General features: G+C 37.4%; 211 protein-coding genes and 1 tRNA gene (2 of these 212 only partly in view). 105 read left to right on the top strand and 107 right to left on the bottom strand.

Features of this window, described 5'->3' with window-relative positions; translation table 11 throughout:
* The 4 genes from M030_RS0121685 to M030_RS24695 form a co-directional block, all read left to right on the top strand.
* Positions 1 to 773: the final stretch of a helix-turn-helix domain-containing protein gene (locus M030_RS0121685; protein WP_185097406.1), read on the top strand. Its footprint begins 889 nt before the window's first position; 773 of the gene's 1,662 nt are visible here — the last part of the coding sequence; the start codon falls outside the window, past its left edge; the stop codon is at positions 771 to 773.
* A gap of 388 nt (positions 774 to 1,161) precedes the next feature.
* Entirely contained in the window at positions 1,162 to 1,575 is a 414-nt protein-coding gene (arr, locus tag M030_RS26095) for an NAD(+)--rifampin ADP-ribosyltransferase (RefSeq protein ID WP_353934852.1), read from the top strand.
* 431 nt (positions 1,576 to 2,006) lie between these two features.
* On the top strand, positions 2,007 to 3,125 hold the full coding sequence (locus tag M030_RS0121675) for a M12 family metallopeptidase (RefSeq protein WP_027375329.1): 1,119 nt from the start codon (positions 2,007 to 2,009) through the stop codon (positions 3,123 to 3,125).
* 86 nt (positions 3,126 to 3,211) lie between these two features.
* The gene (locus M030_RS24695; protein ID WP_081806365.1) at positions 3,212 to 3,565 is read left to right on the top strand and encodes a DUF4377 domain-containing protein; all 354 of its coding nucleotides are present in this window, start codon (positions 3,212 to 3,214) and stop codon (positions 3,563 to 3,565) included.
* Positions 3,566 to 3,599: 34 nt separating this feature from the next.
* On the opposite strand, the gene M030_RS0121665 is transcribed toward M030_RS24695, so the two are convergent.
* A complete protein-coding gene (locus M030_RS0121665; RefSeq protein WP_027375328.1) occupies positions 3,600 to 4,544 on the bottom strand; it encodes an MBL fold metallo-hydrolase in 945 nt (314 codons plus the stop codon).
* Between the two features lie 186 nt (positions 4,545 to 4,730).
* On the opposite strand from M030_RS0121665, the gene M030_RS0121660 reads away from it, so the two are divergent.
* The gene (locus M030_RS0121660) at positions 4,731 to 5,273 is read left to right on the top strand and encodes a hypothetical protein (RefSeq protein WP_027375327.1); all 543 of its coding nucleotides are present in this window, start codon (positions 4,731 to 4,733) and stop codon (positions 5,271 to 5,273) included.
* 311 nt (positions 5,274 to 5,584) lie between these two features.
* On the opposite strand, the gene M030_RS0121650 is transcribed toward M030_RS0121660, so the two are convergent.
* Positions 5,585 to 6,511 carry a Dyp-type peroxidase gene (locus M030_RS0121650; RefSeq protein ID WP_027375326.1) on the bottom strand — a complete coding sequence of 309 codons (927 nt, stop codon included), beginning with the start codon at positions 6,509 to 6,511 and terminating at the stop codon, positions 5,585 to 5,587.
* 210 nt (positions 6,512 to 6,721) lie between these two features.
* Between M030_RS0121650 and M030_RS0121645 the strand changes: the two genes are divergently transcribed.
* The 8 genes from M030_RS0121645 to M030_RS0121610 all read left to right on the top strand — a co-directional run bounded on the left by M030_RS0121645 (position 6,722) and on the right by M030_RS0121610 (position 13,493).
* Positions 6,722 to 7,471 (top strand): sulfite exporter TauE/SafE family protein, encoded by a 750-nt coding sequence (locus M030_RS0121645; RefSeq protein ID WP_027375325.1) that lies wholly within the window; start codon positions 6,722 to 6,724, stop codon positions 7,469 to 7,471.
* A 21-nt stretch (positions 7,472 to 7,492) separates the two neighbouring features.
* Positions 7,493 to 7,735: a MoaD/ThiS family protein gene (locus M030_RS0121640; RefSeq protein WP_027375324.1), complete on the top strand. Its 243-nt coding sequence runs from the start codon at positions 7,493 to 7,495 to the stop codon at positions 7,733 to 7,735.
* Positions 7,736 to 7,784: 49 nt separating this feature from the next.
* Positions 7,785 to 8,201 carry a molybdenum cofactor biosynthesis protein MoaE gene (locus M030_RS0121635; protein WP_027375323.1) on the top strand — a complete coding sequence of 139 codons (417 nt, stop codon included), beginning with the start codon at positions 7,785 to 7,787 and terminating at the stop codon, positions 8,199 to 8,201.
* Positions 8,202 to 8,250: 49 nt separating this feature from the next.
* Complete coding sequence (gene fdhD / locus M030_RS0121630; RefSeq protein ID WP_027375322.1) at positions 8,251 to 9,123, top strand: formate dehydrogenase accessory sulfurtransferase FdhD; 873 nt, start codon at positions 8,251 to 8,253, stop codon at positions 9,121 to 9,123.
* 151 nt (positions 9,124 to 9,274) lie between these two features.
* Entirely contained in the window at positions 9,275 to 9,625 is a 351-nt protein-coding gene (locus M030_RS0121625) for a DUF7009 family protein (protein ID WP_027375321.1), read from the top strand.
* Between the two features lie 22 nt (positions 9,626 to 9,647).
* Positions 9,648 to 12,041 carry an FdhF/YdeP family oxidoreductase gene (locus tag M030_RS0121620; protein WP_027375320.1) on the top strand — a complete coding sequence of 798 codons (2,394 nt, stop codon included), beginning with the start codon at positions 9,648 to 9,650 and terminating at the stop codon, positions 12,039 to 12,041.
* Positions 12,042 to 12,062: 21 nt separating this feature from the next.
* Complete coding sequence (locus tag M030_RS0121615) at positions 12,063 to 12,548, top strand: molybdopterin-dependent oxidoreductase (RefSeq protein ID WP_027375319.1); 486 nt, start codon at positions 12,063 to 12,065, stop codon at positions 12,546 to 12,548.
* 27 nt (positions 12,549 to 12,575) lie between these two features.
* The gene (locus M030_RS0121610) at positions 12,576 to 13,493 is read left to right on the top strand and encodes a bestrophin family protein (protein ID WP_027375318.1); all 918 of its coding nucleotides are present in this window, start codon (positions 12,576 to 12,578) and stop codon (positions 13,491 to 13,493) included.
* A gap of 190 nt (positions 13,494 to 13,683) precedes the next feature.
* Here the strand turns inward: M030_RS0121610 and M030_RS0121605 are convergent, their stop codons facing one another.
* The 5 genes from M030_RS0121605 to moaA form a co-directional block, all read right to left on the bottom strand.
* Positions 13,684 to 14,727, bottom strand: coding sequence for a HesA/MoeB/ThiF family protein (locus M030_RS0121605; RefSeq protein WP_027375317.1), 1,044 nt, complete (start codon positions 14,725 to 14,727; stop codon positions 13,684 to 13,686).
* Between the two features lie 64 nt (positions 14,728 to 14,791).
* The gene (locus M030_RS0121600) at positions 14,792 to 15,397 is read right to left on the bottom strand and encodes an NTP transferase domain-containing protein (RefSeq protein WP_027375316.1); all 606 of its coding nucleotides are present in this window, start codon (positions 15,395 to 15,397) and stop codon (positions 14,792 to 14,794) included.
* Entirely contained in the window at positions 15,378 to 15,854 is a 477-nt protein-coding gene (gene moaC, locus M030_RS0121595) for a cyclic pyranopterin monophosphate synthase MoaC (protein ID WP_027375315.1), read from the bottom strand. Before moaC ends, M030_RS0121600 begins: the two co-directional genes overlap by 20 nt.
* A 242-nt stretch (positions 15,855 to 16,096) precedes the next feature.
* Positions 16,097 to 17,299, bottom strand: coding sequence for a molybdopterin molybdotransferase MoeA (locus M030_RS0121590; protein WP_027375314.1), 1,203 nt, complete (start codon positions 17,297 to 17,299; stop codon positions 16,097 to 16,099).
* Positions 17,300 to 17,301: 2 nt separating this feature from the next.
* Positions 17,302 to 18,288: a GTP 3',8-cyclase MoaA gene (moaA, locus tag M030_RS0121585; RefSeq protein ID WP_027375313.1), complete on the bottom strand. Its 987-nt coding sequence runs from the start codon at positions 18,286 to 18,288 to the stop codon at positions 17,302 to 17,304.
* Between the two features lie 312 nt (positions 18,289 to 18,600).
* Here moaA and M030_RS24690 point away from each other — a divergent pair, with 312 nt between their 5' ends.
* Complete coding sequence (locus M030_RS24690) at positions 18,601 to 19,470, top strand: helix-turn-helix domain-containing protein (protein ID WP_051585207.1); 870 nt, start codon at positions 18,601 to 18,603, stop codon at positions 19,468 to 19,470.
* Here the strand turns inward: M030_RS24690 and M030_RS0121575 are convergent.
* On the bottom strand, positions 19,467 to 20,378 hold the full coding sequence (locus tag M030_RS0121575) for a PhzF family isomerase (RefSeq protein ID WP_027375312.1): 912 nt from the start codon (positions 20,376 to 20,378) through the stop codon (positions 19,467 to 19,469). The two genes, M030_RS24690 and M030_RS0121575, sit on opposite strands and share 4 nt — an antisense overlap.
* A 73-nt stretch (positions 20,379 to 20,451) precedes the next feature.
* Positions 20,452 to 21,570: an FAD-dependent oxidoreductase gene (locus tag M030_RS0121570; RefSeq protein ID WP_027375311.1), complete on the bottom strand. Its 1,119-nt coding sequence runs from the start codon at positions 21,568 to 21,570 to the stop codon at positions 20,452 to 20,454.
* Positions 21,571 to 21,632: 62 nt separating this feature from the next.
* Here M030_RS0121570 and M030_RS0121565 point away from each other — a divergent pair, with 62 nt between their 5' ends.
* Positions 21,633 to 22,625, top strand: coding sequence for a helix-turn-helix transcriptional regulator (locus tag M030_RS0121565; RefSeq protein WP_228375327.1), 993 nt, complete (start codon positions 21,633 to 21,635; stop codon positions 22,623 to 22,625).
* 128 nt (positions 22,626 to 22,753) lie between these two features.
* Here the strand turns inward: M030_RS0121565 and M030_RS0121560 are convergent, their stop codons facing one another.
* From M030_RS0121560 to M030_RS0121550, 3 genes are all read right to left on the bottom strand, one after another.
* Complete coding sequence (locus M030_RS0121560; RefSeq protein WP_027375309.1) at positions 22,754 to 23,155, bottom strand: DoxX family protein; 402 nt, start codon at positions 23,153 to 23,155, stop codon at positions 22,754 to 22,756.
* 10 nt (positions 23,156 to 23,165) lie between these two features.
* Positions 23,166 to 23,786, bottom strand: a complete 621-nt coding sequence (locus M030_RS0121555; protein WP_027375308.1) for a hypothetical protein — start codon at positions 23,784 to 23,786, stop codon at positions 23,166 to 23,168.
* Between the two features lie 64 nt (positions 23,787 to 23,850).
* Positions 23,851 to 24,450, bottom strand: coding sequence for a Crp/Fnr family transcriptional regulator (locus M030_RS0121550; protein WP_027375307.1), 600 nt, complete (start codon positions 24,448 to 24,450; stop codon positions 23,851 to 23,853).
* Between the two features lie 184 nt (positions 24,451 to 24,634).
* Between M030_RS0121550 and M030_RS0121545 the strand changes: the two genes are divergently transcribed.
* From M030_RS0121545 to M030_RS0121530, 4 genes are all read left to right on the top strand, one after another.
* Positions 24,635 to 25,672: a helix-turn-helix domain-containing protein gene (locus M030_RS0121545; protein WP_034722939.1), complete on the top strand. Its 1,038-nt coding sequence runs from the start codon at positions 24,635 to 24,637 to the stop codon at positions 25,670 to 25,672.
* Between the two features lie 118 nt (positions 25,673 to 25,790).
* The gene (locus M030_RS0121540) at positions 25,791 to 27,434 is read left to right on the top strand and encodes a serine hydrolase domain-containing protein (RefSeq protein WP_027375305.1); all 1,644 of its coding nucleotides are present in this window, start codon (positions 25,791 to 25,793) and stop codon (positions 27,432 to 27,434) included.
* Between the two features lie 287 nt (positions 27,435 to 27,721).
* Positions 27,722 to 29,179: a hypothetical protein gene (locus tag M030_RS25825; protein ID WP_027375304.1), complete on the top strand. Its 1,458-nt coding sequence runs from the start codon at positions 27,722 to 27,724 to the stop codon at positions 29,177 to 29,179.
* A 315-nt stretch (positions 29,180 to 29,494) separates the two neighbouring features.
* The gene (locus M030_RS0121530; protein WP_027375303.1) at positions 29,495 to 29,902 is read left to right on the top strand and encodes a hypothetical protein; all 408 of its coding nucleotides are present in this window, start codon (positions 29,495 to 29,497) and stop codon (positions 29,900 to 29,902) included.
* A 261-nt stretch (positions 29,903 to 30,163) separates the two neighbouring features.
* Here M030_RS0121530 and M030_RS0121525 read toward each other — a convergent pair whose 3' ends face one another.
* The 4 genes from M030_RS0121525 to M030_RS0121510 all read right to left on the bottom strand — a co-directional run bounded on the left by M030_RS0121525 (position 30,164) and on the right by M030_RS0121510 (position 35,713).
* The gene (locus tag M030_RS0121525; RefSeq protein WP_027375302.1) at positions 30,164 to 30,577 is read right to left on the bottom strand and encodes a hypothetical protein; all 414 of its coding nucleotides are present in this window, start codon (positions 30,575 to 30,577) and stop codon (positions 30,164 to 30,166) included.
* A 195-nt stretch (positions 30,578 to 30,772) separates the two neighbouring features.
* Positions 30,773 to 31,975: an MFS transporter gene (locus M030_RS24685; protein ID WP_034722959.1), complete on the bottom strand. Its 1,203-nt coding sequence runs from the start codon at positions 31,973 to 31,975 to the stop codon at positions 30,773 to 30,775.
* A gap of 127 nt (positions 31,976 to 32,102) precedes the next feature.
* Positions 32,103 to 32,714: a response regulator transcription factor gene (locus tag M030_RS0121515; protein WP_027375301.1), complete on the bottom strand. Its 612-nt coding sequence runs from the start codon at positions 32,712 to 32,714 to the stop codon at positions 32,103 to 32,105.
* 5 nt (positions 32,715 to 32,719) lie between these two features.
* The gene (locus tag M030_RS0121510) at positions 32,720 to 35,713 is read right to left on the bottom strand and encodes a sensor histidine kinase (protein ID WP_027375300.1); all 2,994 of its coding nucleotides are present in this window, start codon (positions 35,711 to 35,713) and stop codon (positions 32,720 to 32,722) included.
* Positions 35,714 to 36,333: 620 nt separating this feature from the next.
* Here M030_RS0121510 and M030_RS0121505 point away from each other — a divergent pair.
* Positions 36,334 to 36,543: a hypothetical protein gene (locus tag M030_RS0121505; protein ID WP_027375299.1), complete on the top strand. Its 210-nt coding sequence runs from the start codon at positions 36,334 to 36,336 to the stop codon at positions 36,541 to 36,543.
* Positions 36,544 to 36,680: 137 nt separating this feature from the next.
* Here M030_RS0121505 and M030_RS0121500 read toward each other — a convergent pair whose 3' ends face one another.
* Positions 36,681 to 37,328, bottom strand: a complete 648-nt coding sequence (locus M030_RS0121500; protein ID WP_027375298.1) for a DUF1349 domain-containing protein — start codon at positions 37,326 to 37,328, stop codon at positions 36,681 to 36,683.
* A gap of 87 nt (positions 37,329 to 37,415) precedes the next feature.
* On the opposite strand from M030_RS0121500, the gene M030_RS0121495 reads away from it, so the two are divergent.
* The 9 genes from M030_RS0121495 to M030_RS0121450 all read left to right on the top strand — a co-directional run bounded on the left by M030_RS0121495 (position 37,416) and on the right by M030_RS0121450 (position 46,289).
* Positions 37,416 to 38,153, top strand: coding sequence for a response regulator transcription factor (locus M030_RS0121495; protein ID WP_027375297.1), 738 nt, complete (start codon positions 37,416 to 37,418; stop codon positions 38,151 to 38,153).
* Positions 38,154 to 38,245: 92 nt separating this feature from the next.
* Positions 38,246 to 38,599: a helix-turn-helix domain-containing protein gene (locus tag M030_RS0121490; RefSeq protein WP_027375296.1), complete on the top strand. Its 354-nt coding sequence runs from the start codon at positions 38,246 to 38,248 to the stop codon at positions 38,597 to 38,599.
* 432 nt (positions 38,600 to 39,031) lie between these two features.
* Positions 39,032 to 40,306 carry an aminotransferase class I/II-fold pyridoxal phosphate-dependent enzyme gene (locus M030_RS0121485; RefSeq protein WP_027375295.1) on the top strand — a complete coding sequence of 425 codons (1,275 nt, stop codon included), beginning with the start codon at positions 39,032 to 39,034 and terminating at the stop codon, positions 40,304 to 40,306.
* On the top strand, positions 40,299 to 40,934 hold the full coding sequence (locus M030_RS0121480; protein ID WP_027375294.1) for a TetR/AcrR family transcriptional regulator: 636 nt from the start codon (positions 40,299 to 40,301) through the stop codon (positions 40,932 to 40,934). The genes M030_RS0121485 and M030_RS0121480 overlap by 8 nt, the downstream gene beginning before the upstream one ends.
* 98 nt (positions 40,935 to 41,032) lie before the next feature.
* A complete protein-coding gene (gene dnaX, locus M030_RS0121475) occupies positions 41,033 to 42,118 on the top strand; it encodes a DNA polymerase III subunit gamma/tau (protein ID WP_027375293.1) in 1,086 nt (361 codons plus the stop codon).
* Between the two features lie 38 nt (positions 42,119 to 42,156).
* The gene (locus M030_RS25950; RefSeq protein WP_228375325.1) at positions 42,157 to 42,729 is read left to right on the top strand and encodes a hypothetical protein; all 573 of its coding nucleotides are present in this window, start codon (positions 42,157 to 42,159) and stop codon (positions 42,727 to 42,729) included.
* A gap of 399 nt (positions 42,730 to 43,128) precedes the next feature.
* Complete coding sequence (locus M030_RS0121465; RefSeq protein WP_027375291.1) at positions 43,129 to 44,211, top strand: chorismate mutase; 1,083 nt, start codon at positions 43,129 to 43,131, stop codon at positions 44,209 to 44,211.
* Positions 44,212 to 44,400: 189 nt separating this feature from the next.
* Entirely contained in the window at positions 44,401 to 45,327 is a 927-nt protein-coding gene (gene rsgA, locus M030_RS0121460; protein WP_027375290.1) for a ribosome small subunit-dependent GTPase A, read from the top strand.
* A 545-nt stretch (positions 45,328 to 45,872) separates the two neighbouring features.
* Entirely contained in the window at positions 45,873 to 46,289 is a 417-nt protein-coding gene (locus M030_RS0121450; protein WP_034722935.1) for a nucleoside-diphosphate kinase, read from the top strand.
* A gap of 75 nt (positions 46,290 to 46,364) precedes the next feature.
* Here M030_RS0121450 and M030_RS0121445 read toward each other — a convergent pair whose 3' ends face one another.
* Complete coding sequence (locus tag M030_RS0121445) at positions 46,365 to 48,212, bottom strand: alpha-L-fucosidase (RefSeq protein WP_027375289.1); 1,848 nt, start codon at positions 48,210 to 48,212, stop codon at positions 46,365 to 46,367.
* Positions 48,213 to 48,428: 216 nt separating this feature from the next.
* Between M030_RS0121445 and M030_RS0121440 the strand changes: the two genes are divergently transcribed.
* The 4 genes from M030_RS0121440 (at position 48,429) to M030_RS0121425 (ending at position 50,757) form a co-directional block, all read left to right on the top strand.
* Positions 48,429 to 48,794 carry a hypothetical protein gene (locus M030_RS0121440; protein ID WP_027375288.1) on the top strand — a complete coding sequence of 122 codons (366 nt, stop codon included), beginning with the start codon at positions 48,429 to 48,431 and terminating at the stop codon, positions 48,792 to 48,794.
* 121 nt (positions 48,795 to 48,915) lie between these two features.
* Positions 48,916 to 49,137, top strand: coding sequence for a hypothetical protein (locus tag M030_RS0121435; protein ID WP_123840957.1), 222 nt, complete (start codon positions 48,916 to 48,918; stop codon positions 49,135 to 49,137).
* 2 nt (positions 49,138 to 49,139) lie between these two features.
* Positions 49,140 to 50,237 carry a DUF692 family multinuclear iron-containing protein gene (locus tag M030_RS0121430; RefSeq protein WP_027375286.1) on the top strand — a complete coding sequence of 366 codons (1,098 nt, stop codon included), beginning with the start codon at positions 49,140 to 49,142 and terminating at the stop codon, positions 50,235 to 50,237.
* 34 nt (positions 50,238 to 50,271) lie between these two features.
* Positions 50,272 to 50,757, top strand: coding sequence for a DUF1772 domain-containing protein (locus tag M030_RS0121425; protein WP_228375322.1), 486 nt, complete (start codon positions 50,272 to 50,274; stop codon positions 50,755 to 50,757).
* Positions 50,758 to 50,962: 205 nt separating this feature from the next.
* Here M030_RS0121425 and rpe read toward each other — a convergent pair whose 3' ends face one another.
* Together rpe and M030_RS0121415 are read right to left on the bottom strand one after the other, a co-directional pair.
* Complete coding sequence (rpe, locus tag M030_RS0121420; protein WP_027375284.1) at positions 50,963 to 51,613, bottom strand: ribulose-phosphate 3-epimerase; 651 nt, start codon at positions 51,611 to 51,613, stop codon at positions 50,963 to 50,965.
* A 155-nt stretch (positions 51,614 to 51,768) separates the two neighbouring features.
* Positions 51,769 to 52,842 (bottom strand): M42 family peptidase, encoded by a 1,074-nt coding sequence (locus M030_RS0121415; RefSeq protein ID WP_027375283.1) that lies wholly within the window; start codon positions 52,840 to 52,842, stop codon positions 51,769 to 51,771.
* 51 nt (positions 52,843 to 52,893) lie between these two features.
* Between M030_RS0121415 and M030_RS0121410 the strand changes: the two genes are divergently transcribed.
* The gene (locus M030_RS0121410) at positions 52,894 to 53,598 is read left to right on the top strand and encodes a DUF4294 domain-containing protein (protein ID WP_027375282.1); all 705 of its coding nucleotides are present in this window, start codon (positions 52,894 to 52,896) and stop codon (positions 53,596 to 53,598) included.
* 24 nt (positions 53,599 to 53,622) lie between these two features.
* Here the strand turns inward: M030_RS0121410 and M030_RS0121405 are convergent, their stop codons facing one another.
* From M030_RS0121405 to mnmD, 3 genes are all read right to left on the bottom strand, one after another.
* Positions 53,623 to 54,039: an NUDIX hydrolase gene (locus tag M030_RS0121405; RefSeq protein ID WP_027375281.1), complete on the bottom strand. Its 417-nt coding sequence runs from the start codon at positions 54,037 to 54,039 to the stop codon at positions 53,623 to 53,625.
* A 114-nt stretch (positions 54,040 to 54,153) separates the two neighbouring features.
* Positions 54,154 to 54,570: an NUDIX domain-containing protein gene (locus M030_RS0121400; RefSeq protein ID WP_027375280.1), complete on the bottom strand. Its 417-nt coding sequence runs from the start codon at positions 54,568 to 54,570 to the stop codon at positions 54,154 to 54,156.
* 74 nt (positions 54,571 to 54,644) lie between these two features.
* Entirely contained in the window at positions 54,645 to 55,319 is a 675-nt protein-coding gene (gene mnmD, locus M030_RS0121395) for a tRNA (5-methylaminomethyl-2-thiouridine)(34)-methyltransferase MnmD (protein ID WP_027375279.1), read from the bottom strand.
* An 85-nt stretch (positions 55,320 to 55,404) separates the two neighbouring features.
* On the opposite strand from mnmD, the gene M030_RS0121390 reads away from it, so the two are divergent.
* The 5 genes from M030_RS0121390 (at position 55,405) to M030_RS0121370 (ending at position 59,356) form a co-directional block, all read left to right on the top strand.
* Positions 55,405 to 56,475: a branched-chain amino acid aminotransferase gene (locus M030_RS0121390; protein WP_027375278.1), complete on the top strand. Its 1,071-nt coding sequence runs from the start codon at positions 55,405 to 55,407 to the stop codon at positions 56,473 to 56,475.
* Positions 56,476 to 56,672: 197 nt separating this feature from the next.
* Positions 56,673 to 57,185 carry an FKBP-type peptidyl-prolyl cis-trans isomerase gene (locus M030_RS0121385; RefSeq protein ID WP_027375277.1) on the top strand — a complete coding sequence of 171 codons (513 nt, stop codon included), beginning with the start codon at positions 56,673 to 56,675 and terminating at the stop codon, positions 57,183 to 57,185.
* 81 nt (positions 57,186 to 57,266) lie between these two features.
* Complete coding sequence (locus M030_RS0121380) at positions 57,267 to 58,304, top strand: peptidylprolyl isomerase (protein ID WP_027375276.1); 1,038 nt, start codon at positions 57,267 to 57,269, stop codon at positions 58,302 to 58,304.
* A gap of 71 nt (positions 58,305 to 58,375) precedes the next feature.
* On the top strand, positions 58,376 to 58,963 hold the full coding sequence (locus tag M030_RS0121375; protein WP_027375275.1) for a hypothetical protein: 588 nt from the start codon (positions 58,376 to 58,378) through the stop codon (positions 58,961 to 58,963).
* A 171-nt stretch (positions 58,964 to 59,134) separates the two neighbouring features.
* A complete protein-coding gene (locus tag M030_RS0121370) occupies positions 59,135 to 59,356 on the top strand; it encodes a hypothetical protein (protein WP_027375274.1) in 222 nt (73 codons plus the stop codon).
* An 83-nt stretch (positions 59,357 to 59,439) separates the two neighbouring features.
* On the opposite strand, the gene M030_RS0121365 is transcribed toward M030_RS0121370, so the two are convergent.
* From M030_RS0121365 to M030_RS0121330, 9 genes are all read right to left on the bottom strand, one after another.
* On the bottom strand, positions 59,440 to 59,685 hold the full coding sequence (locus M030_RS0121365; RefSeq protein WP_105603053.1) for a hypothetical protein: 246 nt from the start codon (positions 59,683 to 59,685) through the stop codon (positions 59,440 to 59,442).
* Between the two features lie 774 nt (positions 59,686 to 60,459).
* Positions 60,460 to 61,818, bottom strand: coding sequence for a M28 family peptidase (locus tag M030_RS0121360; protein WP_027375272.1), 1,359 nt, complete (start codon positions 61,816 to 61,818; stop codon positions 60,460 to 60,462).
* A 2-nt stretch (positions 61,819 to 61,820) separates the two neighbouring features.
* Positions 61,821 to 63,182, bottom strand: a complete 1,362-nt coding sequence (locus M030_RS0121355; protein ID WP_027375271.1) for a M28 family peptidase — start codon at positions 63,180 to 63,182, stop codon at positions 61,821 to 61,823.
* Position 63,183: 1 nt separating this feature from the next.
* Entirely contained in the window at positions 63,184 to 63,810 is a 627-nt protein-coding gene (locus tag M030_RS25945; protein ID WP_228375321.1) for a M20/M25/M40 family metallo-hydrolase, read from the bottom strand.
* Positions 63,807 to 64,589 (bottom strand): hypothetical protein, encoded by a 783-nt coding sequence (locus tag M030_RS25940; RefSeq protein WP_228375320.1) that lies wholly within the window; start codon positions 64,587 to 64,589, stop codon positions 63,807 to 63,809. The genes M030_RS25945 and M030_RS25940 overlap by 4 nt, the downstream gene beginning before the upstream one ends.
* Before the next feature lie 55 nt (positions 64,590 to 64,644).
* Positions 64,645 to 65,889: a DUF1015 domain-containing protein gene (locus M030_RS0121345; protein ID WP_027375270.1), complete on the bottom strand. Its 1,245-nt coding sequence runs from the start codon at positions 65,887 to 65,889 to the stop codon at positions 64,645 to 64,647.
* Between the two features lie 2 nt (positions 65,890 to 65,891).
* Positions 65,892 to 66,857: a D-2-hydroxyacid dehydrogenase gene (locus M030_RS0121340; RefSeq protein ID WP_027375269.1), complete on the bottom strand. Its 966-nt coding sequence runs from the start codon at positions 66,855 to 66,857 to the stop codon at positions 65,892 to 65,894.
* Between the two features lie 112 nt (positions 66,858 to 66,969).
* Positions 66,970 to 68,034, bottom strand: coding sequence for a 3-phosphoserine/phosphohydroxythreonine transaminase (serC, locus tag M030_RS0121335; RefSeq protein WP_027375268.1), 1,065 nt, complete (start codon positions 68,032 to 68,034; stop codon positions 66,970 to 66,972).
* Positions 68,035 to 68,155: 121 nt separating this feature from the next.
* Positions 68,156 to 68,506 carry a 4Fe-4S binding protein gene (locus M030_RS0121330; RefSeq protein ID WP_027375267.1) on the bottom strand — a complete coding sequence of 117 codons (351 nt, stop codon included), beginning with the start codon at positions 68,504 to 68,506 and terminating at the stop codon, positions 68,156 to 68,158.
* A 59-nt stretch (positions 68,507 to 68,565) separates the two neighbouring features.
* On the opposite strand from M030_RS0121330, the gene M030_RS0121325 reads away from it, so the two are divergent.
* From M030_RS0121325 to M030_RS0121315, 3 genes are read left to right on the top strand one after another with little or no spacing between them, the layout of a single operon-like run.
* On the top strand, positions 68,566 to 69,600 hold the full coding sequence (locus M030_RS0121325) for an acyl-CoA reductase (RefSeq protein ID WP_027375266.1): 1,035 nt from the start codon (positions 68,566 to 68,568) through the stop codon (positions 69,598 to 69,600).
* A 47-nt stretch (positions 69,601 to 69,647) separates the two neighbouring features.
* The gene (locus tag M030_RS0121320) at positions 69,648 to 70,094 is read left to right on the top strand and encodes a peptidylprolyl isomerase (protein ID WP_227533099.1); all 447 of its coding nucleotides are present in this window, start codon (positions 69,648 to 69,650) and stop codon (positions 70,092 to 70,094) included.
* A gap of 31 nt (positions 70,095 to 70,125) precedes the next feature.
* Positions 70,126 to 70,815, top strand: a complete 690-nt coding sequence (locus M030_RS0121315) for a Bax inhibitor-1 family protein (protein WP_034722930.1) — start codon at positions 70,126 to 70,128, stop codon at positions 70,813 to 70,815.
* 551 nt (positions 70,816 to 71,366) lie between these two features.
* Here M030_RS0121315 and M030_RS0121310 read toward each other — a convergent pair.
* The 5 genes from M030_RS0121310 to M030_RS0121290 form a co-directional block, all read right to left on the bottom strand.
* Positions 71,367 to 71,615: a DUF6952 family protein gene (locus M030_RS0121310; RefSeq protein ID WP_027375263.1), complete on the bottom strand. Its 249-nt coding sequence runs from the start codon at positions 71,613 to 71,615 to the stop codon at positions 71,367 to 71,369.
* Positions 71,615 to 71,923 carry a thioredoxin family protein gene (locus tag M030_RS0121305; protein ID WP_027375262.1) on the bottom strand — a complete coding sequence of 103 codons (309 nt, stop codon included), beginning with the start codon at positions 71,921 to 71,923 and terminating at the stop codon, positions 71,615 to 71,617. Before M030_RS0121305 ends, M030_RS0121310 begins: the two co-directional genes overlap by 1 nt.
* Before the next feature lie 126 nt (positions 71,924 to 72,049).
* Positions 72,050 to 72,682: a peroxiredoxin gene (locus tag M030_RS0121300; RefSeq protein ID WP_027375261.1), complete on the bottom strand. Its 633-nt coding sequence runs from the start codon at positions 72,680 to 72,682 to the stop codon at positions 72,050 to 72,052.
* A 146-nt stretch (positions 72,683 to 72,828) separates the two neighbouring features.
* Entirely contained in the window at positions 72,829 to 75,768 is a 2,940-nt protein-coding gene (locus M030_RS0121295) for a M16 family metallopeptidase (RefSeq protein WP_027375260.1), read from the bottom strand.
* Between the two features lie 24 nt (positions 75,769 to 75,792).
* On the bottom strand, positions 75,793 to 76,989 hold the full coding sequence (locus tag M030_RS0121290) for a pyridoxal phosphate-dependent aminotransferase (RefSeq protein ID WP_027375259.1): 1,197 nt from the start codon (positions 76,987 to 76,989) through the stop codon (positions 75,793 to 75,795).
* Positions 76,990 to 77,274: 285 nt separating this feature from the next.
* Here M030_RS0121290 and M030_RS0121285 point away from each other — a divergent pair, with 285 nt between their 5' ends.
* The 6 genes from M030_RS0121285 (at position 77,275) to M030_RS0121260 (ending at position 85,560) form a co-directional block, all read left to right on the top strand.
* The gene (locus tag M030_RS0121285; RefSeq protein ID WP_027375258.1) at positions 77,275 to 78,612 is read left to right on the top strand and encodes a M20/M25/M40 family metallo-hydrolase; all 1,338 of its coding nucleotides are present in this window, start codon (positions 77,275 to 77,277) and stop codon (positions 78,610 to 78,612) included.
* Positions 78,613 to 78,694: 82 nt separating this feature from the next.
* Complete coding sequence (gene rsmG / locus M030_RS0121280) at positions 78,695 to 79,330, top strand: 16S rRNA (guanine(527)-N(7))-methyltransferase RsmG (RefSeq protein ID WP_027375257.1); 636 nt, start codon at positions 78,695 to 78,697, stop codon at positions 79,328 to 79,330.
* A 62-nt stretch (positions 79,331 to 79,392) separates the two neighbouring features.
* Complete coding sequence (locus tag M030_RS0121275; protein WP_027375256.1) at positions 79,393 to 79,797, top strand: hypothetical protein; 405 nt, start codon at positions 79,393 to 79,395, stop codon at positions 79,795 to 79,797.
* Positions 79,797 to 80,333 carry a hypothetical protein gene (locus M030_RS0121270; protein WP_027375255.1) on the top strand — a complete coding sequence of 179 codons (537 nt, stop codon included), beginning with the start codon at positions 79,797 to 79,799 and terminating at the stop codon, positions 80,331 to 80,333. The genes M030_RS0121275 and M030_RS0121270 overlap by 1 nt, the downstream gene beginning before the upstream one ends.
* Complete coding sequence (locus M030_RS0121265; protein WP_027375254.1) at positions 80,330 to 83,020, top strand: PD-(D/E)XK nuclease family protein; 2,691 nt, start codon at positions 80,330 to 80,332, stop codon at positions 83,018 to 83,020. Before M030_RS0121270 ends, M030_RS0121265 begins: the two co-directional genes overlap by 4 nt.
* 176 nt (positions 83,021 to 83,196) lie before the next feature.
* Positions 83,197 to 85,560 (top strand): patatin-like phospholipase family protein, encoded by a 2,364-nt coding sequence (locus tag M030_RS0121260; protein WP_027375253.1) that lies wholly within the window; start codon positions 83,197 to 83,199, stop codon positions 85,558 to 85,560.
* A gap of 196 nt (positions 85,561 to 85,756) precedes the next feature.
* Here M030_RS0121260 and M030_RS0121255 read toward each other — a convergent pair whose 3' ends face one another.
* The 8 genes from M030_RS0121255 to M030_RS0121220 all read right to left on the bottom strand — a co-directional run bounded on the left by M030_RS0121255 (position 85,757) and on the right by M030_RS0121220 (position 98,194).
* Entirely contained in the window at positions 85,757 to 86,893 is a 1,137-nt protein-coding gene (locus tag M030_RS0121255; protein ID WP_027375252.1) for a cytochrome-c peroxidase, read from the bottom strand.
* 10 nt (positions 86,894 to 86,903) lie between these two features.
* Positions 86,904 to 88,415 carry a DUF6850 family outer membrane beta-barrel protein gene (locus M030_RS0121250; RefSeq protein WP_027375251.1) on the bottom strand — a complete coding sequence of 504 codons (1,512 nt, stop codon included), beginning with the start codon at positions 88,413 to 88,415 and terminating at the stop codon, positions 86,904 to 86,906.
* The gene (locus M030_RS0121245) at positions 88,416 to 89,636 is read right to left on the bottom strand and encodes a DUF4876 domain-containing protein (RefSeq protein WP_027375250.1); all 1,221 of its coding nucleotides are present in this window, start codon (positions 89,634 to 89,636) and stop codon (positions 88,416 to 88,418) included. It abuts the gene before it with no gap.
* A 20-nt stretch (positions 89,637 to 89,656) separates the two neighbouring features.
* Positions 89,657 to 92,452, bottom strand: coding sequence for a TonB-dependent receptor plug domain-containing protein (locus M030_RS0121240; protein ID WP_027375249.1), 2,796 nt, complete (start codon positions 92,450 to 92,452; stop codon positions 89,657 to 89,659).
* 319 nt (positions 92,453 to 92,771) lie between these two features.
* Positions 92,772 to 94,727, bottom strand: a complete 1,956-nt coding sequence (locus M030_RS0121235; RefSeq protein WP_027375248.1) for a T9SS type A sorting domain-containing protein — start codon at positions 94,725 to 94,727, stop codon at positions 92,772 to 92,774.
* Between the two features lie 160 nt (positions 94,728 to 94,887).
* A complete protein-coding gene (locus M030_RS0121230; RefSeq protein WP_027375247.1) occupies positions 94,888 to 96,066 on the bottom strand; it encodes an acyl-CoA dehydrogenase family protein in 1,179 nt (392 codons plus the stop codon).
* Between the two features lie 128 nt (positions 96,067 to 96,194).
* Positions 96,195 to 96,983 carry an NUDIX hydrolase gene (locus tag M030_RS0121225; RefSeq protein ID WP_051585205.1) on the bottom strand — a complete coding sequence of 263 codons (789 nt, stop codon included), beginning with the start codon at positions 96,981 to 96,983 and terminating at the stop codon, positions 96,195 to 96,197.
* 23 nt (positions 96,984 to 97,006) lie between these two features.
* The gene (locus M030_RS0121220) at positions 97,007 to 98,194 is read right to left on the bottom strand and encodes an MFS transporter (protein ID WP_027375245.1); all 1,188 of its coding nucleotides are present in this window, start codon (positions 98,192 to 98,194) and stop codon (positions 97,007 to 97,009) included.
* A gap of 176 nt (positions 98,195 to 98,370) precedes the next feature.
* Between M030_RS0121220 and M030_RS0121215 the strand changes: the two genes are divergently transcribed.
* From M030_RS0121215 to M030_RS0121195, 5 genes are read left to right on the top strand one after another with little or no spacing between them, the layout of a single operon-like run.
* Positions 98,371 to 101,289, top strand: a complete 2,919-nt coding sequence (locus M030_RS0121215; protein ID WP_027375244.1) for a SusC/RagA family TonB-linked outer membrane protein — start codon at positions 98,371 to 98,373, stop codon at positions 101,287 to 101,289.
* Between the two features lie 11 nt (positions 101,290 to 101,300).
* Positions 101,301 to 102,851 (top strand): RagB/SusD family nutrient uptake outer membrane protein, encoded by a 1,551-nt coding sequence (locus M030_RS0121210; RefSeq protein ID WP_027375243.1) that lies wholly within the window; start codon positions 101,301 to 101,303, stop codon positions 102,849 to 102,851.
* A 2-nt stretch (positions 102,852 to 102,853) separates the two neighbouring features.
* Entirely contained in the window at positions 102,854 to 104,278 is a 1,425-nt protein-coding gene (locus M030_RS0121205) for a glycoside hydrolase family 30 protein (RefSeq protein WP_027375242.1), read from the top strand.
* A 21-nt stretch (positions 104,279 to 104,299) separates the two neighbouring features.
* Positions 104,300 to 105,109, top strand: a complete 810-nt coding sequence (locus M030_RS0121200) for a family 16 glycosylhydrolase (protein WP_027375241.1) — start codon at positions 104,300 to 104,302, stop codon at positions 105,107 to 105,109.
* A 38-nt stretch (positions 105,110 to 105,147) separates the two neighbouring features.
* Positions 105,148 to 106,587: a glycoside hydrolase family 30 protein gene (locus M030_RS0121195; RefSeq protein ID WP_027375240.1), complete on the top strand. Its 1,440-nt coding sequence runs from the start codon at positions 105,148 to 105,150 to the stop codon at positions 106,585 to 106,587.
* A gap of 198 nt (positions 106,588 to 106,785) precedes the next feature.
* Here M030_RS0121195 and M030_RS0121190 read toward each other — a convergent pair whose 3' ends face one another.
* Both M030_RS0121190 and M030_RS0121185 read right to left on the bottom strand, forming a co-directional pair.
* Complete coding sequence (locus tag M030_RS0121190; RefSeq protein ID WP_027375239.1) at positions 106,786 to 107,598, bottom strand: enoyl-ACP reductase; 813 nt, start codon at positions 107,596 to 107,598, stop codon at positions 106,786 to 106,788.
* Between the two features lie 120 nt (positions 107,599 to 107,718).
* Positions 107,719 to 108,018 carry a hypothetical protein gene (locus M030_RS0121185; RefSeq protein ID WP_027375238.1) on the bottom strand — a complete coding sequence of 100 codons (300 nt, stop codon included), beginning with the start codon at positions 108,016 to 108,018 and terminating at the stop codon, positions 107,719 to 107,721.
* A gap of 136 nt (positions 108,019 to 108,154) precedes the next feature.
* Here M030_RS0121185 and M030_RS0121180 point away from each other — a divergent pair, with 136 nt between their 5' ends.
* Both M030_RS0121180 and M030_RS0121175 read left to right on the top strand, forming a co-directional pair.
* Positions 108,155 to 108,712 carry a DNA-3-methyladenine glycosylase I gene (locus M030_RS0121180; RefSeq protein WP_027375237.1) on the top strand — a complete coding sequence of 186 codons (558 nt, stop codon included), beginning with the start codon at positions 108,155 to 108,157 and terminating at the stop codon, positions 108,710 to 108,712.
* A gap of 253 nt (positions 108,713 to 108,965) precedes the next feature.
* Positions 108,966 to 110,243, top strand: a complete 1,278-nt coding sequence (locus M030_RS0121175; protein WP_027375236.1) for a hypothetical protein — start codon at positions 108,966 to 108,968, stop codon at positions 110,241 to 110,243.
* A gap of 82 nt (positions 110,244 to 110,325) precedes the next feature.
* On the opposite strand, the gene M030_RS0121170 is transcribed toward M030_RS0121175, so the two are convergent.
* The 3 genes from M030_RS0121170 to M030_RS0121160 form a co-directional block, all read right to left on the bottom strand.
* The gene (locus M030_RS0121170; RefSeq protein ID WP_123840954.1) at positions 110,326 to 110,574 is read right to left on the bottom strand and encodes a hypothetical protein; all 249 of its coding nucleotides are present in this window, start codon (positions 110,572 to 110,574) and stop codon (positions 110,326 to 110,328) included.
* A 202-nt stretch (positions 110,575 to 110,776) separates the two neighbouring features.
* Entirely contained in the window at positions 110,777 to 111,631 is an 855-nt protein-coding gene (locus tag M030_RS0121165; RefSeq protein WP_027375234.1) for a nucleoside phosphorylase, read from the bottom strand.
* 22 nt (positions 111,632 to 111,653) lie between these two features.
* Positions 111,654 to 112,139 (bottom strand): hypothetical protein, encoded by a 486-nt coding sequence (locus M030_RS0121160; protein WP_027375233.1) that lies wholly within the window; start codon positions 112,137 to 112,139, stop codon positions 111,654 to 111,656.
* A gap of 230 nt (positions 112,140 to 112,369) precedes the next feature.
* Here M030_RS0121160 and M030_RS0121155 point away from each other — a divergent pair, with 230 nt between their 5' ends.
* The 3 genes from M030_RS0121155 (at position 112,370) to M030_RS0121145 (ending at position 117,454) form a co-directional block, all read left to right on the top strand.
* A complete protein-coding gene (locus M030_RS0121155; protein WP_027375232.1) occupies positions 112,370 to 114,199 on the top strand; it encodes a cytochrome-c peroxidase in 1,830 nt (609 codons plus the stop codon).
* 149 nt (positions 114,200 to 114,348) lie between these two features.
* On the top strand, positions 114,349 to 116,502 hold the full coding sequence (locus tag M030_RS0121150) for an alkaline phosphatase PhoX (protein WP_027375231.1): 2,154 nt from the start codon (positions 114,349 to 114,351) through the stop codon (positions 116,500 to 116,502).
* A gap of 52 nt (positions 116,503 to 116,554) precedes the next feature.
* The gene (locus M030_RS0121145; RefSeq protein ID WP_027375230.1) at positions 116,555 to 117,454 is read left to right on the top strand and encodes a leucine-rich repeat domain-containing protein; all 900 of its coding nucleotides are present in this window, start codon (positions 116,555 to 116,557) and stop codon (positions 117,452 to 117,454) included.
* Between the two features lie 2 nt (positions 117,455 to 117,456).
* On the opposite strand, the gene M030_RS0121140 is transcribed toward M030_RS0121145, so the two are convergent.
* Positions 117,457 to 117,780 (bottom strand): translation initiation factor, encoded by a 324-nt coding sequence (locus tag M030_RS0121140; RefSeq protein WP_027375229.1) that lies wholly within the window; start codon positions 117,778 to 117,780, stop codon positions 117,457 to 117,459.
* Positions 117,781 to 117,973: 193 nt separating this feature from the next.
* On the opposite strand from M030_RS0121140, the gene gpmI reads away from it, so the two are divergent.
* The 5 genes from gpmI (at position 117,974) to M030_RS0121115 (ending at position 122,831) form a co-directional block, all read left to right on the top strand.
* A complete protein-coding gene (gene gpmI / locus M030_RS0121135; protein ID WP_027375228.1) occupies positions 117,974 to 119,515 on the top strand; it encodes a 2,3-bisphosphoglycerate-independent phosphoglycerate mutase in 1,542 nt (513 codons plus the stop codon).
* 149 nt (positions 119,516 to 119,664) lie between these two features.
* Positions 119,665 to 120,642: an acyl-ACP desaturase gene (locus M030_RS0121130; RefSeq protein ID WP_027375227.1), complete on the top strand. Its 978-nt coding sequence runs from the start codon at positions 119,665 to 119,667 to the stop codon at positions 120,640 to 120,642.
* A 97-nt stretch (positions 120,643 to 120,739) separates the two neighbouring features.
* Positions 120,740 to 121,171, top strand: coding sequence for a BT0820 family HAD-type phosphatase (locus tag M030_RS0121125; RefSeq protein ID WP_027375226.1), 432 nt, complete (start codon positions 120,740 to 120,742; stop codon positions 121,169 to 121,171).
* Between the two features lie 83 nt (positions 121,172 to 121,254).
* The gene (gene map, locus M030_RS0121120; protein WP_027375225.1) at positions 121,255 to 122,064 is read left to right on the top strand and encodes a type I methionyl aminopeptidase; all 810 of its coding nucleotides are present in this window, start codon (positions 121,255 to 121,257) and stop codon (positions 122,062 to 122,064) included.
* On the top strand, positions 122,064 to 122,831 hold the full coding sequence (locus M030_RS0121115; RefSeq protein ID WP_027375224.1) for a class I SAM-dependent methyltransferase: 768 nt from the start codon (positions 122,064 to 122,066) through the stop codon (positions 122,829 to 122,831). Before map ends, M030_RS0121115 begins: the two co-directional genes overlap by 1 nt.
* 41 nt (positions 122,832 to 122,872) lie before the next feature.
* Here the strand turns inward: M030_RS0121115 and M030_RS0121110 are convergent, their stop codons facing one another.
* From M030_RS0121110 to M030_RS0121095, 3 genes are all read right to left on the bottom strand, one after another.
* Positions 122,873 to 123,580, bottom strand: a complete 708-nt coding sequence (locus M030_RS0121110; RefSeq protein ID WP_027375223.1) for a T9SS type A sorting domain-containing protein — start codon at positions 123,578 to 123,580, stop codon at positions 122,873 to 122,875.
* A gap of 123 nt (positions 123,581 to 123,703) precedes the next feature.
* Positions 123,704 to 124,036: a DMT family transporter gene (locus tag M030_RS0121105; RefSeq protein WP_027375222.1), complete on the bottom strand. Its 333-nt coding sequence runs from the start codon at positions 124,034 to 124,036 to the stop codon at positions 123,704 to 123,706.
* Positions 124,037 to 124,368: 332 nt separating this feature from the next.
* Positions 124,369 to 124,932 carry a Crp/Fnr family transcriptional regulator gene (locus M030_RS0121095; protein WP_027375221.1) on the bottom strand — a complete coding sequence of 188 codons (564 nt, stop codon included), beginning with the start codon at positions 124,930 to 124,932 and terminating at the stop codon, positions 124,369 to 124,371.
* A 307-nt stretch (positions 124,933 to 125,239) separates the two neighbouring features.
* Here M030_RS0121095 and era point away from each other — a divergent pair, with 307 nt between their 5' ends.
* The 3 genes from era to M030_RS0121080 all read left to right on the top strand — a co-directional run bounded on the left by era (position 125,240) and on the right by M030_RS0121080 (position 129,178).
* A complete protein-coding gene (gene era, locus M030_RS0121090; protein WP_027375220.1) occupies positions 125,240 to 126,115 on the top strand; it encodes a GTPase Era in 876 nt (291 codons plus the stop codon).
* A gap of 67 nt (positions 126,116 to 126,182) precedes the next feature.
* Positions 126,183 to 126,611, top strand: coding sequence for a DoxX family protein (locus M030_RS0121085; RefSeq protein WP_027375219.1), 429 nt, complete (start codon positions 126,183 to 126,185; stop codon positions 126,609 to 126,611).
* A 164-nt stretch (positions 126,612 to 126,775) separates the two neighbouring features.
* The gene (locus M030_RS0121080; RefSeq protein ID WP_027375218.1) at positions 126,776 to 129,178 is read left to right on the top strand and encodes an alpha/beta hydrolase family protein; all 2,403 of its coding nucleotides are present in this window, start codon (positions 126,776 to 126,778) and stop codon (positions 129,176 to 129,178) included.
* Positions 129,179 to 129,267: 89 nt separating this feature from the next.
* Here M030_RS0121080 and M030_RS0121075 read toward each other — a convergent pair whose 3' ends face one another.
* The gene (locus M030_RS0121075) at positions 129,268 to 129,957 is read right to left on the bottom strand and encodes an HAD family hydrolase (RefSeq protein WP_027375217.1); all 690 of its coding nucleotides are present in this window, start codon (positions 129,955 to 129,957) and stop codon (positions 129,268 to 129,270) included.
* Between the two features lie 76 nt (positions 129,958 to 130,033).
* On the opposite strand from M030_RS0121075, the gene M030_RS0121070 reads away from it, so the two are divergent.
* Positions 130,034 to 130,597, top strand: coding sequence for a Crp/Fnr family transcriptional regulator (locus M030_RS0121070; protein ID WP_027375216.1), 564 nt, complete (start codon positions 130,034 to 130,036; stop codon positions 130,595 to 130,597).
* Between the two features lie 112 nt (positions 130,598 to 130,709).
* The gene (locus M030_RS0121065; RefSeq protein ID WP_228375319.1) at positions 130,710 to 131,237 is read left to right on the top strand and encodes a GNAT family N-acetyltransferase; all 528 of its coding nucleotides are present in this window, start codon (positions 130,710 to 130,712) and stop codon (positions 131,235 to 131,237) included.
* A gap of 46 nt (positions 131,238 to 131,283) precedes the next feature.
* On the opposite strand, the gene M030_RS0121060 is transcribed toward M030_RS0121065, so the two are convergent.
* From M030_RS0121060 to M030_RS0121005, 12 genes are all read right to left on the bottom strand, one after another.
* A complete protein-coding gene (locus M030_RS0121060) occupies positions 131,284 to 132,105 on the bottom strand; it encodes a GLPGLI family protein (protein ID WP_034722927.1) in 822 nt (273 codons plus the stop codon).
* Between the two features lie 65 nt (positions 132,106 to 132,170).
* Entirely contained in the window at positions 132,171 to 133,547 is a 1,377-nt protein-coding gene (locus M030_RS0121055) for an MATE family efflux transporter (RefSeq protein ID WP_027375213.1), read from the bottom strand.
* Between the two features lie 99 nt (positions 133,548 to 133,646).
* Positions 133,647 to 134,831 carry a sigma-54-dependent transcriptional regulator gene (locus tag M030_RS0121050; RefSeq protein ID WP_027375212.1) on the bottom strand — a complete coding sequence of 395 codons (1,185 nt, stop codon included), beginning with the start codon at positions 134,829 to 134,831 and terminating at the stop codon, positions 133,647 to 133,649.
* A 56-nt stretch (positions 134,832 to 134,887) separates the two neighbouring features.
* Positions 134,888 to 135,547, bottom strand: a complete 660-nt coding sequence (locus M030_RS0121045; protein ID WP_027375211.1) for a YggS family pyridoxal phosphate-dependent enzyme — start codon at positions 135,545 to 135,547, stop codon at positions 134,888 to 134,890.
* 63 nt (positions 135,548 to 135,610) lie between these two features.
* The gene (locus M030_RS0121040; protein WP_027375210.1) at positions 135,611 to 136,471 is read right to left on the bottom strand and encodes a polysaccharide deacetylase family protein; all 861 of its coding nucleotides are present in this window, start codon (positions 136,469 to 136,471) and stop codon (positions 135,611 to 135,613) included.
* Between the two features lie 289 nt (positions 136,472 to 136,760).
* Positions 136,761 to 137,489 (bottom strand): DUF72 domain-containing protein, encoded by a 729-nt coding sequence (locus tag M030_RS0121035; RefSeq protein ID WP_027375209.1) that lies wholly within the window; start codon positions 137,487 to 137,489, stop codon positions 136,761 to 136,763.
* A gap of 4 nt (positions 137,490 to 137,493) precedes the next feature.
* Entirely contained in the window at positions 137,494 to 140,364 is a 2,871-nt protein-coding gene (locus M030_RS0121030; protein WP_027375208.1) for a heavy metal translocating P-type ATPase, read from the bottom strand.
* A gap of 168 nt (positions 140,365 to 140,532) precedes the next feature.
* A complete protein-coding gene (locus M030_RS0121025; protein WP_027375207.1) occupies positions 140,533 to 141,093 on the bottom strand; it encodes a helix-turn-helix domain-containing protein in 561 nt (186 codons plus the stop codon).
* Positions 141,090 to 141,485, bottom strand: coding sequence for an acyl-CoA thioesterase (locus tag M030_RS0121020; RefSeq protein ID WP_027375206.1), 396 nt, complete (start codon positions 141,483 to 141,485; stop codon positions 141,090 to 141,092). Before M030_RS0121020 ends, M030_RS0121025 begins: the two co-directional genes overlap by 4 nt.
* A gap of 97 nt (positions 141,486 to 141,582) precedes the next feature.
* The gene (locus M030_RS0121015) at positions 141,583 to 141,996 is read right to left on the bottom strand and encodes a DUF6157 family protein (protein WP_027375205.1); all 414 of its coding nucleotides are present in this window, start codon (positions 141,994 to 141,996) and stop codon (positions 141,583 to 141,585) included.
* A 61-nt stretch (positions 141,997 to 142,057) separates the two neighbouring features.
* Positions 142,058 to 142,261, bottom strand: coding sequence for a helix-turn-helix domain-containing protein (locus tag M030_RS0121010; protein ID WP_027375204.1), 204 nt, complete (start codon positions 142,259 to 142,261; stop codon positions 142,058 to 142,060).
* A 3-nt stretch (positions 142,262 to 142,264) separates the two neighbouring features.
* The gene (locus M030_RS0121005) at positions 142,265 to 142,795 is read right to left on the bottom strand and encodes a DUF2975 domain-containing protein (RefSeq protein ID WP_027375203.1); all 531 of its coding nucleotides are present in this window, start codon (positions 142,793 to 142,795) and stop codon (positions 142,265 to 142,267) included.
* 248 nt (positions 142,796 to 143,043) lie between these two features.
* Here M030_RS0121005 and M030_RS0121000 point away from each other — a divergent pair, with 248 nt between their 5' ends.
* Positions 143,044 to 143,397: an RNA recognition motif domain-containing protein gene (locus M030_RS0121000; protein WP_027375202.1), complete on the top strand. Its 354-nt coding sequence runs from the start codon at positions 143,044 to 143,046 to the stop codon at positions 143,395 to 143,397.
* A gap of 159 nt (positions 143,398 to 143,556) precedes the next feature.
* Here M030_RS0121000 and M030_RS0120995 read toward each other — a convergent pair whose 3' ends face one another.
* From M030_RS0120995 to M030_RS0120985, 3 genes are read right to left on the bottom strand one after another with little or no spacing between them, the layout of a single operon-like run.
* A complete protein-coding gene (locus M030_RS0120995; RefSeq protein WP_027375201.1) occupies positions 143,557 to 145,347 on the bottom strand; it encodes a DUF4153 domain-containing protein in 1,791 nt (596 codons plus the stop codon).
* Positions 145,348 to 145,366: 19 nt separating this feature from the next.
* Complete coding sequence (locus M030_RS0120990) at positions 145,367 to 145,867, bottom strand: BlaI/MecI/CopY family transcriptional regulator (RefSeq protein WP_027375200.1); 501 nt, start codon at positions 145,865 to 145,867, stop codon at positions 145,367 to 145,369.
* Positions 145,868 to 145,875: 8 nt separating this feature from the next.
* Positions 145,876 to 146,478: a phosphatase PAP2 family protein gene (locus M030_RS0120985; RefSeq protein ID WP_027375199.1), complete on the bottom strand. Its 603-nt coding sequence runs from the start codon at positions 146,476 to 146,478 to the stop codon at positions 145,876 to 145,878.
* Positions 146,479 to 146,996: 518 nt separating this feature from the next.
* Between M030_RS0120985 and pdhA the strand changes: the two genes are divergently transcribed.
* From pdhA to M030_RS0120940, 9 genes are all read left to right on the top strand, one after another.
* Positions 146,997 to 147,998: a pyruvate dehydrogenase (acetyl-transferring) E1 component subunit alpha gene (pdhA, locus tag M030_RS0120980; RefSeq protein WP_027375198.1), complete on the top strand. Its 1,002-nt coding sequence runs from the start codon at positions 146,997 to 146,999 to the stop codon at positions 147,996 to 147,998.
* Between the two features lie 84 nt (positions 147,999 to 148,082).
* Positions 148,083 to 149,690 carry a dihydrolipoamide acetyltransferase family protein gene (locus M030_RS0120975; RefSeq protein WP_027375197.1) on the top strand — a complete coding sequence of 536 codons (1,608 nt, stop codon included), beginning with the start codon at positions 148,083 to 148,085 and terminating at the stop codon, positions 149,688 to 149,690.
* A 113-nt stretch (positions 149,691 to 149,803) separates the two neighbouring features.
* Positions 149,804 to 150,472 carry an ABC transporter ATP-binding protein gene (locus tag M030_RS0120970; protein WP_027375196.1) on the top strand — a complete coding sequence of 223 codons (669 nt, stop codon included), beginning with the start codon at positions 149,804 to 149,806 and terminating at the stop codon, positions 150,470 to 150,472.
* A gap of 18 nt (positions 150,473 to 150,490) precedes the next feature.
* Positions 150,491 to 151,066, top strand: a complete 576-nt coding sequence (locus tag M030_RS0120965; RefSeq protein WP_027375195.1) for a murein L,D-transpeptidase catalytic domain-containing protein — start codon at positions 150,491 to 150,493, stop codon at positions 151,064 to 151,066.
* A gap of 30 nt (positions 151,067 to 151,096) precedes the next feature.
* Entirely contained in the window at positions 151,097 to 151,774 is a 678-nt protein-coding gene (gene radC, locus M030_RS0120960; RefSeq protein ID WP_027375194.1) for a RadC family protein, read from the top strand.
* Positions 151,771 to 152,682: a hypothetical protein gene (locus M030_RS0120955; protein WP_027375193.1), complete on the top strand. Its 912-nt coding sequence runs from the start codon at positions 151,771 to 151,773 to the stop codon at positions 152,680 to 152,682. The genes radC and M030_RS0120955 overlap by 4 nt, the downstream gene beginning before the upstream one ends.
* Before the next feature lie 91 nt (positions 152,683 to 152,773).
* Positions 152,774 to 153,949, top strand: coding sequence for a hypothetical protein (locus M030_RS0120950; RefSeq protein WP_151457975.1), 1,176 nt, complete (start codon positions 152,774 to 152,776; stop codon positions 153,947 to 153,949).
* A 24-nt stretch (positions 153,950 to 153,973) separates the two neighbouring features.
* Positions 153,974 to 154,486 (top strand): hypothetical protein, encoded by a 513-nt coding sequence (locus M030_RS0120945; protein WP_027375191.1) that lies wholly within the window; start codon positions 153,974 to 153,976, stop codon positions 154,484 to 154,486.
* A gap of 17 nt (positions 154,487 to 154,503) precedes the next feature.
* Positions 154,504 to 155,115, top strand: a complete 612-nt coding sequence (locus M030_RS0120940; RefSeq protein WP_027375190.1) for an inorganic pyrophosphatase — start codon at positions 154,504 to 154,506, stop codon at positions 155,113 to 155,115.
* 84 nt (positions 155,116 to 155,199) lie between these two features.
* On the opposite strand, the gene M030_RS0120935 is transcribed toward M030_RS0120940, so the two are convergent.
* The gene (locus tag M030_RS0120935) at positions 155,200 to 156,921 is read right to left on the bottom strand and encodes an amidohydrolase (protein ID WP_027375189.1); all 1,722 of its coding nucleotides are present in this window, start codon (positions 156,919 to 156,921) and stop codon (positions 155,200 to 155,202) included.
* Between the two features lie 135 nt (positions 156,922 to 157,056).
* Here M030_RS0120935 and M030_RS0120930 point away from each other — a divergent pair, with 135 nt between their 5' ends.
* Positions 157,057 to 159,792, top strand: a complete 2,736-nt coding sequence (locus tag M030_RS0120930) for a sodium-translocating pyrophosphatase (RefSeq protein ID WP_027375188.1) — start codon at positions 157,057 to 157,059, stop codon at positions 159,790 to 159,792.
* A gap of 131 nt (positions 159,793 to 159,923) precedes the next feature.
* Here the strand turns inward: M030_RS0120930 and M030_RS0120925 are convergent, their stop codons facing one another.
* Positions 159,924 to 161,063, bottom strand: a complete 1,140-nt coding sequence (locus tag M030_RS0120925; protein ID WP_027375187.1) for an aminotransferase class I/II-fold pyridoxal phosphate-dependent enzyme — start codon at positions 161,061 to 161,063, stop codon at positions 159,924 to 159,926.
* A gap of 85 nt (positions 161,064 to 161,148) precedes the next feature.
* On the opposite strand from M030_RS0120925, the gene M030_RS0120920 reads away from it, so the two are divergent.
* The 5 genes from M030_RS0120920 (at position 161,149) to M030_RS0120900 (ending at position 165,931) form a co-directional block, all read left to right on the top strand.
* Complete coding sequence (locus M030_RS0120920) at positions 161,149 to 162,189, top strand: M28 family metallopeptidase (protein WP_027375186.1); 1,041 nt, start codon at positions 161,149 to 161,151, stop codon at positions 162,187 to 162,189.
* 23 nt (positions 162,190 to 162,212) lie between these two features.
* Complete coding sequence (locus M030_RS0120915) at positions 162,213 to 162,575, top strand: glyoxalase (RefSeq protein WP_027375185.1); 363 nt, start codon at positions 162,213 to 162,215, stop codon at positions 162,573 to 162,575.
* Between the two features lie 12 nt (positions 162,576 to 162,587).
* On the top strand, positions 162,588 to 163,088 hold the full coding sequence (locus M030_RS0120910; RefSeq protein WP_027375184.1) for an endonuclease V: 501 nt from the start codon (positions 162,588 to 162,590) through the stop codon (positions 163,086 to 163,088).
* A gap of 152 nt (positions 163,089 to 163,240) precedes the next feature.
* On the top strand, positions 163,241 to 164,422 hold the full coding sequence (locus M030_RS0120905; RefSeq protein WP_027375183.1) for an acetyl-CoA C-acyltransferase: 1,182 nt from the start codon (positions 163,241 to 163,243) through the stop codon (positions 164,420 to 164,422).
* Between the two features lie 210 nt (positions 164,423 to 164,632).
* A complete protein-coding gene (locus M030_RS0120900) occupies positions 164,633 to 165,931 on the top strand; it encodes a GEVED domain-containing protein (protein ID WP_138402618.1) in 1,299 nt (432 codons plus the stop codon).
* Positions 165,932 to 166,198: 267 nt separating this feature from the next.
* Here M030_RS0120900 and M030_RS0120895 read toward each other — a convergent pair whose 3' ends face one another.
* On the bottom strand, positions 166,199 to 169,534 hold the full coding sequence (locus tag M030_RS0120895; protein ID WP_034722924.1) for a DEAD/DEAH box helicase: 3,336 nt from the start codon (positions 169,532 to 169,534) through the stop codon (positions 166,199 to 166,201).
* 145 nt (positions 169,535 to 169,679) lie between these two features.
* Here M030_RS0120895 and M030_RS0120890 point away from each other — a divergent pair, with 145 nt between their 5' ends.
* The 3 genes from M030_RS0120890 (at position 169,680) to M030_RS0120880 (ending at position 172,642) form a co-directional block, all read left to right on the top strand.
* Positions 169,680 to 170,477, top strand: a complete 798-nt coding sequence (locus M030_RS0120890) for an SDR family oxidoreductase (protein WP_027375180.1) — start codon at positions 169,680 to 169,682, stop codon at positions 170,475 to 170,477.
* Between the two features lie 71 nt (positions 170,478 to 170,548).
* A complete protein-coding gene (locus M030_RS0120885; protein WP_027375179.1) occupies positions 170,549 to 171,463 on the top strand; it encodes a helix-turn-helix domain-containing protein in 915 nt (304 codons plus the stop codon).
* A 192-nt stretch (positions 171,464 to 171,655) separates the two neighbouring features.
* Positions 171,656 to 172,642, top strand: a complete 987-nt coding sequence (locus M030_RS0120880; RefSeq protein WP_027375178.1) for a T9SS type A sorting domain-containing protein — start codon at positions 171,656 to 171,658, stop codon at positions 172,640 to 172,642.
* Positions 172,643 to 172,801: 159 nt separating this feature from the next.
* On the opposite strand, the gene M030_RS0120875 is transcribed toward M030_RS0120880, so the two are convergent.
* Genes M030_RS0120875 through M030_RS24675 form a run of 3 tightly spaced genes read right to left on the bottom strand, consistent with a single transcriptional unit; the run spans position 172,802 to position 174,797 of the window.
* Positions 172,802 to 173,254 carry a DUF1569 domain-containing protein gene (locus M030_RS0120875; RefSeq protein WP_027375177.1) on the bottom strand — a complete coding sequence of 151 codons (453 nt, stop codon included), beginning with the start codon at positions 173,252 to 173,254 and terminating at the stop codon, positions 172,802 to 172,804.
* 30 nt (positions 173,255 to 173,284) lie between these two features.
* Positions 173,285 to 173,905: a GNAT family N-acetyltransferase gene (locus M030_RS0120870; protein ID WP_027375176.1), complete on the bottom strand. Its 621-nt coding sequence runs from the start codon at positions 173,903 to 173,905 to the stop codon at positions 173,285 to 173,287.
* A 46-nt stretch (positions 173,906 to 173,951) separates the two neighbouring features.
* Positions 173,952 to 174,797 (bottom strand): helix-turn-helix domain-containing protein, encoded by an 846-nt coding sequence (locus tag M030_RS24675; RefSeq protein ID WP_051585204.1) that lies wholly within the window; start codon positions 174,795 to 174,797, stop codon positions 173,952 to 173,954.
* 195 nt (positions 174,798 to 174,992) lie between these two features.
* On the opposite strand from M030_RS24675, the gene M030_RS0120860 reads away from it, so the two are divergent.
* Complete coding sequence (locus M030_RS0120860) at positions 174,993 to 176,153, top strand: MFS transporter (protein WP_027375175.1); 1,161 nt, start codon at positions 174,993 to 174,995, stop codon at positions 176,151 to 176,153.
* Positions 176,154 to 176,219: 66 nt separating this feature from the next.
* Here M030_RS0120860 and M030_RS0120855 read toward each other — a convergent pair whose 3' ends face one another.
* Both M030_RS0120855 and M030_RS0120850 read right to left on the bottom strand, forming a co-directional pair.
* Positions 176,220 to 176,609 (bottom strand): hypothetical protein, encoded by a 390-nt coding sequence (locus M030_RS0120855; protein ID WP_027375174.1) that lies wholly within the window; start codon positions 176,607 to 176,609, stop codon positions 176,220 to 176,222.
* Positions 176,610 to 176,630: 21 nt separating this feature from the next.
* On the bottom strand, positions 176,631 to 178,025 hold the full coding sequence (locus M030_RS0120850; RefSeq protein ID WP_027375173.1) for an MFS transporter: 1,395 nt from the start codon (positions 178,023 to 178,025) through the stop codon (positions 176,631 to 176,633).
* Positions 178,026 to 178,096: 71 nt separating this feature from the next.
* Here M030_RS0120850 and M030_RS0120845 point away from each other — a divergent pair, with 71 nt between their 5' ends.
* From M030_RS0120845 to M030_RS0120835, 3 genes are all read left to right on the top strand, one after another.
* Entirely contained in the window at positions 178,097 to 178,945 is an 849-nt protein-coding gene (locus tag M030_RS0120845) for an AraC family transcriptional regulator (protein WP_027375172.1), read from the top strand.
* 172 nt (positions 178,946 to 179,117) lie between these two features.
* The gene (locus M030_RS0120840) at positions 179,118 to 179,612 is read left to right on the top strand and encodes a MarR family winged helix-turn-helix transcriptional regulator (protein ID WP_027375171.1); all 495 of its coding nucleotides are present in this window, start codon (positions 179,118 to 179,120) and stop codon (positions 179,610 to 179,612) included.
* On the top strand, positions 179,609 to 180,373 hold the full coding sequence (locus tag M030_RS0120835) for a hypothetical protein (protein WP_027375170.1): 765 nt from the start codon (positions 179,609 to 179,611) through the stop codon (positions 180,371 to 180,373). Before M030_RS0120840 ends, M030_RS0120835 begins: the two co-directional genes overlap by 4 nt.
* Positions 180,374 to 180,423: 50 nt before the next feature.
* Here the strand turns inward: M030_RS0120835 and M030_RS0120830 are convergent, their stop codons facing one another.
* The 4 genes from M030_RS0120830 to M030_RS0120815 form a co-directional block, all read right to left on the bottom strand.
* A complete protein-coding gene (locus tag M030_RS0120830) occupies positions 180,424 to 180,657 on the bottom strand; it encodes a hypothetical protein (protein ID WP_027375169.1) in 234 nt (77 codons plus the stop codon).
* Positions 180,658 to 180,777: 120 nt separating this feature from the next.
* Positions 180,778 to 181,833 (bottom strand): hypothetical protein, encoded by a 1,056-nt coding sequence (locus M030_RS0120825; RefSeq protein WP_027375168.1) that lies wholly within the window; start codon positions 181,831 to 181,833, stop codon positions 180,778 to 180,780.
* 157 nt (positions 181,834 to 181,990) lie between these two features.
* Positions 181,991 to 182,449 (bottom strand): organic hydroperoxide resistance protein, encoded by a 459-nt coding sequence (locus M030_RS0120820; protein WP_051585203.1) that lies wholly within the window; start codon positions 182,447 to 182,449, stop codon positions 181,991 to 181,993.
* 42 nt (positions 182,450 to 182,491) lie between these two features.
* The gene (locus M030_RS0120815) at positions 182,492 to 183,781 is read right to left on the bottom strand and encodes an epoxide hydrolase family protein (RefSeq protein WP_027375166.1); all 1,290 of its coding nucleotides are present in this window, start codon (positions 183,779 to 183,781) and stop codon (positions 182,492 to 182,494) included.
* A gap of 297 nt (positions 183,782 to 184,078) precedes the next feature.
* Between M030_RS0120815 and M030_RS0120810 the strand changes: the two genes are divergently transcribed.
* From M030_RS0120810 to M030_RS0120795, 4 genes are read left to right on the top strand one after another with little or no spacing between them, the layout of a single operon-like run.
* Positions 184,079 to 187,975 (top strand): response regulator, encoded by a 3,897-nt coding sequence (locus M030_RS0120810; RefSeq protein ID WP_027375165.1) that lies wholly within the window; start codon positions 184,079 to 184,081, stop codon positions 187,973 to 187,975.
* 12 nt (positions 187,976 to 187,987) lie between these two features.
* Positions 187,988 to 188,344, top strand: a complete 357-nt coding sequence (locus M030_RS0120805) for a response regulator transcription factor (protein ID WP_027375164.1) — start codon at positions 187,988 to 187,990, stop codon at positions 188,342 to 188,344.
* Positions 188,345 to 188,351: 7 nt separating this feature from the next.
* Entirely contained in the window at positions 188,352 to 189,419 is a 1,068-nt protein-coding gene (locus M030_RS0120800) for a HEAT repeat domain-containing protein (protein ID WP_155860294.1), read from the top strand.
* Complete coding sequence (locus tag M030_RS0120795; RefSeq protein ID WP_027375162.1) at positions 189,413 to 192,850, top strand: sulfatase-like hydrolase/transferase; 3,438 nt, start codon at positions 189,413 to 189,415, stop codon at positions 192,848 to 192,850. The genes M030_RS0120800 and M030_RS0120795 overlap by 7 nt, the downstream gene beginning before the upstream one ends.
* 4 nt (positions 192,851 to 192,854) lie before the next feature.
* Here M030_RS0120795 and M030_RS0120790 read toward each other — a convergent pair whose 3' ends face one another.
* Both M030_RS0120790 and M030_RS0120785 read right to left on the bottom strand, forming a co-directional pair.
* Complete coding sequence (locus M030_RS0120790; protein WP_027375161.1) at positions 192,855 to 194,090, bottom strand: YaiO family outer membrane beta-barrel protein; 1,236 nt, start codon at positions 194,088 to 194,090, stop codon at positions 192,855 to 192,857.
* A gap of 222 nt (positions 194,091 to 194,312) precedes the next feature.
* Positions 194,313 to 195,134 (bottom strand): alpha/beta fold hydrolase, encoded by an 822-nt coding sequence (locus M030_RS0120785; protein WP_027375160.1) that lies wholly within the window; start codon positions 195,132 to 195,134, stop codon positions 194,313 to 194,315.
* A gap of 301 nt (positions 195,135 to 195,435) precedes the next feature.
* Here M030_RS0120785 and M030_RS0120780 point away from each other — a divergent pair, with 301 nt between their 5' ends.
* Complete coding sequence (locus tag M030_RS0120780) at positions 195,436 to 196,470, top strand: alpha/beta fold hydrolase (protein ID WP_027375159.1); 1,035 nt, start codon at positions 195,436 to 195,438, stop codon at positions 196,468 to 196,470.
* Positions 196,471 to 196,545: 75 nt separating this feature from the next.
* Here M030_RS0120780 and M030_RS0120775 read toward each other — a convergent pair.
* Together M030_RS0120775 and M030_RS0120770 are read right to left on the bottom strand one after the other, a co-directional pair.
* Positions 196,546 to 196,617, bottom strand: a tRNA-Arg gene (locus tag M030_RS0120775).
* Positions 196,618 to 197,040: 423 nt separating this feature from the next.
* Positions 197,041 to 197,814 (bottom strand): alpha/beta hydrolase family protein, encoded by a 774-nt coding sequence (locus M030_RS0120770; protein WP_027375158.1) that lies wholly within the window; start codon positions 197,812 to 197,814, stop codon positions 197,041 to 197,043.
* 300 nt (positions 197,815 to 198,114) lie between these two features.
* On the opposite strand from M030_RS0120770, the gene M030_RS0120760 reads away from it, so the two are divergent.
* The gene (locus M030_RS0120760) at positions 198,115 to 198,750 is read left to right on the top strand and encodes an NAD(P)-dependent oxidoreductase (RefSeq protein ID WP_027375157.1); all 636 of its coding nucleotides are present in this window, start codon (positions 198,115 to 198,117) and stop codon (positions 198,748 to 198,750) included.
* Positions 198,751 to 198,821: 71 nt separating this feature from the next.
* Here the strand turns inward: M030_RS0120760 and uvrA are convergent, their stop codons facing one another.
* Positions 198,822 to 201,614: an excinuclease ABC subunit UvrA gene (gene uvrA / locus M030_RS0120755; RefSeq protein WP_034722954.1), complete on the bottom strand. Its 2,793-nt coding sequence runs from the start codon at positions 201,612 to 201,614 to the stop codon at positions 198,822 to 198,824.
* A gap of 641 nt (positions 201,615 to 202,255) precedes the next feature.
* Between uvrA and M030_RS0120750 the strand changes: the two genes are divergently transcribed.
* On the top strand, positions 202,256 to 204,067 hold the full coding sequence (locus M030_RS0120750) for a TonB-dependent receptor (protein ID WP_027375155.1): 1,812 nt from the start codon (positions 202,256 to 202,258) through the stop codon (positions 204,065 to 204,067).
* Between the two features lie 71 nt (positions 204,068 to 204,138).
* A complete protein-coding gene (locus M030_RS0120745; RefSeq protein ID WP_027375154.1) occupies positions 204,139 to 204,855 on the top strand; it encodes a DUF2490 domain-containing protein in 717 nt (238 codons plus the stop codon).
* Here M030_RS0120745 and M030_RS0120740 read toward each other — a convergent pair.
* The 11 genes from M030_RS0120740 to M030_RS0120690 all read right to left on the bottom strand — a co-directional run bounded on the left by M030_RS0120740 (position 204,852) and on the right by M030_RS0120690 (position 216,170).
* A complete protein-coding gene (locus M030_RS0120740) occupies positions 204,852 to 205,298 on the bottom strand; it encodes a phosphohydrolase (protein WP_027375153.1) in 447 nt (148 codons plus the stop codon). The genes M030_RS0120745 and M030_RS0120740 overlap by 4 nt on opposite strands.
* 324 nt (positions 205,299 to 205,622) lie before the next feature.
* Positions 205,623 to 205,955, bottom strand: a complete 333-nt coding sequence (locus tag M030_RS0120735) for a YegP family protein (RefSeq protein ID WP_027375152.1) — start codon at positions 205,953 to 205,955, stop codon at positions 205,623 to 205,625.
* Between the two features lie 266 nt (positions 205,956 to 206,221).
* Positions 206,222 to 207,997: an acyl-CoA dehydrogenase family protein gene (locus tag M030_RS0120730; protein WP_027375151.1), complete on the bottom strand. Its 1,776-nt coding sequence runs from the start codon at positions 207,995 to 207,997 to the stop codon at positions 206,222 to 206,224.
* A gap of 50 nt (positions 207,998 to 208,047) precedes the next feature.
* Positions 208,048 to 208,404, bottom strand: a complete 357-nt coding sequence (locus tag M030_RS0120725) for a four helix bundle protein (RefSeq protein ID WP_027375150.1) — start codon at positions 208,402 to 208,404, stop codon at positions 208,048 to 208,050.
* 35 nt (positions 208,405 to 208,439) lie between these two features.
* Positions 208,440 to 209,618 (bottom strand): thiolase family protein, encoded by a 1,179-nt coding sequence (locus M030_RS0120720; RefSeq protein ID WP_027375149.1) that lies wholly within the window; start codon positions 209,616 to 209,618, stop codon positions 208,440 to 208,442.
* Positions 209,619 to 209,722: 104 nt separating this feature from the next.
* The gene (gene tnpA, locus M030_RS0120715; protein ID WP_027375148.1) at positions 209,723 to 210,187 is read right to left on the bottom strand and encodes an IS200/IS605 family transposase; all 465 of its coding nucleotides are present in this window, start codon (positions 210,185 to 210,187) and stop codon (positions 209,723 to 209,725) included.
* Between the two features lie 86 nt (positions 210,188 to 210,273).
* Positions 210,274 to 212,667: a 3-hydroxyacyl-CoA dehydrogenase/enoyl-CoA hydratase family protein gene (locus tag M030_RS0120710; RefSeq protein ID WP_027375147.1), complete on the bottom strand. Its 2,394-nt coding sequence runs from the start codon at positions 212,665 to 212,667 to the stop codon at positions 210,274 to 210,276.
* 55 nt (positions 212,668 to 212,722) lie between these two features.
* Positions 212,723 to 213,175, bottom strand: a complete 453-nt coding sequence (locus M030_RS0120705) for a MarR family winged helix-turn-helix transcriptional regulator (RefSeq protein WP_027375146.1) — start codon at positions 213,173 to 213,175, stop codon at positions 212,723 to 212,725.
* A 169-nt stretch (positions 213,176 to 213,344) separates the two neighbouring features.
* Positions 213,345 to 214,265, bottom strand: coding sequence for an ABC transporter ATP-binding protein (locus M030_RS0120700; RefSeq protein ID WP_027375145.1), 921 nt, complete (start codon positions 214,263 to 214,265; stop codon positions 213,345 to 213,347).
* A gap of 348 nt (positions 214,266 to 214,613) precedes the next feature.
* A complete protein-coding gene (locus tag M030_RS0120695) occupies positions 214,614 to 215,585 on the bottom strand; it encodes a FecCD family ABC transporter permease (protein ID WP_027375144.1) in 972 nt (323 codons plus the stop codon).
* Positions 215,586 to 215,609: 24 nt separating this feature from the next.
* The gene (locus tag M030_RS0120690) at positions 215,610 to 216,170 is read right to left on the bottom strand and encodes a TlpA family protein disulfide reductase (RefSeq protein WP_027375143.1); all 561 of its coding nucleotides are present in this window, start codon (positions 216,168 to 216,170) and stop codon (positions 215,610 to 215,612) included.
* A gap of 33 nt (positions 216,171 to 216,203) precedes the next feature.
* Here M030_RS0120690 and M030_RS0120685 point away from each other — a divergent pair, with 33 nt between their 5' ends.
* Together M030_RS0120685 and M030_RS0120680 are read left to right on the top strand one after the other, a co-directional pair.
* On the top strand, positions 216,204 to 217,328 hold the full coding sequence (locus M030_RS0120685) for a ferredoxin--NADP reductase (protein ID WP_027375142.1): 1,125 nt from the start codon (positions 216,204 to 216,206) through the stop codon (positions 217,326 to 217,328).
* A 56-nt stretch (positions 217,329 to 217,384) separates the two neighbouring features.
* A complete protein-coding gene (locus tag M030_RS0120680) occupies positions 217,385 to 217,942 on the top strand; it encodes a vancomycin high temperature exclusion protein (RefSeq protein ID WP_373277765.1) in 558 nt (185 codons plus the stop codon).
* Here the strand turns inward: M030_RS0120680 and M030_RS0120675 are convergent.
* A complete protein-coding gene (locus M030_RS0120675) occupies positions 217,939 to 220,539 on the bottom strand; it encodes a BamA/TamA family outer membrane protein (protein ID WP_027375140.1) in 2,601 nt (866 codons plus the stop codon). The genes M030_RS0120680 and M030_RS0120675 overlap by 4 nt on opposite strands.
* Between M030_RS0120675 and M030_RS0120670 the strand changes: the two genes are divergently transcribed.
* The gene (locus M030_RS0120670) at positions 220,525 to 221,250 is read left to right on the top strand and encodes a TrmH family RNA methyltransferase (RefSeq protein WP_027375139.1); all 726 of its coding nucleotides are present in this window, start codon (positions 220,525 to 220,527) and stop codon (positions 221,248 to 221,250) included. The two genes, M030_RS0120675 and M030_RS0120670, sit on opposite strands and share 15 nt — an antisense overlap.
* A gap of 105 nt (positions 221,251 to 221,355) precedes the next feature.
* Here M030_RS0120670 and M030_RS0120665 read toward each other — a convergent pair whose 3' ends face one another.
* The 5 genes from M030_RS0120665 to porQ form a co-directional block, all read right to left on the bottom strand.
* Positions 221,356 to 221,856 carry a hypothetical protein gene (locus tag M030_RS0120665; protein ID WP_027375138.1) on the bottom strand — a complete coding sequence of 167 codons (501 nt, stop codon included), beginning with the start codon at positions 221,854 to 221,856 and terminating at the stop codon, positions 221,356 to 221,358.
* 3 nt (positions 221,857 to 221,859) lie between these two features.
* Positions 221,860 to 222,168: a phage holin family protein gene (locus M030_RS0120660; protein WP_027375137.1), complete on the bottom strand. Its 309-nt coding sequence runs from the start codon at positions 222,166 to 222,168 to the stop codon at positions 221,860 to 221,862.
* Positions 222,169 to 222,249: 81 nt separating this feature from the next.
* A complete protein-coding gene (locus M030_RS0120655) occupies positions 222,250 to 222,600 on the bottom strand; it encodes a YtxH domain-containing protein (RefSeq protein WP_027375136.1) in 351 nt (116 codons plus the stop codon).
* Between the two features lie 94 nt (positions 222,601 to 222,694).
* Positions 222,695 to 223,369 (bottom strand): (d)CMP kinase, encoded by a 675-nt coding sequence (cmk, locus tag M030_RS0120650; protein WP_027375135.1) that lies wholly within the window; start codon positions 223,367 to 223,369, stop codon positions 222,695 to 222,697.
* Between the two features lie 83 nt (positions 223,370 to 223,452).
* Positions 223,453 to 224,445 carry a type IX secretion system protein PorQ gene (gene porQ / locus M030_RS0120645; RefSeq protein WP_027375134.1) on the bottom strand — a complete coding sequence of 331 codons (993 nt, stop codon included), beginning with the start codon at positions 224,443 to 224,445 and terminating at the stop codon, positions 223,453 to 223,455.
* A gap of 167 nt (positions 224,446 to 224,612) precedes the next feature.
* On the opposite strand from porQ, the gene pyrH reads away from it, so the two are divergent.
* Positions 224,613 to 225,320 (top strand): UMP kinase, encoded by a 708-nt coding sequence (gene pyrH / locus M030_RS0120640; protein ID WP_027375133.1) that lies wholly within the window; start codon positions 224,613 to 224,615, stop codon positions 225,318 to 225,320.
* 261 nt (positions 225,321 to 225,581) lie between these two features.
* On the opposite strand, the gene M030_RS0120635 is transcribed toward pyrH, so the two are convergent.
* Positions 225,582 to 225,836: a hypothetical protein gene (locus tag M030_RS0120635; RefSeq protein WP_027375132.1), complete on the bottom strand. Its 255-nt coding sequence runs from the start codon at positions 225,834 to 225,836 to the stop codon at positions 225,582 to 225,584.
* A gap of 539 nt (positions 225,837 to 226,375) precedes the next feature.
* On the opposite strand from M030_RS0120635, the gene frr reads away from it, so the two are divergent.
* Both frr and M030_RS0120625 read left to right on the top strand, forming a co-directional pair.
* Positions 226,376 to 226,930 carry a ribosome recycling factor gene (gene frr / locus M030_RS0120630; RefSeq protein WP_027375131.1) on the top strand — a complete coding sequence of 185 codons (555 nt, stop codon included), beginning with the start codon at positions 226,376 to 226,378 and terminating at the stop codon, positions 226,928 to 226,930.
* 224 nt (positions 226,931 to 227,154) lie between these two features.
* A complete protein-coding gene (locus M030_RS0120625) occupies positions 227,155 to 228,213 on the top strand; it encodes a 3-oxoacyl-ACP synthase III family protein (protein ID WP_027375130.1) in 1,059 nt (352 codons plus the stop codon).
* A 96-nt stretch (positions 228,214 to 228,309) separates the two neighbouring features.
* On the opposite strand, the gene M030_RS0120620 is transcribed toward M030_RS0120625, so the two are convergent.
* Both M030_RS0120620 and M030_RS0120615 read right to left on the bottom strand, forming a co-directional pair.
* The gene (locus M030_RS0120620; RefSeq protein ID WP_027375129.1) at positions 228,310 to 229,095 is read right to left on the bottom strand and encodes a hypothetical protein; all 786 of its coding nucleotides are present in this window, start codon (positions 229,093 to 229,095) and stop codon (positions 228,310 to 228,312) included.
* Positions 229,096 to 229,229: 134 nt separating this feature from the next.
* Positions 229,230 to 230,686: the 3' portion of an LptF/LptG family permease gene (locus tag M030_RS0120615; protein WP_027375128.1), read on the bottom strand. The gene runs 1 nt beyond the window's last position; 1,457 of the gene's 1,458 nt are visible here — the last part of the coding sequence; its start codon straddles the right edge of the window (only 2 of its three bases are visible, at positions 230,685 to 230,686); its stop codon occupies positions 229,230 to 229,232.

The following is a 230,686-nucleotide window of genomic DNA, read 5'->3' as shown; positions in this document are numbered from 1 at the left end:
TACTTCCGGAACTGAGGGAAAATTACGAACTGCTGATCAATCATTATAAGAAAGAAGGAAATGTAGACAGGGAGCTTTATTTTACCAAACAGCTTTTGAGAGCAGATGGGATCATCAACAAAGATTTTGCATACCTTTCTTCAAAAATACATAAGGAATATGATACCAGAACATTGCTGGAGGAGAGATCAAGACTTGAAAAAAGATCGTCTTTGGGAATTGGAACAAGTATAAGTTTAGGGATTATTGTTCTGATTCTGATTATTGTGCTGATCCATAAGTTTGTAAAAACCAAAGAAAATAGAGAGAAATACCGGCTATTGGAGCAGAAAATACTTGATAAAGCGAAAGAAGAGATGATGCCTGAGCCTTCAAAAACGAAAGAAGGTTATAAATTTGATTTAGACAAAAATATTATCAACGACATCTTTTTGAAACTAAAGAATTTTGAAGATAAAGAAGAATTTATAGAAAGCGGCCTTACTTTGAATAAACTCGCTACAAGATTTGATACCAATTCAAGTTATTTATCCCAGGTTATCAATGAATATAAAGGAACTAATTTTAACAGATATCTCGGTGAGCTTCGCATCCATTACATAACAAAGAAACTGTATGAAGATAAAAAATTCCTGAACTATAAAATTGAGACCCTTGCTGAAGAGTGCGGAATTGCATCGAGGACCAATTTTTCCAACCTTTTCAGGGAAATAAACGGAATGCGTCCTACTGATTTTATAAAAAAAAGAAGAAAGGACATCGATGCTGAATGATAAATGCTTAAATTACAGGTTTTTTACGACACAAAATAAATAAGAAAATAATCACACCATGGAATTTTCACCATTTAATACAGTTGTTAAGCTATGTCTACAGGGAATGAGCATGGAAGAACAAGGGCAACACGAAGAAGCATATAAAATATTTATGCAGGGCTGGTCTGAGGCAACAAATGACCTGGAAAAATTTCTTTCTGCTTATTATGTGTCAAGACACCAAAAAACAGTTTCAGATACGCTGGAATGGTTGAATACCGCTCTGAAATATGCCCTGGAAATAAATGATGATACTGTTAAAACTGCTTTACCCGGTCTTTACACAAGCATTGCGAAATGTTATGAAGACCTGTCCGATATCGAAAAAGCAAAGAAGTATTCTGAGCTGGCTTTGTTGTGTAAGGATAATCCTTCAGACAAGGGCCCTTTTTATCATGGGACCAAAGCGGATTTAAAGATCGGGGATGTTCTGACTGCAGGAGGAAACTCCAATTATAAAAGTGAATTCAGGATGAATCATATTTATTTTACAGCTATAGCCAATGGGGCAGGACTGGCAGCTGCACTGGCTAAAGGTGACGGAACGGAAAGAGTCTATATCGTTGAGCCGACGGGAAGCTATGAAAATGATCCGAATTTAACAGATAAAAAATTTCCGGGCAATCCGACACGGTCTTATCGCTCCGAACTGCCATTGCAAATCGTAGGAGAAATCACAGATTGGGTAAGACCAAATCCGGATGACCTTCAAAAATTCCGTGATAAATTAGAAGATAATAAAGGAGAAATAATTAATTAGTTATTATTAGCTTTTTGATGCATAATATTTTAAAATTACATCAAAGACAAAATAAATATTAAATAATTGCTCAAAAAGAATTAAAATTTTATATATTTACAAAAGAATGAAACACATCCTCTCAATTTTTATTTGAGAAGAAGTCTGTGAAGAGTATTCTTCGTAAAATAATAAGAGTGATCATACATACTTTTATTTGATTAGTAAAGTAGTTTTCTATAGTCCCATATTGTACATGCCGTTTTCAAAGGATTTGTAACTTTAATTTTAGATTTTAAAAATAATAGATAAGGATCTGATAATTTGCGTCTATAAATTCCCGACTTTGTGATTTATTAATATGGATAAGGCTTACGAAATACTTTTCGAGCTGATATATTTGAAAATAAAAAAACAAAACCATAAATAACTTAAAATCAAAATTTTAAACTATGAGAAAACCATGGAATTATTTTTTGGTAAGCAGTTTTACAATGCTTACCTTCTTCACATCGTGTACAAAAGATGATATACAAAGTGAAACACAAGAAGTAAAATCAGAGAAAGGAGAGCTAATTACCCTGAAGTCAGGGGTCAGAGTTTTATTAAAGAATGGAACCTATTACTTGTCTGATGATATTGTTTTGTCAAATGCCCAAGTTAAATCTTTGGAAAGTGATGGAAATATTTATTCCGGGATTAAAGGTCCTCTAAAACCTGAAACAACCGTACATCCATCTACAGGTATGCCTTTCAATTTTAATAAAGCAGGCAAGGCGGTAGGTCAATATCCAACACCTTACAATATGTGGGCGATGGTGAGATATGTATATGGCCCGAGCTTGTCTCAGGTACAGCGTGAAATAATGAAAGCTGCTATTGAGCATTGGGAAGCCAATTCAAATGTGAGATTTTATAATGCGACCGGGCAGCCTACGGTTGACCCTACCTATGGATTTGCATATCCGTACATAGAATTCGTTAATGGAGGGAATGTTAATAGCTCGCAAATTGGAAGAAATGCGAATGGAGGAAGACAAGAATTGAAGATTCAGTCGTCTCCCTTTGTTTATGATGCCGTAATTGGTGCAGGAATCCATGAGTTGGGACACGCAATGGGATTCGATCACGAACATAATGCGGTTAATCGTGATAGTTATATCAATTTGAATATAAACAATGTTCTTCCTGAAAAACGTTTTAACTTTGATAAACGTACTTCAAACTATCATAATATAGGGTCAGTTGATTTTAGTTCAGTAATGATTTATGATTCAAGAGCTTTTGCAAGTAGTCCAAATTTGATTGTAATGACAAAAGTATCTGATGGTTCTACATTTTCAGACAACAACGTAACATCTGCAACAGATAGAAGATGGGTCAATGGGCTATATATCCCGTATGTTGCAAGGTCTGATGTATACAGAGAATTGGCAGATATAGTTTATAAGGCAGATAATACAGTGATGACCCCGCAAGAAAGACTTAGCTATCAATCACAACTGAACAATGGTAATCCATACCCTCCGTCAGGTGGAAGAATACCAAATGATCATGGTCGTTTTCAATAAACACTATTTGACATAATAAACACAGTTGAAAATATCATTTTCAACTGTGTTTTATAACTTAAAAATTAATTAGTAAATCAGATCATATGAAAAATAGTATTAAATATTCTGTGCTGACTTGCATTATCTTTTTTTGCATAGGATGTAGCAAGGATGACGAAAATATGACAAGAGAAGCAGAATTTAATATAGCTTCATCATACGAAAAATGCACACCGTCTCATACTTCTACAGAATCCAGCAATTGTATTAAAATAACAGAAATTGGTAAATCTACACCTTATTATATATCACAAAATACAATAATAGGATTCAACTATGAACCGGGGTATGAGTATAAAGTTATTATAAAATTAACTAAAATAACAAACCCACCAGCTGACGGAAGTGATACGAACTACGAGCTAATTAAAATCCTATCTAAAGAACAGGTACAGTAATAATCTAATAAATTGTGTTCATTTCTATTAATGTTTAAGGTAAGCTGATTTTTTTTCCCTGTTCCGGAAAAATATAATTGACTTGTAAAGGATTGTTTTCCAATAGCTCATTTTTTATAATCTCGGGATTATTTCCGGTTGGTTTTCTATGGGTGACAACGATGCTAAGGCCCTGTAAATCTTTTTGTCCTGTTTTTTCTTTCAGCTTATTCAGTTCCTCAACCAATAATTTCGGAGTGAGGTGGCCAAACAACAGGTTTTCCGGTTGACTGTCAGGAAATGAAACTTCAATTAAAATCGTATGGAGCTGCTTCTTTTTTATCAAGGGAGCAATACTGTTCCAAAGTTGATCAAGCCTATCGGATTTTTCAATTCTATCGGCACCGGTATCTCCCAGATACAGTAAATAATTTTCACCGTTTCTTACAAGAGCGGCACTGCTTTTATAAGGATTGACATGGCTCAGTTCAAATGCTTTTACAAATAATGAAGTCTTCTGTACCGGAACTTCCATCCCGTTGGAAAGTTCATGGTAATGATATTTTCCCAGGATAGGTTTTTGCCCCTGATCGGCAAAATTGATCCATGTATCGGTGATAAAATAGTGATTTTGCAGAATCTGCAGTACCGGGGCAATTCCAAAAATATCTTTTTTAGAATCAGCCGGAGAATTGATAATAAGTCCTGCGAGATGATCTAAATGGCCATGAGAAATAAAATATCCTTTTATCTGATCCTTTAACACAGTTTCTTCCGTACCCGTAAGGCTTTTCATTTGGATGGCTTTTCTTATTCCCGTATTGATGGTCCCTGCGTCCAGAGAAAGATACGTATTGTCTTTGGGGGCTCCTACCAAATAAGCTGATAAATTATCTTCCTGTTCGCCTCCATAAATACCCAATGGAATAAGATCAAAACTTTGAGCATAGCAACCAAAATGTGCACATATGCCAAGTAGAGAAAGTGCTATTTTTTTCATAATATTAAAACTTGATATCTATCCTTTACAATAGACCAGGCAAAATTACACTATTTTTTTACGATTTTACGATTGCACAAGACTTATCTGCTTACGTCAAACACTTGTTTTTTTATTGTATTTTTACTTACTGTCTTAATTTTAATAACTTTAATAATTAAATTGTAAAAAATAAATGTAACTCTTATGCAGATAAAACCATTAGCGCTGATTTTAATTGTAGTTTTTCAATTGTTCAGTATAAATACATTTTCACAGAAAACAGCAGGCTTAAATGCTTTGCTGGACAAAAACTCTGAATTTATCTTTCCGCAAACCACTGACAGAATTTCAAAGATCCTGAACTCAAAAACTATATTTTATGAAGATGCAAATGAGGAGAAATATGCCAGGTGGACGATCAAATCGGGACTTGAATTATATTGCAGCCTTGGAAAAAATAATTCGGTGAATGAAATGTTTTTTGATGTTCCGGATGATAAGTTCCTGATCGTCGAAGGCCTGCCTTTTGGGCTGGCACTCAATAAAAGTACCTTAAAGGATGCTCAAAATGCATTCGGTAAGTATGGGGCAAAATCTGAAAAATTAGATAACGGAAGCCAATTTCCGGGTGGTACCAAGCTGGTTTTTAAGAAAAGCAGATACTATGCAACCCTGTTCTTCGATCATAAAAACCTTTTAAAATCTTTAGGCCTTACCACTGAACTTATTGATCCTGCCGCAAATTAAAAAAATAGCTGTTCTGAAAGGTTTTTAATTCGAGACCAGTGGCTCGTGTTGCTATGCTTTTACCGAGTGGAAAAAAAATTCTGTACTATTTTAATAGGATTAGGATTTTTCCTTTGTCAAAAAATAAACCGAGTCTATAAATTAGACTCGGTTTATTTATATTTCAGCTGATTCTTATTGAATCTCTATAAACGTATTGGTATCCATAAAGTTTGATGAGTCATTTTGATACTCCTCAAGCATGAATTACATCCTGCCTTTTGCTTTTCTGCTTAATGATGACCCGTACATCATCGGGATATTTACAGTTTTTAACCTGAAAAGTCATCCAGCATGTCTGCAGATGGAACAAAAAATAAAGTTCCTGTCTGCGCAGTACTGAAATCCAGGATCCTGTCATAATTTCCTGCCGGATCACCAATAAACATATTTGTCAGCATTTTTTCTACTGTACTGAATGTACTGGCATAGCAGATAAAGTACGTCCCCATTTCATTGGTGGAAACATTTCCGAAAGGCATATTATCCCGGACTACCTTAAAATCATCACCTACATTAGCCAAGGCAATATGAGAGTTTTTAGGCTTTACTTTGTCATCCATTTCAATGTCCTGCTCTTTTGACCTGCCGATAACTTTTTCCTGCTCTTCTACAGAAAGTGATTTCCAGGCAGACATGTTATGAATATATTTTTGCACAAAAAGATAGCTGCCTCCGGCATATGGAGGATCCGAATCATTAATAATTGCGAAATACTCGCGATCCTGCCCATGAGGATTTTCAGTTCCATCCACAAATCCTAAAATAGATCTGCTGTCCCAATACCTGAATCCCTGCACCTCAACGATACAGTCTGCAATATCTTTCATAAAATCTGATATCGTGGAAGCCATATCATAGGCAAAACTCTTTTCATCAGCCCGTATGTGGAAATGCAAATCTCCTCTGGTGCTTACGGCAGTGTGTTTGCTGCCTTGTATCGCTTCAAATTTTTTAAACTCTTTAGGCAGTGGTGCCGGCAATTCCAGTTGTGCCCATGCTTCATATCCGATTCCCATGACACAGCTTGCTTTTGAATCCGGAAACCGGTCAAGAGCAGAATTATTAAGGTTAATGACCAATGCACACATTCGTTGAAATACGGCTTTGATTCTGGATGAATCTACATCCTGTTTAAAATTCCAAACCAGAAAATAGGTGTTGTTGTTAGGATAGTCTGTTACATTTTGAGAATTCATGTTTTTTTGTGTTTCGTTTGCTGACATTTCTACTTATTTCTAATGGATCAAATGTAATGAATGATAACGGTACCACACTACCTTATCCTTGAGATAAACAATTTATGACATTTTTTTCACAAATTACAGTAAAGACTTTTAGATTTTTCCTCATTAAACACGCCTTAAATTCAGTATTATTGTATTAAAATTAACCTGCAATAAAATACTATGGGACATTGGGAAATTTTTCTGTTCTTTCTGATCATTGCCTTTGTCTATGCATCAGTAGGATTTGGCGGTGGTTCCAGCTATCTGGCGGTGCTGGCTATGTACAATCTCCCGTATCAGGAAATACGATTAACCGCTCTGATCTGCAATGTCATTGTTGTCGTTGGAGGCGTTTATATTTATATTAAAAATAATCAGATTGACTGGAGAAAAGTCCTTCCCATTACCCTGGTAAGCGTTCCATCAGCCTATCTGGGAGCCATACTGAAAATAAGCCAGGAGACGTTTTTTCTCATTCTGGGAATCACTTTAATTATCGCAGCCCTATTATTATGGATAAAAACCGGAACTAAAAATGATAAAGAACCAACTGAGCCTACAAAACAATCCATACTCGGAAATACTGCTTTAGGAGGAGGAATAGGATTTTTATCAGGATTAGTGGGAATTGGTGGTGGAATTTTTCTATCCCCTTTGCTTAATCTTATGAAGTGGGATACGCCCAGGAGAATTGCCGCAACTTCAAGTGTTTTTATTCTTGTAAACTCTGTATCCGGTATATTCGGGCAGGTATCAAAATTGTCTGTGGAAGTGGATTCCGTAAGGATTCTGAGTTTGTGCCTGGCAGTTTTTTTAGGTGGGCAGATAGGTTCCAGAATGTCTCTGAAATGGAATCCTCTGGTTATAAAAAGAATGACTGCAGTACTTGTTCTTGTGGCAGGTATAAATGTTTTGATAAAATACTGGTAAATCTGTTTAAAAAAAATTAAAATGAAACTTAAAATATTAGCCTTCGGAATTGTAAAAGACATTTTCGGAGGTCCTGAAAAGGAACTAGAAGTAGAAGATAGCGTGAATGTAGGACAATTAAAAAAAGTGCTCGAAGATCAGTTTCCCGAGTTTAAAAAACTGAAATCCTATTTCATTGCCCTTGATGAAGAATATGCAGAAGATGATCAGATCATTCATAATACGAATGAAATTGCAATAATTCCTCCTGTAAGTGGTGGATAAAAACTTTCTTGCAACCTGAAATTCCTCTCTTTAAGGCAAAAACAATAAAATGATAGATATAAGAATAACAGACAATGCACTGAGTATTACAGAATGCCTTGATTTAGCACAAGACTTAGGTAGTGGGGGAATTGCTACATTTATAGGAACAGTTCGCAACATGACAAAAAATAAACCTGTCATCCGGCTGGATTATGAATGCTATCAATCTATGGCTACCAAAGAAATTAAAAAGATCGTTGATCAGGCAATCATTCGCTTCTCTGTACGTAATGTGGTGGTGCATCACCGTACAGGAACTTTGTTTCCGGGTGACGCTGCTGTAATTATAGTAGTCAGTGACGGCCATAGAGATGCTGTTTTTGACGCCTGCCGGTATATTATTGATACTGTAAAACGAACCGTTCCTATTTGGAAAAAAGAAATTTTTGAAGACGGAGAAGAATGGGTTTCTGCTCATCCCTGATTTTAAAGGACGAATTTTCGTATATTTACTATACCCAGATCATTAAGATATGAAAACCAATTTATTAGAAAACCAATCTGTACGACAGATCGATATTACCAAAGTAAAAGATAACGACAGTTTTCTTTACGCAGATGATATCGCAGTAGAAGAACCACTTGAAATCCGGGTTTCTTATGGGATAAAAGATCAGAGAGAAAACAAAAATATATCCGTAACGATGAGAACGCCCGGTAATGATGAGGAACTCGCTGCAGGATTTTTGTTTACAGAAGGTATTATCTCAGGAAATCATCAGATCAAAAATATACAACGCCCTGAAGCAGAATGTTCCCGAAATCAGGAAAATGTGGTGATCATAGATTTGGCAGACGGATTCATTCCCGAATTGATGAAAGCGGACCGGAATTTTTACACCACATCCAGCTGTGGGGTTTGCGGAAAAGGATCTATTGATTCCATACGTACCGTAAGTTCTTTTCAACACATCCAGAAAGATGCTGAGACCATAGCGTTTGATACTTTATATCAATTATCAGAGAATCTTCGGTCTTTTCAGAATAACTTCAGTGCTACCGGAGGAATTCATGCTTCAGGTATTTTCGATTATCATGGAAACCTGTTGGCACTGAGGGAAGATGTAGGCAGGCATAATGCCCTGGATAAGCTTATAGGTCACGCCCTTTTTACAAATCAGCTTCCCTTAAAAAATACAATTTTGGTTCTCAGTGGCAGAGCCAGTTTTGAACTGATTCAAAAAGCAGCAATGGCAGGTATTTCTATTGTTGCCGCAATAGGAGCTCCTTCCAGTCTTGCCATTGATTTGGCCAAGGAATTTGATATGACTTTACTGGGATTCCTTCGGGAAAACCGTTTTAATATTTATAACACAGCAAGCAACCACCGGATAATAGGAAAATAATTGCTCTACACACGATACACAATGAAATTCGTGCATTGGTGGCAAATAAATATAAATTAGAAAACCACATTTATCTTAATAGGAAACCAAGGATGCTCCTAATCCTCAAAAATAGTTAATTTGTGGATGTACGCTAAAAAAGAATAAACAAATGAAAATAAGAATAAAAGATAATTCTATCAGGTTTCGTTTAACTCAGTCCGAAGTGGCAGAATTAGGAAAAAATGGAATTGTGTCCAGTGTTACCGAGTTTGTCGAAAGACCGTTTATTTATAGGATAGAAAAAACTGAAGACTCTGTCTTGTCCGCAGCTTTTATTGAAAACATAATGGTGATGAAAATGCCTGCAGCAATGGTTGACGAATTAGTCTCAACCGATACCGTTGGTTTTGACGGTCAGGTAGGATCTGTAAAGCTTTTGGTAGAGAAAGATTTCGTATGCATAGACAATTCATTAGAAGACCAAAGCGATAATTATCCCAATCCCAATCTTACATGTTAATCACTTTAGATAATAAGAGGTTATGGAAGAAAATAATAAAAAGAAAATAGAAAAGGAAATCAGTAAAGAACCCAATGCTGAAAATCCCTTTAGTCTGTTAGACCTTAAGCTGACGCATGTTGAAAAAGCGGCAGCCGGAATACCTGCGGTGATGGCAGCTTTCAGTGACTTGTTCGAAGAGAAGGCTCCGATCCGGGGAATGAGAGCATTATTCAAAATGAATCAGATAGGTGGTTTCGACTGCCCAAGTTGTGCATGGCCGGACCCTGATGATGAGCGTTCTGTTCTTGGAGAATATTGCGAAAACGGAGCAAAAGCACTCGCAGAAGAAGCAACAACGAAAAAAGTTACTCCCGAGTTTTTTAAAGCGAATTCCCTCTATGATCTTGCAAAACTGGATGACTATCAGATCGGTAAGATGGGAAGACTCACTGATCCCATGTACCTGGCACCGGGAGCAACCCACTACGAGCCAATTAGCTGGGATAATGCTTTCAAAAAGATAGCAGATCATCTCAATGCCCTGGAATCTCCCGACGAAGCTGCTTTTTATACTTCCGGAAGAACAAGTAATGAGGCTTCATTTGTCTATCAGTTATTTGCCAAAGAATTCGGGACCAATAATATGCCCGACTGTTCCAATATGTGCCATGAAACTTCAGGGTCTGCTTTAAGACCAACAATAGGAATAGGAAAGGGAACCGTAACTTTGGAGGATTTCTATGATGCTGAAGTGATTATAATCATCGGCCAGAATCCCGGAACCAATGCGCCAAGGATGATGAGTGCTCTGGCAAAAGGAAAAAACAACGGAGCTAAAATTATCGCGGTCAATCCACTTCCTGAAGCTGGTTTAATGGGATTTATCAACCCTCAGAATGTGAAGGCTATCCTTAAAGGCGGAGTACAGCTTGCAGACCTTTATCTGCCGGTAAAGATCAACGGTGATATGGCTCTTTTGAAAGCCCTTGAATTACTTTTAATAGAATTTGAAAAGAAAAATCCGGGAAAGGTTTTTGATGAAGACTTTATCAGGGATAAGACCGTAGGATATGATGAATTCATCAAACAGTTTGATCATCTGAAGCTGGATGAGCTTGCAGCTTTGTCAGGAGTACCTAAGGAAGCCCTTTATCAGGCTGCAGAGATGATCGCATTTAAAAAACGTATTATCATCAGTTGGGGAATGGGCCTTACACAGCAACCTAACGGAGTAGACATGATCAGGGAGATTCTCAATATCCTTTTGCTTAAAGGAAGTATCGGGAAACCGGGAGCCGGTGTTTGTCCCGTTCGTGGTCACAGTAATGTTCAGGGAAACAGAACGATGATGATTGACGAAAAACCTACCGATGAACAACTCGATCGTCTTGAAAATTTCTATGGTTTCAAAGTGCCCCGCAAACATGGATATGATGTCGTACGCGCCATCAAAGCCATTCATGAAGAAAAAATAAAAGTTATGTTTTGTATGGGAGGTAATTTCCTTTCTGCAACACCGGACACAACTTATACTGCTCATGCATTGAGAAAATTAAACCTGTTGGTCTGCGTTTCCACCAAGCTGAACAGGGGGCATCTTGTTCATGGCAAAGAAGCTTTAATTTTACCTACGTACGGACGAAGCGACAAAGATATTGTAAACGGAGAAATACAGATCGTAAGCACCGAGAATTCAATGGGAGTTGTTCAAAGTTCAAAAGGGATGCTGGATGCAGTATCAGATAACTTAGTCAATGAAACCCAGATTGTATGCCGTATGGCCATGGCTACCCTGGGAAGCCGGTCTGTTGTAGACTGGCAGTTGTACCATGACAGCTATGACGCCGTTAGGGATGCTATTGAGCAATGTATTCCCGGTTTTGAAGATTACAATATCAGGGTAAGAGAAAAAGGCGGATTTTATCTTCCCAATGCGGCAAGAGATGAACAGAGTTTTTCTAAAGAACTAGGCGGCAGGGCTCCGTTTACACTAACGGAAATACCGGATAATACCCTTGAAGATGATGAATATATGATGGCAACCACACGTACTCATGATCAGTTTAATACCACTATTTACGGGCTGAATGACCGGTATCGAGGAATTAAAAATGAACGCCGTGTAATCTTTATGAACCAGCATGATATTGATAAGGCGGGATTTAAAGCCGGAGATAGAGTAGACCTGTACAATTATGACGATGGAATAGAAAGAATTGCCCCTTTGTTTATCATTGTTTCCTATCAGATCCCCGAAAAAAATACAGTAACTTACTTCCCCGAAACGAACGTATTGGTGTCCGTAAACAATGTAGTGAAGGAGAGCAATATGCCGGCTTCAAAATATGTAAGGATCAAAATTAAAAAACACGACCCTGAAGTCTATAAAAAAGTTGATGAAATGCTGTATAAAGGAGCTATTCAGAGACCTTAATCATCATAATTATTGTACTGTATGAAAAGAATACTGCCATTGGTGCTGTTATTAATTTCCGGATGGGTCTTTTGCCAGTCCGGATTTAAGCTTAAAGTAAGTGGAGAAGTCTCAAATCCGTTAGAACTGAATCTGGCGGATCTGTCAAAGATGACCAGAAAAGAGGCTTTGTTAAAGGATAAAGATGGAAGCATTCATAAATATTCAGGAGTTCCGGTTTCAGATATTCTTGCCAGGGCAGGAGTTCCCGCGGGAAAAGAGCTTCACGGAGACAATATTTCAAAATACCTTCTTGTAAAATGCGCAGACGGATATCAGGTTTTATTTTCACTGGCAGAACTGGATGCTTCTATTGCAGATAAAAATGTAATTGTGGCAGATACCGTTGATGGTAAACCCTTACCAGAATCAAAGGGGCCGCTGCGCCTTATTGCTGAAGGAGAGAAAAAACCTGCCCGAAGCTCCTACCAATTAGAAGCTTTGGTCGTAGGACAGATAAAAAAATAATCACTATAGAAGACTTTACAGAATCGTATGATTATCAGAAAGAAAGAACATTGGTTCAAAATGCTTTTTGTATGGCATGGCTCGGTATTACCCGGGCTGTTGCCACGTCTTTTTTTACTTTTTATATTATCCCTGGGAGTTGTATACCTGCGTGGAGTGATTTTTTCGTTTAAAATTCCTCTGAATCCTGCACCCCTTACTTTATTTGGTTTTGTACTCGCTTTATTCTTAGGATTCAGAAATAACGTAAGCTATGAAAGATTCTGGGAAGGGAGAAAATTATGGGGCGCCTTACTTAACACAGCAAGATCACTGGCGCGTCAGGCATTAACCCTTAATAATTTGGAAAAAAACAGGAGTTCCGTTTCAGAATTTATCCAATTGATAGGTGCTTTTATTTTTGCCCTTAAACACCAGCTGAGAAGAACGGATGCCTATGAAGATCTAAAAAACAGGCTTTCCGAAGACCAGCTGAAAGTAGTTGCAGCCTCCAAATATAAACCGGCGGTTATTATGCGGTTATTGGCTGAATGGGTACAAAGGGTAAAAAATGAGGGTGGAATTGATTCTATTCAACAGGCACGTTTTGACGAGAATTTTGATAAGCTTTCTGATATCGTAGGAGGATGTGAGAGAATTATTTCAACTCCGATTCCCTACAGTTACAGGGTTTTGTTGCATCGTACAGTATATATTTACTGTTTTCTTTTACCGTTCGGTCTTGTAGACTCTCTGCGGTGGTTTACTCCTCTTATCGTCGTATTTGTGGCTTATACATTCGTGGCATTTGAGGCCATTGCGGATGAAATTGAAGAACCATTCGGAACCGAAGCTAATGACCTGGCTCTTAATAGTATGTCATTAATGATCGAAGAAACGATTCATGAAATGGCGGGTGAACCTATTCCTGCTTCTCAAAAAGTGGCTCATCATATAATAGACTGATGCATGGTATGGAAAATATGAAAAGCCGGGTATTTATACTGTGGGTCACTCTGTTCATTCTCTGGATATTTTATTCAGATGCTGAATTCATTTGATATTCATACACTTGCATGTGTCTGCGTGTTTCCGGGCCTAAAAATCCATGGCTTAATAAACACACAGAGGCTGTGCATAGACATAGATATAGGAATTATTTATGTTGAATTCTACTGATTCCGTCTTTCAGGGAAAATACCTCTTTTTCAGGGAATATTTTTTTAATTATTCTGACCGCTTCTTTGCTTCGCTGGCCTGAATGACAATACATAACAATCGGTTGAGAAATGGATGAAATCTGATGAAAAGACTCCTTTAATTCGTCCAACGGAATATTCTTGCCGCCAATATTAAAATTAAGGTGTTCAGATTCAGTGCGGACATCTATTAATTCAAAATTTTCTTGCTCCTGTTTAAGCTTTTCAAAAGGTATACTTTCAATGGTTTGAGGAAGACCTGTAATGGGAGATGCTGTTTTTTTCAGTTTTATTATTTGGGTTCTGCCACTTTTCACATCCATCATCCAAAGTTTTCCGGCTAAAAGATCAGCTGATTGAGTGATATATTTTATGGCTTCATTGGCTTGCATACAGCCTACTATTCCTGCTAAAGTAGGAATTACACCTCCTTCTCTGCAGTTGGGAACCTGTGACTCTTCAGCATCCGGGAAAACATCCCTGTAATTGGGAGAATAGGTTCCGTCTTTCAGCAAAACATTCCAGAGGCTTACCTGGCCTTCATGTTGATAAATAGCTCCATATACAAGAGGCTTTCCGGCTAAAACACAGGCGTCATTCAACAAAGATTTTGTTTCAAAATTATCTGTACCCTCAATAATAAGATCAAATTCTGAAATCAAATCCATAACATTGGAAGAAGAAATCCGAATACGGTAAGGAATGACAGAAACAGAGGGATTTTGTTGCCGAAGTTTTTGAGCGGCAACATCCACTTTATAAGATCCGATATCATCAGGACTATATAAAATCTGACGGTGCAGATTGCTTAAAGATACAATATCATCATCAGCAATTCCAATTGTACCGATACCGGAAGATGCCAGATATTGTGCACACGGACATCCCAGACCTCCTACGCCTACAATAAGGATTCTGGCATTGCTAAGTAATTCCTGAGAAGAAATGCCAAATCCCGGTAAGGCCATCTGGCAGTGGTAACGTTCAAATGAATCATTCATAACTTGTATTCTTTTTATAATGTCGGGTATCCGTTTTCTAAACCTATCCTCTGTGAAAAAACATTTATTTTTTTAAAATTTCATTTGCTTTTACAGCTTCTTCAGGAGTATTTACATTCATTAGTGCATCCGGGTTTTCCGGTTTTAAAATTAAGGGATCACTATTGATTAAAACTTTTCTCGGGCATGTATTTCCTGTTCCAAGAAAATTCAACAGCAATGGATAGCTTTTGGGTTCCCAAATGGTAATCAATGGCTCAGGCAATCCGTCGAACGGGCTTTCATAGGTTGTTGCTGCTTTTTCCGGATCTCTGGATTGTATTAAAAATTCCAATGATTTCTTATCCAATAATGGGAGGTCACAGGCTACAACGAGCCATGCTTTATCTCTCTGAGCTCTTAACGCCGAAAGAATACCTCCAAAAGGGCCCATATTAAGAAAAGTGTCGGGAAGGGCATTGTAGTGCGAATCAAAATTTTCCAACTGATCCTGCCTGCAGGAAATAAAAACCTCATTACAAAATGGTGCTAGCAAATCGGCAGCAAAGTACCGCTGTTCCTTACCATGCCAGTTTAGCTTATCTTTAGCGGTTCCCATTCTGCTGCTTTTTCCACCTGCGAGAACCAGCCCGTTGAGTGGAGGTATCATTTTATGCTCTTCTGAAATCATTTTTTCCGCCGCTTTTTTCTATTAACTTAATCTCTTTGATCACAATATCGTGACTCAATGCCTTACACATATCATAAATAGTCAAGGCCGCTACAGAAGCTCCGGTGAGGGCTTCCATTTCTACTCCTGTTTTAGATTCAATGTTTGTGGAGCATTCAATAACAATTTCATTATTTTCATTCAGTTCTATCTGCAAATTACAATGATCAAGCCCGATAGGATGGCAAAGAGGAATAAGTTCACTTGTTTTTTTAGCTCCCATTATTCCGGCAATGATTGCGATCTGAAAAACAGAACCTTTTTTGGTGGTAAAGTCGTCTTTTTGTAATGCCTCCAAAACAGCATCAGGCAGAGAAATAATAGCTTGCGCCACTGCTTTTCTGCGGGTAACTTTTTTGTCTCCGATATCTACAATAGCAGGCTGACCGTTTTTATTAAGATGGGTAAATTCTGACATATATTTTGTTTTTGTTATCAGCACAAATCATTTATTTGTGCATTGCTGATAATTTTATTTTCGATTAAAGTATTTTTCTTTTTATTTGCCACACATTCACGAATATTATTCCTACACTTACGAATGATCTCAAATAAGAGATTTATTTTAATTCGGACATTCGTAGCAGTCTTGTCATTATCATCGAGTGTTTTAAGGTATCAGAAACACCAATGTTTCGTTTTAATTTGTGGCACTTCAGTTTACAGATTGTATCTCCATATTTTGTAGACATCACCTTTTTTGAAAATATTTTGCTCCAGAGGCAATTCAATGAAAGCATCGGTGTCGGCCAGATGAGAGAAATCACCGGATCCGTTTGTATTCACTGATTCTGCAGTAAGCTGCCCTAAATCATTGACCCTAAGTTTTACCTGTGCGAAATATTGAAGAGGAACACTAAATTCTATATCGTTATGCAAAACAGCCCATTGACAAGGATTTTCCGGAATTTTTAATGATTTTTCCAACCAGGGAATAAAATACCGGTGAAGGCACATAAATACAGAGACCGGATTTCCGGGAAAGGCAAAAATAAGTTTTTTGTCCTCACTTTTACCAAACCAGAAGGGTTTTCCGGGTCTTTGTTTAATTTTGTGAAAGCATTTTTTTATTCCGAGTTCTTCACATACCGCAGGCAGGTAATCAAATTTTCCCATCGAAACTCCACCACTCATCAGAAGAACATCATATTCATGAATACAGCGGGAAATTTCTTTTCTTATCTCCTCATAATCATCATTGAGGTGGAGACTATCCGCCTGAACTCCATATTTTTGTAAGGCGGAGCTTATCGTGATAGCATTTGAACGCCTTAACTGAAATGGGCCAGGGCTCGCCTCAGCACTTACCATTTCGTCTCCGGTAGAAATGATGACTATTTTTGGAAGTCTTTTTACGGATAGGGTAGTTTTGCCAACAGATGCGGCAATTCCAATGATTGCAGGACTAATGACCTGATTGGCTGTGACCAGAATTGCTCCTTCTTTTTTGTCTTTACCTTTCAGGTGAATATTCTGTCCCTTATTAATATCGGTATTTATTGTCGCGATACCGTTCTGTATTGAAATATCTTCATAACGCACAACCGTATCAACAGAGTGGTCCAAAGCGGCTCCGGTCATAATTTCAATACATTGCCCTTCCGAATCAATAGAAATAGAAGGTTCTCCGGCAGATTGTACGGCCTTAACTGAAAAAGAACGCTGGCCCTTTTCGTAGGCATCATAAAGGATGGCAATTCCGTCTACCGTGGGTCTGTCGAATGGCGGTAAATCACGATCTGCAGAGAGATCTTCTGCCAGGACTCTTCCTAAGGCATTTTCATAAAAGATACTTTCGTTTCCAAAATCCTGTGTTTCGGAAAGGATAAGGTCTTCAGCTTGTTGTACGGTGATCATTTCCATACTTATCCTCCTATTGTGGCCATAGACTGATGAACAGATGAATTGCCGGAATTCAGTTTCTCAGCTTCCCATCCGTCTTTTGGCTTTTTGTGTATATTGTTGATAATTATATTTTTAAGCTCCTCATCTGTTTTTCCTGAGCGGATTTCATCTTTTAAATTGATACCATCCCCTTCATACAGGCAGTTTCTGAGCAGTCCCGAAGGAGTAATCCTGATCCGGTTACAATCTCCGCAGAAGGAGCGGGTGTAGGCGGCAATGATCCCTATATTTCCTGAGAATCCGGGTATTTTATAATGATATGCCGTTGAGCTTTGCGGATCCTGTATTTTTTCGATTTCCGGGAAGCAACTTTTGATATGACTGTAAATTTGGGGATAATTCCACTTCAGAGATATTTCGGTATCATCACCATTGAAAGGCATTTCTTCAATAAAACGAACATCTACCGGAAGATCTTTCGTAAGCTCAGCCAGAGGAATAATATCTTCAGTATTCTGCCCTTCCATGACCACTGTATTAATTTTTACTTTAATATGGTGTTTTAATAAGCTATCCAGGGTCTTCATGACCTTATCATAGCTTTTTCGGCGGGTAATCCTGAAAAAACGTTCTTCATTCAGTGTATCAAGGCTGAGATTGACCGATTGTATCCCGAATTGTTTGAGTTGAGGGATATATTGCTCAGTAAGCAGTCCGTTGGTTGTTAAACTTAGGTCGGTAAGCCCTTCAAGTTGTGATATTTTTTCAATGAGGCTAATGCAGTTTTTGCGTACAAACGGTTCTCCACCGGTTATTCTGATCTTATCAACCCCAAGCATTGCGAAAACTGAGCATATTCTGAGCATTTCTTCATCGGTCATCAATTCGCTTTGTTTGATCCATGAAAGGCCGCTTTCCGGCATACAGTAGGTACAACGGAGGTTGCAGCGGTCAACGACAGCCAGTCTGAGATAATTAATATGTCTTCCGAATTTATCTGTTAACATAAGGACGGGAAATATGAACCCTATACAAATATACTTATTGTTTTGGCCATAACCCAAAAAACTCAGTACTGAATGATGGTTATGGATGGGATGGTTGTAAGTGACTGATAATGATCGGTTAATCTCTTTTTTTGTAGGTGTTGAATTCATTTTTAGATTATAATTCATGATATTTTGTGTTAAAAGATGATATTCATGTCACGGTTTCGGATATTCATAAGAGGGCGGGACTGTGTATATTTGCAGGCGCTAATTATTTACCGGATATTTCATAAATTGGTATAGAATATAAAGGGCTGTAGTCAAACATATATGATAATAGATAAAACACTGATCAATAAAACCTCAGTAGAAGAGGTATATAATAAAGGAATAGATGTTGTTTTTCAGGATGAGATCAATGCTGAATCACTCAACTTTTTTCCTGACAATTCGTTTACGATCATTTTAATTGATCACTGTGATCATGGGAAGTGTCATACAGGTTTGGGAAAATATGATCTGGAGGATCAGCAGTTATTTATTCATCTTCCCAAAAGAGATTATAAGTGGGATTTACCTCCCCATACAAAAGGAAGAAGGCTGATTATCAAAGACTCTGTATTGAAAACATTTTCTCCTACCCTTAAATTTACTTTTTCTTCCTACAGCAAGTATGAAATGATAAAGCCCGATAAGGAAACTTATTACAGATTTAGCCTGGAATTTAATGCAATCCGGAAAGAAATTCTTGCAGATAATGTTTTTCCGGAGCTTATCAATGCAAGAGTGCGCCTTTTGGCTCTCATTATTAATTTATGGGTAGAACATGCTTACGGGAATAAAGCGTTGAATACACCTGATAACCTTGCTTTTCGTTTTCATATGCTGGTTGACAAAAACTTTAAAACTCAGAAGAATGTAGCTTTTTATGCCAAGGAATTGTGCATTACGCCTAATTATCTTGGTGTGATCTGTAGAAAACAGCATGGCATATCGCCATTGGAATTTATTAAAGAAAGAATTATTCTGGAAGCTAAAAATTTACTCCACAGTTCTGACAAATCCATTAAAGAGATCGCTTTTGAATTGGGATTCCAGAATTTTTCCCATTTCTCTTATCTTTTTAGGGTAAAAACAGGCTGTACTCCAAAAGCCTATCGGAAAAAACTCGAAAATACTGCTAGAGAAGGGGAGTTTTAAATAAAAATTATCGTCCTGAATACGCTTACAGCATTTCCTGTAATTTGAATGATATCAGGCTTACTGTTTTTTATACTGACCTTAACATGGACTTTTCCAACACGGTTAATAGCCTCACCTTGCTCACCTGTAAATTCAAAAGTGTCACCGGATACTTCTATGATTTTATTGTGAATAAGATAACCTCCCAATGGCCCATTGGCATTACCTGTTACAGGATCTTCCGAAATTCCTATTGCCGGAGCAAACATTCTTCCACAGATGAATACGTCTTTATCATCAGAATCAAAAGTAAACACGAAATATCCGTTGCATCCAATTTCCTTACTGAGTTCTATTAAAGAAGCCATGTCCGGGTTAAGTTGGTTTAAAGTCTTTCTGCTTTTGATTCCGATCATAACTTTTGAATGCCCTGTAGAAGCAATTTGCATCGGGCATTTTTCATCCAGGTCATCTGTCGATATTCCCAGTGCCTGTGCAATATTTTGCGTAGTTGACAGGTCAAAAGCTGGGCCCAGAAGAAAACTTCCCTGGGTCATTGTGATTTGGTAATCATTATCCTTTTTGTCAATAGAGATAGGCAAAATGCCAACCTGAGTATTGATCCTGATCGTACAGGAATCCAATTGATCTTCTACCGCCTTTGCATAAAGGGCCCCAATAGTAGCATGCCCGCAGATAGGAACTTCTACAGTGGGAGTAAAATATCGCACGTGATAGTCGAAGTCATTTTCCGGAACATCAGGTGTAAAGATAAATGCCGTTTCCGAATTATTAAGTTCTCTGGCAATAAGCTGCATTTCTTCAGTGGTCAGATTTTCAGCATTTAATACTACTCCTGCAGGGTTTCCTTTGAATTTTTCTTTCGTAAAAGAATCAATCTGACAAACAATTACTTCCTTCATCATAGGGGATTAAGTTCAAAGTAAAGATAGAGATAAATACGGTACGAAATATCCTCTGCAAAGGAAAATATATACTTTAAGATATGAACTTCCGGAAAGAAAAATCAGTTTGCCGCATTTCTATTTCGTTTTTTGATGATGAAAACTGGGCTGCAGTAGCGTAGATAAACATTTGTTGTTCGTAATCATAAATAGCTTCATGCAGAGAAATAAACTTCCCATCAGTTAAATTGTCAGATAATGTCAAAGCGTCAACCAATCCGATATTGACTCCCTGGCCGGCAAACGGAGGCATCAGATGGGCTGCGTCTCCTATAAGGGTGATAGGCAAGGGGCGATTGTCTTTCCAGGGTGTATTCAAAGGTAATTTTCTTGTTGGTAAACTCCGGAATGATGATGTGGCCCGGAATAAGTCAAGATACAGGTGATGCCAATCGGAAAATTTTTCGCAAAGAAATTCACCTATGCTTTGAGTATCGTGGGCATTGAATCTGTAATCCCCGGAATTTTTAAAAATGATACCATAAGTGAGTGCACCGTTATTGTCAGGATTAATGACGATCAGGTTACCCTGATAAGCGGTCATCAGCCGGTTACCATTGCATACTTTATAAAATTCCGGACAATCTTTTTCTGGCTCGGGAATATCGCCCTGGATGATAAGGGTTCCGGTATCTTCCACCTGAGTGTCCGTCACGTACTTTCTTATTCCCGACATTCCTCCATTGGCGATGATGATAAGATCTGCGGCAGACTGTGTCCCATTTTCAAAAGACATTATCCATTTTTTGTCATGAACTTCGAGATCAGTACATTTCCGGTCCCAGACAACGGTGTTTTCAGATAAACTGTCCAGAAGCATTTTTCTTAAGGTATTTCTGTTGATTTCAGGATTGTCAAATTGATTTTCGGGAGTGATTTTTTTGGTAAATAAAATGTTAAGGTGTTGGTCGGTAATGGTTGCTCCCATGGGAACTGCCATTTGATAGTAGGTTTCAAGCAGTCCGGCTTGCAGTAAAGCTTTCTGTCCCGAATCTTTATGAAGGTCCAATGTTCCCCCGAAAATTCTCGCGTATTGGTCTTTATCTCTTTCGTAAACGAGAACGTCAGCATTTTGCTGTTGAAGTAATCTGGCCATGGTAAGCCCAACCGGACCTCCTCCGATTATAGCAACTTTTTTATCTTTTAATATCATAGTTGTAGGTTGTTACATGTTGATACAAAATTCTGTGATATTTTAGAAATAAAATAACTATATTGGATATAAAAATAGCTGTAAAAGACTTTATGGAAAAAGATGACCACACCGTTCCGGTAGTTTTAAAAGAGTTTGCCGGTTTATTGGGAACGAAAATAAAACACAGGACATTGGAAATCCCTGCGAAGTTCGGCAATGGTTACTGCTCAGGATTTATTTTTAACAGACACATTCAGATGCTGATCAGTAATTATGAGCTGAAGACGGATATTAGTATTGAAAACAAAGATTTTGATCCAGTCCGTAAGATGTTGTTTTTTAAGTTTCAGAATATATTACGCGGTACTGAAAGACTACAGGAGGGAAATTATAGATCAGAACTGCCTTCCGTTTTAATAGGCACCAGCCGGATCAATACCGATGAGGTTATTTCAATTCACAGCAATACGGAAACGATCACTATAGAGATTGATGCAGAATATTTGAGTGGTTTGTTTCCTACCTCAGAGCAGTCACCGGTATTGCAAAGCCTTTTGAGAAATACCCAGCCGTTCCTTTTTGAACAATTGATTTATCCTGCACTGCAACATGTGGTAGAGGATATTATTTCAGATGAAACAGAAGAACCTTTCAAACTGTTTTTATTAAGGGTAAAAGCTGAAGAATTGATTTGCAGGTTGTTGATTGAATTGGAAAAACGGGATGAAAAAAAGGTTTATCCATTAAACACGAAGGATATTGAAACTTTGTATAAAGTCAAGGAGAAAATACTTCAACGTCTTGAAGTTCCTCCTGTGATCAGTGATCTGGCATTTGAGTCAGGAATGAGCCCCACAAAGCTGAAACGTTTGTTCAGACAGATTTTTGGCAATAGTATTTTCAGTTATTACCAGGAATTCAGAATGAAGGAAGCTGCCTTTCTGCTGAGGGATAAAAAATATTCTGTTTCAGAGGTAGGATATAGGTTGGGATTTACCAATTTAAGCCACTTTTCAAAGGTCTTTAACGAACACACGGGAATGAAACCTAAACAATACTCAATGATCCAATAAATGAATGTTCTTGATTGGCCACGAATGCACGAATTTTTATTATTTGTTTTTCCGACGTTAATCCACAATCATTTTATTCGTGCATTAGTGGCAATTAAAAAAGAATATTCAGATGATTCTATAAAATATCAGTCCCACTTGTTATTGGTGGAAACAGCATATTTTCCGGCCCCTGTAAAGAAAAAACTTAAGCTTATAAGCATATAGATGACCAAAAGCTCCAGAGCCCAGCCTCCAAAATCGTTAAGTTTAAACAGGTTACCGGTCTGGGCCAGAATGGTTGCCGTAAAACAGTTGGCAGCAAAAATCAACCCTGCAAAACGGGTTCTGAAGCCTATGATAAGCATGACCGGAGCTATAATTTCACCGGCGAAAACTCCATAAGCAAAGAATGAAGGAAGACCGTGCATCGTCATCATATTTTCAATAAAGCCAACTCCGTGGATCAATTTATTAATTCCATAAACCGACATGGGAAACCCAATCGCTATTCTGCTTATCAGCATTCCTAAATCAATGTTTTTTTTCATTTCTATTTATTTAAAAGTTGTATTTTACAAATACCCCGATATTTTCAAGGGTCTTTTTTCCATTATTAAACTGGTCAAAATTGGAAGCAAGTCCATACATCATTTTATCTTGCTTGATTCCCAACCGTACAAATTGCAAACCTCTCGGGTAGCCGCTATGATCAAGATTTCCTATTGCGAGAACACTGAAGTATCCCTGAAGATTGTCTTTCAGATACGGGGTGTACTCAAATGAAACCGATTGCTCAAGAGAAAATCCTTTTTGGTAGGTGGTTCCTACGGAGTAAGAAAAAGAGTAGGTGGAATGTGTAATTTTATATTGTAGATAAGCGCTAAAGAATGCTCCCGGGTTTTTCATTCCGAAGGCAGCATTGACAATAAACCTCTTGCTAAGATTATAGGCAAGTGTATTTCTTATAAAAAATATATTCTCCTTATCTTTTGTATATTCAGTGTCGAATAAAGTAAGATTGTTCAATTTCAACCGGTCATTCAATTGATAATTGATATGATGCAAATAGGTATAGGAACGGTGTCCCACAACAATATCGGGGGTATAAGAAATTTTTTGTGCAGACAATCCGGATGAGACTGCTGCAAGTGCTGTTATAGCGATGAATTTAGCCTTCATATTTCACTCATTTAAATCTGTGAGCAAAATTATCCAGGCCGGAACGGAATAAACTTAAGATATCTTAAGAAACGTCTGACAGGTGTTTTTTTCTTAAATAACTGAGGTATTCTACCGTAATTCCAAGATAAGAAGCAATCATATATTGTGGAAAGCGTTGTTCAATATTACGATAAGTACTTACAAAAGTTCTGTATTTTGTATAAGCATCAACCCTGGAATGCTCAAAAGTCCTTTCCTGTAAGGTAACATAAGCGTTTTGCATTTTCAGCCTCCAGAATTCGGAGATAGTAGGAACTTCTTTATACAACAATTCAAGATTGTTTTTACTGATTTGTATGATCGTAGTATCTTCATTGGATCTGATAAACATTCTGGAAGGCAATTCGCTGAGATAGCTGTACAAATCATTGACCCACCAGTTTTCTATGCCAAGCTGTGTAATGTTTTCTTTGCCCTTCTCATCTGTATGATATGCAAACAAACTTCCTTGAGCAATGAAACGCATGTGTCTGGACACTTGCCCTTCCCGAAGTAAAAAATCCTTCTTTTTAAGCTGTACTATTTCTAATTTGGAGGTGATAAAATCAATATCAGATTCATGTACATTGACTATTTCTCTGATATGCGTTATGAGCTGTAAAATGATTGTATCCGTATCCATAATGAAAATCTTAAATTCTACTGATGTACCGCAATACACCGTAAATAATGAAGAGACAAATTTAGACAAATATTATGGCTTGAAACCGACTGGTTTTGTAAAAAATATATATGGTTTTAATAAAAAGTAAACAGATCAAACAGAAATTTTAATTTGTATTTTTGTGATAATCAAAGTGAAAATTATGGCATTAATAAATGATTTAGGTAAAATAATTGCTTTCTTGTTTTTGCTGCTAAGTGTTTTTATGATAACAGCAAAGACCAAAAGAAAATTACCCAATTATTTATTTGCTTCCTTTTTGCTGATCTCTTTAGTAGATCTTTCCGGGTTTTTTCTGAACACCCCTGATCATAAAGTTGTTAAAGCATTCAAGATTTCCAGTATTCTTTTGCAGATGCCTCTGTACTATTTGTATGTTAATGCAGCATGTTATTATAATTTTACACTCAAAAAATATCATATTTTACATGGTATACCATTTTTATTTTTTTTCTGTATCTTCAGTATTACAGGTGTTTCAGACCAAAGTGAACAGGCATTTGATATCATTTCTATTGTTCAGTATTACAGTTATATTATTGCTGTTTTTCTTACATTGAAAAGCTTTAAAAAATTATATCAGGAAAATTATTCCAGCGATTATCACCTTACTTATAGATGGCTTTTGCAAACCACCATTCTTTTTCTGATTGGAAATTTTTTTGTGTTGCTGAGGAGGTTTGTGAAGACCAACGATCCTGTTTTCATATACTTATATACATTTTCATCACTGTTTGTTTTATTTGTAATCTGTTGGTTTGTAATGACAGCCCTTTATCGTCCAAATTTGCTGGCAGGGATCAATAAGGATTTAGTTCCTCTGAAGGCAGAACGTGAGCCTGGAGAAAAAACTGAAGAGCTTCATATTCTGATAAGCTTTATGCAATCCGAAAAACCATATCTCGATGATAAGCTTACCTTGCAAAAACTAGCGGAACAAATTAAATTGCCGGAAAAACAACTTTCATCACTGATTAACCAGCAAACAGGGAAACATTTTTTTGACTTTATCAATGAGTTTAGAATTAATGATGCAAAATCCCTTCTGAAAAGTCAACCTCAGTTGACTGTACTGGAAATACTTTATGAAGTCGGTTTCAACTCAAAATCTTCCTTTTATACAGCATTTAAAAAAGAAACAGGACTTACCCCTACAGATTACAGAAAATCAGGGATTTAACCCGTGTCCGATTTTAAGTCGGACTGATTTTTCTTAGTGAAAAAAGTTCGACTTCATGGAGTCGGATGTTTAAAATATTTTAAAGTTCCAGATTTGCTTCATTATTAAAAATTAAAGAATGAAAGCAATATTTAAACTTACACTTGTCTTTTTTTACACTCTGAATTCTATGATCTGTTCAGGGCAAAATGAAAAGAAAAATCAGATCCAGAAGGCTGATTCTATTATTAACAATTATATTCAGACAGACGCTCCTGGAATGGCCATCGGAATTATAAGGGATGGAAAAATTATATATAAAAAAACGTATGGGCTTGCCAACCTCGAGGATAAGACGCCGGTAACGGATTCCACAGCATTTAATATCGCTTCTGTCTCAAAGCAGTTTACTGCATTTGTGGCAATGAAAGCGGAGCAGGAAGGCAGATTGTCGTTCAGCGATGACATAAGGATTTATCTGCCTGAGTTGAAACACTTACCGTATTCAATCACAATACGTCAACTGGCCAATCATACGCATGGACTTCCTGATTTTACGGGGATTAAACAATTACAGGGATTCCGGGACGAATTTAGAGTAACCAACACGGAAGCGGTAAAGACGGTTCTGGCTATTAAGAGCATAAACTTTAAGCCCGGAGATGAATATAAATATAACAACACCGGTTTCATGTTGCTGGCAGAAATCCTTCATCGGATTTATAAAAAGGATTTTAGTGAGATTCTTAAAGAATATATTTTCGAACCGTTGAAAATGCATCATACATACGTCATCGGTGATTCTGAGAAAATTATTCCAAATAAAGCAGAATCTTACAAAGAAAAGGGAAGTGTTTTTTCTAAATATCCCCTTGGACAGATGGAAAATGGATCTTCCAATATTTATACAACTCTTGACGATTTTTGTAAATGGGCCGTCAACTTTCAAAAGCCAGTCATCGGCAACCGCGAAACCTATAATAAAATGCAACAAAACACTCTGCTGAATACAGGTGAAAAAGTAGAGTATGGGTTGGGACTGCAAACCGGCACATATAAGGGACTGGATATTGTATTTCACGGTGGAGGAACAGCAGGTTACAGATCTTATATATTGCATATTCCTGCCTATCATTTGTCAATTGTACTTGCAGGAAACAGGAGTGTATTCCACGGTTTCTCCATTGCGTATCAATTGGTAGATGTATTTCTCGGTAATCAGGAAGTTTCATCTCCTTTACCTCAAAAAAGAATTTATTCTTCAGCAGAATTGAAAAAATTTGAAGGAACCTATGAATTAAATCCCGGTAATTATCTCAATGTGCTAACAGACGGAAAAAATCTATTCCTCCGTGAAGATAAAACACCTTTTACCGACATAGGTGACAAGCAGTTTGGAATTCCGGCTATTGCAACCAGCCGTATTACCTTTCATCCCGAATCGATGATCCTGAAGATCGGAGATTTTACATTCAACTGCAAAAAAGTAATGCTGAAACAATTAGATGAAAGTAAAATCAATCTCAATGCTTATGAAGGGTTTTACAGAAATGAAGAATTCAATACGATCTATCAATTGGTGGTTGAAAACAATAAATTAATAGCCAAACATCCTATCAATCCGGACGTCCGGTTATATTTTTCAAGCTTAAAAAAGTTGTATTCCTACAAGTCATTTTTTGGCCAACTCGATTTTACTTATGATAAAAATAATAAGATCACCGGATTCTTACTGTCCGGAGGAAGTATTTATCATATTAAATTTAAAAGAATAAGTCAATGATATAGGTTGTCAGCATCAAAATATACTGTTACTTTTTTAATAAATGAGGTTATCTTAAGCTAAGATAACCTTCCTTTTTACGACATTTTCAATCCATTTAATATTTTTTTAACGTTTATAACGGATTGCATGTCCTTCTGTATCAGTAAGAAATGTTTGTTTTTTAGAATTGGAATGCTATTTGTAATGCAATACTGAAATTTGATGCTTGCAATTCAATAATCGTAAAACACAGATAAATGATTTGAAATTTTAAAAATACTTACCGATAAAAAAAATACTAAAACATGTTCCCCCTTCCCGCTCAATTAAAGAAAATATATCATTCAGTTTATAATGTTTTCATACTTCATGTATGTCTTTTCTGTACAGTAATGTATGGGCAGAAACCCTTCTCTCCCAGTAAGTTTGACAGTTTATTGCTAAAAAAAACAGAATCACTTCGTATTCAGGGAGAGTATGAAAACCTGGTGAGGCTTAATAAAGATTATTTGAATATCGCTGAAGAAAAAAATTACAGAGAGGGGATTATCCTTTGCTATATTAATATTTCCAATATCTCTGCAACTATCGGGAACTACAAAAGGGGATTGTCGTACCTGTCCATGGCAGAGAAAGAAATGAAAACGTTAAGTAATCCTGTGTTAAAGGCCAGGCTTTATCAGGAACATGCCCAATTGAATGGTGTCATTGGTTTGTATAAAAGTGCTTTGGAATTTAACGCTAAAGGCTTGTATTATCTGAAAAGTGTTACAGACAGTGATATAAAAAAATACTATTTGTATAGGCTGTATGCCAACAGGGCAGACTTTCTCTACAAAGCCAATAAAGTTGATTCAGCCTATATATATTTACAAAAGGGGAAAAGGCTAGACAGTCAGGGAGTTCTGCTGAATACATTATTAGCCAAGCACCATTTATTATATACCAAAAGACTGGATTCCACCCTGATCTACCTTCAGAAATCATCTGATAGAATCATTAATACCGGAAAAGTAAATGCTCAAAGCGGGTTTGTGTATCTTACCTATGGAGATTACTATTACGAAAAGAAAGATTATCAGACTGCTTTAACCTATTACAGTAAGGCATTGGATAATTATAATAAAACAAACAGATTATACAATATCCCACGCGCTTACGAAGCTATAGCCAATACCTATAAAATGCTGAACGAGCCGGAAAAAGAAGCAGCGGCCAGACAACTGTATAGAGAAGAAAAGGCAGATCTGGAAAATGTTCAGAACGAAGCCATTAATATCTCAGTCGATCACATGCTCAGTGATAAAGAAGAAGAATCGCATGGCTTTACAAAGAAACTTTATCTTTATATCTGCATTATTATTGTTTTATGTATCATCATTTTTATCCTTTTGTACAGGCACAACAGATCATTGAGACAACGGAAAAATCAACTTAAAAGTGAAGCACTTTCCCTGAAAAGTAAAATCAATGATTCGTTTGATGAGCTGGTGAGCTTGGCAAAAAAGAATGACTCTACCTTTTTGACAAGATTTCAGGAAATTTATCCTGATTTTTGCCCGAAACTCCTTGAAATTAATCCGAAATTAGGGGCATCAGAGCTTGCATTTTGTGCGATGATCAAACTTAATTTTACTTCAAAAGAAATTGCAGAATATACTTTTATTCAGCATAAATCTGTACAGCAAAAAAAGCATCGTTTAAGAAAAAAGCTTGATGTTCCGAGTGATCAGGAATTGTTTATTTTCTTTGATTCATTATAGGATAATGTGAAGTAGTTACACTTTTTTACAGATGAAGTATCAAATGTGGTAGGTATGTAGTAGGGGATAATGTTGGTATTGGTCATAAATTTTTGAAATTTGCAAAATTACAACAAAGGAGCAGCTCTATACATTTAAAAAAAATGATTGTGAGATACATAATGATTACCTTTCCTGTACAAGAAAAAATGTTATATTTATCATAAGGATTGCAATCGTGAAAAATGAAAGATAGCGCACCATAAATCTATAATCCAGCAAGGATAGAGTGAGCTTTTTCAATGAAATAAAAATTTATTAATACATTAAAAAAATATGAAAAACGCAAAGTTATTAGTTACGGCAATGGCCATTGTATTGTTCTCATCAGGTGCTTCAGCTCAGCTTACACCAAAAGGTGGAGATTCTGATAAACATGGATGTAAAGGTTCGGCAGGTTATACATTCTCAGTGATCAAAAATGATTGTGTACGTCTTTTCGAACAAAGTGTACAACTTAAAGAAGTAGATAATAGGAAATCATATACCTCTAATGCTACTATAATATTCAGTGAAGATGGACAAAAGGCAGAATTGTTTCTGCCGGAATCCAATGGAAGTCTTATCCTTGATAAGCTAGCTTCGAAAAAAGCAACTGTATACAAGAAAGGAAAATATACATTGACAAAAGTTAAAAAAGCTTATACTCTTAAACTGGCCAATAAAACAGTTTTTAAAAGCTAGGAACATAATAAGCAAAGCAAAATTTATAAGTTTCAGAACATTGTTTTGATTTCATATAATAAGAAAGGGTTGTCTCGGGTAGACAGCCCTTATTTTTTTTGACGGATGCCCAAAATAGGGTTCATTCTATTTTGCCTGACGTACAAATGGAATTTTTATATAAGCTCTTTAACAGAAGCCATTATGGAATTTATAAAGTAAAAGAAAACCACAACCTATCTGCTAAGTTGTGGTTTTCTGCAATAACTAAGAACTATTTAACTACGATTCAGTTTTTAGGTAACCATATTGTACCGCGGGCTCTTTTCCGAATAAACACGAAAATATATTTTGAAACTCGTGAATATACCTGCACTTTATAGCGTTACCATATATCTTCAGACCTTCCAGAATTTTTCTTGAACTGAGATCTATATCGTATTTTATGAATGATTCCGGTCTTTCATATCGTATTCTTTGATCTGAACTGTAGATTCGTGAAAAACCGAGTTTTTCAAGCCATTCTTCAGTTATTTTAATTGGTTTGATCATATCTGCCGGAACAGAGATACGATGAATATCATTTTCAATTTTAACAAAATAAGCCTGCTCTATACTCTGAAAGATTTCAGTGATCGTATAAATCTGATTTTTGTACTCGACTAAGTTTTTGATTTTAAGATCTGCTACGTCCATGATATTTTGATTTTTAGTGATGATAGTATTCTTGTTATTAAGCAAATAGTATGCCTTGCATCGTAGTCTATGACGGTGTTTTAGTGAAGATTAGGTTAATTTTATAATAGAAAACATTAACGTTATGTTAAAACTCAGTAACGATCACCTTTTGGTGAGATTTCACTGTAATTTTCATGTGGTATCTGTGTGGTATCAGGAAACTCTTTTTTGTTGTAAACCGGTATTGGCCGTTGCCAGTACAAGGGCAATAGCGACAGAACATACAAGCACAGCAATGAAGACATTCCAGGAGTAAGCATGCAAAAGATATCCTGTGCCACTTCCCAGAATACTGGATCCAAAGTAATAAAAAAGCCAGTAAATAGATGTTGCGGAAGATTTTCCCCGCTTGGCATAGAGAGCCGTCATCTGGCTGGCCATAGTGTGAGCTGCAAAAAATGAAAGCGTAAACAATCCCAGTCCAAAAATGAGAATGTAAATATTTTCAGACAACAGGAGCATGGCTCCTGCAAGCATGAAGAGAATAGAACCTTTGAGGATGGTATTCATAGGAAATCTCTTAGAAAGTTTCCCTACTATCATAGTTCCAAAGACCCCGAATATATACATCAGGAATATAAATGCAATGATAAAGTGGCTTAAAGAAAATGGTTTTTCCTCTAATCTGAAAGTCAGATAATTATAAACACTTACAAATACACCCATTAGTAAAGCTGCAATGAGATACAGACGAAGCATATACGGATTGGTCAGGAAAAACTTCATCTGCTTTACCTTGAGATGGTAATCGGTTTTCTGGGGATTGAAGAATTTTGAGTCGGGAAACAGTTTCCAGAAGATAAGGCCCAGAATCAGGCTTTCTATTCCGATCAGTAAAACTGCATTGCGCCATCCGAATTCTCCCGCTAAAAGGGTAGCCAGTATTCTTCCGCTCATTCCTCCGATGGTATTTCCGCTCAGGTACATGCTGATGGCAGACCCAATTACTGCGGCATGTACTTCTTCAGTAAGGTAAGCTAATGCAACTGCAGAAACTCCTGATACCACGAATCCTTTAAAAATCCCAATAGCAATCAACAGGCTTAAACTTGGAACCCATGTAGAAATAATAGTAAGTAAGGCTGACGAAATCAATGAAAAAGTCATCAGGGTCTTTCTGGAATAACTATCTGCCCTGAAAGCAAAAAACAATAGTCCTGAAGCCATACCAATGGTGGAGGAGGATACCAGCAAAGAAGTGTCTCCCACTGATACTTTAAAGTAATCAGCAGCCATAGGTAACATCGGCTGGAAGAGATAAAGCTGGGCAAATACAGAAAGTCCTGAAAAGAAAATACAAAGTTTTATATTTCGGAAACGGCGGCTTCCCTGATCAGCTTTTTCAGGTACATTCATAATTTTTTTCAATGATCTTGCTGGGTTAATAGAATCTTATTTTCTGTAAATTTCCTGATTATTTTCTGAATCTAAAAATCATTATTTCAATAGCTCTCATAGGTTTTGATAATGGTAAGTGTCAATATCAGTGCATCATTTCGTATACTTTGATGAGTTCTGCAATATTACCGACATCAAGTTTCTGAAAGATCCTTTTTTTGTAAGTACTTACGGTTGACATCTGGATGTTGAGTTTATTAGCTATCTCAAGGTTTCCGTAGCCATCTGCCAGAAGTTTGAAAATCTCATACTCCCTCGAAGATAATTTTTCCGCAGGGTTGTCTCTTTTATTCTGAATGATAAGCCCGATCAGTTCTGCCGGATAAAAATATCCTTTTTCAATCACCGTCTTTACGGCATTTTTTATTTCCTCTTCACTGCTTTGTTTATTGAGATAACCTTCAGCACCTTCCCGGATATATTGTATGGCGACATCCTTATCATAGCCAGAGAAGACAAGGATTTTTAGCCCTTTTTGGATGTTTTTAAGCTCAGAAATCATCTTTTTATACCGAGTCCCGGGCATATCAATATCTAAAATAAGAAGACCATACTGATGTGTCCCCAACATCTTTTTTACCTGGTCATAGTTTTCGGCAAAATCTATTGATAATTTCGGGTATGCTGATTCCAGAACCAGGGCTGTTCCTGCCCGTACTACGTAATGATCATCTGCTATTAATATTCTTTCGTTCATAGAAATTAGTTTGTATTGAGGGTTAGATCTACAATTGTTCCTGTAGGATGATGATGCCTGAAATTGATTTCAGCTTTTATTTTTTTAACAAGGTGAATGACCATATGCAATCCCAATCCTTTTCCTTTAAAGCTTGGAGTCTCCAGTTTAGGATTTTTAAAAAGATTAAGATACATCGCAATCTGTTCTGCAGACATTCCTGCTCCCGTATCTGTGATAGTTATTACCGGTTTATCTTTACTTTCTGCAATACTGAGGGTTATGATGCCGTCAAACGTATTTTTTACCGCATTATCAAGCAGGTTATGAATAATGGCGGTCAGAATACTTTCATTGACATTGGAATACACATCTTCCTGAGCGGCGTTGATGATTTTGGTACCCCTTTCTTTAGCAATTTCACAGAACAATTTCTTTTTGGTTTCAAGGATTTTGTTAATACTATACTCCTGGTCCTCAAAAATATTTTTAGCCTTGTAAAGCTCTGTGTACTCTTTTAAATTCAATGTAAATTGATACAGTTGTTCGGAAGACTTGTAGATACTGTCAAAATATTTTTTCTGAAGCTCCACATCATCTGATTCATAAAGTTTTTGAGAAAGCATCGCAATAAATCTGATGGGCGTTGTGATATCATGACTGATCGTTTCTACCAGTTTTTTCTGGTATTCGGTTTCTTTCTGCAAATCACTTTTTACCACTTCAAGATTAAGGGACGTTTCCTTAAGCTCCGAGTTTTTGTTATGAACTATTTGCTTTAAAGCTTTATTTCGTATCCTTAAAAAATTGGTTGTCAACTGAACGATGATAATAATGATCACTAAAATAATCACAGAAACAGATACCCGGAACAACAATGTCTGGTAGAAGAAAGGCTGAATTTTAAACCGGATGAACTTTTCTTCAAATGTTCCGTCCGGAGAGACCAACATTCTTACGCTGAGAACATAATCTCCCGGTGAAAGGTTGCTTATCGTGTATTTCAATTCTTTCCCTGCAGGGATCTGTTCCCATTCCGTACTTTCCTGACCGGATATTTTGGTGGCTATATACAGATTTTCCAGATTCGAGAAATAAGGAATATCAATATAGATTTCAGCTGTCTTATAATCATTTTGTAAATCAAGAACCTGATGGAAGTACTGAGTCTCGGAATTTCCGATCTTTACCCTTTCGATATAGATTTGTTTTTTGTCCGGATAATAGGTTTTAATCTGGGCAGGATTGAAAAATACAAAGCCGTCCATAGAGGGAAATACAAACTCTCCGTTTTCCAGAGCATAAGCGTTAGGTTGCGAACTTCCATTAAACTCATTGGTCAGAAAGCCGTCTTTTTTGGTGAAGCGATAATAGAAAACAGATTTGTTTTTGTCTTCTACGTATTGAAGAAGCTGTTGTTTGGGTACTTTAAACAAACCGTTGTTGGAAGATATCCAGTAAGCTCCGTGCTGATCTTCAAGGATAAAATGGGCAGATTGCAGGTAATTGTTCCTGTCATTTGGCATCTTAATGAGCTTTTTATCCTTGAAGAGATAAAAACCGTTCATATTTGTCATTACCCACGTCAGATTATCCTTTGTTCTGATGATGCTTTTAACATGAATGTTTTTTAAAACAGGCGTAATGCTATTGGTGTCCAACATAACAGAATAGAGACCATCACTGGTACCCACCAGGATTTGCTGATCTGAATATTGGGAAAAAGTATTCACAAAACTTTTAAAATGATACCTATAATCAGGTTTAGAAAAAAGGCTTTTCCTAAAGATCTGCAATTGGCTGCTTGAAAAATCTGAAAATATGGCACCGTACAAATTGCCGCTTTTTATAAATGCTTCAAATCCCTTTTGTATAAAGGTAGAGTCTTTCTTTTTAAACCCCGAGTTCTTATAAAACCTGATGACACTGTTTCTTTTCCGGATCAGAATGTCACCTGAATGGTCATACAGCATCAGATAATTGTCATTATTTCCAAAAGGATGTCGGGATACAATACCATTTTTCCCAAATTCTGTTCCATCTTCAGCAATGACAGTATTTTTACTGAATGGGAGAGAAGCATAGTACACATTATTTGAAAAATCAGCTTCTTTTTTGGCTACATAAAAATCAGAAAGCTGAAGCACGTTCAGGCCATTGTTCAACGTTCCCAGATAAAGCTTATTGAAATCTTCATCATAAAACATAGAGCAATATGAATGGCTGCCTATTTCGTTGTATTTCACGAGAAACTTTAGCGAAGGTCGATTGTCTTTATTTTCAACGATATAAATATTATTGTGGTTGATGACAAACGTCTGATCTGTGATTTGTTGCCAGTAGATCCTTGTATCTCGGTCATTAAAAAGGCTGGGTTGCTCCGAAACAGCTATTTTTCCTTTATCAATAGTGTAGGTCTTTCCTGCTTTCAGGTCATTGAGATAAAGAATGTCATTGAAAACAAAAATATTGTTCAGGTCTTTATTCGAAAAAGGAATAGAAATTTTTGTTTCATCACCTCTTTCATTCCTGTAAACGATTGCATTTTTTTCACTAAAGCAATACGTAGAATTTGTAAGTCGTATAAAATATTGGATGTCATTGTAAAAATTTGACGTGATAATGTTGTTGGCAATTCTATGCACAAAATCCTTTCCTTGAGAAAAAGCCATTTTATCACCCGTATAGAGTTTTGAGAGCTTGGGAAGCCTGTTTTTAATGATAATTTTATTTTCCTGAAAATTATTAAGCACAGTAATGCTATCCAGAAGCGGATTGCCAATGAATTCTCCAAAATGCAGATTATTTACTTTAAAATTATTAAAAGTAACAAATGAAACGCCGTCATACCGCACCAATCCGTTTTCCGTAGAAATCCAGATAAAACCGTATTTATCCTTTACAATAGCCTTGGCACTGCTTTGCGGAAGTCCGTTGTCTATATTGTACCAGGTAGAAGTATGGCGCTGTCCGTAAATGTTTATATATAAGAAAGCAAAAAACAATGCCCAAACTCTCATATGTGCATAACTGATCTATGTTCTCTGCGTTAACGCAAAAAACGGTTAATAATAGTTTTTGTACAAGCCGAAGTTTTTTTAATGGGTAGGAATGATTGAAATAATTTGTGATTAAGTTTTCTTGGCCATTGTGTCTTATATTTTTTACGGTGTAAAAATAGTGAAATTATAAACATAAACAGACATGTCTCAAACTGTTTTTATGATAAAATTTATCTGTGTGTGTTGATAGTGAATGAGATAAAATGCTCTTTACTATATAATTATTTCTAATAATAGTGAAATTATGATGAGAAAATCATGTACAGGCTTTCCGGTATTTTTTTCATTTGTTTTTTGTAGTAAAAATTTGACAAAAAGATGAGGTTTATTCTACCTGAAACCTTTGATAACGCTGATTAGTATTTATATTTTTGCAAAACAGTTTCCATCACAATGAAAATATACTTTTTAACTTTAAAGAGCTGATTCTAAGAACACAAAAGATTTTACCTCAGAAATAAAAGATCTCTTACATGAGATCTTTTTTCCTTTTACAATCATCCGGCTTTAAAAAATGCTTATGAAGTGATATTGTGCATAATGGCCTCAATTTTGTTGATAAAATGCAAACACAATATATGAAAAAAGAGAATTTTGCCTACCTTATGGGGATGAGCCGCCATGAAATTAAAAAAGAACTGGGAGACGGCTTCAATTTTTTTACACACGATACCTGGACTTATCAGGTTGGAAAAACGTGGATCGGGAGAAAAATCATTTTATCAATTGACTTTAAAAACGGAAAAGTAGTAGCTGTAGATCTGTATAAGACCTTTAGCCGGAGCTGATCATTTTTATTCATGCCTCTCTGACTCTTAAGGTCATTCTTCTGGTACGGGTGATTGTAAGATGATGAATTGATATACAAAACCTCCCAAAAAATGGGAGGTAAATAAAATTGACTGTATATTGAAGTGTAATTCAATTATTTGTTGTTTTTGAGCCAGTCCAGTCTGCGATGATCAGGAAGATGTTTCACGCTGAAATTTTCGAAAACGGCATTAAAGCCTTCTCCGTCAGGGCATGCAGCCATTAAACCTACCATTACAGGAGTATTATCCTGAAAAGGAGCGTTTCGCATCATGATGTAGGTTTTATCATCAAAAGAATAGAATATTTCCACAGCATCCAGCTTTCTGACCGCTTTTATCCAGACGGCTGAAGGTGTCCTGTCTAAAGTGATTACACTCCAGTCGCTTTTCTGATGAGTCACCACAGTGCTGAGGTTATATCGGCCATCCACAAACTCCACTCCGGCTTTGATGTAATGATCTTTGTCGGTTCGCAGCATAAGGCCCATTTGGTCAAACCTGGCTTTATAGTTTCCCGTTATTTTCACTTTTGCTTCAAATTCGCCGCCATATGTGCTGAAATAAAAAGGAGCGTCATCTACAGTAAATCCATAATGTGAAATCCTCCAGTAATCACTTTGTGGCGTTACAAACATCGACAGGCTCTTATTTTTGATTTCCCACTTTTCAGGCTCGTTGAACCAGGTCATTTTTTCCAGTGTCTGTGCAGATGTCTTTTGAATAAGAAATAATACACAGAAACTTAAAATCAACTTCTTCATTTTTTACGGATAGGTTTTAAGGGTAATTGTTATTTTAGCAAAAGTATAGTTAAACATGTGTCGCGTCAATACTGATAAATAACCATTATGGAAATTCGTGAAGAACTGAGTCATCAATTGTTGGATAACACCCGGAATAAATGCCTGTTGGATGTAGAACTCTACAAACAGAGTGCAAATATGTACTCCCGGATGGAAGGAGCAATATCCGTACTGAGTGATATGCAGGCTGATAAAAGTTATATATACAAATCCGGTGCGGCGCTGCAGCTGGGATTGAGTCTTGATGAAAACCCGGCCGAAATTGAAACGATTTGGGAAGAAGAGATGTTGAAAAAGATACATCCCGATGATCGGCTAAAAAAATATATCCATGAGCTTCGTTTTTTCAAACTCTTGGGTTCCATGAGAAAAGATTTGCGCGGAGAGTATTGTGTCATGTCCAAGATCCGGATGAAAGACCGGAACAATGAATACAAGTGGGTAAAGCATCGCATGTTTTACATCTATTCTCCCAATAACGGTAAATTGAGGTTTGCGCTATGTCTTTATAATATTGCTCTGACCCAATTTGCCGTTTCCGATTTCCTGATTGTCAATACCGTTAGGGGCGAGGTGATTGTAAAGGATAAGTTGGATTATAAGAATATTTTAAGTCCCAGAGAACTTGAGATCCTGAAATTTGTAGGGGAAGGATATGCCAGTAAACAAATTGCAGATCTGCTTTCAATAAGCGTCAATACCGTAAGCAGACACCGCCAGAATATTCTTGAAAAACTGAAGGTGAAAAACTCTACACAGGCCTTTAAAGACAGTTTTTATTAATGCCGGTCAATAGAGTGTCCGAAAAGTTCACCATATGGTTTTGAATTCTTATTTTTAAATTTACATTTTCATATAAATAAGAATAAAACACAATGACACGAAGTGAAGAGATTGTCAGCCAGTATTTTGCCTTTTTGGAAAAACATATTCAGGAGGTGATTTCAGGAACAGTTCCTGAATTCATGGAAGTGAATGAGATAGCAGGAGAGCTTGCTGTTTCGCATAAACATCTTACGGATACCGTCAAAAAAGAAACCGGGCAGCATCCCTGTCATTTTTATGATGAAAAAATTATTCTTGAGGCAAAAAAATTATTGATCAGATCAGATCAGTCTGTCGCAGAAATTGCCCGCATGTTTACCTATGATCCTTCAAACTTTTCAAAATTTTTCAAAAAAATGACCGGATGTACTCCCGGAGAATTTAGAGTTTCAGGAAAATCTTAGTTGGTTTTGTGAAATATTATAACAGGGATCCAGTATTAGTGGTGTCTGTGGAAGATTTTATCTGGTTTTAAAAACTAAATAATACATAAATCGGACAGGTTAAAAACCTTTTTCTGTTCAGGTTGATTAAAAAAAAGTGAAAATAATCTTTTAAAAATGAGATGGTTGTAAAAAATAACCATCTTTTTTTATTGTTTCTTTAGTTATAATTCTTTATTGTTTGATTTTTTTTATTAAATTTAGGTAAAGAAAAACATGAAAATCCAATGAAAAAAGTATTTAAAAATAACAGGTATATTTAAAAAATTTGGTTTCCAAAGTATAAGAATGAAATTGTGATGTCGTTAATAACATTTAATTTCATCTTGAAGCTTACACCCTTTAAATAGTTATATATTTGTTTCTTCAAACCACATACAAACAAGATTAAGGATGAGCATCAATTTCGCAACAGCAACCTTCAGGGACTTCGAGAATATCCCGGATTATAACATGACTCAAAGAGCAGAGCTTTTTTATGAATTTCTGGAATATTTGAAGTCTAACGGACACGTAAATTACAGACTGAAAAATAACTCAAGTTGTAATTCGGTAATGAACGTAAATATAGATAATACATCGAAAGATTATATCAGCTTTGTTTCTAATGATTATCTTGGGTTTACCCAGCATCCTAAGGTGAAGCAGGCCGCTATAGACGGGATTATGAAATATGGAACGGGTGCCGGTGCTTCTCCGCTTATCGGAGGACATTTTTCTTATCACGACGATTTGGAGAAGAAAATTGCAACTTTCTTTGGGAGGAAAGACGGAGAAGCGGTAATTTTTACAACAGGATATACTGCAAATAGTGCCACTCTTCAGATTTTATTGCAAAAAGAAGATATTGCTATTATCGATATGGCGGTGCATACCAGTGTAAAGGAAGGATGTGTTTTTACCAATTCAAAAACATTTCCGCATAATAATTTGGAAGCTTTGGAACAGATTTTGATTAGGTCCCAAGATAAATTCCGTACCAAGCTAGTGATCATCGATGGTGTATATTCTCAGGATGGGGATATATCTCCTTTAAAAGAGATCTACGAACTGGTTAAGAAATATGATGCATATCTGATGGTAGATGATGCTCACGGTGTTGGTATTCTGGGTGAAACAGGTAGAGGAGCATTGGAAGAAGCAGGACTGATGGATAAGGTAGACTTCATTACCGGAACCTTCAGCAAAACATTCGGAAGCGTGGGAGGATATGTGATCTGTAACGAAAAGATAGCAACCTTTATCAAGTTTCAGTCACGTCAGCAGATATTTTCTGCGACAGCACCTCCTTCTATAATGGGAATTACCAAAGCCATAGAGCTTATTGATGAAGAACCGATGTGGCGAATGAAACTTTGGGAAAATATAAATTATTTTAAAAAAGGATTAAATGACATAGGTTTGGATACAGGAACTACCAGTTCAGCAATTGTCCCGGTTAAAATCGGAAATCAAAGCCTGACGGGAAATATTGGGAAGCTCCTTCTGGAAAAAGGAATTTATGCCAATGCCATAATGTATCCGGCCGTATCAAGAAAAGATTCAAGAATCAGAATGGCTGTAATGGCGACTCACGAGAGAAAACATTTAGATAAAACTCTAAATGCATTTGAAGATATCAATAATAAATTGCATATTGCAAAAAAATTTAATAACAACCATGCCTAGGAAAGTTGTACAAGGTCCTATCAGAGATAAAGAAAAGACCAAACAGAAACTGTTGGCCGCAGTTGGTAAGATTTTAAGAGTAAAAGGTTACTCTGGCCTAAAAGTAAGCAAAATCGCAGCAGTAGCTGGTTTTGATAAAAAATTAATCTATGAGTACTTTGGAAGTACCGATAAACTGATTGATGAATATATCAAATCTCAGGATTACTGGAGCAATAATCTTACAGCCGGTAATAATGCGGAGCTTGATTTTTCAGACGGAGGAAAAGCCCTGACTAAAAATGCTGTGATCAACCAATTTGAAAGCCTGAAAAAGAATAAAGAACTTCAGAAAATTATTCTTTGGGAACTTTCAGAACCTAAGCCTATTCTCAGAAAGCTTGCAGATGAAAGAGAAGAAATGGGGAATATGATCTTTAACAGTGTTATAGATCCTTATTTTGGAGAAGAGAAAGCAAAAAAGTTCAGAGCAATTATGGCATTGCTTATTTCCGGAGCTTACTATCTGAATATTCATACCGCAGCCAACGGAAGTACCTTCTGTGGTTTAGATATGAAAAGTGAAGACGGAAGATCCGAAATTGAAAAAGCAATTGGTGAGATCATCGAATTTGCTTATCAGAAATAATGCCTAAAAGTTTTCCGATTTGATCAGAAATAAGTTTTTCTTGATAATTTGAAAACTTTTAATTTTCAAATTAAAACTATATTTCTTATTTTTGGCCAATGGAAAATTTTATAGTATCTGCAAGAAAATATCGTCCTCAAGAGTTTGATACAGTTGTAGGACAATCTCATATTACGGATACTCTAGAACATGCAATTGAAGAGAGTCAACTGGCTCAGGCATTACTTTTTTGTGGTCCTCGTGGAGTAGGTAAAACTACTTGTGCCAGAATTCTGGCCAGAAAGATCAATGAAAAAGATGGCTCGGTTTCAGAAGACGGTTTTGCTTATAATATCTATGAGTTGGATGCTGCATCCAATAACTCTGTAGACGATATCAGAGAACTTATCGATCAGGTACGTTTTGCTCCTCAGGTAGGGCAATATAAAGTATATATTATCGATGAGGTGCATATGCTGTCTTCTGCCGCTTTCAATGCCTTCCTTAAAACGCTTGAAGAGCCGCCTGCTCATGCCATCTTTATTTTGGCAACTACAGAAAAGCACAAAATTATTCCTACTATCTTATCACGTTGTCAGATCTACGACTTCAAAAGAATTGTCATTGAAGATATTCAGGGACACCTAAGGAATATTGCTCAGAAAGAAAATATCCAGTACGAAGACGATGCTTTATATTTGATTGCTCAAAAAGCCGACGGCGCATTGAGGGATGCTCTTTCTATTTTTGACAGGCTCTCCACATTTTCCCAAAAGAACATTACTTTAGCAAAAGCAGCAGAAGTTTTAAATATTCTGGACTACGATCAATATCTCAATATTGTTGATCTGGCGAAGGAAAATAAAATTCCTGAAGTACTGTCAGCTTTTAATGAGATTGTAAAAAAAGGTTTCGATCCCCATATTTTTATCGCAGGATTAGGCAATCATTTTAGAGATTTAATGATGGCACAGAATGCTTCAACAATGGATCTGATTGAAGTGGGTGAGAAAACAAAGGTCAAATTTGTAGAACAGGGACAAAAGTGGGCCGCCCAGCAATTGATTGACGGTATTGAGATTTGTAATCATGCGGATATTAATTATAAGAATTCGAAAAACCCGAGACTTACCGTAGAAATTGCGTTAATGCAGCTGGCTTCCCTGACAGCTAATTTAAGCGATACTAAAAAAAAAAGTTCCTGATATTAGCGCCGTTTCTCAGTGAAAAACAGGAAGTAAAAATGCCTGAAAAAGCTCCTGAGAAAAAAGAAGTTACAACAGAACAACCCGCACCCTCTGAAAATGTTCAGGAGGCTGTAGTTACCAAAACAACCAAACCATTATCAAGACCCGGGATTTCTTCAGGCTTCAGCATTAATTCTTTTTTAAATAAAGAAGATAAAGCAGAGACCGCAGAAGATGTTGCCGTGAAAACCGATCACCTTCCTCAGAACCATTTTACAGATACCGATCTGCAAATGGAATGGAAGATCATGCTCAAACAGCTGCAGGTGAAAAATAATTTTGTTTTCAATGCAGTAAAAACTTTCAAACTGGAGAAAACTGATGAGCATAAAATCAAGGTTTTGTTCCCGTCTGACTCTGCAAAAGTAGAATTTGATAAAATAAGTGGAGAATTTTTTAATCATTTCAGAAGAAAAGTTCAAAACTATTCTATTGAGGTAGAATACCACAGAGACGTTGAAAATCTGAAGATTGAGGTCGTAACCAAAAGAAAAATATTTGAAAAATTCATTGAAAAAAATCCACTTTTAAAAGATCTTGATGATTTAATGAAGTTTGATTTGACATAATTTTTATATATTTGTCAAATCTTTCTTTGAAAAACAACTTTTTAACAGAAAGAAAATTTAATCAGAAACGCTAAAACAAGACATTTCCAGAAGAAAAATGGAAAAATTGACTCAACCATATCTGTCTTTTTTTGCACCCGCTAATTACTTCTTTAGCGGTTATTTTAGTTTTTCTGCTTCTTATTTTAGAAATTTTAGAACGTATTACCGATTTTATTGGTACTGTTAATAAAATTTCTTTCCAAAAAATACAGGAGAAGTAGAGCCCTTTTATTTTCCTGATTCCTTTAAACAACTTTGAACGGCATTTTTTGAAAAGAATTATAAAGTAAATTTTATAATCCAAGGGCTGTTGCTGTGAACTTTAAAAAAAATATATAAAACAATAAAATTTAGAAAATGAATTTAAAAGATTTGAAAAACGAGTGGATCAATGAGCTTACACAGCCATTAATGATCGCAGGACCATGCAGTGCAGAAAGTGAAGCTCAGATGCTTGAAACTGCCAGGAGGATCAAAGAATCCAACGCTCAGGTTTCTGTTTTCCGTGCCGGGATCTGGAAGCCTCGTACGAAACCTAATGGTTTTGAAGGAGTAGGAGTGATCGGTTTGAACTGGCTGAAAAAAGTAAAGGAAGAATACGGTTTTAAAACTGCCACCGAAGTTGCTAATGCCCACCACGTGTTTGCAGCCCTGGAAGCTGATGTAGATGTACTTTGGATCGGTGCACGTTCTACAGTAAATCCTTTTACCGTACAGGAAATTGCCATGGCGCTCAGAGGTACTGATAAACCGGTATTCGTTAAAAACCCTGTAAATCCGGATCTTGCATTATGGGCAGGAGCTTTGGAAAGACTTTTAGGTCAGGATATTAAAAATCTTGGGGTCATCCACAGAGGATTTTCTACTTACCAAAAAACAAAATACAGAAATAACCCCAACTGGCAGATTGCTCTTGATTTCAAAAGTCAGTTCCCCAATATCCCAATGTTGATTGACCCTTCTCACATCTGCGGAAACAGAACCGGATTAGCAGATATTACTCAGGAAGCCCTTAACGTAGGATACCAGGGAGCAATTATTGAGACCCACTGTAATCCTGATGAGGCATGGAGTGATGCAGCTCAGCAGATTACCCCTGAAGTACTGGCCGAACTGATCGGTAATTTAAAAGTTAGAAATACAAATCTTGCCGGTTTTGAGGGTGAAATGGGAAGACACAGAACTTTAATTTCTGATCTCGACTTCCAATTGATCGAACTTCTTTCACAAAGAATGAAAATTTCTGAGAAAATCGGTAAACTTAAGAAAGAAAACGATATCGCCATTTTCCAGCCTGAACGTTGGAAAGTGATCACTGAATATGCGACTCAAAAAGCTAAGGAAACAGGAATGTCTCAGGAGTTTATTGAGAAAGTATTTAAAGCAATTCACGAAGAATCTATTGAAGTTCAGAATAATATTATGATCGACAGAGATTAATCCTGTAGAATAAATATCAGACCTTAGAATCCGGGAAACCGGAAAGAAGCCTGATCTTTATTGATAGAACTCACCATACATAAAATTAGGGCTTAGGTATTGGGATCAATAGGAACTGAAAACATGTGTTTTTAAACCTATTTCCTGAATCCTAAGCCCTAATTCCTTATATTTGCACGAGTATTATCTATGAAAGGAAAAATCATTAAATCTACAGGCAGTTGGTACCAGGTTTTGGAATTGGAAACAAATAAAATTTTCGAGGCCAGGATCAGGGGGAAATTCAAATTAATAAAAACAAGACTTACCAATCCGCTGGCAGTAGGAGATTTCGTTGAGTTTCAACTTGAACAGGATGATATCGCATGGATTACCAAGATTGAACCCCGCAGAAACTACCTGATCAGAAAATCTGTAAACCTTTCAAAAGAAGCCCATATTATTGCTTCCAATATTGATCTGGCTTGTTTTATTTTTACATTAAAACATCCTGAAACATCATTAGGGTTTTTGGATCGTTTTCTGGCATGTTGTGAAGCATATAATATAAGTCCCGTTATCCTTTTCAATAAAATCGACGTATTGCACGAAGAAGAAATTGAAATTGTGAAAGATATTGAATTTCTCTATCAGGAGATAGGTTATGAAACGTTAGAAATTTCTTCCTATTCCAGATTGAACCTGGATGCGCTTCAGGAAATACTTAAAGATAAAACCTCAGTGTTCTTCGGCCACTCCGGTTGCGGAAAATCAACACTGGTCAATGCATTACAGCCCGGACTCAACCTTAAGACTTCAGAAATATCAGACACCCACCTAAAAGGAAAGCACACCACAACTTTTGCTCAAATGCACTTTTGGGATTTCGGAGGAAATGTAATTGATACTCCCGGAGTCCGTGAATTTGCGATGATTGATATTGAAAAAGAAGAAGTACAACATTACTTCCCGGAAATTTTCAAAAAAAGAGAAGCGTGTAAATTTCATAATTGTCTTCACATCAACGAACCGAAATGCGCTGTCATTGATGCTCTGGAAACGGGAGAAATTCAACATTCAAGATATTCCACTTACATTAAATTGATGGATGAAGCAGAAGAGGCTGCTCAAAAATAAAAAAAATACTCATCCATATTCTTACTTTGTTTTAAATAGGAAATTTTGTCACATAGAAACAGGTGGTGTCATATTTTTTATTCTTTAAACCTCCTTATTTGTTGAAGGGTTGATGTCATGCAAAAAATACGACATAATGGCGAGTACACTGTTGTCTATGGCTGTCTGGATTTGAAACCTTTGCAGCCTTTTAAAAGAGCTGAAATAAAATTAGGGAAACAGGAGAAGATAAAAAGGAACAATTTATCTCATTGTTTTAAAAAGAAGCAATACCATATTAATATGATTTAATATGGTTTTTTATTTTATTAAATTCTCAAAAAATTAACTAAATTATTGCAAATAAAAAACCCAGCCGAAGCTGGGTAAAAACTAATAACCATGAAAACTCAAATTAAACATGAGAATCGCAATAGAATAAACAATTACTGTGCCAAGTTTGATTCATGATTTCTTAATGAAAGTTATTTTTATGTTAAAAAAAAATTAAAATCAAAATCAAAGATATTTTTTGTAATTTTGCGGCATTAAAAAAATATACATATATGTCTAACATTACATTCACTATGATTAAGCCAGATGCAGTTGCTGACGGACATATCGGTGCAATATTGGGTAAGATTGCTGAAGGAGGTTTTAAGATCAAAGCTTTAAAACTAACTCAGCTTACAGTTGCTGATGCGAAAAAATTCTATGAAGTACACGCTGAGAGACCATTTTATGGTGAGCTGGTAGAATTTATGAGTTCTGGTCCTATTGTAGCTGCTGTTTTAGAAAAAGATAATGCAGTAGAAGACTTCAGAACATTAATCGGTTCTACTAACCCTGCAGAAGCTGCAGAAGGTACTATCAGAAAAATGTTTGCAAGAAGCATCGGAGAAAATGCTGTTCACGGTTCAGATTCTGACGAGAATGCTTTAATCGAAGCTCAGTTCCATTTTTCAGGAAGAGAAATTTTCTAAGAAAATTTTCTTACAAAATAAAAGATCCGGAGACCAGTCTCCGGATTTTGTTTTTTGTACAACCTGAGGTTTCTTTTAAAGGTTATTCTCAACAGCGCCCACTTTTTCCCTGTATAGTTCAAGAGGTTTATTCAGAAGAACTGCAATTACGGTCATACTTTTATCAAGTCTCTGCCTAGGAATATCAATATACATAATGCCCGGCCTTTCGCTCCAGTACAGTTTATTATAAATTTTATGATCTAATAAAGTGCCGTCACCTACAATCCTGATTCTTGCAATTTCATTTTTTATACCTTTTAAAGCGATAGGTCCTGCAGGTACTCCTTCTACAAAAAGATACAGCGTCTGCTGGTCTTTAGAAAGTGCACTCATGCCTGCATAGTGTCCGTCCGGTAGCCCTTTTTCAGTTTTAAAAAGAGCTTCAGCGTTTTTGCTGATCCAATTGATTGTTTCGGGATTTGTCTGGGCTGTTTTCTTTATCGGCATATCAAGTCCGTCAGCGGTCAATCCGGAATCAGCCAAACTGTTGTTCCCGTTATGCAAGGCATCTGCAATGTCATATGCCGCCAGCTTGGTATTTTTAATTTCGGATAATTCGGAGAGTGACTTTGGTTTCCTCCCCGGATTTTTAAGGAAAGTCGGAGGAGCGTCAAAAACAAGTTCTGCCACGGTCACATCTTTATCAAATTTTATCTTTGAAAAGTGAAGTGTCAGTGTTTTTTCCTGATTATAATCCATGTTGACAATGGCCTGGTCATCTCCCAATATTTTTACTGCACTTGGTTTTGTTGCTAAACCATATATCTTGGTAAAATCTTTGGCCTCTTCCAGATAGAGAAATAAAGACTTTTTTGAAGCTGAGAAGGATGATTTTCCCCGGTAATTTTCAAACGGAATTCCCCGGTCAGTTTCATAAATAGCCTTAGCATTCTTGGAAGTCCATCGTCCAAGATTCTTTAAGATCTCAGTTTGTTTTTCCGGAATCGTGCCATCAGCCTTGGGACCGATATCCAATAATAAATTACCGCCCATACTGATCACGTCTGCAAGGGTCCTGATAATCATATTGGGTGTTTTATAGTTGAGATCGTAAGGTTGGTATCCCCAGGAATCATTCATTGTATAGCAAAGCTCCCAATAAGGGGTTTGGGGGGCAATGACCGGAATTCCCTGTTCCGGGGTTTCATAATCTCCATGGGTACTCAGTCTTGAATTGATAATAATATCCGGGTTATATTTTTTCAGGAGATGTAAAGTCTGCGGAGCCTTCCATTCTTCAGATGTATGTTCCCAGTCCCCATCAAACCATAGTAGATCTGGGTTGTATTGCGATGAAAGCTCATTCAGCTGTGTCTGGTAATAACTTACAAAATTTTGCCAGCGACTGGGATCCGTTTTTATATCGTATCGCTTTTTTGTCCTTGTATTGATGTCATAGTAAGGATGGCTCCAGTCCGGAAGTGAAAAATAAAGTCCTGTTTTTAATCCTGAATTTTTAATTGCTGACACAAAAGGGCTTAAAACATCTTTTTTCGCTAAAGCATTATTGGGAACAGTGATTGCTTTTTCAGCCTTGGAATTCCAGAGAGAGACACCATCATGATGCTTGGTGGTGATAACGGCATATTTTGCTCCGGATTCCCTGATCAGGTCTGCCCACTGTGAAGGCTGGTATTGTGAAGCGGAGAATCCGTTTAATTGCTTCATATAATTGTCATGATTAACATAGTTGTTGAAAAATGACCATGATTCTGAAATACCATCAACAGAATAAATTCCCCAGTGAATAAAAACTCCTAATTTTGCGTTTTTAAACCATTCCATTTTTTGATTGTTGCCGACAGATTGAGCATATACGTCTGCATGAGATAAGCATACTGCCAATCCCAGCAAAACTGCTTTCATCGCCCTGTTCTTCATAGATATTTATTTTGGCATTAAATATAGAAATTTTGAGGCACAGAATAGATTTTCTCTAATGTTTATTGATCCATATCTTAGCAATTCTTTTTATTGTATCTTTAGTTTCAAGTGATTCATGCTTTTATTATGTTTTATCTAAAGTCAATATTATCATTCCTGTATATCTCTGGTGGGGTATGCTTATCTTTCGGACAATCGAATGGTTCAGCGGCAATGAGCATTCATAACCAGCAGATAAGGCAGGCGCAGGAAATGAGCAGACAGTTTCAACATATGAACAGGCCGTTAAGTCCCGCGGATTCTGTTTCACAAATTGATCAGCTCATCCAACGTCAGGAAGATCAACTTGTAAAAAATCTCAAAAAGAAAGAAAATAACACAACTAAAATTAACCAGAAAACAACCGAGCTTAATACGCTGCAAAACACAAGCCCTCAGGATACTAAAGCCATAGAAAAAGTAAGATTGAAAATACAAGCGTTATCTGGAAAGGACCGAGAAACAGCGTCTGATATTTCTGATCTTCAAAAGAGTATTGCAGAGCTGAAAGCTAGGAAAAGCGAAATCATAGGAAAATAACCAAAGGTTGAGAAAAGTTAATTATCTCATTGTCAGTAATTTGAATATTGGATAATGGAGGAGGGAACAATATAATATCAAGTGGAACGCTTGTTGTAAAACTTATGTAAAAATGACAATTATGAAAATTCCAACATTAGTAATGGCTGGTTTATTAGCGGTAGGAGTTTCTGCACAGACCACGAAGCCTGCCGGCCAAAGTAAAAAGCCTGTGAAAAAAGTAAAAAAAATCGTCAATCCCGAAGCTCCCGGTAAACCCAAACCGGCAACCCCCAAGGCTGTAGTAAAAAAAGATACATTGGTACGCGCTCCTTTTAATTGTCCGGCTTGCGGAATGGGATAATGATGAGAAAACCATTATTAGGATTATCGATGATGCCGGAAGCTGAATTTGTTTCTGCAGCTTTACCTTTGCTGCAAAACAATTCAGTAGAAGTATTGGAATGGTCATTCGATACCTTATTTAATACAAACGAACCGGACTGGCTCCGTGATCTGTTGAATTTTTATGCAGAGAATGATCGTTTAATAGGGCATGGTGTTTATTATTCTCTGTTTGACGCTCAATGGACCGACAGACAGGAAATATGGCTCAGCAGGTTGAAAGACGAAGTCAGCAAACGAAACTACAATCATATTACTGAGCATTTCGGATTTATGAATACTGAAAACTTTCACCAGGGAGTTCCGTTGCCCGTACCTTTGCACCCCATAACATTACAGATCGGACAAGACAGGCTTCAAAGGCTTCAGGACGCCGTCAATATACCTGTGGGAATAGAAAATCTTGCATTTTCTTTCTGCCTTGATGATGTTAAAGAACAGGGTGTTTTTCTTGAAAAACTGATAGACAATTCCGGGGGATTTCTAATTCTTGACCTTCATAATATGTATTGTCAGTCCTGTAATTTTGATGTGGATATACAAGAAATTATCAAGTTGTATCCTCTTCAAAAGGTGAAAGAAATCCACCTTTCGGGAGGCAGCTGGCAGGAGAGTGTTTATGGGAAAAAAATGATCCGCAGAGATACTCACGATCATACCATTCCGGAAGAAATATTTGCCATACTGCCGTTTGTACTCTCACACTGTGAAAATTTAGAATATATCATTATCGAAAGACTTGGTCACACGATAAAAACTAAAGAGGAAGAGGATGATTTTTTTTCTGACTTTATGAGGGTGAAAACAATGATAGACTCTTCGGCGGGTCATGAAAGGCAGGGAGATTTATGGATAAAAAAAGAATTTGAACTTTCAAAATATCCTGTTGAAGACCCTGTTTTATATGAAGAACAGTCAAGGCTTACAAAATTGTTGTTTGACGGTACACATGTAGATTCCATTAAAACTGAAAATTTTCATTATTTTAATACTGCCGGCTGGGATCCTGAAATGATATTTACAGCTCAGGAAATTATAAAAAAATGGAATCCCTATTAAATATACTAATCATCACAAATCAAATTATATGAAAATGGCAACTCTTTTATTACTTGGTACTGCTGTGCTTACAGCCCTTATAGCGGGTTTGTTCTATGCATATTCCTGCTCTGTTGTACTTGGGCTCGGAAAACTTTCCGATGCTGAATATCTCAAAGCGATGCAAAATATCAACAGGGAAATACTCAATCCGGTTTTCTTTATGAGCTTTATGGGAACAGCGATCCTTCTTCCGGTATCTGCTTTTGTGTTTCGGGGGCAGCAACCAACGTTTGTCTTGCTTTTACTGGCAACCTTAGCCTATTTGATAGGTGTTTTTGGAGTAACAGCAGGAGGAAATGTTCCGATGAATGATATTCTTGATAAGTTTGATATTGCGGGCTCTTCGGCAGAAGCTCTTAAGCAAATGCGGGATAATTTTGAAAGCAGATGGAATTTTCTGAATAATATAAGAACCGTTTTTTCCATAATCAGTATTACCCTGGTGGTTTGCGCCTGTATTTGGAATAAAGAAGTTTAAGAATTTAAGTGAAAGTACTTACTTATAAATTCCGTATTTCTACGGATGGATCGTAAGGGTTTTATCCGGATCTTTGTCTTGTTACCAGGAAGGAAGTTAAGTATTTAAAATAATATTGAAAAATAATAACCAGGAAGATTCTGATCTCAATGAGAAAAAGGCAGCCCCAATAGAGCTGCCTTTTTCTTTATTATCAAAAATGACCTTAAATTTTTAAAAGCTCAATCGTTCTCTCCGGGCTTTCTGCAGAAAATACTGCATTTCCGGCAACAAGAACATCGGCTCCGGCTTCAAATAGTTTGGAAGCATTATCAAGGTTTACACCGCCATCTACTTCAATTAGAGCTGTAGAATTGTTGCTTACAATAAGATCTTTCGTTTCAGCAATCTTTTTATAGGTGTTTTCAATGAATTTCTGACCTCCGAATCCGGGGTTTACACTCATTAATAAAACCAGATCCACATCAGCAATAATGTCTTCAAGCATCAGAACTGGAGTAGAAGGATTCAGAACAACCCCTGCTTTCGCTCCTTTACTCTGGATATGGTGAATGGTTCTGTGAAGGTGTGTACATGCTTCATAATGTATGGAAACAAGGTCTGCACCATGGTTGATAAATTCATCAACATACTTTTCCGGCTCAACGATCATCAAATGGACGTCTACAAATTTTTTAGCATGCTGTTGAACCGTTTTCATCACAGGAAAACCAAATGAAATGTTGGGAACAAATCTTCCGTCCATCACATCGATGTGGAACCAGTCGGCCTGAGATCTGTTTAACATTTCAATATCTCTTTGCAGATTCCCAAAGTCTGCAGATAAAAGGGATGGAGCAATAAGCTTCGTTTTCATTTTTACTTTTTATACTTTTACTTAGATTTCAGATATTAGACATCAGACATCAGACATCAGACATCAGATATTAGACATCAGATAAAAGACGTCAGATATTAGATTTAGAATGCTGTTGTTATAGTCTGGCATCTGATATATGACCTCTGGTGTCTTTAATGATACTTCAGTTTCATTTCCGGCTTGATCTTCAGGATCGTTTCGTAGATAAGTTTGATCACATTACCTACGTCTTCCTTAGAAACCATTTCTACCGTTGTATGCATATAACGCAAAGGTAAGGAAATTAAAGCACTTGGTACACCGCCGTTTGAATGGGCAAACGCATCAGTGTCGGTTCCTGTAGCTCTGCTGGCAGCTGCTCTCTGGAAAGGTATTTTTTTATTTTTGGCAGTATCGATGATTAGCTCCCTGATCGTATGATGAATACTTGGTGCGAAGAATACCACAGGGCCGTCCCCACACTTCTGATCACCTTCTTTTTTCTTTTCAATCATGGGAGTGGTGGTGTCGTGGGTAACGTCTGTAACGATTGCAATATTGGGCTTGATTGTATCAGCAATCATATCCGCTCCATATAAACCTACTTCTTCCTGTACGGAGTTGGTGATATAAAGACCAAAAGGAATAGATTTCTTATTTTCTTTTAAGAGTCTTGCCACTTCAGCAATCATAAAACCTCCGATTCTGTTGTCCAGGGCTCTGCAGACAAAATATCTGTCGTTCATTTCAAAGAATTCATCAGGGTAGGTGATCATGCACCCTACAAAGATTCCCATTTCTTCCACTTCTTTTTTGGAAGTTGCCCCACAATCGATGAATATATTCTCGATTTTAGGAGTAGGTTCGTTCTGGTTGCTTCTGGTGTGGATAGCCGGCCATCCGAATACCCCTTTTACTATCCCGTTTTCTCCGTGAATATGAACTACTTTAGAAGGTGCAATGGTCTGGTCTGAACCTCCGTTTCTGATCACGTAGATCAGTCCGTCATCCGTAATATAATTGACATACCATGAGATTTCGTCGGCATGAGCTTCTATCACTACTTTGAATTCAGCCTCAGGATTAATGATGCCATAGCACGTTCCGTAATGATCTACTTCTATTTTGTCAACATAGGGTCTGATGTAATCCATCCAGACTTCCTGTCCTTTGTGTTCGTAACCGGTTGGTGATGAAGTGTTTAAATATTTTTCTAAAAATTTCAAAGATTTCTTTTCAAATTTCATAAAAAGGAATGATTTTTGCGTTCAATTTTTGTTCTTATAAGTGTAAAAATAATGAATTTTAGTAAGATTATCTGTCTTTTTATCTTCTTTTTTGGAGTCAGTGTTTTTGGTCAGAAAGATACTGTGGAGGCAAAACCACTTAATCAGTATCCACCTGAGTCTTTAAAAGTGGATGAGTTTGGCAACAAATATTATTATGATGAAAGGCAGAAAGTCAAGGTATATGAAGTTAACGGAGAGCCTGTAGTTGTATTGGATGAACTGGTTTTGGTCAATAAACCGAGATTTAATAATCAGCTGGATAAGAATTATTATTATTTTCTCAATAAAAAGTTATACAGGGTCTATCCTTTGTTTGTGACTGCATTGCAGCAATACAGGGACATTCAGAAGGATATGAATGATATGGACAGCAAAGCCAAAAGGAAATTTGTCCGGGAAAGACAAAATATGCTGGCTGACCAATATGAAAAGCAATTAAGAGATCTTACCACCACTGAAGGGCAGGTTTTTGCAAAACTCATGAACAGAGCCACAGGTAAGAACGTTTATGAGATTATCAAGGAGTTAAGAGGCGGATGGAGCGCTTTCTGGTGGAACGTCAAAGGAAAGATGGCTGATATCGACCTGAAAGAACAATATGATCCCCATAAAAACAGGACGGATGAATTTGTAGAATCATTACTTCAGTCAAACTGGAATTCCGGTTATCTGCAACCTTATCCCGGTGCGAATGATTTCAAAGTAAAAAAATAAATATAAAAATACCTGTAAGAAGCCTTACAGGTATTTTTCTTTTAATTTATCAAAGGCAATCTGATCAGCTATCAGAGAAAAAGGGTTCTTAATGATATTGATGGGCAGCCATTCTGCTTTTTCAATACCTTCATCTTTGATCCTGAGATTTTCCTCGTTCATAATTTTTGCTACATAATAAATTGATAAGAGCTGCCTGCCATCTTTGAAATGCGAAGTAATAATATGGTCCTGCGTATACAGATGTTCCAGAATCTTAATTTTTACATTCAGCTCCTCTTCGAATTCTCTGTGAAGACAATCCAGCAAACTTTCTCCGAATTCCAAACCTCCTCCCGGAAATTTAAGGACCGTATTCCCCATAAATTTTTCAAATAATGCCAGAACGGAGTTGTTCCTGATAACACAGGCATATGTCCTGATGTTAAAATTATTTTTCATAGAATTAATTTTCAATATAAAAATACATGTTTTTATTCACAATGTATTGAAATAATTAGATGAAAATATATTTGCTTAAAAAATTTTACTTCTATAAAAGAAAAGTTCCTATGATCATAGGAACTTTTCTTTTAATTTATCAAATACAATTTTGTCTATCGGGAGAGGAAAAGGATTGTCCGGCCGGTCAATCTCCATCCATTCTGTTTTTTCGATGCAGGGGTCCAGAATAAGGAAGTCTTCTTCATTGGTGATATTAACTATATAATATATGGTAAGAAGCTGCTCATTCTCTCTGAATCGTGATACCAGAAAATTTTCCTGAGTATAGAAGTGTTCTACAATATCTATTTTCACATTCAGCTCTTCATCAAATTCACGATGTAAACATTCCAGTACACCTTCTCCATATTCTAATCCTCCACCTGGAAATTTCACTAAAGGTTCGCCGGCATATTCTTCAAATAAGGTTAAAACTTTCTTATCTTTTACCGCACAAGCATACACTCTAATGTTGATCTTGTCTATCATATATATAAGGTATAATATTTTGTCTGGCTAAGGTAAGAATTTTTACGGAAGCGAAAGGGGAAAATAGCAACAAGCTACAACTTTATCGCGTTAATCATCTCTCTTTTTCCGGGAGGCCCCTGTTTTTTCTCTACCTTAAAATTGAGTTCCTGTAGAATCCTTCTTACGCTTCCTTTAGAAGAATATGTTGTTAATAATCCGTTAATGGCCATTTTGTCCGAAACCAGCTCGAATAATGGTTTTTCCCATAGATCAGGTTGTACCCGTGCTCCAAAACAGTCAAAGTAAACGAGATTTATTTCTGGCAGATGTATGCTTTTCAGGTCGAAAAAGTCACATTCTATCTTTTTTAAGTTAAATCCACTAATGATTTCAACTGGTTTTTCCCAATCTGCCAGATGAATTTTCTGATAAATATTTTTGAACTCCGGGTTATCAAAAAGCTCAAAATATGCCAGGTCGTTAACTTCGGATTCATTTATGGGGTATTTTTCGAGTGAAAAATAATTAATGACATGATTTTTGTCAGTTTTTAAATATTCATTAATTGTCACCAAAACATTCAAACCTGTTCCAAATCCTAGTTCTAAAATATTAATTTCGTAATCATTAACTAATTTTAATCCATTTTTGATAAACACGTGTTCGGCTTCCTGCAGCGCTCCGTGATGGGAATGGTAGTTTTCATTTAAATCATTGATAAACAATGTTTTACTCCCGTCGTTTGTAGTCTTTATTTCTCTTTTCAAGCTATTTTTTTGTCAAATTTACTCTAAAATTTTTATATTTAGAAAATTATGTTAAATTTGTAGAACATCGTAAAAATTTTTAAAAATGATAATTCAAAAAACTGAAAACTCCAGAATTTCTACATTCGACCCGAACAATTTTTCATTTGGTAGTACTTTCATTGATCATATGATCATATGTGAGTATGAAGACGGAAAATGGGGGGATGTAAAATTAGTTCCTTACGGTCCGATTCCATTTACGCCTGCCATGATGGGAGTAAATTATGGACAAGCTTGTTTCGAAGGTATGAAAGCCTATAAAGACAAAGACGGGCAGGTTTTCCTTTTCAGGCCAGAAAAGAATTTTGAACGTATCAACAAATCAGCAAAGCGTCTTGCTATGCCTGAGGTAACTGAAGAAATGTTTTTAGATGGATTAAAAGCATTAGTAGATATCGACAGAGACTGGATCCCTCAGGGTGAAGGAATGTCATTATATATCAGACCATTAATTTTTGCTACAGAGGAAGCTTTAAAAGCAAGAGTTGCCAATAAATACATGTTTGCTATTGTAGCCACCCCGGCGAAGAGCTATTATGCAGAACCTGTTTCTGTAAAAATATCTGACCACTATTCAAGAGCAGCAAACGGAGGAGTAGGTTCTGCGAAAGCAGCAGGAAATTATGCCGCTTCTTTCTACCCGACACAACTGGCAATCGAGGAAGGATATGAACAAATCATCTGGACCGATGATGCTACTCACGAGTATTTTGAAGAGAGTGGTACTATGAACGTATTCGTAAGAATCAACGATACGATCTATACACCACCGACTTCTGAGAAGATCCTTGACGGGGTAACAAGAGACAGCTTCATTCAACTGGCGAAGAAAAGAGGAATTGAAGTGAAAATTGAACCTGTTGCTGTAAAAACTGTTATCGAAGCTTTGAAAGATGGTAGTCTTAAAGAAGTATGGGGTGTAGGTACAGCGGTAGTGACTACTGAATTCCAGGCCTTAGGATATGAAGGTAAAAAACTGGAGCTTCCAAGATTGTCTCCGGAAGAAAGTTATGCTGCTATTCTTAAGAAAGATCTTGTTGACCTTCAAAACAATCTTTCCGAAGATCCGTTCGGATGGAGAGTGGCAGTTGATCACGTACTTGAAACCGTTTAATATTATTAAAATAAACTATTATAAAAGCCGGGTATTCCCGGCTTTTTTGTATACACATACAATTGGAGTACGACCTTTACACTATATCCGAAAATCAACTGAATAACAGGTTACGATAGAAATACATCAATACGATCATACATTTCTTCATCAAGTTTTGTAATTGATTCTTGAAATGTGTATTTTCGCAAATGTTTATGAAAAAATTAGTCTTCATATCAGTCATCAGTCTGTTGGGTTGCAACAGGAATGCACAGACGGCTCATCCCCCTGTAGGCGGTGTTTTAAGCCAAAAGGATCTGGATGTTTCCAGAAACAGGATGAAAAATCTGAATACTATAGAAAGAGGGCAGATCCAGGATTGGATCAATAGCCAGCCTGTAAAGTATTATCCTACACAACTTAATTATTGGGTAACAGTGGATGGATATGATCAGAGAGAAAGGAGAGCGGATAATAGCATGATCTCATATTCTTATGATCTGTATGATTTTGATCAGACCAAAATTTATGACAATCCGATTGAAAGAAGAGATGCCAGATTCGGGCACTTTGATGAATTGAAAGCGGTAGAAAATGCTTTGCGTTTTATACATGATGGTGAAGAAGTGACACTTTTGGTACCGTCCTCTTTGGCGTATGGAACCTTTGGAGACGAAAAAAAAATAGACAATGACATCCCATTAATCATAAAATTAAAAGCTTTATAACAAATGAAATTGTTTAACAAGAATATAATTCTGGCAGCGGCAAGTATTTCGCTGATGAGTTGTACCCCAATTTATAAAAAAATGAACGTAGACAAAGAAACTTACGAAGGTCTTAATGACGGACTTTATGCCAATCTTCAAACCACTAAAGGTAACATGATCGTTAAGTTTGAAGACAAGAAAGCACCAGTAACTGTAGCCAACTTTATCGGTCTTGCTGAAGGGAAAATCGACAACAAAGCTAAGGCTAAGGGAGTTCCTTACTATGACGGAACTATTTTCCACAGAGTGATCAAAGATTTCATGATCCAGGGAGGAGATCCTCAGGGAACAGGAATGGGAGATCCCGGATATAAATTCGAGGATGAGAAGAACGATCTTAAGCATACAGGAAAAGGTATTCTTTCTATGGCGAATTCTGGACCTAACACAAACGGTTCCCAGTTCTTCATTACTGAAATACCTACTCCTTGGTTAGACGGAAGACACACGATCTTCGGAAAAGTGGTAAAAGGTAATGATGTGATTGATGCTATTGCTAACGTAGAAAAAGGAGCTCAGGATAAACCAAAAACAGATATCGTTTTAGAGAAAGTTTCTATTTTCGGTAAAGGTGACGAGTACAAAAACTACGATGCTGCTAAGACTTTTAACGAAGGAAAAGCAAAAATCGCAGAAAACAATAAAGCGTACATCGCAAAAGAAGAAGCTGAAAAAAAGAAAAAAGAAGAAGAATTCAAAGCAAACCAGGAAAAACTTGTTGAGAACCTGAAAGCCGGTATGCAGAAAACTGAATCAGGTCTTTACTATAAAATTACAAAAACAGCTGACGGAAAAGCTCCGAAAGCTGGCGACAATGTTTCTGTACACTATGCAGGGAAATTGGTTGACGGTACCGAATTAGATTCTTCATTCAAAAGAAACGAGCCTATCGAAATTCCTATCGGAATGGGGAGAGTTATCAAAGGATGGGATGAAGGGATCCTTTTATTAAAAGAAGGTGAAACTGCTACTTTATTGATCCCGCCTGCTATGGCTTACGGAGAAAGAGGAGCAGGAGGGGTGATCCCGCCAAACTCTTGGTTGGTCTTCGATGTAGAGCTTGTAAAAGTAAAATAAGTACATCTTATAAAAATATAAACCGCCCCGCAAAAGGGTGGTTTTTTTGTGAATGGTTTTAATGTTAAGAGATGAAGATAAAATTAATCGTAGGTATTATTTCACTTTTTTCAGTTTTGTCCTTTGGCCAGACTGGAAAAGTTGATGATGAAGTAGGCGTGAAAAGAGATTTTATGACTTTTTTCAAAAATATAAAAGAAAAGGATATTGAGAACGCTGTAAACTTAGTATATCCTAAATATGTAAATGCTGTAACACGGGAGCAGGTTTTTAAAGTTTTGACGTTGTCTTATAATAATCCTGCTTTCATTACTGATATTCAAAAATTTGAAATAAATAACGTTGAAATGCCTGAATTTATCGATGGTGAATATTTTTCAGTGGTCAACTATTCTTTCACCATGAAGTTTAAAATTGACTGGAAGGTCATTCATGATGCGGAATCAGTGAAGCAAAAAATGAATGATGCAGTAATGACCCGATACGGAAAGGAATATGTGAAATATTTCAGCGATGGAGATTACTACCTGATCAATACCGGGATGAAAGCATGTGCTGTTTCAAAAGATCAGAAAAACTGGAAGTTTTTGATTGTTGAAAAAGAAAATAGACCTCAGCTCACCCCTATTTTGCCGGGAAAAATTCTTGAAAAATTATAAAACTTGTTAGTCAGGAACGTCCTTTTGACACGAAGATGAAAGAATACAATACAAAGCCACCTTTGCGGGTGGTTTTTTTATTGGAATAAAAATACCGTAGAAATACGGATTTTGTCAGATATTTTTTACTGTTATCTTTATCAGGTACTTACGAATACTAAAATATAAAATATGTTTGATCTGGATTATGATATAATAAAACAGGAAATTGAATCAGATGTTTGTAAAGAACACGGCTTACATCCGGAATTTGTAAAAACAGATGAAGGGTTTGGAATAAAAGCCTGTTGCGATCCTTTCAGGATAGAACTGGTTCAAAAGTCTGAGAAAATGATTGAAGAGCAGACCGAAAAACTGCTTGATAAAATCATGAAAGATATGTTTAATGAATAAATTTTGTACGATGCGATAATAGTTCCTATTATCAAAAAACCGCCCCAAAAGGGCGGTTCTTTAGTAAAAGAAAGATTAAAAAGTTATACGTTTCTGCCGGATCTTTTCTTCATGTCCGTTCCTGCAAGGGAACTGATGAATACAAGACCAAAGCCGATATAAGCGGCAAATGCGGTCAGATATATTATTAAGCTGTTAAAACTTGGTTTTGAAGTATATACCAACACTGAAAAGGCAGCAAAACTCAATACCAACAACAGGCTCCAGATATGCATTTTTGCAGCGTCTTCATTTCTCTTAAAAATCATTTCAAAAAAGGCTCTCATCATTACTAACATTTTAAGGGTTATACATTATTTATCTATAAAGCAGCATACTGATCACGGTAAAAAGAATGGCATACTCTCTTACTGGGCTAAGGTTCGCGATAGCTTTGCCGTTTATTCACTATTATGACGCCGGATTAAAAACCCGGAGTACCAATATTTTGAATCATTTCTACATGATTCGAGGGTAGATGATACCAGTCAGATACGGTGCATACAACTGCTGTGAAAAACAAACCGAGGGTTCATTCACCACGTTTCCCGTATCTTTTACGGCATCGTAGAAAAAAAAGGATTCATATACATCAATATGAACTTTGAATCAGTGGAAAACTGAAAATCCACAGAAAACCTTTTTTCTCATCCTTAGTGCTTTTTTATAATTTTTTTCTCGATAAATTACATGCGAATATCATGCCAAAGTGACAATTTAGCGATTAACGCTTTGTTTTTAATGGATGTAAGTGTTTGTTTTTAAATGTGATAAGTGAATTATTTCCTTAAACGATGAGAAAACAAATGGAAAATTGTATTTTAAACGGAGAATTGGGAATCGGGAGGAGGTTTTGGTCACGCCTGGAAAAATTCCTTGTAGAGATTAAAATATAGGGCAAGAACATTTTTAAAGGTCTGGAAAAAGCCTGTCAAAACAAAATAAGCTTGAAGTATTTATGAATGTAATCTGTTGAGTACTATTTAAAAAGCCCATATAAGTCCTGATTTTTCAGAACTTATATGGGCTTCTTTTGTATATAGTCTAATACCTGTTTTCTGAGATTACCAGTTTTTATCAACCATATAAATAATCTGTGTCAGGGCTGTTGCTCCCAGTAAAAGCTCCCTTCTGTTGACTTTTTCAAAGGTATCTTCTTCAGTATGGTGGATATCAAAATAACGTTGAGAATCCGGCATCAATTCAGCTGCGGGAATTCCCATGTCGTGAAGCGGATACAGATCTGTTCCTGAGAATCTTTCTTCAAAATTATAAACACCATACGGGATGAATAGTTTCGACCAGCTCTTAATTTGCTTTCTTTTTGCATCATCCATGTCCAGGGCAATTCCTCTCGGTGCAAAGCCACCTGCATCGGTTTCGATAGCAAAAAGATGTTTTTCATTCTTCTCTTTTACTGTTTTACCGTACTGGATTCCGCCTTTTACCCCATTTTCTTCATTGGCGAAGCAAACTACCCGTATCGTATGGTTATTTTGTAACCCCAGTTTTTTGAAAGTTCTTACCACTTCAATACTCTGAACAATTCCGGCACCATCATCGTGGGCTCCTTCACCCACATCCCAGGAATCTAAATGACCTCCGACAACAATGACGCTTTGGTCTTTTTTACCGGTAATTTCGCCAATGACAGAGTGGGAGAGTTTTTCTCCTTTCATTCCACAATTGGAATTGAGTTTTGCGGTGACATTCTGTTTATTCAATAAAGCTGCCAGTTCATCAGCTGTTGTACTTCCGATTGCTACAGCCGGTACTTTCGATACGTTGTCTTCATAACGCATAGCTCCCGTGTGTGGAATATCATCGAACGCTGAAGAAAGGGAACGGATAATCGCAAACTTTCCTCCTTTTTTTGCCGTTAAAGAAGCTGCTGTTGTTCTGTACTTTGCCGCATCGCCATATCCTTTGAAGGTTTCTATGAAAGACTGGTTGAAAGGGTAGTTAAAGAACAGGATTTTATCTTTCACTTTTTCTGCCGGAAGATTATTATACTCTTCCATCGATTTTACCATGATGATTTCTCCTGAAACATCTTTACCTTTTGTCCCTTCAGAGTTTCCTAAAGAAAGCATTTTAAGGCCTTTCCAGTTTCCGTTGGAGGTTTTGATGTGTAAGGATTCTTTGCCTCTTTCCCAAACCGGGATCATGACTTCCTGAAGCCATACTTTGTCTGCTCCGGCGTCACGAAGTTTTTGTTCGGCCCATTTTACAGATTTTTCATAAGCTTCAGAGCCGCTTAGACGGTGACCTATTGTTTTTGTAAGTTCCCGTAATTCATTATAGCCTTTTCCGTTATTCAAAATCTCAGTGGAGATCTTTTTGAACTGGATAGAATCTTCCTGTGTTTGGCCAAATGCAGCCATTCCGGAAAGTAATAAGGCAGTACCTATTATTTTTTTCATTGTTACCAATTTTTATCAATCATATAAATAAGTTGTGTCATTACCGCAGCACCGAGTAAGAGTTCTCTTCGGTTGACTTTTTCAAAAGTATCTTCAGCGGTATGATGAATGTCAAAATAACGTTGGGGGTCGGGAACAAGTTCTGCCGTAGGAACACCCATTTCATGAAGTGGGGCAATGTCTGAACCTGAATATTTTCCTTCAAAATTGTAAACTCCATAAGGCAGAAAGAGATGTCCCCAGCTTTTGATCTGGTTTCTTTTAGAGTCGTCCATTTCCAGCGAGATTCCGCGTGGAGAAAATCCTCCGGCATCAGATTCTATGGCAAAAAGATGTTTTTCGTTATTTTCTTTGGTGGTTTTCCCGTACTGTTTCCCACCTTTTGTTCCATTTTCTTCGTTGGCATAACAAACCGCTCTGATGGTGTGATTATTCTGTATTCCCAATTTTTTGAAAGTTCTTAATACTTCAATACTCTGAACAATCCCGGCGCCGTCATCATGAGCGCCTTCACCTACATCCCACGAATCAAGATGTCCTCCTACAACAATGACACTCTGGTCTTTTTTACCGGTAATTTCACCAATGACAGAATGGGAGAGTTTTTCTCCTTTTATACCACAATTGGAATTGAGCTTTGCAAATACCTTCTGTTTTTGCACTAGGGCTTCCAATTCATCAGCTGATGTATTTCCGATGGTTACTGCAGGAACTTTGCTTATGTCTTCATCATAACGCATATTACCTGTGTGCGGAACATCATCAAAAGCTGAAGAAAGAGAACGTATAATGGCAAATTTTCCTCCTTTTTTAGCGGTTAATGAAGCTGCAGTACGCCTGTAGGCTCCTGCTTCACGATAGGCTATAAAAGTCTGTACATGTTCCTGATTAAAAGGATAATTAAAGAACACGATTTTATCTTTTACCTTTTCAGCAGGGAGTTTGTCATATTCTTCAAGGGATTTAACCATAATGATTTCTCCTGAAACATCTTTTCCGCCGGTACCTTCAGAATTCCCCAGAGAAAGCATTTTGAGGCTTTTCCAATTGCCGTGGGAGGCCTGGATGTGCAATGATTCTTTGCCTCTCACCCAGACGGGGATCATGACTTCCTGGAGCCATACCCTGTCTGCTCCGGCATCACGAAGCTTTTGTTCGGCCCATTTTACAGATTTTTCATACGCTTCAGACCCGCTTAAGCGGTTGCCGATATTTTGTGTAAGCTCTTTCAGCTCAGTGTAGCTTTTTCCGTTATTCAGAATTTCTGTAGATATCCTGTTAAATTCCAGGGAATCTGCTTGAGTCTGAGCAGATAAAAAAGTTACTCCTAAAATTAATAATGATAGATTTGCTATCCTTTTCATATTACCAGTTTTTATCAACCATAAAAATTAATTGAGTCATTGCTACCGCTCCCAGCAAAAGCTCACGTTTATTGACCTTATCAAAGGTATCCTGTTCAGAATGATGATAATCAAAATACCTTTGTGTATCTACTACTAGCTCTGCCAACGGAATGTCCAGTTTTTTTAAAGGTGAAATATCCTGAATGGCTTCTGTCTGGTCGAAATCATAAACCCCGTAAGGAAGAAAATAATCTTTCCATGGATAAATCAATCTTCTCCGTTGCGGTGACATGTCCAGAGAGAATCCCCGGGGTGAGTATCCTCCTGCATCTGTGCCTAAAGCGAATATATGTTTTTCTTCTTTCTTTTTCACATAAGCAGCATACATTTCACGTCCCTGCCCTCCGTTTTCACTGTTGGCGTATAAGACGACCCTGATCGTGTGATTATTTTCGTATCCAAGTGCTTTCAATGCCCTTAAAACTTCGATACACTGCACAACGCCGGTTCCGTCATCAATGGCACCTTCGCCAATATCCCAGGAATCAAGCTGTGCGCCTAAAACAATCACTTTAGAATCTTTTTTGCCTTCAATTTCAGCGATAATATTGGGATTGGTAGTACTGGCTTTTGATTCTGCGGTCATGTTGATTTTAGCAGTGACTTTTTGCTTTTCAATATTTTTTCCAGCTCATCAGCAGATTTTACTCCTATTGATAAAGCAGGAATTTTAACTTTATCATCCGGTTCGTAGTAAATCATTTTTGCATGGGGAACATCGTCGCTTGCTGTTGTCAGTGATCTTATAATTAAAGCTTTTGCTCCTGTTTTAGCAATGACAGATGCTGAGATTAATTTAGATTTTGCCGTCTGCAGATAGGCATCACTGGTGTTAATAATTTTAGGATCCATAGGTACATTCACAAAAACTATTTTGTCTTTTAGCTGACCTATAGACATTGCATTGAGTTCTGAAGTGGAATTAATTAATACAATTTCTCCCGTAAGGTCTTTTCCGCCTGTGCCTTCGGAGTTTCCGAAAGAAAGCATCCTTATATTTTTCCAGTCACCATTTCCTGTCTTGATATGGAGAGATTCTTTCCCTCTGATCCAGACCGGGGCTTTGGCTTCTTGTCTCCAGATCATATTGATTCCGATTTCCTTAAACTTTTTTTCAGCCCATTCTACTGCTTTCTCATAACCGGTAGTGGCACTGAAACGGGGTCCGATACCTTTTGTCAGTTCTCCGAGATGATCATAGGCCTTACCATTGGTCATAATCTCATCTGAGATCTTTTCAAATTCTTGATGATAATTTAATTTTACAGGAATCGCTGTTTTATTGGTGACCTTTTTCTGTGGCTTTTTTTGAGAAAATAAAAATCCACTCAAAAAGAGTGGAAGTATAATGAATATTTTTTTCATTTTTTATTTACCTTTCTTTTTCCGATGATAAAAGTAGGGAAAAAATAGGAATTTACTAAGGTTTCATGTCGTACATTAACAGAGCTGTAATCAATTTTGGCTCAATGAATGTACATTTTGGAGGCATGCTTAATTTTAAGTCTGAAATTTTAATCATGTCATTGAAACTTACAGGGTAAATTCCAAATCCGACTTTACCTTCACCATTGTCAATCTTTTCTTTTAAAATATTAATTCCGTTGATATTAGACGTTCCTTTTACATAGGAAATCAGCTCAGAGCTGTCCGGATCTTCAATTTTTAAGATATTTTTAAAAATATATTTGTCTAAAAGATGGTGATCCAGATTATCCAGAGACATTTCTCTGGAACGAAGGTCATGTTTCACGTGAAGGGAATAAAACTTACCATCCAGATACATTGAGATATGGAATTTTTGCGAAGGGAAGTAAGGTATTTCACCTTTTTCGTGAATAAGGAAATACTTGTCCAGCTCCTTCAGAAAGTCTTCATTGGAAATGCCGTTCAGATCGTGTAAAATCCTGTTATAATCGTGAATTTTAATGGACTGGTTCGAAACGATAAAGCTGTATACAAAGTTGTAAAGTTCAGTACCGGTGTGTCTTTTATTTTTCTCTTTATGACGTTTGGCATTTAACGCGGTAGAGCCAATTCTGTGGTGGCCGTCCGCAATATAAAATGAATCGATCTGGTCGATGACTTCTTTGAACTGCTGGAGCTTGAGACGATTGTCTATTCTCCAGATCTTATGTCTGATTCCAATGGTATCTGTATGATTGAAAATAGGAACATTCTTCTCCTCATGGTTCATCAGCAATTCAATTTTTGAATTGGCAGGGTAGGTAAGCAATACAGGTTCTGCCTGTAAGTTTACTTTCTCAAGGTAATGTGCAAGATTTTCCTTTTTCTGAGGAATGGTACTTTCGTGCCTTTTGATTTTTCCGTTCCAGAAATCTTCAATGCTTGCCAACCCGAGAAGTCCTCTGAAAACCTGTTTATTGGGATAGATCTGCTCATAAAGATAATACGAAGAATTGTCCTGGATCAGTTTTTTCTCGTCCAGAAGTTCTTCAAATGTGGAGCGGATCTTCCTTAAGTTCCGGTCAATATCTTTAGATTTACTTACAACATAGGGTTTAATCATGTTGATGTAAGTATTTTCGACTTGAGCTTTCTCTGCAATCTCTTCCTGGGTGAAATTATCCAGTGGATGAGTAGGGAAAGTGCTCTCAATATCTCTATGAGGTCTTATTCCACGGAAAGGTTTAAAAACAGGCATATTTATCTTATAGTTTCTTTTTGTAGCTTAATAATTTGTTCTGCAAGTTCGATACCGATTTTCTCTTGCGCATCTACCGTATTTCCTCCGACATGTGGAGAAAGTGATAATGCCGGGTTCATCAATAGGGGCAGTTCCGGGCTGGGTTCATTTTCGAAAACGTCCAGTGCGGCTCCGGCCACTTTTCCTGAGTCAATAAAATCGTTCAGGGTAACTTCATTGATGACTCCGCCTCTTGCAGTATTGACAATATAGACTCCGTCTTTCATTTTTTCAAACTGAGGGGTATCTATAATGTAGTTATTCGTTTTGGGTGTATTGATGCTGATAAAGTCTGTATCTTTAAGGAACGCATCCATATCATTGGTAGAACTGATTTCAAAGCTGACAGATTGTCCGTCAAAAAAGTTCAGGCTGAGAACTTTTGTTTTCGGGCTTTTTGTCAGGACCTTGATCTTCATTCCTAAAGCGATTCCTATTTTTACGACTTCCTGGCCAATACTTCCAAAGCCGATGACTCCTAATGTTTTTCCAGAAAGTTCATACGCGTTACTGAATGACTTTTTCATGGCATTGAAGTGAGTGTCTCCTTCCAAAGGCATGAGTCTGTTTGATTCATGAAGAAATCTTGCCAGTGAAATGAAATGTCCGAACACGAGTTCAGCAACTGATTTTGAAGATGCGTTAGGGGTATTGATTACTTTAATCCCTTTACTTTTTGCATAATCTACATCAATATTATCCATTCCGATACCGCCTCGTCCGATAATTTTAAGACCGGGACATGCATCAATCAGATCCTGTCTTACTTTAGTAGCACTTCTTACCAGAAGAACATCCACATTATTATCGTTGATAAAATTAATAACGTGATCCTGAGCCACTCTATTGTCCAGGATTTCAATTCCGGCTTCTTTTAAAACCTGTTCTCCTGATTTTGAGATTCCATCGTTTGCTAAAACTTTCATGTGTTATTTTATTATAGATGTTAGAGGTAAGATATCAGAACTTTGGTTGCAAGGTCTGCTATCTGATATCTGTTGTCTTAATCTTTTTATTTTTTCGGTCGCCTAATATAAGCTATTTTATTGACTTCATTACGTCCACCAAAACCTGTACGCTTTCAATCGTCAGGGCGTTGTATAAGCTCGCTCTGTAACCACCTAAACTTCTGTGGCCGTTTAATCCGCTGATACCGGCCGCTTTCCATGCATTATCGAATGCTTCTTTCTTGCTTTCATCGGTAATATTGAAAGAAACATTCATTAGAGAACGATCTTCTTTTACACAGAATGTTTCGAATAGAGGGTTGCTGTCTATTTCGTCGTATAAAAGTTTAGCTTTTGCTTCATTTCTTTTTTCTGCAGCAGCGATACCTCCGTTGTTTTCAAGGTGCTGAAGCGTCAACAAAGAGGCATATACAGGGAATACCGGTGGAGTATTATACATCGATTCTTTGGCAATATGTTGAGAATAGTCCAGCATAGAAAGCATATTTTCTCTGCCTGTTTTTCCCAGGATTTCTTTTCTGATAACGACTAAAGTAACTCCGGCAGGCCCCATATTTTTTTGAGCTCCCGCATAAATTAAATCAAATTTAGAGAAATCAAGCTGTCTTGAAAAAATATCAGAACTCATGTCACAAACCATCAGGGTATCCACCTCAGGGAAAGTTTTCATCTGGGTTCCGTAGATCGTGTTGTTGGAAGTACAGTGGAAATAGTCATATTCTGAACCCACTGTATAACCTTTGGGAATAAAAGAATAGTTCTCTTCCTTTGAGGAACCTACAACATCTACTGATCCCAGTTTTTTTGCTTCTTTAATAGCCCCGGCTGCCCATGTGCCCGTATCCAGATAAGCGGCTTTTCCACCAACTTTCATCAGGTTGTAAGGTACCATGGCAAACTGCATGCTTGCACCGCCTCCTAAATAAATTACCTCATAATCATCACCAAGATTCATCAATCTCTTTACAATTGCACGTGCTTCGTCCATTACGGCAACGAAATCCTTACTTCTGTGAGAAATTTCAAGAAGGGATAATCCAATACCATTGAAATCCAGGATTGCCTGTGCTGATTTTTCAAATACTTCCTGTGGTAAAATACATGGTCCTGCGCTGAAGTTGTGCTTTTTGTTCATATTTTTATTTTTTGGTTGCTGAAGAAATTTTTTATTTTTTCAACTGTATTGAGGTTTTCTATTAAAATTATTAAGCTATAGTTAAAAAAATCCGCCTCACAAAGCATGAGACGGTGTTTTTTTATTCGCCGTGTAAGAATGCTTTTTTATTAAGTAAAGCTTCTTCTGATTCTACATGATCTTCATCCGGAACACAGCAGTCTACCGGACAAACGGCTGCACATTGTGGCTCCTCATGGAATCCTTTACATTCGGTACATTTATCTGTTACAATGAAATACACATCGTCGCTCACCGGTTCCTGTGGTGCATCAGCGTCTACAGTAAGTCCTGAAGGAAGTGTTACAGTACCTTGAAGACTAGTACCTTCCGAAGCTTTCCAATCTACGGCTCCTTCATATATTGCATTATTCGGGCATTCAGGTTCACAAGCCCCACAGTTAATGCATTCATCAGTTATTTTAATAGCCATCGCTAATTTTTTTTAAATTTGCACAAAATTACAAAATATTCCCCAATTTTAAAGTAATTATGAATACCGAAAATCAAGTTTTAGGACTTATTAAGTTAAGCGATTATATACAGGCTTTTTTAGCTAAGAAAATTGAAGATCAGAATGAAGATGATGTTAATATTGAATTATTATTAAAGAAATCTGAAATTGAAAATCCATGGTTTACAGTTGATAATCAGAAATTTGCCTTGCAGCAGTGGGCAGATTTATTGACTGAAGAGAATATAAAAAACTGGCTTCAGAATTATTCGATCTCAAAGATTTCCAAGAGAGTAGGATTAATTTTGGCCGGAAATATTCCTTTGGTTGGGTTTCACGATGTGATTGCCGTAGTGTTGAGCAACCATATAGCTGTGATCAAATTATCTTCAAAAGATAAATATCTGATTCCGTTCCTGTTAAACAAATGGAAAGAATTTTCTGATGGAAATGTAGAATTTGAATTCGTAGAGAAATTAGAAAATTTTGATGCGGTCATTGCCACCGGAAGCAACAATACAGCGAGATACCTGGAGTATTATTTTAAAAACCATTTAAGTATTATCCGAAAAAACAGGACATCTGTTGCTGTATTGAAAGGGGATGAAACTGATGAGGAACTTCAGCTGCTGGCTAAAGACATCTTCCGGTATTTTGGACTAGGCTGTAGAAATGTGACCAGGATTTTTATTCCTAAAGACTTTGTGATCGATAGGTTGTTTGAAAACTTTCTGGGATTCCAGGATATCATCAATCATAACAAATATGCCAATAATTACGATTACAACAGAGCCGTGTATCTTTTGAATCAGGATAAATTCTGGGATAATAATTTTGTAATGCTTAAAGAAGATGACAAATTATTCAGCCCGCTTTCCGTGATTAATTTCAGTAGATATGAGTCATTGGATGATGTGAAAAATTTTATTGCGGGGAACGAAGAAAATATTCAATGTGTGGTCGCTAAAGATCAGTTGATTCCGGACTCTGTTTACTTTGGAGAGGCTCAGAATCCGGGGCTTGATACCTATGCAGATAATGTGGATACGATGAAGTTTTTGGAACTGGTCTGATTTTCGTATCTTCCTTCACTTATTTAACTAATAACAAAATGGATTATATGAAAAAATTATTTTTAGGACTTGCAGTGATCGGCGGACAATTAATGTTTGCCCAGAAAGTGGTTGGTCTGCAAGTTGAGAAACCACAGAATAAAGAACAGCAGGCTACAATCAGCAAGGAGAAAATCGGATTGTATAATGATAATTTCCAGGCATTTGTTGTCGCTTTGCAGGCTTCTGACCGCAAAACAATTGACGGGTTGCTTTCAGATAAAGTAAAGGAAATTGTGACCGATGATGTCCTTAAGAAAGTAAAGGCAGGTATCGATCCCGGTAAAAAACTTGAGGTATTAAAAGCAGGATACTATAAAACAATGGATGGAATTAATCATCCGAGTATCAAGTATAAGTATGCAGGAGAGACTTCTTCGAAAGAGGTGATCAGCGCTGTATTTGAGGATGACGGGAAAATTCTAGGAGTATTGCCCGCCAAGAAAGACAAATAAATTATTTTCGATTAACTAAAAAATATTAACTATGATGACAGATGTTTTAGTCGCTCATTCTTCGGAAGTGGAGAAGGCGAATTTTTACAAGAAAACGTATTTGCACGTTGCTTTATCAATCCTTGCGTTTATCGGGGTTGAAACTATCTTATTGAATATAGTTCCGCCACAACTCATTGCTATGATGTTTGGCCAGAGGTATATTTGGCTATTGATTATCGGGGTTTTCTGGTTAGCTTCAATTTTAGCTTCCAAATGGTCCCTTTCACAAAGCAAATCAACACAATACCTTGGCTTAGGATTTTATATTCTTCTGGAAGCAGTGATTTTTATGCCTTTGCTTTTTATTGCTGTTAATATGACCGGAGGAACTGAGGTGATCTTCCAGGCTGCAACTTTAACGGTTGCTATGTTTGCCGGCATTTCCGGGGTTGCATTTACTTCTAAAAGAGATTTTTCTTTTTTAAGAAATATCATCATTATTGGCGGATTCATTTCTATCGGACTTATCGTAGCAGGAATGATCTTCGGATTTAACCTTGGATTATGGTTTTCGGTTGGAATGGTGATCCTGGCTTCAGCTACTATTCTATATCAGACAAGTAAGTTAAAAGACTCGTATGGTACCAACCAGTATGTAGGAGCTGCATTACAGCTTTTTGCATCTATTATGCTTTTATTCTGGTACATCCTAAGCATCTTGATGAGCAGAAGAAACTAACAGACCGATATCTTTTATACATAGTCCCGGTGATATTTTCATCGGGATTTTTTTTACATATACATGATTTTTTAAATACGAATTAGCCTAATGGCCCCACTAATAACAAGAATTCAATAGGAGTGTTTTTTGGCCGGTTTACTTAGTAAAATATTATCCATAAGCTTTAGCCGGGAATTATGATGAATATTCTATTATAAAGTTTTCAGCAGCTTATCTGACACTTAATATCAGATTAAGTGTTTTAAGCTTTTGTGACTAAATAGATTTTCTACCAAAGAGTATACGAATGATTGCATAGGTATCGTTGTTATTTGTAATAGTCGCGTTTTAAATCAAAAACAAAAAATCCTGATGAAAATATCACCGGGATTTTATAGGGTATTCTTTAAAGTTTTCCATACAACATCCAGCTCCATGTGACCGGTTAAGGTCCTTCGAAGTACATTTAAGCGTTGAAATAAAGATTCTTAAAGAATAGAAAAAAGTATAGTAATGAGGAAAAAACCTCAGGTATTGTGTTTTATAATTTTTGAGAACTTATCAAAAGATTACTTGTCAATTGATCCCAAAACTTTTTGGGCAAAAGAGTTTAAAGCATCCTTCTCACTCATCCCGTTTTGTACGTTAGCGTGAACTTCTAAAGCTCCGCAGATGTTTGTGATCAATTCTCCTGCTACGTTCAGATCCTCCTCACTTGTTCCTCTGAATTCACTGAAACTTTCCAGTACTTCTAAGGTTTTCTCAAGATTTTCAGGTGTCTGATTTTGATAAAACTGTCTGATTACGGGTAATTTCATTATGCTAATTCATTAAAAAGGTTAATTAAACTTTCTGCCTGATTAGACTGAACCTGGTTTACCAATTCACCGTTTTTGAAAATGGCGAAAGTCGGAAGGTTGTCTACTTTTGCTAATTTTCTGCTCTCAGGAAGCTTTTCAGCATCTACATATAAAAAAGGAATTGCTTCGTTTTCAGATGCCAGTTTTTTGAATTTAGGCTTCATGATTCTGCAGTTTCCGCACCATGTAGCTCCGTATTGAACAACTACTTTTTCGTTGTCATTTACGATATTCTGTAATGTATCTTCGGTTAATTCTGTGTACATAGGATAAATTTTAAGAATTGAAATTTAACAATGTAACAATTGAATAGTATCAATGTACCAATAAAAATATCTACTGTTACAATGATGCTTTGTTACATTGTTAAATTACTAGATTGTTAAGTTGAATTAGTTCTTAGCTAAGTATTCTGCAGTAGAAGTTCTGTCAGCTTTCATAGCATCTTTTCCTTCTTCCCAGTTTGCTGGACATACTTCACCGTGCTTCTGAACGTGAGTGTAAGCGTCAATTAGTCTTAAGAATTCTTTTACATTTCTTCCTAATGGCATATCGTTTACCGCTTCGTGGAAAATTTTTCCGGTCTCATCGATAAGGTAAGTAGCTCTGTAAGTCACGTTAGAACCTGTGAAAATCTCTTCTCCTTCTTCGTTGTATTCGAAATCCTGATCTACAATTCCTAAAGTGTTTGCCAATTGTCTGTGAGTATCCGCTAAAAGTGGGTAAGTTACTCCTTCGATACCTCCATTGTCTTTTGGAGTGTTCAGCCATGCGAAGTGTACTTCGTTGGTATCACAAGATGCACCGATTACTTTAGTATTTCTTTTTTCGAACTCACCTAAAGCCTCCTGGAATGCATGAAGCTCAGTAGGGCAAACGAAAGTGAAATCTTTTGGATACCAGAATAAAAGAACTTTTTGCTGGTTGTTTACTGCTTCATCAAGGATGTTGATTCTTAAATCGTCACCCATTTCAGACATCGCGTCAATTGTTAAATTCGGGAATTTTTTTCCTACTAAAGACATAATTTTCTGTTTTTATATTTAAATTTCTGATGCAAATATAGAAAGATTTATCTATCGATCAAATGAATATTGATAAATAAAATCTATAATTGTTTTTGATGTGTTGTTAAATAAAAAGCCCTGAATTCAGGGCTTTTTGCTTATTTTTAATAACCGAATATTTCGGTGAGATTCAGCTTTTTGACTTCACCTAATTTCTGTATATCAGCTTCGTTTACTTTATCTTGCGCTGCCACTACACAATATGTGAAGTTTTTGTTCTTCATTTCTTTTTCATGGAAGGTATTGATCTCTGCAAACGATAGTTTAGGAGCCTGCTCGTATACATTTTTTCTTATATCAAAATCATTCCCAAGCTTTTGAGACTTCAGGTAAGAAAAGATAATTCCATCCTGGGTAATTCTTTCAGACGCGATTGATTTTTTCAATCCGCTTTTTGCTGTTTCAAATAACTGTTCTGATTTTGGAAGTGTTGTTAAAAGCTCATTCATCGCTGCTGTAGATTCATTGAATTTATCAGCCTGCGTACCTACATAAGCCATAATCATATCTTTGTCTGTTTTCTTGCTCGGAAGGGCAAAATAAGAATAAGTAGAGTAGGCCAGTGCCTTAGATTCTCTGATCGTCTGGAATACAATAGAGCCCATTCCGCCACCAAAGTAATTATTGAATAGACTTACAGTTGGAGTAATTCCAGCATTATAAGGGTCAGAGTTTCTTACCCAGAATACTTCAGCCTGTACCATATCGTAATGTGCAAACAATACTTTGTTTTTGTCCGTTGGGATCTGAGTAAATGTTTTTGTTTTCGGAAGCTCTTTCAGGGTTGCCGGTAACTTGTGAATAGGCTTTAAGGCGGCCGTTACATCGTTTCCTGTTTTCGGACCGTAATACAGTACTTTATGTTTGAAATTGAACAAATCATGAAGGATATTCACTAGGTCTTCTGCTTTTAAGGCATCCAGTTCAGCATCACTTAAAACATTGTTAAAAGGATTCTGGGGACCATATTGTGCATAGCTTCTAAGACCTGCCATGATACTGCCTTTATTTTGTTTGGCATTAGCTCTGGATTTTTTGATCCTCGCTTTGTAGGCATCAAGAGCAGCCTTATCGGCCTGGCAATTTTTGATAAGGTCTTCAAACAAGCTGATGGTCTTATCAAAATTTTCATTTAAGCCTTCCAGCGATACGTAGGTTTCTTCGTTTCCTGCACTCACATTGAAGCTTGAAGCAAGCTTATAAAATTCTTTACTGATGATTTCTGAAGACTTATCCTTTGTTCCCAGGTACTGAAGATATTCAGTGGCTAAAGGAAGCATTTTATTATTCCACTTTCCGGAATCAAAATAATAATACATTCTGAAGAGTGCGTTATCTGTATTTTTTACAGACAGTACATCTACATCGCCTAATTTATTTTTAGCAATATCTTTATCATAATTGAGCCAGACCGGTGAAATAGGGTTTTCAGGCATTTCGTCGATTTTCTTCAGGAATGATGATTGATCTTCTCTGTTAACGGAAACCGGCGTGATTGTGGGTTTGTCAACTTTTACAATGCTCTTGTCTTCGCCTTTTCTTTTATAAACCGCTACATAATTGTTATCTTTAAGATATTTGGAAGCAAAATCCATGATATCTTTTTTAGTCAGTTTTGAAATTTCTTCCACATATTCCAGGTTGGTCTTGTGATCCACCTCGGAAGTGAATTCATCCATTAATATCCCTGCTCTGGAAGAATATTTTTCATTATCCTGAATAATCTTTTTTCGCTCATTATTAACAATAGACTGGATAAGGTCGTCAGAAAAATCTCCTTTTCTTAATTTGTCAATCTCCTGTAAAAGTAAGGTTTTAACCTGATCCAAAGATTGTCCTTCCGTAGGATTTCCCTGCAATAACAAAACGGAATAATCTTTTAAAACATAAGGGAAGGCGTATGCTGCCAGTAATTTTTGTTTTTTAACCAAATCAAGATCGATCAACCCTGCCTGACCATTGGTAAGCATGCTTCCTACAAGATTGAGAAGTCTGGCATCCTTCGTTGTAGCACCGGGAAATCTGAATCCTATGGTGATATTTTCAGGGGTGGGGCCATAGACTTCTTTGGTAACCGGACTTGTAATTGCGTTTTCCTGGCCGACATTGTAAGCAGGGATAGCTTTAGGTTTCATATAAGAAAAAGCCTTGTCGATCTTTGCAATCATTTCATCAGGATTGAAATCTCCGGACATGATAATTCCCATATTATTAGGAACATAGTAATTGTTGAAATATTCTCTGATTGCTTTTAAAGAAGGGTTTTTCAAATGCTCAACCGTACCGATCGTGGTCTGTTTTCCGTAATTGTTATTAGGGAAAATAGCTGCAAACATGGCTTCGTATACTTTTCTTGGATCGTTATCAAGGCCTCTGTTTTTTTCTTCGTACACGGCCTCCAATTCCGTATGGAAAAGTCTTAATACAGGTTCTCTGAATCTTTCCGCCTGTACTGCAAGGAATTTATCCGTAACATTGGCAGGGATATCTTCCGTGTATACCGTTTGTTCAAAAGATGTGAAAGCATTGGTTCCATCTGCGCCCATACCAGACAGCATTTTGTCATATTCATTGGCAATGGCGTATTTGGCAGCTTCACCGGAAACTTTGTCTATTTCCTTGTAGATCTCTTTTCTTTTATTTTCGTCTTTCGTCTGATTGTACTTTTCGTAAAGAGCATCAATCTGGTCCAGAAGGGGCTTTTCTTTTGCCCAGTCTTTAGATCCGAACTGGTTGGTCCCTTTAAAAAGCATATGCTCAAGATAGTGGGCAAGTCCGGTGTGATCAGCAGGATCAGTTTTGCTTCCTGCCTTTGTGGCAATATAGGTCTGTATCCTTGGATCCTTGTTCGTCGGGCTTAGAATAACGGTTAGCCCGTTTTTTAAGGTGTAATATCTGGCTGAAGTAGGGTCGTTGGTCACATACTTATATTTGTAACCGTTAGCAGTAGCTTCTTTCCATTGGAAGTCCTGCCCGTGAGCATGGCCGATGAAACTTGCAGCGGCTATGCTGGTAGCAATTGTTAGTTTTTTTAACAGGTTCATTGTTTGTTGTGTTTTATTTTCTGATTATTGGTTAAACTGTTTCAGCAGGGTTTTGATACGTCTCATCGCTTCTCGTAGCTCTTCTTCGGACGCTGCATAGGAGAATCTGATACATTCAGGACTTCCGAAGGAGAAACCTCCTACGCATCCTACATGAGCATTTTCTAAAAGAAACATCGCAAAGTCGTCCGAATTTTTAATTTCAGTACCATTCAGTGTTTTTCCGATGTAATAGGAGATATCCGGGAAGAAGTAGAACGCTGCTTTAGGAAGCAACACTTTGAATCCAGGGATCTCCTGAATCAATTCATATACAAGGTCTCTTCTTTGTTTGAAGGCGTCGATCATATATTTATACTCTGCCGGATCGGTTTTTAAAGCTGTAATAGAAGCTCTCTGAGCTACGGTATTAGCACCGCTGGTCATCTGTCCCTGTACTTTTTCGCAGGCTTTTGCCAGCCATTCAGGACATGCAGAATATCCGATTCTCCATCCTGTCATTGCGAAAGCCTTTGACATTCCGTTGATGACAGCAGTCTGTTCATAGACTTCAGGGAATTGGGCAATCGATGTGGTTTTTGTTTCATAGTTGATAAATTCATAGATTTCATCAGAGATGATGGTCACCTGAGGATATTTAGCAATGACTTTAGCAATGGATTTCAATTCGTCATATGTATAATAACCTCCGGACGGGTTGCAGGGTGAGCTGAATAATATTGCTTTGGTTTTATCCGTGATCGCTTCTTCCAGTTGTTCTGCCGTGATTTTGAAATCAGTAACATAAGAAGTAGGAAGCATTACAGAATTTCCGCCCATCATTTTTACCATTTCGTCGTAGCTTACCCAATACGGGGCAGGAAGAAGAACTTCATCCCCATCATTGATGATGGCTGCCAGTACATTTAAAATAGCCTGTTTGGCACCATTTGAAACACAGATTTGAGTAGGTTTGTACTCCAGATCATTATCTCTTTTCAATTTGTAAGCAATGGCCTCACGCAGTTCAAGGAATCCGGGAACAGGAGAATAGTGGCTGTAATTTTGGTTGATCGCATCGAAAGCTGCCTGTTTGATATTGTCCGGAACGTCAAAATCCGGTTCGCCAAGAGTCAGGCTGATGACATCTATTCCACTGGCTTTCATTTCTCTGGCCTTATTTGACATTACAAAAGTTTGTGAGTATCCTAATCTTTTTACTCTATCTGAAAGTTTATCCATGTTTTTTTTTCAATTTTAACAAATATATAATAAAAACGCCTTGCAGAGGTAATAAAAGTAGGTAGAGTTTAAAGATTTTTATCAGGTTTTTATGCAATTAACAGATGGTAGTGCTTACAGAAATTACAATTGATTTTGACTTTTTTTAACATAAGGTGAATGTAAACTGGTATTCTTTCCGGGAGATGAATAGTATGTATTGAAAATTTACATTAGATTATATCAAAAGTATAGTGCTTTTACATCAGGTGGTTTTGTATCTTTAAACCATCTAAGACTCCGCTTATGAAATATTCCTTATTTTTATTATTCATTCCCTATATTCTATTTTCCCAGAAGCTCACGAAAGATGATGAAGTGAAGCAATATGTGTCGCAGGTCAATGAAGATTCGCTGAAGTCATACATTGGTCAGCTGGTGAATTTTCAGACCAGGCATACTTTAAGTTCGGTAACTGATCCCCATCAAGGCATAGGAGCAGCTAGGAATTGGGTTATTAAAAAATTTAAAGACTATGCAAAAAAATCAGGAGGCAGAATGGAGGTGTATCTTCAACAGGAAGACCTTCAGCCGGACGGGAAACGTATTGACAAAGCCGTTAACCTGGGAAATGCTGTTGCTTTTCTTAAAGGAAAAGATCCTGATGATAATAGAATTTTTCTGATTGGGGCACACCTGGATTCAAGAGTAACAGATGTGATGAACAGAACTTCCGTTGCCCCGGGAGCAAATGATGATGGGAGCGGTGTAAGTGCTGTTATAGAAGCTGCAAGAATATTGAGTGCCTCTTCATTTCCTGCTTCCATTATCTTCGTAGCATTCTCGGGTGAAGAACAATCGCTGCTTGGTTCTAAAATGCTGGCAGAAAAAATTAAAAAAGAAAATGTACAGCTCGAAGCCGTGCTGAACAATGATATGATCGGCAACCCGAAATCCGGAGAAACGGGAGAAACGAATACCCGTACGCTTCGTGTCTTCAGCGAAGGTCTGCCTTACAAAGATCTTGATCAGAAAGCGATGGCAATCAGAAACCTCGGTTTTGAAAACGACAGTGAATCCAGACAACTGGCACGGTATATCAAAGAGATTTCAGAACAATATGTCAAAGACCTTGAAGTAAAGCTTATTTACAGAAACGACCGGTTTTTGCGTGGGGGAGACCATTCCAGTTTTGTCAATAACGGTTTTCCTTCTGTGAGACTTACCGAATATTATGAAAACTATGATCATCAGCATCAGGATATCAGAATAGAACATGGTAAACAGTTTGGGGATCTGCCTGAATTTATTGATTTTAAATACCTTAAAAAAAATGTGGCCGCCAATATTGCAGTGCTTGCCAATCTTGCAAAATCCACTTCAAAACCAGAGCAGGTAGAAATGGATGTGAAGCAGCTGACCAATTCTACAACGCTTCACTGGCAAAAGCCAAAGTCAGGAGTACCCTCAGGGTATTATGTGCTGGCGCGTGAAACAGACAGCCCGGTATGGCAAAAAAGAATATGGACAAAAGAGCTTTCGATCAGGATTCCGCTTTCGAAAGATAACTATATTTTTGCAGTACAAGCGGTCAGTCAGTCAGGGAATCTGAGCGTACCTGTGATTCCCGGTATTGCAAAATAATGAAGGCTTCGGTCTTCCACTGGAAAAGTAGATTTGAATACAAGAGAAATAAAACTTATTTTTGCGCTTTATAATAATTCACATGTCTACATCGTTACTATTAAAATACTTTCCGGATCTTACTGAAAAACAGCTGGAACAGTTCTCAAAACTGGAGGAACTGTACAATGAATGGAATGAAAAAATCAACGTTATCTCCAGAAAAGATATGGAATCGTTGTATGAAAAACATATTTTACATTCATTGGGAGTTGCGAAAGTAATGGCTTTTGCTCCGGGAACCAAAGTCTTGGATATCGGGACCGGTGGTGGTTTTCCGGGAATTCCATTAGCGATTTTATTCCCTGACACTGAATTTACTTTAATAGATTCCATCGGGAAAAAAATTAGTGTCGTAAAAGCTGTGGCGGAAGGGGTAGGACTTACCAATGTGACTGCTATTCATGGAAGAGCAGAGAAGCTGAAAGAGAAATTCCATTTTATCGTCAGCAGAGCGGTGACCCAGATGCCGGAATTTTTAAGATGGCTGAAAGGGAAGTTCGAAAAAGAACAATTTAATCCGAAACATAATGGGATTTTATATTTAAAGGGCGGAGACCTTGCGGAAGAGCTTGCCGGACTAAAATGTGAAATTTTCAGCCTCAAAAACTATTTTGATGAAGAATTCTTTGATACTAAAAAAGTAGTTTATTTATCAAAAGGTAATTTTAATTCCTAAATTTGCATCGGTAAGGAATAATTTTTGCTAAATAATGGTTAATAATCAGAAAATTATAGGTTATGAAAAAGCTTTTAAATATTGGGTTTTCCATAGTGTTGTTTGGAGGATTTTTAGTTTCGTGTAAATCTGATGATTATGGTACCGTGCAATCCATCGGCAAAGTCAAAATAGACAGTGTAAAGCTGGTGAATGATACGATGAATGTTTTAGGAATACAGCATATAAAAACCTATTCTTCCTATCAGTCTCAGTGCCAGGGTTTCTATGGCTATGATTATGTATACGGTGCCAATTTTGACAGAACCGTTACTGCCTATAAATATATTACCAATGAGCCTTGTACACAAGCTAATTATGTAGGGGTCAACCAGATTAATTTTAATCCTCAGAAAAGGGGAACCTATACTCTGAAATTCTGGAATGGTGGTGACAATTGGATTACGAAAACAATTGTGGTAGAATAATGAAAACGGTTTTTGCCTGTTGTTTACTGGTCACAAATATTCTGTTCGGACAGAAGATCATCTGGAGAGAAGATCAAAAACTGACTTGGGAAAATTTTAAAAGCCCCATCAACAGAAAAAACAATGTTGATATAGCTGCCTATACCAATTGTGGCTGGGAGTATTCGGTGGTGAAGTCTTCCAATCCGAAATCACCGGTTACTTTTGAAATAAAAGCCATTTTCACCGAAAATAAATCCTGGAAGGATGTGAAAAAAATCAGTGACTATATTCTGGTGCATGAACAGAAGCATTTTGATATTGCAGAACTGTTTGTAAGAAAATTCAGAAAAGCAGTGGCTGAAAAGATTAAAACTTCCGGAGATTATGATAAATTTTTTAAAACAATTTACACCGGGATAAACAGCGATTATAAAAACTTTCAGATGTCTTATGACCGCGATACCCGACATGGGATGGATAAAGAAAAACAGGCAGAATATAATGCGGTTATTTCCGAAGAATTAGAAAACCTAAAAAGTTACAAAGCCCCTTGAAATTTCTCAACAAGATCATTCACGAATTACTAGCGCAAAACCCTGATCTTTCTGCGTTTAATATTGTCCTGCCCGGAAAACGTCCTATCGTATTTATCAGGGAGATTCTGGAAGAAAACAATTACTCGGGGTTTCTTCCGAACTTTTTTACGGTAGAGGAGCTGATCAATACCATTGCTGATAAACAGCCTATACAGGGGATTCCGTTGTGGCTTTTTTCTTTTGATGTCTACAGGAGCCTTAATCTTATTCCACGGGATGATTTTTCCGACTTTTTAAAGTGGTTTCCGACCTTACAGAAAGACTGGGACGATATCCTGAAATTTTCAGACAGTGATATTGCTGTTTTGCAGTATATGTTTGATGAGGAGAGAATCAAAGAATGGGCACAGGATTTAGGGGAAGAAGATGACGATGTTCCTCGGAAAAAGTTTCTTAATTTCTGGCAGAATATGAATGTTTTTCTACCGGCCTTAAAGGAAAAATTACAGAAGAGAAATCTGGCCACCTCAGGAATGATTCATGAAACGGCTAAAGCGAAGATCACTGAATTTGCTAAAAATACATCTGACCAATTTGTGTTCTGTGGCTTCAACGCCTTTACACCTGTTGAAGAAAAACTGGTAAGAAGTCTGTTGCAGTGGAATAAAGCCCAGTGCTTCTTCCAGGCAGACCGTTATTATTTTGATGACGAGAGACAGGAAGCGGGAAAATTCCTCAGAAATCATAAAACATGGAAAGAATTTGATGATAACAGGGCTTTTCAGTGGATAGAAGATGATTTTAGCCAGCCTAAGAAAATCAAAGTTTATGAAGTTTCCGGAAATGTCACACAAACCAAGGTCTTACCGGAGATTTTTAAAGAAATTGATAATAAAACTTATTCCAATACCGCAGTAGTATTGTTGGATGAAAACCTGCTGCCTGCCAGTCTGGATGTGATGCATGGGGTGGAAAATTTAAATATCACAATGGGATTCCCATTGAAAAACCTCTCTTTTTCCAATGCCGTAAAGCGATTGTTTTACTTGCAGAAACAACTGGAAAAAAACAAGTCATCGTACTACTACAGAGATGTTTTTCCTATTCTGGAAGAGCTTCCGAAATCTGCTGAAGATGAGCTCATCATTAATAATTTTAAAACCAAAGTAGAGGAGAGGAATATTGTGTATATCTCTAAAAAACTTCTGCACGAACTGCTGGGTGATCTGTCGTATTTCAGACTTCTGCAGAAAGCAGAGAATACCGGTATCTATCTGGATGTACTCATCGCATTTTGCCAGGACGTAAAATGGCTTGAAATAGACGATATCCAATACGAGAATATATCTCACTTTGAGAATGCTTTCAGGATTATTAAAAATCAGCTTACACCATACAATATTGACATCAGAATGGAGACCTTGGAAATTCTGATCAATCAGCATATTAATTCCGAAAGCATAGATTTTCAGGGTGAACCCCTGCGGGGCTTACAGATTATGGGATTGCTTGAAACACGTCTGCTGAATTTTGAAAATGTGATTCTGCTTTCCGTGAATGAAGGAAAGCTGCCGTTAGGAAACTCACAAAACACATATATACCTTTTGATATCCGGAGATTTTTTGATCTGCATACCTTTCTTGAAAATGACAGCATTTACGCCTATCACTTTTACAGGCTCATCCAGGATGCGAAGAATGTCCATTTGTTGTATAATGCTTTAAGCTCAGGAGTGAATACCGGAGAAAAAAGCAGGTTTGTTACCCAGATTGAAATGGAGAGTTCTCATGAAATCGAACATCTGATTATTGAAAATTCATCTGAGCCGATTGTAAGTAAACCTATCGAAATTTCCAAAACAAAAATTGTACAGGAGAGGCTTCTGAAATGGAAAGAGAAAGTGTCTGCTTCCCACCTTACCAGTTACCTCTATAATCCTATCGATTTTTACCTGTCAAAGATTCTGAATACTTCCGAGACGGATGAAATAGAAGAGGAACTTTCAGTAAAGAACTATGGAAATCTTGTTCACTACACTCTTCAAGAAGTGTATGAGGTGATTAAAGGTAAGGTTTTAAAAGAAAGTGATTTAAGAGATCTGATTAAAGCGATAGATCAATATATAGATGTTGCTATTGAGAAGCTTAAGCATCAACCGGAGTTTTATGAAAAAGGGATGAACTACATCCATAAAGCGATTGCTAAAAAAGTGATTGAAAATGTCCTTAATCACGATCTGGAATTGGTGAAACAGGGAAATAAACTCGAGATTATCGATATAGAAAGAAGGTTCGAAAATATTGATTTTTATCTTGGAGAAAATGATAAAGTATCTTTTCTGGGATTTATCGACCGGATAGATAAGCTCAACGGAACCTTAAGGATTATTGATTATAAAACGGCCAGGATCAAAAACCTCAATGTAAAAATTGATGATGATAATGTAGATGAATACTTTCATAACGGTGAAAGAAAACAGGCTCTTCAGCTTTGTATTTATCATTATGTAGTACAACATCTACCGGAATTCTGGGGCTTTCCGATTGAAACGGGAATATGGAGTTTCGCGGATGCCAGAAAGGGAATGGTTCCCCTGCAGTTTGATAAAGGAGACATCAATGATGCAATGAGGTCTGTAAAAAGCCTTATTCTTGAGATTCTAAATCCTGAGATCAATTTTGTGGAAACAATCAAATCATATTAAAATTATTCATACCCTATCCGTATTCATACTTTTTGTCAATATTCCAAGTGGGTAACCAGGTGTGGTTTTTATTAACTTCTTCCGGCAGCAGGAAAATAAAATGCGTTTTTTCTTGATTATTAAGGCATAATCGTATATTTACTGTAAAATTTTTACTTTATAAACTGGCTTGCCTCATGAAAAAGCTTCTGATCTTCTTAGCTATAGTTTTCTCTTTTACCATCCAATCTCAGCAAAGAAACGATTCCCTGACTATCGCACTCCAAAATGTGACCAAAGACACCAAGTTTGGCCTTGCGTTGAGCGGAGGGGGTGCCAAAGGCTTTGCGCATATCGGTATTTTAAAAATGATTGATTCCCTGGGAATTAAGGTAGATTATATCACCGGAACAAGTATGGGGGGAATATTAGGGGGATTGTATGCTATGGGATATAATGCCGATCAGCTTAAACAAACAGTTTATAAAGTTGACTGGAACAGGATTCTCAGTAATAAAGTTCCTTACAGCAAAGTCAATATCAGTGAAAAAGACGAGTATGACAAATATATTCTGGAATTTCCCGTCGTAAAGGGAATACCAACGCTTCCCAGTTCTTACATCGAGGGACAATATATGGGAGAGGTGTTGAACACGCTTACCTTTAATGCAAAACATATCAATGATTTCAGTAAGCTACGTATTCCTGTTGAGCTCACCTCTTCCGATATTGAAAACGGTGGATTGATTATGCAGAAAAAAGGCTCTTTACCGCTGGCGATCCGTGCTACATTAGCAATACCGGCAGCCTTTGCTCCTGTTTATATCGATGGAAAACTCCTGGTAGACGGAGGGTTAGATCGGAACTTTCCGGCCCATGAAGTGCAGCAGATGGGTGCCGATTTTGTGATCGGAGGCTACACCGGTTTCAGACTTTTTACCAAGAAGGAGATGGAAAATCCAATGAAAATGATTTACCAGACCCATGCCATCCGCTCTGTGGAGGATTTTAAACATCAAAAAGCTTTATCAGACATTATGGTGGATTTTGTAGACCCTCTGGGGGATATTACAACGAAAGATTTTGCCAAATACAGAAGAATCATCAAGATCGGAGAACAGGAGGCAAAGAAACACCTTCCTGAGTTCGTAGCATTGGCTGAAGCCCAGCGTAAATTGGGAATTACCTACGATCATACAATGATTGAAGAAGTAAAGCTACCCACTACAAAATTTACCTTTAATGAAGAAGATGGAAGCCCTATCAAAGATGCTGCTGAAGTTGAGGTGATCAAAGGGCAACTGGAACTTGTGGAAGGGAAGTATTATGATGTGAAAACTGTAAATGCAGCCATTGACAAAGTATTCGGGATGCGCCAGTATGAAAAAGTATATTATACGTACACCAACGTCAATGATGAGCTTACCATGAATATTTTTGTGAAAAGAGCAAAAAAAGGAGCCTTTAAACTTGCCCTTCACTATGATACGGAACAATCTGTCGGGATTATTGTCAACTATACCTACAGGAATATTTTGCTGAACAGATCCAGATTTTTGGCAACGGTGGATATTTCGGAGCGTTTTAAAGCAAGAGTTGCATACCAGCAGTTCTTAGGCACCGGAGACCGTTGGTGGTTTGACATTGAAGCAAAAATGATTCACCTGAAGAGTAATGACTTAACATTTAGATTTCTCGATGTCAACGGAGAAGACGGCAGTGCCAGATTTCCCAACCACATCTACCGAAATATAACAGGGAAAATTGCATTGAATTATAACATTAATCCTAATGCTTTCCTTTCTCTCGGAACAGAATTCAGTGTTGAGAGGATGTACAGTTTACTGGATAAAGTAGATCAGGCAAAATCAGATACTTACAACAAAAAGCTTTATAATCACAGTAATTTTAATACGTTTTTAAAATTTGAACAGAATAATCTGAACAAAAGATATTTTTCGTCCAGAGGAAATCATCTTCAGGTAAGTACAAGGTTTTATTACGGAGATCAGTATCAATTGTATGATCTTGAAAAAGTACAGCCTCAGTTATATCCGATCCTGAATCCTAAAGATCCGGATTATTATCAACCTAAACACCTGGTTTCATTTACGCTTAATGAAAATTATGCTCATCCGATAACCAGAAGGCTGGCTGCAAAAATCAACCTGTTTCTGGGGGCCAATTTCGGTTCCGGGAAAGACAAAATACCTTACCTGTTTTTGAATCAGAAATATAATCTTGGCGGAAGCGAATATAACTATGATTTACTAAATCCGGAGTTTAACGGGCTTCGTCAAAAAGAGCTTCCTGTAACCTCTGTCGCTAAAGCAGGAGTGTCTTTCCAATACAGAATTATGAAAAGACTGTATCTTACCCCTTCTTTGCAGTACAGTGTAGTAAGTGATGACCTTTCCCCGTTTAAAAATAACTTTAATATCTTGGGGTATGGTGCTAATCTGGGGTATGAATCTTTATTAGGACCTATCAGCATGAATATATCCCGGAATGATTTCCTTAACTTCTGGAGGATATATTTTAGTGTCGGATTTAAATTTTAACCAATAAGGGAAGTTTGAAGCAGGGAGGTTTTAAAAGATAAGCAAGAAGATTAATTCGGAAACAGGTCTGGAGTAGGAAAGCCGGAAAAAGGGAAGTCTTTCAAAGTAAGAGAATATCTTAATTGTAATAATGAGTAAAAATGACTTCCCGATGTTTTTTTGTGATAGCGACTGCCGGCCTTCAGCCCATATTCATTTATTTCCTGGGAATTTCCGGTCGTGGCATTTTATAATAGCTTCCGGAAATACTTTTTAAAAAGGCGACAATGGCATCCGTTTCCTGCTCATTCAGGTGTAAAGGTTTCATCAGCGGATCGGTCACCGGAAAGTTGGGATCCGCCTTTTTTTCTTCAGGAGCAGGATTGATCATCTGCATGCCGCTGTTGTACAAATTGACAATACCATGCATATCATCCATCAACCCGTTGTGCATCCATGGTGCGGTATACATAAGGTCTCTGAGAGAAGGGGTTTTGAATTTCCCGACATCCTTAGAGTTTTTTGTTATATGATACAATCCAAGGTCTTCATATTCACGCTTATAATAGGTAAGTCCGATATTGTGGAAGGATTCATCGCTAAGATACTTCCCGTAATGGCAATTCATACATCTTGCTTTGGTACGGAATAAGTGCATCCCATAAATTTCTTTGTCACTCATTGCTTTATAATCTCCTCCGATAAATTTATCCAGCTTGCTGGGCTGGCTTCGAATAGTTCTTTGAAAGGTGGCTAATGCACTGGCGATTTTGTCGAATGTAATCTTATTGGTGTGGTACACGTCTTTAAAAAGCTGTCTGTATTCCTTAATTTTTGACAGTTTTCCGGCTAGCTTTTCCGGTTTCATATTCATTTCATTGTGGGCAGAGATCGGGCCTATTAGCTGTTCTTCAAGGGTTCTGGATCTGCCGTCCCAGAAGAATGATTTTCTTTCTGCGATATTGTAAAGAGACTGTGTATTTCTTTTCCCCTGCAGATGGTCATTTCCCAAAGCAACTTCCTGTCCGTCACTCCAGCCCAGTTCAGGATTATGGCAACTGCTACAGGAAATCTGACTTGATGAGGATAATTTAGGGTCAAAAAACAGCTTTTTTCCCAGCATTACTTCAGGAAGCTCCTGGGTATCATAGTAATTGGAGTCCCAATCTATAGCTTCAAATTCTTTCCAGCTGATACCGGAGTCTATTGAAGGTTCAGGCCAGTATTTTATTGGCTTTTTATACTGTTCCACTACTTCTCCATAATCAACACTGTATTTTTGTATGGTGTGTTGCATGAAAAAAAGACTGATGACTCCGAGTAGTAATAGTAATTTAAGATCTGAAAGTTTCATGTTTTTTAATTTAAAAAATGCCTCCTATGGTGGCTGAAAACAGCATATTACTGCTATTGTTAAAGTTGCTGTACATCATTTTTCCTCCTACATACGCATTCTTTATAACCGGAAAGTTGAAATGAAAATTAATGTCAAGCTTAGCCTGCCAAAAGTCTGATGACTGATAGTGATAATTTTCCTGCAGCATCTGATTAATGGATGCTTTACCGGAATTATTAAAAACCGCATTTTTCTTATATACATCCGTTACAGAAACACCAAGAGAAACCGAAAGAGCAAGATTGCTGTCAAAGGTCTTCAGCCATTGGTAGTCTGCGCCATACATAAGTTTATTGAGGGCAATGCTTGAATACGGATTGTTGTACTTTTCATTTTCCCGTATAAAGCCTACAAAAGGCAATAAAGATGATTTTACATGAGCGTTTTCCATCTGGAGAAGTCCTTTAAAAATCCCGTTCGTTATCTGGTGGTTGTATCTTTCTACAGAGCCTATCCGGATATAATTCCTTGAATTTTCATTTAAAAAAAGATTCTCGGTTCCCTTTCTTTCAGTATGGCTTCCATCCAGAAAAAGGCCCCAGGATATCTTATTTTGCTTAAAAAATTTTCCTGCTGAAAAAGTAAGCTGCTGTTCATTAATTTTTGACGCATTCAGATCCGCATACTCGGTAAGAAGTTTGTCGAGACTAAATTTTCTGATTCCGGCTGAAAGATACCAGTTTCTGTTTTCGGCTTCAAATAACTGGAGCTCAGCTCCGTATGACCAGCCTTCATAATAGGCCTGCCGAAGCTTTCCGGAAAGCAATTCATTATAATTGCCCAATCCGCTCATATTGTATATCATCGGGAAGCCTTGATTGCTGACAAAGCTCAGGTAGTGCTTCTGCGTATATTTTTCTGCATTCAGGGAAGCTCCGACCTTAAATTTTTGAAACACCAAAGCATTGGCTCCCAAAGCCAGGGAGAAACTGGCCGTTGTATTTTTAGGCCTTGGATCCACATCACGATAGCTTAGACTCGCCTTGTAGTTCCCGGTAATGCCAACGGTGAAAGAGTGTAATGCCTTTGAATATCCTCCTGAAAATATATAATTCTCAAACCTAAGATCTCCTCCCACACTGTCTGCGGCTACGTAAGGGTAGATGAGGTCATAATCGGCATTCTCATTCCATATTACCCTTTTATTTTTACCTTGAGAATAGGATGCATGACCCCAAACTACTGTTTCAGGATTTAGAATTTGCAGGGTACGGGCTTCCGCACCCCACAAATTGCTTCCTTTTCCTTTTTGCTGAATCCCGTTAGGCGTATCATTATTTTTTGAAAACAGGCTGAATGTGGTGATACTGTATTTTCTGGCTCCCAGAGTGTTGGCGGGATTTACCGTAACCTTATCTTTAAACAGCCGTTCGCAGCTATATTCCTCACGTACTTTCTCAATGATGCCGTCATTGATCTGTGCATGAAGGGATGAGGTTATGAATGACAAAAGAGCAGAGACGGGTAGGAAATATTTCATTTAATTGAATAATGAAGGTTTTACACCATGCTCAAAATCTACTGTAGAATTATGGGTGTCTTTTAAGATGTTTTTGCCTTCTGCTGTTTTTCCGATCACTTTTCTGCGGACAGCTTTTCCAAAACGGTTTTTATCGCCGTCAAAAGAAGCCACGGAAGTCCAGCCCATATCCAGGGAAGGAGAGGTTACCAGCCATTGAAAAGAATCCTGTACGCTTAGGTTGACAGCGTCAGTGATCCATTCATTGGGAATTTTAACCGCAGTTCCGTCCATAGGATAGACATCACCTCCAAATGTAAGATTGTAAGTATAGGTATATGTATTCTGGCTGATCAACGCCTCATTGGTCATTCCCTGAGGCATGCGGGCCAAAGCGTAGGCGTAATATCCCTGTGTATGAATGACCATTTTTTCAAAGACATTCATCATTTTTGGAACTAAAGGATTGTCGATATCATCAGAACCTTCCTTGAATATCTGGAAATCAGCCTGTGAAAGGTTGATGGACGACGGATTGAATTCTTTATGGTTGATCGCATCTTCAGCAATGATAATAGATTCTCCCGGTTTTACCGGATATGTCTGTCCCGTTCCCGGAATTTTGATGATTGCCCCGGCAGAAAAGGTAGTCGTCATAATATTGGGGCTGTAATCCTGTTTCTCATTCGTCATAAAACTTGATTGAATCAACAACATTCCGTCAGCGTATAAAATCTGATCTGTATTATTGGTAATTTTAAAGTATTGATCACCGAAGTACATAGCTCCCTGCGGTGTTTTTGTTCCTGTAAAAAAAACTTCTTCCAGGATCAGATCCCCACTTCCTGCTTTCAATGAAATAGCCACGGTCTTAGTTTGTTCATTACCATTGACAACGACACCGGTCTGCAGACCTCCCACTTTACCTTCAATGGTTCCCGAATCATCAGAATATACAATGCTTCCTTCCACTGAAATGGTATAAGTTCCCGTAGGAAGAACAGTTTTCAATACATTGGTATTGGTAAGTTCCCGGCTGGTACTAAACCCGCTGTTCAGTTCTTTAAAACTGATCTTAAGGTGCTTATATTCTTTAACCTGAATATTGTCGGGAGTCAGTTTAAATTCCAGTTGCAGGGTGGTTTGTGCCTGAGATTCCGGTGCGTCGGAATCAGATGAACATGCTGCAAGACTGACGACAGCACACAATACTAATAGTGTTCTTAATAAATGTTTTAACATAACGTATAAAATTTAAATTGTTATAAATTGAAATTGATTTCCATCCCGAAATAAGGATCATGAGCGCCCTTCCTGTTGATGGTAAACCCATTGATATTGTAAGGCGCATAGTAACTGAACAGCCTGTTTGCGAACATTGAAATTACAACTGCTTTATTCCGGAAGCTTTTTGTTACCTTGAGGTTAAGATTCATTTCCATAGGTCTTCTCGAGGCATTGTACAGATCATTATTCTGAGCGATGATCAATCTTTCAAGAAGAGTTCCCTTCGCGGTCTCAGGATGGAAAGGATAAATATTACCGTTGGGATCCACATAATGACTCGGTACACCGTTCATGGGATCGAGTTTTCTCATAGAATACCACGAAAACTGAAAAGAGGAAGAAAAAATCAGGTCCAGCTTTGGGATGTAAGTGTCCAGCATCAGATTGGTATTCAGAACTTCGTTTACAGAGTTGGGTTCCATTCCATCATACAGCCCGAGATAAGGATAAGGTTTTCCGTTGATAGATATATCACGACCTCTGTATACGGGAAGGCTATTTCCGTACCGGGTTTTGAACCACGCTCCGTTCAGGGTAAAACGGGTATTGATTTTCGGAATTCTGTTTGAAGAATACTGAAATTCTATTCCTTCCTTATCAATGGTACTGCCGTTTCGTTGAGCAGAATAGATGAAGTTTTCGTTAATATTCTGATAGGGAAGTGCATCGACATCCGGCGGAGAAGTTATGCTGCCATGATCAAGCCCTGATGTATCGTATTTTTTGTACTGATACACCGCATATTCGTTCATGGAACGGAATGCATTGTTCATATTTTCCTTAAAAACAGTGACTGACAACTGATGTAATCCCAGGTTGAAATCTAATCTTGCTTCAAATTTTTCATTCACGGCAGGTTCTATTTCAGGATTCTGTGGGTTGTAGATCATCGTTTTATAATTGACTCTTCTGTAATTGGGATTGTCATGAAAATAATTAAGTTGCTGAACATCTTTGTAAATAAGTTCAGGATATAAAAGATTGAGGTCAGGGAATAAACTTTGTTTACCATAACCAAGGGTCAGTGCAAGTTGTGACTTTTGATTCAGAAGGGTAAGTGAAGGCAGGTTCCATTGAAGATTGACCCGCGGATCTGCATACACTTTTCCATGCATTTTGAAATGGGAAGGGATATTCATCATAGAATTACCCCGTAGTCCGAGAGCTAATGTAAGCGTATGCTTTCCTATATGTGCAGCGCTTATGGTCTCGAGGAAGGCCGCTCCAGTACTGTAAGCGGGAATATCACGATATGCTCTGGGCCTGAATGTAGATTTGGGGTCAATAGGTTTGTAGATGTCAAATAATTGCCCTTGTCCCCAGTTTTTACTCAGTTGCCAATCAAACCCTGTATTGATCTCTGTTTTTACTGATGTAACGGTAAACCGGAAGGTATTGATCATTTTAACGAACAGATCCAAAGGTTTTCCATCCACTGTATAATCAGAAATATAGCGTGCTTCCGGATAATAGCCGTCATATTCTCCTTCCGTTCTTGATAAAGGGAAAGCAGTGGCATTTTCCAGCTGGATGAATTTCGTCTGTTTTATTTTATCCAACCTTTGATTGATGGTAGCCTGAACTTCCGTTGATTTGTAAAATGAAGGCTCATTTTTGGTGTAGGTGAAAAGGTTGGAAAGACTGAAGAGGTGATTATTGACTTCATATGAATTGAGCTCTGACAAATCTATATCGGGATCAGATTTTGATCCGTCCAGAGAACCTGTGTAGCTAAGATTGGTCTGCCATCTGGAATTTCCATGATCATGTTTCTTTTCTTTAACCAAAGCAAAATTTGTTGTGATTCTCTTGTAATTTTCCAATCGGTCCCTTGGATCAGATTTAGCATTTAAATAATCAATGCCGAGGTTGATTTTCAGGTCTTTATCTTTATTTTCAAAACCCTTGTTTACTGCAAAAAGTTTACTGTAACCATCTGCTTTAAATCTTGCATTCCATCTGGTTTGTCCTGATTTATTGGTGATCTTCACAATTCCCGAAGTAAGATTTCCGTACCTTACAGAAGGAATTCCTCGAAGAATTTCTACTTTTTCGATCTGATCCGTTGAAATACTGCGCATGTCGACACCGCTTGTGATGTTCAATCTCCTTTTTAAACCGGTATTGGTCTTATCTGTAAAATCATAGGTATATTGAAGGTTGGCTCCCGAATTTAAAGGCGCACCGTCAACCAGAAAGGTCGTTCCCATGGCAGACGTATTGTAGTCGCTGCCGGGATTTCCTGTTTCCCGAAGGCTTATTTTATTGACCTGATTCATGACTGGGTCTGTGGATCTTCCACCCGGTAACAATTCCAGAAGGTCAGTGAAACTGGAAGGCTGTAAATGCTGCATCGCACGTTGACTGATAACAGATGATGAGGTCAATCCTTTGCTTTCTTTTGCCGTAATAATCACTTCTTCAATATTATTCACATTCTCCTTAAGGGAAAACTTAAAAGTATCAGGTTGGGTAACCTGTATCTTTCCGGAATATTGAACATTACCTTTTTTACGTATTTCTATGGCATATTCTCCCGGACTAAGATGTACTGCTGCAAACCCTTTTTCATTGGAAAGGATCGAATACTTCTTATTGCCGGACGAAAGAAAGATTTCATAATCTTTAAGGGGGCTGGATTGGGAATCCTGTACTTCAATGAAAACAGATACGGATCTTTCCTGAGAATTAACGGTCGTCAGTGCAATAAAGAAAAATAAAAAAGTAAAAAATTGAGATCTGGAGGGAAGGTATTGAGCATGGTCTGCCATCGTGCATTATTCTTTCGGCAAAATTAGGAGCCCTGGGAATAGATATCTAATTTTATTTAGAATAATTTAAAATAGTTGATAAAAATCAGTTTAAATCTGTGTATCAAGATTGAAATATTAAATGGTGTGAAGCAGTTTTAATGTTTGTAAGATTTTCGTTATCAATGGTTTTTTTGCCTTTCTTTGTTTTGGTTGTCGATTTATTTCCAATTTAATTTTTTAGAGTTATTTTGTGGAGCAAACCCGTAACAAAAAAGCACTCCAGTAACGGAGTGCCCAAAATTAACTTGAAATGATTTATATGAAGATGGATTAAGGTCTAAAGTTTTACCTTTTTATTAATTGTTTTACCATTGTTTAAAATCATTTGAACTACATAAATTCCTGAGTCTAAGTTTCCTGATTCAAACTGGTCCTTATTCACTTCATGTTGGCGTACCAACGCCCCTGAAATGCTGTAGATGCTAATGTTTTTAATACCGTTGACTGCCTTTGCCTTGATCTGATGATTTTGTGCAAAAATATCTGCATTGTTTTCCGGAGACAGAGTACCCACAGCTTTATTAAACTGAAGATTATAAAACGGAGTCACCACTTCGAATGTATATGTTTGATGATCAAGCGATTTCAGATCAATTCCTCCTGTTTCCAGATATTTTTCCTTTGAAATACTGGCCCGTAAATTTTTGTTCTGATCAAAAATGTTGATGGCTGAAAGCTCCTCCTGATCAATTTTTAATTTTAAAAGATCATTATTTTCCGAATGTACGATTTCTTTCTCCTCAATGACTGTTGGAGTACTTTTGATGTACGGAATCATTTTATTTTCATTGTTCTCCGTAACTTTAAGCAGATAAACTCCATCTTTCAAAGCAGATAAATTTCGGTCAACAGCAGATCTTCCGGCTGCCTTTTCTTTATTGAAATCTGTAATTTCCACTAACTGCATATTTCCAAGGTCGGGCTTAATCTGGGAAGAAGATAAAGGATTGATCTCTGAAGATACATCAGATGCTTTCTTTCCAAAAATAGATCCCGCAATCGCCCATTGATTGAGAAGGCCGCCACTCCTTAAGCTATTGAATTTTGCATTGGAAGCCAGCACAAACGGTATAATGCCTCCCACATGACCTAAAGGTCCCCAATAAAAAGCCTCGAGTTTATATTTGTTCAGATCCCACCACGGATAATATCCTCGTTGCACATCAATTGTTTTAGAAGTATTTTCCGGGGGAATAGCCAGATCAACTGTCGAATGCCCGAGAGTCATCGGGGTTTTATTGTACCAGTTGTATACATCCTTGGGTTGCAGGCATTGTCTGAACACATGATTTTGATTGTTGGTCACTTCATTGATAAAGGTATTGGTAAAAAGCTTTCTCCATATGACTGGGCCCCACAACAGCCCCCCGTTATCCTGAACAACATGATAGGTATAGCGGTCCAAATATTCTGCGGAAATAACTTCTGAGATATTATTGTTGTATGTTCTGAATCCTGTATTATTACAACTATGAAGAACATTGGCCAGGAAGGCGGTAAACGGATAAATATCTTTCTCTAAGACCCCTTTTTTTAAGGTGGTTTCTGACATGTCATACGGTCCGTCGCCCATATAAGCATATTTGAATTTGAGATGGGTCGGATTCGCAGTATTCAGCATTTTGATCGTCGACATAGCAGCATGAGCCCCTTGGGAATAGCCGGTCAGGAAATATTCATCATACCTTTTTACTCCCTGCTGGGCTAAAACTTTATTGGCAGCAGTTACAAAATCAATGGTAGCACCGGCTTCAGTAGCATAATCTACATACGGGTGAACGCCTTCTCCTGTTCCCATTCCAACATAGTCAGGAGCCATGAGAATATAACCATTGAGGACATAAGAAAGCTCAACAACGAAACCGGCAGTTAGAGCTCCCTTAAAATTGGAAGGAACGTTATTTCTGCTATCGGTTGTTCCGTGATCAGATACTACGGTCGACAGTTTATAACCTACATTGGGAAACATAAGTAAGCCGGTTGCTTTTACAAGGATATTGTTCTCATTTTTGGTGTAATAAGTTATTTTATATCCTTTTAAACCGATATTAAAACTATTCAGGTAGCTTACAAAATCCGGAGCATTTTGTTCACCCAGATTATTGGCAATAAAATTAGCTACTCCCTGTGGCGTCAGATCTAGTTTTTGTTCCGCACTTACAAGGTCTCCTGCCTGCTGTGCAAGGTAAAATGGAGCCGTAATACTTAGTAAAAAAAATGTAATTTTTCTCATATTGTCATCTTTTTGATGACTTCAAGATAATATTTTTAATGAAAGTTGAATAATGTTATCATATTAATAATTATTCACTGAATATAATTTCTCAGGAAAGTGAATAAAATAAAAGAGTCTGATCATATGACCAGACTCTTTTTATCTATATTAGTTTGAGTTAAAAGGCGTTAATTCCTGTAATATCTAAACCGGTGATTAACAAATGAACGTCATGAGTACCCTCATAAGTAATTACTGACTCCAGATTGGCAGCATGTCTCATCATTGGGAATTCACCCATGATTCCCATACCTCCGAGAATTTGTCTCGACTCGCGTGCAATGTCAATAGCCATTTTCACGTTGTTACGCTTGGCCATAGAAATTTGAGCCGGACTAGCTTTGTGATCGTTCTTAAGGTTTCCGAGTTGAAGGCATAGTAACTGAGCTTTGGTAATTTCCGTTAAGAATTCAGCAAGCTTTTTCTGCTGAAGCTGGAAGGATCCGATTGGTTTTCCAAACTGTTTTCTCTCTTTGGAATACTGAACGGCAGTACAATAACAATCGATCGCTGCACCGATCACTCCCCATGAAATTCCATATCTTGCAGAATTCAAACAGGATAAAGGTCCTTTCAATCCTGTAACTCCCGGAAGAAGGTTCTCTTTCGGAACTTTTACATCATTGAATACCAGCTCTCCTGTTTTGGAAGCTCGTAAGCTCCATTTATTGTGAGTCTCCGGAGTGGTAAACCCTTCCATACCTCTTTCAACAATTAATCCCTGCACTTTTCCTTCTTCATTTTTTGCCCATACTACAGCAATATCGCAAAGAGGAGAGTTGGTGATCCACATTTTAGCACCATTCAGAAGATAATGATCTCCCATATCTTTAAAATATGTCTCCATAGAACCAGGATCAGAACCATGGTTGGGCTCAGTTAATCCAAAAGATCCGATCATTTCTCCTGCAGCAAGCTTTGGAAGATATTTCTTTTTCTGTTCTTCAGAACCGAATTCGTTGATCGGGAACATCACCAAAGAGCTCTGTACTGAAGCCGCAGAACGTACTGCAGAATCTCCTCTTTCCAACTCCTGCATAATCAGACCGTAAGAAATCTGGTCTAATCCTGAACCACCATACTCAACAGGGATATAAGGACCTAGTGCCCCGATTTTACCCAATTCTCTCATAAGACCTGGAAGATCCGTATGATTTTGGGCTGCCTGGTCAATCTGCGGCATTACAAAACTTTCAACCCAGTCTCTTACAGATTGGCGGATCAGTTTGTGTTCTTCAGTAAGTAAAGCATCAATCCCGTAATAATCAGGGATGCTTGTAAGAGGATAATATGACATGATTTTTTGATTTTGTTAAAAATAACATTTTTCGTGGTGTTCTGAAAGTTTTTTTGAAAACTTATCTTGCGGTTGGTTTTCAGTGATATAAGGGGTTTTTATTCCTTTTTAGTGTGAAATGCTCACTTTTAAGCCTCCTCATCATTTGATATAGGATACTGATGGGTAGCATTATGAACCTTGCTTTTGAATTTATACAGATAAGGAGCTTTGTTGGCTGAGCCATCATAAAGTTTTTCCAGCCTGTCCAGAATGTTAAGGCTTAAAATCTTCCTCTGAAAGTTGTTTCTTCTGAATTTCTGGCCTAAGATTGTCTCATACAACAACTGAAGATCTTTCATGGTAAATTTTTCTGGCAGTAAATTACTGGCTGCCACTTCAGTATTGATATTCATTCTCAGGTATTCCAGACCTGTTTCTATAATTCTGTCATGATCAAAAGCCATCTTTGGAAGTTTGCTGACTTCAAACCATTCACAGCTTTCATTAAAAGCGTCAGGAAAAGTATTCGCCATCGAAAAATCGATAAGACTGCAATATCCTACCGTTACGAATCTCTGAAAAATCCAGTGATCTTCAGGAACTTCTATTCCTTTGTTTTTCAAAAGGATCTGATGTACATTGTTTTCGGTACGGTCTATTCTTCCAAATGTATGAAATTGCTTTAAAAACAAATCTTTCAGGTGAGTTCTTTCGTATAAAACTCTTTCTGCAGCCTCCCGAAGATCTTCATCGTTGAAAACAAACCCGCCAGGAAGCGACCATAAGTCCAGGTCATGATACTTTAAAAGGAGTACTTTCAAAATATTGTTATGAAACCCGAATATGGTACAGTCTACTGATATGTGGGCAACAAAATCTTTGGTGTCTATCAGTTCCTGAAGTGTTTCTTTACTTTTTGTGTCTTTGATTTTCATGGTTGTAAAAATAAAACTATTTTCTAAATTTTCTTTTTTGTGATGCTAAAATATATCAAACTAATCACAAAAAGAAGAATTACAGATGTTAAAATATATAACGGATAAAAATTCAAAAGTTGCTTCCCAAATAATACAGACATGATAATAGAACTTACTGAGCTGCCTAATGATGAAAAAATTACGATAAGCGAAGTAAAAAGGTTAACCTTATCCTTACCAACCTGTGCAATCATTTTTGAATTGATGACAGGGTAGAGCGGAGATAAAAACAGGCCAACTATCGGAAACAAAAAAAGGATTAATCCTGAATCTTCAGCCCCGAAATACTGTATCCCCAAAATAACACCCAATACAAAGATGATGAAAACCATACACGAAATATAATAACCTTGTAAAGGAAATCTACGGATAATATTAGCAGTGAAGGTTCTTCCTGCATAAGAAAATATAGCAAGAAACGATGTGGCCTGAAGAGCAAAGAATGAATTGACTTTCAAATGGTTTTTATAAAAAGACGGCAGCCAGGAATTAAATCCCTGTTCCACAAAAACGATACAAAAGATGACAGCCAGAAACAGCACAACTCCGGGAGTCATAAAGCCTGATAATTCAGAAAATATAGTTTTATTTTCCAGAGGTTGCGACTCAGAAATTTCAGATTTTGACAAAAGAAATATGGTAACCGCAGACACAACAGCAATCATCAAAAAACCAAATTTCCAGCATTCAGAATACCGACTGGAAATCAGCCAGCCAAATCCTGTATTCACCACAAAAATTCCGATCATAAATGAAGCCTCCACACTGCTCATCGTTTTGGCCAGCGCTTTTTCATCCGAAATATTATTCCTGATAATCCCGAAGACACAAATTTTACCAATGGCAAAACAGGCTCCTATAATGGCAAACCAAACCTTATAAAACCAAAAATGAGCAATAAAAGGCAGTAAGCAGCAACAAAATCCAACGATCGTCAAGGCCAGAATCAATGCTTTCTTAGTTCCGGTCTTATTGATGAAACTTACTGCAAAAAGAGAGATAAAGGCAATGGGCAGATCTTTAAATGATTCCAGCAATCCCAGTTCGGTATAGGTTATTTTAGCTTCTGAAAGCTGCAGAATAATAAGTCCCATACAATTTAAAACCATTGAAAAAATCAGAAAAGTAAGTTTAAGGGGAAGTGAAATACGGGAAAGCTTGGCGGTCATTTTGGGGATGTACTTTTTTAGTTTTTTCTGATTTTTTATGAAATATTAATGCGAAGATAGGGCTTCTAACCCTTAAAAATAAAAGAAAAATTAAAATATTTGTGAATGTAATGTTAATTATATGAAAAAAAATATATTTTTATTGTCTCATTTTGAGAATTAAACAATAACTGTATATGAATGTAAGAATATCAAGAAGCTTAGGATTGGTGGCTGTCCTCTATTTTACGGCCAACTTCAGTGCCCAGACCAAGGTGAAGGACACGCTTTCTAAAGAGAATAAAATAGACGAGATTGTAGTGATCGGGTATGGTACTCAGAAGAAGAGTAACGTCACCGGAGCTATAGCAAGTATTAAGGCCAGTGACATCGAAAACATTCCGGCCGGTAAACCGGAGCAGGTATTGCAGGGTAGAGCTGCAGGGGTTTCTGTAGTGACGAATTCCGGGCAGCCGGGAGCGCCGGCAACAGTGCGTGTGAGAGGTATTACCAGTTTCGGGGCAGGAAGTAACAGCCCTCTGTGGGTGGTCGATGGTATTGTGGTAGACAATATCGGCTGGCTTAATCAGTCGGATATTGAAAGTATCGAAGTCCTGAAGGACGGAGCTTCATCAGCAATTTATGGAGTTTCTGCGGCAAAAGGAGTAATTCTTGTGACAACCAAAAAAGGGAAAAAAGGTAAGCTGAGTCTTTCTTATAATGGTTTTTTCGGAGTTTCAAATACGGCTAAAAAACTGGATCTTCTGAATGCTTCCCAATATGCACAGATCATCAATGAGGGTCTGGTAAATGACGGAGGTGCACCGAGATTTTCAAACCCGCAATCATTGGGACAAGGGACCAACTGGCAGGATACCATTTTCGGAACAGGGGAAAAATCTTCCCATGAAGTAAGTATTACAGGTGGGAATGATAAGTCAAGTTACTACACATCCTTCGGATATTTTGATCAGAAAGGTATTGTAATGAGCGACATTTCCTATTATAAAAGGATCAATGCCAGATTCAATTCCAGCCATAAAGTAACAGATTATTTGACCATAGGACAGACATTTGCCTACACGCATACCAAGTCTCAGGGAATCAGTGCTAACGAAGAGTTTGGAGGCCCTTTAGCTTCTGCAGTGAATCTGGATCCCACAACTCCGGTGGTGGTAACAGACTGGTCTGCAGTAGATCCAAGTGGTTATACCAATCCTTATATCATTCGTGACCCCAATGGTAATCCTTATGGAATTTCCCGTTATGTGAATAACGAAATGACGAATCCAAAGGCTTTCCGCCACATCCAGCAGGGAAATTACAGCTGGTCTGATGATTTTGTAGGGAATGTTTTTGCGGAACTTAAGTTTCTTAAAAACTTTACCTTTAAATCAAGCCTGAATGGTAAAAAATCATATTGGGGAAGCCGGGCTTTTACTCCGAAATATTATTTAAGTCCCAATTACAACAATACAAGCTTCAACAGCCTGAATAAAGTGGATGAAAATAAATTTGAGTGGAGTATGGAAAATACGTTGACCTATCAGAATAAAATCGGAGACCACAACTTCAGTATATTGATAGGACAGGGAGTTTATCGGTACAATATTGCAGGAGGTACAAGCCTGACATATACCAATTTACCTGTTGACCGTTGGCAGGATGCCTCTTTCAATTTTACGATTCCCCAGGATGATATTACGGCAACAGGGTGGGACGGAATTCAGACCCGTAAAGCATCTTATTTTGGGAGGATTATTTATGATTATGCCGATAAATATTTATTTACAGGTACCATTCGTAGAGACGGATCATCAAAATTTGCTACCAATAAGCACTGGGGAACATTCCCTTCTTTATCGTTAGGGTGGAATGTCCATAAAGAGAACTTCTGGCCGGAAAATAAAGTCATTAATAATTTGAAACTGAGAGGTGGTTACGGAGTATTAGGAAATGACGAAATGTCCAACTTTCAATATGCCAGTTTCATGGTTTCAGGAAGCAATTATACCAATTCCGGAAATAATATTATTATCGGATATGCGCCGAGTACAATGGAAAATCCTAACCTTAAATGGGAACAGACCAGCCAGCTGAATATTGCAGCAGATTTAAAGTTATTCAACAATTTTACGTTAACGGCAGACTGGTATAAAAAGAAAACGGTTGATATTCTCAGAAGAGTAAATATCCCGGGTTATGTAGGAGTACCTGAATTACCTTGGGCAAATGTCGGTGATATGGAAAATACAGGGTTAGAGCTTGAACTGGGCTTTAAGAAGAACTGGAATGATTTCGGAATATCAGTGAACGGAAATTTTGCAACAATTAAAAACAAAGTTTTACGATTAGAAGATGATATTGACTACTTTAATCTTGCTTCCTTTCAAACGATGGGAGCTGTATCCAGAGTAGCTGTAGGGCAACCTTACGGATCATTCTACGGACAAACCTATAGCGGTGTTTTCCAGAACCAGGCGCAAATCGATGCTTATGTTAACTCAAACGGGACCAAATTATTACCGAATGCAAAGCCGGGAGATTTTATCTGGCAGGACAACAACGGAGACGGTAAAATTGATGAAGAGGATAAAGTAAATCTGGGAAGCTCTATTCCGAAATATACTTTCGGTCTTACCATCAATTTGAATTATAAAAACTTTGATTTCATGATGTTTGCCCAGGGGCAGGCCGGAAACAAAATTTTCCAGGGCTTAAGACGATTGGATTTACCGGATGCCAATTACCAGACAAAAATTTTGGATCGCTGGACGGGAGAAGGTTCCACCAACGATAATCCGAGAATTACCCGTAATGATCCCAACCATAATTACTCATGGATGTCTAGCTACTACCTTCAAAAAGGAGATTATGTTCGTCTGAAGATTATTCAGCTGGGATATACGCTTCCACATGATGTGACGAGCCGCTTTGGAATGAATAAAGTGAGACTTTTTGTAACCGGAGAAAATATATTGACCTTCACAAAATATACAGGTTATGATCCTGAAATTGCGGGAAGAAATAATTCTGAGCAGGATATCATTGGTGTAGACAGAGCTTACTATCCGCAAGCCAGAACATTTATGATAGGGGCAAATATTCAATTTTAATACCTAATTACATGAAAAATAAGAATTTTATATATAAAGGACTGGCTATTACTTTTTTAACAGGTTTAAGCTTTAGTAATATCGCCTGCAGTGATTCATACCTGGATGATGTACAGAATTCAGGAGCTTTTAATACTGATTTGTACTTTCAGAATGAGCAGCAATCTTTTAGTGCACTGGTTTCCGTGTATGATATTTTGAGAAAATATTCAGGAGGATTCGAGAATACCGTTACTTTTTTTAATGCAGGGTCCGATGATTTTTATTCCGGTGGGGGAAGTTCCAGTGATGGAGCCGGTATTCAGGGAATAAATAATTATATGATCAACCCCAATACCATGCCTGCGAGTTACTGGAAAGATTTTTATCAGGGAGTAGCACGTGCTAATCTTTTAATAGAAAGAGTCCCGGGCGCTTCTATGAGCGATGATCTTAAAAAGAGATATATTGCCGAGGCGAAAGTTCTCCGGTCTTTATACTATTTCGAATTGGTAAGAATGTTTGGTAATATCCCGATAATTCTGAAGACATTGAAGTTCAACGATGATTACTGGCATATTCCGCAGGCCAAACCAAGTGACGTGTATGCACAGATAGAAAACGATATCAACGCAGCTATTCCGGACCTGATGATGACGGCCAGTGGTAATGATAAAGGTAGAATCACCCAAGGAACAGCAAGAGCCATATTAGGGAAAATATATCTTTATGATAAAAAGATGCCTGAAGCCGCAGCCCAGTTCGCAGAAGTGAATGGCACACCCGGCGGAACCAGCCAGTACGGATATAAACTGGTGGCCAACTATGCAGACCTGTTTAAAGTAGGGCCGGAAACCTCCGATCCTTATAAATTTTCAACAGAATCTATTCTTGAAGTAATGCATACCAACAAAGGAAACTCAGATTGGGGGTTCTGGGGACAGGGTAAAGATGAAGGTAATTCTATCAATGTAATGGTATGCCCGCGTTCTTATTCTTTAAAAAATATTCCAAATAATGATGCTCCGGATATCTTTTCAGGATGGGCCTTCAACACGGTGACGGATGATTACGTTACCTTTATGCAGGGAGATCCAAGGTTAAATGTAACAGTTTTCAATGCTAAACAATTGGTTGCTGACGGGAAAGCTTCTTACAGCCCGGCCTTTGCAGATACCGGTTATTTTCTGAATAAATATTTACCTACCAATGCATTAAAAAGCTCACTTCCCGGACCGGCAGAACTTAACTTCAGACAAAACTACATTGCGATACGTTTAGCCGATACTTATCTGATGGAAGCAGAAGCATTGGGAGCCTCCGGAGGAAGAGCTCAGGCTTTGCTGGATGCAGTAAGAGCCAGAGTAGGTCTTGCCTCAGTACCTGTTTCACTACAGGCTATTAAAGATGAAAGGCGAAGAGAACTTGCAGGGGAAGGACACCGCTGGTTCGACCTTGTACGATGGGGAGATGCACCTTCCAAACTGGCCTTTAAAGGATTTAAAAGTGGCAAAAACGAAATTTTACCGATTCCGTTTAATGAATTGCCGAATACCTCTTTAAAACAAAATCCTGGCTACTAACCATGAAGTTTCACAACTTATATAGTTTCTTTAAAGGTACTGCACTGCTTTGCGGTGTGGTACTTTTTCCTTTATCGTGTACTTCCTTGGCTCATAACAAAGGAAATGAAATTCAGTATTGGCTTACAAAAGGAGATGAAAGCGTAAAATTGCAGCGACAGACTCCCATCAGATTTGGAAATACATCCGATACCTTTCAGAATATTGAAATTGATGCAGATCAGAAGTTTCAATATATTGATGGCTTCGGATATACATTGACAGGTGGAAGTGTGGACGTGATCAATCGCCTGTCTCCTGCTAAAAGGAAAGCTTTGCTTAACGAACTTTTCGGGAAAGATGAAAATTCAATTTCAGTCAGCTATTTGCGGTTGAGCATAGGCGCTTCAGATCTTGACAGTGAAGTATTTTCATATGATGACCTGCCTTCAGGGCAGATTGATGTGGAGCTTTCAAAATTCAGCCTTACCAGGGATAAAAATCTGATGGCGATGCTGAAAGAAATTTTAACCATTAACCCCGATATTAAAATCATTGCTGCACCGTGGTCGCCACCGGTCTGGATGAAAGATAACGGAAAAACAAAAGGAGGAAGTCTGAAACCCGAATTTTACAGAGCATATGCCAATTACTTTGTGAAATATATTCAGGAAATGAAAAAAGGAGGGATAAAGATTGATGCCATCACTCCTCAGAACGAACCTTTGCATCCCGGAAATAATCCGAGCTTATATATGCCGTCTGCCCAACAGGGAGATTTTATTAAAAATCATTTAGGACCGGTTTTTAAAACAAACGGGATCACTACAAAAATTGTAATCTACGATCACAATTGTAACAAACCGGAATATACTATTGATATGTTAAAAGATCCGGAGGCGTACCAATATATCGATGGATCAGCTTTTCATCTTTACGAAGGGGAAATTTCTGCATTAACAACAGTTCACAATGCTTTTCCTGATAAAAATCTGTACTTTACCGAACAATGGACAGGTTCCAAAGGAAATTTTAACGATGACCTCAACTGGCATACTAAAAACGTCATCATCGGTTCTATGAGAAACTGGAGCAAAACCGCCCTGGAATGGAACCTTGCCAATGATCCTCAATATGGCCCCCACACCGAGGGTGGCTGTACAGAATGTAAGGGCGCAATCACGGTCTCCGATAGTGAAAATTTTACAAGAAATGTTGCCTATTATATTATTGCTCATGCCTCTAAATTTGTTCCTCCCGGCTCCAGGAGAATTGCTTCTTCACAGACAAAAAATCTTTCAACGGCTGCTTTTATGACTCAATCTGGGAAAATAGTGGTCATTGTTCAGAATGAGGCCGAGGATGATGAGCATTTTAATATTAAATTTGCCGGGAAATACGCAGCTGTAACAATTTCAGGAAAATCGACGGCAACTTATATTTTTTAATCAAACAGAAATTAACATCGCATGAAATTCAGACCCGACACTATCATTCAGCTTTTTGCAGCCTCAATAGTACTGTTATCGTTTACCGATTGTACATCAGCTAAAGTTGATTCCGGCAGAAAACTGATCTGGAGTGATGAGTTTAACGGAAAAGGACTGCCTGATTCGTCAAAATGGAATTATGATGTCGGAGGAGGAGGTTTTGGAAATGAAGAAGCCCAGTTTTATACCAAAAACAGACCCGAAAATGCCAGAATGGAGAAAGGGAATCTGGTGATTGAAGCCAGAAAAGAAAATTGGGAGCATAATAAATACACTTCTGCAAGGCTTTTAACCAAAGGAAAATTCTCTTTTCAGTACGGAACTGTTGAGGTCCGGGCAAAGTTGCCAAAAGGTCGCGGAACCTGGCCGGCGATATGGATGATGAGTGAAAATATGAAGAAATGGCCGGATGACGGTGAGCTTGATATTATGGAACATGTGGGTTATCATCCGGGGTATATCCATGCATCGGTTCATACCAAAAAATATAACCATATTCAGGGAACCCAGAAAACAGACACCCTTTTTGTAAAAGATGCCAGCGAAAAGTTCCATGTATACAAAGCTTCATGGACACCTGAGAAAATTGATGTCTATATTGATGATAAAAAATTTTTCACTTATGAAAATAAAGAAAAAACCGGCGAATCATGGCCGTTTTACCGGCCGTATTTTATCATCTTAAACCTTGCTGTCGGCGGCTTCTGGGGCGGAAAAGAAGGGATAGACGAAACTATCTTTCCACAAAAGTATTATATAGACTACGTAAGGGTCTATCAAAATAAATAATGAAAAAGGAGACAAGCTTGTCCAAAAATAAAAAAATCATGAGAAAACTAATTGTAAGTTGTTTTGTAGTAGGTATTGTTTTCAATGCCAATGCTCAGAATTATTGGAAGAAAAATGCAGGAAAAACAGCTAAAGTAATCCTTACCAATTCCAAGGCAAATGAGAAAATGGCGGATAAGGGTATAGTGAAATTTGAACCATTCGGGCAGCCTAAAGAAACAGAGGCCTGCATTTTTGTAGCACCCAAATTTAAATATCAAAAGTTAATCGGAATCGGGGGAGCTATTACAGATGCTTCAGCCGAAACTTTTTACAAAATGCCCAAGAATAAACAAAAAGAAATTCTGGATGCTTATTATGGGAAAAACGGTCTGGGCTACACTGTTGTTCGTACCAATATGAATTCCTGCGACTTTTCCAGTGACTCTTATACCTATGTAGAAGACAATGATACTTCTCTGAAGTCTTTTAACCTTGCGCACGATGAAAAGTATAAAATACCGATGATCAAGGAAGCTCAGAAAGCCATCGGTAATAATTTTACCTTTTATTTTTCGCCCTGGAGCCCTCCGGCCTGGATGAAGTCGAATAAAAGTCTCTATAAAGGAGGAAGACTGGAAAACCAATATTACCAGACCTGGGCGGATTATTATATTAAATTCATTAAAGAATATGAAAAAAGAGGGATTAATATCTGGGGATTAACGGTTCAAAATGAACCCATGGCCACCCAAAGCTGGGAGTCCTGTATCTATACAGCAGAAGAAGAGGGTGATTTCCTGAAAAACAATCTCGGACCAACGCTTTGGAAAAATGGATATAAAGATAAAAAAGTGATGATCTGGGATCACAACAGAGATTTAATCTATCAAAGAGCAACAACAACCTTAAGCGATCCTGAAACATCAAAATATGCCCATGGAATAGGATACCACTGGTACGAAACCTGGAACAACAAAACTCAGCTTTTTGATAATCTGGCGGAAACGCACAGAGCTTTCCCGGACAAGTTTCTGGCTTTTACAGAAGGCTGCAAGGAACAGTTTACTATGGATAAAATTGAGGATGTAAGCCTTGGTGAGCTGTACGGAAAAAATATGCTGAACGATTTCAACAAAGGAAATGCCATGTGGACCGACTGGAATATCCTGTTAGATGAAACAGGAGGCCCTAATCATAAAGGAAACTTTTGTTTTGCCCCGATCATTGCCAATACCAAAACAGGAGAAGTATTGTATACCTACGAGTACTATTATATCGGGCATGTCTCAAAATACATCAGGCCGAATGCTCAGAGGGTAGGAAGCTCTTCCAACAGAGCAGCACTTACCTCAAGTGCATTTATGAATGAAAACGGACAACTGGTCACCGTGATCATGAATGATTCAGACAACGATATAGAAACCAATCTCTGGATCGAAGGAATGGCTGCCAGATTAAAGGCACCTGCCCATTCTATTCAGACTGTAGTTTTATAATCTCATATTAATATTATTTTGTAGAAGAATCGGCGGCCTCGAAGAGGCCGCCGATTTGATTATTTTATTGTTGATTTTCATATGAATCATAGTCATACTGATTACCCAACCCCAAAAAAGAAACCCATGAAATTATAATCTCATGGGTTTTTATATATTCTAAAAACGAATTATCGTATCGTCAGATTTGAGAACAGATTAGTTTTCAGCATCATATTTACTGATTACTTTCTGAGTAACTCCTGAGCTGCTGAAACCTCCGTCATGGAAAAGGTTCTGCATGGTTACTTTTTTCGTAAGATCAGAGAATAAAGTGACACAGTAATCTGCACATTCAAGGGCAGTAGCATTTCCTAGTGGAGACATATCTTCTGCATATCCTAAGAATCCTCCGAAACCTTTCACACCGCTACCTGCAGTAGTCATTGTAGGTGACTGAGAAACTGTATTTACACGTACCTTTCTTTCTCCCCAATAATTTCCGAAAGTTCTCGCAATACTTTCCAGATAAGCTTTGTTGTCAGACATATCATTATAATCAGGGAATGTTCTCTGAGCTGCAATATACGTAAGAGCCAAGATGCTTCCCCACTCATTCATACAGTCTTTTTCCCAGGCAACACGCATTACTTTATGGAAAGAAACTGCTGAGATATCCCAACCTTTTTCCAACCAGTCGTAGTTCATTTCCGTATAGTGTTTTCCTTTTCTTACATTGATAGACATTCCGATAGAATGAAGGATAAAGTCAATTTTACCGAATTTTGCAACAGCAGCATCAAAAAGTTTTTCAAGATCTTCGATAGAAGTAGCATCAGCACCTATCACTTCAGAGCCTGTTTTTTCAGCTAAACCATTAAGTTCTCCCATTCTCAAAGCAATAGGAGCATTGGATAAGATGAATTCTGCACCTTCCTCATGGCATCTTTCAGCAACTTTCCATGCGATTGATTGTTCATTAAGGGCTCCAAAAATAATTCCCTTTTTGCCTTTAAGTAAACCGTATGACATAATTTTTTAATGTTTATTATAGTACAAATGTAGCAATAATTGTGGTTATGACATAATAAAAATGGAGCCTTATCAATTATAAGACTCCATTTTCTTGAAAATATTTATATGACTGAATTTTTAATTGGTTTTCTTGTTCCATTCTGCTTTCACATCCTCTGCCGCGTCTTTAGTTTTTTCCCAGGCTTCATCCGCTTTATCTTTGATGTCTTCCCAGGCGTCGGATACATTAGCTTTTACCCTGTCTAGCCAGTCTTCTTGATTAGCTTCCTGATCATTATCCCTCTTTTCATTAATATAATCTTTGGCTCTGTCTGCCAATTCATTGATTTTCCATTTTGCTTTATCTGCAGCATTTTGTAAAGAATTTTCTGCGTTGTTTACTGCATTTTCGGCTTTATTATAATCTGAATTGTTCATAATACTATAAATTTGGTTTGGTGCTAATGATTAAACAATAACCATTCCTAAAATTCAATCATTTTGTTAAACTTTTCACAATATTTTGTTATAACTTTCTAAATCAATGCTTCATTTATTATAACAATTAATATTTATGGAAAAAAAACGTTGTGGATGGTGCGAAAAAGATGATCTGTACAGAAAATATCATGATGAAGAGTGGGGTACGCCTGTATATAATGACCGTATTTTGTTCGAATTTCTGATTCTTGAAAGCTTTCAGGCGGGACTAAGCTGGTATACAATTCTGTCTAAAAGAGATAATTTCAGGAAAGCATTTGACCATTTTGATTATAAAAAAATTGCTGTCTACGATAGTCAAAAAATAGAAGAACTGATGAATGATGCCGGAATCATCAGAAACCGGCTGAAAATATTGTCCGCCGTTACCAACGCCCAGAAGTTTATGGAAGTGCAGAAAGAATTCGGAAGCTTTTCAGAATACATCTGGGGTTTCGTGAACGGAAAACCTTTAGACCAAAAGCCAAAAACTCTGTCTGATATTCCTGCTACCACTGATTTATCTGATTTTATTGCCAAGGATCTGAAAAAGAGAGGATTCAAATTTATGGGATCAACCGTTGTATATGCTCATATGCAGGCTACGGGTATGATCAACGATCATATTGAAAGTTGTTTCAAGAGATTGTGATAAATTTTATTTTGTTTAAATTTATGTGTGGTTTTTTATTAATGATATAATTGTGTTTTTTTAACTGATAACAACGTGTCTATGGTGTGTATGATGTGGATGTGTTGTAAGTGGTTGATATTTAATTATTTTTCAATATTTAGTGAATAGAAATTTCATTAATCACAAGTAAGTGGATTAATTATGATATTTGTAATTTAATTAGGTATTTATTAAATATTTTGTATATTTGCATCCGCAAAAAACATAAGTGGTGCAAAAAAATTATAAACTTCAGCTTGGCCTTCTCTTTTTACTGATACATATTTTTGTCTGTGCTCAGGTGGGGATTGGTTTACCTGATCCGGATCCATCTGCAATGCTTCAGATTGCTTCAAAAAGTAAGGGAGTTCTTTTGCCAAGTGTTGCTTTAGCATCATCTACAGATAATACTACGGTTCCTGCTCCTGCAGACGGATTGATTGTATGGAACAATGGAAACGGAAATTTAAAGGAAGCCGGATACTATTTTTGGTACAGTTCCAAATGGAACAAATTCTCAACCAGTACATCTGAGACAAATAAAGGTGATGGTGGAACAGGCTGGAATACAACCGGAACAAATACAGGTAATTATTCAGGATCTGATACGAACCTTTCATTAGGAACGAAAACCCGGGATGATCTTATTTTTAAAGTCAATGCTTCCACAGCAGGAAGACTTGGAGTTGATAATTCTGTGAGTTTAGGGCTGGGAGCCAATGCAGGGCAAAACGGAATTGCAATAGGAAGCTCAAGTTCTGCATTTCAGGGTGTATCTATCGGGAGTGCTGCGTCAGTTTCAGCTAACGATGCCCTGGCAATCGGAAATAAATCAGCTGCCGGTGCATTTAAATCCATTGCTATCGGATATAACGCACAAACCAGTAAAAACGAATCCACGGCCATTGGAAATCACGCTTCTGCCGGAGGCTTTCAGTCGATCGCAGCAGGGTATGGCGCGAAAACAAATACAAACAGCGAGACCGCTTTAGGATATAATGCTGTTACCAACAGTGAAAATTCAACAGCTGTAGGTTCTGGAGCTAATGCTTTAGGACAATATTCAACAGCGATAGGATATGGAGCAACTACCTCACAGGCCAATACCATTGTGCTGGGGAATAATAATGCAAATGTAGGTATTGGTACGGGGGCTCCGAATATTTCTGCAAAACTTGATGTGAACGGACAGTTCAAGTTAGGAGAAAAAGGAAGCGTACAGAAGAACCAGATTAGCTTTGAAGTGTGGCCGGATGTGTCTCTTAACAACATACCTCCGGGAAAATCTGCCACTTTGGAGATTCCTATTCCGGCAGCATCGAAACCGGGTTCCACGAGAGCCGTTGTCGTTGTTTCTCCGGCAGGAGATTTTGCAGGCAATTCAACGTTTTCAATTTCCAACCCAAGAATGACCTCTACTTCCGGTATTACGGTTAATCTGACCAATATTTCAGGAAGTGCTGGAAGCTTATACTCTGGCCATTTTTATATAATGATCAATGAGTTTTAATTTGAATAATAAGTTTTATTATAGTTGATATGGTGTGAAGGACTTCCGGTTTTGGAAGTCCTTTTTTATTAAAGCAGGTGTTTTAGTTTGATTTACGGGATTGAATTTCCTTTGTAACATCCTTTTTACTCTTCCATATAGCCCAGTTCATGGGAATAAAAAACAAAGGCAAGACACTCACAAAAGTGAATCCATGTTTTACCGTAGCATATACGGAGGTTCCGATCATACATCCGATCAAAACACAATAGGAAATATGTATACTTGATCGTTTTTTTTCTTCTTTAACTAATTCCTCAAGAGATAAATCAGAAAGCTTGGTCGTTTTCATATTAATGTTGGTTTTTAGGTTTTTAGTTTTTGCTAATTTAAAAAAAAGCACAAAGTACGGATTGAAAATTCATAAGAAAATGAACCGTGGCACACAAATATATCCTAAAGTGTAGTGAATATTTGAAGGGTTTTAGTTCAATACAATAAAAAAGCTATCCTCAGTGAGAATAGCTTGCATTTATAAAAAACGGAGTAATTTCTTACTTAATAATTCTGTCAAGTACCCAGGTAATCAGGTTTTTTTCAGACGCATGGTGATCTGCAGAGAATTCTCCACGTCTTCTGTTGGCAATAACATTGTTTACCGTGATTGCTTTATGCCCTAATAATTTTGAAAGAGCATAGATTGCAGAAGTTTCCATTTCAAAATTGGTAATTCCAAGATCATTTAATGTTTCTAAGAATTGATCATCCACTGCTTTCAGACGAAGCTGTCTCCCCTGTGGTGCGTAGAATCCGGGGAATGTCGCTGTATTCCCGTGGTATTTGGCGTCCTTATAATATTCACCCATTTCCTCTGCCCAGTCAGAGAAGTAAAGCATAGGCTTGATTCTTTCGTACGGGAATCTCTCTAAAAAGCTTTTGGAGAACTCATTCTCAAAGTTATAATCCTGATAGAAATGCATCAAACCGTCTAAACCTACTACATTTTGTGTAACCAGCATATTGTCTACCTGCACATCAGGGTTTACACTTCCGCAAGTTCCCATACGGAATAGCTCAAGCGCTTTATGTTCTGTTTTGAATTCTTTGTTCTTAAGGTCGATATTCACCAAAGCATCCAGTTCGTTCATTACGATATCGATGTTTTCGGTACCAATACCTGTCGACATTACCGTAATTCTTTCTCCACGAAGGGTTCCTGTATGGGTATAGAATTCTCTTTTATTTTTTTTGATCTCTACTGTATCAAAATAAGTTGAAACTTTTGCTACTCTGTCCGGATCCCCTACAAGAATAATTTTGTCGGCGATATCTTCAGGTAAAAGGTTCAGGTGGTATACACTTCCGTCTTCATTCAGAACGAGTTCTGAGGCAGCAAGTTTATTAAGCATAATATGTATATTTTTTGTTCTTTTAATTAATAACAATAGCTTCTTTATAAGGCGAGGCCATTACCTGGATGATAGAATCATAGTCCTCAACAATTCTTCTCTGTCCGCCCATTATTTCATATACTGTAATGGTTGTTTTTTCAAAATTTTTAGGATCCTTTCTCTGGGAAGTGATTTCGTAGAAATGATTATCTTTTTTTAAAATAGAGATCAGCTCTTCTTTTGTAGAATTGTTAGCCTGCAACATTCCCGGAAACTCCATGACAACATCTTTAAGATCGGTATAATTTTTATAACGTTTGATTTCTCCATTGGAGTATACATACACATTAGGAACATTCTTATCCTTTTCAAGGCGCACCAGATAATAATCGTTGCCTTTTTTCTCCGCATAAACGGCCATTTCCTCAGGCTTCGTCTGTGTTTTTTCCTGAGTTTTTTTCTTTTGTGAAAATGCAGTCAGAGAAAGGAAGCTTGCTGCTAATGCAAACAATAGTTTTGTTTTCATAATTTTATTTTAGTTTTTTTGATGTTTTGAATTTAATGTCAAATATCCTCTCCCAATAACTTTCCTCATTATTTTAACGGTAGGTGGAATAAACCGATCTTTTAAGAATAATGAATTTGATTTCGGGGTTTAAAATTAGTGAAAAATATTTTATCTGAATCATAAACATTTTTTAATCTGCTATTAAAGTTCAGATAATATGTGATTAATACTTTTGCCGCTAAAAATTCATGAGAACATATCCACTGCTTGTTGTTATCCTTTTGACAGGATTTGCAGTAATGTCTTTCAATCCTGTTGACCACGGAAAAGAAACGGAGACTACATTTATAAACAAGGGTTTAACTGATTTTAAAGGACAGCTTGAACAGCTGAAAGCAGATGTGTATCAATTTTCTGAAGACCGGATCTCTCTCGAAGAACTACAAAAATCATTTCGTCGTACCAGAAATTCATTCAAGGAAATAGAATTTTATATTGCCTACCATTATCCTGAATTTACCAAGACGCATCTTAATGCAGCCCCTTTATTCCACATCGAAGCTGCAGGAACATCAGCTTATACACTTCCTCCAGAAGGTTTACAGGTTTTGGATGAACTTATTTTTTCAGAGGAAGCGGATGATGAAAAAGAAAAGATGAAAACCATTACTGATTTTTTATACAACAGCTATTCCGGTTTCTATCTAAGTGCCATGAAAAATGGCTTAAGTAAGGGTAACAATAAAACCTTACCGTTGCGTATTGAACTTATCAGAATATATTCACTGGGAGTGACAGGTTTTGATACTCCGGGATCACTGAACATTTCAGAAGAAACCGCTCATGCGCTCTCAGGAATGCAAAAATACCTCAATGATGATGCTTATTTTAAAAACTATAACACCGGGAAAGTAAACCAAACCTTGTCGGATGCAATTATGTATCTCGCAGAAAATAAAGATTTTGAAACTTTTGACAGAATTCAATTTTATAAACAATATATACAACCTCTCTATCAGGAATTAGGAAGCTGGGATGGCCGGCCGGACGACCTGAAAGAATTCTCCGGCTGGAATGTAGGAAATAAGGACTTTTTCAGCAGTGATTTTCTGGATCCGTATTTTTATACGGTATTAAAATCATCGGAAGATAATGCTCACCTTCGGCAGCTTGGTAAGTCTCTGTTTTATGATCAGAATATAAGCGGTAATGGTAAAATGAGTTGTGCAACCTGTCATCTTCCCGAAAACGCCTTTACAGATCTTAAAGCAAAATCTCCAAGCAATGTAGAAGGAAAAAATGTTCTGCGCAACTCGCCAAGCCTTTATAATGCGGTTTTTGCCAAAAGATTTTTTTATGATCTTCGCGCTTTTTATCTGGAACAGCAGGCTGAACATGTCATTTACAATGAAGAAGAATTCAATACCAGCTACGGGAGTATTATTCAAAAATTAAAAACCAAACCTGAATATAAAAAAGCATTCCGAAAGGCATTCAAAGACGGAGAAATTAATAAAGAAAATTTTTCAAAAGCCTTAAGTTCGTATGTTGCTTCATTATATTCCTTCAACAGTGATTTTGACCGTTTTATGAGAAATGAAAAAGAGGTATCCGATGATGTAAAAAAGGGATTCAACCTATTTATGGGAAAAGCAGCATGTGCCACTTGTCATTTTGCACCTCATTTTTCAGGATTGGTACCACCGTTCTTTAATGAAAATGAATCAGAAGTGTTGGGCGTTACAACAAAACCTGTCAAACAGCTTCCTGTTGAACTTGACGGAGATATGGGAAGAGGAAACAGTCCTGTAAAAAAGGAAAAATCCTGGATCTATGATTATTCTTTCAAAACTGTAACGGTGAGAAATATTGCCCTTACAAAACCCTATTTTCATAACGGTGCTTTTAATACCCTGGATGAGGTCCTTGATTTTTATAATGAAGGCGGAGGTGAAGGATTGGGTCTGAAAATGAAGAACCAGACTCTGGCACCGGATAAACTTAACCTTACCCAAACAGAGATTCAGCAGATTATAGCTTTTCTGAATGCACTTACGGATGTGAGTAAAGCAAAGTAAATTCATATTTGTGCTATTTAACAAAAAATTAATCCCATTAACATTAGGTTTTAAATTAATTAATATTCTTCCAGCCATATTTAAACTCCAATTAACAGACTAAGGGCGCTAAAAAAATAGTTTTGCAACGAATTATAAATCGAAGTATAATGAAGAAAAAACTACTAACAGTTGGTGCTCTGGCTTTATTTGCAGGGACTACCATTCAGGCCCAGACCTTAATCTTTGACAAAGGGGCCGCCTGGAGCTACAAAGACAACAATCAGGCACAACCGGATGCCTGGAAAGATAAGACCTATGATGTGTCTTCATGGGCAACGGGCAACGGGCCATTAGGGTACGGAGATCCTGTTACTACAGCCATCAATACAGGGCTTACTACAGCTTATTTTGCAAAAGACTTTAGTGTAGATCTGTCTACACTTTCAGACAACATGGAGCTTGGGGTAATGAGAGATGACGGCATTGTCGTGTATCTTAACGGGGAAGAAGTAGTACGTGACAATATGCCTGCAGGCACTATTACATTCAACACTTTCTCCAGTACAATAATCGATGGTGCAGCAGAGAATGTATACAATATCTTTTCTATTCCTAAATCAAAATTTGTAAACGGAGTGAACAGAATTTCTGTGGAACTGCATAACAGAAGTGCAACGAGTTCAGACCTTAGAATCGATGCTTATCTGAAAACTACGCCCAATACCACAACACCGGTAGCTTGTAACAGTACGCATATCAGCTGCTTCACTTCAATTGTTCCTACAGCACAAACCAACAAACTGATTATTCCTACTGAGCATAAATATCAGCTTATCTTAAAAGAAGGTGATAATTACACAGAAGGTGGAGGTTTAGTAGGAGGGCAGAATGACTTCACCGGTTATGTGGCCAAAACAGGAAGCAGTACAAACGGCTACCTTTCCGTGAACCATGAAACAAATCCGGGAGGAGTTACCATGGCAGAAATCAACTATAATGCTTCAACAAAACTTTGGCAACTGACGCGTTCAAGAGCAGTAAGTTTTTCTGATCCAAGTTTAGTACAAACAATCAGGAACTGTTCGGGTGGAGTGACGCCTTGGGGAACCATCGTGACAGCAGAGGAATCTGTGACCTCCAATGATGTGAATGGTGACGGTTATAAAGATTACGGATGGCTGGTAGAAATAGACCCTGCAACGGCTCAGGTTATTTCTAAAAATGCTAACGGAACAAAAGGTAAGCTTTGGCAGATGGGGATCATGAATCATGAAAATGTCGTGATCAATCCTGCAGGAACTGTTGCTTATTACGGGGAAGATGGAGGCACCCATATGGTGTATAAATATGTAATGGATACTCCAAATGATCTTTCCTCGGGTAATCTTTATGTTTTGAAATTAGATCAGGGATTAACCACTGCTGGAGATCCGGTAGGAACTACTGCTACATGGGTTCAGGTCCCTAATAAGGATAAGGCAGATCAAAACAATACAGCAGCACAGGCGTTATCAGTAGGAGGTACAAAATTTAACGGAGTAGAAGATGTGGATATAAGTCCTCTGGATGGAAAGATTTACTTTACAGCTAAAGGTTTAGACAGAGTATACCGTTTACAGGATAACGGCACTACTGCTTCCCAGGTTGAAACATTTGTTGGGGGAGCTTCTTCCGTATATTCTTTCAATACTGCTCAGGGAATGAAGTCTGAGGCCTGGGGAGACGGAAACGATAATCTTACTTTCGACGAACTTGGAAATCTTTGGGTCCTTCAGGATGGTGGTAAAAACTATATCTGGGTAATCGCTCCCGATCATACACAGGCAAATCCTAAAGTAAGACTATTTGCTTCCATGCCGGCCGGTGCAGAACCTACCGGACTTACATTTACGCCTGACCATAAATTTGGTTTCTTCTCTATTCAGCATCCAAGCTCTACGATTGCTACAGATGTTGATGCAACAGGAAATACCATAGATTATAGGGGAAAATCAGCAACAATCGTTATTGCACTTAAAAACAACTTGGGAATAGAAGGTTCTTTAGGAACAATTGAAAATAAAACGACTGAAAATACTGTAACAGTAGCTCCCAACCCAACTTCAGGGATAGTGAAAATAAATTCTCCGAAAGGGTTAAAGGATATTTCCGTTACCGCTTATACGATGGACGGAAAAATCATCTACACGAAAAAGTTTGCCGGATCAAATAAAGCATTGGATCTTGACTTTACCAGTGAGCTGGAAGTTTCCAGAGTTTTGATTTTAAATATCGAAGCAGAAGGAGGTTTCCAAAAAACAGTTAAACTTTTAAAAAAGTAATCCATAAAGTATGATTTCCGGCAACGAAGTTGCCGGAAATCATTTTATATCTATGAAAAAAATTGTAGTATTCATTGCCTGCTTATTTCTTTCTCAGGTAAAAGCTCAGATTGATCCTGTGAAATATCCCACCTATACCAATATCGAAGATGCTTTAAAAAGTGATCAAACGGTTTACAGCATAAGTTTCAGGGAAAAAGGATTATTCAACCTGCCTCCCGGAATTTCAAAACTGAAATCCTTATTCTTTTTGAATATTATGGGAAACAAGCTTGAAAAAATGGACCAGCAGATATTTGCTTTAAAAGAACTGGAAATTTTAAACGTCAATGAAAACAGCATTAAATACATCCCTGATGAAATAAGTCAGCTACAGAAACTGACGACATTCTCCATGAATCTCAATGGCCTTACCAGCATTAATCCTAATCTTGCAACATTGCAGCATTTGAAAGTCATTCATCTGGATGCCAATAATCTCAATGTTTTTCCTGAGGCCTTGATGGAGATTCCAACGTTGGAAGAAATAAATCTTCAGGGCAATCAAATCAGTTTTATTAAAGATAAAGTACATAAGATCACGAATCTTAAATTTTTAAATCTTTCTGAAAATCAGATCAATGATTTAGGGAATTTATCTTTTCCACAACATTTAAAATACCTTGAGCTGCAGCAAAATGCTATTGTAAAACTTCCTGAAAATTTGTTCAAAGCTCAGAATCTTGAATTTCTGAACGTCAGCGGAAATAATATCTCCATTATTTCTCCCGGAATAAAAGGACTGAAAAATATAGTCAGCATGAACCTGGCTAACAATCATTTAAAAGATATTCCTGTAGAAATCAAAGAATTGAAAAATCTTAAAACATTGATTCTTACAGGAAATCCTTTAGAAAAAACTAAAATTGAAAAATTAAAAAACTTATTGCCGGAAACCCGGATTTATTTCTAAATCTATCCGCCAACCCGTTTGGTTTTATACCCCAGATCTTTAAGGATAGCCATTATTTTATCACGGTTATCTCCTTGGATGATAATCGTTCCGTCCTTTTCAGAACCGCCTATTCCCAAGGTGGTTTTTATCTTCTTTGATATTTTTTTTAAGTCCTCTTCACTGCCTTCCCAGCCCTCAACAATCGTTACTGGCTTGCCATTTCTGCCTTTTTTCTCAAATTTGCATACCAAAGGCTCTTTCTGCTTGAATTCTTCCTCAGGCATTTCAAAATCCTGCTCCTCATGATCAGGAAAAAGATTCTTTAATTGATCTCGTAAGTCCATACAGCAAAATTAAAAAGATTTGCTGAGTAATAAACAGAATCCTGATAAAAATTATGGAATAATTGTGTAATTGCTATAATAGGGAATACCAATTTTTGTTGTACTGTGAAAATACGGGCAGAAGAAATTTCAGGGATTCAATTCTTCTATTCATCGGAAATTCGATAAATTTGTATAACAAAAGTTTTACAAAATGTCGAAAAAAGCAATATTAGCAATCCTTGACGGATGGGGATTAGGAACAAACCCGGACGTTTCTGCCATAGACAAAGCAAATACACCATTTATAGATAGCTGTTTCAAACAATTTCCACACACTACGCTTGAAGCAAGCGGCCTGGCTGTCGGGCTTCCGGAAGGCCAGATGGGGAATTCTGAAGTAGGACATATGAACCTTGGAGCAGGAAGAGTCGTTTACCAAAACCTGGTTAAACTGAACATGGCCGTTGAAAATGGAACTTTAGGTCAGGAAAAAGTAATTCAGGATGCTTTTGAATACGCTAAAAAAGAAAATAAAAAAGTACACTTCATCGGATTGGTTTCCAATGGAGGAGTACACTCACATATCAATCACTTAAAAGGTCTATTGACTGCCGCCAAAGAATTCGGGTTGAATGAAAACGTATTCGTACACGCATTTACAGACGGCAGAGATTGCGATCCGCATTCCGGATTAGGTTTCATTGAAGAACTTCAGAACCACATGGAAGCCACTACCGGAAAATTGGCTACGATCGTAGGTAGATACTACGCAATGGACAGGGACAAAAGATGGGAACGTGTCAAATTGGCTTATGATGCCCTAGTAGAAGGAGTAGGCCTCCAAACAACAGATGCCCTGGGTGCCATCAAAGCTTCCTATGAAGACAATATTACAGACGAATTCCTTAAACCTGTTATCCTGGTGAATACCACTGCCACAGGAAATATTGTACCTGTGGCTAAAATCATCGATAATGATGTTGTTATCTGTTTCAACTTCCGTACAGACAGAGGTAGGGAGATTACAGAAGTACTTTCGCAGAAGGATTTTCCTGATTATGCGATGCGTAAACTCAACCTGTATTATATTACGCTGACCAATTATGATAAAACATTCCAGAACGTTCAGGTTGTTTTTGATGAAAATGTGCTCACGGAAACCATGGGGGAAGTTCTCGAAAATAATGGTAAAACTCAGATCAGGATTGCTGAGACCGAAAAATATCCTCACGTTACCTTTTTCTTTTCAGGAGGAAGAGAAGAAGAATTTATCGGAGAAAAGAGATTGCTCTGCCCAAGCCCGAAAGATGTTCCTACCTATGATCTAAAGCCTGAAATGTCAGCGTACGATATTACCAGTGCTATTGTTCCCGAATTGGAACAGGGAACCGCAGATTTTGTGTGCTTAAATTTTGCCAACACCGATATGGTAGGTCATACCGGAGTTTTTGAAGCCGCCGTGAAAGCCGCCGAAGTCGTAGACCAGTGCATCGAAAAAGTGGCAACAGCAGCGTATGAAAACGGATATGCTGTCTTCATTCTTGCAGACCACGGAAATTCTGACGTCATGATTAATCCGGACGGATCACCGAATACTCAGCACTCTACCAACCTGGTACCTTTCATCGTCATGGATAAAGATCATACCTGGAACCTGAAGCCAGGAAAACTGGGTGATGTAGCACCAACCATCCTTAAAGTAATGGGTGTACAAATACCGGATGCAATGACAGGAAACGTTTTGGTTGACTAATATTCAATAATAATCATAAAAAAATGCCGTTATACTTATGTAACGGCATTTTTTTATGATTTATGTCAGATAAGGTATGAGTTGCATACTTTATTATGCGTTAAATAATAAATAAATCATATCTTTGCTAATTAAAACTGAATAGTAAAATGTATCAAAAGCTTGTTAGGAAAGAAGTAATGGGATTATTGGAAAAGGAAGTAGGTTCTTTTCTTGAAAAATTTTTAACGCCAATCGAAAAGATCTGGCAGCCGTCCGATTATTTACCAGATCCTTCAAGCGATGAATTTAAACACGACTTAGAAGAAATTCAGACTTTTGCCCGTGAAATGCCTTACGATCTTTTCGTAACTCTGATCGGAGACTGTATTACAGAAGAAGCACTTCCTTCGTATGAGTCTTGGCTGATGGGAGTTGACGGAATCAATCAGGAAGAAAAACTGGGCTGGGCCAACTGGGTAAGAGCATGGACTGCTGAAGAAAACAGACACGGGGATTTATTAAACAAATACCTTTATCTGTGCGGAAGAGTCAACATGAGAGAAGTTGAAATTACCACTCAGTACCTGATCAACGATGGTTTCGATCTTGGAACCAGTATGGACCCGTACAGAAACTTTATTTATACCAGCTTCCAGGAAACAGCTACCAATATTTCTCACAGAAGAGTAGGAACTCTGGCCAAGCAATCCGGAAATGTGAAATTAGCCAAAATGTGTGGGGTAATTGCCGCTGATGAAGCAAGACACGCGAAAGCTTATAAGCATTTTGTGGCTAAAATTCTAGAAATTGATCCTTCAGAAATGATTCTTGCATTTGAAGACATGATGCGTAAGAAAATCGTTATGCCTGCTCACCTGATGAGACAGTCCGGGCAGAAAGCAGGAGAGCTTTGGGGGCATTTTTCAGACGCAGCCCAAAGATGTATGGTGTATACCGGTCAGGATTACATCAATATCATGAAAGATCTGTTGGATGAGTGGAAAATTGAGCATGTAAAAGGTCTTACTGAAAAAGCTGAAAAAGCTCAGGAATATTTAATGAAACTTCCTGCAAGACTTCAGAAGATTACCGACAGGGTTTCTACCCCGGATCTTCAGTTTCAGTTCAGCTGGGTTAAGAGCTAGTAATTACGACTTTTTTTAAAATATAAAAGTATTGAGTGCCTTTCTTTTTGGCACTCTTTTTTATTTCTTATCTTTGCAAAGCTAAAAAAAGAACAAAATGTTAAATAATAAAAAGATTGCTGTTGACTTTGACGGAACTATTGTAGATGATGCTTATCCGGCAATCGGGAAACCAAAAACTTTCGCTTTTGAAACCTTAAGAAGACTCCAGGCAGAGGGATATAGATTAATTCTTTGGACTTACAGACACGGAAAAACTTTGGATGAAGCAGTAGAATTCTGCAAGCAGAACGGAATAGAATTTTATGCTGTCAATTCAAGTTTCGAAGGAGAAGTTTTTGATGCTGAAAATCAATCCAGAAAACTGGATGCGGATCTTTTCATTGACGACAGAAACTTAGGTGGGTTTCCGGGATGGGGCGAAATCTATAATATCATCCAGGAAAGAATAGAATTCCGTGTTGAAGGAAAAGAAGTTCTGGCCTATTCAAAAATAAAAAAAGAAAAGAAAAAAGGACTTTTCTGGTAGAATAAAATAACAATTCAGAAGTGTACAATCGATCAATTACCTATTGCTGCACTGATACATTAATACATTGGTAAATTAATACAATGATTCAACTAAAAACGATAGACGAGCTGCGTCTGATGAAGGAGAGCGCCCGATTGGTATCCAAGACCTTGGGAATGTTGGCAAAAGAAATTAAACCCGGAATTACTACTTTATATTTAGATAAACTGGCTCATGATTTTATCAAAGATCATGGAGCTGAACCTGCATTTTTAGGATATGGAGGGTTTCCCAACTCTTTGTGTATTTCCCCGAATGAGCAGGTTGTTCACGGGTTTCCCAATAATGAAGTGGTAAAAGAAGGTGATGTTCTTTCTGTAGACTGTGGAGTTATTTTGAACGGATTCGTGGGTGATCATGCCTATACTTTTGAAATCGGCGAGGTAAAGCCGGAGGTTAAAAAATTACTCCAGGTTACCAAAGAATCTCTTTACAAAGGGATTGAACAATGTATCAGAGGTAAAAGAATAGGAGATATTTCTCACGCTATTCAGGCGCATTGTGAAAAAGAAGGATACGGAGTCGTAAAAGAGCTTGTAGGGCATGGCTTGGGAAGAAAGATGCATGAGGACCCGCAAGTACCGAACTACGGAAGACAGGGAAGCGGAAAAGTGATCAAAGACGGTTTGGCAATTGCTATTGAACCGATGATTAACCTCGGAACGGAAAAAGTAAAATTCCATAATGACGGCTGGACGGTAACAACTTTGGATAATATGCCTTCTGCACACTTTGAACATGATGTAGCGGTGATCAATGGTAAACCTGTACTGCTTTCAACATTTGAATATGTTTACGAAGCTCTGGGTATTGTAAGTGACGAAGAAAAGCCGTTCCAACTGGATTTTTAATGAAAAAGGTTACCAAGCTTTTACTGAATAAAATTGCACGTCCGATGCTTATTAAAATGAGTATCTGGGCTCGCCCGTTGATCTATCAGTTTTTCAAAGGTGAAGAATTCTATGACCCTATTGATGGAAGATCTTACCGTAAATTCCTTCCTTACGGATATGGAAAACAAAGGGAAAACGCATTGTCTCCGGGAACACTGAGCCTGGAAAGACACCGTCAGATGTGGTTGTATCTTCAGAATGAGACTGATTTTTTTATTAAAAGTTATAAAGTTCTGCATATCGCTCCCGAGCAGGAATTTCTGAGAAAGTTTAAGAGAATGAGTAACCTGAATTATATTTCAGCAGATCTCTATTCTCCGATTGTAGATGTGAAAGCAGATATTCTTGACTTACCCTTTCCGGACGAAAGCTTTGATATTATTTTCTGTAACCACGTGTTGGAACATATCGAAGACGATGCAAAAGCGATGAGCGAGCTGTACAGAGTGATGAAGCCCGGTGGATGGGGAATTTTTCAGGTTCCGATGAAAAACTCATTGGAAAAAACTTATGAAGATTTTACCATTACAGATCCGAAAGAACGTCAGAAACACTTTGGACAATATGATCATGTTCGCTGGTACGGGATGGATTATTTTGATCGTTTGAGAAATGCAGGTTTTGAAACTGATGCTAATTTCTATTCGCAGAAATTCTCTGAGGCAGAAATAAAAAAATACGGGTTGAGGAGCAATGAAATCTTGCCTGTAGTCTATAAAAAATAAGAAAAACCCGTTCTCAAATGCTGAGAACGGGTTTTATTTTTTTATTCTTTAGTAAAGGGAAAAGATTGGTAGTTTTCTACGATTAAAATATATTGTCCTTTTTGTAAACTGCTGGTATCAATGGATATTTTACGGTCACCGGTTTTGGTTTCAAACACCAGTTTTCCGGACAGGTCATATATTTTTAAAGGAAGATTTCTTTCAAGATTTTCTATCGTCACAACTTCTTTTACAGGATTTGGATATGCTTTAAATGTTTTCTTGACTGCTTTAACCTCCTGGGTACTCAGGTTAGCACTGTTATTATAGTAAATCTTATTCCCTGAAGGATCTGTAATAACCAGCGTTTTCGCATTACCATTTGTTGTAATTTGGTAATTATACATGGATGCATAAGCGCCGTTGACATAAGTATCAATGTTTTTCTGGTCATAATTTCTTACAGGACCTGCATTCCCTCCGTTATAAAATAAAGCAGTAAATGACTGAGCCGTTTTCATGAGATTATTGCTGCCGGGTACGATAGAAAACAGCATGGTTGCTGTATTGTAGTACTTAGAGTTGATAACATAACTCAGGCCGCCTGCTGATGTAATTGTTGTTGCAGGAACTCCATTGTCAATTAAAGGAGTATTGGTAGTTTGTCCGCTGCTTGTTACCATCTTTGAAATATACCAGTTGTTACCAGTCAGCTCAGAAATTTGGGCAGATAATAGTCCACCTGCCAAAAGAAGTAGAAGTTTTTTCACGGTTAAAAATTTACGGCAAAGATATAAAAAGGATTTATAAAGCAAAACCGTCTCCACACTGAAGACGGTTTCAATTTAATATAGATAGATGTTTATGCCTTTTTGAAGGGTAAATGCACCGTTTTAATGGGATGAGGAAACAGCCTTTAACCCAACCACAGAACCGATTAAGGTCACAATAAAAAATACTCTCCAGAAACTTACAGGATCCTTAAAGAAGAAAATACCCATTAAAGCGGTTCCTACGGCTCCGATTCCTGTCCATACCGCATATGCAGTACCGATAGGCAATGTCTGAGTAGCTTTGATCAGCAAAAGCATACTGATAGTCATCGTTATCAGGAATCCTGTGTACCAAAGGTACATTTCCGTTCCTGATGTTTCTTTAGCCTTTCCTAAACATGAGGCAAAGGCCACTTCAAATAATCCTGCGATAACTAATATAATCCAATTCATTTTTTAAATTTTTCTTCTGCAAATTTCAGAATTTGAAGGGATAAAAAATTTTACAATTGTTAAAAAATGATTTTTTGAAACGGAAGAAGGATGCTGGAGGCTGAAGTAGTGGTAGTTTGTATGAATGATTATCTGTTTGCAATACTCTTAGAAACAATGATCAATATTGATATCATGAAGCTATTACATCAATAGAAACGGACTTCAGTCCGCTTTCCATATCAAAAATATCAAATCAATTGGCTTCAGCCAAAACTTAAAATATCCTGAATATAATAAAAGCCCCGATACGTTCACGGATTATAGGGAATTTCATCCTTACAACGTTCCTTTTATTTAATTTCCGCCCGGATCCTGCTCAGGCTTACCTGTGTAATTCCTAGATAAGAGGCGATATGCCCAAGCTGAACCCTTTTCAACAGATCAGGCTGGTACTGGATAATATCTTTGTAGCGTTCCAGCGAAGTTTTGAATTGTCTTGAGATGATCAGTTCCTCAGATTTTATCATTTCAGCTTCCGCAAGCTTTCTGCCCCAGTTCGCAATATGTATATCTTCATTGAACAGTTTTTTCAGGTTTACGGTTTCCATTCTGTAGAGATCACAGTCTTCCAGAAGTTCAATGCTTTCATAGCCCGGCTTTTCTTCCACATAGCTTTTCATGGAAAGCACAGATTGACCTTCACTTCCAAACCAGAAAGTAATGTCATTGTCTGATGTCGGAGAATAAGCCCGGGCAATACCTTTCCGGATAAAATAGAGGTAGGGGATCACTTTATCGGCTTCCATCAGGCAAAAACCTTTAGGATACGAAACTTCTGTAATGTGTTCTTTTAAACTCGCTTTAGATGCTTCAGGCAGAATGTAAATCTGGTCGAGAATCTGGTCTATATTCATAAAGATGAATTCTAATAGTCAAAAATATCAGTTTTAAGTAATGCAATACAATTATTTTATGGTTTTTGTGATAAAAATGAGCCTTTGCTACGATCTAACAGGGATTCTACTGCCAGCGATGATATCTTTAAAACGGGCACGTGTTTTTTTATATTTCGTACCTTTTATTTTCAAAATCTTAATTGCCCTAATTTCCTTCTATACCAGCATATACGACCCTATAAGTCTCTTTTTTCTTTTAAATGTTGAGATTAACCGTAAAGACCGATTTTGTTTTACTAACTTTGCAGTTCGTAATATTATTTTTATGCACAAAGCTGGATTTGTAAATATAGTTGGAAAGCCCAATGCCGGAAAATCAACACTGCTTAACCAATTAATGGGAGAGAAGCTGGCGATTGTAACGCAGAAGGCTCAGACAACACGTCACAGAATTTTTGGTATTTATAACGAAGAAGATCTTCAGATCGTATTTTCAGATACTCCCGGAGTACTGGATCCTAAATACGGACTTCAGGAGAAAATGATGGATTTTGTTAAAGACTCTTTACAGGATGCCGATGTTTTCCTGTTTATTGTAGATGTTACCGATAAAGCGGAACCTTCAGAATTTCTGATTGATAAATTAAACAAAATTCCTGTACCTGTACTTCTTTTATTAAACAAAGTAGATCAGACCGATCAGGCAGGTCTTGAAAAGCTGGTTGAGGACTGGCACAACAGAATTCCAAAAGCTGAAATTCTTCCCATTTCCGCATTGAATGCCTTTAATACGGAAATTATTTTACCTAAAATTAAATCCTTACTTCCCGAAAGTCCTCCATATTATGATAAAGACCAATTTACAGATAAGCCTGAAAGGTTTTTTGTGAATGAGGCGATCCGTGAAAAAATTCTTTTAAATTATGATAAAGAAATTCCTTATTCTGTAGAAGTCGTTACTGAACAGTTTAAAGAAAAAGAAGGAATTATCTTTATAGATTCTATCATCTATGTTGAAAGAGATACCCAGAAAGGGATTATCATCGGGCATAAGGGAGAGGCGATCAAGAAAGTAGGAACTGATGCAAGACTGGATCTAGAAAAATTCTTTTCAAAAAAAATTCACTTAAATTTATTTGTAAAAGTGAAAAAGGATTGGAGAAAGAACGACCGCGATTTAAAAAATTTCGGGTACCGATAAACTAAAAAGCTCCCAAACCCCTTTGTATTAAAAGATTTTCATTACCTTAGTCTAAATTTTTTAGTAAATGAACTATAATAATTCAAATTCGAGCTCAATACTTAAAGATATTATTTTACTGGCAGTAAGGGTGTTCATTGGTTTTGCAATGCTGTCTCATGGGTTTCCCAAGCTTCAGACCCTGTTGGCAGGTGGTAAAATCGAATTCTTTGATTTTATGGGGATGGGACCGCAGATCTCACTGATTCTGACAGTTTTTGCTGAATTTGTATGTTCTATTTTACTGATATTGGGACTTTTTACAAGAGTTTCTTTAGGATTTCTGATTTTTACAATGGCAATAGCAGCTTTTGTGGTTCACGGATCAGACCCTTTTGAAAAAAGAGAAATGGCTCTTGTTTACCTCTCCGTATACTTGTTGTTAATAACATGCGGAGCCGGAAAGTTTTCTGTGGATTATATGATAGAAAAAAGGAAAAGAGCCTCAGACTGGTAAACATTTAAGTTTAAAAATATAAATTGCACTTCAATTTGAAGTGCAATTTTTTTATAATCCCTGACAAGGATATGAAGAAAATAATTATGACACTATGTGGTGTGTTGTTTTGTTGTTTTTATAAATCTCTTAAAATTCACTACATTCGTAGAAAATGAATTTTAATGAAGATAAAACTGACTATTTGCCTTCTGGCATTTCTCAATTTCTATGATGCACAGGAGAATATTACTTATCAAAAACCTTCCTCAGAAATCCTGAAACTGGCTGACTACCAAAGACCGCCAAGTGTCATGATGAACAATAAAAAGGACTGGGTGGTTTTTACCTACCGACCGACTTATAAAACACTGCAGGATCTTAGTCAGCAGGAAATGAAACTGGGTGGACTAAGAATTAATCCTGTTACCAATATTGCAAGTACTGCAACATATTTCAATGATTTGAAGATCAGAAAGATCAACGATAAAAATGAAATACAGGTAAAAAATATGCCCGCAGATGCGAAGATCACCTACATTTCATTTTCACCGGATGAAAAAAAACTGGCTTTTACCAATACAACCACTAAAGGAGTGGAGCTTTGGGTGATCGACTTGGAAAATGCATCTGCAAAAAAAATATCTGAAGACAACCTGAATGCTAACCTGGGAGTGCCGTATTTATGGGCTAATGATTCACAAAGTTTATTGATTAAAAAACTTCCTCAAAACAGACCTGCACTAATTGATGCGAGCAAAGATTTGCCGACAGGACCAATTGTTTCTACTGCTGATGGAAAAGTGTCTCAGAACAGAACTTACCAGGATCTTCTGAAGAATCCTCAGGATGAAAAAAACTTCGAAGTTCTTACCGCTTCAGAAATCAATAGCGTAGATCTTAACGGTAATCAGAAAAAACTAAAAGATCAGGATATGTATGCCAACCTGAGTTTTTCTCCAGACGGGAACTACCTGCTCGCTACAGTTTTTAAAAAACCGTTTTCCTATATCGTTCCACTGGATCGATTTCCTATGACGACCACGGTATACGATAAAAATGGGAATACGGTAAAAGTCGTAAACGAAGTTCCCCTGAATGAAATTATGCCAAAGGGTTTTTCTTCGGTAAGAACAGGAAAAAGGGATATGACATGGAGAAACGATGCACCGGCAACATTAGTTTTTGCTGAAGCGCGTGATGGCGGTGATCAGCATAAAAAAGCAGAATACAGAGATGAGATCTTTACCTGGGAAGCACCGTTTACAGCTGCTCCAAAATCTTTTTTTAAGACCAAGCAAAGATACGAAGATATAGAATGGACAAACGATCATTATGCCATCGTTTCAGAAAGCTGGTATGATACCAGAAATACTAAATCTTTCCTGGTCGACCTTAATAACGGAGAATCAAAGGTAATCGATGATAGAAATTCTCAGGATGTTTACAGTGATCCGGGACATTTTAATACCGTCAAAAACCACTATGGAAGAACTGTTATAGATATGAAAGGCGGAAAAGCGTATCTGATTGGGGCAGGTTTTACTAAGGACGGTCAGCATCCTTTTATTGATGAAATGGATGTGAAGTCATTGAAGAAGAAAAGATGGTATACTTCAAATCTTAAAAATGCTAAAGAAGCTATTGTTGATATTTTAAATCCTTCAAAAGGAGAAATTTTAACAACTCAGCAGTCGCCGAGCGAATATCCGAATTATTTTAAAAAGAGCATCAAATCCAATAAAGTACAGGCTGTAACCCATTTTGTCAATCCTTTCGAAAGTATGAAGGATGTGTATAAAGAAGTGATTACTTATAAAAGAAATGACGGGGTAACGTTGACGGGCGCACTTTATCTTCCTGCTCACTATGACAGAAAGGCGAAAACAGAAAAACTTCCTTTACTGATCTGGGCTTATCCGAGAGAGTATAAGGATGCAAATACTGCCGGGCAGAGTACGCAGAATCCCAATGATTTTACATTTCCTTACTATGGATCTTTTGTTTATTGGGTAACAAAAGGCTATGCTGTTTTGGATAATGCCGCTTTCCCAATTATCGGAGAAGGAAAAACAGAGCCTAATGATACTTTTCTTACGCAATTGGTGGCGAATGCTGATGCCGCAATCAAAGCAGTAGATCAATTAGGATATATCGACAAAAAGAAGGTGGCTGTAGGAGGACATTCATACGGAGCCTTTATGACGGCTAATCTGCTGACGCATTCTGATCTTTTTGCCTGTGGTATTGCCAGAAGTGGTGCGTATAACAGAACATTGACACCATTCGGTTTCCAAAGTGAGCAAAGAAATTATTGGGATGTTCCTGAAATTTATAACACGATGTCGCCGTTTATGCATGCAGATAAGATGAAAACACCGCTTCTTCTGATCCATGGTGATGCAGACAACAATCCGGGTACATTTACATTGCAGACAGAAAGATATTTCCAGGCTCTGAAAAACCTCGGAGCTCCGGTGAAGATGGTGCTTCTTCCAAAAGAATCCCACAGCTACCAGGCTAAAGAAAATATCATGCATGTTTTGTGGGAGCAGGACCAGTTCCTTGAAAAATGTCTGAAAAAATAATAATTAAATAGGCTGTTTTATCATAAAACAGCCTATTTTCATTGAAAAATATAATAAGGAGTTTTAGGTATTGCTACCTAAGACTGAATTTAAAGATACTGCATAATTTCATCAATACTTTTAAGTTCTACAAAATGCTCATGTTCCAGATTGCTCTCATGTTGCTCATGCGTCCATGTCACATGATACGGAATGTGTGCTGCAGATCCGCCGATTTCCAATACCGGTAAAATATCTGATTTTATTGAATTTCCAAGCATCAGAAAATTTTCCGGCTGGCAGTCGAGATGCTTTAAAAGTTTTTTATAATCGCTGTTTTTTTTATCACTCATAATCTCGATGTGATGAAAGAAGCCTTCCAGCCCTGAATTTTTAAGTTTGCGTTCCTGATCCAGAAGATCGCCTTTTGTGGCGACTACGAGTCTGTATTTTCCTTTTAGGCTTTCAAGCGTCTGTGTAACTCCGTCCAGAAGTTCTATGGGTTTTTGAAGCAATTCCTGCCCCAGTTCAATAGCTTTGCTTACTAACTGCAATGAGGCTGTGCCATTGGAGACCCTGTTGATGGTTTCCACCATGCAAAGCATAAAGCCTTTTACTCCGTAGCCATACAAATGCAGGTTTTGCATTTCCGTTGTAAAAAGTTCCTGTGATACAGAATGTTGTGGCAGATAATCTTCAAGTAATATACAGAATTCTCTTTCCGCTTCCTGAAAATAAGGTTCATTGATCCAAAGCGTATCATCGGCATCAAAAGCAATCGTCGTGATATGATTATTCATTTTTGTTTTGTAATTTTCCGTTTTCAAAATTCAACATAAAAAATAAATCAGACAAGGACATTTGTCCCGGATCACTATGTTACGCACCAATCACAGTTTTTTAAAGTATTTCGAACAGCTTTATCATCAGCAGGATCAGAAAAAAGATATTGTTCTGCAGTCTTTTTCTAAAGGCGAAAAAATATTAATACAGGACCAAAAGCCTTCCGGAGTTATGTTAATTAAAGAAGGAATTGTCAAATGCTTTTTTGCCGAAGAAAACGGGAAGGAATATATCGTAGAATTTCTGAGTACCGGTGAAATTATCGGAGAAGTGGAGATGATCAAAAATATCAACTGCCTGTGCAGTATTCAGGCAATGACGGAGATTGTTGTCTATTCAGTAGATATTCCTTACTGTAAATCTTTGATTCAAAAGGATATTACACTAAACAATCTACTACTGGATAGTTTTGCGGAAAGGATCATCAATACCTCCAGCAAAGCGTCTTATCAGCAGCTTTATACAACAGAATATACTTTGGTGCAATTACTTGCGATGCAGGAAAAACAGCAGATTCAGCTTTCAAAAGAAGATATGGCTGCCTATCTGGGGATCGCGGTGAGAAGCTTAAATAGGATCTTAAAGAATTTAAAATAAAATTTATATTTTCTACAAGTTGAGTTGATTTTTAAGAGGTGTATGGTTTTAATTACTAATTCTCAATTGATTTTGTGTTATTTTTTAAGGGGTGTTTTAAAATTTATTACTTTTGTCCGGAAAATTAAACTATAAAATGGTGACTCTAAAGTTTAGAAACGCAGGTGCAGACGATTTACCGAAAATCGTAGAAATATACAATTCAACAGTGGCTTCAAGAATGGTCACTGCGGATATGGAAGAAGTTTCAGTTGAAAGTAAGCAAAAATGGTTTGCAGAACATAATCCTGAAACAAGGCCGTTGTGGGTAGTAGAAGACGCTGATAATGAAACGGTAGGATGGGTGAGTTTCAGTTCATTCCACGAAAGGGCTGCATATAGCGGAACGGTAGAAGTAAGTATCTATCTGGATGAAAAGTGCAGAGGAAAAGGATATGGGAAAACAATCCTTCAGTATTGTATTGATAACGCATCGAAATTCGGGATTCATCATCTGGTTGCCCTTATTTTTCTACATAATGAACCTAGCTTAAAGTTGTTCAGGTATTTTGGTTTTGAAGATTGGGGAACACTTCCTGATGTGGCTGTTTTGGATGGAGTGGAAAGGAGTCTGAAGATTTTGGGAAAAAGAATATATTAAAATACGAAAGCAGTCTGATAGAGACTGCTTTTGCGTATAAATTCCCTTAGTTGAAGACAGGTTCTTTATCCTTTTCAATATAAATATACCTTCCTTTGATGCCATTCTGAAGCATTTCTTTTTTCTTATTAAGTTCCTCTGCAGATTCTATACTTTCGTTTTTAAAGGATACATTTCCGCCGTTTTTTACCTTTTCAGAAAACATTCTTGTGGGATTCTGGTAAATATCCTCCACATATTTATTAAACTTTTCATTCGAGATAGGAATGGCAGGTTTACCGTAATGGGTTTCCAGAAATTCTTTGGTATCATAATCTGCAGCAAGTTTTTCGTTATGAATTACTTTGTATATAAAATTCTGATCCGAATCTTCCAGAATAAAGATCAAGCCGGGTAGTCCCCTGAATTTGTAAGGACCTTCCTTGATGTTAATCTCATTCGAAAACCAGGCATTCCAGCTTCTTCCTCCAAAATCAGTAGTTGCTTTCTGAAGCTTATAACCATTGTATTCTTTCATTTCCTGATGCAGCTGCCAGGTCATTTCATCATTTGTTTTTACTACAAAATAATCAAAAAAATCCCTGTACCAATTGTTTTTGAATGAATCAGGCTTCCTTTCGACAATTTGGTCTGTTCTTGTACTGTAATGGGAAACCGATTGGTTGGCTTCTTTGTTTTTAGCGTCATAATCAGCAAATTTTTTATCATAAAATTTTACCGATTTCGGACTGATATCTAGGTTCATCAGATTGGTCATGTATTCTGCTGAGGCATCTTTGCGATATTGAAGTTCGTAGGTGAAACGGTTGGTTTGAGATTGATATAAAGAACCTGCATATAAAGCGAGCAGGAAAAATGTCTTTTTCATATGTATTAGTTAGCGGAGCCAAAAATAATAAAAAAACGCAGAGTTTATAGCTCTGCGTTGATATATTAATTGGTTTTTATCTGTGGGTTCTGTTTAATCCTTTTAGCGGACATATTCAGGAACCGCTTTACGAGGAATACGGCAGATATCGTCAGTCCTAATCCAAGGGCTATCCACATTCCGAAAGCTCCCATTTTCAATGTTACGCAGAAGAAATACCCTAAAGGAATGGTGATCACCCAGTAGGCGATAAAGGTATAAATTGACGGTATCTTAACGTCCTGCAATCCTCTCAGCATTCCCAATGCTGTAACCTGAATTCCGTCCGAAAGCTGGAATAAAGCAGCAATAATCATCAGTTTTGAGGCCAGGGTAATTACTTCCACCTCTTCCTTTTTGGTAAAGAAAGTTGGCAGTATATTTCTGCCCAGGATGAATACCAATCCACAGATACACATGAAAATAAATGCAATCTTCAGGTTGTTGATTCCCACTTTTCTCAATTCGACGAAATTCTGTTCACCCAATTTTCTTCCGATCATTACCGTAGATGCAACACTGAATCCAACACAAAGGTTGAATGTGAATGAAGCCATGCTTAAGGCGATCTGGTGAGAGGCAATGTCGTGAGCAGAAATCAGTCCGCAGATAAATGCAGCTCCTGCAAATGCCGTTACCTCAAAGAACATTTGTAAAGCAGTAGGTAATCCCAGTTTTACCATCTTATCAAACATTTTTTTAGAGAAATCCTGTATTTTTAAAGAAAAATCTTTGATATATCTTCTGGTTCTTTCTTCTTTAACCATTACAAAATAAAGGAAGACAACCATGAAAATTCTGGAAATCAGTGTAGCCAACGCAGATCCTTTGACTCCCATCGGCGGAATTCCCCAAAGCCCCTTGATAAATACGTAGTTCAGGGCGATGTTGATAATATTGGCAATAATGGTAGCCTTTGTAACGCCAATCGTATAAGACAAACCTTCAGATACCTCACGAAGCGTCTGGAAAGCCATGAACGGAATCATGCTTACCACCATAATACTTAAGAAGCTTACCGTATCCGGAATAATCTTGGCAGGCTGCCCTGAATGGTAGAGCAGAGGCATTCCCAGCAGCAGGATGGCCATCAGGATAACCCCCACCGACATATTGATTACAAAACCATGACTGAACACAGAGTTTATGGTAGCGTGGTCCTGTCTTGAATGGGCTTCCGAAACCAATGGTGGTATCGCAAATGAAAAGCCAAGGGCTAATACAAATATTGAGAAAAATACAGCATTCCCCAATGACACAGAGGCCAGGGCATCGGCACCCAAAAGTTGTCCGACAATAATATTATCAAATAAATTCACTGAAACCTGCCCCACCTGGGTAAGCATCACAGGCAGAGCCAAAGTCAGGCATTCTTTAGTGTAGTTTTTGTTTAAAAAGCTCATAATATTTTAAGATTCATATAGTTTATAATTCAGATAGGGTCAAAAAAAAATTTGCAGCGAGTACTGCAAATTTTTATAAATATTGTAAATAATAGTGTATTATTTCCTTACAAAACTTGCAACGTCACTTTCAGAAACAGTGTTTCCACCAAGAATGATCAATCTCTCAACAACATTCCTTAATTCTCTGATATTTCCCGTCCACGAAAGAGCTTTTAAAGCATCAATAGCTTTATCATCAAACTTTTTCACTGCAGTACCATGCTCATCAGCAATCATACCGGAGAAATGTTCAACCAACAATTTAATGTCTTCTTTTCTTTCATCCAATGGCGGAACGTAAATTTCAATTACAGAAAGTCTGTGGTAAAGGTCTTCTCTGAACTTTCCTTCTTCAATTTCTTTCTGCATATTTTTATTGGTTGCTGCAATTACCCTTACATCAACTTTTATTTCTTTATCACTTCCTACAGGGGAAACTTTACTTTCCTGAAGTGCTCTTAATACTTTAGCCTGAGCAATAAGGCTCATATCACCGATCTCATCCAGGAAGATGGTACCTCCGTTGGCCTGCTCAAATTTCCCTTGCTTATCTTTGATGGCACCCGTAAAAGATCCTTTTACGTGACCAAAAAGTTCAGATTCAATAAGTTCAGACGGAATCGCAGCACAGTTTACCTCTACCATCGGGCCTCTTGCACGCTCACTTTGATTGTGAATAGCATGAGCTACCAATTCTTTTCCCGCACCGTTAGGCCCGGTAATCAAAACTCTGGCATCAGAAACAGCTACCTTTTCGATCATATCCTGAATTTTTTGTAATGCAGGAGAATTACCGATCATCTGGTATTTTTTATTTACTTTTTTCTTCAGCGTTTTGTTTTCAGTCTGAAGGTTTTTGTTTTCTTTCTTCAACGTTTCTTTAACCAGGGCATTTTTTACGCTGGTGATCAGTCTGTTGATGTCAATCGGCTTAGAGATAAAGTCATATGCACCCTCTTTCAAGCACGAAACAGCGGAATCGATGTCTGCGTGACCCGAGATCATGATAAAAGTTGTTTCAGGCTTCAATACAAGACTTTGCTTTAAAAGCTCAGTTCCTGAAAGTTTAGGCATTTTGATGTCGGAAATCACCAGAGCGAAATCTTCTTTTTCTACCTGTTTGTAGCCTTCTAGGCCGTCTTCGGCGATAACAAATTCATAATCTGTAAGTTCATCAGAAAGAATACTGTGAAGTACTCCCGATATTGCTTTTTCGTCTTCTACGATAAGGATTTTTTGCATAGTCGCAAATTTAAATTTTTTGTTTCAATTATTAGCAAAAATCATACCTAAAAATTCTATTTTGAGTAATCTCTTCTGCCAAAAATTGCAGATCCAACCCTTACAGAGTTGGCTCCACATTCGATCGCGATAGGGAAATCATCACTCATTCCCATTGATAATGTTTTTAAAGGTTTTAGTTGATTTAATTCATCAAAAATATGCTTTAAGGTTGAAAATTCTTTTGTCACCTGTTGTTTGTCATCTGTAAAACTTGCCATTCCCATCAGGCCTGTGATGTCAACATTAGGAAATTTTCCTTCGGTATAGGCCTGAAAAAGATTTTTTGCTTCACTAATTTCAAGCCCGAACTTCGTGTCTTCAGCCGCTATTTTTACCTGAAGAAGAACTTTGATTATCCGGTTGTTTTTACCGGCTTCCTTGTTGATTTCTCCTAATAATTTCTCAGAATCTACACTTTGTATCGTATCGATAAACGGGGCAATATATTTAACTTTGTTGGTCTGCAAATGACCAATCAGATGCCATTGAATATCATCAGGAAGAAGAGGAGACTTTTCCATCAGCTCCTGTACTTTATTTTCTCCAAATATCCTCTGTCCAAAACCATATACCTCTTCAATAGCTGAAGCGGGATGCGTTTTTGAAACAGCAACCAATTGAACATGGCCGGGAAGCTGGTTTTTTATACTCTGATAGTTTTCTTTAATACTCATAGATGCAAATTTCCGAAAATTAGTTGACAGTACCAGCTATGAATACATTTCTTTGGCATTAAATCAATTCAGGACCTCATTGATTTTAGGATATTGTGAAATCTTTCTGAAGACAAACTTGTTGCTTTTCTGGAGCTTTTCTATAAACATATCAAGCTCGTTGATAGAATCTGTATCTCTCAGGTATTGATCGTGAGTCAGGAAAACCAAATGTCTGGACGTTTTTTCCAGGTCATTAAGGAAGATACTGTCAATTTTCTTCAACATCGCTTCATGGCTGCCTTTTAAAGTCATTTTCTTTGACGGCCTCCATTCAAGGTCCCAGCCGATTACCTTATAACCGGCATTTTTCAGTCCATTAGCGGCTGCGGTGGAACTTTTAATATCGGTTACATTAATATTATTAAGTCTCCAGATATTTCTTCCCGGCGTTCTGGCAATTTTATCAGAAAGTTTCAGGCTGTCTTTAGCAATATCAAAATCATGAACAACTGCCTCGGGATTTTTATAGAAATCCGAATACTTGTTGTGCGCATGCGTAAAGCTGTGATTGGCAAGTTCAACCAGGGGATTTTGTTTTAAAAGCTCAAAATCATTCTTCTGCTTTGTACTTCCATATGTATGTTTGCCTACCAGAAAGGCGGTAGCGCATACATTTCTTTTGTTTAATATTTTTAAAAGGTTTTCTGTACCCTGATTTGGGCCGTCATCAAAAGTAAGATATATTACTCTTTTATCCGAATCTGTGTTTTCATCATCTATCTTGGGGACTGCTTCTGCGGTAGGATGTTCTTGTGAATATAAGTTTTCTTTCACATCATTCTTGAAGTTACAGCTGTTCAATAAAAATGAAGTTGCACTCACCAATGCAAACATCCCGAGAAAAGTCTGATTTTTTGACTTTTCCGCAAAATTTTTTTTCATAAAGATAATGGCGTTTTGTTTTGTTAAAAATCGTTAAAAATAACAATTGAATGTTAACAAATTATATGCCATGTCTCCTTATTATTTTCCTTTTTAAGCTTATTTTAAGAACTCTGTAGTAAGGAAATCTTTTATTAATCTGTAGATTGTGATTTTATACTTTTGAATCTTTAATTCTTAACATTTATAAATGTCAAAACCATAGTTATTCTCTATATATGTTGCTGTTTTGTTATTTTCTTTGTTTTAGAGAATTATTTTATTTTAACATATTGGTAATATAAATACCTTATTCCAGAATGCTCTTTAAAAACATGGCATTGTGTATCGCGGACGTTCCCCAGGTATTATTAAAGAAAATAAACGCTTTTTGAGGGTGGTTTTTGATTTGCTCTGCCAAATGGCTGAGGAAGTCATCGCTGTAGGAGGATTTGTATAGTACAGGCTTACCGTGAAGCCTGTAGTAAAGGACTTCAGGGTGGTTGATGATCACTTCTTCGGGCAGTTTCCCAGGGAAACTTACTCCTGAGAAAATGATGTTCATTCTTTTTAAAAGGCTGAAAATCTCTTTTTGCCACCAGGATTCATCCCGGAATTCTATGACATTAAGAAAATTACTATCGATATTTCTTATGATCCGGTCTGTATTTTCCTGAGTATTTTTAAATGACGGAGGAAGCTGATAAAGAAATCCCGACAACTTGTCTTTAAGATGGTCGTGAATATGTGTACAGAATGCTGTAATTTCTTCTTTTGATTCTGAAAGGCGATTTTGATGGGTGACCGATTTTGGGATTTTAATAAAAAACCTGAAATGATCCGGTGTCTCATCATGCCATTTTAAAAGTGTTTTCGCAGTGGGTTTTCTATAAAATGTAGAATTGATTTCTACGCAATTAAAGTGCTCGGCATATAAAGAAAGAAAATCTTTACTTGGGGCATTCTCAGGATATAAAGACCCTTTCCAGTCGTTATTATAAAACCCCGAGCATCCTATGTAAAGATTTTCTTTTTTCATACTGTTATTTTATATCCAGATCCACCGAATTTAATCTCAATGAATTAAGGATCACTGAAAGAGAACTGAAACTCATAGCAGCTGCAGCAATCATTGGTGAGAGAAGGATTCCAAAAAATGGATACAATAATCCTGCCGCAATCGGAACTCCCAATACATTATAAATGAAAGCAAAGAATAAGTTTTCCTTAATGTTTTTAAGAAGTTTTTCACTTAGTAGCTTTGCTTTTGCAACTCCCAGGATATCGCCTTTCAATAAAGTGATTTCTGCACTTTCAATGGCAACATCAGTTCCTGTTCCCATAGCAATTCCTACGTTGGATTGTGCAAGAGCAGGAGAGTCATTGATTCCGTCTCCGGTCATTGCCACAATTTTCCCTTGTTTCTGAAGTCTTTTTACTTCATTCAGCTTGTCTTCGGGAAGGCAATTGGCTTTAAAATGCTTAATTCCCAGCTCGTCTGCAACTGCTTTTGCGGTGTGTTCATTATCTCCTGTCATCATGATGACGTCAATTCCTTCACTGATCAGCTGTTTCACCGCTTTTTTTGAGCTTTCCTTGATTTTATCGGTAAAGCTGATAAATCCTAATACATTCTGATCCTGTGCGATATAAGAGATGGTGTGGGCTTTGGATTGTACTTCTACCGCTTTTTGTTGTAACCTTTCCGGGATCATAATCTGATGTGAAGTGAGCAGGCTCTCATTTCCCAGATATGTCATTTTACCGTTGATATTTCCTTTGACTCCTTTTCCTGATATATTTTCAAATTGTTCTACCTTTTCAGAAGAGATATTTTCGTCCTTAGCTCTTTTAATGACAGCATTTGAAAGTGGGTGTTCAGAATTTTGGTTCAGAGAGTAGGCCAGCTTTATGATCTGATTTTGTGCTCCCGAATCCGTCACTTCAATATATTCTACAGACGGTTTCCCCTCGGTTAAAGTTCCTGTTTTATCGGTGATCAGAACGTTTACTTTATTCATTTGTTCCAGGGCTTCGGCATTTTTAATGAGAATACCGTTTTTGGCTCCTTTTCCGATTCCGACCATTAAAGACATGGGCGTTGCCAGTCCGAGTGCACATGGGCATGCGACAATTAAAACGGCAACCGCATTTACAAAAGCAAATAAAGTTCTTTTTCCTTCCGGTCCGAAAAATTGCCATAAAACGAAGGTAAGTGCAGCGATGAGGATCACAGTAGGCACAAATACTTTTGAAACCTTATCCGTGAGTTTCTGGATTGGGGCTTTGCTTCGGCTGGCTTCATTCACCATTTTAATAATTTGTGAAAGAAGAGTTTCTTCACCTACTTTTTCAGCCTTCATGATGAATACCTGATTACCATTGATGGTACCTGAAGAAACTTTGTCATCCACATTTTTTTCAACGGGAACGGGTTCTCCGGTAATCATACTTTCGTCTACAATAGAATTTCCTTCCGTAATCTTTCCGTCCACAGGAATTTTTTCTCCGGGTTTTACTTTTAAAAGATCCCCGATTTTTACCTGAGAAAGCAAAACTCTTTTTTCTTCGCCATTCACAATAAGATTGGCTTCGTCCGGAGAAAGATTCATCAATTCTTTGATCGCATTTCCTGTTTTTTTATGGGCTGCAGCTTCCATCAACTGCCCTAAAATAACTAAGGTAAGAATCACACAGACCGCCTCAAAATACAAAGGTATTTCATGATTGTGTCCGCGGATTTCATGAGGAATAATGTCCGGGAAAAACAGTGCTGTGATGCTGAAAATAAATGCAGCAGCCACCCCAAGGGCAATAAGACTGAACATGTTGAGATTCCAGGTTTTAAAAGAAACCCAGCCCCTTTTCAACAGGAACCATCCGGAATAAAACATGACCGGAAGTGTTAAGGCTAGCTCGATAAAGCCCTGAATCTGATGAGAAAACGGAAAGTCAATAAACATTCTACCCATCGAAAGAAAAAAGACCGGAATCGTGAATGCTAATGAAATAGTGAATTTTCTTTTTAATATATTGTAGGTTTCATCTTCTTCGTCGTCACCGCTGTCGGGCATTCTTACAAGATCCATCCCGCAGATAGGGCAGCTTCCCGGCTCGTCGCGGATAATCTCCGGATGCATCGGGCAACTGTACTTAGCGGTTTTCTTTTCCGGGTATTTTACAAGGTCCATCCCGCAAACAGGACAGCCTACGTTTGAATCATATGTTTTATCACCTTCACAATACATCGGGCAGTAATATCTTCCGGCCATTTCGTCGGTAACTTTAGGCGCTTCATGGTGGTGGTGGCTGTGAGTATGTGAGTGTGAGTGTGAGTGTGAGTGTGAGTGTGAGTGGCTTGTGTCTGCATTTTTGATAAGATCTTCAGTGATCTCTTCCAAATGCATGTGACATACAGGACAATCTCCTTTTTCGTCATATACTTTATCTCCTTCACAGAACATAGGACAATAGTAATTTCCTATATGGTCTTTAAAGTTTGCGGGAAGATGGTTTGCGGAGTACGTAGGCTTATGATTCGGGTCTTTTTCAAGTTTTTCTTCAATCGGAACGAGATACATTTTACATACCGGGCATCTTTCTCCCTGTTTGAAGTATACTTTTTCACCTTCACATTCCATTGGGCAATAATAGACGGAGGAAGGGGATACCCGATCCTGAGGTTTTATGACAGCTTTTTTCGGTGCACCGGGATCTTCGAGTCTGTATTTTCCTGCTTCTGACAGAGCATTATTGAGTGCAGATAGTTCTATTTCATGATCAGAAGTGATGGTTGCGGTATTGTTTTCAAGATTCACGTCGGCTTTAATGCCCGGCACGCTATTCAGCTGATTGGAGATTTTTTTCTGACAACCTGAGCAGGTCATCCCGAGAATTTTATACTGTCGTTCCATGATTCTAAATTTATACTACAAAGGTCCAAAATGGAAATCTAAGGTTGTTATAAATTTAAGGATAATAGTTATAAAATTTAGATCGCTGAATGTTGGGGTGGGAGAATGTTAGAGTGGGAGAGTTAAGTATTAGATACAACTCTCCGAATCTCGTACTCTTCAACTCAGCTACAGGCTGTCCAGCGGTTTTCTGTGATGATCTTTAAGTTTTTTGAATTCTGTAGGTGTAAACCCTGTTACATTACGGAATTGAGTGGATAAATGCTGAACGCTTTTATAACCCAGTTTTCCGGCAATTTCAGTAAGGTTGAACTCATTATACAGAAGGAGTTCCTTTACTTTTTCAATCTTTTGTAATATAAAGAATTGTTCTAAGGTAACATTTTCATTTTGCGAAAAGGTTTTGGAAAGGGAACTGTAGTCCTTATGAAGCTTCGAACTTAAAAATTCTGAAAGCAGGAAATCCTCATCAATGTCCAGTTCACCAACTTTTACGATAATGAGGTTCTTAATTTTTTCAATAAGCTGGTGGGAAGAATCCATAATTCGCTCGAAACCACTTTCAAGAAGGCGCTTTTCAATATCCCGCATTTTTTCAGCGGGAATATCAGAGGCCATTTCAGCCTCACCCAATATCACAGAATGAGTACTGATACCGGCAGTATTAAAAATGTTTTCAACGGCAGCAATACATCTGTTACAGACCATATTCTTTATGAAGATCTTCATGCTCCGGTATTTAATCTGTCTTTTACAAATTCTATTTGTGTCTTACCGTGAGGAGCCGGATTGCCATCTGCATCGAGATTGACCATGACAATTTTCTCAACGGTAATAATTGTTTGGTGGGTCATCTTGTTTCGGACGTCGCATCTTAACGTCACTGATGAGGAACCAAAATGAGTGGCTTCAATTCCTATTTCTATAATATCTCCCTGTTTTGCTGAACTTACGAAGTTAATTTCAGAGATGAATTTGGTGACTACTTTGGTATTCTCCAACTGGATGATGGCATATAACGCTGCTTCTTCGTCAATCCATTGTAAAAGTCTTCCTCCGAAAAGTGAATGATTTGGATTTAAATCTTCTGGTTTTACCCATTTTCTGGTATGGTAGTTCATATATATTACTAATTTGTTGTGCAAATTTAAGCTTAAAAGCTGATGTTTTCAATAGAATACTATGTATTGATCTGAAGAGAATTATTTATTTTCTCAATCATTTTCTTTTGGAGCGCATTGCTTTTGTTTTTACCACAGAAGAATCTGTTAACAGTTTCCGGTATTCTGTACTTTCTATTGGGATTAAAGCTACTTTTCCTTCTGAATTATGATGAAATCCAAATCCATATCGTTTGGCCAAAGGAGAGGACCGGAGGCAAGCCTGACCTTTGGAAAAGAACTTTTGTCTCTCTTCGTCTTTTTCATTTTCAGAAATATCATTTTTTATAGCATAGCATTCAAAAATAATATCATCGGAAGAATATCGGTAGGGATTTTTGATGATTTTTTCATATTGTAGGCCTGCTACTGTTTTTTCTTTCTTTTCAGGAGGTATTTGTGCATGATTAACAGGGCAGTCTTCTGATACCTCAATGAATGTGTTGATGTAATTGGTGGTATGTTTTTTCATGGTAATAGATCAGATAATAAAAAATCCGAATCACAAAGATCCAGATTTTTATATATAATTTTTATTCTTTATACTCTAAAATTTCACCCGGCTGGCAGTCCAGTGCTTTGCAAATGGCTTCAAGGGTACTGAAACGCACGGCTTTTGCTTTTCCGGTTTTTAAAATAGACAGGTTAGAGAGTGTAAGGTCTACTTTTTCAGACAGCTCATTTAATGACATTTTTCTTTTTGCCATAATCACATCTAGATTTACTATTATCGGCATGATCTATATTGTTAGGTCGTTTTCAGTTTGTATTTCTATTCCTCTTTTAAATACCTGTGCAATAATAAAAATGATTCCGCCAAAAAACAAATATTCAGCTCCGGATCCTATAAAATCATAGATATTGGATAACGGAATATCTTTTTTAAAAATATTTTCACTATAAGAAATAGCTAGTAAAGAAAGAATTCCGATGGCAAATGCAGAGTAGCTTATTTGGGTAATAAGCTGTATGATCGCTTCGCTGAAAGGGGCTTTAAGATTGAGCTTCCGGAAAATCCGGATCACCAGAAATGCAAGGTAAGCTTTATATCCTGCCAAGAAAATAATAAAAGACATCATCAATTTGTATGCATTGACATTGGTCTGGTAAAGTTCAAATAGATTTAATCCTTCGTACAGGTTTTTAGCGCCATCAGGATTATAAAGTGTCATAATAAATGTAAAAGTCAATGCACCTGCTTTGATGCATGATCCAATAAATAATATCCAAACTACAACACTTAAAACAGATAAAATTTTTTTTGTTTTCATGTTAATTATATTTTAATGTGAATCAAATATCAGTAAAAATTTATTGAAAAACAATAAATTTTTACTTTTTTACAATTAATTTGATTTTTTGATTCAACATAATGTGAGAAATACTCAAAAAAAGCTTTGATTTGAAATATTTAATTGTATCTTGCATACGTTTATATTTGGAATCAATATTTGTTCATTAATTTATGTTGCTTTTCTTTTATATACCAAATTTTTATTAATTTTTTAATTTATTTAAAATGAACATTTTTGTTTCAAACATCAATTACGCAACTAAAGAGTATGAGTTGCACGATCTATTCGCAGAATTTGGAGATGTATCATCTGCCAAAATCGTTACAGACAGAGAAACTGGTCGTTCCAGAGGTTTCGGTTTCATAGAAATGGGTGATGAAGAAGGAAAGCAGGCTATTGAAGCTCTTAACCAAAAAGAATTCAACGGAAAAACACTGAATGTATCTGAAGCTAAACCAAGAGAAGAGAAGCCAAGAAGAAGCTTCGATAACAACAGAGGTGGAGGTTATGGTAACAACAACAATAGAGGCGGAGGCTATGGTAACAACAACCGTGGCGGAGGCGGAAATCGTTGGTAAAAATATAGAGCGGCTTTTTAGCCGCTTTTTTTTATATAGTTTTCTGATATGGATACTTTGTTTCCCGGAAATATATATTGAAAAACTGAGTTTTTTCATTTGTAAAAGTTCAGAATTCTAATCATAAAAAAGGCTGTTTCTACATGAAACAGCCTTTTTTTATTTTGGTTTGATCAAGATATATACATCACCGCAATAGATGTTATCCCTCTTGTTGTAAAAGTCTTTTTCTTTTGTGACTTGCTTTAGAATAAGCTTGATATGGTATTTTCCCAGATCATCTTCCACCTTAATATCCGGTACATAGACCGTTCCGGTTTTGCCTTTGTTTTCCTGAAAAAGCTTCATGATCTCAGGGCCTGCTTCTATTTCTTCTTTGTTGTTGAGTATAAGTTTAAAGGAGGACCTTTCAGTGAGTTTATCAATGATTTTAAATTGATCCTCATTCAGTTTTTGCGGATCCTGATTATAACCGGTTACGTTCAGCAGATACTGATAATCATCAATTTTAATGGCTTGTTGTTCAGAAACAATGACAAGTCGTTCCGTGTCATACGAGTCTTTTCTTGTGGTCGTATTTACATGGGTAAATTTTCCCTCAACAGTAAATCGTATCGAATAAAAGTTTCCAGCTTCAATGCTTTTAGTCAAATCTGCACGGTCTTTTTTGTCCAGCAATCCCCGTATAAATTCACTTTGCTTTCTTTCGGCTAAAAATTGAAATTTATCAGCAATTTCATTTCTGATGGTATCGGTAATTTTTTGCTCAAAATTTATTTTGCCGTTATCCAGTAATTTTTGTTGGTTCAAAACCTTTAGCAGTTCCGTTCTCTGACTTCTCCGTGCAACACTGAAGGCATTGATATAGGGGAAAATCATGGCAAAAGCTCCAAAAAGAAATAAACTGACCGGGATAAACTTGATCGTCGCTTTTTTGTTTGAAATAAAATAGATGACCACGCTTAATAACCACAAGGCCAGAAGTAAAACGAAATACCTTGGTTCTGTATATCCGTATTCTAGAATTCTGGTGAAAATAGCAATAAACAGAAGAGCGACCAACGGGATAATTGTATAATAGAATGCCTTGGAAAAAATCTTAACCCAGGACTTTGCATTGGCTTCCTTCAATGGATGAACGAGAAGCAATGCCAGTATTCCTACCATACTATATGCTAAAATAAGATAGGAAACCCAACCTCTCGGCAGCTGCCAGTGAATCAGAATTTTGAAAGAGTAGAAGTAAAGGATAACTGCATAAATAAGCAGTAACGGAATTAAAATAAACTGCGTGAAAAACTTTAGAACAACAGGATAACTTGCATCTTTTTCAAGGGTAGGTAATCCTTTTTCATTGAATAAAAGAAAGATGAAACAACTTCCGGTGATAGCCATTACAAAAAATGTATTGGCATACAGTTTATCATTGAAATGGAAATCAAAAAGTTTGTCAATCGCCAGTATTGCCAGTTCAACACCACCTGTTAAAACACCTGTAAATACAGCTGTAAGGAATATATTGACGAATAAATTTTTATTGTATTGCCAGAATCCCAATTCTTTGCTTTTTTCCAGAAACGGAATAAAAGAAACCAGTAAGTGCATTAAAATACCTGTGACAACAATAAGGTAGGAATAATCGTCGGTGAAATAACTTTTCTTGTTGGGTAATATATTGTAAAAACCAATAAGAAAAGCAATTCCGGCTAATTGCAGCAAAAGTTCTTTTCCAATTCTTTGCGAAAGCATTGTCATCGCAAACATCAAAGAAATTCCCAGGCATGCACAGATGGTAAATTTTAAACAGGAAGCATATAGTTCGAATTGATTTGATGTATCAATCATACAAATAGCCCCGGTTGAGGCCAGTATAGCCATCACCAGGACGACAGGATAACGGAAAATGATTTCAGTTGTCCGGTTTAAAGTTTCCCGAAATTTTGTTTTCATGATTTGGTGTTTCAGTGATTTATTCTTTCTTTTTTTTCTTCTTTTTGTCTTTTTCCTTCTCTTTTTCTTTAGACTTGGCCTTCTTTTCTTTTTTCGGATTTAAAATTTCTTCTGCAAATTCGTATTTTGGTTCCTCTATCTTTACAGGCTTGGCAGGTTTAATCTCAATTTTAAGATCAAAATATCCCTTTAAGTCATCCTGGGTCAATAGCTTTTCATTAAAAAGGAACTCAAGGATTTCTTTTCCCGAATCATTAAAGAAATTGTGTGAAAGTTCTTTCAATAAAAACTTTTTATAGTTTTCAAAAGGAACAATGACTGTATATTTAAAAATTCTCCCTTCTTTAACGGTTGACAAATAACCTTTTTCAACTAATATTTTTAAATAGGTGGAAACCGTATTCTGGTGGGGTTTCGGTTCCGGATGCTGCTCCATAACGTCCTTCAGATAGAAAGATTCCATTTTCCAAAACAGCTTCATAAAGTTTTCTTCTGCGGCAGTAAGATGATTGATTTTCATAGAATTTCTTAATGTTGAAATTGAATATTGCAATAAAGATAAATAAAAGATACCATAAAAGCTATTCCAGCGCCCATAAATACTTCTCTCACGGTGTGTCTTTTTAAAATAATTCTGGTAATTCCCACCAGGATAGCTACTCCCAGCCACGCCAGACCCATTTTCCAGTCTAATGAAAAAAATAGGGCAGCTACAAATACATTGAACGCAGTATGCATAGAACTTTTAATAAAAAGATTACTGATCTGGAGGGAAAAAAGTAGGATTAAAATAAACAGCATGACCAGGTCAATATATCCATTCCTTATATAATGAAAGATAAGGTAGGAAATAACACAGACGGCAATAAATATATAAAGCGTTTTTCTCTGAATCCGGTTGGATACGTCCATATTGGTGTATCTCCCGGTTTTTACATTCCATACAAGCCAGATAACGGTTGGAACAATGATCATTAACAATACAGGAACGAAATAAAGAAGAGAATCATTAAGAGTGTACTGTTTGATACTCATATATATAAAGAAGATCACCAAAGACACCAGAGGGTTGAAGAAATCGGATATAACTTTCGAAATTTTGTGTAACAATGAAGACTTTTTTTCTTCCATATTCAAGTTTAAAGCTCAAATATAAGACTATAACCCCAAAAAACAAATGAAGACAGCGCACTGAAGCGCCTGAGGAATTCTCAGAAGTGATCTCTTTTATAGGCTGAAAAAGCAAAACTGCATGGGGATTTTGTTAATAATATTGCAGACAGAACTCTTGGGTTCACAGAATTTTCTCCCAATACCAGCTATTAAAATAACCAAAACAATATGTTAACGATAATTAAAGAGGAAAGACGATGAGAATAAAACTGGATGTTTTTTTAATGTTCCGGTCTCATCTGATATTTCAGAAAACCCGCACAGGCAGGGTGATTCTTTAATAATACTAATCAAAAAATAAGAGGTATATCTTCACTTTGCGAGCTTTTCTATGGCTCGAAAATTAAGAATAATCAGTTCGGCCTGCAAATAGATTTCAGAGAAAAATCGAAAAGTTACTTATGCATACAATAAAAACAAAGTTTTTTTCATAATTTTGCTCAACTATTTCATAATAAAAAAGCAAGAGCTAACACATGAAAGAATTTTCTAAAGAGGTATACCTGAAGTGGTATGAAGATATGACAATGTGGAGAAGGTTTGAAGACAAATGCCGTTCTCTTTATCTAAAACAAAAGATCAGAGGATTTTTACATTTGTATAACGGTCAGGAAGCGATCCCTGCCGGATTCACACATGCAATGGATTTAACCAAAGACAGTATGATTACTGCATACAGATGTCACATCCATCCAATGGCGATGGGCGTAGATCCTAAAAGAATCATGGCTGAGCTTTGTGGTAAAGCTACCGGAACATCCGGAGGTATGGGTGGATCTATGCACATTTTCAGTAAAGAACACCGTTTCTATGGAGGACATGGTATTGTGGGAGGACAGATTCCTTTAGGAGCAGGTATTGCTTTTGCAGATAAATATTTTGACAGAAAAGCTGTGAATATTTGCTTCTTCGGAGACGGAGCTGCAAGACAAGGTTCTTTACATGAAACGTTCAACATGGCTATGAACTGGAAACTGCCTGTAGTATTTGTTGTAGAAAACAACCAGTATGCAATGGGAACTTCTGTAAAAAGAACAGCCAACCACGAAGATATCTACAAATTAGGATTAGGATACGAAATGCCTTGCCTTGCTGTAGATGCAATGGACCCTGAAAAAGTAGCCGAAGCTGCTTACGAAGCAATTGAAAGAGCAAGAAGAGGAGATGGGCCAACATTTATCGAAGCAAGAACTTACCGTTACAGAGGACACTCTATGTCTGATGCTGAGCCATACAGATCTAAAGAAGAAGTAGCTGTTCATAAGAATGATGATCCGATTGAATTGGTAAAACACAGAATTCTTGAAAACGGATGGGCTACAGAAGCTGAACTGGAAGCTATGGATAACAAATCAAGAGATTTTGTTGACGAATGTGTAGAATTTATGGAAAACTCTCCTTATCCTGAGGCTGAGAAAATCTATGAATATGTGTACGCTCAGGAGGATTATCCATTCCTAGACAAATTAGAAAACTAAAAAATAAAAATTAATTTGAAATTTGAAGTTTGACATTTCTGAAATCTCAAATCTCAAATCTCGAATCTCAAATCAATATAGATTATGGCAGAAGTAATTACGATGCCCCGCCTTTCGGATACGATGACGGAAGGGAAAGTGGCGAAATGGCATAAAAAAGTAGGAGATAAAGTAAAAGAAGGAGATATTTTAGCTGAAATTGAAACGGACAAAGCAGTTCAGGATTTTGAATCTGAAGTAGAAGGTACTCTTTTATACGTAGGTGTAGAAGAAGGCGCTGCTGCCGTTGTAGATTCTGTTTTGGCAATTATCGGTAAAGAAGGAGAAGATATTTCAGGATTAACAGGTGGGGCTGCAGCTTCTACAACGGATTCTGAAGAAAAAAAATCAGAAGAACAACCAAAAGCTGAAGCTCAGGTTGCTGCTGAACCGGCTGCTGCTGAAGTTCCGGCAGGAGTAGAAGTAATTACAATGCCGAGACTTTCTGATACAATGACAGAAGGTAAAGTGGCGAAATGGCATAAGAATGTAGGAGATACAGTAAAAGAAGGTGATCTTCTTGCTGAAATCGAAACAGATAAAGCAGTACAGGATTTCGAATCTGAATTTAACGGAGTATTACTGAAGCAAGGTGTTGCAGAAGGTGATGCTGCTCCTGTTGATTCAGTATTGGCAATCATTGGGCCTGAAGGAACCGATGTATCGGCTGTAGGAGCTCCAAAAGCTGCTGCTCAGCCTTCTGAAAAACCTGCTGAACAAAAAACTGAAGCTAAAACAGAAGAAAAAGCTGCTCCGGCTGCAAACTCTTCATCTTCAGACAGAGTGGCCATTTCTCCATTAGCTAAGAAAATGGCTCAGGATAAAGGCGTTGACATCAACACTGTTCAAGGTTCAGGAGAGAACGGAAGAATCGTTAAAAAAGATATCGAAAATTATCAGCCTGCTGCTCAATCCGCTGCTTCAGCTCCGGCTGCAAGTGCTGCTGCTCAGGTTGCTGTGAACTTCGTTCAGGGAGAAGATACAGAGACTCCAAACTCACAGGTAAGAAATATCATTGCAAAACGTCTTTCTGAAAGTAAATTCTCTGCCCCTCACTATTATCTGATGGTGGAAATCAACATGGATAAAGCAATTGAGGCAAGAAAAGAGATCAATTCTATTCCGGATACGAAGATTTCATTCAATGATATGATCATTAAAGCTACCGCTATTGCTTTGAGAAAACACCCTCAGGTAAATTCAAGCTGGGCAGGTGACAAGATCATCCACAGAGGAAATATCAACGTAGGGGTAGCAGTAGCTATTCCGGACGGATTGGTTGTTCCAGTATTGAAAAATACAGACCAGATGTCTTACACGCAGATTTCTGCAGCGGTAAAAGATATGGCTTCCAGAGCTAAGAGCAAAGGTCTTAAAGCTAACGAAATGGAAGGATCTACATTCTCAATTTCTAACCTTGGAATGTTCGGAATCGAAACATTTACCAGTATTATCAACCAGCCAAACTCTGCAATCCTTTCAGTAGGAGCGATCATCGAGAAACCAATCGTAAAGAACGGTCAGATCGTAGTAGGAAACACCATGAAACTTTCGTTAGCGTGTGACCACAGGGTAGTAGACGGTGCTACAGGTGCTCAATTCTTACAAACATTAAGAACATATTTAGAGAATCCATTAACATTGTTACTGTAATTTCTAAGATATAAAATAGTAAAACCTCCCCAATCGGGAGGTTTTTTGTTTTTGTACTAATAATGTTATCCCAATATGTTGTAAAATCAACAATATGTTACTATTTTTGAATCATGATTAAAGCAAGAAATATCCATAAATCTTATGGGAATTTAGAAGTACTGAAAGGGGTAGATATTCATATCAAAATGGGCGAAGTGGTTTCAATTGTAGGAGAATCCGGAGCAGGTAAATCTACATTGTTGCAAATTTTAGGAACCCTGGATCATCCTACGCAATCGGGTAAGTATGATACTGAAATAGCGATAGCAGGAGAATCATTTATTAATATGAATGATAAACAGTTGTCTAAATTCAGAAATCAGAATATCGGCTTTGTATTTCAGTTCCACCAGCTTCTTCCGGAATTTACCGCTTTGGAGAATGTATTGCTTCCTACAAGAATAGCCGGAGCCAACGAAAGAGAGGCGATTGAAAAGGCATACGCTTTATTTGAAGATCTGAAGATAGAGCAGAGATTAAATCATAAACCCAATCAGCTTTCCGGGGGAGAAGCGCAAAGGGTAGCCGTGGCAAGAGCTTTAATCAATTCACCCAAAATTATCTTTGCTGATGAGCCGACAGGTAATCTCGATTCTAAAAATGCTGATGATCTTCACAGGTTGTTTTTTGACCTTAGGGACAAGTACAATCAGACCTTTGTCATTGTAACGCATAACCCGAATCTTGCAGAAATTACAGACCGTAAACTCATCATGAAAGATGGAATGATTATAGAATAGCAGCCAACACATTCAACGATGAAAAAATTTATTTTTCTTTTTATAATTATGATTTCCTGTTCAAAAGCTGAATCTCAGCAGTTGGATACCACCGCGATACCCGGATCGAAAATTGAGGAGATTAAAAATTATTTAAAAGGAAAAGACTATAATCAGCAGTTGGCCGTTTTTATAAATTTTAAAATAGCTTCCGGAAAGTATCGCTATTTTATCTATGATCTCAGGACAAACAAAATACTACAGAAAGCAGTCGTATCTCATGGATCAGGTTCTGTAATTCCCTGGTCAGAAGCATTGCAATTCAGTAATGCTGAAGGATCTTATCAGTCTTCATTAGGAAAATATGCCATTGGAGAAGGCTATGAGGGAAAGTTTGGAAAAGCATATCGGTTGAAAGGATTAGATCCTACAAACAGCAATGCGATGCAGCGGGCTATAGTTCTTCACTCGTACGGATGCGTTCCGGATAAAGAATCCCAGAAACCGGCTTGCCTGAGCCTGGGCTGTCCGATGCTCTCTCAGAATGCTTTTAAAGCATCTGCCCAATACATTGATCAGTCAAAACAATCCATTATCTTGTATGCATTTTATTAAAACATAATCTACTATTTATAATTCCGTGCTATGCCTATAAAATTTCTTGCAGAAGATGACAGACCAAGGGAAAAATTTTTGCAAAAAGGCAAGAATTCGCTTTCCGATTCTGAGTTGTTGGCGATCATAATGGGAAGCGGCAATAAAGAAGAAAGTTCCGTAGAGCTGGCCAGAAGGATTCTGACTTCGGTAAATAATAACTGGCACCAACTGAGCCTGCTTTCTGTCAAAGATTTGATGAAATTTAAAGGAATTGGAGAAGCAAAGGCTATTTCGATTGCCTCTGCCCTGGAAATCGGAAGAAGAAGAGCCGGACAGGAAATTCCTGAAAAATCAATTATAGGAAATAGCCATGACGCCTATGCCATCCTAAAGAACCAACTCTCAGATTTAAGAACTGAAGAATTTTGGGCTATTTTTTTGAACAACAGCAATAAAGTCATTCATATTGCACAACTGACTCACGGAGGCATAAGCCAGGCTATCGTTGATGTAAGAATACTTTTTAAAATCGCTCTGGAGCACTTTTCTACAGGCGTTATTATTGCTCATAACCATCCTTCAGGCAGTGTAAAACCAAGCAGGGAAGACCTCAATATTACACAAAAGATTAAAGAAGCTGGACAAACATTAACCATCCAGCTTTTAGATCACATTATCATTACACAAGATTCCTATTTTAGTTTCTCCGATTCAGGATTATTATGATTAAAAGATTAAAATACCATGAAATCGATTTTGTAAAATATTCTCAATGTTTAGAAAATTCTGAGCAGAGAAAATATACGGCAACAAAAGATTTTCTGGATATCACTTCAAAAAAACAATGGGAAGTTTTAGTGTACAACGATTACGAAGCAGTAATGCCCGTTCCCTTTATCCGGAAATATGGAGTGAAAATTGTGCATAATCCTAAACTCTGTCAGCAACTAGGAGTGTTTTCTAAGAAAGATGATGTACATCTGAACGAAGTCTTTCTTGAATATCTGGAAAAGAATTATCTGATAAGTACCTATCAATTTAATGATGTCAATCAATTTCTAAGAGAAATAAGAAGAAAGAAAAATTTTTTATTATATCCGGATTCTTATGAAAAAATATACGAGAGATATTCTCCCAAAAGAAAGAGAAAACTGAGAGGTGGGGAAGAGATAACAGATAAAATTGCCACTAAGGATGTTCATTATAAGGATGTGAAAAATTTTATTGAAATTCATGCAATAGGAGCCAGTAAGGAAGCTGATTTACATGAATTTATAAGAATTTTTAAAGATTTGTATGAATTAAATCGCCTGAAGTTTTCAGCTTTCTATTACAATAATAAAATCATTAATGTTATTGCTACTTATACCGATTGTCATATGGTAGCACTTTTAGGTACATTTAATGATAAAAATTATGTGAAGTTATCAGGTGCATCCATATTGATTGATAAGGCTATAAAGGAAACGATTGAAACAAATACCTTTGATTTTGAAGGTGGAGAACTTCCTAATATTGAAGAGTTTTTCAGAGGATTTCGGCCGGAACTGAGGCCATATGGGATAATTGAAAATTCAAAGAAAAACCTCGTCAAAAAGTTCATATATTTTCTTTTAACCGGTAAAAAATTATAAATGACAAAATGTTGTCGGGATTGATGCAATCTATAAGTACAACACGATCTATAGAAACTGGGTGATGGGAAACTATATTAAAGTAATATTTATGAAAAAAAAGAAAAATCTTCTTGTTTTTATATTCTCGATCTACGTAGGTCTCATGTCATACTATCTGTATACCCACCAGTATTATAATACGGATATGGAAGCGTATATGGGCTTGATTTACAAAGTGGAATATCCTGACATGAAGATTGAAGAAATCCATCATAAAGTATATTCGGAGATAAAAGAAAAGAATCCTGATTTCGCGGGATTGGGTCCGGTTGATCCAATGGTGAAAGAGGTGGCAAAGGGAGAAAGCACCTACTATAAATTCTTATCGGAAAATCCTAAAGCCTATGAAGAAGAATTACAGCTTTTCGCAGTAAAACCATTCTATAACTTTATCAATGTATTGTTTTTTAAACTTGGTTTTAAAGCCTCAACCTCTACTTTTTTAATTTCCATTATTTCTTACGCTCTTATTCTTGTTCTCATTTTTTGTTTTTTAATCCAAATTTTAAAAAATTATACCCTAGCCACGATAATAACGGTTTTATTATCATTGTTTAAACCAATTCTCGAAGCAAGCAGGCATGCTTCTCCGGATTCATTGTCCTGTTTATTGCTGTTGTTAAGCTTTTACACTTTTCTGATCAAAAAGAATGTTTTTTACACAACGATTTTTGCGATGTTATGTGTCTTTACCAGACCTGAGTATTTCATTTTATATTCATTTCTTTACCTTCTTGTTTTCTTTTACAGCGATAGGTTAGTACTTAATAAAAAGATTTTATCCCTATCATACGGTTATTTGCTGGCATCTTTCCTCTTGATTCAGTATTTCAATCAGGTGTCCTGGTCTGTTTTATTTATGAATCAGTTTACCCGGGTTCAGCTGTATCCGCTATCAAATCCTGATCATTTTCAGTTTGCTGATTATCTTCAGTTTATCAAAGGAAATATCATGTTGGAATTTAATGCATCCTATTTTCCCCTTTTATTGATCGTGTTGGTGATTATTTTAGCCAACAACTTTTCTTTCAGGAATAGAAAGAATCAGGTTCAATGCCTGTTTTTTGTGATTATTTACGGATCTGTTTTCCTAAGGTTTTTGATTTTTCCTTCTTTGGTAAACAGAATGATGATAGGCTTTTATCTCCTGATCATCCTGTCTATGATCTATATACAGAACTCTAAGGTGGATATCTTTAAAAACACTTTAGAACACGGAAAATAATTAGTAATTTTGCAATCTAAAATTATGGCGAGTTTATCAGGATATCTACCGTATGCATTTGCATTGATTATTGCAATTCCTTTTCTGGTTTTGCTCAGACAATTTGTACATTCCTATATTACTCTTAAAAATCAGGAAATCAAACTGCTTACCGTGAAGTCCAATTCAGAAAACAAAGCCCATTCCTATGAGAGAATGACATTGTTTCTGGACAGGTTAAAACCCTCCAATCTTATTCAGAAATTTGACAGGGAATTAGCCGTTCATGAGTTTATTTTTCTTACTGAAAAGACAATCAATGAAGAATTTGAATATAACTCGTCTCAACAGCTTTATATCACAAAACATTCCTGGAAAAATATCGTAGATTCTAAAAATGCAGTTATAGAGCTGCTTCACAGAACTTATGACGGATTGAAAGGAGAGGTTCAGCTGGATGAATTCAAGACGATTTTCATCATGAATTATATGGAAGGCAACGATTACATTGTGGAAACCATAGAAGATTTAAGAAAAGAAATTTTAATAATAACTTAAAAAATAACAGATAAATAATGATTCCAAATTTTAAAGCACATCCATGGCACGGAATTTCTGCAGGAGAAGATGCGCCAAATGTTGTAAACGTATTTGTGGAAATTGTTCCTTCAGATACTATTAAATATGAAGTAGATAAAGAAACAGGATACCTAAAAGTAGACAGACCTCAAAAATTCTCTAATATCATCCCGGCTTTATATGGTTTTGTTCCAAGAACATACTGTGATCAGGAAGTAATGAAACTTGCTGTAGAATCAGGCGCTACGGATGTTACAATGGGAGATCATGATCCTCTTGATATTTGTGTTTTAAGTTCTCATAACATCCATGCCGGAGGTTTATTGATGGAAGCTATTCCAATCGGAGGTTTCAAAATGATCGACGGAGGAGAAGCTGATGATAAAATTGTTGCAGTAATGATCAATGACCATGCTTTTGGGCACTTCAGAGATATTGCTGAATTACCGGAAGCTGAAGTAAAAAGATTAATGCATTATTTCCTTACGTATAAAAACCTGCCGGATGAGCCTGCAAAATGCAGAATTCAGGAGGTTTACGGAGCTGAGCATGCAAAAAAAGTAATCAAAGCTTCTCAGGCTGATTATGCAGATAAATTCGGAGGATAATATTTCCTTTCCAAAGCATACAAAAAAGCAGATGAAGATTCATCTGCTTTTTCTTTGTGAGTATTTTATTCTGCCTCAACCGATTTAGTTGCTTTTGTATACGGAATTTCCTTCTTTGATGGTTTCAAGAACTTTAATGTTTCTGAGATTTTCAGGAGTTATCGTTAAAGGATTCTGATCCAGAATGACAAAGTCTGCCAGTTTACCTGCTTTAACAGATCCTTTTCTGTTTTCTTCCTGCAGTTGATAAGCTCCGTTGATGGTAATAGCTTTCAGGGCTTCAAGAGGAGTGATTCTTTCATTGGGACCTAAAATCATTCCTGACCTTGTCTTTCTGTTTACCGCAGCATATACAGCGGTAATTAAATCGGGTGGAGTAACCGGAGAATCATGATGGATGGTAAATGTAATTCCTGCTTTTGATGCTGAGTTGGCAGGACTTATAAAAGAAGCTCTTTCAGGACCAAAAACACTCGAATAGTGCCAATCGCCCCATAAATAAGTATGAGTAGAAAAGTAAGAAGGAATTACTCCTAATTCTTTTATTTTCTGAATATGATCAGGGCGGCTGTTTTGTACATGAATTAAGGTTGCCCGCAATTCCGGTTTATAAATGTTTTCATCTTTTAACCTTTTAATAACCCGGATTGCCTGATCTATTGCAGCATCTCCGTTCACATGAAGCTGTGCGGTTATATGGTTTTGGAAAAGTGTTTTCAGATCGTTATATAACGTTTCATCCGTAAAGATGGGAAATCCTTTGTAGTCTTTAGACTGGCCTTCCGGCGGAACCAAATAAGGCTGAGTAAGCCAGGCTGTTTTACCTTGTGGAGAACCGTCATCCGAAAATTTGAACCCGGCCAGTTTCAGATGATTTTCATATTTCATATACTTAGGTTTGAAACGGTCGAATTCCTTTTTGAAATATTCATAATCAGGAAAGTAAACGACATCGGCTTTAAAAAGATGTTGAGCCGCTGCTTTTTCTAACAGACCAACGCTTTCTCCCATAGTTCTTCCATCACAAACAGTAGTCTGTCCATAGCTGAGCCATTCATCCTGGGCTTTCATCAGATTTTCCATGGCATGAGCCTCAGTGTCTTTGCCTTTATTCATTTTTTCAGTTAAGGTTAATAAAGCAGTGAAACTCGCGTTCTCTTCTAATTTCCCATTCAGTTTTCCTGTTTCTTTATCCCTGCTGATGTGTCCTCCTTCAGGATCTTTTGATGCTTCTGTTATTCCCAGAAGTTGTAGCATTGCGCTGTTTGCTACGCTGGCGTGCCCTGAGGCATGAATAACAATAATAGGATTGGTTTTACTAATGATATCCAGTTCTGATTTTGTAGGATGACGGTGCTCTCTCATAATGGCATCATCATAACCATTTCCGATAATCGGCTGCTTATCCGTAATTTTATTTTCTTTAATGTAGTTCTTAACCGTAATCTGTAAATCTTTAATTGAATTCACTGTTCCATAAGGTTCCGGAGATAGGTCTACGGCATCCATCGTCCCGGCTCTTGAAGTAAGGTGTCCATGAACATCTATAAACCCGGGAAGAAGAGTTTTCCCATGGAGATTAATCATTTTGGTGGCTGGCTCTGAAAAACGCTCTGCTTCCGATTTTGTTCCGGCAAAAAGTATTTTACCGTCTTTTACTGCTACAGCTTCAACCTGGGGAGAAGAATCTTCCATTGTTATGATAGGACCTCCAAAATAAAGTATCTCAGCTTTTTCTTGTGGAATCTTATGGTGACAGCTGCTTATTCCTGCAGACAAAAAAAGAGTATATAATATCCTTTTCATAAACAATTAATTCAAATAATAGTGAGAAACAAATTTACAAAATAATAGATTATTATTAGTGAATTTTATTATGTGTTTATAATTTCATTATATTTATAAGCCTAATCTCAATTTTTTAATATAAAATAATAAACTATGGATCTATTTGTGTTAGTGCCAATTTTTGGTGTCATAGCTTTGCTTTATACATTTCTTCAGAGCAACTGGGTCAATAAACAGAATGCCGGAAATGAAAAAATGAAAATAATCAGCGGCCATATTGCAGATGGTGCAATGGCTTTTCTAAAGGCTGAATATAAAATCTTAATGTACTTCGTGGTGGTGGTCGCCATTTTACTTGCTGTAATGGGATCAAGCAATGCCAACTCACATTGGAGTATCGGAATCGCTTTTGCAGTAGGAGCGGTATTTTCCGCATTAGCTGGTTTTATCGGGATGAAAATTGCTACCAAAGCCAATGTCAGGACGGCAGAAGCCGCAAGAACTTCACTGTCGAAAGCGCTTAAAGTATCTTTTACAGGAGGTTCCGTTATGGGAATGGGGGTTGCAGGACTCGCTGTTTTAGGATTGGGAGCATTATTCCTGATCATTAAACAGATTTTTGCACCTGATGCCACAGTAGATTCTCACGAGATGGAAAGAACAATTGAAATCCTTACCGGATTTTCTCTTGGAGCAGAATCCATAGCACTTTTTGCAAGAGTAGGAGGTGGTATTTATACAAAAGCCGCAGATGTGGGAGCAGACCTGGTAGGAAAAGTAGAAGCCGGTATCCCGGAAGATGATCCAAGAAACCCCGCTACCATTGCAGATAATGTGGGTGATAATGTAGGAGATGTGGCAGGAATGGGGGCGGACCTTTTTGGATCTTATGTAGCCACCGTTCTGGCGACAATGGTCTTAGGAAGAGAAACCGTTTCTGATGATTCCTTCGGAGGATTTGCCCCGATTCTTTTACCCATGCTTATTGCGGGAACTGGAATTATCTTTTCAATGATAGGAACCTTATTTGTAAGGATTAATGATAATGAAGGCTCATCTACTTCCAGCGTACAAAATGCCCTGAACTTGGGGAATTGGGGAAGTATTATTATTACTGCAATAGCATCTTATTTCCTGGTAACCTATATCCTGCCCGAAAAAATGGTGCTCAGAGGCCACGAATTTACAAAAATGGGAGTCTTCGGAGCGATAATGGTGGGTTTGGTCGTAGGAACTTTAATGAGTATCATAACAGAATATTATACAGCCATGGGTAAAAGACCGGTTTCCAGTATTGTGAGACAGTCTTCTACCGGACATGCTACCAATATTATCGGAGGGCTTTCCGTTGGTATGGAATCTACTTTACTTCCGATTATTGTGCTGGCAGGCGGAATCTATGGCTCTTATCTGTGTGCCGGACTTTATGGGGTTGCTATCGCAGCAGCAGGAATGATGGCTACTACAGCTATGCAATTGGCAATAGATGCCTTTGGACCTATTGCGGATAATGCAGGAGGTATTGCTGAAATGAGTGAACTTCCCAAAGAAGTACGGGAGAAAACAGATATTCTGGACGCCGTAGGAAATACAACTGCCGCTACCGGGAAAGGGTTTGCGATTGCTTCAGCAGCTTTAACGGCATTAGCGTTATTTGCAGCTTTTGTTGGAATTGCAGGTATTGACGGTATTGATATATACAGAGCCGATGTTTTAGCCGGTTTATTCGTAGGCGGAATGATTCCGTTTATCTTTTCCTCTTTAGCGATCACAGCAGTGGGACAGGCTGCGATGGCGATGGTTGAAGAAGTGAGAAGACAGTTCCGCGAAATTCCTGGAATCTTAGAAGGAAAAGCACAACCTGAATATGAAAAATGCGTGGCGATTTCTACGGATGCATCTATCAGGAAGATGATGCTACCAGGTGCTATAGCAATCATATCACCCTTATTAATTGGATTTATATTCGGACCTGAAGTATTGGGAGGATTTCTTGCCGGTGCTACTGTTTGTGGTGTTTTGATGGGAATGTTTCAGAATAATGCAGGAGGCGCCTGGGATAATGCCAAAAAATCATTTGAAAAAGGGGTAGACATCAATGGACAGACTTATTATAAAGGTTCAGAACCTCACAAAGCTTCCGTGACGGGAGATACAGTGGGAGACCCGTTTAAAGATACTTCCGGTCCGTCAATGAATATTCTCATTAAGTTGATGTCAATTGTTTCACTGGTGATTGCTCCAACGTTAGCTGTTTTACATAAAGATAAAATTGAAGCGAACAGAAAAGCAAAAATCGAAGCTTTAACCGGGGTTTCTGCTGACCATTCTGTTACAGGAAATGTTGATCAGTCAGTATTACCTTTGAATCCTGCAGAAATTAAGGGGCACTTGAATGAAAATGGTGACTTTGTGTACGAAACAGGAAGTATTCAGAAATTAAAATTAAAAGGCGGTAAAACAATAGCCATTGGAGATGGTAGCCAGATCTATCAGTTATACAAATCCATTGATCAGAAAGATAAGACTATTGTAGATCCCAATAAATGGTATACCATCGAAAATCTTTATTTTGAAACCGGTTCAAGTGATTTAAAACCAGGTTATGAAATGCAGCTCAACAATCTGGCTGAGATTTTAAATGCTTATCCTGATCTGAAAATAAAATTAGGAGGTTACACGGATAACAGTGGCAATGAAGAAAGCAATCAGCAACTTTCTAATCTGAGAGCACAAACGGCAAAACTGAAATTACTTGAGCTCGGAGTTTCTGCAGACAGGGTAGAAGCAGAAGGGTATGGCTCACAACATCCCATTTGTGAAGCTAATGATACAGACGAATGTAAAGCCAAAAACAGAAGGATTGATGTAAGGGTTCTGGCTCTTTAATATCTTCCAATAAAATAAAAAGCATCGCAATAGCGGTGCTTTTTTATGTTTTGAAATCTACGCATAGTACCTATGATTCTATATGGTAAAAAATTACCCTGTTTTTTAACCTGAAAAAGAATTTGTTGTCCCTATAGATTTTTTCTCAGATGTTCCAGCGCCTGGATGATCAACTCATCTTTTTTAGCAAAACTGAATCTGATATAGTCTGAATTTTGTCGTGAATTATAAAATGCAGAAAGCGGAAGGCAGGCTACTTTTTTCTCAATGGTCAGCCATTTCGAAAACTCTACATCACTCATTGTCTTAGAAATATTTCTGAAATTAACGATCTGGAAAACACTTCCTTCCGCCTTTTGTTCTATTTTCAGGGGAGTATCGTGCATCATTTCATTAAAGATATCCCTTTTCGCCTGCATCAGCTTTCTGTGACCGGAAGGATCAAATACTTCCAGATATTTTGCCAAGGCATATTGTGCAGGTGCATTGGCACTATAGGAAATATACTGCTGGTGACACTGAAATAATGAGGTCAGCTCCGGTGATGCTATCATATAACTGACCTTCCAGCCGGAAGTATGAAACATTTTTCCAAATGAAAAAATACAGAATGTCCTTTTTTTAAGCTCCGGGTGCAAAAAAGAACTGTAATGCTCTTCTCCGTCATAACAATACGTATCATAAATTTCTTCTGAAACCAAATAAATCTCCCGGTCTTTGATCAGTTCATACAATGTACTCCAGTCAGTCTGTTTCCAGATTTTTCCGGTTGGATTTTGTGGTGAATTGACAATGATCGCTTTCGTTTTTTCTGAAATACAGCTTTTAAGATTTTCCCAGTTTATGACAAAATTATCATCAAGATCACAATATACGGGAACCCCGCCATTTATCACTACGGATGGACCATAAGTATAATAGGAAGGTTGTATAATGATCACTTCATCTCCCTGATTTAAAACAGATGTGAGGGCTGTATGTAAAGCAAAGGTTGCACACGGAACAATAGTGATTTGCTGAGAAGAAACCATCATACTGTGTTTACGTTTTGCATTGAACCTTATGATACTTTCGATTAATAAAGGGTTGCCGGAAAGAGGTTCATAATTATGAGTATCCAGGTCTGCAGCTTCTTGTAGAAAGGCTTTCAAACGTTCGTCAATGTCAAAATCCGGAAGCCCCAGAGACAAATCAAAACTTCCATGTCGCAACGCCAGCTCAGACATCTCTGTAAAAAAGGAATAATGAGTAAAACCGTCAATTCTTTTCATCTATTGCATTTAAATCAAATATAATGAAAATAACATTTCAAGGAATATTAAATAAAAATTGTTACTTTTAAGAAATTTATTCTTTATGAAAAAACTACTTATTCCGTTGTTTTCCCTGGCTGTAATGACCAGCTGCGGAACAGCCAATGTTTCGGACGGAACAACTTCGCAACCGACATTTTCCAAACAGGACAAAGCCTTTTCTAATGCTTATAAAGAGATCAAAGTTGAAGATTTAAAAAAGAATCTCTACGTTATCGCTGCAGATGATATGGAAGGAAGAGATACCGGAAGCAAAGGGCAGAAAAAAGCGGGAGAGTATATCGTGAATTATTATAAGAGTCTGGGAATTTCTCATCCTAAAACATTAGATTCTTATTACCAGAAGGTTCCTTCTGCATTTATGAAGAAAAGAGGCGGAGGTAACCTTCCGGATTCCGAAAATATTCTTGCTTTTATAGAAGGAAGTGAAAAGCCTGAAGAAATTGTAGTGGTATCTGCCCATTACGATCACGTAGGAATTAAAAATGGAATCGTTTATAACGGAGCAGACGATGACGGAAGCGGAACTGTCGCAGTAATGGAAATAGCCAAAGCCTTCCAGCAAGCCAAAAAAGCAGGAAAAGGGCCTAAAAGGTCAATGCTCTTCCTTCATGTTACAGGAGAGGAACATGGTTTGTTCGGATCTGAATATTATTCTGAAAACCCTGTATTCCCATTGGCTAATACGGTGGTGGACCTTAATATTGATATGATCGGAAGGGACGATCCTGCAAACAGGGGAAAACAATATGTGTATGTAATCGGCTCGGAAATGCTGAGCTCTCAGCTTAAAGTCATCAATGAAGCTGCCAATAAGAAAACAAACAATTTGGAGTTGAATTATAAATATGATGACCTTAATGATCCGGAACAGCTGTACTACCGTTCAGACCATTATAATTTCGCCAAACACAATATTCCGGTAGCATTTTTCTTTGACGGAATCCATGAAGATTACCATAAATCAACCGATGATCCGGAAAAAATTGATTATCCGCTTTTACAGAAAAGGGCACAGCTTATCTTCACGACGGCCTGGGATATTGCCAACCGCCCTGAAAGAATAGTTGTAGATAAAAAATAACCTGCAATGACTTTAAAAATAAAATGCCACAAAATATAAGATCAATCAGACCGTTCATCGGAGCCGAAAACTTTGAAATCAGTAGAAGATTTTACAAGGATCTTGGATTTCAGGAAGTTGTTCTTGAACCTAAATTGTCTTTGTTTAAAAGGGAAGAAGTCGGTTTCTATCTTCAGGATTATTATGCTAAAGAATGGGTGGATAATACAATGATCTTTATGGAAGTAATCAACACTGATGAATTCTGGAAAGAATTATTGTCGCTGAATCTTACTGATACCTATGAAAATGTAAAACTAACCCCTGTAAGGATCATGGAATGGGGAAAAGAATGTTTTGTACACGATCCGTCAGGAATTTTGTGGCATTTTGGAGAGTTCTTCTAACAAAAATTAAGCATGATTTACGCATTTGATACCTACTATTATGAAGACTATGCCAATACGGTATGTATTGCATTTGCAGACTGGAGCTCTGAAAAGGAGGTGGAAATTTTTACTGAACAAACCTCCGTACCCTCCGGTTACGAGAGTGGGGCTTTTTATAAAAGGGAGTTGCCTTGTATCGTAAGCCTGCTGGATAAAATCGTATTAAGACCCGGAGATATCATTATTGTTGACGGCTACGTGACCCTCGATAATGAAGGCAAAATTGGTCTTGGAGGCTATCTCTACGAGGTATTGAAAGAACAGTTTCCTGTAGTGGGTATTGCAAAAAACGAATTTACAACTCCGGATTCCCAAAGGAGAAGCGTTGTCAGAGGTGAGAGCAAAACTCCGCTTTTCCTTACAGCAAAAGGAATTGATGTAGATGAAGTTAAATTAAAGGTAGAACAGATGCATGGAACGTTCAGAATACCGGCTTTATTGAAAAAGCTTGATCAGTTAACCAGAGAATAACATCAATACAATATATTCCGGCACCGACCGGGATATATTTTTATTTTTAAATATACTGATCGGTATATTTTATTTATATTTGTAGTACCCTTACAAACGGAAAAATTTTTTAACGCAAAATATACCAATCGGTATTTTATAATTTAATATCTATGAAAGAAGTATTTATCATCGCAGCAAAACGTACCCCCATTGGTGGTTTTATGGGGAGTTTATCAGGTTTATCAGCCACCCGGCTGGGAGCAATCGCCATACAAGGCACCTATGAAAGCATATCACTTCGACCGGATGCCATAGACAGTGTGTATATGGGCAATGTATTGGGAGCAGGGGTAGGCCAGTCACCGGCAAGGCAGGCTGCCATTTTTTCTGACATTCCTGTTGATAAAGACGCCACTACAATCAATAAAGTCTGCGCTTCAGGAATGAAAGCCACAATGATAGGCGCCCAGCAAATTCAGCTTGGATTGGAGAATACAGTGATGACGGGTGGAATGGAAAGTATGAGTAATGTACCTCACTATACGTATCTCCGTCAGGGAAAGAAACTGGGAGACTCCCAGCTTACTGATGGCCTGATTAAAGATGGTTTATGGGACGTTTATAATGATTTTCACATGGGAAGTGCCGCAGAGTTGGGAGTGAAGAAATACGGACATACAAGAAAGGAGCTCGATGATTATGCCTTATTATCTTATCATAAAGCACAGGAGGCGACTTCTCAAAATAAATTCAGTAATGAATTGGTTCCCGTGTCTGTTGAAGGAAAAAAAGGCAGTATGATCATCAGTAAGGATGAAGACATTGATAAGCTCATTCCCGAAAAGATTTCTGTACTAAAACCTGCTTTTGAGCCCAATGGTCTTTTAACTGCTGCTAATTCCAGTAATTTGAATGACGGTGCTGCAGCACTGCTACTGGGTTCTCAGGAAACTATTGACAAATATCAGATTACACCACTGGCCAAAATTATAGCTTACGCTGATGCCGCACAGGCTCCAGAATGGTTTACCACTTCACCTTCTGTTGGCATCAACAAAATATTGAAACAAACAGGCCTAAGCTTGTCAGATATTGATTATTTTGAAATCAACGAAGCCTATGCCTCTGTAATATTATCCAATCAGAAAATCCTGGGCTACGACCTTGATAAAGTAAATATATATGGTGGAGCCGTAGCTTTAGGACATCCCATAGGAGCTTCCGGAGCAAGGATTATAACCACTTTGGTCAATGTATTACGTCAGGAAGGTGGAAAATATGGAATTGCTGCCATCTGTAACGGTGGTGGAGGTGCTTCCGCTGTTCTCATCGAAAATTTAGGTAGCTCTTAATATCCTTATTTTAAATTTTATTCAGAATGTGAGCTTTTTCTAAGTATGAAAGGAGTTCACATTTTTATTTTGTTTCTTTTGACCCAGTTTTGTACGTTGTTATGATACTTTTCCGTATAAAATGTTAATTAACTGACAAAAATCATTACATTCTTATTTTTATTCATTCTAAATAAATATAAATTTGTTTCATCAAATAATAAGAAGATAATGATAAAAACAACTACTCTTTCATGTATTGTACTTTGCTCGTTGGTGAATGCACAATATTGTATGCCGACGTTTCAATATGGGGCAGACAGTAATATGATCAGCAATGTTACTTTTGCAGGCATTAGCAATTCGTCACCGGTTCAATCAGGAAATATACAGGTTTATGAGGATTTTACCTCAATTTCTGCAGACTTGCTATCAGGAAATTCTTATCCGATATCGGTGACAGGTCCTTCGAGTACATTTCCCAGTGATGTAGTTGTTTTTATAGATTTTAATCAGAATGGTAATTTTGACGACGCCGGTGAAAGTTTTTACATCGGAAGACTGCAAGCAGCCAATCCTGCCAATGCATTTACGATTAATAATAATATAACAATACCCGCCGGTGCAGCAAGTGGGCCTACCAGAATGAGAGTGGTCAAAAATACCAATGTGCAGGCCTATTCAGATTCTAATGCCGCCAATTCTATCAGCTCAGCCTGTGACCCAACTTTGAGAGCAGGGCAGACGGAGGATTATACCGTTAATATTAAAGGAAACGATCCCGGTTTTCCAGCTCCTTACTGTGGTGCAGAAAATGTAAGCAGTCTTACGGTCAGTGAGATCAGTAAAGTAGAATTTGCGGACATAGTAAATGATAGTGCTATGAATGGCAATTCAGGTGTTCTGGAAAATTTCACGACCACTGTTTTTAATGTCAACAGAGGAAATACATATCCGATAACCGTTACAGGAGGCACACATGGTCAAGCTACGGTTTCTGCTTACGCTTATATCGATTTTAATCATAATAATGTATTTGATGCTGATGAAGTATTTAATATCGGATATCTGGACAATTCTGACCCGGTTTCAGGACAACAGTCCGGTACTGTATCCGGCACTATTGTAATTCCTGTCAACGCATTACTGGGCAATAGCCGTTTCAGGTTGGTAAAGGCCTATGAATCCAGCTCATGGATGGGAACTTTGGAAAACCTTCCGTGTCCTTCAGGATGGTTTATCGGGCAGGCAGAAGATTATACGATCAATATCCGGCCGGACAATCTTGCAACAGCTGAAGTGTCAAAAAATACCAGTACAGAGGTGTATCCTAATCCTACAACAGGAATGATAATGCTTAACAGAATCAAAGGGCTGGAAAAATATGAAGTTTACCATATATCTGGTCAGAAACTGCTGGAAGGTAATTCTGACGTAATCGGTATAGAAAATTTTGTTCCGGGAACGTATTTATTGAAAATTCAGACAAAAGATAAAAAGATAATCACTGAAAAGATTATCAAAAAATAAAGACACATCTAAATCATATCCATATCAATTTTTGTTTTTTTAATCGACAGACTTCGCGTCTGTCGATTTTGTTTGTAAGTCTATTACCGAAAAAGCCATAAAAATTAATTTGCCACGAATGCACGAATAAAAAAGCATTCGTGGCAAAAAGAAACTTAAACTTAGGTGTCCCAAAAACTTTTGTAGTTCTACTGTGGTTTATTAAAAAGTTTAAACAGCCGTTTGAATTTCAAAGTTTTACAAGTAAATATGGTGTCTTTTGCATTCCTAATCCGATTCCAGGAGATCCAAAAGATCTTGCTTGGAAAGTCCTTGAAACTTTGTTTTATCCGTTGTAAGCAGATTTTGTGCCAGTTGTTTTTTCTTATTCTGAAGTGTCATGATTTTTTCTTCTACCGTATTGGAACATATCATCCGGACGGCAATGACATTTTTGGTTTGCCCGATACGGTAGCTACGGTCGATGGCCTGATTTTCGGTAGCCGGATTCCACCATGGATCGATCAGGTAAATATAATCTGCTTTTGTAAGATTGAGCCCCACACCGCCGGCTTTTAAGCTGATCAGAAATACACGGATGTCTTCGTTTTCCTGGAAATTACTTACTTTTAGTCCTCTGTCTTTTGTTTGTCCCGTTAAATACTCAAATAAAATTCCATGACGCTCCAGTTCTGCTTTTACCAGGTCGAGCATGCCGACAAACTGTGAGAATACTAGAATTTTATGATCTTTTGATTTTCCAAGAATCTGTTCCATCAGGATTTCAATTTTCACCGCATTATCTCCTGAATATCCTTCCTTCATAAGTGCCGGAGAATTACAGATCTGTCTGAGTCTCGTAAGCCCTGTAAGCACGTGCATGCTGTTTTTATTAAGGTCATCGTCATCATTTGCCGCAATAAATTCACGAAGTTCTTTTTCGTAAGCATCATAGATTCGGCGTTGTTCAGCATTCATTTCACAGTAAATAACTGTTTCTGTTTTCTCGGGAAGTTCTTTAGCTACCTGCTTTTTTGTTCTTCGGAGAATGAAAGGTTTAATTTTTTGCTGTAGCTCAAGAGCGCGTTTGCTGTATTCAAATTTGTCAATGGGAATGGCATAAATATCTTTAAAGTACTGTTTGCTTCCCAATAATCCCGGGCAGGCAAAAGAAAGCTGGCTGTATAAGTCAAAAGTACTGTTTTCAATAGGTGTACCTGTTAAGACAATTCTGTTTCTCGATTGAAGCAGGCGCGCCGCTTTATATCTTTCGGAGTTCGGATTTTTGATGGTCTGGGATTCATCAAGAAAGACATAACTGAAACGGAAGTTTTTAAGAAAACGTATATCGGAAAGTAACATTCCGTAGCTGATAAGGACCACATCATATTCAGGGAAGTGGGCAATACTTTTATTCCGGTCTGCTCCATAATGGCATAGCACTTTGATTGAAGGGGCAAATTTCCGTATTTCTTCCTGCCAGTTGAAAAGGAGAGATGTAGGCACTACAACAAGGTGAGTGTTGTGGCCGCGTTTTTCCTTTTGAGATAAAATGAAGGCGATGATCTGGAGTGTTTTTCCCAACCCCATATCATCTGCAAGGCAACCGCCGAAGTTAAAGCTGTCCAGAAAATTAAGCCAGTTTAGCCCGTCATGCTGATAGTCTCTGAGTTCAGCATTAAGTTGACTGGGAACCGGTGTTACAGGAATATTTTTTGCTGTTGAAAACTGAGTTGAATAAGAGTTAACCTCATCGTATACCTCCCGGCTCAGTATTTCTTTATCGAAAAGAGCCGTTATTTCAGTAAAGTTAATTTTCGGGATTTTTAATAATTCTTCGTCGATTTCTCCGGCCCGGAAATAGGCTGAGATCTTATCGATCCATTCTTCCGGAAGGATGCCCAGAGTACCGTCATCCAGCTGCACAAATTTACTCTTATTGCGAATGGTCCTGTGAAGCTGCTTTAGTGTGGCTTCTTTTGGCCCGAAACCTACTTTGAGTTGAGCATTAAACCAATCCAGTCCGCTGGTTATTTGGATATTGATTTTTGCCTTGTGGGAATTTAATTTATTGTTTTTTAATTCGTTAAAGCCAAGTATGATGATCCCTTCATTTCTCCACGTTTCAAATGCCTGCAGAAACCAATTGTCATCCAGGAACTTATCCCTGTGAAGATAGAAGTATTGATAGCCATCCATTTGTTCTTCAAAATCCGGATGTTGCTGCATAATGAGAGAAGTAAAGCATGCTTCTGCGGCATCATTTCTATCAATTTTAAACAAATTGCCATTCTGGTCGGTATCAAAAAGTTGTTTCCTGGAATAGACGGGAACTTCAACATCGCCATATTTCATGACCGGTGTTATTCCTATATAATTTTCCTGTTGACGAAGATAAACTATCTTTTCTATACTAAATTTTTTTTGTTCAAGCTGTACTTTTGTTGCCGCTTGTATATAGCTGTAATTTATATGAATACGCTCTTCTAATACTGTCAGGATATTCCTCATGAATTCCTCGTATTTTGAGGAATGAACCAGTAAAATTTCATTGTTCGCCTTAAAGAACTTAATAATCCTAAGCATGTCAGGATCGTCTATCAGGCTGAAAGTGTTGCGGTTATAGACAAAATATTCATTTCTTAGAACAATATTTTTAAAAGGAACAGAGAGGTCATTGAATTGCAGTTCACCGGTTATTTCAAAGAACGGATCTTTCTTAAATACAGATAATTGTATACTCGCATCTAAAGTGTTAAGTTCAGTGCGGATAAGAGACTTTGCTAAGATGGTTTCTGCAATTTCCCGGTCGTGATAATATACCTCAAAGTTCATGGGATTCTGAGCAATGAGTTTCAATGCTTCAAATTCTCCCGGGTTATAATCTTCGTTATAATTGTTCTGGAAAGAAGTGATGGCGGTGTAAAACTTAATTTCTTCGGGTTTCTCAGCTCTCCAGATGAGCTGCATGGCATCTACAGATACTACAGGATTTTTAATTTTCCCTGTTTGTGTGGTTTCTGCTTCCATCAGAGAAAAAATAAGGTGGTTATAATACCGGTGCTTACTGATGACCAGTATTTGCTTTTTTCCCGTTTCCGTCAATGCCAGTTCATCCAGTCTGGAAGTAGGTTGAGGTAAAAGTTCTTTTTGAAGTACCAAGGTATTTACCGGAAACATTTCTTTTATTCTTGGGATAATCGTGGTTTTCCGGTCAGAATATTCCAGTTGGAAGTAGACATCAAGGTCCTGCTCATTTTCCAGGCCATATTCTTTTGCCTTTGAAATCAGTATTTTTTTACGAAGTTGATCATCAAAAAAGATCCGGAAATTTTTCTCTTCCAGAATACAATGAATGATTTCTGCCTGATGAGAGCAAAGTTGGCTTTTAGTCTCATCACAGGTACATGAACAAAGTAAAGAATTATTTATTTTGCTGATACTCACTATAGGGAATTCCTGTAAAGAGGTCTTTGTAAATATTCCCGTATTGTTTTCCAGGCTGACAGGATAGACCTCGTGAAAATCCCTGATTCCGATAAATGTACTTTCTGGGGTATGTTTCAGAAGATCATACACGGAAAGAGTAGTGATATTGATGTTATCAAGAATATATTCGGCCATACAAATTAACTGGGACAAACTTACAAAAAACAAGTGAAAAGTGAGAATGGGTGCCACCCTCATTTTGGCTACAGCTTTCCCCGTTTTGGCAACTCTGCGATTCTTTCTAATGATGAACTTTGTCCTGTAATTTAAAACAAAAAAAATGAAAACAATTTTTATAACAGGCACTTCTACAGGATTGGGAAAAGCAACTGCCCAATTATTTCAGAGCAAAGGATGGAAAGTTATAGCCACAATGAGAAACCCCGAAGCCGGTGAAGATCTATCTGCGTTGGAAAATGTAACGGTACTTCCTTTGGATGTTACCAATCCTGAACAAATACAGTCAACCGTTAAAAAATCTCTTGAATTGGGAGACGTGGATGTTGTGTTTAATAATGCAGGTTACGGTCTTATGGGACCACTTGAAGCTGTGACAGACGATCAGATTGTAAGACAGATCAATACCAATTTATTGGGTGTGCTCCGTGTCACCCGGGCATTTATTCCTTATTTCAGAGAGAAAGGAAATGGTACATTTATTTCCACCACATCGATCGGCGGATTGATTACTTTTCCTTTAAATTCTATTTATCATGCTACAAAATGGGCATTGGAAGGCTGGAGCGAGAGTATGGCTTTTGAACTTAACAAATTAGGAGTTGATATTAAAACGGTTTCTCCGGGAGGTATAAAAACTAATTTTGTAAGCCGTTCCCTGGATTCTGCGTCAAATCCTGCCTATGAAGAAATGATCGGCTCTTTATTTTCTAAGATGGAAGGGATGATGGAAGCAGCCTCTGCACCGGAGCAAATTGCAGAAATAGTGTATGAAGCGGCGACGGATGGTAAAAAACAATTGAGATATGTTGCAGGAGAAGATGCGAAAACTTTGTATGCACAACGTCTTGAATTGGGCGATGAAGCTTTCAGAGCCCAGCTAGGACAGCAGTTTATGTAATTTTTAAAATAACAGACAGCGCAAATATGATGATGCGCTGTCTTTTAGTCAAATAGTAATACTTTTATACTATGGAAAAGAAAGAAAATACCCCGCTTAAAATTTCGTCCATCTCCGAGATGCATGATTTATTACATCTTCCTAAACCTCTTCATCCACTCGTAAGCCTGGTAGACAATAGAAAGATGAGTATTGAAAAAGAGTTTTTGACCAAAAGCTTTTTGCTCAATTTCTACAAGATTTCTTACAAATATTCTACCGTGGGTAAAATGGGGTACGGACAGGGATATTATGATTTTAATGAAGGAGGTATGATGTTCACAGCACCCGGACAGATTCTCTCCGCGGATGTGGATGCAGAATATTGCGGTAATACTTTACTGATACATCCTGATTTTCTCAGAAGCTACCCGCTGGCAAAGAATATTAAAAACTTTGGATTCTTTTCTTATGATACCAATGAAGCCCTGCACTTGTCTGATCAGGAGAAAATCATAATAACAGGCCTTTTGGACAGTATTAAAAATGAATTGAATACAGCAATTGATGAAGTAAGCCAGGACGTTATTGTTTCATATATTGAAGTATTGCTCAATTACAGTAACCGTTTTTATAAAAGGCAGTTCATCACCCGAAAAGCTATAAACAGTGATCTGTTAACGAAAATGGACACAATACTTGAAGACTATTTTAATCAGCAGGAGACCTTGCAAAAAGGACTTCCTACCGTTGAGTTTCTGGCCTCTTCCCTGAGTGTATCTCCAAATTATCTGAGTGACATGCTCAGAAATCTTACCGGCCAAAATACACAGCAGCATATTCATGAAAAGCTGATTGAAAAAGCTAAGGAATATCTTACTTCCACCAATTTTTCGGTTTCGGAAGTCGCATATGCGCTGGGATTCGAGCATCCACAGTCATTTAATAAGCTTTTTAAAAAGAAAACTGACAAAACACCTTTGAATTACAGACAATCTTTTAATTAAGATATCGCCCGGATTTTACCTGGTTTTTTATTGGGGTAACTCTTATACAGTATAGCGTATTTATCACAAACAAAAAAAATACCTGATTTTAGGTATAAAAAAATACTTTCTTTTGAGGATTGATAGCTTTTTAAACTAAAAATAAATTTGTGGTAGGAATAAATACCTTACTCAAATTTAAAAATATACACTATGAAAAAGCTAAACTTTTCTTTATTTCTTGTTGCCGGAATACTGGCCAGTGCCCAGTCTTCAATAACAAGAACAGCTATTGATAAAATCAACGTTCCTTTAACCTTCAGAGCCGGAGATGTTGCGTCTACGGTAACAGCCGGAGCCTCAGGAGCCAATGTTACGTGGGACTTTTCAGCGTATACCGTTCCCAATACCTCTACAAGCACAACCAATGTTTGTCCCGGAGAATCTAATTGTTTTAGATTCCCAAATGCTAACAGGATTACAAAACCTACGCTTGCAGATTCTTATAGTTTTACTTCTATGAGTGATACTGAGGCTTCAACAGTAGGCATGTATGCGGGACCATCATTTGGTGATGTTACGTCGACTTATACGGATCCGTTGATTGATTTTAAATTTCCCATCACTTATCTGCAACAATTTACCGATACCTATCAGTTTAATACTGTTTCCGGAGGTATAGGAAATTCAACGGAGGCCGGGCAGGTAGATTATACGGTGGATGGCTATGGGACCATTATCACTCCGGTAGGAACTTTTTCTAATGTGTTGAGAATAAAAAGAATGAGGACCGCTACCCAAACCCCGGGGCCATTTACCTATACCAATGAATCTTATATGTGGGTCAGCCCAAGCAACGGAATTGTATTTAATTTTGCCATCAACATCTTTACGTTAAACGGAACCACCAATGTTACGAAAAGTGTTTCCTATCCGGAAGCGGGTTCATTGTCTACAACGGATGTGGAGGCTAAAAAAGAAAATATTTCTGTGTATCCTAACCCAAGTGCCGACATGATCACTCTGACATCAAAAGAAGACTTTAAAAAGATCACAGTGACTTCCATGGATGGTAAAGCTGTCATAAGAACCGGAAATGTTAAGAATATTGATATTTCAAAGCTTCCCAAGGGAGTATACATCCTTCAGGGAGAATTGAAGAACGGAAATTCAATGTCTAAGAAAATTATTAAAAAATAATAACGTATTGTTTATAGTGACTTAAATACAAAAAGATTTAGAATCCACCCCGAAAACGGGAAGTGCTATAATGAATGAAGCAGGGAAAGGGCGGTTTTGGTGAATAAGCCTGTTCTCTGCTTTTTGAGTATATCGAAAACATCTTGTAGGAAACCAGGATCAGACTCCAAATTGTCTTAAATGATGATCCATGTGTTTATAGGCTGCAATTCCCCACTCATAGGTTGAAATATTGCCAAAAGCAGGATGGGGAATCGTTAAAGGACGGGTGGTGACGGAAAATAATTCAATTAAAAGAATAAAGTCAGTTTTTTGTTTTTCAAAATCATCACTGTCAACCTTTCCTTTGGTATCATGTCTGGATTCACCTTTACTATTCTTTTTAAAACCGGGAGCAATGTAAAGGGCCAGTATTCGTAAAACAAATTGTTGCAGCGTAGTTTTATTTTTTGCTCCGCTTTCCTGTAAAATTTGCCTGTTACAGGAGTTACAGTGAAGAAGCATCTCCGTAGCCGTCATTTCTCCCCAAAGAGGAATATGTGAAGCTGAAAGATTTTTTACTCTTGCAATGATAGCAGCAGCAGCTTCATGTTTTAACAGATTTTTTCTCATGGTGATGGTGGTTGTCAACAGTGTAATCGGTTATCCCTCTTTCGTAAGTCCTCTTTTCGCATTCATCTGCTTTTCAATTTTTACCTTTGCTTCTTCCCACTCATCATCCAATATGCTGTAATATGCTGCATTTCTGGTAGTACCGTCATTCTGGATACGATCTTTTCTTAAAATTCCTTCAAAGATACCACCTATTTTTTCAATGGCTTTTCTCGATCTGAAATTGGTATCTTTAGTTTTAAGTTGAACCCTGTTTGCTTTTAATATTTCAAAACAATAGGTGAGGAGCAGTAATTTACATTCAAGATTGAGTGTTGTCCCCCAATATTCTTTAGTAATCCAGGTCCATCCGATTTCCAGCTTTTTATCGGAAGGATAGATTTCAAAAAAACGTGTCGAACCGATTAATTTGCGGGTTTCTTTATGACGTATTACAAAAGGATATTGATTTCCGTTTTCTCTTTCAGACAATGCCCGTTCGTAATTTTGATAAAAGATTGTTTTATCAGAGCAGTCTGTGGGAATCAGTTCCCAAAGTTCCTTGTCTGAAGCGGCTTCGTATAATTCTTCAAAATGCTCTTTCTCCAAAGGAATCAATTCAACGGTTGTTCCTTCTAAAACAGTGGGGTGAGTGATCCATTTTTCTTTCATGGAAATAGTTTTTATGGTAAAACAAATGTACAGAAAATAACCAGATTTATTTCTTAATACGATAGTTTTCGCGATACGTATTGGCCGTTATTCCTGTGCATCGTCTGAAATATCTGCAAAAAAGGGAAGAGTCTACAAATTGCAGCCGGTTGCTGACTTCTTTAATAGAGAGAGAAGTTGTTTTCAGAAGTTCTTTAGCATATTTGATCACCTGGTAGCTGATCCACTGTTTAATCGGTTTACCTGTTTCTTTTTTGATAAAACTGCTTAAATATTGAGGTGAAAGGTGAAGCTGATCAGAATAAAAAATAACACTCCTCTGCAAATGCCCATGCTCATTAAGCAATTTGAAAAAATGCTCTACAATATCCTGACTTCTGGTTTGCAGCAGGCTGTTATTCTTTATGACAGGAAGATAAAGTTTCGAAACCAATTCCAGTAATGCATACAAAAGGTACTGTACAGATTCCGGTGTGCTTTCGTCTTCAGTTTTAGAATGATAATCCTCAATTAATTTGATCGTTGACCCAATGAGTCTTCCCGAAGTATTCCCTGTCTGAATAACCGGATGAAATCTGATTTCGTCACTGGCCAGAAGTACGGTTAGAAAACTGTAAGTACTGATGAAGTCTAATGAAATAAAAAATACGGTAAAATCAAGATCGTTCGTGTAAGAAATATCTGTCACATCCGTGTCCGGAAGCAACATCATGACTGAACTCTTTTTAACCTCAAAATCGCAGCCATTGCTTCTGATGCTTATTTCACCTTTTGATACAAAGCACAGTACAAGCTTATTCAGTTTATGGGCACTTTGCTGAAACCCGGACACCGTATTTGTTGTATACTTTTCAATATATAGTCCTTCAAAATTTGGTTTAATATCTAACATGGCCAAGACTGGTAATTTTCTGAGATCAGCTGAACTTTGAATATCGCTTTAATTAATTGAAGGCAAATGTAGGCACTTACTTTTTCTTTTGGAATACATTGTTTAAAATGGAATATAAAATGACAAAAATGGAATATATTTTATTAGGTCACTGTAACTACCTTTGCCGGATAAATTTTATTAAATGTTGTTATAATGCAAGATAGAGAATCGTACAATACGAAAATGCCTGCAGCCTGTTTTTTACTTTTTTTTGCCCACGGGCTCGTTTTTTCTTCATGGGCCAGCCGGATCCCTATCATTAAAGAAGCGCTTTCCATCAATGAGGCACAGCTGGGAACACTTTTGCTTTTAATGCCCATAGGTCAGCTTTCAACAATGGCGTTAGCCGGAAAGCTGATCAGCATAAAAGGAAGCAGTTGGGTGATTAGGAGATGCTTTTTGCTCTATCCTCTTTGCCTTTTACTGATTGGTTTATCACCATCATACTGGGTGCTGGCCGTTGTTTTGTTTTTCTTCGGGGTATCAGGAAACCTATGCAATATAGCGATCAATACTCAGGCTATTGAAATAGAATCTCTTACCCAAAGAACACTGTTGTCATCGTACCACGGAGCCTGGTGTTTTGCAGGGCTGACGGGAGCCCTTATCGGTTTACTGATGATTACGTTGAATATAGATACGCTGTATCATTTTATATTCAGTTTTATTCTTGTGTCGGGATTATGGTGGTACAGTAAAAATCATCTTACCCATATTATTCATAAGGTTGAACCGCAAAAGCAATCAATTTTTAAAGCTGTCAATCCTACATTGGTTGGGTTGGGTATCATAGGGTTTTTAAGTATGGCAATAGAAGGTGCGATGTTTGACTGGAGCGGAGTGTATTTTCAGACTGTTGTAAAAGCGCCGGAAAAGCTTGTAATCCTTGGATATACGAGTTTTATTTTAATGATGACTTTAGGTCGTTTTGTAGGGAACCGTATTATTGAAAAATATGGGAAAAGATTCGTTTTACAATGCTGTGGTATCCTTATGAGTTGTGGTCTTTTCCTCAGTGTTTTCTTTCCCGAACTATGGGTTTGTATCATTGCATTTATGATTATCGGTCTGGGAGGCTCTTTAAGTGTGCCTTCCATCTACAGTACTATTGGCAAGGTGAATACAGTGGCTCCCAGTATTGCCCTTTCTTTCGTTTCCAGTATTTCATTTTTAGGATTTTTGATAGGCCCTCCATTGATCGGATATATTGCTGAGGCTTTCGATCTCAGGTATTCTTACGGACTTTTTGCCTGTTTTGGAATATTGCTGTCGATTATGGCAAGACAGATGGATATTTTTAAAATTAAAGATTAATAGACAAAATAATAAAGCTACCTTCAGAGATAGCTTTATTATTGTAGTGGTTTGAGTAAAAAGTAATTATATCCAGTTTTCTACCAGATGCAACCACAAGGCTCTTTCCGGATTCAAAAGAAAAACAGCGGAAGACTGTCTTTTGTTGGATGTATTTCCCGTCATCTGAATTTCTGTATAAGTGGCCAGTCCATGGTGATCGGAATGCTCAACTTCTATATTTTCGACATACACTTTACGTTCAGGAAATTTCCCGTATACCGTGGGAAGCCAGTCGGAAAACGCAGCCAATGTAACCGTATCACCATTTCCGTTGATCATTTTAAATTCAGGCAAAAACCCTGAAAGGAGTTTTTGATAAAGAGCCTCACGGTCTTCAGATCTTCCCTGAAACCACTTTTCGATATCCTGATGGAATTCTGTTATTTCCCGGGTCATTTTTTCTTTGCTGTTCATAGATTTAAATTTATAAATATTTTACTTGTTGGAAGAAAGCTGAAGGATATATTTTTTTAACCTGAAATTGGCCCATATCCCGATGGCCTGTACCATTCCTATTAATGAAATGGCTAATGCAAATGCTTCGTAGAATTCTACAATTTCAATCATATTGAAAAATAATGTGCCAATTATCGCTCCGCCTGTCACGCTTCCTATCTGTATTCCAATGCTGATCAATCCGGAGGCTTGCCCTGCTTTATCTTTAGAAATGAAGGAAATAGCAGTACGCATCATAACCGGCATCATCGTTCCATGCCCTAATCCTGAGATAAATAAAGTGATATGAGTAATAAAGGAAGGTTTTTGCTGAAAAAAGAAAGCTAATGCACTGAATACAAAACCACTAATTAACAATCCCAGTCCGATATTAATCAGTTTGTGGGAATCCAGTTTCATCCTCGATATGGTTAATGGTCCAAGGAAAAAGGCCAGTCCATACGGAACTATAGCCAGCCCTGTCTGCATGGAGTTCTGATGCAAAAACTGCTGCAAATAGTACGGATAGCAGATAAATAAGCCGGCTGTAAAATTATAAAGAAAAATCATCAGCAGACTTAGTGCAAAAGGTTTGTACTGTAATAAAGTCGGGTCAATCAGGAAAGTTTTTCCTTTGGTAAGCAGAGTCATTTCATACCTTAAGAAAATCAGTAATACCACAAAACCAACCAGCATTATTCCAAAAATCCACCACGCCCATTGATATTTTTGTCCGAAAATAAGCGGGCAGATCAACATCAGCAAGGCAACAACCAACAAGAATGAGCCGATAAAATCGATTCCCGCTTTTTCCTCTTTTGGACTATTTTCCATGGTAAAATGGATTCCTAAAATGCAGATGACAGTTATCGGAACATTCACAAGAAACACAAGTTCCCACGAAAAATGCCCCCAATGCATACTGAGAAGAACACCCCCGAGCAGTTGGCCGATTACTGAAGCCAATCCGAATACAGAACTGAAAAAACTTACGGCTTTAGGTTGTTCTTTACTGCTAAATAAAACCTTTATAGAAGCCAGCACCTGAGGAGCCAGAAGAGAAGCTCCCAACCCCTGAAACAGCCGGGAGATAATCAACCATGTGATATTTGTCGAAAATGCACAGGCAAGAGAAGAGAACAAAAAAGTATACAATCCCCATGTAAAGACTTTCTTACGCCCATAAATATCACCGAGACGACCTCCACATACCACAAGGGCGGCATAGGTGAGTCCGTAGATAGCAACCACCATTTGCAATTGGTGATCACTGGCCTTAAAGGCATTTTTGATAGAAGGCAAAGCCATATTGACAATAAAATAATCTAACGGAGAAAGAAATGCCCCGGCGATCAGGAAGTAGAGAGCCTGCCATCGTTTCGGATATGTACTCATTTTTTTTAAAACAAAATTACCCTCTTTATATTCTGTTAAAATTGTACTTTTGGAGGAAAATTCAGTGTACAATGATAGGTCTGCATTCAGAAGGTATTGAGGTAAATGAAGTAACGTTACAAAATGAAGAAGTTGGTTTTAAGACCAAATCATTCCTCTCTTTCGTCTATATCCTAAGAGGAGAGGGAAGTCTTGTACATGATGAAAGACGCATCAGTTTTTCGGAGGGAAAGCTGTTTATCATTCCGCAGCACGAAAACTATTGTTTCAAAAGTGAAAATGCAAAATTGATTGCCATACATTGCCCGATCGGGTTTATTGATAAAATACGGCTTGAAGCGGATCGTATAGAAAGCTGTGAAAACCTTTATAAATTGCAGTATATCAGCAATAATTACCATGCAAAAGCAGGATGTGTCTTTCGCGATAAGCATGACGAAACTTTTGCGGCCACCCTGATTGTACAGATCGCAAGAGAGGTTGGAAATAAAGTTGATGACTATCTGATTATTCGTAATTGTATCTCTATTTTGCTGAACCTTGTTGCCCGAAACATCATTAAAAGTGAAACATCAGACCTGCAGAAAAACAGGAAAGCTTTTTCTATTATGAAGATTATCACTTACATTCAGCAGCATATAAAAGATAGGGAAAAAACCGGCATTCAGGCTGTATCTGAGCATTTCGGAATTTCCGGGAATTATTTCGGAGAGTATTTCAAGCAGCAAACGGGTGTTTCTTACCAGGAATATTTGTTAGATTACAGACTTAAGCTGGTAGAAACTTACTTAAAATACAGCAGCACCAGATTGAGCGAGATTGCTTATGAACTTCAGTTCAGCGATGAAAGCCATCTTTCCAAGCTTTTTAAAAAACACAGGGGATTAACGCCGGGAGAATACAGAAAGAAACAAAAGTAGCAGCTTAAAAAAAATACCAATACCTAATTAATTTCTCTTACTACCATTTTACTTACTTATTGTTAGTGTTTAAGTGATTTATGATCAGCGAATTATATTTATTTAAAAAATTAATATAGTCAACTATATAGTCAACTGTGTTTTTTATATATTTACAACGAAAAACAGGAATATGGATTTTGATTTTATCAGGGATTTAGGATATAAGGCGTTGGACAGCAGGCTGAAAAGAATCAGCGACCGGATGTCACATGATGTGAGAAAGTTTTATAAAGAATTTGGAATTGACGTAGAACCCAATTGGTATCTGGTCTTCATGTTGTTGCAGAAAAGGGGAGAGATTTCCATTACAGATATTGCAGAGCCTTTGGGGTATTCTCATCCGTCCGTGGTGATCATTGTTAAAAAAATGACAGACAAAGGATACCTGATTACTAAGAAAGATAGAACAGATAAACGGAAACAGATCATCTCCTTATCTCCTAAAGCCATCGATATGCTGCCTCAGCTGGAGCAGGTTTGGGATAGTTGTGAAAAAGCTATCCTGAAGCTTATTTCGGAGGATCTGACGCTATTTTCTTATCTCGATGATATTGATCAGAAATTGAAAAATGAATCCTTTCATAACCGGTTTAAACAAGAATATTTAAAATCAATTAACCTATGAAAACACTCCTCTTTATTACTGCACTGCTATTCTCCAACCTGATGATCTCGGCAACAGAAACGAAGGTCATGATCAGGGCAAAAGCCAGAGATGCTAAATTTATCGGAACCTCTTTGGGAGGAGCACATGTTATTGTCAGAAATAAGCTGAACCGGCAGATTCTGGCGGAGGGCAATACAACAGGAAGTACCGGAAATACAGATCTGATAATGAAAACGGCTAAGGTAAGGGGAAATGCAATTACTGATGACCAGACTGGTGGTTTTATGGCCACAATCAATATCGATGAACCTACTTTTGTCAATATCGAAGTCGTTTCTCCGTTAAACAGTAAGCAGTCACAAGCAGTAATCAGTACAGAATTATGGCTGATTCCCGGCAAAAATATTTTAGGAGAGGGAATTATATTGGAAGTCCCGGGATATATTATTGATATTCTGAAACCCAGAACGCATCAGTATATTTCATTGAAAACCATCAGGGATAAACCATTCCGGTTTCAGGCTAATATCGTGATGATGTGTGGGTGTGTGATCGAGAAAGGAGGAGTCTGGAATTCAGATGAAATTGAGGTAAAAGGCATCCTGAAAAAAGACGGAAAATTTGTTCATAATGTCGATATGTCATTAGTTTCTACCAATTTATTTGAAGGCAGTTATTCTATTGACGCTCCCGGTAATTACGAACTGGTCATGTACGCTTATCACGAAAAAACAGGTAATACAGGAGTAGATAAAGTAAACTACGTTATTTTTGAATAGTCTGAAATGAAAATCATTTTTTCCCATATTGAAGGTAGAATTATTTATCCTTAACGACCCTGGAATACTTCAATAATGGATTGTATCAGTTCTTTATCCACAGGAGAATTTGAAGAATTTTCCTGTACAAGAGCTCTCAAATTACCTTCATCATCGCGTTCAAATGCAACTTCATTGCCATCTATATCAACATAAAGTTTGTAGCCATAAGTGAATGTGGCCAGTCGCCCTTTGAAAACAAGCTCTTTTCCTTTATACTTTACAGGTATTTCAAATTCTTCCATTATATTTTGTTTTTAAGACAAACAGACTTTAAAAAAATATTCGCTTCCTTCTGTGATTAGGAATTTCAGAGGTAAAGATACAATCTTATTATCTTTATTAACAAGGGTTATCATTAAATACTATGAATGTAAAAGTATCCACCCCGTAGATTTACAGCCATAAAAATTATCTTCCACAAAAATGATTTTCCCAAGATTATTGGCATTGCAGGTATTGGTTTCCAATGTCGGACTTTCCGCATTGATCTTAATAGAACCTTTGACCTGTACTTTTGAATCACTGGCTGTTGTTTCAAAATTATTGATACCGACCCCGACTTTTCCGTTTTTTAATATGGTAAATGCATCATTGTTTGCGCCACTAAGGCCGTTTCCTACAATCAACAACCGGTTGGTGTTCTGATAAGCTTCTGTAAACTGATTATTATAGGTTTCAGGAACAGGAGTATAAAAAGTAGTGTATGCTCCCAAGGCCGTTTCGTAGCCGCTATATGCTCTTGTCTTATTTCCGAAAGCTGTTGAAAGTATACCGCTTGCTACTGTCTGTAGACCCCAGGCTGTAGAATTACTGCCGGAAGCTGTATTCCCGATCTGGCTGACGAGGTTGCCTCCCCATGACATGGAATTACTTCCTGATGCTGTATTGAAACCTCCGAAAACAGCTGATCTTTCCCCGGAAGAAGTATTCATAATTCCGCTAGCAAAACTGTTAATTCCTGTTGCTCCCCTGTTAGTAGACGTATAAGCATAGGACAGATCTACCGCATTCGACCCCAGGGGACCAAAATTGGAGCTGTTGATGTTTTTAAATAAACGGAAAGCTGAAGAATACTCGTCATTCTGAACCGATCCTTTTGTCTGTACCAGTGCTGATCCTAATGGCATCCAAAAACCCTGATTCCAATAATAATATCCGGGATAATATACATACTTCATCTTCTCTGATGTGGTATTTTTATTTCCATCCTTAATATAAACCAACATAGTGTTCTGCTCATCAGTCAGGGCCATATTAAAAGCTTCAGCTGAAGTAATACTGGGAATAATAATACCTTTAACACCGGAATTTGCAGAAGAACCCACATGAAGGCTGGCTTTCGGATGATCTGTATGGATTCCCACCTGTGAAAATGTGAGTATGGAAGTATTGATGGCTATCAGGAGAAAAAATTTCATAAAAAGAATGCATAGATTCGTTCATGCAAAGGTAAAGGTGCCGGCTATTTTATACAAGAGAAAGCTTGTTGTTCTTTTGTATTACCTTAAATATAAATAATCCTTCATTTCCATTTTAGAAATGAAGGATTAGCTGAATTAATATGATGCTAAAAATTTACACTGACACGCTAATCTGCATATTGATATTGCCACGGGTCGCCTTGGAGTAGGGGCAGGTCTGGTGTGCCATTTCCACTATTTTTCTGGCGTCATCTGTTGCAAGTCCGGGCAGATTGATCTGCAGCTTCGCCTGCAGGAAAAAACCATCTTCGTTGGTAGCCAGATCTATAGAAGTATCTGCTGAAACATTCTGAGGAAGAGAAATTCCCAGCTTGGCTGCATTGAATTGCATTGCTCCTATAAAACAGGCAGACCAGCCTGCCGCTAATAATTGTTCCGGATTTGTCCCGTTTCCTTTAGCACCCGGAGGCGTCAGTGAAATATCAAGTTTACCGTCATTGCTTTGAGCAGCTCCGTTGCGCCCGCCTGTTACGTGAACAATACCCGTGTACAAAACATTGCTGATTTTTACGACTTCTGTATGTTCTACCTGTTGAATTGTGCTGAATTCCATATTTTTAAGTATTGAGATGAAACTATATTTTTTTTGAATATTTTATCTTAGTGATTTGAAGGCGGCTCTCAGTTCTTCGGTAAAGATCTGTGGTTGTTCCCATGCAGCAAAATGACCTCCTTTAGAAGCTTTATGATAATAATAGAGGGTAGGATATGCCTGTTTCGACCATGATTCGGGAGCCTGATAGATTTCGTGAGGAAATACAGAAATGGCAACCGGTACTTTAATGTCTTTGGTTTTCTGAGCTTCGGCGCTGAAATTATTTTTATTATTTTCCCAATAGAAACGGGAAGAGGAAGCTCCTGTGTTCGTAAGCCAGTACAGGGTAATGTCATCCAGAATTGCATCGCGGCCTATTACATGTTCAGGATGGAGATCACTTTCACTCCATTCTGCTATTTTCTCGTACAGGAATGCTGCTAACGCTGTCGGAGAATCAGAAAGCAAATAACCTGTTGTCTGCGGACGTGTCACCATCATCCCTCCATAGGCAGCATTTCTTCCGAAAAATGTACTCATCGCATGGTAAGCCTCAGCCTCCGAAGCAGAAAGACCTGAGGGCGCAGGATCTCCCGCATTAATAGGCTTTACCAGTTCAGACGGAATAGTTGCCGGCATGGTAAGATGAATCCCGAGAAGTCCTGAAGGAGCTTGTTTAGCTAAAGCATCAGATATTACAGAACCATGATCACCACCCTCAGACACATATTTCTTATATCCAAGTCTCTTCATCAGTACATCCCAGGCACGAGCCACACGGTCAGGATTCCAGCCCACCTCAGTAGGAATTTCTGAAAAACCATATCCGGGAATAGCCGGTATCACCACATCAAAAGCATCACTTGCTTTACCTCCGTACTTTACAGGATCTGTCAGTGGCTCTATGGTATTGATAAATTCCAGAGGAGAACCCGGCCAGCCGTGCGTAAGAATTACCGGTAATGCGTTGGATTCTTTTGAGCGGACATGAATAAACTGAATATCAATCCCGTCAATTTTTGTAACAAACTGAGGAAGAGCATTCAGTTTATTCTCTACTTTCCGCCAGTCATAGCCATTTCCCCAATAATTGACCAGTTCCTTTAACTGAGCTAGCTGGATTCCCTGGGAAGCATCTTTCACCGTTTCCTGATCCGGAAAACGGGCTTCTGCGATACGTTTTTTAAGATCTTCCAGCTGGGATTGCGGAATATTGATATGAAAAGGGCGGATACCGGTATCAGATTCTGCTGTAGCAATTTTAGTTTTCAGGCTTTGTGCCTGCGTTATGACAGGAATATTTACTGTAAATGCTGCTGCTAACATCAGCGTGGAAATTGTTGTTTTCATTGTTTTTTTGTTGTATTAGATTTTAATAACTGTTTTCTTTTTGACAGGACAAAATTATATCGTCAAAGAGCCTATGGAAACGGAGAACCAGCTCAGATAGTCATATTTCATCGTGAATCAGACATTACGGATGGTCAACCGGAAAGATCAGAAGACGAACAGAATCAGAAGAATAGGAAAAAGGCAGGATTTTAAATAATCTCAATAGGGTGATATAGGATTAAATATTTATAAAAAACACTTATAATATCAATTTTCTAAGTATATTTAACCTAATAATTAATTATTGTTGATAATATGAATAATCATCCGGTTCCTGAGAATGAAAAAGAAAGAATTAAAAGACTGGAACTGTTTGATCTTTTGAGTCTTCCCAGGGAGCCCCAATTAGATGTTTTTGCAGAAACTGCCTGTTTGGTTTCAGGATGTGCCAACTCACTTATTGCCATTATGGAAAGCCAGACTCAGGTGATACAAAGCTGTGTAGGTATTTCTTTAGAGACGGTAGATCGTCAGAATACACTTTGTCAGTATTCTATTGCCAGCGGACAGGTAGTGGTCATCAACGATACGATGCTGGATGAAAGATCATGTAATAATCCTTTGATTATAGCCGGGGGAATTCGTTTTTACGCAGGTATTCCATTAATTGATGATGAGGGATTTGCATTGGGAACCATATGTATGTTCGATTATGTTCCAAAATCTTTATCGGAAGAACAAATCACTACTCTTGAAAAGTTAGCGGTAGCCGTAACCAAGATGTTGATGGGGAGGAGAAAAAATATCCAGGCAGAATATTTTCAACAGATTTTTGATATTTCCAATAACCTGATCTGTGTTTTAGATAACGACTTCACCTTCAAAGATGTAAACTCGGCTTTTGAAAAAGCTTTCAGAATAGACCGTAGCCATGCTGCTGATCTGAATTTTTTAACCCTTTTGGGGGAACAAAACCCTGAATTGAAAGTCAATATAGAAAATGCTCTTCAAACCGATGAAGAACTGTTTTTCACTACCTCAAACAGGATCAGCGGGATGAATACTACCATCATTGAATGGTCTATCAAAAGAAATCAGGGACAATCTGAAATTATCTGTTTCGGGATCAATATTACCCAGCATATTGAGGAAAAACTGCAGTTGGAAAGCTCTGAACGCCGCTTCAGAAGTTTCTTCGAGAATGCAATCGGCTTAATGAGCATGCATGATATGGAAGGTAATATTCTAGAGGTTAATGAAAAAGGAAGAGAAACCTTACATTATTCTGCCGAAGAGGTAAGAAGGCTGAATTTAAAAGATCTGGTTCCCGAGAAGAACTGGCCTTTGCTGGAAAATTACCTCAAGCGGATCAATGAAAATGAAGAAGATTTCGGAACCATGATTCTGAAAACTAAGGAAGGAGAGGAGCTGATCTGGATGTACCACAATCTTGTGGAAATCAATAAAGACGGTAAGCCTTACGTGGTAAGTACCGCCCTGAATGTTACAGAAAGAATGACACTGGAAAGAGATCTTCTGTATGCCAAGAAAATGCTTGAGCAGACCAGTGATGTGGCTCAGGTAGGAGGATGGGAGGTTAATCTTAAGAATAATTCCGTATTCTGGTCACGAACAACGAAAGAAATACATCAAATAGATCCCGAATTTCAGCCGGATTTCAATAATGCGCTGGGTTTTTATAAAGATGAAGACCGCGTAAAAGTAGAGTATTTATTCAACAGAGCTGTTTCAGAAGGGATTCCGTATGATGAGGAGTTTCAGCTGGTACGTCATGACGGTGTTACCATCTGGGTAAGGGTAAAAGGAATTCCGGAATTTGAAGAAGGGGTATGCAACAGGGTATTCGGGATTATTCAGGATATTGATGCCTTTAAGAACATCTATCTTGAACTTGAAAGAAAAGAAGCGATGATGCAGTCTTTCGTGACATATGTTCCTGTGGCAGTCGCAATGTTTGACAGAGACCTGAACTATTTATCCGCAAGCACCAGCTGGAAGGATGAATTTGCAATGAATCATCTGGAACTGATAGGAAAACATATTTTTGAAATTTCACCCAATGTTCCGAAAGAACGAAAAGAAATATATTTTAATGCTCTTAGAGGTAACGCCTATAAAAATGAAGATTTTACTCTGGAAACGGAAAAAGGATTCGAGCACTATAATATTGAAGTAAGCCCATGGTATCTTTCCGATGGAATTATCGGAGGAATTATTGTATCGGTTCAGAACATCACCCAGACGGTAAAAACCAATGACGAGCTTAAGCAGGCCAAGAAAATGGCTGATATGGCCAGTAAGGCAAAATCTGATTTCCTGGCTAATATGAGCCACGAAATCCGTACCCCACTGAATGGTGTGATAGGATTTTCGGATCTTTTACTGAAGACACCATTGAATGAAGTGCAGACACAGTATCTTAATTATATCAATGAGTCCGGGGAGAATCTGCTCACCATTATCAATGATATCCTTGATTTTTCAAAAATAGAATCCGGCAAAATGGAACTCCTTATTGAAAAATCTAACGTATATGAAGTCGTCAGTCAGGTCATTAACGTGGTTCTTTATCAATCCCAGAAAAAAAACATTGAGCTGCTTCTGAATATTGAACAGGGGCTGCCAAAAACAATGTGGATGGATGAGTCCAGGTTAAAACAGATTCTGATTAACCTTCTTGGAAATGCCGTGAAATTTACAGAGCAGGGAGAAATAGAGCTGAAGGTAGAAAAGATTCACATGAATGATAAAACGATCTCTCTACGTTTCTCAGTCCGTGACACGGGGATCGGAATTCCGGAAGAAAAGCAACAGCATATTTTTGATGCATTCACTCAGGAAAACAGCTCCATTAGCAAACGATACGGAGGAACAGGACTTGGACTTACCATCTCAAACAATATTTTAGGATACATGGGAACCCATCTTCAGCTGAACAGCGCTCCACAGAAAGGATCGATGTTTTTCTTTGATGTAGAGCTCCCATATGAAATGTCTGAGAGCAATGATGATGTAGAACTGAAAATACAAAAAGTTCTGATCGTTGATGATAATGAAGCCAACAGAACTATTCTTAAACACATGCTGGCCTATAAAAATATCGAATCAACACTGGCGGCCAACGGAATGGAAGCTCTGCAGATTCTGCTTGCAGGCGAGCGTTTTGATGTGATTTTAATGGATTACCATATGCCGGTGATCTCCGGTCTGGAAACGATAGAAAAAATCAAGGATTTATTCAATCAGCAGAATGAGACTTCGCCGCTGGTCATCCTTCATACGTCTTCGGAAGAGCATGATGTTCTCAATTCTTTCCGTCAGGAGAAAAATTCTCATTTCCTGTTAAAGCCTATTAAATCTGAAGAATTATACAGAACCCTTCAAAAGGCAGTGGAAGATAATGATAAAGCAATACCGGTTATTATTCCACAAGAAGAAAAACCTGCTTTATCTGTAGCTGACCTTCAGGTCTTACTGGTTGATGACAACCCCGTCAATATGGTGCTTAATCATAAATTGATGAAATCCCTTATTGCTGAGGTACATCTCACAGAAGCCGTCAACGGTCTGGAAGCTTTAGAACATTGCAAAATAAGGGAATTTTCCCTGATTCTGATGGATGTACAGATGCCGGTAATGGATGGTATAGAAGCTACCCGGCAGATCCGCCTGTTACCGGGATATGAAAATATTCCTATTATAGGAGTATCGGCAGGAACGATATTGGGTGAAAAAGAAAAATGCCTGGAATCCGGGATGAGTGATTTCCTTCCCAAACCATTACGCCAGGCTGACCTTATGGAAATGTTGAAGAAGCATCTTTCCAATCATTCTAAAGAAAGCGAAAATAATATAAAAACCGAAAATTACCTTGACCTCACGCTTCTGAATGAACAAACAGGGGATGATGAGGATTTTAAAAGAGTATTTTTAAATCTGGTTATCAACGAACTGAATGAGGCGGAGAAAAATATACAATCAGCTGCTTCGGAAAAGAACGCTGATGAGCTGAAAAAAATACTCCATAAACTGAAAGGAACCGCAGGAACCGCCGGATTGATCAAACTGGCCTCAATGGTGGCCGATTGGGAAGGCAAGACCCATCAGAATATGGATTTTTCCACTATGAAACAGGAGATCTTCCATGAAATATCCGTAGGACTGGAACTGATACAAACATTAATACAATAAAAAACGAAAACTATGTTGATTCTGATCGCTGAAGACGATGAACTGATTCTAAAAACGATTGAACACAAATTATTGAAAGAAGGACATGAGGTCATTCTTACCCGCAACGGAAAAGAAGCCATTGAAACATTAAAAGAAAAGGATGTAGATCTGGCGATCACCGATATCATGATGCCTTTTGCCTCAGGAATTGAAATACTTTCCGCCATACAGGCTATGGGGAAACAGGTGCCTGTGATCATGCTCTCAGGCATGGGACAGGAAGATGTAGTGCTGAATGCCTTTGATTTGGGAGCTTCTGATTTTATCGTGAAACCATTCAGTCCCAACGAACTGATGTTAAGAATCAAGCGTTTTATTCCCAAATAAGATTGATATGTTTTTAACGACCTCCATACATTTTCTCTTTCTGATATTTCTCGCCCTTTTATCATTGGTAGTAGTGCTGATCATATTGGTGCTTTTATATGGTTTTTTTCAATATAAACAGTCGGTGAGAGCATCCGGATGGCTGAAAATTATCAATCAAAAAATATCGGAGGTCATTGTCTACGATGAGGATGAACTACCTTCTGACCAGAGCTTCCGTAAGTTTTCGGAGAATCCTTCATTCAGAAATCTTTTTCTGCATCAGCTGGTAGGTTCCGAAAAGAAATTTTCAGGAACAGCAAAAAACAGAATAAGAGATATGTTCAGGCAGTATGACCTTCATCGTGAAGCGGTCAAAAAACTGGATCAGAAAAAGCCACACCTGATTGCAGGAGGTATACAGGAACTTACGGTAATGGATTCAAAAGAATCGCTTTCCAAAATTGCTTCCCTGGTAGCACATCCTTCCGAACAGGTTTATCAGGAAGCTCAATACGCAATGGTAAGTTTGAAAGGCTTTGAAGGACTTGGTTTTTTGAATACAACCCGGGGAATCATTTCAGAATGGCAGCAGCTACGGCTCCTCCTTTCCATTACCAGCATACCTGACAATTCTGGGGAAGCTATTGAAGCATGGTTGACAAGCACGAATGATTCTGTGATTATTTTTACCCTTAAGCTATTGAGGAAATTTCAGCTGCTTTCTTTTTATCCTTCAGTTATAAGTCTGATGGAACATCCTTCCGTTGAGGTAAGGGTACAGGCCGTACAAACGCTTCTGTCGCTGGAAAATTCGTCAACTATTGCCTCTTTGATAGAAATGTATCCCCATCAGCCGGTTGAGGTTCAGCTTGAGATCCTTCGTACCATGAAAATCTCAAAAGATAAAGATTGTACAGGTTTATTAAAAAAAGAGCTTTCGGAAAGTACTGTTTCCGGAATTAAGGTGTATGCCGCGGAAACCCTTTTTGTGTTGGGTAACCGGGATTATCTGGAACAGTTGATGCACGATGAAACATCCTCTGAAGAATTAATTCATATTATAAAATACGCACTTCGGGAAAAAATATGTTAGAATTTTCACATATCGTTTATGAAATCGTCATATGGCTGTTTTTGCTGTATGGAACTTCTGTAGCCATTATCTATGGCTGGATAGGAATATATGCGCTGGGTGCAGTGCTTCGTTATAAAAAAGAAAATACATTTACCGATTATAATATTATCGCGGCCAATCCCAATGCGCCTGTCTTCAGTCTTATCGCTCCTGCATATAACGAGGGAATGACTATTGTGGAAAATGTAAGGTCGCTGTTGTCCCTGTATTATCATAATCTTGAAATTATTATCGTCAATGACGGAAGTAAGGATGATTCGTTACAAAAATTGGTTGATGCCTACGAATTGGAATGTGTTTCTTTTTTCGTTCAGGGAAAAATTGAAACCAATGCCATCAGAGGTATTTATAAAAGTAAAAATCCTGCTTTTAAAAAACTTATTATCGTTGATAAAGAAAATGGAGGGAAGGCTGATGCTCTGAATGTGGGTATCAATGTTTCCTCAGGAGATTATCTGGTCTGCATTGATGTTGATTGTATCCTGGAACAGGACGCTGTCCTGAAGCTGGCTAAACCTTTTTTACAGCAAACCGATAAGAAGATCATAGCTTGTGGCGGAGTCATCCGTCTTGCCAACAATTGTGTCATTGAAGACGGTAAGGTGGTCAGTGTCAATATGCCCAGAACTTTACTTGGGAAAACACAGGCTTTGGAATATATAAGAGCTTTTGTTCTGGGAAGAATGGCCTGGTCTAGAGCTTCAGGATTGATTTTGATTTCCGGTGCCTTTGGTGTTTTTGACCGGAAAATTGTACTGGAATGCGGCGGATATGACCGGACTACAGTAGGAGAGGATATGGAGCTTGTCGTACGCATGCGAAAGTATATGGAAGAAAAGAAAGAGCCCTATGAGGTCTGCACAATTCCTGATCCTTTATGCTGGACGGAAGTTCCGGAATCCAAAGATATCCTCCGGAAGCAAAGAAACCGATGGATGCGCGGAACCATGGAAACGTTATGGAAACATCGTAAACTTATGTTCAATCCCAGGTACGGAAAACTGGGAATGGTAAGTCTTCCTTATTGGTTCTTCTTTGAATTCCTAGGCCCGTTGGTAGAATTTTTAGGCTATATTATATTTATTGTCTTTCTTTTATTAGGAATCATCAACTGGCCATTTTTTGTGATTCTTTTTGCATTGGTGGTTTCGATGGGGTTTCTGTATTCAATGTATGGGATATTGGTAGATCTTGTGAGCTATCAGGTATATACCAAAAGAAAAGACTTTCTTACTTTGATCGGAACTGCTTTTTCAGAACCTTTCTATTTCCATCCTATTGTTGTAAAAGCGGGCGTAAATGGTTTTATCGATTACTTTAAAAAATCACATGGATGGGGAGACATGAAGCGACAGGGTTTCAATCAGACCACCCAGAATTTACCTTTTAAACAAAGGATTTCCGCAATCCTCCAAAACGGACTTAAAAAATGGGGTATGTTTTCCATGGTGTTCCTTTTATTATTTTTTGCAGGGGTTGGTGTCGAATGGCTTTGGTATCGCTATACTTTTCCCGGTCTGAACACCAATATAATTGTTGGAGACCTTTTTCTGAGAAATATATTATTTGCCTTCAAACTGATATTTGGACTGGGGATTGTTTACCTTATTATTAATTGTATCAGGGAAAGCTGGGCAAAGACGGTAGCGCTCATCCTGTTGTCTTTTGTGGTAATCATGCAATATATCCTGTTTTTATATTTTTGGGAAACTCAGAATACGCTGGGGGCAGATTTTTTATATTACAGTAAAGATGAAATACAGCAGATTTTGAAGGCCAGCGGAATGTTGAGTTTCAAAAACTTTGCATTATTGGGAATCCTTCTTGCAGCTACGATCATACCCCTATGGATCGCAGGGAAGTCGGCTTTTAAATCCATCTATGCAGGAGCTGTATTCTTTGGTCTTGGCTTTACTGCATTTTTTATTCCCGATAACCTTTTAGAGTCTAAAGAACTAAACAAAGCCAATACTTTTAGCCAGACCGCAGCAAAAAGTAAGTGGGAATACTTCTTGATATCCAATGAAGAAAATTTTGTCAATGATCATCCTGAAATTGCCGATTTACTGGAAGATTCAGAAAGTTTTACCGCTAATTCCGGGACGTTGAACAAGGCATTTCCTTTCTGGAGAAAAGAAACAACTCCGGATTTCCTGGGACCTTATTTTAACCGTTCATCAGAAACGCCCAATCTGGTTTTTGTGGTACTGGAAGGATTCGGACATGCATATACTTCACCGAAAGGATATGTTGGGAATTTTACTCCCTTCCTGGATTCTTTATCTCAAAAAAGCTTATTCTGGGAAAATAGTCTCAGTTCGGCAGGAAGAACATTCGGTGCCTTACCTTCGTTAACGGGTTCGTTGCCTTTCGGGAGAAACGGATTCCTTGAAATAGGACAGACCCCAGAAAATTTTAATCTGTTTAATATTCTGAAAGCAAACGGATTCGGGACAGGCTTTTATTATGGAGGAAATGTGTCATTTGACCGATACAGAGAATTCCTGGAGTACAGTAAGGCAGATCATATTGTGGATCAGTCGTCATTTGCGGGTCCGTATCAAAAGCTCCCTGCTAACAATGGAGGCGAAAGCTGGGGATATGAAGACCAGGCGGTTTTCAGCAAAATGCTTGAAACTCAGAAACCACAGAAGAATCCTTATTTTAATATGATTCTTACCCTTTCAACGCATAATCCTTTTCTGATCAATAACAGGGATTATTATGAAAAGATCTACAACCAGAAGATGCAGTCAGGTCTGTTGTCTCAGGATCAGAAAAAATGGGCGGGAGAATTTAAAGATCAGTTGATTTCTGTTGTTAATGCCGATGATGCTTTAAAGAAATTCTTTGACAAATACCGCAGGCGTCCTGATTTTGCTCATACGATTTTTATGATTACCGGTGACCACAGTATGCCGGAAATCACTTTGCAGTCAAATATTGACAGGTTCCATGTCCCATTGATGATTTATTCACCCTTGCTGAAAGAACCGAAACGTTTCCAGAAAACGGCAAGCCATTTTGATGTGGCCCCTTCGATATTGGCTTATTACAGAAATAACTATAAGCTCCATACTCCTGCCACGGTCACATGGGTGGGAAAAGGTTTTTCTCCGGACTCAGAACCGATAAAAACCGGTGTTCCGATCATGCAGAGTAAAGACATGATGGTGGATTTTGTTTTTGGAAAACACTACATTCATGATGGTCAGCTGCTGATGATCAATGAGAAAGGATCTGAACCTTATCAGGATGCCGCAGCCTTGAAAACAATCAATCAAAGTTTTAATCAGTTTAAAAGTATGAACTCAAGTTTTTATGCTTCTAAAAAATTAATGCCGGATTCAGTAATGGTTAACTTCAAGAAAAAAAGTATATCAAAATAAAATCTTAAAATCTTCTCGTATAGCCTAAAGTAATATCAAACTGGCTTCCCTTTGTATTCGGCAGGTATTCCTGATTGTAATACATCGTTCCTACGGAAAAAAGATTGGATTTTAGGGCAAAATTATATTCAGCCCCGATTTTAAATGTTTTAAGCTTGTAGGTATCATTCTCCAAAAGATTATTACGGTTTTCTTCCGGGCTGATTCCCGTTCCGATCTGGAATGCGAAATAATCCTGGGCACTTTTAGTGTAATATCTTACCGTTGCGGTATAGGAATGGGAGATATTGTGATTATCCGGAGTGATATAGGTACGAAGATTGAACCAGAAATTTTTGTAATATTTTCCTACTGAAGCTGTGTACATCCAGATGTTATCGCTGAAATAAAGTTGCCTGTATCCTAATTCCGCCTCAAAACTATGAGGGAGATTAGCGTTTAATGAAACTCCCGTACGGTATTTCGGAAACAATCCCACATCATTGGAATACCCTCCGCCTACATACAAATAGAACATTTTGGACAGTCTCGGATAGGCTTCCAGCTCAATCTGGGTGCCGCTTTGGGCAAATTTATTAGCATAATTTCCTCTTAAAATGACCGAGCCGATAGGAGTTACCCTTTTATAGCTTACCCCTACAATATGCCAGTCGTTATCAAATTGTTTGTCAAAGTGGGAATAATTATAGGTGATGCTTACTGCATTTTTAGAGGCTACTTCGCTGATTCTTACAGCAAGGCTCGTGGCTTCGGTATTTTTAGGATTAATAGCTAAAACGGCTTTAATCGCTTTTTCAGATTCGGCATATTGCTTGTCTGCATTATATACTTTTGCTTTTAGAAGCCATAATGCTTCAGATTGAGGGTGATAAGAGATTCCTTTATCCAGGATCTCCAGAGATTTGGCATATTGATCATTCCAATATTCCAGAGAGGCGTAGGCGATAAAATAATCTTCATCTTTAACCTCTCTTTTTCCCAGTTCATCAAAGATAGCTCGGGCAGAATCAAGGTCCTTGTTCCACGTATAAATTCTTCCTAAGAAAATGGAAATATCAGTATAGTTGGGAGCTTTTTCAAGTGCCTGTTTGGCCAATGAAATAGAGGCAGGATAGTCTTTATTGTCAAAAGCTTCGGTTCGGGCTTTCGTAAATAATTCATCAGCTGACAGGTTTTGCTGACTATATACCTGTAAAGGGAACAGGGCCAATAAAGCGAAATATCCAAATTTTATCTTCATGAAGTGGTTGATTAATTTTTTAAAGGTATTCTAACTTCTTAACAAATATATTGAACTTTTACCGATACTAAAAGAGATAATACCCTGATATGTGTTTTTTTCCCTCAATAATAATGCAGTATGACTACTGAATGGATAAAATTAAGCTTTCAACCAGGATTCTCTTATTAAAGAAAAAGGTGAATCGGAATGATTCACCTTTTTTAGGATGTAAGAAGCTTTTTAGGATTGGATAAACTCCAGTAGATCCTTATTGATGGTCTGATGTTCAGTCGTAGGCATTCCGTGAGGAAAACCTGGATAGGTAATCAACTTTCCGTTTTTCAATAATTTGGCAGATTTTATGGCAGAATTTTCGATCGGAACAATCTGATCATCTTCACCATGAAGTACCAGAACCGGAATATCCACAGTCTTCAGATCTTCTGTAAAATCAGTTTCTGAAAAAGCTTTGATTCCATCATAGTGAGCAACAATTCCTCCCATCAATCCCTGTCTCCACCAATTTCTCTGGATTCCTTCTTTTACATCAGCACCTTCTCTGTTATATCCGTAGAAAGGGAAAGTTAAGTCAAAATAAAACTGATTTCTGTTATTCAGGGTCTGTTCTCTGATATTGTCGAAAACTTCCATAGGAACACCGTCAGGATTAGTCTCACTTTTTACCATTACCGGAGGAACTGCACTGATTAATACAGCTTTTTTTGCTCTTCCGTTGGCATATTTATTCACATATCGGATCACTTCACCACCTCCCGTAGAATGGCCGATGTGAACAACGTCTTTCAAATCAAGATATTCTACCAGTTCTGCAGCATCAGAAGCATATTGCTCAATTGTATGATTATAGATGTTCTGGCTTGAACGACCATGACCTCTTCTGTCGTGAGAAATTACTCTATATCCTCTTTGAAGAAAGAAAATGACCTGTGCATCCCAATCGTCTGATGATAGAGGCCATCCGTGGTGAAACATCAATACGGGTCCTTCTCCTTGGTCTTTGTAAAAAATCTCAGTTCCGTCTTTTAATTTTAATGTGCTCATTGTTTAATTTTTTTAATGTTTATGATTAATTTATTTGATAATTTTTTGTTGTCTTAATTCTTTAGCAAATATATGGTGACTCCGTTTCACAGAAATTAATCTAGTTTAATTTCGTTCATTTTGACGAAAAAAAATGGGGCAATATGTTTTTTAATCTTCTCTTGTTTATAATTTGATCACTGATGTCCGGTTCAGCCTCTGAAAATCAGTTTTTACCCTTCAATATGACCTGTTCAAAGTATTTAGACCTCTGTAAAGACCCGTTTCGGTATAATTTTACCCTAATAAAAGATCAATAATTATGAATACACCATTGAATTTCAGTAAAAAAATACGATTTGTCTTATCCTTCGTTATTGTTATGGGACTGGGACTGATGTCTCTCAAAGCGCAGACTTATACTTCTGAAGATGTCGCATCAGCATTCACGAATACTAAGAAAATCAGAGCCGGATTGCTGGATGTAGGATATGCGGAAGTAGGTCCTGAAAACGGAAAACCAGTTATCCTTCTCCACGGATGGCCTTATGATATCCACAGTTTTGAACAGTCTTCTGCGATACTTGCTGAAAAAGGCTACCGGGTTTTGGTTCCGTACTTAAGAGGATATGGCACCACCACCTTTGTTTCTCAAAATACAAAAAGAAATGGCCAGCAAAGCGTTGTTGCACTGGATATCATAGCTTTCATGGATGCTCTGAAAATACATAAAGCAATCATCGGCGGCTTTGACTGGGGAGCGAGAACAGCTGATATTATTGCAGCATTGTGGCCTGAACGCTGCTCCGGTCTGGTGGCTGTAAGCGGATATTTAATAGGAAGTCCACAGGCAAACGAAAAGCCTCTGTCTCCTAATGCCGAGTTTTTATGGTGGTATCAGTATTATTTTTCAACTGAAAGAGGTTATAAAGGTTATAAAGCCAATACTGAAGCTTTTAATAAACTGATCTGGAAAACCGCTTCACCCAAGTGGACTTTCGATGATGTAACGTACGAAAGGTCTTCAAAAGCATTTAATAATCCTGATCATATTGATATTGTAATCCACAATTACCGCTGGCGTTTGGGATTGGCGAAAGGGGAGAAGCAATACGATATATTTGAAGCTAAGCTCGCAAAATCTCCTTCCATTTCAGTTCCGGCAGTTACGTTGGAAGGTGATGCAAACGGGGCAGCATATCCTTCACCTGAAAGTTACGCTTCAAAATTTACCGGTACATATACCCATCATACACTTACCGGCGGAATTGGGCATAATCTACCTCAGGAAGCACCAAAAGCATTTGCTGATGCGATTGTAGAGGTTGATGGGATGTCGCGGTCCATAGGGAAGTAATTGAGTTTTTTATAATTTTTTTTGGATGCAATTGGGGCTATATCTCTGTAACGTTTATATGTAAAAGGAAGTTTGTAGCCCCACCAGGAATCGAACCTGGATCTAAAGTTTAGGAAACTCGTATTCTATCCATTGAACTATGAGGCCTTTATCAAATAAATGTACATATAATTTTTGTTGAATGTTCTTTTTAAGAACAAGAAGTTTAAGAAAACTATTATGATAAGGTGATATAAAATAAAAGAATCTGCTCTTTAGGAGCAGATTCAGTAGATAAAACATCTCATTTTTTTAATTAGACAACAATAAAAAGCACAGCCGACAATGCTGTGCTTAAATTTTTATTTCAAATTTAATTGCAATTTCAATAGTAGTAAGAAAAGCAAATAAAGTTTCCACTTCGATTATTATTACATAGTAAATGTAGTGATATTTTTAATACGAAATATGAATTTAATGTTAAAATTCACAAGTTATCCACATTTTTTTGTGGATAAGTCCGGATTGTGAGTATGGTAGCATCAGGGCGTAGCGTTGTACACATTGATTATATCAAAAATACGATGAAAATTAGTGTTCCTCAAGGTATTTCAATACAAAATCACTGAGTGTCTTTTTCTCGTCCTGGCTTCCTTTGTTATCCATATGACCGTGATTGATTGCAGTGGGCTGTATCGTCATATGGTATTTTTCCTGTTCTTCTGATGTTGGCAAAACTCCATTATCTGCGGGATAATCGTTTGAACGTAAGGAATAAATTTTTGGAACGCTTGTTCTTGGGAGAAACATCCGGCGATTATCCATTGTAATGATTTTAGACACCAGGTTAGGATGTTGATTTCCAAACAATGCCGCCATGTCACCGCCGTTGGAATGTCCTATGATGGTAAGATGTTTGTAATCAAGCTCCGGTTTTGTTTTTTTTAATTCATGTAACACAAACAGTATATTATCGGAGCCGTTTTGCCAGAAAGGTCGCCTTACGATCTGAATGTTCCCTTCCATTGGTATAAGTTTATCTGTAGACAGCTCATGCTGGATGCTTACCGTGTAAAAGCCTTTTGATGCCAGTTTTTCCGTCAGATAAGAATACATAAAATAGTCTCCGCCTTTATTCATACCATAGCCATGATTAAAAATAACCACCTGCTGATTCGGGATTATCTGCTTAGTGAGTGGCTGATAAACGGCAACGGGAATTTTTCTGTTTCTCTTCTGATCGAAGAATGTTAAAGTGTCCAGCTTTACCGGATAATCTTCAGAAGAAACTGCTTGTGTCTTTACTGAACAGGCAATGACGAATGGGAGCGTCGTTAAGAAAAATAGAGTTGTTTTGAATTTCATGAAGATATCGGTTTATGACAAAATTCTGAATTTTCTTTGAAATAATAAATTACCGGAAAATAATTTAACTTAAAAAGAACCAATTATTTATATCGTAATTTTTTTTCTGTTTTACAAAATTTACTACCTTTATTTCATTGAAATCTCATTTTAAATACGATCCCTTTATCAGGCTGTTTTCTGGCCTGAGACCAAAGGTTCAGATATCCTGAACCCTGTTACTCTTGATTTATCATCAAAACTTAAAATAGAAAATGTACGGTTTGTGCATTTTACCATCAATTGTAAAATAAGATCATTATGAAAAAATATACAATCGCCGTTGTTGGCGGAACCGGAAAATCCGGAAACTATCTCGTACAGCATCTTCTTGAAAAAGGATATCCAATCAGGCTTTTATTAAGGCATCCTGAAGATTTCAAAATACAGCATCCGTCGATTGAAGTAGTAAAAGGTGACGCGAGGGACAAAGAATCGATCTGTTCACTGATTAAAGGCTGTGAGGTAATCATCAGTACATTGGGACAGCCGAAAGGAGAGAAATCGATTTTCAGTGATGCTACTGGAAATATTATTGTATCTATGAATGAGCTGGGTATTAAAAGATACATCGTAACCACAGGTTTAAGTGTAAATACTGAAGATGATTGTAAAAACATACATGTAAAAACGGCGACAGAATGGATGTACCAGAATTATCCTGAAACAACTGCGGATAAACAGAAAGAGTATCATCTTCTTGCAAAAGGTAACGTGGACTGGACTCTGGTACGATTGCCCTTAATCGACCTGACATACAAACGTTTCGCCATAGAGGCCAATCTTACGGACTGTAAGGGTGAAAAGATCAGTGCAGCAGATCTCGCCGAGTTTTTGATCTCACAGATTGAAGATACAGCTTATATAAGAAAAAGTCCTTTCCTGTATAATGTGTAAATCTTTATACCAGATTAAAAAGAGTAAGATAGTAGTAAAAAACAGAGAGCACAATGGCTCTCTGTTTATATTTAATTTTCAAGCTTTTCCTTAATATATTTTGCAGTATAGGACTTTTTATTTTTTGTAAGATCCTCAGGTGTTCCTGCAAAGACTACCTCTCCACCGTGTTTTCCGGCTTCTGGACCAATATCAACAATATAATCTGCACATTTGATAATATCGGGCTGGTGCTCAATAACAATCACCGAGTGTCCCAGGTCTATCAGAGCCTGAAGAGACTTCAGTAATTTCTGAATATCATGGAAATGAAGCCCGGTAGAAGGCTCATCAAAGACAAATAAAGTTTTATCCGTAGTAACGCCCTTCACAAGGAATGAAGCCAGTTTTACACGTTGTGCTTCACCACCGGAAAGAGTAGAAGAGCTTTGTCCCAACTGTAAATAACCTAGACCAACTTCCTGTAAAGGTCTCAGCTTGGTTACGATTTTCTCTTCATTATTATCTTTAAAGAAGGCTAATGCTTCATCTACGGTCATGTGAAGGATGTCAGAGATACTTTTTTCGTCAAATTTTACCTCCAAGATTTCACTTTTGAATCTTGTTCCTTTACATACCTCGCATTCCAGCTCGATATCTGCCATAAACTGCATGGAAACATTGATTACGCCTTCACCTTTACACTCGTCACATCTTCCGCCATCAACATTGAAAGAGAAATGTTTAGGTTTATATCCCATCATTTTGGCAACTTTCTGTTTGGCAAAAAGATCACGGATGTCATCATAAGCTTTAAGGTAAGTAACGGGATTGGAACGTGAAGATTTCCCGATAGGATTCTGGTCGATCAATTCAATGTTTTTGATCAGTTTTTTCGGAAATTCCACAGAATCATAATCGCCTTTTTTACCGCCCATTCCCAGCTGAATCTGGATGTCATTGGTTAAAATCTCTTTCATCAACGTCGATTTTCCGCTTCCGGAAACCCCGGAGATCACTACGAGATTTTCCAAAGGAATATCTACATCAATATTTTTAAGGTTATTCTGACGGGCTCCTTTGATATGAATCCATTCTTTTGCTTTTCTGCGCTTTTCAGGTACTTTTATTTCCAGCCTTCCGGTCAGATATTCTGAGGTGAGGGTATCGGCTTTTTTAAGGTCTTTATAGTCTCCCGCAAATACCAATTCACCACCAAGATAACCCGCTTCAGGACCAATATCGATGATATAGTCGGCTGCTCTCATGACGTCTTCGTCGTGCTCTACAACAATTACCGTATTTCCGAGATCACGAAGGTTCTTCAGTACTTCGATCAGGTTTTCAGTGTCTTTTGAATGAAGCCCGATAGAAGGTTCATCCAGAATATAAATGGAACCCACCAGGGAACTTCCCAAACTTGTGGCCAGATTAATTCTCTGGCTTTCACCTCCTGACAAGGTGTTGGAAGTTCTGTTTAATGTTAAATATCCTAAACCGACTTTTAATAAAAATTCAAGACGGGTAGTAATTTCATACAATAATCTCTTAGCAACTTCTTTATCATGATCAGACAGCTTTAATCCGTTGATTAAGGGAGCCAGTTCATCCAGAGGAAGTTCTATCATCGACTGTATATTGTGACCGTCAACCTTTACCCAGCTTGTTTCCTCACGTAATCTCAGTCCTTCGCATGTAGGACAAAGAGTTTTCCCTCTGTATCGGGAAAGCATGACACGGTACTGGATTTTGTATAAATTTTCTTCAAGCATTTTGAAGAAATTATTAATGGACGGGAAACTGGTTTTCCCGTCACCTTTCCAGAGGAAATTTTTCTGTTCTTTTGTTAATTGATGATAAGGTTTGTGAATAGGGAAGTCACCTGCCTTTTTAATGAAATCTTTTTTCCATTCGCTCATCGTTTCTCCTCTCCATGAGACTACTGCATCTTCATATACTGACAAGGTTTTGTTAGGAACTACAAGATCTTCATCAATTCCGATTACTTTTCCGTAGCCTTCACATGCCGGGCACGCCCCATAGGGATTGTTGAAGCTGAAAAAGTGAACGTTAGGCTCAAGGAATTCCATACCGTCAAGTTCAAACTTGTTTGAAAACTCCTTTACTTTTCCGGTATCTGTATTCTTTAAGGTACAATAACCACGGCCCTCATAGAATGCCATTTGAATGGAATCTGCCAATCGTTGCAGAAAGCTTTCATCTTCTTCATAGGCGAAACGGTCTATTACCAGATTGATCACCATTCCTTTTTCGGGAGTAAATCCGAAACTTTCCAGATCCTCAATGCCTGCGACATTTCCATTGATTTCAAGCCTTGTAAAACCGGCAAGTTTTAAAATATTCAATGTTTCCTTAAAATTGTCTGCATCATATTCCAGAGGTGCCGTAAGAAGAAAGGAAGTGTCCTTTTTAGAAGCTTTAATAAAGTCTACAACGTCAGAAACGGAGTCTTTTTTTACTTCTTCCCCCGAAACGGGAGAAAATGTTTTTCCGATACGGGCAAATAAGAGCTTCATATAATCATAGATCTCTGTAGAAGTTCCTACAGTGGACCGCGGATTGGACGAAATTACTTTTTGCTGGATTGCAATAGAAGGTGCCAGTCCTTTGATATCGTCAACTTTAGGTTTCTCTAATTTGCCTAAAAACTGACGTGCGTAGGAACTTAAGCTCTCTACATATCGTCGCTGGCCTTCTGCATAAATGGTATCAAAGGCTAGGGATGATTTGCCGCTTCCTGAAACTCCGGTAATAACAATCAGTTTGTTTTTAGGGATCAGGACGTCTATGTGCTTCAGATTGTTAAGGTGTGCATTCTTAACGAAAATCTGTTTCTTTATATCTATTTCTGTAGTACTAGCCATATTTTGTTTATTCATAAAAGTAACTGTACAGTGTATAGCCTGTCAGTGTAATGGTGTTGGTCCTGAAAAAATCAGGATCTGTCTTCATTGAACGTGTATATCCATTCTCAGATTCACTTGAAACAGCAGAACTCCAGTACCGAATAGCCTCCCTGATTGTCGCTGAAAAAGAATGTTTTTATCGTAAAATTAAGACCCACAAAATTACGAAATTTTTAGCAAAAAGTATATGTTAATTGTTTTATAAAATATACGTAAATAAGATGTAAAGTCAGAAGCCGGAAGCTGAATAAGGTGTTGAAAATTAGTCGGATATAGTGCGTTTTTTAGATTTATTTGATTTTTTGATTCTATTTTTATTGTATTAAAGGCTGTTTTATGATTTTTATTACGTTTTTGTATTCGGGTATTGTTTTATGTTTAAAAATTATTTAAAATTGTATTCATAAATAGGTAATATAGAAATGAGAAAATTATTCAGAGATCTAGTTACACATTTAATGAGAAAAAGATAAAAATTCTCTCCCTCAGGAACTGGATGTAGCATTTTGGTGTTACATCTTTTTTTATGACAAGTATCATTTGCCTGTCTTGATGAACTCCCTTACTTTTGAATCCTTTAAGAAACGACGGAAACAGTTATGATCAAAAAGATAGGAAGTGTTTTTTTTCTGAGCTCTCTGCTTTGGGTAAATGCACAGGAAAAGATCACGGATATTGAAAATATTGAATTTCAGGGGAAATTTATTTCAACGCCATATAAAAGTGCCAATCAGAACATTAGTGTCATTAGCAGAAATGATATCATAAACTCCCCGGCCAAAAGTATAGATGAAATCCTTCAGCAGGTTTCCGGTATGGATATCAGGAGGAGAGGGGCGAATGGTGTACAGAGTGATATTACTTTCCGTGGAAGCTCTTTTGAGCAGGTCCTGTTATTGCTGAACGGAATCAGAATGAATGATTCCCAAACAGGGCATAACAATATGAATATTCCTGTTGATCTTGATGATGTCGAAAAAATTGAAATAATCAAAGGCCCTGCAGCCCGAAGGTTTGGGCAGAATGCTTACGCCGGGGTTATCAATATCATTACAAAACCCACCCCCGGAAAAAGAGTGAAAATCAATGCCGAAGGTGGCGATTACGGAACCTACCGGTTAGGGGTTAATGCTCAGGTGGGAAATGAAAAGTTTTCAAATTCACTGCAGGCCAATTCTTCTTCTTCACAAGGATACATGTACAACACCGACTATGAAATCAGAAATGTATTCTACCAGGGAAAAATGAATATTAAAAACGGAGATCTGAGACTTCAGGCCGGTTTTTCGGAAAAGAAGTTCGGTGCGAATGGATTTTATTCTTCCAGCAAGGCGACGGAACAGTACGAGGAAATGCAGGCTTCCATTGTAAGTCTGGCTCATCAGCAAACATTTGGTAAATTAAAACTGAACTCCAATATTTATTGGAGAAGAGGGCAGGATATGTATCTTTTTAATCGTCAAAAGCCTGAGATCTATAGAAATATGCATATCGGCAATAATGTCGGTGGTGAAGTCAATTCCAGCTATCAATGGGCATTAGGGACTACCGGAGTAGGTGTGGAGCTGAGAAAAGAACTTCTGGTGAGCAGTAATCTGGGAAATCCCAATCGTTTTGTGTCACAGGTTTTCTTCGAACATCATTTTTCATTGTTTGATAAAAAGCTGAATATCAGCCCTGGAATTTCATGGGCCAATTATGCTAAAGAAGGAAATTTCTTTTATCCGGGATTGGACGTAGGGTATAATTTTACCGTCAATAGTAAGGTATATGGAAATATTGCCAAAGTGCACCGTATTCCAACATTCACTGAACTGTATTATGTAAGCCCGACTGAGGTGGGAAATCCTGATTTAATTCCTGAAAACGCCATTTCATCTGAAGTGGGATATCAGTATCAAAACAATAAGATTTTGGCAAAGGTAAGCGGATTTTTGAGGAACTCAGACAATTCTATTGATTGGGTTAAAAATGATCCCAGCGGTACAGTCTGGTACGCCAGGAATGTGGGAGCTATCAAAACAAAAGGAATAGAAGCTGAACTGAATTATACAATCACCAATGCATTAAGATATACAATCGGATATACTTATCTGGACAGCAAATATCAGAAATCCGATGAATATGTATCAAGATATATTTTGGATAATCTCAGGCATCAGCTTATTTCAAAATTAGAGACGAAATTTCTCAATGGCTTTACGAACGAACTTGTTTACAGATACAATGAAAGGGTATGTCAGGGAAGCTATCACCTTCTTGATGAGAAATTGAGTTATGGTAAAAAGGATTATTCTGTGTATGTATTGGTTAATAATCTTACCAACACAAAATATACGGAAGCATTTGGGGTAAAAATGCCGCAAAGGTGGTTCCACATTGGCTTTTCTTATACAATTAATATTAAGTAGATGTTAATTCGATATGAATAAAAGTTAATATTAACAAATTGTTAAAACATTTACATTTGCAAAAATTTTTTATGAAACGTCTTTTAGGTCTAGGTTTACTACTTGGTATTTCTTTTTTTAAAGCTCAGGAACATATTTCCAGCTTCAATGCAGTGACTCTGACCTACAAGTTTCATCCCAAGTTTTTCCTGTATGCTGAAGGTCAGCTGCGCGGTAACGAAGATTACACTTACCCCGATTATTATGAGATCAAAGGTGGTTTAGGGTATAATCTTACCAAAAATCACAAACCATTTGTCGGGTTAGGCAGATACGTGAACTATAAAGATCATAGTCTGAGCAAAGAAGAGTTTAGAGTATGGCTTCAGGATGTTATCGATCTGAAGAAAGGCATCGTAAAATTTGAAAACAGGTTACGTGTTGAAAAGAGTTGGTTTTATGAGCCGAAAACAGACAATACCTCCCAGAGAATGCGTTACCGCTACCGTTTGAATGTAAGTGTTCCGTTGAATGCCAAGACCATTAAAAAAGGAACTGTTTTTGCCAACGTTTATGACGAAATTTTCGTGGTTACTCCTATGAAACCAAGTTTTGCCAGAAACAGAGTCTATGGTGGTCTGGGATATCAGATTGATGAACATTTCGGAGTGTTGGGCGGATATCTCTGGCAACGTGAATTTGAAGCAAAGGGAAACCGGAATTTACATTTTGTATATCTTGCTTTAAACATTAATATAGACGATACGGATCATCATGTGAAGACCTATGATTTCCCTGGTGCAGACTAGTATTTTTCTATGAGATAACGATAGGCCTTCAGATATTTATTGAATCTTTTGATGTCTTTGGGAGTAAGCTCTCTATTGACCCTTCTGAGATCCATATTATCTCGCAGGTCATTAAGTTTTACGGCTACGGCAAGGGGAGATCTTTCTGTTCTTTTAACGAACTCATCATAATCTTCTTCCGGATCAAATTTAGTCAGGCAGCTGATAGCAAAAATAATGTATTCCGGGAAGCCTTCTGTTCTGAGGTAATCCAAACTGAATTCCAGGGGATGATCTTCTACTACATCATGTAAAACTCCTACAATTTTTTCGTCCAGGGTCTTACCATACTCCATCACACGCATTACGTGTGCAATATAAGGTGCGTGGTATTTATCAGTTTGTCCTTTATGAGCCTTATCGGCGATTTTTATAGCTCTATTTAGCAGTTCTTCTTTTGTCATTTTTTCTATGCGAATAGAATACAAAAATAAAAAACAGCTTAAAAAATAAAGCATTTTCCTGATGTTTTTTTACAAAAATATGTTCATGGAGTTTATTCTAATTTTTCTTAAGAAAATAGTACATGAGTAAGGGAATAATATTCTTACTACCTATTCGGGACAAACGATTAGATTATGTTTCAGAAGCTTTCAGCAAAATATATCGACTCAGTTGTGTATTCACGATGTACGATTTGCGACAGGATCAATATTGGGGGTGTCAGAATCTATGAAGTCAGATAATAATAGAAAGGGTTAACTTGCGTTAGCCCTTTTTCATTTTGTTTATTTAATTTCCTCTTCTACAGGAGCATTTGGAGCATTGTTTTTCACTGATTCTATACCGTTTTCCATACCATTATCCGATTCATACATTTGACTGGTTCCTATAATCTGTCCGTTTCCCGCCTTCAGATTAAAATAACATCTTCCGTCTTTTGCTGTATTCCTTTCAAATTTTGAGTCATCCTGTGCATTGGTTTTTACCGATGTGATTCCGTTCTCACATGATGGTTTTGAGTTGTAGCCCTGGCTGGTAAGGATTACCTGACCGTTTCCGGCTTTTAGATTAAACTGAAAATCTCCATTGGTTCTTTTTGAAATAATAAATTTTCCCATGATAATAATTTTAGATTGTTGTTTTGATTATTTAAATAGTTTTGTTGTGAAGGCTGTTTTAGATTTTTCTAAATGGAGTACTGAACATCAGCCTGGATCATAATAGAATTCTCATGTGTATATTAATTTTCAATAAAAATAGTGTTTTTTATTGAAAATTCATAATTAAATAAGTGTAATGGGTTGAATGTCATAATATTATTAATAGAACGTACAAAAAAAGCGCCTCATAATGAGACGCTGAATCAAATTTATGTTATAAAAGACTAATAAGCTCCCTTATCAATATAGTGAGCCGCCACTTTTTCAGTTAATGCCACTACATTTGGATGGTTGGTATACTTTGTAAATCTTCTTAATCCGGAAAGCATCATTCTCTGCTCATCTCCTTCAGCAAAAGAAACAATTCCTTCTTTAGCTGCAGCAGTGATTTTTTCTACTGCTTTGTAAAGGTTTAACTGAGCCATAGCTGCTTCTACAGATTCAGGAGAGAAGTGTTTTTCTGCTCTTAATACTGCAGATTCTGCCATATAGATCTGGTTAAGAATTTCAGAAGCATTTAATAACAGATGTTGTTGTTTTTCAATATCCATCATATATTTTTGAAGAGCAGCTCCCGAAACCATTAAAAATACTTTCTTAAGGTTTGCGATAATAGCTTTTTCTTCACTCATGAATTCTGAGTAATCCGGAACTTCAAATGAAGGAATACCCATTAATTCCTTACTGATTGCCATAGCAGGAGATAAAAGATCCAATTCACCTTTCATTGCTCTTTTAATAAGCATTCCTACCGCTAATAATCTGTTGATCTCGTTGGTACCTTCATAGATTCTTGAAATCCTTGAATCTCTCCATGCAGCTTCCATTGGCGTGTCTTCAGAGAATCCCATACCTCCGTATACCTGAATACCTTCGTCTGCAGTATGCTGTGCAAGATCCGATACAAAAACTTTAAGGATTGAACATTCTACAGCGAATTCTTCAACACCTTTTAGCTCAGCAGCCTGATGATCCATTCCGCCAGCTACCAGTTCATCAATTTTATCCTGAACATTCTTTGCTGCTCTGTAAGAACCTGCTTCACTTACGAAAACACCGGTTGCCATTTCAGCAATTTTCTTTCTGATTGCTCCGAAAGTAGAGATAGAAACCCCGAATTGCTTTCTTTCATTAGAATACTGGATAGAGTGGTTTAAAATCCTTCTCTGCGCATCTAAACATGCTGCAGCCAATTTGATTCGGCCTACGTTCAATGCATTTAAAGCGATTTTGAATCCGTTGTTTCTTTCTCCTAAAAGATTTTCTACAGGAATTTTCATATCATTGAAAAATACCTGACGGGTAGAAGAGGCACGAATACCTAATTTATGTTCTTCCTCACCAAATGTTAAGCTTTCAGGATTTTCAAGTTCAGATCTGTTGATTACAAATCCGGTGATGTTTTTATCATCATCAATTTTTGCAAATAATGTAAATGTATCTGCAAATCCAGCATTGGAAATCCACATTTTCTGTCCGTTGATGATATAGTGTTTTCCGTCTTCAGAAAGTTTTGCTTTTGTTTTCCCTGAGTTGGCATCAGAACCTGCATCCGGCTCAGTTAAACAGTAAGCTCCAAACTTTGTTCCTGTTGCCAGATCCGGAAGATATTTTTTCTTTTGCTCCTCAGTTCCGTATAAAACGATAGGAAGGGTACCAATACCCGTGTGAGCACCGTATGCTGTTGCTAAAGAACCAGTTGTCCCGGAAAGATAATCGCAGGCAAGCATTGTGGTCACAAACCCCATTCCAAGGCCTCCGTACTCTTCAGGAACGGCAATTCCCAGCATTCCCATATCACCAAGTTTACGCATTGTTTCTTCTGTAAATGCATAATCTTTCTTTTCAAAACGTTCTCTTTGAGGAACTACCTCTCTATCTATAAATTCTTTTGCTGAATCACGAAGCATTTTTTGCTCCTCATTCAGTTCTTCAATGCTGAAAATTTCATTTGCAGGAATTTCCTTAATCAGGAATTCACCTCCTTTTAGTGTAGCCATATATTATTTTGTTTTTTTAGATTAAAGAACAAAGAGAAAAGATGAAAGACTTAGAATGTTAAATTCTTTTGAAAGCCAGAAATCATTCTCTGCAGTTCTATGATTTTATTTTCTATTTCTTCGGTTTTAGAAATTTCCAAGTAATTTCTGTTGGCCGAAATTATAATTTGAGTTTGCAATTCATAAAGAGAACCAAGACTTATTTCTAAAAAACGATTAAAATCTTTATTTGAACTTCTGCTTGAGCCTTCTGCAATATTGGAAGCTACAGAAACCGTACATCTTCTAATCTGAGACTTAAGCCCAAATTCTTCGTTTTTTGGAAAACGATCTGTAGCAACATAAACTTCATCAGCCAACTCAATAGAGAGTTTCCAGATATTAAGATGTTTGAAGTTATGTTTCATAAGTCTTTCCTCTTTATTCTTTGCTCTCTTAGTCGTTAAAGTAGTTCAAAAATAGAAGCTGCTCCCTGTCCTGTTCCAACGCACATTGAAACCATTCCGTATTTGTTTCCTCGTTTTCTCATTTCGTCGAGCAACTGAACCGTTAGTTTGGTACCTGTACATCCCAGAGGGTGTCCGAGTGCAATGGCACCTCCGTTTACATTCAGGATGTCAGGATTTAATCCTAATTCTTTTTTAATGGCTACAGATTGAGAGGCAAAAGCTTCGTTTAGCTCTATCAAATCGATATCTTTTAGCTCTAGACCTGCTTGTTTAAGGGCTTTTGGAATAGCATAGACAGGTCCCATACCCATAATTCTTGGTTCAAGACCAGCAGCAGCATACGCTACCAGTCTTGCTTCAGGTTCAAGACCTAATTCTTTTACCATTTCTTCGCTCATTACCATTACGAAAGCTGCCCCATCACTCATCTGAGAAGAGTTTCCGGCTGTTACGCTTCCTCCGTTGGCAAATACAGGTCTTAGTTTGGAAAGACCGGCCAAAGAAGTATCAGCCCTTGGCCCTTCATCTACAGAGAAGTCAAACTTTTTAGTCTGCATTTTCTGATTTTCATCAAGAAAATTATATTCTACGGGAATAGGAACAATCTGGTTGGCAAATCTTCCTTCCTGATTCGCTTTTAATGCTTTCATGTGAGATTCAAAAGCAAACTGATCCTGTTCTTCTCTTGTAATATTATATTGTTTGGCCACTTCTTCAGCTGTGTAGCCCATTCCCCAATAGTAATCAGGATTTGTTTTAGCGATATCAGTTTCCGGGACAGGTTTGTAACCACCCATCGGAATATATGACATAGATTCTGTACCTCCGGCAATGATACAATCAGCCATTCCTGCCTGTATTTTTGCTGAAGCGATAGCAATCGCCTCGCTACCTGATGCACAATATCTGTTGACCGTTACTCCAGGAACTTTATCCGTATTTAACCCCATTAAAGAGATCAGACGTGCAACGTTCAGCCCTTGCTCTGCTTCAGGCATTGCATTTCCTACAATAAGGTCATCAATTCTGTTTTTATCTAATTGAGGAAGCTCAGCCATTAATTTTTCAATAACGGTAGCTGCCATCACGTCAGGACGTGTAAAGCGTAGGGACCCTTTTGGCGCTTTTCCTACTGCTGATCTGAATCCTTTTACAATGTATGCTGTTTTCATTTTTTTTTAATTAATTTGTTTTGAAAGATTTTTGCCTCGTAGAGGTAAACTGTTTATAGATATTTATTAATGCTTTTTTTTGGAGCTCCGTTAGGAGCGACCTGTTAATCTTCAATCCATTCAAATACATATTTTGGATCATAGTCAATTTCAAATTTTGTCAAGAAATCAAAATATTCTTCTCTAAACGTCTTCTTTTGATGATGTTCTTCCTGGTTTAAAATATATTTTACAACCGAATCAACACCACTTCTGGAATAAGAAAAAGCTCCGTATCCTTCCTGCCAGTTGAACTTATTATTCATCCATCCTTTTTCATTGATGAATTTTGAAGAGCCCGCTTTAATATCTCTTACTAAATCTGATACCGAACATGTCGGACCCATACTTACAAGAAGATGAACGTGATCAGGCATCGCAAAAACTGCGAATAATTTTTGATTTCTATTGGACACAACACCTGTAATAAATTTATGTAATTCCTCCCTTTTTTCTTTTGAAATCAAGTTTTGTCTTCCTTTAACAGCGAAAACAATGTGGATATAAATTTGTGTGTAGGTATTTGCCATAAAACTAATAGGCCGCCTCTAAGAGGCTCTTTTATTTCTTAAAACTATTCATAGCTATTAACAGTTCGCTCCTACGGAGCTCCCCATTAGTTTCTCAACGGTTTACCATTTTGCAACATATACTGAATTCTCTCCAATGTCTTTCTTTCACCACAAAGCTGAAGGAAAGTTTCTCTTTCAAGATTCAATAGATACTGTTCTGTAACGACGGTTGGTTCAGATAAATTTCCACCTACCATTACGTTGGCCAGTTTATCTGCAATTTTCTTGTCGTGTGCAGAAATATAGTTTCCGGTAAGCATTTGGTCTGTTCCTACATAGAACATTCCTAATGCATCTTTACCTAAAACTTTTACTTTTTGTTCGATAGGTTGGGTATACCCTTGTTCTGCCAATAGTTTAGCAACCTTTTTAGCTTCGGCAATCTGTCTGTTTTTGCTTACGGAAACGATATCTTTTCCTTTTTCAAGGATTCCCATATCGTAAGCTTCATAGGCGGAAGTGGCTACTTTACCCATTGCGATATTCATGAAAGCATCACGAAGTCTGTTATTTTTAACATCATCACTGTGGAATTCTCTGGAAGTTCTCAGGGTAAGTTCTTTAGTACCACCACCACCAGGAATGACGCCGACTCCGGTTTCTACCAGTCCAATATAAGTTTCCGCTGCAGCAACTACACGGTCTGCGTGCATGGTCATTTCACATCCACCACCTAAGGTCATTCCGTGAGGAGCTACCACTACAGGAATAGAAGAGTAGCGTACTCTCATCATGGACTTCTGAAAGTAAGCGATTGCCATATTTAAATCATCCCAGTCCTGCTCAATAGCCATCATCAGGATCATTGCCAGGTTTGCTCCTACTGAGAAATTGGCACCTTGATTTCCTATAACCAATCCGTCATATTCTTTTTCTGCTAAATCGATCGCTCTGTTGAGGCCGTCAAGAACTTCGCCTCCAAGAGAGTTCATTTTAGAACGGATTTCAAAATTGATGATTCCGTCTCCTAAATCTTCGATAGCGGCGCCGGAGTTGCTCCAAAGCGTCTTGTTTTTTCTGATATTATCAAGGATAATGAAGGCATCCTGTCCAGGGATTTTGTTGTATTGCCCTGAATTTTTATCTACATAAATGCTTTGTCCTTCATCGTTAACTTTATAAAATGTTTCTACATTTTTAACCCAGTCTGAAACTTCGTAGCCGGCATCTTTGGCCAGTTCAATACCTTTCTGAACTCCTACGGCATCCCAGATTTCAAAAGGTCCGTTTTCCCATCCGAATCCGGCTCTCATGGCGTCGTCAATTTTGTAAACTTCGTCAGAGATTTCAGGAACTTTATGAGAGACGTAAGCGAATAATGCCCCCAGTGATTTTCTGTATAATTCTCCCGCTTTATCTTTGCCACCAATCAAAACTTTGAATCTGTCAATTGGTTTGTCTATAGCTTTTGTTAATTCCAGGGTAGGGAATGAAGATTTTCCCTGAAGTTCGTATTCTAAAGTATCAAGGTTTAAGCCATGAATTTCAGATTTACCTTCTGCATTTTTAACCTTTTTATAGAAACCTTGTTCTGTTTTTGAACCCAGCCATTTATTATCCATCATCTTCTGGATGTAATCAGGAAGTGCAAAAACATCATTAAAATCGTTAGCTTCAGCACCACTTTGGCGAACTCCATTTGCTACCATTACCAAGGTATCAAGACCCACAACGTCAGCTGTTCTGAACGTAGCAGATTTAGGACGTCCGATTACAGGTCCTGTTAATTTATCCACATCAGAAACCGTAAGTCCTAATTTTTGTACATTATGAAGAAGATCCATCATAGAGAATACTCCGATTCTGTTGGCAATGAAGGCCGGAGTATCTTTTGCCAAAACGGTGGTTTTACCTAAGAATTTAGCTCCATAATTCATATAGAAGTCTATGATTTCAGGATCTGTATCGTTTGTAGGGATAATTTCTAAAAGAGGAAGATATCTTACAGGATTAAAAAAGTGAGTCCCTGCAAAGTATTTTTTAAAATCTTCACTTCTTCCTTCTGTTAATAAATGAATGGGAATTCCGGATGTATTAGAAGAAATTAAAGTACCCGGTTTTCTGAACTGTTCAATCTTTTCATATACCGATTTCTTGATGTCAAGCCTTTCTACAACTACTTCAATGATCCAGTCTGTATTTTTTATTTTCTGTAAATCATCATCGAAGTTACCCACCTTGATTCTATCTGCAAACTTTGGAGAATAAAGAAGTGCAGGACTTGCTTTTTTAAGTTTTTCAAAGTTTTCCGTAGCAATTCTGTTTCTTACTACCTTATCTTCTTTGGTCAAACCTTTTTTCTGTTCAGCTTCCGTCAGTTCAAAAGGAACGATATCCAAAAGTGACACTTCCACACCGATGTTTGCGAAGTGCGCTGCAATACCGCTACCCATAATTCCTGAACCAAGAACCGTTACATGTTTGATTCTTCTTTTCATATGTAAATTTTTATTATTTGTAAGATTATATGTGGCCATAAGGCCCCATAATAATTTATTTCCTGTTGTTTAGTAATTCGTTTGCTATTTTCATGATTTCAGTCATTACATCTTTAAAAGTTTCCATCTTTTCAGGAGCAATTTTCTCCATGACTTTCTTATTAAAGTTGACAACGACTTCTTTGGACATATTCCTTGAATTAAGTCCTTTATCCGTAAGTTTGATAATAACCTCCCTTTTGTCAGTGGTTGTTTTCTCCTTATAGATGTATCCGTTATCTTCCAGAAGTTTAATGATTCTTGTTAAAGAGGTAGGTTCTATGGCCATTTTGGGACCAAGATTGGTACTTCTCGTGCCTTCTTTGGGATCAATTTTAAGAAGGGTAAGGGCTTGTACAGCTGTTGAATCATGCTCTTGTGCCAATTCGGTGTACATTTTAGAAACAGCCAGCCAGGTCTGTTTTAAAATTAAATCTACGTTTTCTATTTTTTCCTTATTATTATCCATCATTTTTTGCGCCAATGGTTTTACCCAAATTTAATAAATATTATGCATGCATAATATTTATTAACGTTAAATTTTGTTAATAGATTGATAATAAACGGATTAAATTATATGACAAGCATAATACTATGCATGCATAGTATGTGAAATAATCAAATAAAAGCGTTGATTATTAAATGTTTTCGATTAAAATTATGATTTCTTCAAAAGATTCACATTGGTATTCCGCGGAATTGTTGGTGATCTCCCAAAAGGTATCCTTAAATTCAAAATTAAAGGAAGAAAGGTCTTTTTGAAAGTTTTTCTGAAGTAAAGAATACAACATTTCTTTATGGACCGGCGGTGCAGAAATATGGGGAGGGATAAATTTTTCATTAACTTCAAATAATGAAGGATTCGTCAGCTCTTCGTGCTGAAGAAGGAGGTCTTCCACAATTCCTGTATAAAGCTGTTTATCTTTTACGTACCATATTTTGTCTGCAAATTCTTTGGCAAGTCTCCAGTCGTGAGAGGAGAATAAAATAATTCTATTTTGCTCTTTGGCTAATCGTCTTAGTGTTTTAAGAATGATGATTTTGTTCTTTTCATCAAGATGGGTGGTGGGCTCATCTAAAATAATAATAGGAGAGTTCTGGGTAATAGCCCGTCCGATAAATGCTTTCTGAAGATTACCGTCCGAAAGATTTTTCAGCAGCGTATACCGGTATTGACTGAGATCAAGTTCCTCAATAATATGAGCAACCTCTTCCCGGTCTTCTTTTTTCAATTCAAAATAAAAAGGATAGTAGATGTATTTTCCCAGAGAAATGAGGTCTTCAACAGTATAATGCTGTGGAATGACCGATTTTGAAAAAACAATAGCAATATTCTCTGCAACTTCCTTTACAGAAAGACTTTTTATATTTTTTCCATTGATTGAGATCTCTCCCTGAAGTAATGGAGTCTGATGTAAAATAGATTTGATCAAAGTTGTTTTTCCTACACCGTTGTTGCCAATCAACAAACAAACGTCACCTAGCTTTAAATCTGCAGTGGCATTAGAAATTAATGTTGTATTGTAACCGATATGGGCTTGTCTGATCTGTAAGTGCATGTCTGATGTTCGCTAAAACGCAAAGGCGCAAATTGTTTTACAAAAATACAGTTTTAAGCCGCATGGAATTTGACAAAATAAAAATTTTTATTCTGTTTTTTAATTTATAAATGATGGCAAATTAAATATAGTATAATGTAATGCCACAAAATCACGAATATATTTCCTTATATGATTTCATTTTTTTCGACCGGATAGGCACATAGAATTTATGCATAGATAATTTTATTCGCGGATTAGTAGCAACATATGATCGGTTTACATCTGCTGAACATATTGATTTTCTTGCGTCTCAAAAGCAAAATTTTATTTAAAAAAGCTTTACGTTCTTTAGTTTCAACTAAATGATTATACTCTGTTCTGTTTCAAAAGCATTCCCAGGATCACAGGAATTCCAAAAACAGAACTGATCACATTTAAAGGAATCTGCGTCTTTTCTGCAATAATTGAGAAAAACAACATAATCAGCATTCCCAGAAACATATTAAGAATCCATTGTTGCCATAGTTTGGATGGATTGTACACCAGTCTGCAGAAATGAGGCACGATAATTCCAATAAATAGGATAGGACCTAAAAATGCTGTAATAGAAGCAGAAAGTAAAGAAGCTGCGACAATGATCAATAATTTCAGTTGTTTCAGATTGACGCCCAGACTTTGTGCATATGCAGTGCCCAGAGAATTTCCAATCAAGGGTTTTATGGTTTTAAAACAGAAAAAAAGTCCTGTGAATACCAATATGGACAAGACATAAATCTGGTTTCTGTTGACCATATTATTGGCTCCGAAGGACCATAGAATATAATTTTTAAGGCTTTGATTTTCAGCATAAAATTGAAGTAACGAAACAATTGCTCCGGCAAATGCAGATACCAGAAATCCAAAAATAATCAGGTAAGATTTATCCTGGAATTTATTGGACATTGATAACAGAATAAGCATGAGGACAAGGCTTCCTCCAATGGCTGATAGGCTTAAAAAACTATTTTGAAGAAATTCCGGCAGCAAAATGTCATGGGAAAAGAAAATATAAAATGCCACCGACAAACTGGCTACCGAGGTGATTCCCAGGATATCAGGCCCGGCCAGCGGGTTTTGAAAATACTCCTGCATCAAAAAACCGGAAGTAGGAATTGAAATTCCTGCAAGAAGCATAACCAGTACACGGTTGATCCGGATTTCTGCAATTTGGTTCTGTGGGGAATTTTGAAAAAAATCTTTGATATCTAAACTTAAAAATCCTGTGTTCAGATTGATAACTGCACCGATAATGATTGCAATAACTAATAATAGACACAGGATTTTAAACCTTTTTGACATGATTCGGAAAGAAGTCTGTATAGATTACTTTAAAAAAGAATCAATCTTGGAATTCAACACTTCTTCAGTCATCATTCCCAGATACTCATCCGTTTTGTCTCCTTTTCTCATAAAAGTAAAAGGAATCGATCCTCCGTCCCATTGTTTGAAATTACTGGAAAAGAAGGTCGGGTCTATTTTTTGTCCGTCTAACAGGATAACATTTTTCCCCAGGTTATTTTCTACGACAAAGTTTTTTACTGAAGTATCCCACTCGGATTTATCATCAAGATTTACGAAGGTGAACTTTACAGGTTTACCTTGCAGCTCCTGCATTTTGTTTTTGAAACTTGGGATCTCTCTCATACAAGGACCACACCATGTAGCAAAAAAATTAGTGACATATAACGTATCGTTATTTTTAGCTAAATGCTGGCCGACGTTTTCAGGAGAAAGTTCTTTCGGTACATATGTATCAGCTTTATTATCTGTATTTTGGGTTACAGAAAGGGAATCTGTTGTTGATTGGGCATCGTTTGTCTTAGCGTCTTTTTTACAGCTGTACAATGCAGTTAAAATCAACGTGGATAAAATTATCTTCTTCATAAATTATTTTTTATCTATTTTTGAATTGAAGTTATGGAACAACAAATCTACAAAGGGAAACTTATACAGTTTCATCCGTTAAAAATAGCGAAAAAGGAAGAGCTGACCAAAAATACTTTTTCTCTGGAGTTCGAAATTCCTGAGAATTTAAAAGAAAATTTTAAGTTTGAAGCAGGGCAGTTCGTGAGTGTGAAATTTCAATCTCATGGTAAAGAGGTTATTAATGACTATTCAATGACTTCGGCACCCTACGAGGGGAAAATAGATCTTGGAATAAAGGTGAATTCTATTGATGGAGCTACTTCGCAGCTATTCAGGAATTACCAGGTGGGAGACGAATTGCTGATAAGCGAACCCGCAGGCAGATTTACCATAGTCTCTAAACCAAGTGAGTTTAGAACGATCGTTGCTTTTGCGGCAGGCATTGGAATTACCCCCATATTAAGTCATTTTAAAAACATCCTTCATAACGAACCACGCACAAGATTGTTTTTATTTTTTGGAAACAAGAGTTCCGATGAGCTGATATATCGTGATCAACTGGACAATCTTGCACGCACAAATGGTGACAGGCTTCAGATTTTTTATTTTTTCTCACAAGAAAAAACAGCTGATCAGTTTTTCTATGGTAGATTAGACGAAAAGAAATTAAACTTAATCATTAACCAGATTCTTCATCTGGATGATACTGATGAAGAATCTACCATCTGGGATGCCGTTGATGAAGTACTGATATGCGGAAAAGGAGAAATGATTAAGACCTTAGCCAACGCTTGTTACCATCACGGAATTCCTAAAAAAAATATTCATTTTGAACTTTTTGAAGAATATAATGATGATATTTATCCTGTTGAGAAAGAATTTCCGCTTATTGAAGATATTGAGGTGAAGTTTACTATGCTGGGGAAAGAATACAATACACATCTCCCTGATAATAAGGATCGGATTCTGCAACAGCTTTTAATTCAAAAATTTCCTGTGCCTTATTCATGTAAATCCGGAATTTGCGGCAGTTGTGAATGTTCTCTGGAAGAAGGAGAAGTGGAACTGTTGGAGAATGAATACCTTACGGAAAAAGAGGAAGCGCAGGGGCATATACTGGCTTGCATGTCTATTGTGAAAAGTAAAAAAATAAAGCTTAACTTTGATCTTAGTTGAGAATTATTAGGAACATATTCAATTTAGGTTTAGTGTCATTAGAGTTGGGAATTCTGATGATATGTTTTTGTAATGTCTGGGTTTTCGGGCTTACGAATGGTCGTACCTACACCAAAATATCTAAAATTCCTCCCAGAGAGATTGCCCTTGTTTTAGGAACTTCTCCTAAGATGAGATCAGGATTATCAAATCCTTATTTTACCAAAAGGATGGATGCGGCAGCTCTTCTTTATCACCATGGAAAAATTAAAAAAATTATTGTAAGCGGAGAGAAAAGCAAAGGCTATAATGAACCGGCTGCCATGAAAAATTATCTGGTTTATCAGGAAGGCGTTCCCGGAGATATTATCATAGAAGATCCGAAAGGCTTTAATACGTACAAGAGTATTCTTCGTTGTAAAGATGTCTACAAAAAGAAAAATGTAATCATTGTATCACAGGGATACCATAATCTGCGTGCCTTATTTTTTGCAAGAAATAATGATATGAATGCTTTGGGGTTTGATGCTCAGGATGTCAATAAACCTGAAAGCTTTTACAGAAATCAGGCGAGGGAAATCCTCGCCCGTGTGATTGCTGTAGTATATTTTATTCTGGGTGTTTCTCCGGATTAGAAAGGATACCCGAAGGCAATATTAAGTGTTGGTTTGAAAGGCTGAATGTTTTTGATTCTCCAACGATCTCCTTCAGCTTTGTTAGGATCATAGATTTTATAGGCAAAATCTAATCTTAACGTAATATAAGCTACGTTTACCCTTAATCCAAATCCACTTCCGATACCCATTTGTCCCAGGAATTTATTGAATTTAAAGACATCGTTATGTGCATCATTGTGATCACGAAGACTCCATGTATTTCCGATATCGGTAAACAACGCCCCTTCATACATACTGGTAAAAGGAATTCTGTATTCAATATTGGTGGTGAGCTTAATATCGTTGGTCATATAAGTACGCACTCTTTCGTCCACCTGAGAATCTGCAGGACCTAATCCCCCAAAGGCAACCCAGGCTCTGATATCGTTTGATCCACCATTGAAATAGGATTTGATAATAGGCATATCATCAGAATTCCCATAAGGAATACCTACACCGACAAACTGTCGCAGAACCAATGTCTGGTTACCATTGAATTTGAAATATTTTCTGGTATCAATATCAAATTTTACATATTGTGCATAAGGGATTCCGAAGATTGTTTTTTGAGGACCCATAACAACTCCGCCGTCATTACTTCTTTTATTGAAAAGGCTTAGGATATTACCTGCCAGCTCAACTTTTCCATTGAAGTAAAAGGCATTGGGATATTCTTTTTTACCAATCTCATTGTATACAAAGTTGTAGATCATGGATGAAATAAGCACATCCTGAGTTTGCCTTTCTTTGTTAATAAGACTCCCTCTGAAAGTTGACAAAAGGTCAAGCCCCTGCTGACCAAGAGTGGCACGATACGTGTCATCGGTAATGATTCGCTCGGATAACTGATCCATCGACACCGCCCCAGATTCATAAGCTGTTTTGGCTGCGGGATCATAAGCAAAATAACTGTTAAACGCTTCATCTCTTACCAACATGTCGTTCCTGAAATAGTCATAGTACGCATTCTTATTCTTCGTCAAACTGATCTGTGTATTGAATAAGGTCAGCTTATGGTAAACCTGTTCATTTACATTCGCCTGGTAGTTCAATCCTGTATTAAAGTTTAATCTTCCGAGACCGATGTTATTTTGTATCGAAGCTCCCAGCAAAATGGATGAAGTGGGTGTATATCTTTTAGGGATAAATTTATAATAATTAAAAGGCAGCAACAGCCGCGGGAAGTTTAAGGATGCCTGGGCAGATAGTTCATATGCCAGCGTTCTTTTATCAATATCACCTGTACTCCTGATAGAACCGAATGTCCCGGAAAGACTGGTGGAAAGGTTTTCCGCACCTCTGAAAACATTACGGGTCGTAAGATCTACAGAAGGAGAGATTCCAAGATTCAGAATCTGGGAATAATTAAGATCCGTTCCTACTTTAAGTTCATACTTCGGAAGTGGTTTTAATACATATAAAACATCTACAATACTGTCGTTAGGCGTGGTCATTCCTCCCTGTCTCAAGGAATCTCTTGCTTTTACGATGCTGAAATTGTTCATGGTCATAAGATTCCTCTTCGTCACATCGAGTTTCTGCTGATCAAAAAGCTGTTTATTATCTACAATGATAGCTCTCCATAGTGATGATGATTTATACTTATCATTCATTTTATGGAATCGTATTCTTCTCAAACTGTCTTTAACAGTATTTTTTGGGTAATCGCTTGCTTCATCTACAATCGCAACGTCGATATTTCCGAAAGTAGCTTTTTTATAAGGGCGGTCCAGTGAGTCTTTATGAATTTCCAGGGTAACCGGAACCTGCTTTTTACTTTTCAGCGAATCGGCGACAAAATATATTTCGTCATTGGAACTGTTGAACCTGTAATACCCTGATTCCCTCATCAGGTCTGTAATTCGGGTCACTTCCTTTTCAAGAGCTGTTTGGTCAAGGATTTGTCCGGCTCTTACAAGGGTTTTATCAATATGATCATTATAAATTTGTTTTATTCCCTGATCAGGAATATTAAAATAATAATCTTTGATATAAGTAGGATCGTTGTGTCTGATGATATAATCTACTGTTGCCTTTTTAGAAGCGGAGTCCAGTTTATTGTTAAATTTAACATCACCATCCCAAAATCCTCTGTAGACGAGTCTTTTTTTGATAGATTCCGCACTTTTTTCTGTTCGCCCCTGATCAAGAATAACAGGCGGAGTACCCCAATTGTGTAATAAACGGTCAAAAAGAAGGCTTTTTCCTACACTGCTTTTAATGTTGTATTTAAGGAACAGAGAATCTCTCAGTTTCTGATTTCTCATTTCCCCGGGATACGTCATATACTCATTAAGGACCGTATCATATTTAGGATTGGCCATATTGTAGAAAAGCAATCCTAAGGGCATGAAGAGAAGCTGCTTTTTATTAGGCTTCTGTTGTACGTAATCTTTTAGTTCATCATCAAAAAATTCTCTTTTGTCTTCGAAGTCGAAATTGTTCCTGGTAAGGAGATATTCACCGTTCGGAACTTTTTTTGTTGTACTACAAGCATAAAGGAGACCAACAAATGTTGCAAATGAGATAATTTTATAATATTTTTGAGGAGAATTCTTAAAATGCTTACAGCTCATACAATAAAAGTTTTACAATCTTTAGATAAAAAGAAGTTCAGGCAAAAATACAATTTGTTTTTGGTTGAAGGTAATAAAATCATTTGTGAACTTTCTAATTCCAATTTTAAAGTTAAAGAAATATTCTCAACCGATCCGCAAAAATTGGACCGTACAGACATTCCCATCACTCATATCTCTGAAAATGAGTTGAAAAAAATCAGTTTTTTAAAAACCCCAAAAGATTCTGTTGCAGTATGTCATCTGGCTGATGATGAAAGATTGGAGGATAAAAATATTCAGTTGGTTCTGGATGGTATTCAGGACCCCGGAAATTTAGGAACTATTATCCGGTTGGCAGATTGGTTTGGGATAGAACAGATCATCTGCAGTGAAGACACTGTGGATTTTTACAATCCGAAGGTAATTCAGGCTACCATGGGATCTTTTACCCGGGTAAATGTGGTCTATACAGACCTTGTAGAGTATCTTTCAACAACTCAGAATGTAAATATCGGAACCGATATGGAAGGGGAAAATATCTACACTTTTGAAAAACCTGAGAAGATCAACCTGATTTTAGGAAATGAAGGTAATGGTATGAGGCCGGAGACGGAGACGCTTCTTCAGAAAAGTATCAGCATTCCGAGATTTGGAAAATCGCAGTCTACAGAAAGTTTAAATGTTTCGATGGCTGCGGGAATTATTTTAGGACAGTTATTTTCAAAATAAACTTCAGATTTCAGATATCAGATTTCAGACTTTTAACAGGTTGGGGAAAAATTAATTACTCAACCGATACATCCGGAATCTGATGTCTGACATCTATATAAATTGTTATATCAATTGTTCCATACTGGATACACTTTTATTTTTCTGATACACTTCCATTTTCTTACGGACATATTTCAAGGCAATAGGAGCGAGGTATATTAAAGCTACCCCTATCAGTTTTTTCTTCCAGTTAGAGCTTTTCATATTCTTTTTGGCGTAGTTTCCTACCAGGGCAGTAACACCGAGTTTAACCAGGCTGTCTGTGATATTTCCTCCTTTGAAGGCAGAGCTGGCAATTCCTACTGCTGTATTTTTACTGATCAGCAGATCTTTTACTTCCGAGGTAAGCTGTTTTGCAATGACATCTTTTCTTAAAACTACTTTTTCATCACCGTCTTCATCCACTTTTTCCTGAAGATACTGATCACTTAAACCATTGGTAAAAGCACTCAGACTCTCTTTGGTATTTTTAAAGGTAAGAAGATTCTCCAGATCACTTATTTCACCCTGAAGCAGTTTTTTCTTTCTTCTTAATTCTTCAATGCTTTCATATTTTCTGCCCATAGCTTAATGATTTAAAAATTTAATAACCTGATCTGCAACAGTATTGACGATTTTATTTTTGAAAGCAATAACGAAAGCCATTACCAACGCATAAAATGCAGCAACAATTAAGAATCCGTAGGAATAATTATCCAACGCCTTACCGATAAGGAAAGCGACTCCAAAATTGAAAAGGATAATAAAAAAAGCAAAAGCAACAAGCAGTACTACAAAGTAGGTAATGAGCCCTGCCGAAAGAGAAGATTTTTCAGTAGCTTCAATTTTCAGAAGATCTATTCTCTTCGAGGCGTATTCTTTAATAGTTTCTATCATTGTTTTTTTTTAAAGTTACAAAAAAAGGAACTTTTATGCAAAAAGTTCCTTCTTGTAATTTACTTAAAGAAGATAAATTACTTATTTTTTTAGATCGTTAAGTTCAGCCTCTACATCCTTTACTACATCAGCTGTTTTAGAAACAATCTGATCTTTGTACTTGTCGTATCCGTCTTTCACAGTATGTGCTACGTTATTCGCTGTTTCTTTGAAAGTAGAAGAAATATTGCCATACTGGTCTTTTACCTTTTCAGAAACCTCTCCATACTTATTTTTAGCCTGATCTTTTAAATCGTTTGTTTTATTTTTGATTTTTTTTCTGGTTTCTTTTCCTTCTTCAGGTGCATATAAAATTCCTAAGATTACACCTGCTGCAGCACCTGCAAGAAGTCCTGCCAATATACCTGCTGTATTTTTTCCTTTTCTAGACATTTTAAGTTTTTTAAAATTAATAATAGATTAGTTTTTTCAGTAATAAAACTTACAATTTGTATACCAAAGGAGGCTTTATGCCTATTAAAAATTGTTAAATCTTTTGAATGTGGGATAGAATAAGTTCTATAGTTTCTTCCTTTGTCAATTCAGAATTATCAACAACTATAGCGTCCTCTGCCTGCTTTAAAGGGGCGATTTCACGCTCACTGTCTATCTTATCCCTGTCGATAAGGTTTTGTTTCACCTGCTCTCTGACAGCCTCAATCCCCAGGCTTTTAAGTTCCAGAAACCTTCTGTTTGTTCTTTCATCAATACTGGCAGTAAGGAAAAATTTATAGTCCGCATTTGGCAGAACTACAGTCCCTATGTCACGTCCATCCATAATGACACCTCCTTTTTCTGCCAAAGAACGCTGAGATTGTAATAAAAAATCTCTGATTTCTTTTTGTTTGGCGACAAGGCTTACATTTTCGGATACCAGATTGGTACGGATTTCCTTAGAAATATCTTCGTTGTTAAGATAAAGAATGAGTGTTCCTTCACTGTTTTTAAACTCAAGATTGATGTTGCTGAAAGAAGAAAATAGTTGGTCAAGGTCGATCTGACCATTGTCATTCAGGCAGTGTTGCAATGCATACCAGGTAACTCCTCTGTAAAGTGCTCCCGTGTCCATATGAATAAGTCCCAGCTTATCGGCAATGATTTTGGAGATAGAACTTTTTCCGGTAGACGAGTACCCATCGATAGCAATTACTGGTTTTTTCATACTGCAAATTTCAAGATTTTTTTTAAAAAATCAAGAGAAGGCAAGAAATTTATTACTTATTCTAAGATTTTCAGAGAGATAAATTATTCTCCAGCATGGCTTGAAAGGTCCATGGAAACTCCTATCTGATTGACATTGGATGAGTTGTGATATCTCACATGAGCATAATCGATCCGGAACCTCGAAACTTTAATTCCAAATCCTGCCGAAAGCCCTGAAAAGTTTCTCTGATCCGCCACAGCAAGCTCATTTCCTCTTTTTACATTGTATCCGAGTCTGATATTGAAGCTTTTTTCCGGGAATAACTCTGCCCCTAAAGAGAAGTGGTCGGCAATCTTTCTGCCGGCATTCACTTTCTGACCTTCAACATTATATTCGGAAGAAATGTCGAACTTCTGGAGATCATGGGCTGTAACAGTAATAGCTAAAGGGAAATTTTTTAAAGTTTTGGTATATCCAAGATCAATTCTGAACGGAAGATTTTCGCGCACTCCATTGAATGATTTTAACTGGAATCCGAAATTTCTCAGAACAAGGGAAAGAACTTCTTTGTTTTTTTTGTTGTGATAGGTAACCCCTGCAGTTCCTGAGATGGCAGAAGAAGTATAATTATCAATTTTTGAAGTCACAAAATTAAGACCCCCACCGATGGTCCAGTCTTCTTCAAACTGGTAGGCATATCCGGCACCGATGGCAACATCTGAAGCTTTGAAGTCTCCATTCTGAAATCCGCTTTCGTCTGTTCTCGGAATACTTCCGTAACTCATATAACGGGCATTGATGGTAGCCATGTGACCATTTTCAAAGTCTTTGGCATAGGCAATGGTACCGTATTTTGAATCAGCAAGGTATGCCGTGGCGTTTACAGAAAGCTGTTTATCAGAGTCTTTGTTTAAAAGGGACGGGTTTGCAATAGCAAAGGAAACATCAGAATCTCTTACAGAAATCGCATCTCCTCCAAGGGCTGCTTGTCTTGCAGAAACAGGTACATTTAAGAACGGATAAACATTTGTTCCTGTTTGCGCATAAGAAACAATTCCAGATAGAAATAATGAAAAAATGATAATTTTCTTCAATTCAGTTTATAATTAATGCAAAAATAATCCTTTTTCGTACTTTTCAAAATATTTCTGACATTATTTCTAATTAAATATTTTTCTTCTATCAATATCTTTAATGATTATATTTGCAAAATCAAATTCTGGGGAAACCCATCCTAATAAAAAGTTACTAAAAATAAAAGATGAAATATAAAAGAATCCTTTTGAAACTGAGCGGTGAGGCCTTAATGGGGAACAGACAATACGGTATTGACAACGAAAGACTGCAGGAATATGCTGCAGAGATCAAAAAAGTAGTTGAAAAGGGCTGTGAAGTTGCAATCGTTATCGGAGGTGGAAATATTTTCCGTGGCGTAGCAGGTGCTGCAAAAGGAATGGATAGAGTACAGGGAGATTATATGGGAATGCTGGCTACCGTGATCAACGGAATGGCATTGCAGGGAGCATTGGAAGATGCAGGTATCAAAACCAGACTTCAGTCGGCAATCGAAATGGATAAAGTTGCTGAACCTTTCATCAAAAGAAGAGCAGTAAGACACCTTGAAAAAGGGAGAGTAGTGATCTTCGGGGCAGGAACAGGAAACCCTTATTTCACAACCGATACAGCTGCCACTTTAAGGGCTATTGAAATTGGAGCAGATGTGATCCTTAAAGGGACAAGAGTAGACGGAATCTACGACAGCGATCCTGAAAAGAATGCAGATGCTGTAAAATACAATTCATTATCTTTTGATGAAGTATATGCTAAAAACCTTAAAGTAATGGATATGACTGCCTTCACCCTGAGCCATGAAAATAAATTGCCTATCATCGTATTCGACATGAATAAAGATGGCAATCTTGAAAGAATTGTAGATGGGGAGAATGTAGGTACTTTAGTTGATTTGTAAATAATAGATGATGAGATCTGGAATAGTACATCGGTACTGTCTTCAGAATGTCATTCTTTTAATTATATAAATTAGGCAATGCTTGAAAAGCATTGCCTAATTTTTTTGCCGCAACCTTACAATGGCTACGTGATTATCAATATGTAGAATAAGCTGTTTCATTAAACGAAATTATACAATACACCACTACCGATTTTTACTGCTATTCTTTCATTTACTCTTATTCAGTGTGGGCATATAATTTTTAATAAACTGGATCCCCTATATTTGTAACTGTAAATTAGCATTGTCGGGATCAGCTGCCAGACTCAACCCGGACAGAATTTTATGTCCTAAATAAAATAACAAATGAACTGAGTCTTTTGGGATGCGAACCTGCAGGTTGTAAGAATTAATCATTTCATATTTCCACTTATATAATGCGCAATGATTCATCATTTCTTGTAAATCTCTATTTAAAAGCGCAAGTGTTACAGTAACTTCATTATCGTATAATTCTTCGTGAATTGGTTCCATTGCTAGTTTTAAAATGTTTTTTATGCATTATCAAGCAATATGCCACAGTAGGGGCTAAATGGTTGATGTGGTATTATTTTTTTGAAGAAATTTTTATTTTATAAATACGTACCACAAAAAGAGTGATTTCCTTAAACAGTGACCTTGTTGGCATATGCATTGCTAATGTTAATGCAGGTTTTTAAGAGAAACTTTATTTAACACCACATCACTTTTATATATTTCATTTATCACTTTCCTCCTTCGGGAGGTTTTTTATTTATATTTACTGCTCTCTGATAAGAAATGAAAAGGAAAAGACACATAACAACCGATAATAAGCCGTGGGCAACCTTTCCGGGTTCCTGTAGAGTATAAATGAGTGAGAAGTTAAAAATTGGGAAAGCCGATGTACTGAAATATCGAAAACAATTATTATTTTTGCACCACTGAATAGTAAAAATAGTGGAAAGGACTTAAAAAACAAAGGTTTTGAATAGTTAGCTATTTGATTGTCAGTATGTATTAAAATGTGTAATTTATCAAACTATCAAATAATAATGGAAGAATTAGATCTTATATTAGAATCTGTAAAGCAGGACATGGACGCAGCTGTAAAGCACCTGGATCATGCATTTCAAAGAATTAGAGCGGGACGTGCTTCTACCTCTATGGTTCAGGATGTAATGGTGGAATATTATGGAGCTATGACTCCTCTTAACCAGGTTGCGAACGTTTCTATTCCAGATGCAATGACTATTTCTATTCAACCTTGGGACAGAACAGCAATCAATGCAATTGAAAAAGCAATCATCAATTCAAATTTAGGCTTTGCGCCTTCTAATAACGGGGAAAATATCATTCTTAATGTTCCGCCTTTAACAGAAGACCGAAGAAGAGAATTGGCGAAACAGGCTAAAGTAGAGGCAGAGCAAACAAAAGTAACAGTAAGAAACGCGAGACAAGACGGTTTGAAAGAGCTTAAAAAGCTAGATGGAGTTTCTGAAGATGTTGTAAAAGGTGTGGAAGAAGAAATTCAGACATATACCGATAAATATGTAAAGCTTTGCGATGAGCATCTTAAGACAAAAGAAGCTGAAATTATGAAGGTATAATTTTTCAGTTTTTTGAAAATATATCACGAGAGGTTTCCCAAAAGGAAGCCTCTTTTTTTATTCCCATCCGTATGCAAAACGAAAGTTGTTATGTGAATCATTTTATTTTTTCACATAATGGTCCGAACGATTATAATATATTGACAAGTATTGACGTTAATTCATTATATTTATAAAATTATTCCTGCAAAACCTTATTAAAACAGGAAGTTAAACATTAAAGGATGACAAAAATTATTGGTGTGGGGAACTACATTCCATCTGAAACGATCACAAACCTGTTTTTTGATAAACATATTTTTCTAAATGACAGAGGAATATTATTAAAAGAAAACAATGCGTCTATAACAGAGAAATTAAAAAAGATCACCGGTATTGAAGAGAGAAGATATGCTAACAATACTCAGGTTACTTCAGATTTAGGATTTATTGCTGCCCGTGAAGCCATCGAAAATGCAAAGATTGATCCCGAAACATTAGACTATATAATATTTGCCCATAATTTTGGTGATGTCCGTTTCGGAACTGTTCAATCAGATATGGTTCCAAGCCTTGCAGCACGAGTGAAACATTTACTAGGAATCAGAAATAATTTTTGCGTTGCCTATGACGTTTTGTTCGGATGTCCGGGTTGGATTGAAGGGGTAATACAGGCCAATGCATTTATTAAAGCGGGAATTGCAAAGCGCTGTCTCGTTATTGGAGCAGAAACGCTTTCGCGTGTTGTGGATATTCATGACAGAGACAGCATGATCTATGCTGACGGAGCCGGTGCGGCGATTTTGGATGCTAACCCTGATGGTGAATCAGGCATAAAGTCTCATCTGTCAGCTTCCTATACATTTGCTGAGAAGGATTATCTGTATTTCGGAAAATCATATAATAATGAGAAATGTCCTGATACAAGGTATATTAAGATGGATGGAAGGAAAATATATGAATTTGCCCTTTCCAATGTTCCTGATGCTATGAAAAAATGTTTTGACAGCAGTGGCTATTCTATTGATCAATTAAATAAGATCATTATCCATCAGGCTAATGAAAAAATGGATGAAGCTATCGTTGACAGATTTTACCAACTGTATGGAATGAAAGTTCCTGAAAACATTATGCCTATGGTGATCCATAAACTGGGTAATAGCAGCGTGGCAACCATTCCGTCTTTGCTGACGATGATTTTAAAGGATGAAATGGAACATCATAAAATCAAAAAGGATGATGTGGTCTTGTTTGCTTCGGTAGGCGCTGGAATGAATATCAACGCCTTTGTTTATAAGTTTTAGGCTTAAGATTAAAAATAAAAAAGAGATTCATTGAATCTCTTTTTTATGATTAACTAAAATATAGGGCTTTTTAATAGGAGTTCGTATAACTGGATTTTATTTACAATTTTCATTATAATCATAGATCACTTCATTCACCAATGATAGCTTATCAGTCATTGTGTTACTGATTTCATCCCGGATAAACTTTCCAAGTCCCGTTCTCTTTTTTTCTTCATTCTTCAGAGATCCGTATTCGCCTTTTGCCATTTTACCTTTTGCATAAGGACAATCTGCAATAATAATTTTTGCTTTTGAAGGGGTAAGCTCTTCTGCTTTTCCTCCTTTTTTGGAATAAATATAATTGGGATTATTAATTAACCGGTCGGCCTCTGCCTGTGAGATTGCATATGCTGTATTGGCAGTGACTGATGTCGGGTAGCCATACAATTTATACACCGTGATTTTACCATCCATCACAAGCTCTGCAAATTGAGACGTCCTCGAAAGGTTGTTAAGGGCTTTAAACCCTGCACCTATTCCTGTGGAGCTTTCAGATCCTATAAGGGCTTCTCTGGTATTCGAATATTTTACAGCTTTGAAAATTCTGGGATTGTCACCTTCGTAGATCATGTACTCTTTGATCTCATCAGCGTCGTACGTCTTATACTTGATCCGGTTTTTTACCTTATCAATATCGGCAACAGCAGCAAATTTTACTTTCAGCTGATTTTGCCACGGGCTTACAGAACTTCCGTTAAGGCGTACAACCCCTTCAATTTTTTTTCCGGATTGATCAATTATATATCCATATTTCTGGCCATTGTAAGTATCTGTCTCCTCCTGCGCGTACATATTCACGGAAAGAAAGCCAAAGAGGCCCATCAGTAGTAATTTCTTCATGGTTATTTTTTTAATGTACGCAAAGATAATTTTTTATATTTAAAATCATAATAGAAGATAATTTTTAAATATAAACCAAAAGAAGTCCGGAATTTTCCGGACTTCTTTATTATTTTAAGTTAATCGTTCATGTACTATTGATATCTCTGATGCTCTTTATTTTTTACAAACAATTTAACAATCGGTTTAAAGAATGCCTTATATTTTTCAGCATCAAATAATTGAGAATCGGTCAATGCCTTGTAGGTCATCCAAACTCCAAAAGGGAGAAGAATCAGGTTAGGAAGCCACGCCGCCAGATATGGATTCATTTTTCCACTCCATGACATGTTTTCCACTCCTACATTCAATACATAAAATACGATGAAGATCACAATAGCTATAATCACAGGAAGGCCCATACCTCCCTTTCTGATGATAGATCCTAAGCTGGCCCCGATCAGGAAAAAGATGATACAGGTTACAGAATACGACACAATTCTCTGTTGATAAATAACAATTTTACTAAAGTATTTTACGTTGGTACTGAATTCATTCTTTCTTGATTCCAGTGATGTTTTCAGGTTGTCGAGTCTGTTGTAGGAATTATAGATGATATCCAGTTTTTTAGTTCCTTTTACAGTATCCAGTTTTATCTGGGCTTTGGCAGCGACCTTAGCTTTATTGCCCTTATCCATATAGCTGATAACTGAATTGGTCTGGCTTAAAACATCATTTCCGATGTTGGTAAAAAACTGTTCATTTTCCTTTTTGCTGGTAGCGATCGTTTGATTCAGCTGATTATAAGTCTGAAAGCGGTAATCATCCGTAATTTTCTCCTCTTCGATAGCTTTATTGATGATCTCACTAATGTTGAAGTGAGAAACCAACGTGTCGAATTTGATAGACTGATCGGGTTGTTTTTGTTTCACCAGATCACCTCTTCCCGCAAAATTATCCTCAAAGATATAGCCGTTATACAAAACCAGTTTCAGGAAATTTTTGTTTGTAGCAGGAACAAACTTTCCTTTTTCGGCAACCACCGATTGCTGGTTTTCGTAAGAACTTGCTTTTTTATGGACAAAAACACCTTCTATATTTTCCCCGTTTTCACCATATATTTTATCAAACTTTACCATATATCCTGGAATCTGGTCGATAAATTGCCCCGGAGTAAAATTGATTGCAGGCTTTGTCTGGGCAATATTGAACAGCATGTTCTTTGCCTTTTTCTGAAAATCAGGAATAATATTGTTGGAGAAAAAGAAGAGCATAATTGCCAGTATGGTAGCAATACCCAATAAAGGAGTCATTACCCTGGTCAGAGGAATTCCCGCAGCTTTCATTGCGGCAAGCTCATAGCGTTCCCCGAACTCTCCGAATGACATAATACTCGCCAAAAGAATCGTAAGCGGGAGAACCATACTGATAACATTTACCCCAAGGTAAAAAAGAAGTTTAAGGATTTGCCAGTAGCTTAATCCCTTTCCCATAAATTGTCCCAGTTGAACCCAGATAATGTTTACAATAAAAATGAAAAACAATACGCTGAATATAAAGAAAAACGGTCCAAAGAAGGTTTTTATGATATATCGGTCTAGTATTTTTAACA

Origin of the sequence: Chryseobacterium sp. UNC8MFCol (assembly GCF_000482305.1) — a bacterium.
Classification (GTDB): domain Bacteria; phylum Bacteroidota; class Bacteroidia; order Flavobacteriales; family Weeksellaceae; genus Chryseobacterium; species Chryseobacterium indologenes.
The sequence above is the reverse complement of the archived record's forward strand: the minus strand, read 5'-3'. Positions and strand labels throughout refer to the sequence as shown.

Bases quoted from the DNA above. Each gene is read 5' to 3' on its own strand.
- M030_RS0121560 (WP_027375309.1), bottom strand. From the start codon at position 23,155: ATGAAAAAAAACATTGATTTAGGAATGCTGATAAGCAGAATAGCGATT.
- M030_RS0121485 (WP_027375295.1), top strand. From the start codon at position 39,032: ATGAGCATCAATTTCGCAACAGCAACCTTCAGGGACTTCGAGAATATC.
- M030_RS0120735 (WP_027375152.1), bottom strand. From the start codon at position 205,955: ATGGGAAAATTTATTATTTCAAAAAGAACCAATGGAGATTTTCAGTTT.
- M030_RS0121320 (WP_227533099.1), top strand. From the start codon at position 69,648: ATGAAAAAATTATTTTTAGGACTTGCAGTGATCGGCGGACAATTAATG.
- M030_RS0120745 (WP_027375154.1), top strand. From the start codon at position 204,139: ATGAAACGTCTTTTAGGTCTAGGTTTACTACTTGGTATTTCTTTTTTT.
- rsgA (WP_027375290.1), top strand. From the start codon at position 44,401: ATGAAAGGAAAAATCATTAAATCTACAGGCAGTTGGTACCAGGTTTTG.
- M030_RS0121525 (WP_027375302.1), bottom strand. From the start codon at position 30,577: ATGGACGTAGCAGATCTTAAAATCAAAAACTTAGTCGAGTACAAAAAT.
- M030_RS0120660 (WP_027375137.1), bottom strand. From the start codon at position 222,168: ATGATAGAAACTATTAAAGAATACGCCTCGAAGAGAATAGATCTTCTG.
- M030_RS0120985 (WP_027375199.1), bottom strand. From the start codon at position 146,478: ATGGAAGAAAAAAAGTCTTCATTGTTACACAAAATTTCGAAAGTTATA.
- M030_RS0121380 (WP_027375276.1), top strand. From the start codon at position 57,267: ATGAACGTAGACAAAGAAACTTACGAAGGTCTTAATGACGGACTTTAT.
- M030_RS0121600 (WP_027375316.1), bottom strand. From the start codon at position 15,397: ATGATTTCAGAAGAGCATAAAATGATACCTCCACTCAACGGGCTGGTT.
- pdhA (WP_027375198.1), top strand. From the start codon at position 146,997: ATGAAAGAATTTTCTAAAGAGGTATACCTGAAGTGGTATGAAGATATG.
- M030_RS0121180 (WP_027375237.1), top strand. From the start codon at position 108,155: ATGGAAAAAAAACGTTGTGGATGGTGCGAAAAAGATGATCTGTACAGA.
- frr (WP_027375131.1), top strand. From the start codon at position 226,376: ATGGAAGAATTAGATCTTATATTAGAATCTGTAAAGCAGGACATGGAC.
- M030_RS0121305 (WP_027375262.1), bottom strand. From the start codon at position 71,923: ATGTACACAGAATTAACCGAAGATACATTACAGAATATCGTAAATGAC.
- M030_RS0120975 (WP_027375197.1), top strand. From the start codon at position 148,083: ATGGCAGAAGTAATTACGATGCCCCGCCTTTCGGATACGATGACGGAA.
- M030_RS0121480 (WP_027375294.1), top strand. From the start codon at position 40,299: ATGCCTAGGAAAGTTGTACAAGGTCCTATCAGAGATAAAGAAAAGACC.
- M030_RS0121050 (WP_027375212.1), bottom strand. From the start codon at position 134,831: ATGCAAAAAATCCTTATCGTAGAAGACGAAAAAGCAATATCGGGAGTA.
- M030_RS25940 (WP_228375320.1), bottom strand. From the start codon at position 64,589: ATGAAAAAAATATTCATTATACTTCCACTCTTTTTGAGTGGATTTTTA.
- M030_RS0120885 (WP_027375179.1), top strand. From the start codon at position 170,549: ATGGAAAAGAAAGAAAATACCCCGCTTAAAATTTCGTCCATCTCCGAG.
- era (WP_027375220.1), top strand. From the start codon at position 125,240: ATGCACAAAGCTGGATTTGTAAATATAGTTGGAAAGCCCAATGCCGGA.
- M030_RS0121230 (WP_027375247.1), bottom strand. From the start codon at position 96,066: ATGTCATATTATCCTCTTACAAGCATCCCTGATTATTACGGGATTGAT.
- M030_RS24690 (WP_051585207.1), top strand. From the start codon at position 18,601: ATGATAATAGATAAAACACTGATCAATAAAACCTCAGTAGAAGAGGTA.
- M030_RS0120620 (WP_027375129.1), bottom strand. From the start codon at position 229,095: ATGAAGAAATTACTACTGATGGGCCTCTTTGGCTTTCTTTCCGTGAAT.
- uvrA (WP_034722954.1), bottom strand. From the start codon at position 201,614: ATGGCTAGTACTACAGAAATAGATATAAAGAAACAGATTTTCGTTAAG.
- rpe (WP_027375284.1), bottom strand. From the start codon at position 51,613: ATGAAAACGAAGCTTATTGCTCCATCCCTTTTATCTGCAGACTTTGGG.
- M030_RS0120965 (WP_027375195.1), top strand. From the start codon at position 150,491: ATGAAAAAATTTATTTTTCTTTTTATAATTATGATTTCCTGTTCAAAA.
- M030_RS0121640 (WP_027375324.1), top strand. From the start codon at position 7,493: ATGAAACTTAAAATATTAGCCTTCGGAATTGTAAAAGACATTTTCGGA.
- M030_RS0121400 (WP_027375280.1), bottom strand. From the start codon at position 54,570: ATGATAGACAAGATCAACATTAGAGTGTATGCTTGTGCGGTAAAAGAT.
- M030_RS0120850 (WP_027375173.1), bottom strand. From the start codon at position 178,025: ATGAGTACATATCCGAAACGATGGCAGGCTCTCTACTTCCTGATCGCC.
- M030_RS0120740 (WP_027375153.1), bottom strand. From the start codon at position 205,298: ATGACAAAAGAAGAACTGCTAAATAGAGCTATAAAAATCGCCGATAAG.
- M030_RS0120955 (WP_027375193.1), top strand. From the start codon at position 151,771: ATGATTAAAAGATTAAAATACCATGAAATCGATTTTGTAAAATATTCT.
- M030_RS24675 (WP_051585204.1), bottom strand. From the start codon at position 174,797: ATGTTAGATATTAAACCAAATTTTGAAGGACTATATATTGAAAAGTAT.
- M030_RS0121260 (WP_027375253.1), top strand. From the start codon at position 83,197: ATGAAAAAGCTTCTGATCTTCTTAGCTATAGTTTTCTCTTTTACCATC.
- M030_RS0121200 (WP_027375241.1), top strand. From the start codon at position 104,300: ATGAAATTCAGACCCGACACTATCATTCAGCTTTTTGCAGCCTCAATA.
- serC (WP_027375268.1), bottom strand. From the start codon at position 68,034: ATGAACAAAAAGCACAACTTCAGCGCAGGACCATGTATTTTACCACAG.
- M030_RS0121140 (WP_027375229.1), bottom strand. From the start codon at position 117,780: ATGGACTTACGAGATCAATTAAAGAATCTTTTTCCTGATCATGAGGAG.
- M030_RS0121405 (WP_027375281.1), bottom strand. From the start codon at position 54,039: ATGAAAAATAATTTTAACATCAGGACATATGCCTGTGTTATCAGGAAC.
- M030_RS0120625 (WP_027375130.1), top strand. From the start codon at position 227,155: ATGACAAAAATTATTGGTGTGGGGAACTACATTCCATCTGAAACGATC.
- M030_RS0121185 (WP_027375238.1), bottom strand. From the start codon at position 108,018: ATGAACAATTCAGATTATAATAAAGCCGAAAATGCAGTAAACAACGCA.
- M030_RS0121375 (WP_027375275.1), top strand. From the start codon at position 58,376: ATGAAGATAAAATTAATCGTAGGTATTATTTCACTTTTTTCAGTTTTG.
- M030_RS0120785 (WP_027375160.1), bottom strand. From the start codon at position 195,134: ATGAGCACATTAAAATTAAAAGACGGAACTGAGATTTTTTACAAAGAC.
- M030_RS0120730 (WP_027375151.1), bottom strand. From the start codon at position 207,997: ATGGCTACACTAAAAGGAGGTGAATTCCTGATTAAGGAAATTCCTGCA.
- M030_RS0121390 (WP_027375278.1), top strand. From the start codon at position 55,405: ATGATAATTCAAAAAACTGAAAACTCCAGAATTTCTACATTCGACCCG.
- M030_RS0120840 (WP_027375171.1), top strand. From the start codon at position 179,118: ATGGATTTTGATTTTATCAGGGATTTAGGATATAAGGCGTTGGACAGC.
- M030_RS24695 (WP_081806365.1), top strand. From the start codon at position 3,212: ATGAAAAATAGTATTAAATATTCTGTGCTGACTTGCATTATCTTTTTT.
- M030_RS0121545 (WP_034722939.1), top strand. From the start codon at position 24,635: ATGGCATTAATAAATGATTTAGGTAAAATAATTGCTTTCTTGTTTTTG.
- M030_RS0121665 (WP_027375328.1), bottom strand. From the start codon at position 4,544: ATGAAAAAAATAGCACTTTCTCTACTTGGCATATGTGCACATTTTGGT.
- M030_RS0120895 (WP_034722924.1), bottom strand. From the start codon at position 169,534: ATGGCCGAATATATTCTTGATAACATCAATATCACTACTCTTTCCGTG.
- M030_RS0121105 (WP_027375222.1), bottom strand. From the start codon at position 124,036: ATGAATTGGATTATATTAGTTATCGCAGGATTATTTGAAGTGGCCTTT.
- M030_RS0120930 (WP_027375188.1), top strand. From the start codon at position 157,057: ATGGATCTATTTGTGTTAGTGCCAATTTTTGGTGTCATAGCTTTGCTT.
- M030_RS0120800 (WP_155860294.1), top strand. From the start codon at position 188,352: ATGTTTTTAACGACCTCCATACATTTTCTCTTTCTGATATTTCTCGCC.
- M030_RS0120920 (WP_027375186.1), top strand. From the start codon at position 161,149: ATGAAAAAACTACTTATTCCGTTGTTTTCCCTGGCTGTAATGACCAGC.
- M030_RS0121675 (WP_027375329.1), top strand. From the start codon at position 2,007: ATGAGAAAACCATGGAATTATTTTTTGGTAAGCAGTTTTACAATGCTT.
- M030_RS0121495 (WP_027375297.1), top strand. From the start codon at position 37,416: ATGGAAATTCGTGAAGAACTGAGTCATCAATTGTTGGATAACACCCGG.
- M030_RS25825 (WP_027375304.1), top strand. From the start codon at position 27,722: ATGTTCCCCCTTCCCGCTCAATTAAAGAAAATATATCATTCAGTTTAT.
- M030_RS0121210 (WP_027375243.1), top strand. From the start codon at position 101,301: ATGAAAAATAAGAATTTTATATATAAAGGACTGGCTATTACTTTTTTA.
- M030_RS0121300 (WP_027375261.1), bottom strand. From the start codon at position 72,682: ATGTCTTTAGTAGGAAAAAAATTCCCGAATTTAACAATTGACGCGATG.
- M030_RS0121275 (WP_027375256.1), top strand. From the start codon at position 79,393: ATGAAAAAGCTTTTAAATATTGGGTTTTCCATAGTGTTGTTTGGAGGA.
- M030_RS0121505 (WP_027375299.1), top strand. From the start codon at position 36,334: ATGAAAAAAGAGAATTTTGCCTACCTTATGGGGATGAGCCGCCATGAA.
- M030_RS0120950 (WP_151457975.1), top strand. From the start codon at position 152,774: ATGAAAAAAAAGAAAAATCTTCTTGTTTTTATATTCTCGATCTACGTA.
- M030_RS0121150 (WP_027375231.1), top strand. From the start codon at position 114,349: ATGAAGAAAAAACTACTAACAGTTGGTGCTCTGGCTTTATTTGCAGGG.
- M030_RS0121515 (WP_027375301.1), bottom strand. From the start codon at position 32,714: ATGAACGAAAGAATATTAATAGCAGATGATCATTACGTAGTACGGGCA.
- M030_RS0120905 (WP_027375183.1), top strand. From the start codon at position 163,241: ATGAAAGAAGTATTTATCATCGCAGCAAAACGTACCCCCATTGGTGGT.
- M030_RS0121465 (WP_027375291.1), top strand. From the start codon at position 43,129: ATGAATTTAAAAGATTTGAAAAACGAGTGGATCAATGAGCTTACACAG.
- M030_RS0121410 (WP_027375282.1), top strand. From the start codon at position 52,894: ATGAATTTTAGTAAGATTATCTGTCTTTTTATCTTCTTTTTTGGAGTC.
- M030_RS0121165 (WP_027375234.1), bottom strand. From the start codon at position 111,631: ATGCTTAATAAACTTGCTGCCTCAGAACTCGTTCTGAATGAAGACGGA.
- M030_RS0120790 (WP_027375161.1), bottom strand. From the start codon at position 194,090: ATGAAGATAAAATTTGGATATTTCGCTTTATTGGCCCTGTTCCCTTTA.
- pyrH (WP_027375133.1), top strand. From the start codon at position 224,613: ATGAAATATAAAAGAATCCTTTTGAAACTGAGCGGTGAGGCCTTAATG.
- M030_RS0121025 (WP_027375207.1), bottom strand. From the start codon at position 141,093: ATGAAGATCTTCATAAAGAATATGGTCTGTAACAGATGTATTGCTGCC.
- M030_RS0121085 (WP_027375219.1), top strand. From the start codon at position 126,183: ATGAACTATAATAATTCAAATTCGAGCTCAATACTTAAAGATATTATT.
- M030_RS0120870 (WP_027375176.1), bottom strand. From the start codon at position 173,905: ATGAAAGAAAAATGGATCACTCACCCCACTGTTTTAGAAGGAACAACC.
- M030_RS0121590 (WP_027375314.1), bottom strand. From the start codon at position 17,299: ATGGAAATGATCACCGTACAACAAGCTGAAGACCTTATCCTTTCCGAA.
- M030_RS0121425 (WP_228375322.1), top strand. From the start codon at position 50,272: ATGGCAACTCTTTTATTACTTGGTACTGCTGTGCTTACAGCCCTTATA.
- M030_RS0121620 (WP_027375320.1), top strand. From the start codon at position 9,648: ATGGAAGAAAATAATAAAAAGAAAATAGAAAAGGAAATCAGTAAAGAA.
- M030_RS0121020 (WP_027375206.1), bottom strand. From the start codon at position 141,485: ATGAACTACCATACCAGAAAATGGGTAAAACCAGAAGATTTAAATCCA.
- M030_RS0120830 (WP_027375169.1), bottom strand. From the start codon at position 180,657: ATGGAAGAATTTGAAATACCTGTAAAGTATAAAGGAAAAGAGCTTGTT.
- M030_RS0121075 (WP_027375217.1), bottom strand. From the start codon at position 129,957: ATGAATAATCATATCACGACGATTGCTTTTGATGCCGATGATACGCTT.
- M030_RS0121155 (WP_027375232.1), top strand. From the start codon at position 112,370: ATGAGAACATATCCACTGCTTGTTGTTATCCTTTTGACAGGATTTGCA.
- M030_RS0120690 (WP_027375143.1), bottom strand. From the start codon at position 216,170: ATGAAGAAGATAATTTTATCCACGTTGATTTTAACTGCATTGTACAGC.
- M030_RS0121045 (WP_027375211.1), bottom strand. From the start codon at position 135,547: ATGAGTATTAAAGAAAACTATCAGAGTATAAAAAACCAGCTTCCCGGC.
- M030_RS0120990 (WP_027375200.1), bottom strand. From the start codon at position 145,867: ATGAAAATCAATCATCTTACTGCCGCAGAAGAAAACTTTATGAAGCTG.
- M030_RS25945 (WP_228375321.1), bottom strand. From the start codon at position 63,810: ATGACCGCAGAATCAAAAGCCAGTACTACCAATCCCAATATTATCGCT.
- M030_RS0120750 (WP_027375155.1), top strand. From the start codon at position 202,256: ATGATCAAAAAGATAGGAAGTGTTTTTTTTCTGAGCTCTCTGCTTTGG.
- M030_RS0121340 (WP_027375269.1), bottom strand. From the start codon at position 66,857: ATGAAAGTTTTAGCAAACGATGGAATCTCAAAATCAGGAGAACAGGTT.
- M030_RS0121540 (WP_027375305.1), top strand. From the start codon at position 25,791: ATGAAAGCAATATTTAAACTTACACTTGTCTTTTTTTACACTCTGAAT.
- M030_RS0120780 (WP_027375159.1), top strand. From the start codon at position 195,436: ATGAATACACCATTGAATTTCAGTAAAAAAATACGATTTGTCTTATCC.
- radC (WP_027375194.1), top strand. From the start codon at position 151,097: ATGCCTATAAAATTTCTTGCAGAAGATGACAGACCAAGGGAAAAATTT.
- M030_RS0121235 (WP_027375248.1), bottom strand. From the start codon at position 94,727: ATGAGAAAAATTACATTTTTTTTACTAAGTATTACGGCTCCATTTTAC.
- cmk (WP_027375135.1), bottom strand. From the start codon at position 223,369: ATGAAAAAACCAGTAATTGCTATCGATGGGTACTCGTCTACCGGAAAA.
- M030_RS0121190 (WP_027375239.1), bottom strand. From the start codon at position 107,598: ATGTCATACGGTTTACTTAAAGGCAAAAAGGGAATTATTTTTGGAGCC.
- M030_RS0121500 (WP_027375298.1), bottom strand. From the start codon at position 37,328: ATGAAGAAGTTGATTTTAAGTTTCTGTGTATTATTTCTTATTCAAAAG.
- M030_RS0120845 (WP_027375172.1), top strand. From the start codon at position 178,097: ATGATAGGTCTGCATTCAGAAGGTATTGAGGTAAATGAAGTAACGTTA.
- M030_RS0120805 (WP_027375164.1), top strand. From the start codon at position 187,988: ATGTTGATTCTGATCGCTGAAGACGATGAACTGATTCTAAAAACGATT.
- M030_RS0120910 (WP_027375184.1), top strand. From the start codon at position 162,588: ATGATTTACGCATTTGATACCTACTATTATGAAGACTATGCCAATACG.
- M030_RS0120935 (WP_027375189.1), bottom strand. From the start codon at position 156,921: ATGAAAAGGATATTATATACTCTTTTTTTGTCTGCAGGAATAAGCAGC.
- M030_RS0121270 (WP_027375255.1), top strand. From the start codon at position 79,797: ATGAAAACGGTTTTTGCCTGTTGTTTACTGGTCACAAATATTCTGTTC.
- M030_RS0121250 (WP_027375251.1), bottom strand. From the start codon at position 88,415: ATGAAATATTTCCTACCCGTCTCTGCTCTTTTGTCATTCATAACCTCA.
- M030_RS0121220 (WP_027375245.1), bottom strand. From the start codon at position 98,194: ATGACCGCCAAGCTTTCCCGTATTTCACTTCCCCTTAAACTTACTTTT.
- M030_RS0121330 (WP_027375267.1), bottom strand. From the start codon at position 68,506: ATGGCTATTAAAATAACTGATGAATGCATTAACTGTGGGGCTTGTGAA.
- M030_RS0121635 (WP_027375323.1), top strand. From the start codon at position 7,785: ATGATAGATATAAGAATAACAGACAATGCACTGAGTATTACAGAATGC.
- M030_RS0120825 (WP_027375168.1), bottom strand. From the start codon at position 181,833: ATGAAATTTTTTCTCCTGATAGCCATCAATACTTCCATACTCACATTT.
- M030_RS0121550 (WP_027375307.1), bottom strand. From the start codon at position 24,450: ATGGATACGGATACAATCATTTTACAGCTCATAACGCATATCAGAGAA.
- M030_RS0121415 (WP_027375283.1), bottom strand. From the start codon at position 52,842: ATGAAATTTGAAAAGAAATCTTTGAAATTTTTAGAAAAATATTTAAAC.
- M030_RS0121510 (WP_027375300.1), bottom strand. From the start codon at position 35,713: ATGAGAGTTTGGGCATTGTTTTTTGCTTTCTTATATATAAACATTTAC.
- M030_RS0120655 (WP_027375136.1), bottom strand. From the start codon at position 222,600: ATGTCTAGAAAAGGAAAAAATACAGCAGGTATATTGGCAGGACTTCTT.
- M030_RS0120940 (WP_027375190.1), top strand. From the start codon at position 154,504: ATGATTCCAAATTTTAAAGCACATCCATGGCACGGAATTTCTGCAGGA.
- M030_RS0120720 (WP_027375149.1), bottom strand. From the start codon at position 209,618: ATGAAAACAGCATACATTGTAAAAGGATTCAGATCAGCAGTAGGAAAA.
- M030_RS0120875 (WP_027375177.1), bottom strand. From the start codon at position 173,254: ATGAGAAAAAATCTGTTAAAACATGAAGCTGCTGCTGCTATCATTGCA.
- M030_RS24685 (WP_034722959.1), bottom strand. From the start codon at position 31,975: ATGAATGTACCTGAAAAAGCTGATCAGGGAAGCCGCCGTTTCCGAAAT.
- M030_RS0121055 (WP_027375213.1), bottom strand. From the start codon at position 133,547: ATGAGCTTTTTAAACAAAAACTACACTAAAGAATGCCTGACTTTGGCT.
- M030_RS0120685 (WP_027375142.1), top strand. From the start codon at position 216,204: ATGGAACAACAAATCTACAAAGGGAAACTTATACAGTTTCATCCGTTA.
- M030_RS0120695 (WP_027375144.1), bottom strand. From the start codon at position 215,585: ATGTCAAAAAGGTTTAAAATCCTGTGTCTATTATTAGTTATTGCAATC.
- M030_RS0121010 (WP_027375204.1), bottom strand. From the start codon at position 142,261: ATGCCGATAATAGTAAATCTAGATGTGATTATGGCAAAAAGAAAAATG.
- dnaX (WP_027375293.1), top strand. From the start codon at position 41,033: ATGGAAAATTTTATAGTATCTGCAAGAAAATATCGTCCTCAAGAGTTT.
- M030_RS0121195 (WP_027375240.1), top strand. From the start codon at position 105,148: ATGAGAAAACTAATTGTAAGTTGTTTTGTAGTAGGTATTGTTTTCAAT.
- M030_RS0120890 (WP_027375180.1), top strand. From the start codon at position 169,680: ATGAAAACAATTTTTATAACAGGCACTTCTACAGGATTGGGAAAAGCA.
- M030_RS0121615 (WP_027375319.1), top strand. From the start codon at position 12,063: ATGAAAAGAATACTGCCATTGGTGCTGTTATTAATTTCCGGATGGGTC.
- M030_RS0120900 (WP_138402618.1), top strand. From the start codon at position 164,633: ATGATAAAAACAACTACTCTTTCATGTATTGTACTTTGCTCGTTGGTG.
- M030_RS0121095 (WP_027375221.1), bottom strand. From the start codon at position 124,932: ATGAATATAGACCAGATTCTCGACCAGATTTACATTCTGCCTGAAGCA.
- M030_RS0121645 (WP_027375325.1), top strand. From the start codon at position 6,722: ATGGGACATTGGGAAATTTTTCTGTTCTTTCTGATCATTGCCTTTGTC.
- M030_RS0120820 (WP_051585203.1), bottom strand. From the start codon at position 182,449: ATGGAATTCAGCACAATTCAACAGGTAGAACATACAGAAGTCGTAAAA.
- M030_RS0120915 (WP_027375185.1), top strand. From the start codon at position 162,213: ATGCCACAAAATATAAGATCAATCAGACCGTTCATCGGAGCCGAAAAC.
- M030_RS0120835 (WP_027375170.1), top strand. From the start codon at position 179,609: ATGAAAACACTCCTCTTTATTACTGCACTGCTATTCTCCAACCTGATG.
- M030_RS0120675 (WP_027375140.1), bottom strand. From the start codon at position 220,539: ATGAGCTGTAAGCATTTTAAGAATTCTCCTCAAAAATATTATAAAATT.
- tnpA (WP_027375148.1), bottom strand. From the start codon at position 210,187: ATGGCAAATACCTACACACAAATTTATATCCACATTGTTTTCGCTGTT.
- M030_RS0121625 (WP_027375321.1), top strand. From the start codon at position 9,275: ATGAAAATAAGAATAAAAGATAATTCTATCAGGTTTCGTTTAACTCAG.
- M030_RS0121650 (WP_027375326.1), bottom strand. From the start codon at position 6,511: ATGAATTCTCAAAATGTAACAGACTATCCTAACAACAACACCTATTTT.
- M030_RS0121215 (WP_027375244.1), top strand. From the start codon at position 98,371: ATGAATGTAAGAATATCAAGAAGCTTAGGATTGGTGGCTGTCCTCTAT.
- M030_RS0120860 (WP_027375175.1), top strand. From the start codon at position 174,993: ATGCAAGATAGAGAATCGTACAATACGAAAATGCCTGCAGCCTGTTTT.
- M030_RS0121160 (WP_027375233.1), bottom strand. From the start codon at position 112,139: ATGAAAACAAAACTATTGTTTGCATTAGCAGCAAGCTTCCTTTCTCTG.
- M030_RS0120815 (WP_027375166.1), bottom strand. From the start codon at position 183,781: ATGAAAACAACAATTTCCACGCTGATGTTAGCAGCAGCATTTACAGTA.
- M030_RS0121440 (WP_027375288.1), top strand. From the start codon at position 48,429: ATGAGCATTCATAACCAGCAGATAAGGCAGGCGCAGGAAATGAGCAGA.
- M030_RS0121040 (WP_027375210.1), bottom strand. From the start codon at position 136,471: ATGAAAAAAAATTTTGCGGAAAAGTCAAAAAATCAGACTTTTCTCGGG.
- M030_RS0120810 (WP_027375165.1), top strand. From the start codon at position 184,079: ATGAATAATCATCCGGTTCCTGAGAATGAAAAAGAAAGAATTAAAAGA.
- M030_RS0121445 (WP_027375289.1), bottom strand. From the start codon at position 48,212: ATGAAGAACAGGGCGATGAAAGCAGTTTTGCTGGGATTGGCAGTATGC.
- M030_RS0121570 (WP_027375311.1), bottom strand. From the start codon at position 21,570: ATGATATTAAAAGATAAAAAAGTTGCTATAATCGGAGGAGGTCCGGTT.
- M030_RS0121285 (WP_027375258.1), top strand. From the start codon at position 77,275: ATGAAATATTCCTTATTTTTATTATTCATTCCCTATATTCTATTTTCC.
- M030_RS0120725 (WP_027375150.1), bottom strand. From the start codon at position 208,404: ATGAAACATAACTTCAAACATCTTAATATCTGGAAACTCTCTATTGAG.
- M030_RS0121030 (WP_027375208.1), bottom strand. From the start codon at position 140,364: ATGGAACGACAGTATAAAATTCTCGGGATGACCTGCTCAGGTTGTCAG.
- gpmI (WP_027375228.1), top strand. From the start codon at position 117,974: ATGTCGAAAAAAGCAATATTAGCAATCCTTGACGGATGGGGATTAGGA.
- moaC (WP_027375315.1), bottom strand. From the start codon at position 15,854: ATGTCAGAATTTACCCATCTTAATAAAAACGGTCAGCCTGCTATTGTA.
- fdhD (WP_027375322.1), top strand. From the start codon at position 8,251: ATGAAAACCAATTTATTAGAAAACCAATCTGTACGACAGATCGATATT.
- M030_RS0120880 (WP_027375178.1), top strand. From the start codon at position 171,656: ATGAAAAAGCTAAACTTTTCTTTATTTCTTGTTGCCGGAATACTGGCC.
- M030_RS0121365 (WP_105603053.1), bottom strand. From the start codon at position 59,685: ATGATGAGAGCCTTTTTTGAAATGATTTTTAAGAGAAATGAAGACGCT.
- M030_RS0120995 (WP_027375201.1), bottom strand. From the start codon at position 145,347: ATGAAAACAAAATTTCGGGAAACTTTAAACCGGACAACTGAAATCATT.
- M030_RS0121080 (WP_027375218.1), top strand. From the start codon at position 126,776: ATGAAGATAAAACTGACTATTTGCCTTCTGGCATTTCTCAATTTCTAT.
- M030_RS0121315 (WP_034722930.1), top strand. From the start codon at position 70,126: ATGATGACAGATGTTTTAGTCGCTCATTCTTCGGAAGTGGAGAAGGCG.
- M030_RS0121145 (WP_027375230.1), top strand. From the start codon at position 116,555: ATGAAAAAAATTGTAGTATTCATTGCCTGCTTATTTCTTTCTCAGGTA.
- M030_RS0120925 (WP_027375187.1), bottom strand. From the start codon at position 161,063: ATGAAAAGAATTGACGGTTTTACTCATTATTCCTTTTTTACAGAGATG.
- M030_RS0120770 (WP_027375158.1), bottom strand. From the start codon at position 197,814: ATGAAATTCAAAACAACTCTATTTTTCTTAACGACGCTCCCATTCGTC.
- M030_RS0121290 (WP_027375259.1), bottom strand. From the start codon at position 76,989: ATGGATAAACTTTCAGATAGAGTAAAAAGATTAGGATACTCACAAACT.
- M030_RS0120970 (WP_027375196.1), top strand. From the start codon at position 149,804: ATGATTAAAGCAAGAAATATCCATAAATCTTATGGGAATTTAGAAGTA.
- M030_RS0121610 (WP_027375318.1), top strand. From the start codon at position 12,576: ATGATTATCAGAAAGAAAGAACATTGGTTCAAAATGCTTTTTGTATGG.
- M030_RS0121555 (WP_027375308.1), bottom strand. From the start codon at position 23,786: ATGAAGGCTAAATTCATCGCTATAACAGCACTTGCAGCAGTCTCATCC.
- M030_RS0121435 (WP_123840957.1), top strand. From the start codon at position 48,916: ATGAAAATTCCAACATTAGTAATGGCTGGTTTATTAGCGGTAGGAGTT.
- M030_RS0121660 (WP_027375327.1), top strand. From the start codon at position 4,731: ATGCAGATAAAACCATTAGCGCTGATTTTAATTGTAGTTTTTCAATTG.
- M030_RS0121370 (WP_027375274.1), top strand. From the start codon at position 59,135: ATGTTTGATCTGGATTATGATATAATAAAACAGGAAATTGAATCAGAT.
- M030_RS0121225 (WP_051585205.1), bottom strand. From the start codon at position 96,983: ATGAAAATCAAAGACACAAAAAGTAAAGAAACACTTCAGGAACTGATA.
- M030_RS0121035 (WP_027375209.1), bottom strand. From the start codon at position 137,489: ATGAAAAAAGAAAATCTTTACATAGGATGCTCGGGGTTTTATAATAAC.
- M030_RS0120710 (WP_027375147.1), bottom strand. From the start codon at position 212,667: ATGAAAAGAAGAATCAAACATGTAACGGTTCTTGGTTCAGGAATTATG.
- M030_RS0120670 (WP_027375139.1), top strand. From the start codon at position 220,525: ATGCTTACAGCTCATACAATAAAAGTTTTACAATCTTTAGATAAAAAG.
- M030_RS0121295 (WP_027375260.1), bottom strand. From the start codon at position 75,768: ATGAACCTGTTAAAAAAACTAACAATTGCTACCAGCATAGCCGCTGCA.
- M030_RS0120665 (WP_027375138.1), bottom strand. From the start codon at position 221,856: ATGGGCAGAAAATATGAAAGCATTGAAGAATTAAGAAGAAAGAAAAAA.
- M030_RS0121430 (WP_027375286.1), top strand. From the start codon at position 49,140: ATGAGAAAACCATTATTAGGATTATCGATGATGCCGGAAGCTGAATTT.
- M030_RS0120705 (WP_027375146.1), bottom strand. From the start codon at position 213,175: ATGGATAATAATAAGGAAAAAATAGAAAACGTAGATTTAATTTTAAAA.
- M030_RS0121310 (WP_027375263.1), bottom strand. From the start codon at position 71,615: ATGAAATTACCCGTAATCAGACAGTTTTATCAAAATCAGACACCTGAA.
- M030_RS0121605 (WP_027375317.1), bottom strand. From the start codon at position 14,727: ATGAATGATTCATTTGAACGTTACCACTGCCAGATGGCCTTACCGGGA.
- M030_RS0121205 (WP_027375242.1), top strand. From the start codon at position 102,854: ATGAAGTTTCACAACTTATATAGTTTCTTTAAAGGTACTGCACTGCTT.
- rsmG (WP_027375257.1), top strand. From the start codon at position 78,695: ATGTCTACATCGTTACTATTAAAATACTTTCCGGATCTTACTGAAAAA.
- M030_RS0121240 (WP_027375249.1), bottom strand. From the start codon at position 92,452: ATGGCAGACCATGCTCAATACCTTCCCTCCAGATCTCAATTTTTTACT.
- M030_RS0121000 (WP_027375202.1), top strand. From the start codon at position 143,044: ATGAACATTTTTGTTTCAAACATCAATTACGCAACTAAAGAGTATGAG.
- M030_RS0121530 (WP_027375303.1), top strand. From the start codon at position 29,495: ATGAAAAACGCAAAGTTATTAGTTACGGCAATGGCCATTGTATTGTTC.
- M030_RS0121325 (WP_027375266.1), top strand. From the start codon at position 68,566: ATGAATACCGAAAATCAAGTTTTAGGACTTATTAAGTTAAGCGATTAT.
- M030_RS0120945 (WP_027375191.1), top strand. From the start codon at position 153,974: ATGGCGAGTTTATCAGGATATCTACCGTATGCATTTGCATTGATTATT.
- M030_RS0121115 (WP_027375224.1), top strand. From the start codon at position 122,064: ATGAAAAAGGTTACCAAGCTTTTACTGAATAAAATTGCACGTCCGATG.
- M030_RS0120760 (WP_027375157.1), top strand. From the start codon at position 198,115: ATGAAAAAATATACAATCGCCGTTGTTGGCGGAACCGGAAAATCCGGA.
- M030_RS0121070 (WP_027375216.1), top strand. From the start codon at position 130,034: ATGTTACGCACCAATCACAGTTTTTTAAAGTATTTCGAACAGCTTTAT.
- map (WP_027375225.1), top strand. From the start codon at position 121,255: ATGATTCAACTAAAAACGATAGACGAGCTGCGTCTGATGAAGGAGAGC.
- M030_RS0121490 (WP_027375296.1), top strand. From the start codon at position 38,246: ATGACACGAAGTGAAGAGATTGTCAGCCAGTATTTTGCCTTTTTGGAA.
- M030_RS0121345 (WP_027375270.1), bottom strand. From the start codon at position 65,889: ATGCCTGTTTTTAAACCTTTCCGTGGAATAAGACCTCATAGAGATATT.
- M030_RS0121450 (WP_034722935.1), top strand. From the start codon at position 45,873: ATGTCTAACATTACATTCACTATGATTAAGCCAGATGCAGTTGCTGAC.
- M030_RS0121360 (WP_027375272.1), bottom strand. From the start codon at position 61,818: ATGAAAAAAATAATAGGTACTGCCTTATTACTTTCCGGAATGGCTGCA.
- M030_RS0121130 (WP_027375227.1), top strand. From the start codon at position 119,665: ATGTATCAAAAGCTTGTTAGGAAAGAAGTAATGGGATTATTGGAAAAG.
- M030_RS0120700 (WP_027375145.1), bottom strand. From the start codon at position 214,265: ATGCACTTACAGATCAGACAAGCCCATATCGGTTACAATACAACATTA.
- M030_RS0120635 (WP_027375132.1), bottom strand. From the start codon at position 225,836: ATGGAACCAATTCACGAAGAATTATACGATAATGAAGTTACTGTAACA.
- M030_RS0120855 (WP_027375174.1), bottom strand. From the start codon at position 176,609: ATGAACAGCAAAGAAAAAATGACCCGGGAAATAACAGAATTCCATCAG.
- M030_RS0121170 (WP_123840954.1), bottom strand. From the start codon at position 110,574: ATGAAAACGACCAAGCTTTCTGATTTATCTCTTGAGGAATTAGTTAAA.
- moaA (WP_027375313.1), bottom strand. From the start codon at position 18,288: ATGTTAACAGATAAATTCGGAAGACATATTAATTATCTCAGACTGGCT.
- M030_RS0121015 (WP_027375205.1), bottom strand. From the start codon at position 141,996: ATGAAAAAACATACCACCAATTACATCAACACATTCATTGAGGTATCA.
- M030_RS0121355 (WP_027375271.1), bottom strand. From the start codon at position 63,182: ATGAAAAGGATAGCAAATCTATCATTATTAATTTTAGGAGTAACTTTT.
- M030_RS0121125 (WP_027375226.1), top strand. From the start codon at position 120,740: ATGTTAAATAATAAAAAGATTGCTGTTGACTTTGACGGAACTATTGTA.
- M030_RS0121060 (WP_034722927.1), bottom strand. From the start codon at position 132,105: ATGAAAAAGACATTTTTCCTGCTCGCTTTATATGCAGGTTCTTTATAT.
- M030_RS0121245 (WP_027375250.1), bottom strand. From the start codon at position 89,636: ATGTTAAAACATTTATTAAGAACACTATTAGTATTGTGTGCTGTCGTC.
- M030_RS0120680 (WP_373277765.1), top strand. From the start codon at position 217,385: ATGATATGTTTTTGTAATGTCTGGGTTTTCGGGCTTACGAATGGTCGT.
- M030_RS0121385 (WP_027375277.1), top strand. From the start codon at position 56,673: ATGAAAAAATTAGTCTTCATATCAGTCATCAGTCTGTTGGGTTGCAAC.
- M030_RS0121005 (WP_027375203.1), bottom strand. From the start codon at position 142,795: ATGAAAACAAAAAAAATTTTATCTGTTTTAAGTGTTGTAGTTTGGATA.
- M030_RS25950 (WP_228375325.1), top strand. From the start codon at position 42,157: ATGCCTGAAAAAGCTCCTGAGAAAAAAGAAGTTACAACAGAACAACCC.
- M030_RS0120795 (WP_027375162.1), top strand. From the start codon at position 189,413: ATGTTAGAATTTTCACATATCGTTTATGAAATCGTCATATGGCTGTTT.
- M030_RS0121575 (WP_027375312.1), bottom strand. From the start codon at position 20,378: ATGATGAAGGAAGTAATTGTTTGTCAGATTGATTCTTTTACGAAAGAA.
- M030_RS0121255 (WP_027375252.1), bottom strand. From the start codon at position 86,893: ATGAAACTTTCAGATCTTAAATTACTATTACTACTCGGAGTCATCAGT.